The following is a 186,594-nucleotide window of genomic DNA, read 5'->3' on the forward strand; positions in this document are numbered from 1 at the left end:
CGATCGAGCAATTGCTTCCTCCGACATCCTTAAAATGAGGTGTCAGATTATGCAATCGCTCGAAAACCCTCCACGGTTTCCTGCGATGAACCAAAAAATTGCCGAGACAAGCCGTGTCTCGTTTCGTGGTACGTGTATCAAAAGGAGGTTTTGACGAAAATCGCTCAGACCGGTGACGTGAACGCGCAGTCGCAGTGAGCACCGGCTTCGACGATGCCGGGTCACGCGCGGAAAGCGATGCGCGAGATCAATCGGCCGAGCCTTCGGACATGGCGCAGTGGAAACCCGTGTTAGGCAACTGGGCTGGCGGTTCGATCTTGCGTTGATGGTGTCGTGCGATCTTCGATTGGCAGGTTATTTTCCGATACAAAACCGACTAAAAATCACCCCCAACAAATCATCAGACGTAAACTCCCCGGTGATCGAATTGAGCCGCTCCTGCGCGAGCCTCAATTCCTCGGCAAAGAGATCCAGTGCCTGAGCATTCTGATCCGCGTGCCCGGCCGCATGCGCGAGATGCGCCTGCGCCGCACGCAGCGCAATCAGGTGCCGCTCCCGCGCGAGATACACGCTTTCCGCGCCCGCCTGCCAGCCCGCGATGCGCAGCAGCTCGCCGCGCAGCAAACCGATACCTTCGCCGCGCTTCGCCGACAACCGCACTTCGCACACCTCGGCGCCGTCCGCGCCGCCGCCCGCTCGCACGACCGACGCAGGCGCGTCCGTCAGATCCGTCTTGTTCAGCACCCGCACGACCGGCACGCCAAGCGGGAAACGCGCGGCGATCGCCGCGTCGTCGGCGCCGAGCCCGCTGCGCGCATCGAGCAGATGCAGCACGACGTCCGCCCGCTCGATCTCGCCCCACGTGCGCGCGATGCCGATCTTCTCGACCTCGTCCTCCGTCTCGCGTAGCCCCGCCGTATCGATGATATGCAGCGGAATGCCTTCGACCTGAATCGTCTGCGCAACCTTGTCGCGCGTCGTGCCGGCTATCGGCGTGACGATCGCGAGCTCCGCGCCCGCGAGCGCGTTCAACAGCGACGACTTGCCGACATTCGGCTGCCCCGCGAGTACGACCGAGAGCCCCTCGCGCAACAGCGCCCCCTGCCGCGCGTCGCCGAGCACATGCGCGAGCCGCTCGCGAATGCGCGCGAGCTTGCCGCGCGCATCCGCCGCCTCGAGAAAATCGATTTCCTCTTCCGGAAAGTCGAGCGTCGCCTCGACGAGCATCCGCAGCGCGATCACGTCGTCCACGAGCGCGTGGATGTCGCGCGAGAACGCGCCGTCGAGCGAGCGGCCGGCCGAGCGCGCGGCGGCTTCGGTACTCGCCTCGATCAGATCGGCGACGGCCTCGGCCTGCGCGAGGTCGAGCTTGTCGTTCAGGAACGCGCGGCGCGTGAATTCGCCGGGCTCCGCGAGCCGCAAGCCGTGCGCGCGCCCCGCGTCGAGGCAGCGCTGCAGCACGAGCTGCAGCACGATCGGCCCGCCGTGGCCTTGCAGCTCGATCACGTGCTCGCCGGTGTATGAATGCGGCGCCGGGAAATAGAGCGCGATGCCGCGATCGAGCGGCTCACCCGCGCCGTCCAGAAACGGCACGTAGCTCGCATGTCTCGGCGCGAGCCGCGCGCCGCACAGCGCGTCGCTCAACGCGAGCGCCGCGGCTTGCCCGGCGCGTCCGAGCGAGATGCGCACGACACCGATCCCGCCTCGGCCGGACGCGGTGGCAATGGCGACGATCGGATCGGAATCAGTGGCGAGCATGGCGAAAATTCTGAAATAAATGGAATGGGAATAAAAAAAACCGCAGATATCCTTGAATGCCGAATTGTAGCCCGGCCGCGCAATACTATTGCGCAGACAACGTCCCACCCCGCCATTTTCCGCAATTTTCTGTTTATCTTAGTTGCGCTAATCAATTGATACGACGAATTACGGGCGCCATTCCGACCAAACGACCTCAACCACCGATCAGCAAGCATGAGCGCAACCGCGCCCGATCGCAACCTCTGGCATCCACCAGTTAAACAGTCACTCAGTTGGGCTAATCATAACCTGACTGGTTGTCTCCTTGGCAGCGGTCGAACTGCACAATCTGGCCATGCCGACACTCGAAGAAAAAGCGGCGTTCACCGAACGTCTCAAATTCGCCTTGTTGCGCAGCCCAGAAAAAGTGACCGGCGCGACGGAACTCGCTTTGCATTTCAATTTGCGTCATCACGGCGAGCATCCGGTTTCTCCGCAAACCGCGCACAAATGGCTGACGGGCCGCACAATCCCGACACCGGACAAGCTTCGCACGCTTGCCGAATGGCTGCGGGTCGACTTGCATTGGCTGCACTATGGCCCGCCGCCGAGCGCGGCGCGCACGACGCCGCAGCCGCTGCCGCGCGACGAAAAGTATCCGCCGACGCCGGAGACGATCGAGCTCGCGTCGAAGATCGAATCGCTGTCGCCGCATCACCGCTATCTGGTGCAGGAACTGATCGAGCAGTTCTACGGCGATACGTCGAAGCGCTGACCGCGCGGCGCCCGCATCAATGAAAAAGCCGCCTGCTTGATCAGGCGGCTTTTTCGTATCTTCAGCCGAAACGACATCCGGCCATTCGAAGCGGCTCGAAAAAAAGGGCGAACTGCGTCGCCCCTTTTTTCGGCAAGCCGAGCGTCAGCTCGCCTTTTTCTTCGCCGCGGCGCCGCCGAGCGTGCGCGTGATGTAGTACTGCTGCGCGATCGACAGCACGTTGTTCACCACGTAGTACAGCACCAGGCCGGCCGGGAAGAAGAAGAACATCACCGAGAACGCGATCGGCATGAACATCATCATCTTCGCCTGGACCGGGTCCGGCGGGGTCGGGTTCAGCTTCGTCTGCACGAACATCGACACGGCCATCAGCACCGGCAGGATGAAGTACGGATCGCGCTGCGACAGGTCATGAATCCACAGAATCCACGGCGCGCCGCGCATTTCCACGGACGCAAGCAGCACCCAGTACAGCGAGATGAACACCGGAATCTGGATCACCACCGGCAGGCAGCCGCCGAACGGGTTCACCTTCTCGGTCTTGTAGAGCTCCATCAGCGCCGCATTCATCTTCTGCGGGTCGCTCTTGAAGCGCTCGCGCAGCGCCTGCATCCGCGGCGTGATTTCCTTCATCCGCGCCATCGACTTGTAGCTCGCCGCCGACAGCGGGAAGAACACCGCCTTGATGAGCAGCGTGAGCAGAACGATCGCCCAGCCCCAGTTGCCGACGAAGCCGTGAATCTTCTCGAGCAGCCAGAAGAGCGGCTTCGCGATGATCGTCACCCAGCCATAGTCCTTCACGAGCTCGAGGCCGGGCGCGATGCCCTCGAGCATGCGCTCTTCCTCCGGGCCGGCGAACAGGCGCGCGGTGACGTCGGCCGACTGGCCCGGCGCGATCGTCGCGACCGGCTGCTTCACGCCGACGCGGTACAGCGTCGGATCGATCTTCTCGACGTAGATGTCGCGCTTCGCGCCTTGCTGCGGAATCCACGCGGACGCGAAGTAGTGCTGAACCATCGCGATCCAGCCGTTGTCGGCGGACGTGACGTAATCGGCCTTGTTCTTGTCGATGTCGCCGAACGTGATCTTCTGGAAGTGCTTCTGATCCGAGTACACCGCCGGCCCGAGGAACGTGTGCGAGAACATCGGGGTCTCGACCGACGTGTTGTCGCGCACGAGCTCCATGTACACGCTGGGCGTGACGGGCGCGGTGCCGACGTTCTCGATCTTCGTGTCGACGCCGATCACGTAGCTGCCGCGCGTGAACGTGTACGTCTTCACGACCTTCACGCCGCCCTTGACGGGCGACTCGAACGACAGCTTCAACGTGTTCTGGTCGGCCGCGAGCGACGTGGGGCCGGCGACCTGCGCGAACACGTCATTGTGGTTCGGGAAATCGCCGCCGAGCAGGCCCGAGCGCGCGAGGTACGTGTGGTTCGCCGCGTGGTCGAACAGCGTCACCGACAGGTCGGGCTGCTTGCCGTCGCCCGCCTTCGTCAGCGTCAGCTTCGCGAGCGTGCCGCCGCGCGTGTCGATCTCGCCGTTGTAGACGTCGGTCGAGAAGCGCACGAGCTGCGCCTGCGCCGCGGGCGCGGTGATCGCGGGAGCCGCGCCCGTCGCGGCCGCCGGCAGCGCGTTCGCCGCCGCCGCGCTTGCGCCCGACGCGCCGTTAGCCGCGTTCGACGCGGTGTTCGTCTGCGTGACGTTCGGGAAGAACATCGACGGGCGTCCGTGGGACCGTTGCCAGTTGTCGAACAGCATGACCGCTGACATGAAGAAGATCACCCATAGGACGGTGCGTTTGATATCCATGCGTTGTCTCAGAGTCGATGGGACGACGCCTCAGCTTCGTGAGGAGCGTTACGTGCGTCGGAATTGGGCAGCGGAACGAGGTCGATGCCGCCCGCGGAGAACGGATGGCATCGGCACAGGCGCCTGGCGGCAAGGTAAGTGCCGCGCGCGGCGCCATGATACTGGATTGCCTCGCGCGCGTAATCCGAACAGGAAGGATAAAAACGGCATCGGCTGCCGAGCAGCGGGCTCACGGCAAGCTTGTAGAAGCGCAGCAACGCGATCAGAACCGTTTGCATAGCAGTGGCGGCGCCGATGCGCCGCGTTCGAGCCTATCGGGCGAACAGCCGGCCGCCGTTCGCGACGGGCGTCGGCGCGTCACTCGGACGCGGGCTTCGCCCCGTTGCGACGGACGATCTCCCGGGCTGCCCGATCGAGCAGCTCGCGGATCTCGCCCGCGCACAGCGCCGCGAGCGGCGCGGATGCCGCGCTCGGCATCGCCTTCTTGTCGAAGCGCGCATGCAGGCGCAGCAGGATATCCCAGCCGGCGAACTCGGCGCGACGCGTGCGAAACGCTTCGCGGGCGAGCCGCTTGACCATATTGCGAGTCACCGCACGCGCAGCGTACTTCTTGCCGATGACGAGCCCGAGACGCGCTTCGTGCCCTGTCGGCTTGCCGTAGATCACGAAGTGCGCGGTGCGCCGCCACGGGCGCAAACGAAAAACGGATGAAAATTCATCCGTTTTCAGAAGTCGCGCAGCTTTGGGGAAGGCGGCGGACGCTTGCAACGGAATCGAACCCGGGACAGCGGCTGCCTCGCCCGCATCGCTGCGGACGGCGGACACGGCGCGCGGCCCGCCCTTAGATGGCGAGACGCTTGCGGCCCTTCGCGCGGCGGGCGTTGATGACCTTGCGGCCGCCTGCCGTCTTCATGCGCACGCGGAAGCCATGGGTGCGCTTGCGGCGCGTCACGGAAGGTTGGTAGGTACGTTTCATGTTGCTCTCACTTGTTCGAGAATATCGGGAATCAGGGACCGCGTGCCCTCTCTTTCGAGGCAACCGGGCGAACGCAATCGCCGAAAATAACAGGATTGGTTTTCGCGGAACCCGTTATTTAAACCGTTTTTCTCTTGGCGGTCAATACGTTAGAGGCACATCGGGGCCGCATCGGCGGTGTCGATCCCCGGTTCCGCGCGCTGTGGCGATTGCGCCCCACTGACAATTCGCCCCTGTGGATAACTCCCGCGCGCACCGCGTTTGGCGGTAGAATCTCGCCTTATCTCCAAGAATCCCGCACGCCGCCTCGGCCCGCGCTCGCGCTCAAACCCTTGTCGCGCAAGCGTCCGAGGCACGTCTGCACGGCCGCACCGGGCCTTGTTGCGCATCCGCGACAAGGGCGGCCGCGCGCCGTGCGTGCAACCGTAATAACGACAGCTCTTCGATGAACGATTTCTGGCAACACTGTTCCGCGCTATTGGAGCGTGAATTGACGCCCCAACAGTACGTGACGTGGATCAAACCCTTGGCCCCGGTCGCCTTCGATGCCGCTGCGAACACGCTGTCGATCGCCGCACCGAACCGCTTCAAGCTCGACTGGGTCAAGAGCCAGTTCTCGGGCCGGATCTCCGATCTGGCCCGCGATTTCTGGAACGCGCCGATCGAAGTGCAATTCGTGCTCGATCCGAAGGCGGGCCAGCGCACCGCAGCCGGCGCGGCGCCGCTCGCGCCCCGCGCGCCGTTGTCGGCGGCGAACTCCGCTCCCGTTTCCGCCGCCCCGGCCGCCGCCGGCGCTGCCGATCCGAGCCCGCGCGCCGGCATGAACGCCGCCACCGCGGCCGCCGTCGCCGCGGCGCAGGCCGCGCAAGCCGCGCAGGCGAACGCCGCCGCGCTCAACGCCGACGAAGCCGCCGACCTCGACCTGCCGAGCCTCACCGCGCACGAAGCGGCTGCCGGCCGCCGCACGTGGCGCCCGGGCGCGGCGAACGCGAACAGCGAAGCCGCCGATTCGATGTACGAGCGCTCGAAGCTCAATCCGGTGCTCACGTTCGACAACTTCGTCACCGGCAAGGCGAACCAGCTCGCGCGCGCGGCGGCGATCCAGGTGGCCGACAACCCAGGCATCTCGTACAACCCGCTGTTCCTGTACGGCGGCGTCGGCCTCGGCAAGACCCACCTGATCCACGCGATCGGCAACCAGTTGCTGCTCGACAAGCCGGGCGCGCGCATCCGCTACATCCACGCGGAGCAGTACGTGTCCGACGTCGTGAAGGCTTACCAGCGCAAGGCGTTCGACGATTTCAAGCGCTACTATCATTCGCTCGACCTGCTCCTCATCGACGACATCCAGTTCTTCTCCGGCAAGTCGCGCACGCAGGAAGAGTTCTTCTACGCGTTCGAAGCGCTCGTCGCGAACAAGGCGCAGGTGATCATCACGAGCGACACCTATCCGAAGGAAATCTCCGGCATCGACGATCGCCTGATCTCGCGCTTCGATTCGGGCCTGACCGTCGCGATCGAGCCGCCCGAGCTCGAGATGCGCGTCGCGATCCTGATGCGCAAGGCGCAATCGGAGGGCGTGAGCCTGTCGGAGGACGTCGCGTTCTTCGTCGCGAAGCATCTGCGCTCGAACGTGCGCGAGCTCGAAGGCGCGCTGCGCAAGATCCTCGCGTATTCGAAGTTCCACGGCCGCGAGATCACGATCGAGCTGACAAAGGAAGCGCTCAAGGATCTGCTTACCGTGCAGAACCGGCAGATCTCGGTCGAGAACATCCAGAAGACGGTTGCCGATTTCTACAACATCAAGGTCGCCGACATGTATTCGAAGAAGCGCCCCGCGAACATCGCGCGGCCTCGGCAGATCGCGATGTATCTCGCGAAGGAGCTCACGCAGAAAAGCCTGCCCGAAATCGGCGAGCTGTTCGGCGGGCGCGATCACACGACCGTGCTGCACGCGGTGCGCAAGATCGCCGACGAGCGCGGCAAGGACGCGCAGCTCAACCACGAGTTGCACGTGCTCGAGCAGACGCTCAAGGGCTGATGCGCGCGGGCGCTTGAGAATCGCGGAAGCGCCCCAATTTAAAAGGGGCGGTTCGGTTTTGAGGCACAATACTGGTTTGACCGCCTCGCCGTCGGCGGGCCGGCGGCCCGCCCGGCAGGCGCTGCGAGGCTTGCAGGCCGTTATTTGAACGAAGGAACTCTATGCAACTGGTCAAGACCGAACGAGACACCCTCCTTAGGCCGCTGCAAACCGTGAGCGGTATCGTCGAACGCCGCCACACGTTGCCGATCCTCGCCAATCTGTTGATTACGAAGAACGGCCCGGACGTGTCGTTCCTGTCGACCGACCTCGAGCTCCAGATCACGACGCGCGCCGATTTCGGCGTCGGCGGCGACCAGGTTGCGACGACCGTCGCGGCCCGCAAGCTGCTCGACATCCTGCGCGCGATGCCCGACGGCCAGGTCACGCTGTCGCTCACCGACAAGCGCCTGACGGTGCAGTCCGGCAAGAGCCGTTTCGCCCTGCAAACGCTCGCCGCCGACGAGTTCCCGACCGTCGCGCAATCAAAGGAATTCGGCGCAAGCCTCGCCGTTCCGCAGAAGGCGTTCCGCCAGTTGCTCGGCATGGTGTATTTCGCGATGGCGCAGCAGGACATCCGCTACTACCTGAACGGGATGCTGCTCGTCGTCGACGGCGACCGCCTGATGGCCGTCGCGACCGACGGCCACCGCCTCGCGTTCTCGTCGATGAAGATCGAGGGCTCGTTCGGCCGCCAGGAAGTGATCGTTCCCCGCAAGACGATTCTCGAGCTGCAGCGCCTGCTCGAGGATATCGACGACACGGTCAAGATCGACATCGCGCAAACGCAGGCGAAGTTCACGTTCGGCCAGGTCGAGCTCGTGTCGAAGCTCGTGGAGGGCAAGTTCCCGGACTTCCAGCGCGTGATCCCGAAAGCGCACAAGAACACGTTCGAAATCGGCCGCGAAGAGCTGCAGCGCTCGCTGCAGCGCGCGGCGATCCTCACGTCCGACAAGTTCAAGGGCGTGCGCTGCATCATCGCGCCCGGCCAGTTGAAGATCATGTCGACGAACGCCGACCAGGAAGAGGCGCAGGAAGAACTGGAAATCGCCTACCAGGGCGACACCGTCGACATCGGCTTCAACGTCACGTATCTGCTCGACGTGCTCGCGAACCTGAAGGTCGACACCGTCCAGGTGAGCCTCGGCGACGCCAGCTCGAGCGCCCTCATCACCGTGCCCGAGAACGATGAATTCAAGTACGTGGTGATGCCGATGCGCATTTGATGCGCACGACTCGCCGGATACACCAAGGGGCGCCACGCCCCTTTGGCGTTTTTATGGCGATTCGGACGCTCGAGCGCCGGCGCACGACGCCGGCCCCCGCAAGGGGCGAAAAACCCGAGGCGGCCCGGGTTTTTTCGGCAGAAGCACCGCGCCGCCACTTGAGCAGCCCAGCAGAACCGGAAGACATCCATGACTGAACAGCACAATTCGCAGCCCGAAAATAGCTACGGCGCGTCGTCGATCCAGATCCTCGAAGGCCTGGAAGCGGTGCGCAAGCGACCCGGGATGTATATCGGCGACACGTCGGACGGCACCGGTCTGCACCACCTCGTGTTCGAGGTGCTCGACAACTCGATCGACGAAGCGCTCGCCGGCTACTGCAACGACATCCACGTGACCATTCACGCGGACAATTCGATCTCCGTGACGGACAACGGCCGCGGCATCCCGACCGACGTCAAGCTCAACGACAAGCACGAGCCGAAGCGCAGCGCCGCCGAAATCGTGATGACCGAGCTGCACGCGGGCGGCAAGTTCGACCAGAACAGCTACAAGGTGTCGGGCGGCCTGCACGGCGTCGGCGTGTCGTGCGTGAACGCGCTCTCGAGCTGGCTGCGCCTTATCGTGCGCCGCGACGGCAAGAAGCACTTCATGGAATTCCATCGCGGCATCGCGCAGAACCGCATGCTCGAAACGCGCGACGGCGTCGACGTCTCGCCGATGCAGGTGATCGGAGAGACCGAGAACCGCGGCACCGAAGTTCACTTCATGGCCGATCCGACGATCTTCGGCACCGTCGAATACCACTACGACATCCTCGCGAAGCGCATCCGCGAGCTGTCGTTCCTGAACAACGGCGTGCGCATCCGCCTGACCGATCAGCGCACCGGCAAGGAAGACGATTTCGCGTTCGCGGGCGGCGTGAAGGGCTTCGTCGAGTACATCAACAAGACGAAGAGCGTGCTGCATCCGACGATCTTCCACATCAACGGCGAGAAGGACGGCGTCGGCGTGGAAGTGGCGATGCAGTGGAACGACAGCTACAACGAAAACGTGCTGTGCTTCACGAACAACATCCCGCAACGCGACGGCGGCACGCACTTGACCGGCCTGCGCGCGGCGATGACGCGCGTGATCAACAAGTACATCGCCGACAACGAGATCGCGAAGAAGGCGAAGGTCGAGACGAGCGGCGACGACATGCGCGAGGGGCTCTCGTGCGTGCTGTCGGTGAAGGTGCCGGAGCCGAAGTTCAGCTCGCAGACGAAGGACAAGCTGGTTTCCTCCGAAGTGCGCGCGCCGGTGGAGGAAGTCGTCGCGAAGGCGCTCGAGGAGTTCCTGCTCGAGACGCCGAGCGACGCGAAGATCATCTGCGGCAAGATCGTCGAAGCGGCGCGCGCGCGCGACGCCGCGCGCAAAGCGCGCGAGATGACGCGCCGCAAGGGCGTGCTCGACGGCGTGGGCCTGCCGGGCAAGCTCGCGGATTGCCAGGAGAAGGACCCGGCGAAGTCGGAAATCTACATCGTCGAGGGCGATTCGGCGGGCGGCTCGGCCAAGCAGGGGCGCGACCGCAAGTTCCAGGCGATCCTGCCGCTGCGCGGCAAGGTGCTGAACGTCGAGAAGGCGCGCTACGACAAGCTGCTGTCATCCGAGCAGATCGTGACGCTCGTGACCGCGCTCGGCTGCGGGATCGGCAAGGACGACTACAACCTCGACAAGCTGCGCTACCACCGGATCATCATCATGACCGACGCGGACGTCGACGGCGCGCACATCCGCACGCTGCTGCTCACGTTCTTCTACCGGCAGATGCCGGAGATGATCGAGCGCGGCTACGTGTACATCGCGCAGCCGCCGCTCTACAAGGTGAAAGCGGGCCGCGACGAGCGCTACCTGAAGGACGACGCCGAACTGAACGCGCACATGCTGCGCCTCGCGCTGCAGGGCTCGGAGCTCGTGCCGATCGAGAACGGCACGCCGATCTCCGGCGACGCGCTCGGCGAGCTCGCGCGCTCGTATCTGCTGGCGCAGGGCGTTATCGGGCGGCTGAGCCGCCTGTACGACCCGGCCGCGCTCGAGGCGATCATGGACGGCGTCGCGATCGATCTGTCGAGCAAGGCGTCGACGGAGGCGTCGGCGAAGGCGCTCGCCGCCGCGCTGTCCGACGACTCGAAGACAGAAGTGCGCGTCGTGCCGGCTTACGATGCGGTGCGCGAGCAGCGCTCGCTGCGCGTCGAGCGCACGCATCACGGCAACGTGCGCGTGTCGGTGATCGACGAGGAGTTCCAGCACACGGCCGATTATCAGCAGCTCGTGAACACCGCGAATACGTTCAAGGGCTTGATCGGCGCGGGTGCGGCGATCAAGCGCGGCGAGCGGAGCTCGAACGTGTCGGACTTCAAGGAAGCGATGAAGTGGCTGATGGCCGACGCCGAGCGGAACATGTCGAAGCAACGGTATAAGGGGTTGGGTGAGATGAACCCCGAGCAGCTGTGGGAAACGACGATGGACCCGGCGGTGCGGCGGTTGCTGCGCGTGCAGATCGAGGATGCGATTGCGGCGGACGGGATCTTTACCACCCTCATGGGGGATGAGGTCGAGCCGCGTAGGGCGTTTATCGAATCGAATGCGTTGAGGGCGGGGAATATTGATGTTTGAGGTTGTTGTTGTCGAAAGTCACTATTAGTGAAAAACGCCCCGCAAATGGTGACAACTGCAATCGCATTTAGTGAAAATTCTCGAAGGTCGCTTGGCATTCCTCGCGCCTCGCTCCAGGCGCGAGTTTTCTAGGGGTACGAGCACGGCCGTTGCGTCGGGATCACGACGTGAAGGTAAAGAGTCCGATGCCGTTGGGATACTCGATTGGTTATGACGACACGTCGACACTGGCCGTTATGCGCGCCTTAAAAAACGCGATCCTGCCCAAAAAGCCATGTGCCGCAGTGATGCCCGGTCTTACCGTCAAACACCACTGGCGACCCTACGGCAGAATAGACTGTCTTGTATGCGACAACGGCTCGGAGTTTCACAGCGACTCACTCAAGGCAGCGTGCTTCGATCTTGCAATAAGAATCTTATACTGCCCGCCACGGCAACCCAAATTTAAAGGTGCAATCGAGCGCTTCCTTAAGTCGTTCAACTACGCGTTCGCACACAAGCTACCAGGCACAAGCTTTGCGAGATTTTATCAACGAGGAGACTACGATCCGCTCAAGCATGCCATATTAACTGTTGGACAATTTACCCATATTTTCGAGAAATGGGTCCTGGATATCTATGCACAGACACCACATCGTATGATAGGTGCAACTCCATGGCAGAAATGGTGCGAAGGCGAATTGGCCGTAGAACTGCAACTGCCATCACGAGCAGAAAATATTGCCGTCAACCTCGGCTTGGACGTTGAACGGCGTCTAGGAAAAAGCGGCATCCTCCTCAACGGCCTGTACCACTCCAGTGATGATCTACAACCAATCATCGACGCATATGGCCCAGGTGTACCGGTCAGAGTGACCTACGATCCCGACGACATCGGGGCAATCTGGGTGTGGCCCCCCAATTCCCCGGAGCGCATTCTTGTACGTGCGAACCTCTACGAGTATGCAAACGGTCTCAGGCTCTCACAACACAAGCTGATCCAGGCCGCCCTACGCGAGCAGCAGAAAAGTGATCACATATTCGAGAACCTCATGCAGGCACGTATCGAGCTCATGGAGTCCGTCGACAAGCTATTGTCTTCTCGAAGTTTGCGAGCACGTCGCAAGGCCACCAAAACGTTGGGTATTAGCAGCGATCGACCAACCGGAAATCTACATCAGATCGTGAGCGAGCAGCCTTCGCTGCCGAAGGTCCGCCATGAAACGGTCACACCGCAAGCGTCCAAACGATTTGTGAGCCGCCCTCGTAGCTCACTTTGACAAGGAGCTCCTATGTCTATCGATCGCAAAAACATAAACTCGCATTACGATCTAATTGCGAAATTCGAAGCTGAAACAATCATGTTTCCACAGTTCGATTACGCATACAATCGTATCAAGGATCTTCTAGATTTTTATCGAAAAACAGGTCGTCAAAAATCCCTAGTCGTCCTCGGAGACACTGGAACTGGAAAGTCGACGCTGTGCAAGCTCATTGGGGAAGAGTATCCGCTCTTTACGCGCGACGATCGGGATATCGTCCCAGTGCTCTACATCAGTCTCCCGGAAAATCCGACCCCGTCAGCCGTAGTGTCCACCGGCCTTGAAATTCTCCATGATCCAGCGCCTTTCCATGGAACTACTCCAGCTCGAACATACCGCCTCCTGACGCTGATGAAGCAATGTGGCGTCGAATTCATCCTCGTTGATGAAATCCAACAGACGCTGGATCGGACCAGAGCCCCCGGCCTGTATAAAGTCGGCGACTGGATCAAGAATTTGTTCGATGCTTCAGGTAAGCCGATGGTGTTATTGGGTGCTACGCGGTCGAAACTGCTGCTTCAGACCAACGAGCAGTTGCGCCGGCGTTTCAGTGCGACGTTCATCCTCGAGAACATGGGCATCGCAACTGACCACGAGATCGAAGACTTTGTCGGGCTCGTGGCCACTTTGAATGATAATCTTCCAGTCAAATGCTCGCTGAATATTCAATCATACGAAGCGCTGGAGCGACTGCATTATGCAACAGATGGTCGTATCAGTTACCTGGTCAAGCTATTCAGCGGCGGACTCGAGCGTGCTTTGCAGGGAGCAATGGCAACGATCGACGTTGGCATTCTCGAGCAAACCTTTTCAGAAGACATTTGGGATGAGCGAATTGGTGTCCTTAACCCATTCAATCCGAATTTCTGCTTCCGTCGCTTGGACAAGGCAGGTGAGCCATTCTTCAGCGGACTCGCAGGCAAGAAGGGGGCTGTTAAAAGTCGCTCGAAGCGGGGGGACGCATGAATCAACTTCGGTTACCCGTTCGCGGCCGCCCCTTTCCGGACGAGAGTGCAAGCGACTACCTCAGACGAATTGCGTGGCTCAATGGATACCTTAGCAGCCGCCAACTTTTTTGCGGTGTGTTGCCTCGCCTAAAGTGCACGATTGAAAATCTGGCCATGCTTTGCGGATGCACGCGACATGAATTGATGCATGCTGATGCACCATGGCCGAAGTGGATTAGCGGCAGTACGAAATTTCAGAGGCTCCATATTCGCACGTGGATCAACTACCAACGGCAACGGTGGTGTCCTGAGTGCCTACGCGACGCTCCGTACATGCGCTCCGCGTGGTCCTTCAAACTTGTCGTAGCCTGCCCTCATCACCAAGTGATGCTCCGCGAGACGTGTGACCGCTGCGGGCAGGTCCAGTCACCTTCATCCGCAAAATTCCTCGTGTGCGACTGCGGAAGGGCGTTCACCGATATGCCAAGTGACGTCGCGGACGATTCCGTGGTGAAAATCATGAGATTTTGCTACCGGAGGATCCCGCGAAGTACAGCGCTGGAAGGTCCGCTCGCGCGTCTATCATCATTGAATACATTGCAATTAATGTATGGGCTCTCGGCTGTCATCCCAGGTTTCGCAAAATCGACTCCCGGCATCCTCGCTGGGCAGCATGATCTTCGAGTTGCAACCAGATACATCCAGCAATGCGCACCAATATTGAACAACTGGCCCAGTGGATTCCGTGCGCTTCTCGGGACCTATTTGGATAGAGAGCCCAGTGAAACCAGTATCCGGCGTCGCTTCAGTCCACTCTATCACGTGCTGTATAGCACCCTTAACGATAGAAGGTACGATTTCCTCAGAAGGGAGTTCGAGTCTCATCTCAACGGGCATTGGTACGGGTCCATCGATGGCAGGCATCGGAGCTTTGATCGAACGCTCGAAGCACATAATGTGGCTGCAGGGAGCGAAATTCGTTCAACGTTACGATGTTCTCGTCAGAAGCTACGACATCTGATCGAAACCGGCTTCCTCGATGGCCGGGTCCTAAAGAGTCCATCTGGCCGAGCATTTCTGGTGGCTCAACGAAGCGATGTGCATAGCGCCGCATCGAGACTGAATAGTTCACTATCATTGAGATCGGCAAGCCTGCAGCTCTGTATCAGCAAGAGAAGACTGCGCCTCCTTCTAGATGTGAATTTGGTATCCCATGATCTGCGTTGCCGGGTCAACCGAGGAAGCTGGATGATTCCACGAGACGAGATAGACAGGTTGTCGAATCTCCCTATAGATGAGGAATACATATTAAATGAGGAAGAAACTTGGACAATGGAACATGTGCTCCGCCACCTTTGTCGCGCCAACGACACTTTCCTTGTCGTGATGAGGGCCGTACTTAGCGGAAAACTACGCTGCGTTGGGCGGGCAGTCGGCATGCGTGGGATTGGCGCATTCCTTGTCGATAAGACCGAAGTGAGATGGGTAATCGCCAACGCCGGCCAACTTCCCACTGAAGGTCTAACCGCGCAAGCCGTCGCACGGCGACTAGCTATCAAGGAAGAGGTGGCCTACCATTTGATTCGTTCCGGCATTCTACGGAGCTTCAAATATAGGCTGAATGGTCGCACGCTGCAGCTCGTATCCGAAGCCAATCTGCATGAATTCGAGGACCGCTACGTCTCGCTCGTATCGATAGCCACGCGACATGCAACGTCCACGAAGACCGCACTATCGTGGCTCAGTAAAAGTGGAGCACATCCTGTCACGGGTCCATCGGTAGATGGTAGCAGACAGTATTTTTTTCTCCGTTCTGACATTTCCGCCGGCCTCTCTACAACCCAAGGTCAATTGTTCGATATCGAACAGCCGAGCATGAGTCCCGAGGAGTGCCACGCACCCGAACGGCGCGCGCAGTGAAGTGGGAAGAGGAGCACGGCACGGTGTCAGCGATTGTTGGCATCCGGCCTCAATCGTGCTCGGCGTAAGTATAACTGGGCTAGAACTCGACCCGAGTTGCAGAGGCTATCGTCGATCCATCGATAGATGGCTGGAGGCACTGCTTTTACCGCCGACCGATATCGAGGCCGGCCTTTCTCCGAAATCGACTCATGTACGACGCCGATTGTTCAACGCCGAATAGCAGTTCGCACCCTCTGCTATAGCACGTATGGCCGCTTTATCATGCGCCCCACCGGTGCTAAGGTTCCTATGTTGCAAAACGACTCTCATGTGTTGGCGAGGTGATATGGATACCGTCGATTCCGATGCCTACGACTGCTTTCACTGCGGACGCCTGTTCCGGACCACCGTGTTCGAGGTGATCCGAGAGAGGGACCGCGTGTACTTCGATACTGACCCACCCAGCGTCGAAGTGCGAGAGTCCGAAGGACTGGAGTGCTATTGCTCGCGTATGTGCCTAGACGCATGCGCGCCTATTGTCATGGCACGTGAAGGGACGCCCATCTCTCCCCCTGGGATTGGCCCGGTAGAAGTCTGCGCGCGTTGCAAAGGCCCTGTCGACATGACGCGCTTCCATCTGACCTATCTTGCAAGCTGCGCAATGTACATAGGTTTCGCAATGCAAACACTTGAAACCGACTACCTAGCTGTTGTCTGCAATCATTGCTCGATCACCATCACGGCACAAGCAACAACCGTTTCCTAGGCCACGACAAACTAGCGAGTAGCCTGTAGTGGCAGCGGACGAGCCATTTTTACCATCCAATCTAAACCCTTTCAATAATAATTACAGAATTTAATTTCTGCACCCTGATCGACGGACCCGAGTCAATTCTGATCCGAAGTTATCGCATCGACGATCGCCTCGAATCTTCGAAGATCCTTCTGAATTTCTATAAATAACGAAACCCTTGCGCGAACGATATGACGAGCACCGCAATGGCGATAAGTAAGCACAGCCCAGCGCTTGTCTTATATGTCTTGCTAGACAGTTTCGTTCGCATTGGCGGTGGGCGCCCCTTAAGTTCCGGCCGAAAAAGCCGTTAAATTGTTTTTTTGTGGGCCACTACGATGATCGGGTTTCTTGGCGCAATGCTAAATGCAAACAAAATTTCCTCAATAACATTCGTTTTTCTTGTTATAACCAGCCTACGCCAATGCAAGGATCTTAGCAAAACTGGAGGGGTTCTACTAGGATTGAGTCTAATCGGAGTTGCTGCATGGACTACATATCAATTGCAGCTTCGATGGCTACCGATTGCTGAAGCGATGGCTGCCGGCAAAGTTACAGTCGAACATCCGCTCACACCTGATGAGCTCAAGGGATTTGAATCACGAGTAAATTTTTTTCTCTGGCTATTGCCATTTGTAACTGCTTCTTTGGGTACAAATATCTTATCTGACGCGCTCCTCCGAGACTTCACGTATCGGGATCAATGGATCTTGAAACGCTTCTTCGGGAGCCTCTTGTCTGGCGAAAGGGTCTTCGGGTCGGGAAAGGTAACTCAACTCAGTTTGGAGTCGAGGCGTACTATTTCAGAAATGGCGCGGCATGATCTGCAGTCCCTGTTAGCGGAGCTTCCTCAGTTCGCGGGTGTCGGAAAGATGGGACGGCTGATCAACATGATGGACGGTTCAACGGTTGCGCCGTATTTGCCTCGCGGCAGCGAGGACGTGTTTACATGCAAGCTGACGGTTTTGTGGAACGCTGGGACCACGCCGGTCGACGTGGATGCTGAGCGATATATGGAAGTGCAGTTTCAATTGGCAGCGACTTTGGGAAGCAACACGGCTTCGCTTCGGCGCAAGGCAAGTGAACTGTATGAGGAGATTCGCGGCTGGTAACCTAACGTACGCTCGTCAATCGAGCGCACTACGAAGAGAGATGGACCGATTAGCCCAAACAACAGGATCCTTGTGTCGAAACCTCAGCCGTCGGTTCGTCCAAAGCAATCGTGTCCGCAATCAGCTGAAACTCGGCAAGGAGATCTGCCTGCTGTGCTTTCAGGTATGCGTTGCCTTCACCGCGCGCAGAACCACTGCGTTTTCGGGGCGATTGGATTCAGCTTCGCGGGCAGCACCACAATGACGGCCGCTGGATGCCTGGTATCGGTCGTGCCAGCAACCAGCGTATTGCCACCCAAATGGGTTGGCGCGACCGTTCGTCGGCGCCACGTCCACCAACGCCGTACCTGCCCACGGACCGTGCTGTGACTGCCAATCAGTTTCGCATCACAAATCAGTTCGTCGCCATCAGACATTGCGGGTTACCGGAAAGCCGGCCGACGCCCGAGTCTTTATATTCGACCCGCATTCCCCGTTGATGTTCGTAGCACCGAACCACAAGTGGTCCGATGCCCATCGAACGCAACAGCGCGGCCGTCGATCTTCACGTTCTCGTCACCTTCAATGATCTCGCACGTACCGAGTCCAGCACGGCACGTACAACGATCACCGACTCGAGCGATGGCGCGTCCAAGAACGTCCGAGTTCTCGGAACCCGTCTCTACCCTACAACCATGGTCCGTTACATCGCCCACCAGAATGACGCCGCGCATGTTCTACCTCGTTCGATCGTGCTTGTCCTCGATATTGGTCACACCAGCATTTCAACCTGCTGACCGGTACTTCAAGGGATCGGGGCCGCGATGCTTGAGATTGGCGGCCTTACTCGCGTCGTTCGGGGGGCTCACCATCACGATGCTGGCCGTGCCGTTGTCCATCACATTGACCGTCGCGCTCGCGCCACCAGCCCGATAACTCCCGATGGTCGCAAGGCAGACCTGGACGAGGGCGGAACTCACGCCCGTATTGCCGATACGGCGACCGATATCGTAGCCTTCTTTGACCTCACTCAGATCGATGCCCTCGGCATTGCCGTGCAGCGCTTGTGACAGCGGAATCGCCCACGTCCGATCCGACGAGGTATCGTAGAACACGCGAGTCGGTTTCGCGCCGTCCGGCAACGTCGCCATCGCCCGTTTCCAGCCTTCCTGCAGTGCCTGCGCCTGCTCGGTACGGCGCATCGGCTTGCCTTCGCTATCGCTCAGCTTGACGGTGACGGGTCGGTGCAGATATCCAAGCAGCGGTGCCTCATCGAATTCCTCGATTTGCCAATTCGTCCACCGAACCGGCAGGTACGTACTGGGCTTGAAGTCGCCTGGTCCTTTGTTGGTGGTTTCTCTCCACAATTCCGGCAGCTTCGAAACCCACCAATCGGTCGTCATGGTCGCAACGCCGGTACCGTTGTTCGGATTGTTGTTGAATTCGTCCTGAAAAATATCATCTTCCTTCCAGTAGTAATTCCACAACTTGACGACGTCGTATTGCGTCTTGTCCTTGTCAATATCGCCTGGCACGTTGACGGCATAGGGGCGTACGAGTTGATCCACGCGGTCTGTACGCGACACCAGCAAAGTCGCCATGCTGTCCGGGACAGGCGGAATAAAGGCGCCGGGAGGATCCGATGGGGTCCCCGGGGTCTTCGCCGCCCACCGATACTGCATGCCGTCTTGCGTCATCACAAGGACGGCCGGTACGTCCGGATGCTGATCGAAGAATTCGAACAGCTGAGAAAGTGCCGGAGCCGCGCTGCTGGTGTTCTTATCGTCTATCCGCAAAAATAGCGTCACGCCAAGCCCAGCATTTTGTCTTGCATCAGCAATTTCAAACGCTGATCGGTATTTCCCGATCGGTCCTTTCGGCGGCCCCAAGATGATCACTGGCAACGGCCAGTGGTCGACTGCTTCGCTGGCGGCATACTTGAACGCCGCCCCCGTGGCCAAAGTTGAAAAGATTTTTCGCTCGTCAGGATTCTCCCCATATCGCTTTGGATCGTCCGACAAGATCGTCGAATAGTTGTCCTTTTTTTCCTCGATCTGCTCCCAAATCCCTTCTTGGCGACGTCCTGCAACTGCCAATCCAATCCCGCGAATTTCCAGCGCATATTTCTGTCCGGTCGCCGCGAGCATCTTCACGCTGCCGGCATTTGCGTAGGGCGACGACACAACCGCATGCGCTGACGACGTGCTTGCCGGAACGGGCGCAGTCGCGTTGGCGCTCGGCGTAGTGCGCATGGCCCAATGTGCAGTGAAGCCAACCGCGACCAGGCCAACGATTGCAAACAGTCCGTTTCGGAGGGTGCTACCCATGTTGGGAACCTCAAGGCCGGTGCTCTCCCAGTGCTGGTAAGAGCCGAATAAGATATAGAACATCCAAGCGAACACGAAGATCGCCAACACAAGCGCATAGGGTAGCAGGCGCGGGCGAGCGGCGGCAGTAAATGTCGGTTTCATTGGCGGTTCTTCCGGCGGTCCCGGTATGTCTCGGCGTCAACCATCTTGGGCGGTTTTGTTGGAACCAGATTGCTAGGAAATTTCCCTTGTGTGTAGTAAAAGTAATTTCCTTTAATCAGGCTCTTTGATGAATCATCCAAGTTTGGGTAATAGGCATTGCTTTCGATCGCATCCATTCCCTTCGGATCAATTTTCCAGTCAGCAATTGCTATCAACAAATTCCGCACATCCGGATCGTCGAGACTCTTGGCCTGTCCAATCGCTACGTCCATCGCCGCGACGCGACGGATGTTGTCGGAGTCACGCAGGATGGCCGAGTGATACGAGTTCTCGTCCCACGCCTTCGCGTCTCTTTTCTCGAGCCGGTTACGAACCTCATTCGGCGTTTCCGCTCGATGGTAGGTCAGCTTGCCGCCATCTGATAACCAGACGGAATCCGTATGATCTTCCGGGTCGGGAGACTGGCTATTGAACCACGCCAAGACTTTCTGATAACCGCCATCGAAAACTTCTTTGGGTACATTGGGCATTGCTACGCTGCGGATATCTTTGGCGTTAGGATTGCCCAGCATCGTGTCGCGGGACACATGGTCAGGCTTGTCGCGTCCTTTGTGGCTCGGATCGCCCTTGATGCCCTCATCGCCGTACAGGTTCGGCTTGTAGGGCGGTACGATAGCTTCGCCGTTGATCCATCGCTTTTCAATATCCTTCGAAATCAGGCCAGCATCATAGGTGCCTTCGTAATGAGCGGGCGTCGCCCCGACCAGTACCGGCTGCCCGTTGTTGATCCCGCTGGTCTTTTTCGTCCAGAGACGCTGGTAGAACCTCAGGTTCTTCAGCTCGTTCATCGCGGGCAGGACCGCTCTGGATTTTTGAATTGGTTTCCAGAAACTGTTTTTCTTGTCGCTCAACCACCCTTCCTCGACCGTATCCGGGACACCGTGCGTGCCGATGCCCTTGATGTTCGGTAGGTCGACCGTCGAATCTTCTGTGCAGAAATACAGATAAACCTTGCCTCGATTGTCCCGTTCCTGAAACGAATGCGTCGAACCGTCCTTGTCGCGTCGGCTCGCCTGGGTAGGGCTCCATCCGTGCCCCGTTCGTCCGTGGTAATTAGGATTCGGCGTGCCCGGTTGTTGTTCTACCTTGAGTTCGTCCAGTTTGGGCGATTGCCACGGACTCCCGGTCACTGCCTTGACGATACTTTTCAAGGTATTGATCTTGCCGCGCGAAGTGTAGGGAGTTGCGCTCGGCTGCGCAATATCGCCCAGTGTCGGTTCATTCACGCCATACGGCGTGTCGACCATGATCACGCAGTCGACGCAGCGCTCCTTGTTATCTTCGACCAGGAACGCTTGCGAAAGCAACGTGATCAGCGTCCCCTGACTATGGGCCATGATCGAAATCGTCTCGTTCGGATCTACCCGGCGGATTTCATGGACCAGCATTGCCAGCCGCTTCGCCGCCAGTACAAAGTAATGCCGGTGCGGACTGTCCGAGCTGTACTGGTAATCGCTCATCCGAGCACTGGCCACCTGATTGGCCGTATTGTCCAGCCAACCTGGATCGAACATGGCCGGAATATTGGTGGTCGCATTGTTGAACATTCCGCCGCCTTTTGCGAAATGTTTGCTCAGACGGTTGCCGTGTTTGTCCTGGTACTGTCCGCGCAAGGTGACCGGATTTTTTTCCCCACCCTTTATCTCGTCGGGACTGGCACGATATCCCCAGTAGAACGGAATGAGCATGCTATGGGTCTTGCCGGGCCCGTCGGTGATTTCCGTGCGTTTGTAGAGGTACGTGTCCGGATCGTATTTCGTTTCCCGCCATTGCGCGAAGTCGGGGTCCTTGCGTGTGTACTTCAACGCTTTCTGAAAAGCCACACCGTACTCGCCGGGCTTCAAGTCGACGCGGCTCAGGCGCTCATTGAGCCCTTCGCACAGACCCTTCTCGATATGGTCATAGTTTCCGCCGGGATCATTCACGCCGTGTAAAAAAATCACGACGCCGGGACGGTCCGCCGGGATTTCGACGTGCTTGTAGTTTCCCCGATTCGAATGCAGGACTCCCGCGCCCTGCGCAATGATGTGCTCTGGCTTCTTGTCGTCAGCCATGTTTGTTCCCCGCCCGCTGATCAGAGTGTCGGTTTCAGAATATCGATCTTGGCAATCCGTGCCATGTCGTCTTTGAGCAGGTTCGTTAACCCGTTCGCGTCGCTCTTGCCTTCGACAACACGTCCGTCGTCCAGTGAAATTCGGTATGAGCGATTGGCCGCAATGGCCGGCGTTTCGTCCGTGTGCCCTGGAAAGTGCAATCGGAACTGCTGGTCGGTCGGAGCGCGGCTGAACGGGGTTGGACTGGCCTGTTGCGTCGAGGGGCCGCCCCACTGGTGCGATGCTGACAGCAGTTTGATACTGCCGTTCGTGCCGATCGTCACGCCGTTACCGATTTCAATGTAGCTGCCGTCCTCGGCTACGAGACGAACCGTCTTGGCAGTCGCGATGAGTTGGCCCTCGTTGCTCGTCAGCTTGATATCTTTCTGTGCATTCGCCATCAGCGTGTCAGCCTGCGCTTGCAGTAGCAGCGGCCCTTCGCCCGCGACAGCTTTGAGCCCCTCGCCGCGCGCGAACAGATTCATTCCCTGACCCGCCGTCGCATTCAGGCGCTGGCCGCTCGTCATCTGGACATGCTGTTGCGCGACCTGGTCGATGTTCTCGCCCGCATAGGCAACGTGCGACTTCGGGGTGACGTTTACTGTTCCGGCTTCCGCGCCCAGGACGATCACGCCCGAAGCCTGCGCCACCGCTCCGTCATTCGTCGTGGAGTTCCAGTTCTTCACTGTGGCGGCAAGCTGGTTTTGCGGCTGCGTATCGCTGGCGAGTCCGCCGTGCTGACCGGCATAGTCGCCAAGCGATTTGAACAACTCGGTGCACTCGCCGAGCAGCCGCAGCAGCTCTTCGCGGTCAAGCTGGCCGCCGCTCGCTTGCGAGCGCGCGTAGGTCGTCAGCAGGATCCCCTGCGCGGCGCGCAGCGCGGCCGCCGCGTCGGTGCGCAGCTCGGCCCCCTCGCCGCGATCCTGACCGCGGCCGTCTTGGCGGGGCTGCGTCAGATACCCGAGATTCAATTGGGAATGCGCATGTTCGCTCGCCAACTGCGCGGAAATTTGTGATGGCGTATCGTCGAGACGCAACTGGTTATACCGGCGGCCCTTAATTTCCTTGGTCTTGATCCCCGACACGTAGCGGTTGCCGGGCAAGTTGCCGACGTGGGTGAAAGCTGCCGGCGGATTCGCGCCGTTGCTCAGCACATTGATGATGATCAACCGGTCCGGGTCACCGCCGAGGCTACCGATCAAGACCTCCATGCCGACGCGTGGCAGGAACAGGGCGCCGAAGCTCCCGCCTGCCAGGCTCGCCCCGACACGAATCGGCGCGCTGTCACCGGCGTTGTCGTTGGTGCCGGCGCCCTGGGCGTGCGCGTGGTCCGCCGGGTCGAGACCGTGGATCCGCACACGCACCCGGCCGTCGGCATCGCAGAACACTTCCTCGCCCTCCTGGCCGACGATCGTGCCGGTCAGCAAGTGCACGGGCGGCAGATCGATCCTCGGATCGTACGCCGGCGTAAGCGGCACGCCGCGGCGCACGCAGGTGAAATGGTTCTCGTAGCGCGTATCAGCTTCGGTCGTCGCCGCCGGCTGATGGGTCGGTGACGGATAGACGAGGTGTCGGCTCGCCGCGAACAGCGCCTGTACGCGCTCGGTCAGCCCCTTCGGCAGGTTGTTCCAGACATCGTGCTCGATCGACGTGATCATGAACTGCCGCTGGTCGGTCGGCTGCATGTCCCATTCCGGGTCGCCGGTCAGCGTGATCCACGCGCCGACGGCCAGATCGCGCACGCTACTCACGCCGTCGTAGCGCTCGGCCTCGAACTGATGCGCGAGCATCCGGGCACGCGTGAGGCGCTCGTGATCGTTCCACGAGTCGCCCGCATGCGGGATGTCGATCGCGATGTCGGTCAGCAGTTGCGCCAGGTCGTTGCCGGCTTCGCCCTGATCGACGCTCGTCGCGACCACTGACTCATCGATGCGCGCCTTCTTGTAGTCCCAGGATGGGCGGCCGGCCTTGCCGGGCGTCAGTTGCTGGTGCAGCGCGAACAGCGTAACTGTGTCGCGTTCTTCGGTGCCGGCATCGCGCGGATGCAGGCGCACGGTGCCAGCCGGTGCTTCAGGCAGGGAAGTCGGGTCATCGCAGCATACGAGCGTATGCACGGGCGTGTCGTCGTGAATATTGCGTGCACCTGTGGCCGGGCCGGATTTGGCGAACACGGTAATGCCTTCACGGCGTAGCAGGCGGCGCACAAACTTCGCGTCCGATTCGTTAACCTGCCGGGTCAATTCGCGCGCCGGATACCGGTCGCGACTCAGATGAGACAAGTCGAATTCGAAGGCGGCCGCCAGCGCAGAGCTGCGCTGACGCCATTCATTGAACAGCGTCGCGAGGATGTCGATGACGCTGCTCTGGCGGAACACGCGCGAGTTGGTACGCTTGTCCATCAACGACAGGGCATCGCATACCGTGAGCTGGTACACGCACAGCTCGCCGTCGCTCTGGCCGATCTGCACGTCTTGAATGATCGCGTTGACGAAGTGCAACTGGCCGCGGTCGGTAACGAGCCGCAGCGAGACGGGAACCCCAAGGAATAGCCGTGGCGATAGATTGTGACGGGGCGACACGCAGGTCAGATGGCCGTGGATGCCGGTCATCAGCCCTTCGTGTACGCGCGCGTGCTGCAGCGCGAGCAGGTTCCCCAACGCGCCTTGTGCCTTGCCGAAATTCAATGCGACCGGCCGACGGTTCCAGTCGACCGCCCCCGATGCGAAGCTGCTGAGTGTTTCGCTGATACTCACTTCGACCCTCTCTCTTTTTCTTCAAATCCTGCCATCTACGACGTCGTGTACTGACCCGCGTCCGCGCCTTACGTCAAGCAATCGTCGCTCGCGGCACGATGTGCCAGCACCCCCGCCTCGGGGCCGTGCAGCACCAACGGCTCAGCGTCGCCGGCCTGAATGACGATCGGCACAACTGTATCGAGCACGACCATTGCCCGTTGCGAGATCGTTTCTGCCGCAACAGGTTTGGCAAACCATCCGAGTACGATCTGCAGCGTGTCTCGTCAAGCAAACAGGCTAGCGCGTTCCTGCAGCCAGTCGAGCACGGCCCAAGTGCCAGCATCGATCGCGGTCACAGTTCCGGGCCGGGCCGCTGTGCAGCCTGATCCCGAGCCATCAGGATCAAAATGGTCATCCCGGTACGCGACAAGCCAGTGCTCATGTGCGAGCCAGATCACATGAAGCGCGATCAACCGCTATCGGAACAGGCTCGAAAAACTGTCGGCGGGCGGTTCGAACACGCCCCAGCCTCCACGGCGTTCGGTTCCGGTTTCCGCAGGAACAGCAAACCCAGCAACGCATCGAATGGTGCCAGAAAACAACGGACCACCGGTGCAAACCGAGAGGAATCAGCTAGGACCGACACAACATCGACGCGCGTTGACACCGTCAGGACAAGCACAGGTGGCTCTTAATCCAGCAGCGGCGTTATCGAGTGGGGGGCCGCGGAAGTCATCGATGCATCGCGGAATTCGGCCATTAGATCATATGATGATTCAATTTAGCTATTCTAGGCGTCTTGATCGAGACAAAGCATCAGCAATTGTCAAATCAACGCTCCTTGGTACTTGAAAGTGCCCGCCATCGCGGTGGGCCTTTTCCTCTTTGGTCCGATGGGAGCTCGGTATAATCGATCAAAATTGGCCCGTGCATCGCAAATCGCAATCAGCCGAAGATGCCGTCGACATAAGCTACGCTACCGAAGCATCTAACGCAGACGAGCTAACCGGAGGAAATATGTCCCGGTGATCCGGGGGACACGAGCCATTGCGCAAGAAATTCACAATCGCAGATGGTGGCTGCCGCAACCCGCCGCGCATATGCAAAGTGAACAGCACCGCCTCCCTGATTTGGCTTAGCGCTCGATCGGCATCCCAACAACACTTTCCATAGAGCTTGGTATACCTCTCGCAGCCGCAATGCTCATCCTCCCGCAATTCCAATATGCGCTCATATGGATAACGGACTGATTGATAGCCGGGCCAACGCCCGAAGGTCCTCAGATGAAGTTGCCGGACTGCCCATATGGAATATAAGTCGAGCAGTCCAACGAGCGGGCTCCAAACCGTCCAAGTGCCATCAGTCGGCTCAAATGCGCATATGGAGCCGTCTGGAAAGTTCGTATGACGAGGCCCTATCCATTCGTATCCAACGACTTCGGTCGCCCAGAATCCCCATCCTCGAACAAGGCCAGACGTAAACTGTATCGCAATAACAAAAATCGCTCTTTGTGAGAACCCCGGCAACAATGAACTCTCAACGACCAACCACATGCCCTCGTCGTCGAGCCAGTACCGCGTGCCGGGGTAGGCCTCTTCAATCGCGGCTAGCTCATGCTCGAACTTTTTGCGAAGCTCTGCGACGACGAGCGATGCGGCGGAACGTGGCGTCCCGGGTTCGGATTGTGACCATGATGCTCCGGCGAATGATGTTCCGTGTCGCTCGGATTCCGTTGCCCTTGGTCGTGCTTTTGCTCCCTCTTTTCCTGGTCTGACATGCTTCGACTCCTGGCCCAGGATTTGCGAAGAAACGATGGGCTCCCTGGGCACCACGACCCCACCATTCCTTACAACCGGATATACGCCCGAATCCAGTAACTCCCCGATTCGACGCAATTCGTTCCGCACCGCATCATGCATAACGCTCCCCTTTACTGGAGGCGACCCAGCCGACCAGGCGCAGAGCAGACAAGGTTGACACTTCACGAAAGCCTGACCGGAAGCCCCAAATCTGCGGCCTCCGTGCTAAACTTAACTTGTCGACTTTGCCAAGTTCGACCTTACTATATCGGTCATATCCGACTTCGTCAACATAGACTTTACGTTTTCGACAAATGCAAGATTCCAGCCGCAAGCTGTTCGCACAGCGTTTGCGTCATGTTCGGGAAGAAGTTCGCAAGCTCACCCAAGCCGATCTCGGGCGCTTGTGCAACTTGCCCGCGACTTCCGTTTCGCACTTCGAGAAGGAGGACGGGACAAGAAAGCCATCTTTCGACAACCTGCGAGCGTTGGCGAAGGCGCTCGATGTCACGACTGACTACCTACTCGGAAGAACGGAGGACATGCATGGAAATACGGCGCTTGACGAGAAGCTCTATCGCGACGTGAAATCACTGAGCGAGACTGACAGAATCATTGCTGAAAACCTGATCAAACAACTAGCGGAGCGCAATCGCTCATAGGAGTGGTCGTGATCGAGAAAAAGCTACGGGATGCTGAGCAAGTCGCCGAAAAAATTGTTCGCGATGAAGGTCTAACACTGCCGATTGATGTGTTATCACTTGCTGCAGCCAGAGAAATTCACGTAGTTGCCAAACCACCCAGTACTCAGGGCGTATCAGGCATGCTCATTCGCTCGGGAGAGCAATTTGCAATCGCCTACGCTACACACATTAAGAGCGAAGGTTTTCAGCGTTTCAGCATCGCTCACGAACTCGGTCACTATTTCCTTGCAGGACATTCAGAAGCAGTTTTCCGCGGAGGCGATATTCACGAATCCCGAGCTGGATTCGCCTCATCCGATCAGTACGAACTGGAGGCGGATCACTTTGCTGCCGGGCTCCTAATGCCAAGTCATCTCTTTGATGCTGCAGCCGGTCGATACTCTGATGGCATGGACGCTGTAAAAGGGTTAGCTGCCGACTGTAAGACGTCATTGACCGCGTCTGCCATCCGATACACGCAGTTTGCCGAAGCAGCGGTCGCAATCGTCGTGAGTCATGGTTCGACGGTCGACTACTGTTTTGCGTCGCCAGCCATGTGGGGAATAAAAGGTTACCTCCACCTCAAAAAGGGCGGAGTCCTACCTCGAGACTCGTTGACGCGCGACTTCAACCAAGACAAGAGGAACGTCGAGTCTGCAGCCGAAGAGTGCGACGATTCTGAACTGAATCTCTGGTTCCACACCGACGACGAGATTGCAGCTTCCGAGGAGGTGATCGGCCTCGGAGACTATGGAAAGACGCTAACTGTCATCACGGCCGAGATTCCCGACCACGATAAACATGTCGCCGAGCGTGGCTGGCATCAACCGCGCTTTAAATACTGATGTGCGGTGACACCAACCACCACCACTGTGCAGCTTTTCAACTCACCGATCGATAAACGCTTTCGTACATGCATCAACCGGTGAAATCAGCGGTTCGATGGGCCACTTCAGCGCACGACGTCTGATGTATTGTCGCTGGCAGGGACCCGACCGACGACGATCACGATGCCGACGCTTCGACCGCTGGCTGGTCCAGGGCTATCGTATCTACGATGGCCTGAAACTCAACAAGCAAGTCTGCCTGTTGCGCTTGCAAGTACCAGCGCGCTGATTCGTTCTCGAGCAACCTCGCAAGATAGCCCTTCGCGAGAACCAAGTTGAGCACGTCCTGTCCGTAGGTCTGCTCCACCAACTTATACTGCCCCTGGAGATTACTCATCTCCCGTTCCATCTTCGCCATCTGCTCGGGACTCACGCCGGTCAGCTTCCTGGGTTTCTTTCCTTCGACTAACCGAGAGGCCGGTGTCGCAACGAGCAGCGCTTCGGCATATGACACCGACAGGTTGTTCGCTGCAGCCATCAGCTCGACACACTCGACCTGCCGTGTGGGCTTCATCTTGCGTAGAGCGCGAACCAGCTCCGGCGAAAACTGCCGGTCCTTCAGCAACTCGGCCGCTTCAGCGCAAATTCCGTCCAGCAACGCCATCCTCTTGAGTATCTGCGACACATCTACCGAAAGCGCTTTCGCCAGGCGCTCTGGGGACACGCCTCTTTCGACGGCCCGACGAATCATGAAGTGCTCCTGGATGGTCGACAGGCGATTGACACGATTGTTATATGTGTAGCTCTCGTCGTCCGTGGCAACCAGGCAGGAAGCGGTGCTGAACTGGAGATCCTGCAACGCGATCAGCCTCAGATGTCCATCGAGCAGCACATGGTTGCCCGACGCCTGGTCGACTGGCGTGACCGACAGCGGCTCGATCAGGCCCACTTCTTCAATGGAACTTCGGATCTGCTTGAACTTGCGTGATGCAATCATGCCGACAGGTGTGCGCCTCGATGGCAGGATGCTAGTAATCGGAACAGACAATGGTTCCGGGATGAACCCGAGTGCTACGCCGGTCATGTTGAACTCCCGCTCGGCCACACACGTTCCGCCAGATACTTCGGCAATGTCGCGAGCCCCTCAGCGCGCAGCAGGTTGATGAAATTCTCGTCGGTGAACAACTGCCTTAGTGCGCCTACAACGAATAGCAATCGCTGCTGCGTAAATTCGGCCTTTCTCACCATGGCCTTTTGTCGATCGACTTCGTGCTGATAGGTGCGAACTAAACTGGACGTTGTCACGTCGGACACCTTGCGCGTCATGTTCCGATTTGCCGTACGACCGAGTGCTTTCCGACGTTCGATTAGGCGCCGGGCATCCATCAACTGGCGACCGCGCAGTTTGCCTGACTCATACGCCTCCTGAAGGGCAACCTGAATCGCCTCATCGTCATCGCCAGCGCCGACGATCGAGAGGGCAGCATTGAGCGGAATTCGTCCTTTCTCCACTGCGATGACGAGCCGCTCTTCCCCCTGATGCAGCAGCGTCAGGATCCCCTGTACGTACTGCTGCGTGAGTCCAGTCTTCTCGGCGATGGCTTTTGGCGGATAGCCACGCTCCTGCAGTTCGCGGATGCCGGCGAGTAACTCGAGCGGCCGGCACTGCCGGCGCGCGATGTTCTCCGTCAGGCTCATAATGAATGCATCCTCGTCGCTAACTGTTACGACGAGTGCCGGGATCGTTGTTTCGCCAAGCGATCGGAATGCCTTCAGCCGTCCTTCGCCACACACGAGGAGAAATTTCTCGATTCCACTGGCGGTGGCCCGTGGCGTGACTAGGATTGGCTTCTTCAGGCCGATCGTCTTGATGTTACTGACGATCTCCTCGAAGACGCGACCGTTCCGCTCGCGCGGATTGATCACTTCGATCTGGTCGATGGGGATCATTCGAACCTCACCGGCTTGAACTCGCTGATTCATGCTGCTCTCCTCAGCCGAGCACGCTGCGCCATACCGTATAGGTAGTCGAGCGTGTCGAAGCGATAGCTCTCGAACTCGATCGGATTTTGATCTGCGAGCTGGATGCGGGGTTGACCAAAATCGAGCCGCGGCAAAAGGTAATAGTCGAGCGCCGCCGCATTGCTGCGATCTAGCCGGACCGCCACCGTGATGTCCGGAAGCAGGCTCGTGTCGAACCGCACCTTCCAGCGATTGCGGCCGGTATCGTGCGCCTGGCAGCGCGACAGTACGATGCAGGCGGTGAACTCACTGTTCACGGTTAGCAGATCCGTCGCAGGATCACGCGACACGGACCCGCCGAGATCCGCGATCTTCTTCTCCGTCTCGGCAACGATCTCGGGATGCAGTTGCCGGAGGAAGCGATTCGTTTCGATATAGCGGTAGTCACGCCCAGGCGTAAATCCAACAGTTTGATACGCGCGGATCAGACTGCCGAAGTGATACACATAAACCGAGGTGGACGGCATGCCTTCCGTTTCGTCGATCACGACGCCCGATAGGAAACCTCGGCTTCGGTACAGGTTGCGCAGGCGCTCGATGAGCTCCTCATCCGAATAGCGCCGGGCGCGCGCCCGCATGATGCCCTGCGCCGTATAGAACGTCTCGCTCGGCACGATGGATTCGAACGCACCCTCCTTGCGTATCCACATCTCCGGCGGATTGGTGACCCGTGATTTCTTCAGCTTGAACGACACGCGGTTGTAGACGTTGTTGCCGATGTACTTCTCGTTGGTCAGCACCTCCCGAATGGTTGCCCGAGTCCAGGGTCGCCCGAGGTCCGTCTGAACGTTCATGCCGTTCAGGCGAGCGGCGATCTCGTACTCGTTGAGTGACTCGTCGATGAACCAGTTGTAGATGAGGTTGACGGTCCGAACCTCATTGTCCGGGCCAGGCATCAGGATGACGCGGTCCGTCTGCAGGCACTTGTGTTCGCCGCGTTGCAGTTCCCCCTTCATGAGGCCATGTTGGTCGACGAGGATCCGGCGCAATCCGAAGCCCGCTGGGCCGCCTTGCCGGAAACCCAGCTCGATCAACCGGCACTGCCCGGCGAAGACCTTCGCCGACAGCTCGCGGCTGTACTCGCCGGCCATCGCGCGTTTCACACCTTTGACGATCGTCGAAACTGGCGAGCCGTCGTTCTCGAACTGTTCGGCGCAATATGCGACCTGAATGCCGGCGCGCCGACAGATGTACTCGTAGTAGGCGCTCTCGTCTGCATCCTGGAATCGTCCCCAACGGCTCACGTCGTAGACGAGGATCACCTGGAAATCGGCCCTGCCGGTTTCCACGTCCCGGATCAGTTGCTGCAGCGCCTGGCGCCCATCGATGCGCAAACCGCTCTTACCCTCGTCGGCGTAGGTCCGCACGATCTCGAGGTCGCGACGCGCGGCGTAGTCGCGAATACGGTCACGCTGATTCTCCGTCGAGTACTGCTGGTGCTCGGTCGACATCCGGACGTATTCGGCGGCCCGCATCCTGCAAGCCTGCTCGACAAAGGATTCGCATGTGCAATCGAGGTCCACGATCCAGCTCCAACCAGCAACCGCTCCTCGCTGCGCCGTCCCTAGCATCAACCACGGGGACTCGTATCGGCGAACGCGTCGCTGCGTACAACGACGGCTAATGCGAGCGAGTACACAGGCAAGGTAGCAGGCGATAGACCATTGTCGAACACGTCATCTCTTTGCAATCAAGCCGGCACGGGCTTCGGTTCAGATAGCACGGCGATGTGCACTGTCCACGCGTTCATCTTTGCAACGCTGGCTTCAACCGCATCGCGCAGAATGTAGAAGCCGGATGCGAGCGGTCGGCAGGCGGACCATACGTCCATGTTTGCAACGGGACTAGCGATGCGCCGCGCATTTCGTTGCCTCTGCATCGCGCAATTGCGATCGCGATAGACCGGATGCGTCTCGCGGTACTGCCGCCAATAGTCGGGATGTCGGGCCCGCCAGCCTGCTTGCGCACGCGTCTGGTTCTCGCGGTAGTCGGGATCGGCTCGCAAGCGCTCGTGCTGCCATGCGCGCCTCCTGGCACGCTGGCACGCCTTGGCCGAGCAGAAGCGTTGATGCGGGACGTTTAAGAGCGGGGTGAAGGGTGCGCCGCACGCAGCGCAGATCCGATCCGATTTCATGGCGGGCTCCACATGAATTTCGCTAGGAGGCGTCGGGCGCGGTAAGGCTTCAACGGCTCGTCTCGGAGCCTTGCTCCGCGGGCCTCGACGACCCACCCTCAAGAATTTTCACGTTTTGTGGCACGCCTGCCCAGTTTTTTCACTACTCGTGAGACAGGGCCTCGATGATCGCGTTAGATTTAGTGAAAAATTCCAATAAAATCAATGGTGCGATTTTCACTAACTACTACCTTCTACAGTTGTAGCGGGAGCCATAACCTGAGATTTTGGTACGCATCCACTGAGACATTTATGGGTGGATGCGCTCCGATAGCTCAGATAGCGGCACCCAATTGATGTCACAGCGGCAGAAACGAGGACCACAGTTTTGAGGTGGTTCTCGCTTTCTCGGTCGCGACGGCAATCTGGGGTCTGGCAGCCTGCTTGCATCGCCTGCCATCGGTCTATTCTGGGTTGTTGATAAAATCTCGGTCGTGAAGCGTGCGTCAGGGTTTTCGGGCCGATGGCTTGCAGTCCCGCAGAAGCTCGCGCAATCCATAAAGACAGACGATAACGCTATCCATGTAAGCGTTACGTAGGCTGGCCAGCTTCTCGGCCGCCGGCATAGTTCATACGATGCCCATAAAACTGGCGTTTCAAGACGAGAAGCTCCGAAAGGTGTGTGAGAGCCCGCGCTCGGCGAAGCTGAATTACGGGGAGGCCGTTGGTCGGGCAATTCATGGCCGGCTGGCCACGGCAGTTTCGATACTCGAACGACGCGGCTCGTGTTGCCAAAGCGATACCGAGGTGGCAGTCTTGGGCGCTGACGTCCTTGTTCACATTGATGTGGGGGGGTGATGGGAGAACTTTGTGAAGAAGACTCAGGGTGATGAGGCAGGCACAGCAGTGAGGAAGTGAATCTCACGCGATGCGTCCCAAAATCTCACCCGATGCCGCCCACGCCCCGCAGAGCCTTATTTGGCGGGGCAGAAAATCTCACCTTATGGGTCTTGCTACAGTGTCGTGTAGATAGCCTCATAACATGAGAAAATCGGACCCATAAGTTGAGAAACTTATGGGTCTTTTTTAATAGCCCACCCCTAACGCTTACCCACTGAAATTTAATATCATTTAAAATGCAGCAAGGAGGCATAGACCCTCCTATTTCCGAATATATACGAAAATGGCAAAAGAAAAGAAAGATACTGCTTCAATATTTCGCTATATGGGGTCCGCGTTAGACGCACTCAGGATACTTGGTGGGTCTGGCACTCCTGACGAAGTTGTGGAACGTATTGCACGAGACCTCAATATTTCAGATGAGGTGCAAAATGAAATCCTGCCGTCAGGGGAAGAGCGTTTCCGCAACCGGATACGATGGGCACGACTCTACCTAGTGCGTGAGGGATTGGTCGACTCGTCAAAACGCGGGGTCTGGGCGCTCACGGAGGCCGGTCGTCGCACGTCTCTTTCGATTGATCAGGCCCGTAGCATTGCTACAAAATGGAATCGCATTTTCGGAGAGGAGCGGCGAGCGAAAGCTGTTAGCTCGGAGCCTATCTCAGTTGAGGCCTCAGAACCCACAGCTACGGCCACAAGCGACTATCGCTACGAGCTCATTCAGTTACTTAAAAATCTACCGGCGTCGGGGTTCGAACGATTGTCCCAGAGGCTTCTTCGCGAAGCCGGCTTTGTACAAGTGGTTGTAACAGGGAGTAGCGGTGACGGAGGCATAGATGGATATGGCACACTCCAGGTTAATCCACTCGTCTCATTTAAAGTTCTATTCCAATGCAAACGCTACGCAAAATCCGTATCTCCGTCACAAGTTCGTGATTTTCGCGGAGCAATGTCCGGCCGGACAGATAAAGGTATCATCATCACGACTGGAACATTTACGGCGGAAGCGCGTCGCGAGGCAGCTCGCGACGGCGTCCCGCCAATCGAGCTTATCGATGGCGAAAAGCTTGTCGATATGCTGGAACAGTTGGAGCTAGGACTGAAACCCGTACGAACGTTTGTCGTCGACACGTCATTTTTTGACGAATTCAAAAACTAACTCGTTGTCCGGCGTACCCAGCACTTCAGACTCCTCTCAAAAACCACCACGCCTTTAATCGCCGCCGTCACCGCCCCACCATCGCCCTCAGCACCCCATCCCGCCGAATCAACCCGTGATAAAGCGCGGCGGCGAAGTGCGCGAGAAACGTCGCGAAGAACAGATAAGCCAGCCACCGATGCGCATGCCGCAGCCAAGCGAACCAAACCGGATCGGCCGGCGCGATCGGCGGCAATTGCACGCCGCCGCCCAACGTCACCGGATACCCGCCCGCCGACAGCATCGCCCACCCAACCACCGGCATCGCGATCATCAGCGCATACAACGCGAGATGCGACCCATGCGCCGCGAATTTCTGCCACCCCGGCAAATCCGAAGGCAACGCCGGCGGCCGCGAACTCAACCGCACCACCACCCGCACGCAGGCCAGCGCCAGCACCGCCACCCCGAGCGGCTTATGAATCGAAATCAGCACCGCGTGCCGCCCCGACACCGTCGCCACCATCCCCGCGCCGACAAACAACATCAAGACGATCATCGCCGCCATCGCCCAATGCAGCAGCCGCGCCAGGGGGCCGAACGTAGTCTTCATCATCGTTTCTCCGAAAGCGGATGCGCGGCGCCGGGCATCCCGGCTTCTTCGCTCGTGCGGCGCAGGTACGAATCCGCATACGCGGCCGAGCGCGCGGCGAGCAGCGGGTCGCCCGACGCTCGGATGCCGTCGGGCAGGATCGTCGGATCATAGTTGACGTCGCGGCACGGCCCGCTGCCCTGCGCCTCCACGCGGTCGAGCACGAGCGTGCCCGCATCGATCGTCGTGCGATTCGCGGGCCACGCGCGCGTCGCGTCGTCGACGGGATCGCCCGGCTCCGCCAGCGTGAGCAACAAACGCCAGCGCTGCGGCCCGGAACCGATGCGCCGCGTCAGATCCTCCTGCAGCACGTTCGGATCGCCCACCTTCGCAACTTCGCCCGCCTCGGCCGTCTGTTCCGGCGCGACGCGCCACCGCACCGCCTGCCGTCGCCCCGCCGCATCGACGAGATAGAACGCGTTCAGGCTGTAATACGTCTCGGTGACGTAGCTCGCGCCCGGCCTCGCCGTCTTCGCCCACGCGCGGAACGCGGCCGTCTCCGGATGCGCGTCGAAGAACGCCTTCAGCTTCGCCGGATCGGGCTTGCCCGTCTTCGGGTCGGGCCGCCCCGCCACCGTCTGCTCGTAGAACGCGCGCGGCGTCGCGACCGGAAACACCGGCATGCTGTTCATTCCCGTGCGCCATTGCTCACCGTCGGGCGCGCTCAGGCGCAGCGCGAGGCTGCGAATCGGCACGCTGTTGTCCGGCGCGTACGGATTGCCGCCCGGCAGCGCGAAGCGTCCGACCACCCGCGCGCGCGCCGCCGCGAAAAAGGGCGCGGTCGAGTACGCGCTCGCCGCGCCGTTGCCTTCGAAATAGCCCGTCACGCAGACGCCTTTCGCGTGATTGCGCCGGTAGCCCGGATGCAGGCCGCCGTTGCGCTGCAGCGCGTCGACGAGCCGCTGCGGCGTCAGCCGGTGCGGCGCGAGCCAGCCGCCGACGTAGCCGAACGACGCCGCGACCGCCGCCGCCGCGCCGCCGATCAGCGCCCATCGCCAGAGGCCGCGCACCGGCTCGGCAGGCGGCGTTGAAGGGTGTTCCATCGTGTACGCTCCCGACCATCAGGTCCTGTGTCGAACCCGCGTATGACGGATCGCCGCCCGGTTTATTCCACGAGGAATTTTTTCGCGCATGCGTGGAATAAACTCGGGCGACCGGGCGTCTGACGCTTTGAATCCACTCCGACGCCGGCATCCGCCCCGCCCATGCCCCCCGCCGATCTCGACGACCAACTGCACGAACTGCTGCCGCGACTGCGCCGCTTCGCGCTCTGGCTGACCCGCGACGTCCACAGCGCCGACGATCTCGTGCAGTCGACGCTCGAGCGTGCGCTGTCGCGCTGGTCGACGCGGCGCGACGATTCGGCGCTGCGCAGCTGGCTCTTCACGATCCTGTACCGGCAGTTCGTCGATGCGACGCGCCGCGCGAAGCGCTACGCGTGGCTGCTCGGCCGGATCAGGGACGACGACGAGCCGCAATGGCCGTCGGCCGAGGATCACGCGATCGCGCGATCGATGCTCGACGCGTTCGGCCGGCTGCCGACGGAGCAGCGCAGCCTGCTGCTGCTCGTCGCCGTCGAGGGATTCAGCTATCAGGAAGTCGCCGAGCTGCTCGACATTCCGATCGGCACCGTGATGTCGCGGCTGTCGCGCGCGCGGCACGCATTGCGCGCGCTCGGCGACGGCGAGATTTCCGCTCCTTCGCTGCGTTTGATGAAATGAACATTCCGCCCGACGAACACGATCTTCACGCCTATGTCGACGGCCGGCTCGACGCCGATGCGCGCGCGGCCGTCGAGCGCTGGCTCGCGCTGCATCCGGCGCGCGCGGCGCAAATGCTCCGCTGGCGGCAGGATGCGCAGCAACTGCGCGCGGCGCTCGATTCGGCCGCGCTGCCCGCGCCGACTGCGACGCTCGATCCCGCCGCGCTGCGCGCGCGCCGCGCCGAACGGGCGCGCGCGCGGCTCGCGGTGGCGGCGTCGCTCGTGCTGTGCGTCGGGCTCGGCGCGATGGGCGGCTGGCAGGCGCACGGCTGGCGCAGCACGCCCGCCGCGCCGATGAGCGACGCCGTCGCCGCGTACAAGCTGATGGTCGTCGATCGCAGCGCGCGCGTCGACGTCGTGCAGAAGCGGCCGGGCGAGTTGCAGGCGTGGGTCGCGCGCGAGGTCGGCGCGTCGGTCCGGTTGCCGGACCTGAGCGGCGCGGGCTTCGCGCCCGTCGGCGGGCGTCTTTTCGCGACCGAGCGCGGCGCGGCCGCGATGGTGCTGTACGAGGATGCGGCCGGGCGCACGCTGAGCTTCTACGTGCGGCCGCCCGAATCGGCGAATCGCTTGCTCGCGGCCGGCGAGCGTGCCGACGGCACGCTGCTCGCGCGCTACGGATCGGTGCGCGGGTTCAACTATGCGGTCGTCGGGCGGGCGGACAGCGTGGGCGAGGCGGCCGTCGCGCGTGCGCTCGATGCGCAGATCTGACGGCGGGCGCGACGGGCGCGTGGCTTTCGTGCGATGCGGTTGCCCGCGAGCGCGTAACGCGTGCTCGTTGTCGGCCGGCCAGCGTGCCGACGGCGCACTGCTTGAGCGCCGCGAATCGGTATGCGGCTTCTACCATGCGGTCGGTGCGCGCGCGGGCAGCGTTGGCGAAGCGGGCGTCGCACATGCGCTCGAAGAGCGGATCTGACGGGCGGCGCCCGATGGGCGTCCGGCTTTCGCTCGATGCGTTCGCCTCCGAGCGCGACGCGTGCTCGCTGTCGGCCACGCGCCTCCATCGACGGACCCATCGACGGCGCGCCGCACACACGCCGCCTGCCGGTTCGCGGGTTCAAGCATCGCGTGCTGTCGTCAGGCACCCGGACAGCCTCGGCGACGCGCCGTGTCGCATGCGCCCGATGAACGAGGATTTGACGAGCCGATCGCGACGCAAGGACAGGTTTCCGTTAATTCGCTCGAAGCCGAATTCGCGGCGTAAGCGCGCGACGTGCGGCAGGCGACGCCGCCGCCCGACGCAATCCGCATCGATCGGCAGAATGGAAAACGGACGAAGAAAAGCGCGCACCGCTCGAGGATCAATTGCGTCGCGGCTCGTCGGACGCCGCGCGCATCGCACGCAAGAACGCATCGAACGCGCGGCGCGCCATCGCGCCTCACGCGGCGGTCACTTGCACGTCACCCGCAACGCCTTCTTGCCGTCGATCCGGTAATCGCAGCGATTCACGCGGCCGGCGAGCTTGACGTCCCGCGTCTCGCCGTCCGCGTACTTGCAGCGGATCGTCACGTAACGGCCAGCGTCGTACACGTAGCCCAGCGCCCAGTGGCCGTTGCGCTCGCTGGCGTCGTCGGGAACCAGCGTCGCGAGATCGCTCGGCGCGCCGTCGAACACGTCGACGTAATGCAGCGGGCTTTGCTGCCGCACCGGGCAGACTTCCGCGCTCGCGCCGGTTGCGCCCGTCGTGCCGGACGCGCCCGCACAGCCGAAAAACGCCGCCGCGACCAATGCGCAGGCTGCCTTACTCCACGACATGGAAGTTGTCTCCGTTGTTCGACCGGCCGTGCGCGCCCCAGCGCAGGCGCCGCTGCTGAACCGGTTGCGGCGTGGGCGGCGTCACGAACTGGTCGTAGACCAGGACGCCGCCGTCCTTCGACTGGCTCACGTAGATGGCCGCGTGGCCGTCGTATTTGCCGGCCGCGTTGAACGTCGCGATCACGGTGCCGGCGACGATCGTCGCATTCCCCTTCACCGCCGCGCCCTTGCGCCATTGCACGGTGAGCGGCAGCGTCGGGCACACGCGTTTCACATAGGACACGCATTGCCCGCAAAGATCGACGCCGGACGTGACGCTGCCGGCCGGCGCTTGGTCGAACGGCGTGAGCGCCGAGCTCGGCGCGCAAGTCCAGCGGCCGACCGGCGCCTCGGCGTTGCTCGAATAAGTGGCGGAGACGTAAGGCATGGTTCCCTCGGTCTTTTTAAGCGGAATTCGAATTGACACAACCAGCCAGGCGAACCGGATTGTCGGGCAGATGCCGAAAACGATCAACCGTCGCGACAATTGAACAAATTTCTTGCATCTCAGTGCAATTTGCACGCCGCGCCGATCGATCGCGGCCGCGCGCGGCGCTGCGCGATCGGCGCGATCGGCGCAATGCGACGCCTCAACGCGCTCGCCGGACGCAAGGAAACGGCTCGTTCACGGCACGCCATGCCGCCGATCGTCCCACGCACTCGCTTGTCGCGCGCATCATGGAATAGCGCGGCACGTCCGTTCGTTTACAAGTCGAGCGTCAGACGTTTCGCGAAAGCGGTGCTCCGCGCGCGCGGCATGCGCTCGTCGACATCGAAAAAGGACGGCATGCAGGACGACGCCGGCCATCGCGCCGCGCCGATATTTCGGGGTGTCCATTCAGAGCCCTATCATGAACAAGCTGATTCGTTTCGCAACCGCGCTGATGTGCGCGAGCGTGTCCGTCTGCGCATGCGCACAAGCCTATGACGGAACCACCACGTCGATCGACACGTCTCGCTGCCGGGCGATCACCGGACAAGCGGAAATCGACGGCACGATGCAGCAAGTCGTCGGCCGCGCATGCCTGCAAAGCGACGGCACCTGGCGGCTCATCGAGAGCGACGACGGCAGCGTGCTGTGGTATCCGATCGCCGACTACCCGTTTTCCGATCCGTGGTACTGGGGCACGCCTTTCTTCGTCGTCGGCGGCACGACCTTCGTATTCGTCGATCGCTTCCACCACTTCCACCGGTTCCACCATTTTCATCCGATGACGCCGGGTCACATCGGCCCGCCGATGGGCAGCGGTTTTCATCACGGGCTGTCGCATGGCGGCGGCATGTCGGGCGGCATGCTGCGGCACTAGCGCATCGGGCGTACGAAACGCCGCCGGCGCGTCGCGTCCGCCGGGGGCAGCGCCGTGCGAGCCGCATCGCTTCCGCTGCGCCGGAACGCGACGGCGACACGCGACATCTATGTCCTCACGGCGCACGGCAGCGCCGGCCGCATCGAGGCCCGTTTCCGCACGCCGCCTGTCCGTCACTTGGGAGAACTCGCATGAAGATCATCACGAGAGGATGGCTCGGCGCGCTGACGCTCGCGCTCACGAGCGGCGCCGCCTGCGCGCAGGGCGCGGGGCCGACCGATCCGCAGATCGCGGCGATCGTCGCGACGGCCAATCAGGTCGACATCGACGCCGGCAAGCTCGCCGAATCGCGATCCGCATCGAAGGACGTGAAGGCGTTCGCGCAGCGCATGGTCGCGGATCACGGCAGCGTCAATCAGGCCGCCGCCGATCTGCTGCACAAACTGAACGTCGCGCCGGAAGAAAACGCGACGAGCCGCAGCCTCAAGCAGGGCGGCGACGAGAACCTCGCGAATCTGAAGACACTGCACGGCGCCGCGTTCGACAGCGCGTACGTCGCGCATGAAGTGGCCTACCATGAAACGGTGCTGGACGCGCTCGACAAGACGCTGATCCCGAACGCGAAGAACGACGAGCTGAAGGCGCTGCTCGTCAGGGCGCGGCCGGTGTTCGTCGCGCACCTGGATCACGCGAAGCACTTGCAAGCCGCGCTGGGAAAGAGCGGTGGCTGAGCGCCGGCATGCCCGCCCGGCTCGTCCGTCGCGCAGCGCAACCGCGGCCGGGCTCGCGCTCGCGGGCGCGCTGCTCGCGGGTGCGGTTCCCGCGGCGACCGGCGAAGCCGCGTCGCCCGGCACGCACGTCGTCGTGATCGAGGGCATGCGCTTCATTCCGCAGACGTTGACCGTGCATCGCGGCGATCGCGTCGAATGGGTGAACAAGGATCTCGTTGCGCACACCGCGAGCGCGATGTCGGACGCGTTCTATTCGCGCAACATCGCGCCGGGCGAACGGTGGCGCTACGTCGCCGACAGGCGCGGCGATTATCCATACCAATGCCGGCTTCATCCGACGATGCGGGCCACGCTGATCGTCCGCTGATGCGGCCCGCCAACACGAGGCGATCGAGATGACGAATTCCGCGACGGCGTTCGCGCAAAACGATGCGGATGACGAACGATTGCTCGCACGCCGCATCGCCGCGGGCGATCAGTCCGCCTTCGAACTGTTGATGCGGCGCCACAACTGGCGCCTCTTTCGCATCGCGCGCGCGACGCTGCACTCCAACGCGGACGCGCAAGACGCGCTGCAGGACGCGTATCTGTCCGCATACCGCGCGATCGGCGAGTTTCGCGGCGAAGCCGCGCTCTTCACGTGGCTCGCGCGGCTCGTGCTCAACGAATGCTTCGCGCGTCTGCGCCGGCATGCGCGCCGTCAACGTGTCGTTCCGATCGTCGATATGAACGCCGAATCCGAAATCGACGCGATGTGCGCGCACGATCCCGATCCGTCGTATCGGGCCGCGGCGCGCGCCGAGCTGCGCGGTTTGCTCGAACAGAAGCTCGAGCGGTTGCCGTACGCGTTTCGGATCGTGTTCGTGCTGCGCTCGGTCGAGGAACTGAGCGTCGACGAAACCGCGCACTGCCTCGGCATTCCGGAGGCGACCGTGCGCAGCCGCCATTTCCGCGCGAAGCGCCTGCTGCGCGACGCGCTGGCGCGCGAGATCGGCCTCGTCGAGCACGACGTGTTCGAATTCGGCGGCGGCGATTGCGATCGCCTGGTGGCGGCGGTCATGCGGCGTGTCGACGGAGAATCCGGGCGATAGGTCCGGGCGCCGGATGCCGTGCGTCTCGCCCGCGCGCATCCTCGATGGGCGGTGCGCCACGCGTCACGACGCAAGCAATTCGGCTACAGTCCAGGTATGCGGCCGCGCCGAAGACGGCCGCCGGCGCTTCCATCCAATCCGAGGACCACTCCATGCGCATCATCCGGGCCTGGCTCGCGCTGACGCTCGCCGCATCCATTGCATCCACTGCATCTGTCGCGCACGCCGCACCCGCCGGCAAGACGCTGTCGTTCGACGGCGTCGATTTCTTCCGGCGCGACGCCGCGAGCAATCGGCTCGAATACACGCCGAAGGGCGAGGAAGATCTGTTGACGTGGCGCAGCATGATCACGCTCGTGCGCTATCCGGAAGCGACGACGGGTGACGGGCTCGCGGCGATCGCGAACTCGGTGCTCGGGCTCTACAAGCAGAACCGCGCGATGGTTCTGAAGGTCGACGCGGTGCCGGCCGCGCCCGGCAAGCCGGCCGAATACTTCATCTCGGTGGTGTTCCCGACGCGCGATTTCATCGAAGCGGTGTTCACGCGCATCGCGCTCGTCGACGGCGCGGGCGCGGCCGCGATCTACTCGCATCGCGAATATGGGCACGCGGTCGGCAACGAAGTCAGCGCGTGGCTCGCAAAGAACGGCCCGGCGAAGGAACGCGCGCTCAGGCAATGGAATCCGCTGCCGACGACCGGCGGGAAGTGAACGTGAGCGCGCGCCGCGCGGCGTCGAATCGCGCGCCGCGCGCCGCCGCCCGCCGATCGGCCGGCACGCGATGCCGCGCCCGGCCCGCTCAGCCCTTCGCGACGAGCGCCGCGATCTCGTCGTCCGCGAAGCCCGCTTCACGCAGGATCGCGGCGCTGTCCGCGCCGCGTCGCGGCACCGCGCCCGGCTGCGCGGCCGGCGAGCCGGAAAACCGCGGCGCCGGCGCCGCCTGCAGCACGCCGTCGCGTTCCGCATAAACGCCGCGCGCGGCGAGATGCGGATGCGCCTTCGCCTCGACCGGGCTCAGCACGGGCGCGAAGCACACGTCGGTGCCCTCCAGCAATTCGACCCAATGCGCGCGCGGCCGGCTCGCGAAGAGGTCCGCGAGCCGTTCGCGCAGCCGCGGCCAGCGGCTCGCATCGTACGGATTGCGGAAATCCTCGTCGTCGGCGAGATCGAGCTTGTCCAGCAGCAGCGCGTGGAACTGCGGCTCGAGCGCGCCGACGCTCACGTAGCCGCCGCACGCGCAGCGATAGCTGCCGTACCAGTGCGGGCCGTCGAGCAAGCCCTGGCCGCGCGCCATCGGCATGAATCCCGCCGCGTGAATCGACAGCAGCAGGTTCATCAGATTCGCGCTGCCGTCGACGATCGCCGCATCGACGATCTGGCCCTTGCCGCGCAGGCGCGCGTCCAGGATGCCCGCGAGCACGCCCATCGCGAGATACAGCGCGCCGCCGCCAAGATCGCCGACGAGCGTCGGCGGCGCAAGCGGCGCGTCGCCCGGCCGCCCCGCATACCACAGCGCGCCGGACAGGCCGATGTAGTTGATGTCGTGGCCCGCCGCGTGCGCGAGCGGGCCGTCTTGCCCCCAGCCCGTCATCCGACCGTACACGAGCCTCGGATTGCGCGCGAAGCATGCATCGGGGCCGAGCCCGAGCCGCTCCATCACGCCGGGGCGCATCCCTTCGATCAGCGCGTCGGCGCCTTTGACGAGCCGCAGCACCGCATCGGCCGCCGCCGGCTGCTTGAGGTCGAGCGAAAGCGAGCGCTTGCCGCGATTGAAGATCGCGCGACGGCCGAGATCGAGCGGATCGCCGTCGCGGCCGGCCGTGCGCTCGACGAGGATCACGTCGGCGCCCATGTCGGCGAGCAGCATTCCGCAGAACGGCGCGGGGCCGATTCCGGCGATTTCGACGATTCGGATTCCGTGCAAAGGGCCCATGCCCGCTCCCGTGAAGTTCGATGCGCCCGGTTCGGTGCGATGCCGAATCGCGGTGCGTCGGTGGCGGCGCCGATCGCGGTTCGGCGGCGTCACACGGCGTCACGCAATGTCACGTCGCTCGCCCCGCGTCGATTCCGCGCAATGCGTGCGCGATGCGTTACGACACAACTGACGCAACTGACGCAACCGACTCGACTGACGCGACGCGATGCCTGCGATGCCCGCGATACGACGCGCCACGACGCGATGCGTTACGACGCCGCATCACGCGCCTCGCCGCGCGCGGCGCACAACGCGATCGCGCACGCGGCGCGAAGCCCGGCGCACCCCGATCACCGCACGCTTCGACACGCCCCGCTCAGTAGAAGCTCTGCCCCTGCGCCGCCATCTCGCGCAACAGCGTCGGCACGGCGAAGCGCGCGCCGTACTGCGCCGCAAGACGATCGCACGTCGCGACGAACGCGTCCACCCCGACGCCGTGGATATGCGACACCGGCCCGCCGCGAAACGCCGGGAAGCCCCAGCCGAGGATCGCGCCGACGTCCGCGTCGCGAGCCGTCGTCAGCACGCGCTCCACGAGGCAGCGTGCGGTCTCGACCGCCTGCACCGTCACGAGCCGCTCGATCAGCGTCTTCACGTCGGGCTGCTCGGCCGCGGCCGGAAACTCGCTCGCGAGCCCCGGCCACAACGCCTTCTTGCCGCCGTTCGCCGGATAGTCGTAATAGCCGCGCCCCGCCTTGCGGCCGAGCCGGCCGAGCTCGACCATCCGCGCGGCCACGTCCTCGCCGGGGCGCGCGACGTACGCGTCGCCGAGATCGGCGCGCGTCTGCTTCGTGATCTTGTGGATCAGCTCGCTCGACACCTCGTCGGTCAACGCAAGCGGCCCGACCGGCATCCCGGCGAGCAGCCCGGCGCTCTCGATCAGCGCGGGCGCGACGCCCTCGGCGAGCATCGCGAGCCCTTCGAGCACGTACGTCGAGAACACGCGGCTCGTGTAGAAGCCGCGCGAATCGTTGACGACGATCGGCGTCATGCCGATCGCCTTCACATAATCGAGCGCGCGCGCAAGCGTCTGCTGGCTCGTTTCGCGCCCGACGATCACTTCGACGAGCGGCATCTTGTCGACGGGCGAGAAGAAATGCAGGCCGATGAAGTTCGCCGGCCGCGCGCTCGCCTGCGCCAACCCCGAGATCGGCAGCGTCGACGTGTTCGACGCGAAGAGGGCGTCGGGCGCGAGCACGGCTTCGCTCTTGCGCGTGACGTCGGCCTTGATCGCGCGATCCTCGAACACCGCCTCGATCACGAGCTCCGCGCCGTCGAGCCGCGCGAAGTCGGTCGTCGGCGTGATCTTCGCGACGAGCGCGTCGGCCTTCTCCTGCGCGAGCCGGCCGCGCTGCACCTGCTTGTCGACGAGCTTGCGCGAGTAGTCCTTGCCGCGCGCGGCCGCTTCGTCGCTCGTGTCGATCAGCACGACGTCGAGCCCCGCCTTCGCGCTCACGTACGCGACGCCCGCGCCCATCATGCCCGCGCCGAGCACGCCGATCTTCCGGTAGCGCTGCGTCGGCACGCCCGCCGGCCGCGCGGCGAGCTTGTTCGCTTCGTTCATCCCGAAGAACAGCGTGCGGATCATCGCCTTCGCTTCCGGCGACAGCACCGCCTTCACGAAATAGCGCGCTTCCGTCTTCAGGCCCGTGTCGAGATCCGTCAGCAGCCCTTCGTACACGCACGACAGGATGCTCGCGACGGCCGGATAGTTGCCGTATGTCTTCTGTCGCGCGAGCGCGTTCGCCGCCATGAACACCTGCTGGACGGACGGGTGCGTGAGCGCGCCGCCCGGAATCCTGAAGCCCTTCGCGTCCCACGGCTGCGTCGCGGTGCGGCGGCTCGCGTCGAGCAGCCACGCGCGCGCGGCGGCGCTCTCCTCGCCCGCCGGCACGACCGCGTGCAGGATGCCGGCCTTCAGCGCATCGGCCGCCTTCAGCCGCTTGCCTTCGAGCAGGAGCGGCAGCGACGCCTGGACGCCGACGAGGCGCGGCAGGCGCTGCGTGCCGCCGCCGCCCGGCAACAGGCCGAGCGTCACTTCCGGCAGCCCGAAGCGCGCTTTCGGATTGTCGGCCGCGACGCGATAATGGCCCGCGAGCGCGATCTCCAAGCCGCCGCCGAGCGCCGAGCCCGGCATCGCGATCGCCACCGGCTTGCCGCCCGTCTCGAGCGCGCGCAACGCGCGGTGCAGCTCGCACGTGCGCTCGAAGAGCGTTGCCGCGTCGTTGCTCGCCTGCAGCCATTCGAGGTCGCCGCCCGCGATGAAATCGGGCTTCGCCGACGTGACGAGTATCCCCTTCGCCGCCGCGTCCTGAAGCGCGCGCGCCGCCGCCGCGAAGAACGCCTCGCAGCTCTCGCCGTTCAGCACGTTCTGGCTGCGCTCGGGCAGGTTCCACGTGAGGGTCGCGATGCCGTCGTCATCGAGCGTGTAATCGATCATGGTGGTCCCCCGTCAAATCCGTTCGATGATGGTCGCCGTGCCCATGCCGGCGCCCACGCACAGTGTCGCGAGGCCCGTGGCCGCGCCGCGCCGCTCGAGTTCGTCGAGCAGCGTGCCGAGGATCATCGCGCCCGTCGCGCCGAGCGGATGGCCCATCGCGATCGCGCCGCCGTTCACGTTGATCCTGTCGTGCGAAATCGCCATCACGTCCATGAAGCGCAGCACGACCGACGCGAACGCTTCGTTCAGCTCGTACAAATCGATGTCGGCCGCGCGCATGCCGGCGCGCTTGAGCGCCTTCTCGGCCGCGTAGCTCGGCCCCGTCAGCATGATCGACGGCTCCGAGCCGATGCTCGCGAACGAGCGAATCCGCGCGCGCGGCGCGAGGCCCGCGCGCTTGCCCGCCTCCAGCGTGCCGATCAGCACGGCCGCCGCGCCGTCGACGATCCCCGAGCTGTTGCCCGCGTGATGCACGTGCTCGATGCGCTCGAGCTCCGGATAGCGCTGGCGGATCACCGCGTCGAAGCCGTACATCTCGCCCAGTTCGGCGAACGACGGCTTGAGCGCCGCGAGCGTGTCGAGCGTCGTCTGCGGGCGGATCGTCTCGTCTCGATCGAGAATCGTCAGGCCGTTGTCGTCGCGCACCGGCACGATCGAGCGCGCGAACCAGCCGGCCTGCGTCGCCGCATGCGCGCGGCGGTGGCTTTCGACCGCGTATGCGTCGACGTCGGCGCGGCTGTAGCCCCACTTCGTCGCGATCGTGTCCGCCGACACGCCCTGCGGCACGAAGTAGCTCGGAATCGCGATCGCCGGATCGACCGGCCACGCGCCGCCGCTCGAGCCCATCGGCACGCGCGACATGCTCTCGACGCCGCCGCCGATCGCCATGTCCGACTGGCCGGACATCACCTGCGCGGCGGCCACGTTGCACGCTTCGAGGCCCGACGCGCAGAAGCGGTTGATCTGCACGCCGGCCGTCGTCTGCGCGTAGCCGGCCGCGAGCACGGCGATGCGGCCGATGCACGCGCCCTGCTCGCCGACGGGCTCGACGCAGCCGAGCACGACGTCGTCGACGAGGCTCGTGTCGAGTGCGTTGCGGTCGCGAATCGCGCGCAACGCGGTGTCGGCGAGCCGCAGCGGCGTGACGCCGTGCAGGCTGCCGTCCTTCTTGCCTTTGCCGCGCGGCGTGCGCACGGCGTCGAAGATGTAGGCTTCCATCGATCGTTCCTTGGGTTGATAGGGACGGCCTGTCAGGACGGCCTGTCAGGACGGCCGGTCAGAGCTGCATTCGGACGGTGGTCGAGGCGGCCGGGGCGGTCGCGTCGCACTGCCGGCCAAGTCGTTCTCGTCGGGTCTTGCTGATCTCGCCGATCGGGTCTTGCGGGCCGACGGTTTTGGTCGGGCGGTCGGGCGGTCGGGCAGCCAAGCCGGCGTTCGGGCGGGCGGATCGGCTCTTCGACAAACAAACCGACCTCGGGCGGCTCGGCGAGCCATTCGGCAATTCCTCGGCGAACGCCGGCGAGTCATGCGGCCTGACGCTTGGCGAGCCGTCCGGCGAACCGTTCGACAAACCGATGCTCATGCCGCGCGGAAAACCGGCCGAACCGCTGCCCGCCGCCGCGCCGTGCCGAACTCCGTTCGATCGCTTGTCCGACACGATCGACGCTGCGGATGCGTGCCGAACGTCCGGCACGCCCCAAGCGCCTCCAGTGCCTCCAGTGCCCCAGCGCCTCAGCCCCCCACGCGCCCTCATCGTCCAATGCGCCGACCGAGAAGCCGAAGCACCGCCCCGCCCGCACCGCGACGCGCGGCTGTGCCGGGCCGCGCGGCCTGCGCGCGCCGGCCGCGCACGTCACAGCGTGCGCGCGATCAGCTCCTTCATGATTTCATTGGTGCCGCCGTAAATCTGCTGCACGCGCGAATCGGCCCACGCGCGCGCGATCGGGTATTCCCACATGTAGCCGTAGCCGCCGTGCAGCTGCACGCAGCGGTCGATCACCTTGAATTGCAGCTCGGTCGTCCAGTACTTCGCCATCGACGCCGTCGCCGCATCAAGCTTGCCCGCGAGTTGCAGCTCGATGCACTTGTCGACGAACACGCGCCCGATCTGGATCTCGCTCTTGAGCTCGGCGAGCGCGTGGCGGCTCGTCTGGAAGTCGATCACCGCGCGGCCGAACGCGCGCCGCTCGCGCGTGTAGTCGAGCGTCCACGAAAGCGCCGCCTCGGCCGCTGCGATCGCGCTGATCGCGATCTGCAGCCGCTCCCACGGCAGCTCCTGCATCAGGTAGACGAAGCCGCGGTTCTCTTCGCCGAGCAGGTTGCCGGCCGGCACGCGCACGCCGTCGAAAAACAGCTCGGACGTGTCCTGCGCCTTCATGCCGACCTTCTTCAGCCGCTTGCCCTTGCTGAAGCCCGGCATGCCCGTGTCGACGACGAACAGGCTCGTGCCCTTCGAGCCGCCTTCGGGCGTCGTGCGCGCGACGACGATCACGACGTCCGCGTGCCAGCCGTTCGTGATGAAGATCTTCGAGCCGTTGAGCACGTAGTGGTCGCCTTCGCGCACCGCGCTCGTGCGCACGCCTTGCAGGTCGGAGCCCGCGCCGGGCTCGGTCATCGCGATCGCGCCGATCATCTCGGCGCTCGCGAGCTTCGGCAGATAGCGCGCCTTCAGCGCGTCGCTGCCGTAATGGAGGATGTACGGCGCGACGATCTCCGAATGCAGCCCGAAGCCGAGCCCCGACGCGCCCGCGCGCGCGATCTCCTCGAACAGCACCACGCTGTAGCGGATGTCCGCGCCCGCGCCGCCGTATGCCTCCGGCATGCTCGCGCAGTGGTAGCCGGCCTTGGCCGCCTTCGTCCACACGTCGCGGTCGACGTAGCCCTGATCTTCCCAGCGCTCGTGGTGCGGCATCACTTCAGACTCGATGAATCGGCGGACGGACTCGCGGAACTGCTCGTGCTCTTCGGCGAAGATGGTGCGTGGAATCATGGCGTCTCCAATGAGGGAATCGCTCGGCGGCCGGCGTCGGCGCCTGCTGTTTGCGGTATTTGAGCAAGTCCGCGACAATCTGCGTTGATTCGAAACGCCATTTTCTTGACATGAAAAAACAGCTGCGCGGCGCTGGCCGGCCCGGTGTCGCGATCCTTCTGCCGCCGCGGCTGTTGGGCGGCTACGTTTTCCTCACGCAGGAAATGCTGCTGCTCGCCGGCACGATGAGGGCGCGCAGCCTCGACGTCGTCAACAGCCGGCTGTTCGACATCGCGATCCTGTCGCACGACGGCCGGCCGGTGCGGACGATCGGCGGCATCGACGTGCCGGCGACGGGCGCGCTGCGCGAGCCCGACGCGCACGAAGTCGTGATCGTTCCCGCGCAGTTCATGCCGGACGAGCAGATCGACGCGGTAGAGCGCGTCTTCATCGACTGGCTCAAGCGCCGCTACGCGGCGGGCGCGCTCGTCGTCGGGCTCAACGCGGCGCCGCTGATCGCGAAGGCCGGCCTGCTCGACGGGCGCGGCGCGACCGGGCTGCCGAGCGAGCGCACGCTGTTCGCGCGGCATTTTCCGGCGGTGCGCTACATGCCGTCGGCGCCGCTCATCGTCGACGGGCGGCTCATCACCGTAAGCGGGATCAATCCGGCTGTCGACGCTTGCGCGTACGTGATCGACTACTGCTTCGGCGCGGGCGTGTCGCAGCGGCTGCTGCGGGTCGCGCTCACGCAGTCGCTGCCGTCGTACGAGCACATGGCCGTGTGGGCCGCGCAATACAAGCGGCACGGCGACGGGCCGGTGCTCGCGGTGCAGGACATCGTCGAGCGCGCGCTCGCGCATCCGCCGACGCTCGCCGAGCTCGCCGTGCGCGCGGCGATGAGCGAGCGCACGCTGTCGCGCCGCTTCGCAGCCGCGACCGGGTTGACGCTGCGGCGCTACGTCGCCGTGCTGCGCGTCGAGCTCGCCGCGTTCCTGCTGCGCACGAGCCGGATGACGCTCGATCACATCGCCGACGAATGCGGCTTCGCGAGCGCGAGCGCGCTGAGCCATGCGTTCCTGGCCGGGCATGGGTGCAGCCCGATTCAGTATCGGCATCGGCATCGGCCGGATGCGCGGCGGGCGGCGGCGGCGGGCGGTGGTGCGGGCGCGGTTTCGGGGGCGGGCGGGACGAACGCGGGCGACTGAGATCGGGAGTCGGGCGGCGGGCGCGCTGCAGGAAGAGGCAAAAGGGGCAAAAGGACCCAAAGAACCAAAGGAGCTGAAAAGAGGCTAAAAAGGGGCCGACTCGAACAATGAGAGCGCCAAACAAGCCGAAAGAAGCCGAAAGACCGGCGGGGCACGCGATGCGGCGTCCCAACGCGCTGAATGTGCAAGACGCGCGGCGGCACGCCGGCATCGCCGCGGGTTCGAACGCGCAGACGCGCGCCGGCCGCGTTCGTCGCCCGCTCCCGCGCGGTGGGCAACGCTCGCCCGCTTACGGCTCAAGACGGATCGGCACGCATCGCCTGCCGCCGAGCCGTTGCGCTTTGCCGTCGAATCGACACGCCGCGTCGCACGCAGCCGGCGACGCGAGAGCTCGCCGCGGCATCGTTCGCCTGCCGTTAGTCCGCCTTTTATCCTCCCTTTTGTCTGCCTTTCGTCCTCCCTTTTGTCGGCCTTTTCCCGCCGTCCGTACGATCGGATAGCGAGCGCGCGGCTCGGTACGCAACGGCACGCCGCCCGGCGCCGTTCTCACCTTCACCCGCGAACGCCTCACCTTTCGCCGCAGCGTCGCGGCGTGTGAACGGCGTCGGCTCGCCATTCATTCCGCACTGCACGATCGCCGCTCTTTCCCGCCCCACAAGGCTCAGGCCGACTCCGGCATCGTGGCGAAGACAAACGCGACTGCGATGCCGCCCCCCTCGTTCGCCGCCGCCTCCCTCGTCAATTCACTTGAAACATTACAAGAAAATCTATATAAATGAATTCTAAGTAATCACCTTTCGCTTTCCGACCAAGAAATCTCCCCATGACGCAACCCACCGCGAAACATCTGATCCTCGATTTGCTGGTCGCGAAGGACGGCGAGCCGCTGCAGGTGCGCGAAGCGATCATCGCGTGCCGGCTGTTCGGCCTCACCGAGAACAGCGTGCGCGTCGCGCTCGCGCGGCTCGCGGCCGAGTCGCTCGTCGAAGGCGCCGAGCGCGGCAGCTACCGGCTCGGGCCGTCGGCCGTCGAGCTCTCCGAGGAGCTGACCGCGTGGCGCACCGTCGAATCGCGGCTGCGCCGCTGGAGCGGCGCGTATCTGATGGTGTCGTGCATCTCGCTCGGACGCGTCGATCGCACCGCGCTCGCGCGCCGCGAGCGCGCGCTCGAGATGCTCGGCTTCCGCGAATGGGACAAGAGCCTGTACATGCGCCCGGACAACGTCGAAGGCAACGTCGACGCCGTGCGCCGGCGGCTGACGAAGCTCGGCGTCGAGCCGTCGGCGGCGGTGTTCGTCGCAATGGGCTTCGACGCCGAGCAGGAAGCGCGCATCCGCGCGCTGTGGGACGGCGAGGCGCTGTCGGATACATATCGCACGCTCGGCGCGCAGCTCGAAGACTGGCTCGCGCGCGCACCGGAGCTCGATCTCGACGTCGCCGCGCGCGAGGCGTTCCTGCTCGGCGGCAAGGCGATCCGGCAAGTCGTGTTCGATCCGCTGCTGCCCGAGCCGTTCGTCGACGTCGCCGCGCGCGCCGCGTTCATCGAATGCGCGCGGCGCTACGTCGCGGCAGGCCACCGGGTCTGGCGCGCGCTCCTCGACAGCGAGCATCCGTCCGCGCCGGGCGCGGCGCGCGCCGCCGTGGCCGGCCATCTGCACTAGCGCGACGCATTGGGGGAGACATCGACATGACCGACAGAATCCGCATCCGCGACCTCTTCACCCGCGACGAGATCCGTTCGCTGACCGCACGCTCGAACCGGCGCGGCGCATGGGCGGTCGGCTCGACGTGGGCGGTGATCGCGCTCGCGTTCGCGGGCCTCGCCTACGCGCGCGCGCATTTCCCGCCGTGGGGCTTCGCGCTGGCGCTCGCGGTCGGCATGACGATTCTCGCCGGACGCCAGCTCTGTCTCGGCATCCTCCAGCACGACGCCGCGCACGGCACGCTGTTTCGCACGCGCTGGGCGAACGATGTGCTCGTCGACTGGCTGTGCGCGCGCCCGATCTGGAACGAGCTGCGCAAGTACCGCCCGTATCACCTGACTCACCACGCGACGACGTCGTCGAGCGCCGATCCGGATCTGTCGCTCGTCGCGGGCCTGCCGACGACGCGCGCGTCGCTCGCGCGCAAGTTCCTGCGCGACGTTTCCGGCGTGACGGGCGTCAAGTTCCTGATCGGCCGCGCGCTGATGGACGCGGGCGTGCTCGAGTGGTCGCTGACGAACGACATCCGGCGCGTGCCGCAGGCAGGCCGCCGCTGGCGGGACTATGCGCTCGCGTTCTTCCGCGCCGCGGCCGGCATGCTGATCACGAACGGCATCCTGCTCGGCGCGCTGTGGGCGAGCGGCCATCCGTGGCTGTACGGCGTGTGGGTGCTCGCGTACGTGACGCCGTTTCCGCTGTTCATCCGCATCCGTTCGATGGCCGAGCATGCGTGCCTCGAAACGGGCGACGATCCGCTGCGCAACACGCGCACGACGCACGCCGGCTGGCTCGCGCGCGCGACCGTCGCGCCGATTCGCGTGAACTACCACGTCGAGCATCACCTGATGGCGTCGGTGCCGTACTTCCGGCTGCCGAAGATGCACCGGATGCTGCGCGAGCGCGGCTGCGTGGCGCAGCCGCCGTCGTATTGGCAGGTGATGAAGGCCGTCAGCGGAAAGCCGCCGGCGGCCTGAGTTTTTCGAGCTTCGGCCCCGCGTCGGATGACGAGCGTCCGCCGTGGGATGAAACTTGCGGGCCCGGCGGCGCGTCGTGGTAATAAAGTACGGCACGGCGCCGGCGGCGGCTCGTTCCTGATGCCGCTCATTACACGGCGCGGTGTCCCGGCTCCCGCATCGCGGGCTCTCGCACGTCGTTCGACGTCGGACGACCGAGTTGCGGCGTTCATCAAGCCGGTACCGCTCGCCGCGCTCGCCGTCTTGCTCGCTCACGTTCTCCCGCCGTCGATGCGACGAAGCAGATGCCGCGTCACGATCCGAGCTATCGAACCGTCGCGTTTTTCTGCAATGCAAGTGAGCGATAGGCCAGACGCCACCGCATTCGATGCAGCACACAGAACGGCTTCAATCCGAACGAGAAAGCCTGCCCGCAACCAGTGGACAATTTGGGGATAAACCACCACTCGGACTGTGCACCTCAAAAGTTGTTCTTCACGGTGCGCGACAATTCATTGCCTGTACAGATGGTTGGCCGATCGACAGGGCATTGATGCGAAAGGCATCTTGGCGCTTATCCACAGAAGACCACAGCCTTTATTGACTATTACTACATATGTATACAAACAAAATACAAAAACACAGACGGTAATCCATATGTCCGACGGTACAGAAAAAGATGCGCCGCCGCCGAGCGCTTATGCGAAGCGGCGAGCATCCCGAATCCGTCGAACGCCCATCGCCGCACAGCCGGCGAGCATCCCTGCAGGCGGCACTTTTTCACAACCGCTCGAAGTCTCCGAGCACCGATTTCTTCAGGGGACAAAAAAGGGCGCTCGAAACCCGGCCGAACGCCCTTGTCATTTCCACAGCCACGGCCTGACCGAATCGCCGAGCCTCAGCTCACCCGCTCCCGCTCGAGCTTCGCCGACACCGCATCGATCCGCCGCCGCACGTATCGCACGAGCGCGCGCCATGTGACCCGCGTGAGCCAGATGCACACGAGCAGCCCGACGATCCCGACCGGCAGCATCGCGAGCCCGTAGCCGAACGCGATGCCGCCGAGCGCGAATCCCGTCGGCGCGGCGACGCTGACGTGCTGCTTGCCGTTGTCGACAGTGATCCGGCCGCCGACGATCGACACCGAGTTCTCGCCGTTCGTCACCGACAGGTGCATGCCGCCGTGGCCGTCCGGCGTCATCTGCACGTTGCCGCCCGCGATGCCCGGAACGTTCAGGCCCGGCGCCGACGCCCCCGTGTTCGCGACCGTCATCTGATCGCCGCTCGCGCTCTTCAGATCGAGCGCGATCACGTCGGCGCGCGCGATGCTGAGCGTGTCGTCCTTGCCCGCCGCGAGCAGCTCGCGCGCGCCGTCGCCCATCGCGTCGATCGACAGCTTGCCGTCCTGCTTGCGCGCGTCTATCACGCCCTTGCGCGTGACGATCGACACGCGGCTGCCGTCGTGCAGGTCGAGCACGTAGCGCTCGCCGTCGACGCGCAGCTCCTTCGCGTCGTTCAGCGCATCGGCGGCCGCGGCGCTCGCGCTTTGCGCATCCTTCTCGATCTTGCCGCCTTGCGCCTGCTTGCCGCCCGGCGCGCCCTTGCCGGCCGCGGCGCCCGCGACGTCGGCCTGCCCCGCGCCGCCGCCGAACGGCAGCACGCCCGGCACAGGCGTGCCGAACACGTAATGGCTGCCGAACGCGACGAGCGTGACGAGGCCCGCCACCGTCAGCGCGCCGAAGAACACGTAGCCCGTCGTCAGCACGAGCATGTACAGCAGGAACGGCACGAGCAGGATCACGTGCAGCAGCCCGAGCCCGGCGATCGAGCCGACGACGCGCATCAGATTGCCGAACGAGCGCCGCTCCTCCCATTGCCGGAAGTTCGCCTGCGCCTTCAGCTCTCGGGCGAGTTTCTCCGGATCGCCGAGCGCGGCGATCACGTCTTCCTCCGCGCGCCCGGCCGCGAGCGCGTCGCCGATGTATTCGCGGTAATCGGCGACGATCTCGTCGACTTCCCGCTTCGGCAGGCTGTCGAGCGCCTGCCGCAACCGCTGGATGAATGCGTCCTGCTTCATTGCCGCTCCTCTCCGTGCGCCGGCGTGCGGTGCAGCGCCAGCACACCGTTGACTTCGTCGACGAAACTTCGCCACTCGTCCTCCATCTGCCGCAGGCTCGCGCGCCCGGCGTCGGTGATCGAGTAGTACTTGCGCGGCGGCCCCGACGTCGATTCGACGAGGTAGGTCGTGACCCACGCCTCGGCCTGCAAGCGCCGCATCAGCGGATAGATCGTGCCTTCGCTGATCTCCATCGTTTCGGCGAGGGTCGACACGAGCTCGTACGCGTAGCTGTCGCGCCGCGCCAGCACGGCGAGCACGCACATGTCGAGCGTGCCTTTCTTCAACTGGGTCTTCATTCCATTCCGCCGGCGTAGTGTGCGTTGCAAGGTACCCTGTTATGTTCTGCCGCGGTCCGTTATGCGGCGCGCCGTGAACATGGGCGGACTATAGCAGCCGGTATCGGTCAATGCAAGGTACTGTTTTATGCACGACGGGTATCACAAAGCGCGATGTGACACCCAAAGCAGGTTCAACGCCGGAATCCCAGAAAAATGCGTCGTTCCACATTGTGAACATCAATCAGCTCGTTGCTTGACGTGACGAGCAGCCAAGAGTTTGCTGCGTCCGCTTGGACTCCGACCCATCGCCTTACCTTATACGCAAGTCTGCCAACCGCACCCCGCAGGCCGGAACAAACCGTCGTCGGACAATGAGATAAACCGGGGCCCGTAAACTTTCGGCACGCTGCGTTTACTCCCGCTTGTTGCGTGAACGTCTTGGCCCTGAAAGCAGAAACCAAATTTGCTGACCTCGCTCCTGGTGAAGCGCGCCTGAACAAGCGAGCGAGGACATTGACGGAACGATCGGCGGCCAAGCCGACGGCTGGCGTGCCTCAGACGGGTCGGGCTGGAGCAAGACGACGGTGGCGTACCGCTTCTTCGATAACGGCGAGGCCGAGTGAGGCGCAATTCTGGAGCCGCACTGGCCGGCAAGCCGCGGGGCTTTGGCCACTGTCTTACGCGATACCACGCGGCATGTATTTGCGTCCGACCCATGTGGCGACTCGACAGGGAAGCCCTTGTAGTACGGAAACGTCCGAATCTCGATCCCCCAAATGAAACTCCGCATATATCGGAAATTTCTTAGTGAGGTTTGCGTAAAGCATTGATTTCAATGAACCGCGACACTGGGGAAGCGATTTATGCAGCACATTCCTAGAGCATCCACTGATTTATCAGCATTACAAATGCTTGACACACCGATTACATATAATGCAATGTGAAGCTGCGTGTAGCCTCTCAATTGAAAAACGAGGAAGCACGCGTCACCTGCCCTAAATTCAGTTTCGTTAAAAAGGAGCATCAATATGGCGATTTCCTTGGAAAACATAACGAGAATTCATGAATTGACCGCTGGCGAGGTCGAGCCGATCGTAGCCAACGTCAAATACGCGCAGCGTAACGACGCCGAGGTAGCGCCGGTTGTAGCGAATGTGAAATACGCACAGCGCAATGACGTCGAGGTAGAGCCGGTTGTGGCCAATGTCAAGTATGCGCAGCGTAACGACGAAGAAGTAATGGCTGTCGCCGAGGCTGTCTGAACGGCGCGGTAATGCTCATGCATTGCTGAATCCGCCTCTTGAGCAAGGGGCCTTGGCCTCTTGCTCACTTGTCCATGCTTCTCTGAACGGAGAATCGAATATGGTCGCATTGTTGTCGCCGCAATTTGTGAAAGAATTATGGGGTAAGCAAGCGACGGAGCTGGCCATATCGCATATCCCATTCAATGATAGAGATGTGCTGGGTGCGCTCAAGGAATATGCGGTGTGCGCGAACGACATTCGATCGCGCAACGCTCAGTCGGAAGTCATAACCGCTTTCAACGGAAAGCGCACGTCGGAGCCGCGCTCCGATTTCCTTGTGCTTCCCACCGATAACACGCTCGAGGATTATGTATCGAGAATCGGGTGTCTTGCCGGCGACGACGAATGGACGGTCATGTACTACGGGCTGCATGCGGCAAGCCCCATCATCTGGGATGTCGCAAAAGCCTTTTCTGACCAACTCGCCTTGTCAATAGGCTATCGGCCTGGCGGCCGCGTCGATATTGACTGCTTTATCGGGCGATATTCATCCACCTATATCGGAATCCATGTGGATCATGCGCACAATTTCGGGTTCACCTTGCGCGATGGGAAAACGATGTTTACCTGGCCCGGAACCCGCTCGGATCTCGTTGGCGTGCGATTTCCAGACTATGAATCATTCAAGTCCGAAGGCATTCCGCTTGAGAACAAGACGAACCGAGTAACCTATTTCCCTGAGGACTGGCTTCACGTTGCCGAAACAAAATCCGACGTTTCAGTTAACGTGAATATCGCTTTTTGGGAAACCGGCAACGATTCTCAGCAAAACGCGAACTACGTGAAGGGCCTGCTGCGGGCGCCCAATCGTACCCGCCATGATGTGCGCTCCTCAGGCATCGCGAGCCTGAACCCTGATGATGAGCTTCTGCTTTCATCCCTGAAGGCCTTGCTTGACGGCGCGTCTCTGAAAAGACGCATGATGATTTCTCAACTCATCTCGGACACCAGCAGCCGCCTGAATGTCGGCCGTCCAATCGTCGAAGTCGAAGAACTGGACGATGTCATCGCCCTCAACGCCGTCAGCACCCTGCACTGGATGCCAATATTGCAGGAGGGGGAGGTCCTGGTCGCGGCCAACGGTCACTGCGGCAGCTTCAGATACAGCCACGCATTGCATGACTTTCTGAATTGCCTGTCCGCCGGTCAGCAAGTGAACATTTTGGATTTATCGAGCGGGAAAGACAGGCTGCTTAACGACGATCTCCTGAGTGTCGCCGCATCGCTGGCGCGGTGGGGAGCGCTTTGATGGGCATCGGAGGTCGATGGGCGCTCGTTTTTATTTGTATCTCCCTGTCGTTTGGCAGCTTCGCCGACGAAGCAGCGCAAGTGACCTTTGCCCTGAGACTGGCCGACAACACTTCCTCGGTATCGATATTGCTCGCCGCCGGTCTCATCGGAGGCATTCTTTCCGGCCCAATCGCACCCATGATCCTCCGGCGGATCGGGCCTCGCAAAACGATTCCCGCGGTATTTCTTCTTCAGTCGGTTCTGATCGCGGCCGCGTCCTTGGCCAATCAATTCTGGAGCTATGTCGTCGTGTCAATGGCGCTCGGGTCCACGGGGTCCCTTCAGTGGGCGGCAATCATGGTCGCCATTCCAAGCTACACAAACAACGAGCGGCACATCGATCGCGTCAACCGGATTACGCAATCGGTGCGGAACATGGGTTACGTGGGCGGCCCGGCTCTCGGCGGGCTGCTGTACGGCATGGCCCAGCGTTCGCGGGGGCTGCTGCTGCTGGCACTGTTGGTGTTGGTCGCCGCGCCTGTCACCGCGCTGTGTTTCAAGATGCTGGATTCTTCCAGTCAAAAATCGGATCGGGCGCCCACGCAGGAAAAGCAGAAGGGGCGACTCGACCTGCCCGATCTCTTTCGCACAGCCGGCGTGATCCGTGCGGTCGCCCCGTTGTTGATGACGGTCGTGCTGACATCCACGCTCAATGTGCTGTTGATATTTCGAATTCGCACCGAGCTGCAGTTCAGTGCCGAGATCTACGGATTCGTTATCAGCGCGTTGAGTGTGGGGCTGATCGTCGGTCCCGTGGTTTTTTCCGGGATGTTGGCGAGATTCGGCGATGCCGCCGGCGCCTCGATTGCCGCCAGTATTATCGGCTTCGGCATTTTATGGCTCGCATTGAGCGACGCGGCATGGATCATCATGTGCGCCACGTTTCTGATCGGATCGGCAAACGGCATCCAGAACACGCTCACGGCAAGTTTCATGATGAAGGCGATTGATCCGCAGCGGCGTGTCAACCTAATGCCGGCCTATATATTTTGCATCCAGACTTCGGTATTTCTCGGCTTCCTGAGCGCCGGCATGATCAGCACGGCACACGTGAGCACGGCTCTCGTGGCTGTTGGAATCGCAACGGCGATCATCGGCGCATGCGGCTTCGCGTGGAATGTCAAAAACCGACCAAGCATGGTTACAAAAGGAGCGTAGTGATGGATGGTATAGGGCGCTTCGGATCGAAGCCAAACGATACGAAATCAATCAAACTGCAAGCCCCTTTGGATCGCATCGTGACATCGGGCATAGCGGATCTCAGAGTCAGCCATTACTATTTCGACGAGCCGTTATTCGACGAATACGAATTGACGACCGTCCGTGCGACATGGGATTTTTCCGCCGCGGAATCCATTGTCCGGGATGGATACAATATTCTCGATCTAGGCTGCGGCGATGGCCGGCTGCTCCTGCACCTCGCTGAAAAATTCTCGCTGAAGGAGAGCTTTGGCATCGACATCTCTCCGGTCGCCATCGATCGCTTCAATGCGTCCATCAATCACAGCCACGTTCACGCGCTCCAGGGCGACATATTTGATCTGCCGACGCTGATCACACAACGACGCTTCGACGTCGTGACGTTTGGCGATGCGACCGTCAATTTCATTCTGGACGACGATAAGCTCGAAGTGCTGTTGCGCAGCGCGAAGGCACGGTTGCGCGACGCCGGATCGAGGATCATGGTCGCCGTATTCGGTGACGGAACGCCCGAGCGTCTTTCGTTCATGGACAAACGATGCACAGTAGTGCCGTTTCGGCGCAGCAACGGGGAAGCCGCGCTCATCTGGTGGGCCTACAAATACGACAGCGACAAGCTGATCATGCATCGATCGGTCTTTGCGCAATCGGGACGGAATGAAAACGGGAATATCGAAGGAGTCGTATGCGATCTTCGAGACCGGATGTGGACGCCGTCGACACTCGTCCCCATCGCGGAGGCCAGCGGCCTCACGGTCGAAAAAGTGATCGCATCCGAAGTGCAGGACGGGACGGCCGTGGGCATGGCAACGGCAATTGTCATACTGAAATCGGCTTGAACCACCATGAGAACAGATCCGATTCGACCCAACTTCTATCAGGGTACGGGGGGATATGCCTGGCAGCTCGCCGAATATCTCCAGGGCGACCAGGCTGACGGAAATGGCAGCTACACGCTCAGCAAGTCGATGCCGCCGGAATTGCGAAACCCGCTCGCAACCTGTCCTGAATGCCTGGCTCCGGACCGCTCGGTCAGATGGTCCAAGTCAGCGCGCATTACTCGCAATACGCCTCGGCTTGTCGGTGCGCGGGGGATTCGATCATCGCTTGTCGTGGTTGCAAGTGCGCAGGCGTTTGGAGGGTTTCGCCATGAAGACATTCACGCGCTCGCGGAAGGGACAACAGTGGGCGCGCTGCCGAGCATGGAAATCAATGGCGCAGTGCATGAAGCGGCCACGCTATTGGTCGCACTATATCGACATGGGTTCATCGAGACTGACCAGGAGTTCCCGGCATCTCCTCCGGTCCGCTATATGATCGAACCCACCTGCATCGTTGCCGACGCCCCCGGGATCGGACGCGTAGCCATCAATCAGCTCAATGGTCGAACCATTCGATTGAGCGAAGCTTCTCGAGATATCTTCTCCCTGGGCAAGCTTTTGAACGAGATACCGAAATCACTGCACCCGAACATCATCCACTTTGCGGAAGCCGGCATGTTGCGATTGATTTCTGGAGGGAACGCCCATGCACATGATTAGGCCCGGAATGGGCACCGAGAACAGCGCCAGTCTGATCTCGGCGCTCATCCGCATGACCCGCCCCGCAACGGTGGTCGAGATAGGTGCCGGCGACAGCACGATTTTCATCGCGAAGGCGCTCCAGCAGACGCGGCAGGATTGGCAACACGACAAAGATTTACTGGATGCCTCGACATGGCAGGAGCGCAGCGCACTTCTGGACCCGACTGGAATTCCCGATATCTATCAACCCAGGCTGATCACCATTGACGACTTCACGGCCGAAGGTTCCTCGGCCGAAGAAGCATGGGATGCATTGAAGGATCACGATGTCGACAGGAGCCTCGTTACGTTCGTCAAAAGCAACTTCTACGCACTCGACGACGCCACCATCGCTTCATGGGGAGCGATAGACATCGCGTGGATCGATGCGGGCACGCCGGCCGACGATGTTCGCTTCGTCGCAGCGCTCTGGGAACACATCGCCCCTGGTGGATACCTGTGCCTGCACGAGCCAACCATGTTGACCACCGTCAGCATGGAGGGCGCACAACGCGTTCGCCGAGTCAGAACGCCGATCTGGGAAGAGCTGTTTCGCAGGCTGGACGATTCATTCGAGCTGATAACACTGCCGGAGTCGCACAAATACCGCCAGAGTGGGTTGGGTATCGTCCGGAAGCGTCAACAAAATGAACGCACGCTCCGTTCTCAGCCGCTGCAGTCAGAGCTTGTCGAATTGGGGGAAATTCCAATTCGTAGCAGCTATTTGCCGATTGGCGAGGAGGCGTTGAGCCAGCGTCTTCGCAAAGACGCCATTATTGCCGCAATGACGTCGCGCGAAACACGCTCCGTTTATGCTGCGATCGCCCTCGGCGCCAGTAGCATTGCCGACATCGTGGAGAAAGCCGGCATCGATACGAAGGCTGTCAGCAAAATCGTGACCCGGTTGCTGAGCATCGGCCTTATTCAGCGAGATGAGAGTGGATTTTCGGATGTCGACGCCGTGTGGGAAGAGATTGCCGATCGGCAGCGTCGTAGCGTTGACGATTTGAGCGATAGACAGCTGGAATCGGATCTCACCATCGAAAAGATCGCGACGGCTTTCGCCCCGGATACCCAATACACCGAATCGGAGATATCCAAAATCTGTCAGTTGTTCACAACCGATTACGCCCGGCTGAGGCGATATCTTGTCGATCGCGGCGTGCTGCAACGTCAAGATAACGTATATCGACGAGTTCTATCGCAATAAGGCGGATGGCATTCAACTGATTGCTGGTTTCGTGAGTTGCCCGAATCGGTTTGCGAGTCGCACTGGGGCTGGATTTCCGGCCATGCCTCATTGCGCCCCTCAGGTGGCCCGATTACGCCGCCCCCGAGCTGGCTCGGTAACGACGCCCGCTGACACCAACGCCTTCGCCAGTTCAATGCCGAGTGCGTCCTGCCGAATGCGCAGGCTCGAGCACCACGAGCAGGAAGCACAGCAGCATTGGCCTACCGGATTTTGAGGCTCGAAAGCTTCGCATTCAGGGCGATCAGGGTAAAGAGCGCAAGCATCAGCGGGGTTTGCATCGATGTGTCGAAGCGCACCTCCAGACTGCTTCTCCGCGCAATTCAGCCGGCGCGAGCGCGACGACGAGCCCGAAGACGACAGGTTCGGGGATCGTTAGGCCCGCAGCAACCCGCACGCGCGACCAGCCGCTGGCCAAACAGAAGAACGGGAGGCGCCACCACGAGCATTTCGAAAGTATCGACGTGCATGGGAGATGAACGGATGGTTTAGTGATGATTCACGATCACGGAAGACGACGAGCCGGAGACTGAAAATCCCGGGCAAAGACGTGTGAATAGGGGGAAGCCCAAGCATGCCGTGACACACAATTGGGCAGAGACCTGAGGACCGGTGCCGGCTGCTCGCATCCGGCGGCGCTTTTCCCAAACAGCTACCGATGAATACAGCAGTGCTGCAGCCGTATCCACCGATGGCCACCGCACGCCCGTTCGGCAAGGCACGCGACCTCCGGTGCGATCCGACGACCGGGCCATCTGATGCCGGCCGCCGCCTTCGGGCCGCCTGACGATCCAACTCCAGTTGCGGGATAAGTTCGGTAAGGGACGGCCCAGACGCTGGCCTCCCGATCAAGGCGCGCGAATCGCCATCATAAGTGTGAGATATAAGGGTCGCGAAGTTCCGGGGGATTTATGGATATAAGGGACCCAATCGGTCAATGCCTATCCGAGTTGCCGGGCCCGCTTTACATCGTCGGTATGCAAGTAAATCGACGTGGTCAAAATCGATGCGTGACGCAGGGATCTCACACGGCGCTCAGCTCGACGCCCTTCGCAATCGCGTGGGTTGCATGATGGCCAACTCGATCATCTTCTACAACTCGGGCATTCCGTGGCGGCTACTGACTGAATCGGAAGCCGGCGGCACCATCGCGGCACTGGCGCGGCTCACGCATATATCGTCGGCGGCCTGGCGGCAAATTCTGCTGAACGGCCATTACACCTTTCAAAGCAACAACAAAATCGACCTGGACGCGCTCGTAGAGGGGCCGGAATTGATGGAAATTTCCGGAGTTCCGGCGTAGAACCTCAAAAGGGACGGACCGTGCCTGCGATGTGTGCGCAAGACCGCGCAACGTGCGCGTCGCCGGCGTCTTCCGCTTAGAACGCAGTTTGAATTGACCGACAGCGCACACGGCGCACGCGTCGGCCGATTTAGCCGATAGTGGCAGCCTGTCCATCCATTCGACCAAGCGAGAAGCGACATATGTCGGCGGCAAACCACAACGGCTCGACGGAATTCGACTACATCGTGATCGGCGGCGGCTCTGCCGGCTGCGTCGTCACGCACCGGCTCGTCAAGGCCGGGCATCGCGTGCTGCTGCTCGAAGCCGGCCCGCCCGACAATTCGTTCTTCGTCCACACGCCCGCGACCTTCGTGCGCGTGATCGGCACGAAACGGACCTGGGTCTACGAGACCGAGCCGCAAGCGCACGCGGCCGGCCGCCGGATGTACGTGCCGCAGGGCCGCACGCTCGGCGGCGGCAGTTCGGTAAACGCGATGGTCTACATCCGCGGCACGCCCGCCGATTACGACGGCTGGCGCGACGCCGGCTGCGACGGCTGGGGCTGGGACGACGTGCTGCCGTTCTTTCGGCGCGCCGAGCACAATCACCGGCTCGCGGGGCCGCTGCACGGCGTCGACGGGCCGCTGCACGTGAGCGACACGCGCTTTCGGCATCCGCTCAGCCACGCGTTCGTCCAGGGCGCGCAAGAGTTCGGACTGCCGTACAACGACGACTTCAACGGCGCGTCGCAGGCGGGCGTCGGCTTCTATCAGACGACGACGTTCGAAGGCCGGCGCGGCAGCACCGCCGCAACGTATCTCGCCGCCGTCAAGCGCGATCCGCTGCTGACGATCGAAACCGATGCGTTCGTCACGCGCATCGTGTTCGAGAACGGCGCGGCCGTCGGCGTGCGTTACCACGCGCGCGACGGCGAAGAGCGGATCGTGCGCGCGCGCTCGGAGATCGTGCTGTGCGCGGGCGCGCTCGCGAGCCCGAAGCTCCTGATGCTGTCGGGCGTCGGCCCGGCGGATCAACTGCTGCAGCACGGCATTCCGGTCGTGCACGATTCGACCGAGGTCGGGCTCAACTTCCAGGACCATCTCGAAGTGTCGCTGTACGGGCGCGCGCGCGAGCCGATCAGCCTCGCGGGACAGGACCGCGGGCTCAACGCGCTGCGTCACGGCATCCAGTACACGATGTTTCATACGGGGCTCCTCACGTCGAACGTCGTCGAAAGCGGCGGCTTCGTCGACACCGCGAACGGCGGCCGTCCGGACGTGCAGTTCCACGTGCTGCCCGTGCTCGTCGGCGACGTCGGCCGCGAGCCGCTCGCGGGCCACGGGATCTCGATCAATCCGTGCTTCCTGCGGCCGAAGTCGCGCGGCACGGTGCGCCTGCGCAGCCCCGATCCGCACGCGCCAATTCTCTTCGACGGCAATTTCCTCAGTCATCCGGACGATTTCGCGGCGCTCATGCGCGGCCTGTTGCTCGCGCGCGAGATCATGCGGATGCCGTCGATGTCGAAGGCGATCGCGGGCGAGATGCTGCCGAGCAACGGCGGCCGCGTCGATCTCGACGCTTACGTGCGCTCGCACGCGAAGACCGTCTATCACCCGTCCGGCACGTGCCGGATGGGCGGCGATCCGGCTTCCGTCGTCGATGCGCAGTTGCGCGTGCGCGGCGTCGGCGGGCTGCGGATCTGCGACGCGTCGGTGATGCCGTCGCTCGTGTCCGGCAACACGAATGCGCCGACGATCATGATCGCCGAGCGCTGCGCGGAATTCATGCTGTCGCCGGCCGCCGTATCGAACGTGCGCGCCGCCGCGGGCGCGCCGCAAGCCGCGCCGCTGCCCGCGGCGCACCTGCGCTGAGCACGGCGCACGCGTTGTTACGTTGCGCCGTCGTGCCGTCACGATCGCGCATTCACACTCAATCGAAGGAGACGTCAGTCATGCACACGTTCAACGACAAAGTCGCGTTGATCACGGGCGGCGGCACCGGCATCGGCGCCGCCGTCGCACGCAAGTTTGTCGAAGCGGGCGGCAAGGCGGTGCTGGTCGGCCGCCGCCGCGAGCCGCTCGAAGCCGTCGCCGAACCGCTCGGCGGCGCCGCGATCGCCGTCGCGGGCGATGCCGCCGACGCGCGCGACGTGCAACGCGCGCTCGACGAGGCGCGCGCGGCGTTCGGGCGCGTCGACGTGCTCGTCGCGAACGCAGGCGGCCACGGCGTCGGCAGCGCGCTCGACACCGACGACGCATCGTGGGCGCAATCGACGCGCGTGAACCTCGACACCGCGTTCGTCTGCGCGCGCGAGCTGCTGCCCGAGCTGATCGAGCGGCGCGGCAACATCGTGATCCTGTCGTCGCTCGCCGGACATTTCGCAGGCCCGAACGTCATCGGCTACGTGACGACGAAGCATGCGCTGATCGGCCTCACGCGCTCGCTCGCGCGCGACTACGGCCGCGCCGGCGTGCGCGTGAACGCGGTGTGTCCGGGCTGGGTGCGCACCGCGATGGCCGACGAGCAGATGGACGCGCTGCGCGACGCGCACGGACTCGCGACGCGCGAGGACGCGTACCGGCTCGTCACGCGCGACGTGCCGCTCGGCCGCCCGGCGGAGCCCGACGAAGTCGCCGACACGGTGCTGTATCTCGCGTCGCCGTATGCGTCGATGATCACGGGCACGTCGCTCCTCGTCGACGGCGGCGCATCGGCCGTCGATCTGCCGACGATCGAATTCGCACGCTGAGCGCGGCCACGCGCAAGAACACCTTTTTCGAGGACCGAACCGATGAGCGACACACCGCAGGACTGGAAGAACTACGAAGACTTCGCAGCCGGCATCGACACGAACCGGCTGCCCGCGACGCAGGCGCTCGCCGGCCGCACGCTGACGTTCGAGCTGCCGAGCGGCGCGTTCGCCGCGAATTTCGTCGACGGCCACACGCTCTCGTGGCGACGCGGCGATGCGGGCGACACCGACTGGTACGAAGCGATCGAAGTCGCGCCCGACACGTTCTTCGTCGACGTCACGTTCAAGAGCCGGCCGGCCGAGGCGCTGACGCTCGTGTTCAATACCGCGACGCGGCGCGCGCTCGGCATCCTGTCGCGCATCCGCAGCCGTGACGAAGCAGGCGCGGAGCCGCGCGTCGCGCAGGATTTCCTGGTCGGCGCGCTCGCGGGCGGCGAGGCCGAGACGGCCAAGGCGGGCGTGTCGGGCGTCGCGCCCGCGCAAACGCGCGACCTGATCGGCACGCGCACGCTGAACGTCTACAGCCCGAACCATACATACGAACACACGTACCTGAGCTCGACGCGCTACTGCTGGCAATGTCTCGTCGGCGAGCAGCGCGGCCACGGCGACGTCGATCTCGCGACGACCTACAAGTTCGCCGACGATCTCTATGTATTCACATTCCGGGAATTCCTGATTCCGGTCGCGTCGGTATTCGTGTTCAACTTCGCGGCCGGCCGCTCGACGGGCAAATTCCTCGGCGAGACGGGCGACGGCGCGATCTCGAACCAGCCGGCCGGCTCGTTCATCCGCAAACTGTCGCAGACCGTCTATCCGGACGATGCGCAACCTGTCTGAGGAGCACACGATGCGTACCCCTTATCAAATCGTCGCCGATCACTACGCGGCATCCGACCGGCGCGATCCCGCCGCGATGATGGCCGACATCGCGCCCTCGATCGAATGGACCGAGATGGCGGGCTTTCCGTGCGCGGGCACGTACCGCAGCGCGGACGAGATCGTCAGCAACGTGTTCCGGCGCCTAGGCGAAGAGTGGGACGGCTACACGTTCAAGCTCGACGCGCTGCACGACGCGGGCGACACCGTGATCGGCATCGGCCGCTACTCGGGCACCTACAAGCGCACCGGCAAATCGTTCGAGTGCCGCGTCGCGCACGTCTGGCGCGTCGAGGCGGGCAAGATCGTGCGCTTCGAGCAGTTCACCGACACGCTGCTCGTGGCGCGGGCGATGCAGCCGTGAACGCGCATTCGCGCTTCCGTTCAACCGTTCCGTTTTGCATGAGATCTTCATGAACCTGGCCGCTCTCTCGACACAGCATCAACGCCAATCCGGCTTTCTCGCCCGCCGCCAATTCGGCAACTGGATCGACGGCGGCGCAGCCGAGCCGCGCTCGGGCCGCTATCTGCCCGTGGTCGATCCCGCGACCGAAATGACGATCGCCGAGGTCGCCGCGAGCGACGCACGCGACGTCGACGCGGCCGTCGCCGCCGCGCGCCGCGCGTTCGATTCGGGCGACTGGCCGCGGATGCGGCCCGCGAGCCGCGAGAAGCTGCTTCATCAGCTCGCCGAACTGATCGAGCGGCACGCGGACGAGCTCGCCGCGCTCGAGACGCTCGAGACCGGCAAGCTCGTCGGCGTCGCGCGCGCGATCGACGTGCTGGGCGGCGCCGAATACGTGCGCTACATGGCGGGCTGGGCGACGAAAATCGAAGGCTCGACGCTCGACACGTCGATCGCGGTGCCCGCCGACACCGAGTATTTCGCGTACACGCGCCGCGAAGCGGTGGGCGTCGTCGGCGCGATCGTGCCGTGGAATTTCCCGCTCGCGATCGCGTTGTGGAAGGTCGCGACGGCGCTCGCGTGCGGCTGCACGGTGGTGCTGAAGCCCTCCGAGGAAACGCCGCTCACTGCGCTGCGCCTCGGCGAGCTCGCGCAGCAGGCGGGGCTGCCCGACGGCGTGCTGAACATCGTGACGGGCACGGGCGCCGAGGCGGGCGCGGCGCTCGTCGCGCATCCGGGCGTCGACAAGATCACGTTCACGGGCTCGGTCGGCGTCGGCCGAGCGATCGGCCACGCGGCCGTCGACCGGATGGCGCGCTTCACGCTCGAGCTCGGCGGCAAGTCACCGCTCATCGTCTTCGACGACACCGATCCCGACGTTGCCGCGCGGGGCGCCGCGCAAGGAATTTTCTTCAACCAGGGGCAAGTCTGCACGGCGGGCTCGCGCGTGTACGTGCAGAAGCGCCACTTCGAGCGCGTCGTTGCCGGCATTGCCGCGGCGGCCGAATCGATGAAGGTCGGCTCGGGCTTCGATCCGCACACGCAGATCGGCCCGCTCGTGTCGAAGCGGCACTTCGAGCGCGTGCTCGGCCACGTCGACGCGGCGAAGGAAGAGGGCGCGACGCTCGTCACGGGCGGCGCACGCGCGCTCGACGGCGGCTATTTCGTGAAGCCGACGGTATTCGTCGACGCGGCGCCCTCGATGCGGATCGTGCGCGAGGAAGTGTTCGGTCCGGTCGTCACGGTCACGCCGTTCGACACGGTCGACGACGCGGTGCGGCTCGCGAACGACACCGATTTCGGGCTCGCGGCGAGCGTGTGGTCGCAGAACCTGTCGCTCGTGCATCGCATCGTGCCGCGCCTGAAGGCGGGCATCGTCTGGGTCAACACGCACAACATGCTCGACAACAACCTGCCGTTCGGCGGATTCAAGCAATCGGGCTACGGGCGCGAACTCGGCCGCGCGGCGCTCGAGCAGTTCACCGAGCTCAAGTCAGTCTGCATCGCGCATTGACGGGCGAACCGGCGCGCGCCGCGAAGCGGCCGAGCGCCGGCGAAGCACCGAAGCACCGAAGCACCGAAGCATTGACGCATTGACGCATTGCAGCACCGACGTATCGAAGCGACACCCGAGCAACACCGGAGCATCCACGCAGCACCCGAGGGCGCGGCCCGCACGCGGAGCCGCGCCCCACGACAACACCAGGAGACACGATGAAGCCGCTTTTCCCCAACATGAAGCGCACGCTCGTCGGCGCGTGCATCGGCGCCGCCGGCCTCTTCGCGCAGCACGCGGCGTTCGCGCAGAGCTGCGGGCTCGCGAACGGCAAGCCCGCGGCCGGCGCGCCGATTCCGATCGGCGCGATCGTCGGCAAGACCGGCCCCGACGATTTCAGCTCGTCGGTGCGGGCGGCCGCCGCGTATTTCAAGTGCGTGAACGCGAACGGCGGGATCAACGGCCGGCCGGTCCAATACCTCGTCGAAGACGATCAGTGGAATCCGGAAACGGCGTCGCAGGTCGCGTCTAAGCTCGTGCGCGATCGCAAGGTGCTCGCGCTCGCGGGCAACGCGAGCTTCGTCGAATGCGGCGCGAACGCGAAGTTCTACGAGCAGGAGAACGTGATCGCGATCGCGGGCGTCGGCGTGCCGCGCGAATGCTATTTCGCGCGCAACTACGTGCCGCTCAACATGGGGCCGCGCCTGTCGATGACGGAAGCCGCGCTGTACGCGAAGCAGCAGTACAAGGCGACGCGGATGGTCTGCATCGCGCCGAACATTCCGAGCCTCGGCGCGTGGTCGTGCGAAGGGCCGGCGTTGTGGGGCAAGCAGAATGGCGTGAGCGTCGACACGATCGTGATGGACCCCGATTCCGCCGATCCGACCTCGGTCGTGCTACAGGCGGCGTCGAAGAATCCGCAGGCGATCCTGCTCGGGCTGCCGAAGGGGCTGATGGTGCCGATCCTGTCGGCCGCCGAGCAGCAGAACCTCGGCCGGCGGATTCATTTCGTGTCGGCGGCGTCCGGCTACGACCTCGGCGTGCCGAAGGCGATCGGCCCGTACTGGAAGGGCAACTTCGACGTGAATCTCGAATTCCAGCCGCTCGACGCGCCAACGCCCGACAACCAGAACTGGCTCGCGGTGATGAACAAGTACGGCGACAAGAAGGACCCGCGCGACACGTTCTCGCAGGCGGGCTATCTCGCCGCGCGGCTCGTGACCGACACGCTGCTGAAGCTGCCCGCGAACCAGCTCGACCGCGCGCACGTGACGGCCGCGCTGCGCCAGGTGAAGGACTTCCGCAGCGACATCCTGTGCGGCCCGTTCTATGTCGGCGCGGGCGACCGGCACAACGCGAACAACGCGGGCCGCATGGCGCAATCGACGGGCTCGGGCTGGAAGACGGCATCGGCCTGCCAGGCGGTCGACGATCCGCAACTCGCCGACATCCGCGCGGCCGAAAAGAAGATGCACTGACGACATGAACGCAATCGACTTCGTTCCGTATCTGATCTCCGGGCTCGGCGTCGGCGCGGTCTACGCGCTGTCGGGCGTCGGTCTCGTCGTGCTGTATCGCGCATCGGGCGTGCTGAACTTCGCGTTCGGCGCGACGGGCGCGCTCGGCGCCTACGTCGCGGCCGCGTGCCTCGACGCGGACTATCCGCAGACGCTCGCGTGGGGCGCGGCGATCGCCGCGTCGACCGCGGCGTCGCTCGTCTACGGCCTCGTGCTCGCGCCGCGCCTCGCCGGGCGCGAGCGCGTCGTGCGCAGCGTCGCGACGCTCGGCTTCGCGCTCGTCCTGCTCGGCTTCTGCGAGTGGTATTGGGGCGACACGCCGCGCCGCCTCGTGCTGCCGACCGACAGCGAAGCGCTCGACTTCGGCGACGTCCGCTTCACGTACACGCGCATCGTCGGCCTCGCGCTCGCATTCGCGATGATGGCGGCGATCGGCGTCGTGCTCGCGCGCACGCGGCTGGGGCTTCAGATGCGCGCGCTGTCGAACAACCGGCACCTGAGCGGCCTGCTCGGCATTCGCGTGCTGCGCGTCGACGTCGCCGCGTGGGTGATCTCCGGCGTGTTCGCGGGCATCACGGGCCTGTTGCTCGCGAACCTCGTGCGCCTGCAGGCGGCGGTGCTCACGTTCCTCGTGATCCCGGCGTTCGCCGCGGCGATCGTCGGCCGCCTCGCGTCGCTGCCCGCGACGGTCGCGGCCGGCATCGCGATCGGCCTCGCCGAGGCGCTCGCGATCACCGTGCCCGGCTTCGCGCCCTACCGCAGCGCGACGCCGTTCCTGATCGCGCTCGTCGCGATGCTCTTCATCGGCTCCAAATCGATCGGCCACGCCGCGAACGAATCATGAAAACGCCTCTCGCCTTTGCCGAGCCGCCGCGCCGCGCGGCCGCACGCGTCCGACCGCGCGGCGCGCGCATCCCGCTCGCCGCGACGCTCGGCACGCTCGCCGCGATCGCGCTCGTCGTGCCCGCCGTCGCCGACGCGTACTGGATCAAGACGCTGACGTCCGCGCTGACGATCAGCATCGCCGCCGCCGGCGTTGCGCTGCTGTATCGGCAGCTCGGGCTCGTGTGCCTGTCGCAGCATGCGCTGCTCGGCGTCGGCGGCTGGGTCGCGCTCAGGCTCGCGCATCTCGGCGTGCCGTTCGAGCTTTGCATGATCGCGGGCGCCGTGGGCGGCAGCGCGATCGGCATGATCGCCGGGCTGCCCGCTTTGCGCCTGCGCGGCCTCTATCTCGCGCTCGTCACGCTGATGATGGCGGGCGGGTTTCAGGTCGTCGTGTCCGCGATCGGCTTCCCGGACGGCGGCGACGGCTTCACCGGCCATCTATCGTTCGGCGCGCGGCAGATGATGGCGCGGCCGCTCTTTGGTCAGAGCGACGCCGCGTATTTCCGCTACGTCGCCGCGTGGGCCGCGCTCGCGTTCGCGCTGATCGAGCTGCATCGCCGCTCGAAAGCGGGGCGCTCGTGGGCGCTGATCCGGCGCGGCGAGACGACCGCGCTCGCGGCGGGCGTGAACGTCGTCCTCTATCAAACGTGGGCGTTCGGGCTCGCGGGGCTGCTCGCCGGGCTGTCGGGCGGCTTGCTCGCCGGCACAGTCGGCCAGCTCGACGGGCGCGCGTTCGCCGCGTCCGAATCGGTGCTGCTGTTCGCGCTGTCGGTCGTGGGCGGCGTCTATCACTGGTTCGGTGCGCTGATCACCGGGCTCCTGCTGCGCGCGGTGCCCGCGCTCCTGACCGATTTCGGGGTGAACGGCTATCTCGCGATGATCTTCTTCGGCGCCGCGCTGCTGCATGCGCTGATCACCGCGCCCGCCGGCATCGCCGGGCAGCTTGCCGGGCTCGCGTCGCGGATCGCGCACGCGTTGCGCCCCCGCGACGGAGGCGCGCGATGATCGAAATCTCGAACCTGACCGTGCAGTTCGGCGGCACACGCGTGCTCGATGCGCTGGACGCGACGCTCGACGCGCCAATCTGCGGGCTGATCGGCCCGAACGGCGCGGGCAAGACGACGCTGCTCAACGTGCTGAGCGGCTTTCTGCGGCCGCGCGCGGGCAGCGTCGCGCTCGACGGCCGCGCGCTGCTCGCGCTCTCCGTCACCGAGCGCGTGCGCGCGGGCGTGCGGCGGACGTTCCAGACCGAGCAGATCGTCGAGGACCTGAGCGTCCACGACAACGTGCTCGCGCTCGCCGAGCACGTGATGCCGGCGCTCGCCGCGCGCGACGACACCGTGTGCGCGCTCGAGCTCGTCGGCCTCGCCGACGTCGCGCACGTGCCGGGCGCGGCGCTCAACCTGTATCAGCGCCGGATGCTCGAGCTCGGCAAGGCGCTCGTCGGCGAGCCGCGCCTGCTGCTGCTCGACGAGCCGGGCGCTGGCCTGAACGAAGCCGAAGCCGCGCGGCTGCGCGACGTGATCGTTCGCATTCCCGAACTCGTCGGCGCGCAGGTGCTGCTGATCGATCACGACGTGGACCTGATCGACGCCGTGTGCGAACAGACGCTCGTGCTCGATTTCGGCAAGCGGCTCGCGCTCGGACCGACGCGCGCGGTGCTCGACGATCCGCTCGTGCGCAGCGCGTATCTCGGCAAGGCATTCGATGAGCATGAGGCCTGAAGCGAGGCGGCGAACCGGTGGGCGCGCGTTGCGGAAAACGTCGCGCGTGATCGCGAACGCGAACGGCACAAGGCCGGTTTGCGGTTCGCCGCCCGATCGCGCCGCGCCGCGGCGACACGCGACCGGGCAACTCGAAAAGACGCGCGGCGTCGCGCAACCGGCCGGTCCGCGCTCGACGCACGCGCCACGCCTGACGCGCAACGCGCTTTACCGCCCCGCGGCATTCGCGGCATTACGCGAGCCCGCGCGGCCGCACGCATGCGGCGCGGCACGCGCGCCGCATCTCAATTGACAAGGAGTCCGACGATCATGCAGCTCGAAGTGAAAGACCTCGTCGTCCATCGCGCGAACAAACCCGTGCTGCACGGCGTGTCGCTCACGGTCGCGCCCGGGCGGGTGACGGCGCTCGTCGGCGCGAACGGCGCCGGCAAATCGACGCTCGTGATGAGCGTCGCGGGCGCGCTGCCCGCGACGTCCGGCGACGTGCTGCTCGACGGCGCGCCGCTCGGCGCGCTGCGGCCCGAGGCGGTGCGACGTCGCGGGATCGCGGTCGTGCCGGAAGGGCATCGCGTGCTCGGCGAGCTGTCGGTTCGCGACAACCTGCGCGCCGCCGGCGCGTTCCTGTCTGCGCGGCGGCTCGACGACGCGATCGAACGCGTGCTCGCGATCTTCCCGGAACTGAAGCCGAAGCTCGATGCACGCAGCAACGATCTGTCGGGCGGCCAGAAACAGATGGTGTGCGTGTCGCAGGCGCTGATCGGCGAACCGCATACGCTCCTCATCGACGAGCTGTCGCTCGGCCTCGCGCCTGCCGTCACGGCGCGCCTCGCGCGGACCGTCGCGCAGATCGCGAAAGAGGGCGTCGCGGTGCTGCTGATCGAGCAGTTCACGACGATCGCGCTCGCGCTCGCGACCGACGCCTACGTGCTCGAGCGCGGCCGCGTCGCATTCGCCGGCAGCGCGCAGACGCTGCGCGAGCGGCCGGAGATTCTGCACGGCAGCTATCTTGCATCGAAGGGAAGCGGCGCGAACGCGGCCTGACGCATCGAAATAGGCGCGTCGCCCGGCGCGAAGCGAGCGGGCCGGGCGACAGCCGACGGCGTGCCGCCCGTGCGGCTCAGGACGACGCGCGCCGCCGCACGAACTCGCGCGGCGTCATGCCGTAACGCTGCTTGAAGCTGCGGCAGAAGTGCGCGCTGCTGCTGAAACCCCAACTGAACGCGATTTCGGAAATGGCGGGCTTCGCCGCGCGTGCGTTGTCGAGCGCCTCCTTGCAGCGCTCGAGCCGGTTCGACCAGATGTAGCGGTCGATCGTCACGCCTTCCTCCTCGAAGATCCGGTGCAGATAGCGCTTCGAGCAGCGCAGCTCGCGCGCGATCCGGTCGATCGACAGATCGGCGTCGGCGAGGTGGCCCTGGATGTATTGCTTGACGCGCATCCGCAGCACGGTGGGCAGCGTGACGTGCTCGCCCTGCGCATCGCGCTGCGCGCTCAGCGTCGACACGATCAGGCCGAGAATCGTCTCCGACAGCGCGGTGCCCGTCGTGCCGGGCAGCGACGGCAATTGTTCGGACAACGATACGAGAAACGACGACAGTAGCGAGAACAGCCCCTTGAGTTCGAATTCGCGCGCATCGGACGTGTGCAGATCGGGCACCGCGAAGCCGCCTAGCTGCTTGCGCGGGATCTGGATCGCGAGCTGCTCGACGTGCGTCAGGTTCGCGATGCTGTACGGCACGCGCGGATCGTACAGGCTCCAGTCGCCCGTGCGAAGCCGGAACACCTTGCCGCGCTGCTCGATTTCGCTCACGCCGCTCAGTTGCAGGATCAGCTTGAAGTAGTCGGAGCCGTGATCGTGCAGCGCCGCGACCGGGCGCACGATCCGGTGCGCGGGCGCGGCGATCGTGAACACCCGCATCGGGCCGATCTCGTACTGGCTGAGCTGCGCGTCGAATGCGTCGTCGTCGCAGCACGCGTCGAGTCCGCCGAAGTACTGCGTGACGACGCGGCCCCACGCGCGGCCGCGAAACGCGGGCGATTCGCCCGCCGTCGTGAAGAATCTGCCGTTCACCATGCGCTCCTTGCGAGTACACGTCCAGCCGGACCCGTGCCGGGGCATCCTGTCTGCCCGAATATAGTTAGCATATTAAATATTCGGCGCGAACTGAATCCGGTTTACTCCGGAACGCGAATTCCGCCGCCCGAGCGACGATTTTGACGCGGTGACTGCGGAGTTATGTGCGCTGGTTCACATAAGCCGTCGCGCGAAGCCTATGCGGGCGGAAGAGACCGATGCGGGGAGGGGGCGCGCCACGCGTCGCGCGTGCGGGCCTGCGGCCGGGCCGCCGCAGGCGGATGGCCGCGCGCCCGGCGCGCCGTGCCGGCTCGCGCCGCGCGACGGCCGCCGGAGAGCGCAACGCGTTCAGAAGCGGGTCAGCATCCCGATGCGCGCGAGAAACTGCGAGCGCGAGCTCGATTGCGCATCGGGCCCCATCACGCCGTTGATCCACGCGTGCGCGCCGGCGCTGCCGCCCGCGAACTGATACACGGTCTCGACGTAGGCGGACGTGCGCTTCGACAGCGCATACTGGGCAGCCGCCGTGACCTGATGCGCGTAGTTGTGCTCGAGCTGCGCGTTGCCCTTCATGTATTCGTAGTTCGCGCCGATCGTCCACGGCGCGCCGACGTAGCGCGCACCCGCCTGGATCACGTCGATCGCCGCGCCCGTCAGCGTGTTCTTCGTGTTCGTGTACAGCAGGTTCAGATCGAACGCCGACAACGCGTAGCGCGCGCCGAGCCCCCAGTTGCGCAGGCCGTCGTGCCCGTTGTTCATCTGCGGATACTTGACTTCGACGTACGCGGCGCCGAGCGCGAAATTGCCCGTCTCGTACTTGAGGCCGGCGCTGACCGTGCTGTTCGCCGACAGGCCGCCGCCCGCCTGATTGCCGAAGCCGTACATCAGGCCGAACACGAGACCGTTCAGGTTCGCGCTCGTGTACTTGACCGAGTTCGGCACGCGGCTCGAGCCTGCCATCCGGTCGAAGTCGAACGAGCCGGTCGGATTGTCGGGAATCCCGAGTTTCGAGAACGGGCCCTGACGGAAGTTGTAGAGGCCGCCGTAGCGGAACGCGCCGTCGAACGAGCCGAACGTCAGCGAATCGGTCATGAAGTCGTATTGCTGGCCGAGCGTCACGCTGCCGAGCCGCTCGCTCCACAGGCCGACGAGCGCGGTGCGCGAGAACATCGAGCCGGGCGTCGGCAGCGCGGCGCCGTTGCCGAGCGCGTACTGCGACGTCAGCTCGAAGATCGCCTTCGCGCCGCCGCCGAGATCCTCCGTGCCCTTGAGCCCCCACAGATTCGGCACCGCGATGCCGTCGTCGAAATGCACATTGCGCTTGCCGCCTTCGTTCGACACGTAGGACACGCCTGCATCCACCAGGCCGAACAGCGTCACGCTGCCGTCGGACGCGTGCGCGCCCGCCGTGACGGCCAGGCCGGCCGCCGCTACCGCAAACTTCTTCATCGTCGTCTCCGTTGGGGTTGTCGTTATGCGCGGCGACGCTCGGGGCGCCGCCGTCGATCTCCGGCACGGAGTGTGGAACAGCGTGCGGCGCGCATCTTTCCCGACGGCGCACAAACACTAGCTCGACGATGCACACGGGCATCGTCCGACGTTATGGATGTCGAAATGAAGTGCGCGGCGTTGCGCGATGCAGCGTGCGTTCGAGGAAATTCGCTTCGCACCGCGAAACGAAGCGGGGAAGGGCGCGCGCAAGAGCCTGCGGCGGGAAACCGCTGCGCGCCGCACGCCGGAAACCACCGGCGATGCGGCGACGCAGCGAGAAAAAACGGCGAGAACGTGCGGTGTCGACGCTCAGGCCGCGTCGTGCGCGTTTGGCTTGGACGCCCGCAGATCGTCGACGGTGCGCGCGCGCACGTAGCGCGCCGGATCGTCGACGGCCGCCGCCAGCGCGCGGAAATGCGCGGCGCCGCACTGGATCTTGCGCCGCTCGTACGCGCGCAGATCGCCGTCGGCCAGGCCGCTCTTCGATTCGACGACGAAATACAGGCGCGGCCCGCCTTCCTCGGCGATCATCACCGCCCAGTCGGGGCTGTAGCTGCCGAGCGGCGTCGGGATTCGGAACCAGCCGGGCAGCCTCGCATACAGCCTGACCGCGTCGTCCTGTTCGAGCGATTCGACGAACGCGCGCTCGGCGGGCGTCTCGCACGGCACGTCCTCGTGGATCGATTTGGCCGCGCCGCGCCGCATGCTGGACAGATAGCCGGTGAGCGGCTCGTCCTCGAACAGCGACAGCGCGTGCACGTGCCGTTCGCCGAGCAGCGTGTACTCGATCCCGTCGACGAGCGCATCGCGCTTGCAGCGCTCGAGCGTCGCGGCGACGAGCGCGATGAAGCGCTGCGGATTGCGCGGGAACTCGTCGAGCCGGCCGCTCTCGATCAGCACGGTCGCGATCGTGCGCCGCGTGAGCTGCGTGCGATCCTGCAGCTCGGTCAGCAGATCCGGCAGATCGACTTCGCCCTCGTCGATCGCGATCGTGCCGGCGTCCTCGATTTCGGTCGCCTCGATGCCCGCCGCGTCGATCGCGATGTCGGCCTTGCGCCACTGCAGCCGTGCCTGCGCGACGGCGGGCGCCGCCTTCAGCGCGGCCACGCAGCGCTCGACGAGGCGCGCGTTGTCGAAGTTCACGCGATACGTCGTCCGGTACTGGATGCGATCCCACAGCGCGCGGAACTCGTCGCCGAGGTACACCGCCTTGCCTTGCGCGTCGCGCCGCAGCGCGATGTGGCGACGCTCGTCCGCGTTGCGCACGTCGAGCCGGCCCGCGAGCTTGCGCAGCATGTCCACGATCAGCGCGCGTTGCGCGTCGAATGCGTCGGGCAGAGGCAACGCGCGCAGCTTGAGCGCCGCGCGCAGCGTGTCCTGCACGCGGCCGCGCGCGTCGAGATAGCCGGCGTCCCGCAAATACGCCCACAGCGCGGTCGACTGTTCGACGCCGAGCGGCGCGACGCTGCCGTCCGCGGCCGACACGGGCAGCGCCGCGAACTGATGCGTCTCGACGATGCCGAAGCGCAGCCCCGTATCGGCCTCGATCTCCTTCTGCAGGTTCTCGGCGAACTGCTCGTAGCTTTCGCCGGCAACCACCGTCAGCGTGTTGACGTCGAAGCCCCGCACGCGCTCGCCGCGCTGGTTCACGGCAAGACGCAGCCCGCGGCCGATCGTCTGGCGGCGCTCGCGCTCGCTGTGGATGTCGCGCAGCGTGCAGATCTGGAACACGTTCGGATTGTCCCAGCCTTCCTTTAGCGCGGAGTGCGAAAAGATGAACTTGAGCGGCGTGTCGAACGACAGCAGCCGCTCCTTGTCCTTCATGATGAGGCCGTACGCGCGTTCCGCGTTCTCGCGGCTGCCCGCGCTCTTGTCGCTCGTGTCGGTCCAGCCGCCTTTCTTGTCGATCGAGAAGTAGCCGTCGTGCACGGCTTCGGCCGCGGCCTCGGCGTCGACGCCGCCGAACAGCGCGCGATACGCGGGCAGCTTCGCCGCGCGGCGGTATTCCTCCTCGAACAGCAGCGCGTAGTCGCCCTTGAACGGCTGGCCGTGCCGGTCGTACTTCCGGTACTTGTCGACCGCGTCGACGAAGAAGAGCGACAGCACCTTCACGCCGAGCGGCGTGAGACGCAGCTCTTTGTCGAGATGCTCGCGGATCGTGCGGCGAATCATCTCGCGCTGGATCGCGAGCGTGTCGACGTCGCCGTGCGTGTCGCCGATCGACAGAAACGCGTCGCCGCCCGGATAGCGCAGCTCGAGGTATTCCGCGCCGCGCGCCGCGTGAATCGCGCCGATCCGGAAGTTCGCGTAGACCGCGCGCTTCGTCGCGCGCTCGAGATCGTCGCCGTCGGAGACGGCCAGCGTTTGCCGCTCGACGCCGCCGTCGGCCGTCGCGACATCGAGCTCGACGCGCGCCGTGATCGCGCCGCGCCGGCTCGCGATCGACATCACGCGCATGAACGGCTTGTTGTGCGCGCCCTCGACGGTCGCCGACGCGATCTCGATCTGCTTGACGAGCCTGCGCTCGTACGCGTCGATCGCGTCCAGCCGGTACAGCATCTGATACTTGTCCGCGTGCGTCGCCGAATAGCGCAGCGTGCAGAGCGGCCGCATCGCGTCGAGCGCCTCCTTGCCGCGCCCTTCGAGCCCGCCGTCCACGCTTTGCGGCTCGTCGACGATCACGATCGGATGCGTGGCGCGAATCAGGTCGATCGGCTTCTCGCCGCCCGTCTTTTCGCTGTCCTTGTAGAGGCTGTTGACGTCCTTCTTGTTGATCGCGGCGACCGTGACGATCATGATCTGCACGGTCGACTTCGACGCGAAGCTGCGCACCTCGCCGAGCTTCGCCGAATCGTAGACGAAGCAATCGAACGGCACGCCCGCGTACAGGCGCCTGAAATGCCGCTCGGTGATCTGCAGCGTCTTGTAGACGCCTTCCTTGATCGCGACCGACGGCACGACGATCACGAACTTCGTGAAATCGAAGCGGCGGTGCAGCTCGAAGATCGTGCGCAGGTAGACGTAGGTCTTGCCCGTGCCCGTCTCCATCTCGACGGTGAAATCGTTCGAGCTCGGCGCGCCGGACGGCGGCAGGCCGTTGCGCACCTGCACGCGCGCGAGATTCTCGGCGAACGCGTGGGCGTCGAGCGTCAGGCGATTGCCGACGCCGAGCCCCGATTCGGCCATCCCGAGCGAAATCTGCGGGCTCGCGCGCCGTCGCGCGGCCTGCGCGGTCACGCTGAATTCGGCGCGGCACGCCTCCTGGCCGCGAAACAGATCGCATACCGCCTCGATCGCTTCGAGCTGATAGTCGAGATCCGACTCGAAATGCAACTGCATGCTCAACCTTCCTTGTCTGCGTGTGGCTCGCGTGCGCGCATCAGAGGCTCCGGATGCGCTTCACGCCGTGCTGCTCGAGGATCGCCGACAGGTTCACCTTCGCCACGTCGTCCGTGAAGCCGCTGTCGCGGAACACGCATGTCACGTCGCGCGCCTCGGCCGCGCCCGCCGCGGCCGAGGCGGCGATCAGCTCGACGATGCCGACGCCCAGCGCGTCGGTCGACGCGCGATCGATGCGCGCGTCGAAGCACGCGACGATCGCGCCGTCGATCACGTACACCGCCTTGCCGGCGATCGTCCTCGCCTCGATCGGCGCGCACAGGTCGAGGCCGAGCTTGAGCATCAGTTCGTACAGCAGATCTTCGTCGGACCGGTTCGGCTTGATGTGGTCGACGGCCGCGAACAGCGACTGCTGGATGTCGTCGCCGCGCGGGTCCCATTCGGAGACGTTGGTTGAATCGAGTCTGAACACGCGAAAGCCGAGATCGGCGCGCACGCCCGGATGCTCGGCCGCGATCCTCGCCGCCGCGCGCCGCAGCCGTTCCTTCGTCAGCTCGGCGAGGTTGAGCGGCACGCGCTGCGCCGCGCAGAAATCGGCGGCGGCCTTCTGATCCTTGCTGTCGGCGTCGAGCGGCTCGGGCAACTGCACGAGCGCGTAGCGGCGCTGGCCGCCGTCGGCCGCGTTGAGCGCCATCACCGCGTGCGCGGTCGTGCCCGAGCCGCCGAAGAAGTCGACGATCAGATCATCGCCGTCCGTGCACCAGCCGACGATCGACGCGGCGAATTCGACAGGCTTCGGCTGATCGAACGGAATGCCGAGCGATTTCATCAGCGCGTCGTCCGAGCCGCCGAACGGCAGCACCGACGGCACGTTCTCGTACATGTTCTCGTCGAGAAAGTAGATACGCTGCGGCTGCGTGGTTTCGTCGACGCCGAATTCGACGAGCCCCTTGTCGATAAGCGCCTGCATCGTCGCGGGCGGGTTGCGCCAGCCGCGCTCGGGCACGGGGCACGGCCGGCCCGTCACCGGATGCATGAGCGCGGCGAAGTAGTCGTCGGGCGCCTTCTTCTTGTTCGGCCACGCCATCGACACGAGCCGGTAGACGCGCCCGTCGGCCGAGAGCCGGTCGTACATCGCCTCGCCGCCCGACAGCGTTGCCTGCTGCGACTTCACCCAGCTCCGGTACGCGACGTTCGCGTCCGCGATCGTCGACGCGCCCGCGATCGCCGCGCGCGCCGCGTCGAGCATGCGCTGCGCGTTGCGCTTCGGGCGCTTGAGCGGCGCGCGCTCGAACAGCAGCGCCGCGTCGCGCGCGAACAGCACGATCGATTCGTGCTGGTACGCGATCCCGCGCGCGTCGCCCTTCGGATTGCGCTTGTCCCACACCGCGACGCCGAGCTCGTTGTCCTCGCCGAAGATCTCGCGCATCACGAGCACGAGCGCGTGCTGCTCGTGCTCGTCGATGTGCACGGCAATCACGCCGTCGTCGGCGAGCAGGTCGCGCGCGAGCTTCAGCCGCGGATAGATCATGTTGAGCCAGTCCGTATGGAAACGGCCGCTCGCATCGGCGTTGCTGCTCACCCGCTTGCCGCCCGTCGTCTGGCCGGTCAGCTCGAGATAGTGGCGCAGGCTGTCGGTGAAATTGTCCGAATAGACGAAATCCTTGCCGGTGTTGTACGGCGGATCGATGTACACGAGCTTCGCGCGCCCCGCGTAGCTCTTTTGCAGCAGCTTCAGCACCTCGAGGTTCTCGCCCTCGATCATCAGGTTGCGGGTCGACGCCCAATCGACGCTCTCGCGCGGGCATGGACGCAGCGTGCCCGTCGACGGCGTGAGCGCGAGCCTGCGCGCGCGGCGCTTGCCGTGCCAGTTGAGGCCGTACTTCTCGTCGGCGTCGGCGACGGCCGGCGCGCCGACGAGCGCCGCGAGCGCGTCGAGATTCAACGACGCGCCGTCCGCTCCTTCGGTCACGGCGTCCGGAAAAAGCGCCTTCAGGCGCTCGATGTTCGCGGACACGAGATCCGCGGATTGTGCTTCCGGGCTCGCCGCATCGAGTTTTTGCATCATTCTTCCCATCAATTGCGTGTCTTCGCGCCGGCGTGCGAGCCCGATCGTCGGGCCGCGCGGCGCGGCAAAGGCGAAACGCTAGCGATCCGCCCGGCGCAGGTCAAGGACTTGCGGCGGCCGGGCGCGGCGCGTGCCGCCGGGCGGGGCCCGCAGCCTCGGCTGCCGGGGCTTCGCGCCCGCGTTCGGCGACGCAGATGTTTACCACAGGTTCGCAAGCCCGCCGCCATTGCGAGGTTTCGCCCTCGCGCGCGGGCGCGAATCGAGCGCAGGAAGCCGGCACAAAAAAGCCCGGCGTGAAGCCGGGCTGTCGAATACCGCATGGTCTCGCAGGAGATCGGGCGAGCTGGACGGGAGAAGCGGGAAGGGCGGCACGGCCGTATCGCGGCCGGCCGTGCCGCGCAGCGGGTCAGAACCGCGTGCGGATGCCGGTCGTCAGCTCGAGCTGATTGGTCGAGCCGTGCGTCGACGCGACGGTGTAGCCGCCGTGCAGGCGCATGTAGTCGCCGGCGAGGTACAGCTCGGTGCGTTTCGACAGGTGATAGAACACCGATCCGTACAGCGTTTCCTTGAAGCCGTTGCCGACACCCGACGTCAGGCTGAAGTCGCCGACGTTCGCGTTCGGAATGTTGCCGTCGCTGTTGTACGCGGCGTTGTGCACGCGCATTTGCTGATAGCCAAGCTCGTAATCGAGCGCGCCCTTCGGCGCGACCTTGAACGACACGGTCCATGCGTTGTCCTGACGCTGGCCGAGCGGGCCCTGATCGCCGAGGTAGCGGAAATAGCCGGCATTCAAGCGGAAGATGTCGAACGTGTAGTTGCCGCCGACCGAGAACGACTTGTTCGCGTAGCCGCCGTGGTTCACGTGGCTGAAGAAGCCCGACACGTTGAACGGGCCGCCGTTGTAGCCGAGCGCGGCCTGGTAGTTCGAGTTCTGCGCGAAGCTCGTCGAATTGCTGAACGCGTAGCCCGCGCTCGCGAAGATGCCGTTGCTGAACAGCTTCTTCCACGCGAGGCCGTTGTTGTAGCGAGTGCCCGTCGCGCTCGCCGCGTAGAAGATCATCTGCTTGAAGTTGTTCGCGTTCGTCCAGCCGCCTTCCTCCGTCGTCAGCTTCGCCGAACCGTACGGGTCGCCGTAGATCGCCGACGCGTCGCGTGCGATCGTGTTCTGGAAGCCCGCGGTGAACTTGCCGAACGTTTCGTTTTCGATGCCGACCCACGCGTCGCGATCGAAGATCTGGCCCGAGTCTTCCATCTGGCCGTCGCTCACCCGGTATTCGCTTTCGAGCCGGAAGATCACCTTCGTTCCGCCGCCGATGTCTTCCGCGCCCTTCAGGCCCCAGCGGCTGCCGCTGAACCAAGGCTCGCCGCCGATGCCCATGCCGATCACGTGATCGCCCTTCGCGTTCGCGTGCGATTGATAGGTGGGCACGCTCAGGTCGATGAGCCCGTAAAGCTGGACGCTCGACTGCGCGTGCGCTTGCGGCGCCGCGCAGGCAACCGTCGCGATGGAAAGTGCCAGGTATTGTCGTTTCAAGATCGTCCCCTCCGATATCGTGTTGACCGCCATTCCTTCGTAGTGCGCAGCGTTGGCTGTGAATACGCGATGCAATGCGCATCGAACGGCGACGTCATCGTAGTGGGCGCAATCCTTCGCGCCGCTTTCGCGCGCGGTGCGGATTGCTCGGGATAAATACGGGGTAGCGCGCATTTTTTCGGCCGCGTTCGGCCGACGTGAGCCGTCGCGGCCGGCGCGGGAAAACATCGGACGATTTGCGAAGCAGGACGAAACAAAGCCGCACGCGCATCGGATGCGCGCGCGGCATGCGAGCGATGCGCCGTGAGCGGCGCGGAGGCTTGCGTTACTCGGCCGCGTCCTTCGTTCTGAGAATGTAGCCGAGCCCGCGCAACGTGATGATCTGCGCGAGCGAACCCGACAAGTGCTTGCGCAGGCGATGGATGTAGATGTCGATCGCATCGGCGCTCGGTTCGTCGTCGAGGCCGTACACGCTATCCATCAGGCGCGCCTTCGATACCGTCTTGCCCTGCTGCAGCATCAGCGTCTCGAGGATCGCATGCTCGCGGCGGCGCAGCACGAGCGGCACGCCGTCGCACTGGAACTCGCGCGTGCCGAACAGATAGACGAGATCGCCGCACGCGAGCTGCGTCGCGCCGACGCCGCATTGCCGCCGGATCAACGCGCGGATGCGCGCGACGAGCTCGCGCGATTCGAACGGCTTCACGACGTAGTCGTCGGCGCCCGCGCTGAAGCAGTCGACCTTGTCGTCGACCGAGCCGTGCGCGGTCAGCATCAGCACGGGCACGTTGTCGCCGCGGCGGCGCAGCCGCGCGAGCAGCTCCTTGCCGCTCATGCCGGGCAGCCGCATGTCGAGCAGCAGCGCGTCGTAGCGCTGCGCTTTCAGCACCGTGTCCGCGCTCTCGCCGTCCGGCGCCGAATCAACGCCGAAGCCCTCGCCGCGCAGCAAATCGACGATCCAGTGCGCGAGTTCCGCGTTATCTTCCACGAGCAACAGTTTCATCGAGACTCTCTCAATTGCGATAGGCGGGCAGGCGCACCGTCATCCTGACGCCCCGATTGCCGGGGCCCGTCGCGAGCGTGACCGTGCCGCCGTGCGACTGCGCGATCTCTTCGACGATCGCGAGCCCGAGGCCCGTGCCTTCCTCGTCCTTCGCGACGCGGTAGAAGCGCTTGAACACGTGCGGCCGCGCTTCGGCCGGAATGCCGGGGCCGTCGTCGACGACTTCGAGCACGACCATGTCGCCGTCGCGCCGCGCGCTCACCGTCACGCGGCCGCCTTCGTGCGTGTAGCGCACCGCGTTGTCGACGAGATTCATCAGGAGAGCCGACAAAAGGCTTTCGCTGCCCGTAACCTGCAGATCGTCGTCGAGCTCCGCGCCGAGATCGATCCTGCGCCGCTCGGCGAGCACGATCTCCTCCTCGAGCACGCCGGACACCACGGCCGAGACGTCGACGCGCGCGGTGAGCCGCGCGGGCGACGCCGCTTCCGCGTGCGCGAGCAGCAGCAGCTTGTCGGTGACGTCCGCCATCCTGCGGCTGCTGCGCTGCATCGACGCGAGCAGCCCGGCAAGCGCCGCGTCGTCGCTCTCGCGCTGCCGCGCGCACTGGATCTGCGTGTCGATCACCGCGATCGGCGTGCGCAGCTGGTGCGCGGCGTCGGCGATGAAGCGCCGCTGCGTTGCCGCATGCAGGTTGAGCCGCGCGATGCATTGATTGATCGCGTCGACGATCGGCCGCAGCTCGAAATGCAGCCGCTCGGTGCGGATCGGCTCGAGCTCCATCGGCCCGCGGTCCGCGACGTCGTCCTTCAGCTTCATCAGCGGCCGCAGCTCGAACGTGAGGCCGAGGTAGACGAGCGCCATCGCGAGCGCGAGCATCAGTGCGAGCCGCCAGAGCTGCGGATGCCAGATCGCGGCGATCATCATCTCCCGAGACGCCTGCGTCTTGCCGACGACGACCGTCACCGTTTCCGTGTCGCCCGCGTTGTACAGCTCGCGCGTATACGCGACCGCGCGGATCGCGAGCCCGTTGAGCGTCGTGTCGAACGTCACGGGCTGCGCGCCGGACGCGGCGGGCGCGGGCGGATTGTCGAGATCGGGATTGCCGGCGAGCAGCCGCCCGCCGCCCGTGCGAACTTTGTAGTACACCTGATCCTGTGCGGGCGACTCGAACAGCTCGAGCGCGGCGGGCGGCACGTTCGCGACGAGCGCGCCGTTTTCCCAGTCGACGTCCTCGGCGATCGCGCGCGCGGATGCGACGAGCGCGCCGTCCTGCACGAGATCGGCCGTCTTGCGCGCGGTGTCGTACGACATCGCGCCCGCGATCGCGACGAACACGGCAAGCGGCAGCAGCAGCCACCAAAGCAACCGGCCGCGCAGGCTGTGCGACATGCCGTTATCCCCCCACACTCCAGCCCCAAAACGAAACGGCGCACCGAAGATGCGCCGTTTCGTTGATGCATCGTCTTCAGAACGCGGCGGGCCGCCACTTCAGGAGCCGCTTCTCGAGCCGGGTCAGCAGGAAGTCGGCAGCGAGCGCCACGACGGCGAGCACGATCATCGCGGCGAACACGCCGCTCGCGTTGAACGCGCCCTGTGCGGTCGAGATTAACAGGCCGATGCCTTGCTTGGAACCCAGAAATTCCCCGACTACCGCGCCGACGAGCGCGAAGCCGAAGCTCACGTGCAGGCTCGCGAGAATCCAGCTGAGCGCGGACGGAATCACGACGGACGTCGTGATCTGCCGGCGCGACGCGCCGAGGATCTGCGCATTCGCGATCAGGTAGCGGTCGGCCTCGCGCACGCCCTGAAACGCATTGCCGAACACGACGAAGAACACCATCACGACGGCGAGCGCGATCTTCGACGCCATCCCGAGGCCGAGCGCGATCACGAATATCGAGCCGAGCACGACGCGCGGAATCGAGTTCGCGATCTGAATGTAGAGCCCGAACACGTCGGCGAGCAGCTTGTTGCGGCCGAGCACGATTCCGCAGAAGATGCCCGCGACCGAGCCGATCAGGAACCCGGCGATCGTCTCCTCGAGCGTCACCCACACCTGCAGCAACAGCGGGCCCTGCGAGGTGCCGTTGACGAACCAGTCCTGGATCTGCGCGACGATCAGCGACGGCATCGAGAAGAAGAACGGATCGATCCACTTGAGCCGCGCGGCGATCTCCCAGCCGCCCAGCACGGCGACGAGCACCGCGATGCGCAGCCCGACGATCAGTTGCCGGCGCCGCCGCAATCGGCTCTGCGCGGCGCGCTCTTCGTCTTCGAGCGAGGTGGTGGTGCCAAGCGGCGTCGGAAGCGTCATGTCAGTCATGCTCCAGTCCTTTCCTGTTTATCCGATCTGCACTTCTTCGCGCAGGTCGTGCCAAATGTCCTTCGAGATTTCGATGAAGCGCTGCTCGTAGCGCACTTCCGACGTGACGCGCGGGCGCGGCAGGTCGATCTCGTACACGCGCTTGAGCGTGGCCGGGCGCGAGGTCAGCACGAACACGCGGTCCGCGAGCGCGATCGCCTCTTCGAGATCGTGCGTGACGAACACGACCGATCCCTTGTTCGCCGACCAGAGCTGCAGCAGCTCGTCCTGCATCAGCGTGCGCGTCTGCATGTCGAGCGCGGAGAACGGCTCGTCCATCAGCAGGATTTCGGGCTGGTTGATGAACGTCTGCGCGAGCGCGACGCGCTTTCTCATGCCGCCCGACAGCTGGTGCGGGTAATGCTTCGTGAATTTCGCGAGCCCGACGCGGCGAATCCATTCCTCCGCCTGCGCATACGCGGACTCCTTCGAGCGGCCTCGAAAGAGCGGGCCGGCCGCGACGTTGTCGATCACCGTGCGCCACGGGAACACCGCGTCGGCCTGGAACACGAAGCCGATTCGCGGATCGATGCCGTCGACGGGCTTGCCCATCACGTGCACCTCGCCCGACACGGGCTTGAGCAACCCCGTGATCAGGTTGAGCGTCGTCGATTTGCCGCAGCCCGTCGGGCCGACGATCGCGACGAACTCGCCGCGCGCGACCGACATCGTGAAGTCGTGCAGCGCGACGGTCGCACGGCCGTCCGGCGAGATGAAGCGGCACGACACGTTGCGAAACTCGATCGCGGGTGCATTGGCCGAAACATGTTGATTCATCGCTAGAAGTCCTGCATCGGAACCGGCGCCGTCCCTGCGGCGCCGGCGGCCCTCGTGAGCCTGGTTCAAAACTGGCCGCGCGTCGTTCGCGGCGCTTACTTCGCGTTCACGAAATCGTTCGTATATGTCTTCGACAGATCGATGTGCTTGCCCTTCACCGACGGATTGAACGCGGACAGCACCTTCAGCACCGTCGCCGGGCCGTCGCCGGGCATCTTGCCGTCGAGCGTATACATCGGCAGCGACGCCTTCAGCGCGCTCACGTAGAGCGCCTTGTCCTTCTGGTAGTCGGCGGGCATCTTCGCGGCGATCTCTTCCGCGCTGTGCGTGTGGATGAACTGCATCGTGCGCGCGAACGCGTGCGCGAGCTTCGTCGCCTGCTCCTTGTGCGTGTCGGCCCAGGCGGACTGCACGTACAGGCTCGCCGCCGGGTACGTGCCGCCGAGCGCGGCGCGCGTGCCGTCGAGCGTGCGCAAATCGACGAGCACCTTCGCGTCGCCGTTCTTCTCGAGCACCGACACGGTCGGCTCGGTCGTCATCCCCGCGTCGATGCGGCCTTGCTTGACGGCCGCGATGAAGCTCGCGTCGGCGCCGACGGGCAACATCGTGTACTGGTTCGCGGCGACGCCGTGCTGCTGCGCGAGGTACTGCGTGAGGAAGCTCGTCGACGAGCCGAGGCCCGTCACGCCGAGCGTCTTGCCCTTCACGTCGGCCATCGATTTGATCGTGCCCGCCGCCTTCGTCGACACCATCTCGACCTCGCCCGGCACCTGGCCGAGCACGGCGATCGCCTTCACGTCCTTGCCCTTGCTCTGCAGGTCGATCGTGTGATCGTAGAAGCCGACCACGCCCTGCACCGCGCCCGCGAGCAGCTCGTTCTCGGCGTCGACGCCGGCCGGCTGCGACTGCAGATCGACGTCGAGCCCCTCGGCCTTGAAGTAGCCGAGCTCCTGCGTGAGGCGCGCGGGCAGGTAGATGAGCTTCGTGATGCCGCCCACCATGATCGTGATCTTGCCGCCGTCGTCGGCGAAGGCGGATTGCGAAGCGAAGCCGAAGGACAGGCCGGCCGCGATCGCGGCCACGCTGAGCGCGCGAAGAGTGGTGCGCATCGGGAGTCTCCAATGTTGTCTGTATGAAGCGATGCTTGCTGCATCGTCGGGACGAGTATAGGGAGATGAAACCTTCCGCAACCTTTCGCGGGCGTCGCTTTCTTTTAGGGGTTTTCCAGCAACGCCGCCGCCTCGCGGCTAGGGCCTGGCCTGTTCACGCTAATAGCGGGAACAGGCCCCAGGCGGGAAATGGCGCACGGGTGGTCGAACGCTCAGGCGCGATCGCGGTCGCCCAAGGCTCACGCGAAAACAAGGAAAGAAGCGAAGCCGGCATCGAAACGGCAGCCGGCCGCTGGCGGCCCGCAATCGCCGCTCGACAACCGCCTGCGGTCGATCCGGCCGCATCGAGCGCCTTCGCGTTCGTCCGCGGCGACGCTTTCACCGGCGCGCCGCCGGCCCGCACGCGGGCGCCATCCGCGCACCGCTCAATGCAGCCCCGCCGCGACGCGCCCGACGAGGTCGACGCCCGTGTCGAACAAGCGCCCGACGAACGGAATCAGGTTCGGCGCCATCAGCTGCACGAGCAGCAGGCCGACGAGCATCGTCACCGGAAAGCCGACCTGGAAGATCCCGATCTGCGGCGCCGCGCGGTTCAGGATGCCGAGCGCGAGGTTCGCGATCAGGAGCGCCGCGACCACGGGCAGCGCGAGCAAAAGCCCCATTTCGAAGATCGCCGCGCCGAACGCGACGAGCGTCTGCCAGCCGGCCGCGCGCAGCAAGTCGGCCGAGATCGGCACGAGCCGGAACGAATCGACGAGCGCGGCGAACACCTGCAGATGCCCGTCGAACGCGAGAAACGCGAGCACCGCGACCGCATTCAGGAAGCGCCCCATCACGGGCGTCGCGCCGCTCGAGTGCGGATCGAAGAACGTCGCGAACCCGAGCCCCATCGACAGGCCGATGATGTCGCCCGCCGCCTCGATCGCGGCGAACACGATCTGCATCGTGAAGCCGAGCGCCGCGCCGATCAGGAACTGATTGACGATGATCCACACGCCCTGCGCGGAAAACACGGTGGCGACGGGCATCGGCGGCAGCGTCGGCGCGACGACGAGCGCCATGAAGCCCGCGAGCCCGATCTTCACGCGCACCGGCGTCGCGCGGTGGCCCGTCACGGGCGCGGTCGCGACGAGCGCGAGCATCCGCACGAACGGCCACAGGAAGGCCGTGAGCCAGCCGTTCAGTTGCGCGTAGGTGACGGAGAACATCGGTCGACGGTAAAAAGGGGCGAGCGGAAAAAAACCGATGAATCGGACGGATCGGTCGAATCAGAAGAATCGGACGCGGCGAACGAACCGAACCGGACGACACGCTCGGGCGGGCGGCGTCAGCCCGCGCCGAGCGTCGCGACGCGCAGCAGGATCTCGCGCAGGTAATCGAGCATCGTCGACAGCATCCACGGCCCGGCGATCACCATCGTCGCCGCGACCGCGAGCAGCTTCGGAATGAACGACAGCGTCGCCTCGTTGATCTGCGTCGCGGCCTGGAACAGGCTGACGACGAGGCCGACCGCGAGCGCGACGAGCAGAAGAGGCGCGGCGAGCAGCAGGCCGATGTACATCGCCTGATGCGCGAGCGTCATCACGTTTTCGGGGGTCATCTCGATTCTCCTCGGTCGACCGAGCCTAGGTGAAGCTCTGCGCGAGCGATCCGATCAGCAGCTGCCAGCCGTCGACGAGCACGAACAGCATCAGCTTGAACGGCAGCGACACCGTCGCGGGCGACACCATCATCATCCCCATCGACATCAGCACGCTCGCGACGACCATGTCGATGATGAGGAACGGGATGAAGATCGTGAAGCCGATCTGGAAGCCCGTCTTCAGCTCGCTCGTGACGAACGCGGGCACGAGGAGCGACAGCGGCACGTCCTCCGGCCCCCGCATCGGCGCGGCCTTCGAGATCTTCGCGAACAGCGCGAGATCGGTCTCGCGCGTCTGCTTCAGCATGAACGCCTTGAAGGGCGCGGTGCCGCGCTGCACCGCCTGGTCCATTTGCAGCGTGCCTTCGGAGAACGGCTTGTACGCGTCGGCGTAAGCGCGGTCGAGCACGGGCGACATCACGAACAGCGTGAGGAACAGCGCGAGGCCGACGAGCACCTGGTTCGGCGGCGTGGACGCGGTGCCGATTGCCTGCCGCAGCAGCGACAGCACGATGATGATCCGCGTGAAGCTCGTCATCATCAGCAGCATCGCCGGCAGGAACGACAGCATCGTGAGCAGCAGCATCGTCTGCACGCTCAGCGAGTAGGTCGTGCCGCCGTTCGGGCCCGGGGCCGAGTTGAACGCCGGCAGGCCAGCCGCCTGCGCGCACGCGAGCGCGGGCGCGAGGCCGATGGCGAGCGCGGGCAGCCAGCGCACGGCGCCGCGCGGGCACGTGGTCTTCATCGAATGACTGTCGGAATGGGCGCGCGCGGCGGATTGCGCGGGCGGCGCGACGAAGCGAAGGCGCGGCATCTCAGCGATCCTTGCCGCCGTCGCGCTTGAAGCGCTTCGCGGCTTCGCCGAGCATCGCGTCGCGAAAGCGCGCGCCGAAGGAAGCGCCCTCGGGATACTGGCCGAGCGCGACGGAGCGGGCCGCGCCGTCCGGCGCGCCGGGCGCACGGGGCAGGCCGTCGCCCGCGGGCATGCCGACGGGCGCGCCGACCACGCCCGCCGAGCCGGCGGGCAGCGCATGCAGCAGGCGCACGTTGCCGGGCGCGACGCCGAGCACGAGCCAGGTGTCGCCGATCTCGACGACGGTCGCGCTTTCCTTGCCGCCGACGGCAACGCTCGCGACCACCTTGAGCGCGCCGCCGCGGCGCGACGGCTGGAAGCCGAAGCGCCGCGCGAGCCACGCGCAGCCGAACACGAGGCCGATCACCACCGCGAGCCCGACGAACGTCTGCAGCACCGCGCCGACGCCGAGCGACGGCGCGGCCGAGCCGACGACGACGCCCGACGCGAGCGAAGCCGCGTGATTCACCGCGTTCATGTCGGCGGCCGATGCGGGCAGCGCCGCCGCGCCGATCGAAAACGCGGCGAAACCGGCGAGCGCGCGCCGCACGCCGCGCGGCGCCGCCGCGAACGCTCGCGCGGCGCGCACGGCCGGCCGGCGCGGCGAAACGAGCGGCGCGATGCGCGATTTCATCGGTTCAGCTTCCGGATGCGCTCGGACGGCGTGATGATGTCGGTGAGCCGGATGCCGAACTTGTCGTTGACGACGACCACTTCGCCCTGCGCGATCAGGCAGCCGTTGACGAGCACGTCCATCGGCTCGCCGGCGAGCCCGTCGAGCTCGACGACCGAGCCCTGCGCGAGCTGCAGCAGGTTGCGGATCGCGATCTTCGTGCGCCCGAGCTCGACCGTCATCTTGACCGGGATGTCGAGAATCAGGTCGATGTCGTTGTGCGTCGAGCTCGCCGCGGCCTTCGACAGCGGCCGGAACACGCCGGCCCCCGTCGCGCCCGCCTCGATCGGCTGCTGGTTCTGCTCCGCGAGCGCGGCCGCCCAGTCGTCCAGCGCGGCCTCTTCCCGCTGCGCGTCGGCGGCCGGCTTGCCGGACACGGCCACGCTCATCGCGGCATCCGCGAACGCCTGTTCGTCGATGCCTTCGGCCTCGGGGGTCGAATTCAACTCAGTCATATCCACCTTCCTTCATCGTGTCGCTTGCGCTGATCATCTTCTGCACGCGCAACGCGTACTGGCCATTGAAAATGCCGTACCCGCACTCGATCACCGGCACGCCGTCGACCTTCGCGGTGATCGTGTCCGCGATGTCGAGCGGCAGCACGTCGCCCGCGCGCAGGTTGAGAATCTTCTCGAACGTCGTCGGGACCTCGGCGAGATCCGCGACCAGCTCCACTTCCGCCGACTGCACCTGCTGCGACAGCACGCGCACCCAGCGGCGGTCGACCTCGAGCGCCTCGCCCTGGATCGGCGAGGAAAGCACGTCGCGAATCGGCTCGATCATCGAGTAAGGCATGCAGATGTGCAGCGTGCCGCCCGTCGGCCCGAACTCGATCGAGAATTGCGTGACGATCACGATCTCGTTCGGTGTCGCGACATTCGCGAACTGCGTGTGCATCTCCGAGCGCACGAACTCGAACTGCAGCGGCCGCACGCTCTTCCACGAGGTCGCATAGTGCTCGAACACGAGATTGAGCAGCTTGCCGATGATCCGCTGCTCGGTCGCCGTGAAGTCGCGGCCCTCGACGCGCGTGTGAAAGCGCCCGTCGCCGCCGAACAGGTTGTCGACGACGAAGAACACGAGGTTCGGATCGAACACGAACAGCGACGTGCCGCGCAGCGGCTTCACGTGCACGAGGTTCAGATTGGTCGGAATCGGCAGGTTGCGGGTGAACTCGCTGTACTTCTGCACCTTCACCTGGCTCACGGAGATCTCCGCCGTGCGCCGCATGAAGTTGAAGATGCCGATGCGCAACAGGCGCGCGAAGCGGTCGTTGATGATCTCGAGGCCGGGCATCCGGCCGCGGACGATCCGCTCCTGCGTCGCGATGTTGTACGGGCGAATGCCGGACGCTTCGGTCGGTTCGTCGGCCGAGTCGTCTTCACCCGTGACGCCCTTGAGGAGTGCATCGACCTCCTCTTGGGACATGAATTCTTCGTGGCCCATGCGCGCTCCTTCGCCGGCGGCGTTATTGGACGACGAACTCGGTGAACAGCACGTCGTCGATGCGCGCGCTGCGGTTGCCCGGCTGAGTCGGCTGCTCGATCAGCGTCTTCAGTTCGTCGGCGAGCGCGCGCTTGCCTTCGAGCGTCGCGAGCTGCTCGGGATGCTTGTTCGACAGCGCGAGCAGGATGCGGCTGCGCAGCTCCGGCATGTGCTGGGTCAGGTATTCCTGCGCCTTCGAGTCGGTCAGCTTCAGCGACAGGCCGACGCGCAGGTAGTGCTGGATGCCGTCGTCCGACTGCAGGTTCACGGTGAGCGGATCGAGCGCGAAGAACACGGGCACGGCGAGCGGCGGGGGCGCGCTCGGCGCCGAGCCGCGCACGCCTTCCTTCAGCAGCACGAAGTACGTGCCGCCCGCGGCGGCGGCGGCGGCGACGAGCCCGAGCAGCAGGAAAAGGACGAGACGCTTGAGCTTGCCGGACGAGGCCGGTTTGTCGACGGTCGGGTTTGCGGTCGTGGTAGCCATGGCGTGCTTGCGAGAAGACTCTAAGTAGCCTGCATTGTTCGGCATCCGGCTCGCGCGCGATGGGCGGAATAGAGGGGGGAATTGCGGCTATCTCAGGCGTTTGTTCGTCGGCCGGCCCGGCGCGGCGGGGCGCGATCGGGCCGAAAGGGCGCGGCGGGCGGGGGTGGCGTGGACGACGAAAGCCGCTGCCGGACCGGGCTGCGCGGGCGAGAAAAAGAAAAAACGAGCCGATGCGGCCGGGGCGCACAGGCCGAACCAGCCCGGCCGGCCAAAGCTGCGGCGCGGACGGCGCGGATGCGCGAGAGCCCCGATTGGGCCGAACGAGCGGGCGGGCGGGGCGAAAAATTCCGACGAAACGGACTTGGCCGGCCGAGGCAACCGCGTAAATGACACGGACGAACGCAAGCCCGCGCCGGCGAGCCGTGCGAAAGAACTCGCCGATGCGCGGGGAAAGGGCGCGAGCAGGCCGCGGCCGGCCGCGTCGCGGGTCTCCGGCAGACGCCAGCGCGGAAAAGTGCAGGAAAGCGGTATCCGAAGCGCGGCACCGACGAGGAGAACGAGCCGGCCCGACGTCCGTCGGGCAGCGATCCGCTTTCGCCAACCGCCATTTGCCGATCGCCAATCGCCGATCAGCGGCGCTGAATCGCCGAACCGCCGATCGCGCGCCGCACCACCGCACCGGCCCGGCGCGTCAGATCGGCAGCAGCGTCAGCAGCGGCGCGATCAGTACCATCGCGACGCCCGCGATCATCATCGTGAGGCTCGACACGACGCCTTCCTCACTGCCGATCTCGCGCGCCTTCGCGGTGCCCACCGCATGCGCGGCCGCGCCGAACAGCGCGCCGCGCGCGAGCCGCGAGCGCAGCGGGACGAGCGCGAGCACGAACTCGCCGACGAGCATCCCGCAGATCCCGGTCGCGATCACGAAAAGCGCGGTCAGGTCGCGCGGCGCGTGGATCTTGTCGGACACGGCGAGCGCGAACGGCGTCGATACCGAGCGCGTGACGAGGCTGCGCTGCAGCTCGGGCGACAGGTGCAGCAGCTTCGACAGCAGCAGCGATCCGCAGATCGCGACCGCGATCCCCACGACGACGCCCACCGACAGCGAGAACCAGTGGCGCTTCATCAGCGCGCGGTATTCGTAAATCGGCACGGCGAACGCGATCGTCGCCGGGCCGAGCAGCCACATCAGCCAGCGCGTGTCGTGAAAATAGACCGCGTACGGAATGCCCGTCAGCGCGACGAACGCGACGAGCACGGCCGGCACGAGCACGAGCGGCGAGAAAAACAGCGTCTTGCGGTGCGCGTAGAGCCGCTTCGACGCGAAATAGAGCGCGATCGTCAGCGCGAAGCAGCCGGCGGAAATCGCGGTGCTCGCGGGCGCGGCGAGGAACGAGGGGTCGGGCGTCGTCATGATGCTGTCGATGGAACCGGTGCCAGAAGAGGAGGGCGTGAAACGGCCGAGCGGCGGCGTCAGGCCCGTGCGCGGCGGCGGCCGGCGCGCACGCGCATCACCGCGATGCGTCGCTCGAAACCCGCAGCGAAGTCGACGGCGATCGCGACCGAGAACATCACGAAGGCGGTGCCCGCGACGACGACAAGCGCGAGCCGCCAGCCGTCCGCCCTGAAGAGCCCGCCGTACTGAACCGCCGCGACGGTCGCCGGAATGAAGAAGAGCAGCATGTCGGACAGCAGCCAGTTCGCGCCGTCCTTCACCCAGCCGGGCGCGACTCGGCCGGACAGCAGCAGCGCGAGCAGCACCGCGAGGCCGACCACGCCGGACGGCACCGGCACGCCGAGCGCGCACACCGCCCAGTCGACCGCCGCCCACAGCGCGCCGAGCGCGGCCGTCTGCAGCACGATGCGCGCCGCGCGGCCGCCGTGCGCGGGCGGCGCGGCCGGCCGGGTTGCGGCCGTCGCCGCCGTCGAGATTCGGGTCATGAGATGCCTCGCGAAATGCCTTGCTTTACAGAATGGAGGCAGTATAGGATTCACGCGTTCATAAATAAAATGACTTGGTTCTATAAAAATCATTCCGTTTAGGAATCTTCACCGATTCGCTCACTGAACAGGAGGCGCCGATGGAGCTGCGCGCGTTGCGTTATTTCGTCGAGGTCGTCAGGCAGCAGAGCTTCACCGCCGCGGCCGAGCAGATGCACGTCACGCAACCGACGATCAGCAAGATGGTGAAGTCCCTCGAAGACGAAATCGGCTCGCCGCTCCTGCTGCGCGACGGCCGCCAGATGGTGCTGACGGACGCCGGCCGGATCGTCTACCAGCGCGGCCAGGACGTGCTCGCCGCGCAGGCGCAGCTGCAGGCCGAGCTGAACGATCTCGGCACGCTCGGGCGCGGCGAGCTGACGATCGGCATTCCGCCGCTCGGCGGCTCGCTGTTCACGCAGGCGATCGCCGCGTTCAAGCAGCGCTACCCGAAAATCGAGCTGAAACTGTTCGAGCAGGGCGCGCGGATGATCGAAGAGGCGCTCGTCGCGGGCGAGCTGGAGCTGGGCGGGGTGCTCGAGCCTGTCGATCCGGCCGTATTCGACGTGCTGCCGATGATGCGCGCGCCGCTGTGGCTAGTCGCGCCGCACGGCTCGCGCTGGGACGCCGCCGAAACCGTGCCGCTCGCCGACCTCGCCGACGAGCCGTTCGTGTTCTACGCGGAAAGCCTCGCGTTGCACGACGCGGTGCTCGACGCGTGCCGGAAAGTCGGCTTCGCGCCGCAGATCGTGAGCCGCAGCGGCCACTGGGATTTCATGGCGGCGCTCGTGCACGCGGGCGTCGGCATCGCGCTGCTGCCGCAGCCTTATTGCCGGCGGCTCGACACCGCGCAGTTCACGTGCCGGCCGATCGTCGAGCCGGAGATCACGTGGGCGGTCGCGATCGGCTGGCTCAAGAAGGGTTATCTGTCGCACGCGGCGCGCGCGTGGCTCGACGTCGCGCGCGAGACGGGCCCCGTGGCCGCGGGCGACGACCTCGCGTTCGGCAGCCTGCGCGCGCGTTAAGCGCGGCGCCCCGGCGAACGGGGCGCTCGCTCGCGGCGGCGATCCGGCCTGCCCGGACTATTCACCATCCGGACCATCGAGCCTATCGCATCGCGCGGCCCCGGTCGTCAAGCCGCCGCCTCCGGCGCGCAGCGGCGCATGGGCTCGCGCCGTCGCACACGAACCGCCCGCGATGCGCTGCGCATGACGCGCCGGCCGCCGCCGCTCAATGCCCCATCGCGGGCCCGGCCCCCTTCTTCGGCTTCGTCACCCACACGAGCGCCGCGAGCGCGACGAACGCGAGCGCCGAAATGTGGAAGAAGTCGTTGGTCGCCATCATGAAGCCCTGCTGCGTGACGATCTGGTTGATCTGCGCGGCCGATACGTCGCCCGTGATGCCGAGCTGCGCGAGCGCGCCCTGGTAATCGAGCGTGTTCTGCGCGTAGACGTTCACCGATTCCGCGAGGCGCGCGTGGTGATAAATCGCGTCGTTTTCCCAGAACGTCGAGCTGACCGCGGTGCCGATCGCGCCCGACAGCGTGCGCAGGAAGTTCGACAGCCCCGACGCGCTCGCGAGCCGCTCGTCGGAGACGCTGGAGAGCGTGATCGTCGTCATCGGCACGAAGAAGCACGCGACGCCGATCCCCTGCACGAGCCGCGGCAGGATCACGTGATTGAACGGCACGTCGAGCGTAAACGTCGAATTCCAGATCGACACGACGGCGAACACGACGAACGCGAAGCTCGCGACCATCCGCAGATCGAGCCGGTGCATGTTGCGGCCGATCAACGGCGACAACACGAGCGCGAGGAAGCCGACGGGCGCGGTCGCGAGGCCGGCCAGGCCCGCCGTGTAGCCCATCACGGTCTGCAGCCACAGCGGAAAGATCACGACCGAGCCGAAGAACGCCATGAAGCCGAACGAGATGATCATCGCGCCGAGCGCGAAGTTGCGGTCCTTGAAGAGCGACAGATCGACGACGGGCTCCTTCTCCGTCGATTCCCAGACGAGCATGAACGCGAGCGACACGACGGCGATCAGCGCGAGCGCGGTGATGAACGTCGAATTGAACCAGTCGCGGTCCTTGCCGAGGTCGAGCATCATCTGCAGGCACGACACGCCGATCACGAGGAGCGCGAGCCCGATCGCGTCGATCCGCTGCTTCGTCGTCTTCGTCTCGCGGCCGCGCAGCAGGAAGAATGCGCACACGGCGGAGAACACGCCGATCGGCAGGTTGATGTAGAAGATCCACGGCCACGTGTAGTTGTCGGTGATCCAGCCGCCCATCACCGGGCCGAAGATCGGCGCGACGATCACCGTCATCGCCCATAGGCCGAGCGCGAGCCCGCGCTTCGCGGGCGGATAGCTGCGCATCAGGATCGTCTGCGACAGCGGCACCATCGGGCCGGACACGAGGCCCTGCAACAGCCGGAACGCGATCAGCGATTCGAAATTCTCGGCGAGGCCGCAAAGCGCGGACGCGATCGTGAACGCGAGCACCGACAGCGTGAAGAGCCGCACCTCGCCCACCCGCCGCGCGAGCCAGCCGGTCAGCGGCACCGCGATCGCGGACGCGACCGAATACGACGAGATCACCCAGGTGCCTTCGCTCGTCGCGACGCCGAGGCTGCCGGAAATCGTCGGCACCGCGACGTTCGCGATCGACGTGTCGAGCACCTCCATGAACGTGCCGAGCGCGAGCCCGACCGTCAGCAGCGCGAGCACGCCCCCCGACAGCGGCGCCGGTTCGGCGGAAGGGGAAGCGGAAGGGGAAGCGGGGGCCGTCACAGCCATGCATGTCTCCTACGGGGCGACCGTTGCCCCGACATCCTTTTGTTCGTCGACATCGACTGACAGTAAGTGACTTGTCAGCTTCTGCCCAGACAGATAAATGTGCGGCGGACGGGCCGCAATCCGGTGCTCATCCAAGGTCGTTCCCGGTCAGCCGTCGTTCGGCAGCGATTCGACGATCGCCGCGCACGCGGTATCGGCCGCGCCCGGCGAATTCGCGATGAAGCGCCGCAGCAGGTCGGTCAGGAGCGCGAGCTCGTCGGCCGAAAAACCCTCGAGCTGCGCGTTCAGCTCGGTCGCGATCAGGCCGGGCAGCACCTTCGCCGCGTGCGCGCCGCGCTCGGTCAGCGCGAGCTCGATCACCCGGCGGTCCGATTCGCTGCGCGCGCGCACGACGAAGCCCTTCTTCTCGAGCCGGTCGAGCATTCGCGTCATCGAGCCGCTGTCGTACGACATCTTGCGCGACAGCTCGAACGGCGTGCGCGCGAAGCCGCGCGCGAGCAGCAGGATCACGCCGATCTGCTGCGCGGTCAGGTCGAGCGGGCCGAGCGCGCGGTCCAGCCGCTCGACGAGCGCCTGCCGCGCCTTCGTCAGGTAGTAGCCGAGGCTCGATTCGAGCTCGATGTGCTCGGGGTCGTAAAGGCTGCTCATCGTCGGGCTGTCCGGTCGGTTGCACGAGCCGCAACAGTGCATTCCAGGAAAAACGCCGCCAGTATCTTGAATATTTATTGCATAGTCAATATTATTTCAGTCAATGAGTTACGCGCTTAATGCGCCGCCAGAGACAATGTTCTGACCGCTTTGCCCACGCAGCCGCATCCGTTCGGCGTGCGTCCCGAGGATTTCCCCATGCCGTTGCTGAAAACCGCCGCCGGCGCGCTGCGCCGCAACCTGTCCGACACCGCCCGCCACACGCTTTCCGGCCCGCATCGCGGCTGGAAGATCGCGCTGTACGCCGTGCTGCTGATCGTACCGGGCGGCTCGCTCGCGGCGCTCGGGTTCGCGTGGCTCGATCAGCGGCGGCAACGCGCGGCGCGCGCCGGCGGCGGCCGGGCCGCGTCGGCTCAGGAAACTTCGGCGCCGCAGCTATGCCTCGCCGCCCCGCATGGCGATCCCGTCCGCTGCCCGTGAAACGCGGCCGCCGCGCCGCATCGGTGCGTAACGCGCGGTAAACAGCCGCCCCGCGCCGGTAACACATCCGGCCCCGTCCGCGCTTTAACCTAACGTCTGCGCATTCCCGCATCCGTCAGTTACCATTTCGGCCACGCCGTCGGCGTTTCGGCCGCATCGCCCGCTCGCCCGGTCCACCGGCGGCCGCCTCGACAGGAATCCAGAACATGTCGCAAGTCCCACACCCGCGCGCGCCACGCGCGCTGAGCGCCGCCGTCGCCGTTGCGGCCGCCGCGCTGCTCGCCGGCTGCGCGGTCGGGCCCGACTATCACCGTCCCGACGCGGCGATTCCCGCCGCGTACAAGGAAGCGCCACCCGGCTGGAAGGCCGCGCAGCCGGCCGACCGCGCGGACCGCGGCCCATGGTGGGCGATCTACGACGATCCGCAGCTCAACGCGCTGATCGACAAGCTCAATGCGTCGAACCAGACCGTCGCGCAATACGCGGCCGCGTACCGGCAGGCGCGCGCGCTCGTCGCCGAGGCGCGCGCGTCGTACTTCCCGACGCTCGGCCTCACCGCGAGCGAATCGCGCGCGTCGAGCGCGTTGTCCTCGGGCAGCACGGCATCGCGCAGCACGGCGCGCACGATCGGCAACACGTACAACGTCGGCCTCGACGCGTCATGGGAGCCGGACCTGTGGGGCAAGGTAAGCCGCACGGTGGGCGCGCAGAAGGCCGGCGAGGCGGCGGCGGCGGCCGATCTCGCGAACGCGCGGCTGTCCGCGCAGGCGACGCTCGCGCAGACCTACTTCCAGCTGCACGCCGCCGACGCGACGCAAAAGCTGCTCGACGACACCGTCGCGTCGTACCAGAAATCGCTGCAACTCACGCAAAACCAGTACGCGCAGGGCGTCGCCGCGCGCTCGGACGTGATCCAGGCGCAAACGCAGCTGCAATCGGCGCAGGCTTCCGCGATCGACAACGGGATCGCGCGCGCGCAGTACGAGCACGCGATCGCGACGCTCGTCGGCGAGCCGGCGTCGACGTTCTCGCTGCCGCCGATGCCGCTCACGGCCGAGCCGCCCTCGATGCCGATCGACGTGCCGTCGGCGATCCTCGAGCGGCGGCCTGACGTCGCCGCCGCCGAGCGGCGCGCGGCCGCCGCGAACGAGCAGATCGGCGTCGCGATCGCCGCGTTCTTCCCGACGCTCACGCTGTCGGCGTCGGGCGGCTTCCAGAGCTCGGTGTGGTCGCAGCTCTTCACGCTGCCGGCGCGCTTCTGGTCGGTCGGCCCGCAGCTCGCCGCGACGCTGTTCGACGCGGGCCTGCGCGCCGCGCAGACCGAAGCCGCGCGCGCGACCTACGATCAGGACGTCGCCTCGTACCGGGCCGCGGTGCTGTCCGCGTTCCAGGACGTCGAGGACAACCTCGCGTCGCAGCGGATACTCGAGCAGGAAATCGTCGTGCAGCGGCAGGCGGTCGAGTCCGCGCAGCACGCGCTCGACATCACGCTCAATCAGTACAAGGCGGGCACGGTCGCCTACCTGAACGTGCTGACCGCGCAGACGACCGCGTTCAGCGCGCAGCAGAAGCTCTCGACGATTTCCGGGCAGCGGATGGTGTCGTCGGTCGGGCTCGTGAAGGCGCTGGGCGGAGGCTGGGACGTCGCGCAGATCGCGCGCGAGACGGGCGGCGTGCAGGCGCCCGCGCCGGTGCCGGCTTCCGCGCCGGCCGCAGCGGCGGCGCCGGCGGCTCAGACCGCTCAGGTGACTCAGGTGACTCAGGCGGCTGCGGCGCCCGCGGCGACGGCCCGGTCGACGGCAGCGGTTGCGACGGACGCCGCCGACGCGCCCGTCGTCCGGGCGACGACGACGGCTGCGCAGCAATAATCCGGATGGCGGCTGCGGGCGAGCGCATCGTCCGCTCGCCGGCATGATCGTGCCCGGTGCTCCGTGCCCCGTGTGGTGGAAGACCGGGCGGAGCAGCGGGCGGAAAACGGCTATCGGCGGCGCAACGATCGCCTCTGCGAGCCGTCGAACGTCCGCTGCAAGCTCGATGGCATGACGCCGATGAAGATAAGGATGCCGCCCGGCGATGCCGGCGGGCAGCGCCACGGTCCGGTCGTGTCGATTGCCGGTGGCAAAAACGGCACGAAACCGGAATGAGCCGGTTCAGATCAGACGATCGACGGCCGTCTCTTCACGGCCGCGCTCGCCTCGCGACGAAGCCGCGAAGCTTCGAAACCGCACATGCCGGGCCGCCGCGCGAACGGCCCACGGCCCGATCTCGGCCAACGCCGCCGTTCGCGTCGCCGCCTCGCCGGTGCTTGCGGCGTCCCCAAGCGCGCCCCGGCGCAACGCCGCGCGGCCGAACACGCGGCGCGCTTTGCGTCAGCGCGCCGCGTCGCCGTAGATCAACGACACCGCACCGCCGCCGATCGGATGGCCGAGCAGGTTCAGAAGCCCCGCAAGGTTGTCGCGCTGCTCCGGCGCGGCGCTCGCGGTGCCGCGAAACGACGTGCCCGTCGCGCCGAAATTCCCTTGCCCCGACAGCATCAGCGGCCCCTTCGACGTCGACAGATCGAGCGTCGAGTTCACGCCGCGCGCCTCGAGCACCGCCCGGTACGAGCCGAGCGGCTTCACGCGCGACACGCGCGAGCTCATGTCCGCGATCGTCACGGTCAACTGGCCGAACGCATCCTTGCCGAAGAGCCGCCAGTCGGTCCAGTCGATCCGCATGTCGCCCTGCAGGTCGAGCGTGTTGAACGGCGCGCCGAGGCCCGCGAGCAGCGACGCCGGCACCGCCATCGAACCCGCCGACAGCATCGCGCCGCGCAGCGTCGCGTCGAGCGTGACGCCGTCGGGCATCGCGTCGGTCTGGCGCAGCCGCATCCGCACGCGCCCGGTGAAGAGCGGCCAGAACTGCGTGCGCCATTCCACGCGGCCGGGCAACAGCGTCGACGCGCTGCGGTCCGCGCCGGGCGCGAGCAGGAGCGTCGCCGAGCCGCGCCAGAGCGAGCCCTCCGGATCGACGAGATTGACGTGGCCGCCTGTCGCGCGCGCGAATTTCGGCGTGACCCACGACGCGGGCAGCAGCGCGACGAGCGTGACGAAAATCGCCGCGCCGCCGACGGCGCCCCACGGCACGAAGCGCCGGATGCGCATCGGCCAGGTCATCGGCATCCGGATTCCCCGTGGTCCGCTAAATCGAACATCGATGTCGCTCACTTGACCGACGCCGGCTGCAGCACGGCCGTCAGGTCAACTTGGCCGTCCTCCTTCAGCGCGCTCACGTGCGCTTCGACGACCTGCGCCTTGAACTGGCGGCGCACGTCGTCGAGCCACTGCGTCCACGCGGGGAACGACGCGTTCTTCAACTGGATCTGCACGCCGCCGCCGACCACCTGCGGCGGCGCGGCGGCAAGCCCGTGGTCGGACAGCGACGCGGCGAGCGCGTCCTTGAGCGCGACGCCAGTGGGCGCGACGCCCTGCGCGGCGGCCGCGAGCGAGCGCGCCTCGTTCGCCTGCGCGGTCATCTCCGCGAGCTCGTGGCGCATCGTCGGCAACTGGCGCTGGATCTGCGCCCGGCCTTCCTGCGCGGGCGACCACAGCACCGAATACGCGATCGCGATCGCGAGCACCGCGCCGCCCCAGCCGAGCAGCAGCTTCTCGCGCACGGTGCGGGCCTCCCAGAACTGGGTCAGCGCTTCGTTCAACTCCTCTTTCATGACCGGCTCCGAATGGTCCACTTGCCCGTGCTGCTGTCGATCTCGCCCGCGAGGCCGTTGCGCGCGAGGCGCTGCGCGAAGTCGGGGTCGACCTTGGTCCCGGGCTTGAAGCCGACGTCGAGCCGGCGATCGTGATAGTCGAGCGACGCGATGCCGTTCGGCGGCAGCGGCCCGAGCGAGCGTGCGAGGCCGCTCGCGAGCGACAGGAAATCGTTCGGCGACAGTTCGCCCGCCGCGATCCGCAGCCGGTCGAGCTGGCGCGCCATCTGCGCGGCGGGATCGAGCACCGTCGTCGTCTTCGGGAACGCCGACAGCAGCGTCTCGGTGATCTGCGCGGACAGCGCGTCACGTTCGCGCGCGAGCTTCCACCAGTGCGCATTCGCGCCGATCACCGCGACGACGAGCGTCGCCGCCGCGAGCGCGAGCGGCACGCGCACGCGCATGAACGTCGCGCGGTCGAAACGCCATGGCGCGAATTCGAATTCGAACTGGCAAAGGTCGAAGCGGGCGTCGAGCGCGCGGCGCACGAGCGCGTCGAACGGCCAGATCGCGGCGCCCGGCAGCAGGCGCTTGTCGTCGAGCGGCCGCACCGATGCGAGCTGCGGCTCGGCGCCCGGCTCGCCGAGCTCGTAGAGCTCGAGCGGCGTGCCGTTCGCGAGCGCCTCGAGCGTCAGCGCCGCGGTCGACACCGGCGCGGCGAAGCCCTCGCCGAGCGCGCCGCGTGCGAGCGCGAGCTCGACGCGCGGCGCGGCGGCCGTCTCCGGCAGCAACACCGCCGATTCCTCGGCGAGCGACGGCGCACTCGCCGTCACGGCGAGGCCGAGCGCAACCGCGACGATCGGCTCGGCGGGCTTCGCGGCGTCCGCCGGCGCGCCGGCGGACGCTTGATGCCCCGCCTCGCGCCCCGCTTGCAGTTCGTGCGCGACCTCGGCTTCGGCGTCGACCTCGGCCGCTTCGTGCCGCGTCGGCAGCGGCAGGCAGCGCGTGACGGGCACCGCGCGCAGATGGCGGTGCCCCGCCGCGGTGAACGCTTCGGCGATGAACTTGAACCACGCGCGATCGATCACCGCGAGCACACGGCGCCCGCCGTCGAGCGCCGCCGGGTCGACCGCGATGTGGCAACCCTGCGGGTCCTGGATCAGCTGATCCTCGATGATATTCGGCAGCGCCTGCTTGAGCCTCGGCCCCTTCAGGGGCGGCACCGCCTGCTCGAGCATCAGCAGGTCGCGCGCGGCGACGACGAGCACCGTCGTCGCCGCCTGCGGCAGCAGCGCGAGCGTCGCGCGGCCCGCACGCTGCGTGTGGCCGCTCTTGTCGACGAGCGCGAACGGCAGCTCGGGCCATTGCCATTCCTGCAACGGCACGGCCGGCTCGCGCGGCGGCAATAGGACAATCAACGTGCTCAAGAGCTCCTCTCCCGAATGGCGTTGTTATAGCTGATCGCGAATGCGTACGATCCGCGTCGAGTGCGTGGTCGGATCACGATACACGAGCGACGTGCGATCGACGACTGCCCGGTCGTGCTCGATCCGGCCATGCACGATGAAATAGCTGGACGTGACGTCGATCTGGCTCGAATCGAGGCTCACGTTCGGCGCGCCGGAGCCGCGCAACGCGAGCGTCACGTCGCCGACGTTGCGGAAAAACACGGTCTCGCGGCGCGACACGAGCGCCTGCGCGGACGACACCGACATCCCCGGCACGAGCGCCGCGATCACTTCGGCGGGCGCGGTGTTCAGGTTGACGGGCGTGACCGTCGGCAGCACGGTGACGAACGGGCGCAACCGCTCGACCATTTCCGGCGTGAAGCCTTCGACGTCGAGCAGCGAATCGACGCTCGTCATCATGAGCGGCGCGGGCCCGCGGCCTTCGCCGCCCGCGATGCCCGGCTCGTCGGTGAAGTTGCCGCCGCCTTCGGTGCCGCCGTCCGGCAGCGGCACGGGCACGCCGCTCGCGGCGCCCGGCAGCTGGGCCACCTGGAAGCGCGTCGCCGATTGCTTGAGCCCCGCGCGCACGTGCCGCGCGACGATCTTCGCGAGCTGCTGGTCGAGCCCGAGCGTCGCGAGCAGGCGCTGGAACGTCTGCACCTGCGCCGCGTTCAATTGCAGCGCGCCGGGCGCGGGCGACGACACGAGATTGCGCAGGTTGAACTTCGCCTGCGCGTCCTCGATCGAGCCCGACAGATAGGTGTCCGAGCCGTCGGCCGCGTCGGTCACGCCCACCCGGCCGAGGAATTCCGACAGCTTCGTTTTCGCGATCGGCACCGCCCAGATCCCGCCGAGATAGGTGATGCCGGGCGCCGTATCGCCTTCGGAGCGCAGCACCATCCGCGTCCAGTCGAGCGCGCCGCGCGCGACCCACTGCGCCTGCGCGAGCAGCCGCTGGTTCTCGATCCGGCGCACCTGCACCTGCTGGCGCCACAACATCCCGGATACGAGGATCGCCGACAGCGCGACGACGAGGAGCGCGTTGATGATCGCGACGCCGCGCTCGCGGTTCGGGCCCGTGCGCAGCGAACGCCGGGGCCCGCACATGCGCGCGCCGGCGCCGCCGTGCGGCACGCTCGGCAAACGCGCCGATGCCGGATGCGCCGGGCTTGACGCGCTCGATGCGCGCGAGCGGCGAAGCGAAGCGAGACGAACGAGGAGGGCGGATGCGCGCATGTCACTCCCCGACCAGGAAGATGCGCGTGACCGGCACGCGCAGCGAAGTCGCGCCGATGCTGATCTCGAGCCCCGTCACCGCGCGCGGCGGCGGCGCGTTGCCGAGCATCGGCACCTTGAGCGCGTTGTTGTTCTGCTCGAGCGCGTTGTCGGCGTCGGGCATGCTGGTCGTCCAGCCGACCTTCGGCACGTAGACGCGCGCGTTGATCATGCCGACGCCGCGCATCAGCGGCACCGCGCTCCAGCCTTCGGTATCGCCGCCGCGAATCGCGTCGCGCAGCGCATTGACGTCGCCGATCGGCGGCGACGCGTAGCGCACGACGCGGCCGTTCGAGATCCGGTAGCGCACGACCTGCAGGCGCGGTGCCGCTCCCGGCGCATCGAATTCGCGCACGATCTGCAGCGTGTCGCCCGCGACGCGCACCGCGGGCTCGCCCGCTTCGTCGTCGGTCGCGGCGCGCCGCGCGTCGATGCGCATCTGGTCGAACATCTGCGCGAACACGCGCTCGTCCTCCACCGCGGCCGCCACCTTCTCGCGGCCGCGGATGATCTGGTCGAGCCCGCGCCACGACAGGATCGCGATCACCGCGAGGATCGTGATCGCGATCATCATCTCGATCAGCGTGAAACCGCGCGCGCCGCGTCGGGACACGCGGCCCGCCTGCCGGGCGTGCTTCGGCCGGCGCGCGCGGCGTTCAGAGCGAGCGGCTGGTTTCATTCGCGACCACCGTAACCATCTGGGCGAGCACGCCGGCGCGGCCGTTCATCGACACCGAGATCGCAACGCGCCGGAACACGGGGTTCGGCGTCGAGCTCACGCGCTGCGTGCAGGTGAGCGCGACGTTGCCCTGCGAGCAGTCGAACGTCTGCGTGCCGATCTCGGGCCACGCGTGCGCGAGGCGCAGTTGCGCGAGCGCGTTGTCCGCGCTCCAGCCGGCGAGCAGCCGCGCGTGGAGATCGGATGCGCCCGTCGCCATCGAGCCGACCGCGCGGATCGACGCCGCGAGCGCGACCGCGATGATCGCGAGCGCGACGAGCACCTCGATCATCGTGAAGCCGCGCGAGCGCGAGCGGAAACGCCGGCGGGAAAGGGCATGGGCGTGCATCGTCAACGCACCTCGTAGCGGCCGTTGCCGGTGCCGACGATCGTCGCGCTGCCGACCGCCGAATAAAGCGTGACGCGCACCGGCACGTCGATGCTTTCGGTGCCGAACACGACGGCGTCGATATGCGTGTCCGAGCCGGGATAGTCGATTGCGGCGCCCGTCACGCCGCCGTCCCAGTCGCGCGCGCGCAGCACGTCGTCGCGCAGCGGACGCCAGCCGTCGCCCGTACGGACGTCGAAGCGAAAGCCGTGATCGGTCGCGCGCCACGCGATCGGACGCGCGCGCACCTGCGCCTCGTCGCCCGCCGTCTCGAACAATAGCGCGACGCGCTGCGCTTCCTCGCGCAGGTCGGTGCGCGGATTGCGCCTGAGCGTCAGCGACGCGACCGACACCAGAATGCCCGCGATCACGAGCACCACGAGCATTTCGAGCAGCGTGAAGCCGCGCGCGCGGCGCGCGAAGGAAGCCTCGTCGGGGCGGCCGAAGCGCGTTCCCTCGGCGCGACCGCGGGAAAGCGCCGCGGGCCGCCCGCAAGCGGCTCCCGCCGAACGACCGAGGCCATCCTCTACGGACGGCCCGAATGCGGCCCCTGCTGCGCAACGGCGGGAAGCCCCCGCGCGACGCCGCGTGCCGAAAGCGAAAGACGAACCGAGTCGTGCGTACATCGAAAAAGTGCGCGCGTCGCGCGTAAGCGTGGCGTTAGCGGCTTATTGCCACGAGCCGATGTCGGAATCGTTGCCTTCGCCGCCTTCCTTGCCGTCGGCGCCGTAGCTGAACACGTCGATTTCGCCGTGCACGCCGGGGTTCAGATACTTGTACGGGTTGCCCCACGGGTCGTTCGGCATGCGCTCGAGATAGCCGCCGTCCTTCCAGTTGTTCGGAATCGGATCGGTGGACGGCTTCTGGATCAGCGCGTTCAGGCCCTGATCCTGGGTCGGATAGCGGCCGTTGTCGAGGCGGTACAGCTTCAGCGCCTGCATGATCGTGCCGATGTCCTGCTTCGCCGCGATCCGGCGCGCTTCATCGGGACGGCTCATGATCTTCGGCACGATGAGCGCCGCGAGAATGCCGAGAATCGCCACCACGACCATGATCTCGATCAGCGTGAAGCCGCGTTGGCGGCGTGCTGCCTGAGAGCGGCGAGTGATCCACGTTTGCATGAGTGACTACCTCTTCTTCAAAAAAATGAGCGGTGAGTGAGTGACGCGCGCGGCAGCAAGCCGCGCGGCGTGCGCTGCGTGAAGCCGCATTGTAAGGCGCGACTTGCTCCGGGCTTCCACTCAACGCAAATTTCATATTCCTCCGTACAATAACGCGCATGAACGCGCTATCGATCCGGCTCCTATCCCTCGCCCTCTTCGCGGTGCTCTGCGCGACGGCCACCTATTGGGTCGTCACGCTGTCCGCGCATCAGGCTCCGCTACCCGCCGCCGCCGCCCGCACGCCGGTGCGCACGGAAGACGCCGCAGCGCTCTTCGGCGGGCAGCTAACCCGCAATCCGGTGCAGGACATCCACCTGTTCGGCATCCTTGCGCTGCAGCGCGGCGCGGCGGCCATCGTCGGCATCGGCGGCGACGCGCCGCACGCGGTGTCGCTCGGCAGCGAGATCGCGCAAGGCGCGAAGCTCGCCGAGGTGCGCGACCGCTCGATCGTCGTCGAGCGCAACGGCGCGCGCTCCGAGATCTTCCTGCCCGCCAACACGCCGTCTCCCGCGATCTACGTCCGCTGAAAGCGCGGCGCCGCCGGGCGCGCCGCTTCGTTTCCGCCGGCTCGCCGCCACGGCGGGCCGCGCCCGTCGTCCGTCACTGCACCATGTTGTTGAGCTCGATGATGGGCAGCATCACCGCGAGCACGATCACGAGCACGATGCCGCCCATCGCGAGAATCAGCAGCGGCTCCAGCAGGCTCGTCAGGAACATCGTGCGCCGCTCGAGCTCGCGCGATTCGCCTTCGGCCGCGCGGTCGAGCATCGTCGTCACGTCGCCGGTGGCCTCGCCCGAACGAATCAGGTGCACGAGCACGGGCGGAAACGTCTTCACGTTATTGAGCGCGCGCGACAGCGCGGAGCCCTCGCGCACGCGCACGATCGCGTCCTCGATGTTGCCGCGCATCGCGCGGTTCGACAGCGTCTCGCCCGCCGCCTGCAGCGCGCGCAGGATCGGCACGCCCGCCGCGGTCAGGATGCCGAGCGTGCTCGCGAAGCGCACGGTGTTGTAGCCGCGCACGAGCTTGCCGGCGAGCGGGGCGGTCAGCAGCCAGCGGTCGAACGCGAGGCGCGGGCCGTCGCGCGACAGCGTCGCCTTCACCAGATAGACGACGGCCGCGATCCCGATCAGGATCGCCCACCACCAGTGCCGGACGAAATCGGACAGCGCCATCATCACGATCGTCAACAGCGGCAGTTGTTGTTTCGTGCTCGCGAACACGTTGACGACCTGCGGCACCACATAACTCAGCAGGAACGTGACGATGCCGAACGCGATTACCGTGACGATCGCCGGATACGTGAACGCAAGCAGGATCTTCTGCTTGAGCGCGTTGCGCTCTTCGATGTAATCGGCGAGCCGCGACAGCACGATCCCGAGCTTGCCGGTGTGCTCGCCCGCCGCGACGAGCGCGCGGTAGATCTCGGGAAAGTCGCGCGGATGCTGCGCGAGCGCGTTCGCGAGCGAATGGCCGCCGAGCACCTCGGCGCGAATCGCCGCCATCAGCTCGCGGATGTAGTCGCGCTCCGCCTGCTCGGTCAGCACGGCGAGCGCTTCGTCGAGCGGCAGCCCGGCGATGAGCAGGCTCGCGAGCTGGCGCGTGAGGATCGCCTGCTCGCGCTGCGACAGCTTGCGGCCGAGCGCGAGGCGCTGGCTGCGCGCGCCGCGCGTCGCGCTCGCGGCCGGCTCGACGACGAGCGGCGTGAGCCCCTGCGTGCGGAGCTGGCCGCGCGCGTTGCGCGCGCTGTCGGCTTCGATGACGCCTTTCTGCGCGCGCCCCGACGTGTCGATTGCTTCGAAGCGGAAGGCCGGCATGACGCTATGCGCCTCCCGTCACGCGCAGCACTTCCTCGAGCGACGTCGCGCCCGCCGCGAGCCAGCGCTCGGCGTCGTCGCGCAACGTGCGCATTCCGTTCGCGCGGCCGGTCGCGAGAATCTCGGCGTCCGCGGCGTTGCGATGGATCAGCGAGCGGATCGCGTCGTCGACGACGAGCAGCTCGTAGACGCCGCGACGCCCCGTGTAGCCCGAATGCCCGCACTTGTCGCAGCCGACCGGATGCCAGATCGTGCGGCCGTCCTCGTGCCGCTCCTCCTTGCACACCGGGCAGAGCTGGCGCACGAGCCGCTGCGCGAGCACGCCGAGCAGCGACGACGCGAGCAGGTACGGCTCGACGCCCATGTCGGTGAGACGCGTGACGGCCGACGCCGCGTCGTTCGTGTGCAGCGTCGCGAGCACCAGGTGGCCCGTCAGCGACGCCTGCACGGCGATCTGCGCGGTTTCGAGGTCGCGGATTTCGCCGATCATGATGATGTCCGGGTCCTGACGCAGGATCGAGCGCAGCGCGCGCGCGAACGTCATCCCGATGCGCTCGTTCACCTGCGTCTGGCCGATGCCGGCGAGATCGTATTCGATCGGATCTTCGACCGTCATGATGTTGGTCGTCGCGGTCTCGAGGCGCGACATCGACGCGTACAGCGTCGTCGTCTTGCCCGAGCCGGTCGGGCCCGTGACGAGCACGATGCCGTGCGGGCGCGAGATCAGCTTGTCGAACTGGCCGAGCGTGTCGCGGCCCATCCCGAGCGCTTCGAGATTCAGGCGCTGCGCGTCCTTTTCGAGCAGACGCAGCACCGCGCGCTCGCCGTGCCCGGTCGGCAGCGTCGACACCCGCACGTCGACGGGCCGGCCGCCGACGCGCAGCGTGATGCGGCCGTCCTGCGGCAGGCGCTTCTCGGCGATGTCGAGCTGCGCCATGATCTTGATCCGCGAAATGAGCGCGCCGTGCAGCGCCTTCTTCGGGCGCACGACGTCGCGCAGCGTGCCGTCGACGCGAAAGCGCACGACCGACGCGTTCTCGAACGGCTCGATGTGGATATCCGACGCCTGCTCGCGCGCCGCTTGCGTGAGGAGCGCGTTGATCATCCGGATGATCGGCGCGTCGTCTTCGGACTCGAGCAGATCCTCCACCTCGGGGATGTCCTGCATCAGCCGCGACAGGTCGACTTCGCCCTCGACCTCGCCGACGATCTGCGCGGCGCTGCCGTCCTGGCGCGCGTACGCCTGGTTGATCGCCTGCGCGAGCTCGTCGGCCGGCACGCGCCGCAAGGAGATCGCGCCGAAGTTGCGCGCCACCTCGGCGAGCGCGGCCGGGCTCGTGCGCTCGCTGATCCACACTTCGAGCGTGTCCGCGTGCTGGTGCGCGATCAGGATCTGGCCGGCCTTCGCGAAGCCGTACGGCAAGAGCCGCGCGGCGAGCGGCGACGGCGCGTTGCCCGTCGGCTGGTCCTGGATACCTTGCGCGAGCGCCTGCGTCACGGACGGGCTCCCGGCGACGCGGCGCCCATGTCGCTCGCCGCCGCCGGCGCGCTGGCGGGCGCGGGCGGAGCGGCTTGCTGACGCCGCATCTTGTCGATGTCGAACAGGTTCATCGAGGGCGAGCCGCCTTGGCTCGGGCCGAGCGGCATCGGCGGAACGATCGGGTCGTCCTTGTCGCGCATGATGTTGTTGTCCGACTTGTACGCCCCCGTCACGCCCTGGATGTAGTCGTAGCGATTGGACGTCACCGCCTGCGCAGTCTCGCGGTCGGAAATGATCACGGGGCGCAGGAACACCATCAGGTTCGTTTTCTGGCGTTGCTTCGTCTCGGAACGGAACAGTTGGCCAATCCACGGGATGTCGCCCAGCAGCGGCACCTTCTGGTTCGACACCTGGTAGTTGTCCTGCATCAAGCCGCCCAGCACGATGATCTCGCCGTTGTCGGCAAGCACCGTCGACTGAAGCGAGCGCTTGTTGAACGTCGGGCCGGCCGGGTTCGTCGTCGTGTTCGTCGTGCCGCTGACGACCGACGAATCCTCGGTATAGAGCTGCAGCTTGAGAATCCCGCCATCGGTGATCTGCGGCTTCACATGCAGCGTGAGGCCGACGTCGCGACGGTCATACGTGTTGAACGCGGAGTTCGACGTCCCGCTCGTCAAATTCGAGTACGAGCCCGTCGCGATCGGCACGTTCTGGCCCACAACGATCTTCGCTTCCTCGTTGTCGAGCGTGACCAGGTTAGGTGTCGACAGCACGTTCGCATCGCTCACGCCCGCGAAGTACTGTAGCAGCCCGCCGAGCCCCTTGACGCCGAACATGTCGTGCAGCCAGCCGATGTTGAGTCCCGGCGTGAGCGCATTCAGCACGTTAAGCGGGTTCGTCGCGTTGGCCGTCAGATTGGTGATGCTGTTGGCGGCCACACTGCCCGCCGTGCTCGCCAGATTGGTGCCCGCATAGAGGGCATTGTTCGCGACCTGCCACTGAATCCCGAGGTTGCCGGCCGTATTCGAGTTCAGTTCGACGATCAGCGCCTCGATGTAGACCTGCGCGCGGCGCGCATCGAGTTGATCGATGACTGCCCGCAGGTTCCGGTACACCGGGTCCGACGCGGTGATGATGAGCGAGTTCGTCGCCGCGTCGGCCTGGATCATGCCGCCCGGCTGGTTCTCGTCGCTCTTGTCCTTGTCGCCGCCGAGGAGGCCACCCGTGCCTAGACCGCCGCCGCCCATCGTGCCGCCGGTGCCGCCCGACGAGCCCGACGACGACAATCCCGACGGCAGCGGCGGCGTGCCCGAGGTGCCCGTCGAGAAGCTCGAGCCGCTCTGCGAGCCGCCCTGATTGAACGCATTCGCATCGTTCGAGCTCGCCGACGAGCCGCTTTCGCCGCCGCCCTTGCCGAGCATTCCGCGCAGCGTCTTCGCGAGCTTCACCGCATCGGCGTTGCGCAGCGGCACGACGTGCATGTTGCCCGGCACGCCGCTCGGCGCGTCGAGCTGCTGCGCGATTTTCTTCGCCGCGGCGAGGCGCTGCGCGTTCGACGCGCGCAAAAGCAGCGCGTTGGTCCGCGGATCGGCCTGCACGGTGACCTTGAGCGTCGCGTCGGTGTTGCCGATCGCGCCCGGATCGAGCAGCTTCGTCAGCTGCGCGGCGATGTCGATCGCGTTCGCGTTCCTGAGCGGCACGACGGCGACCTGCGAGCCCGCCGCGCTGTCGACGCCCGCGATGATCCGCGCGATCCGGCGCACGTTGTCCGCGTAATCGGTGACGACGATCGTGTTGTTGGCCGGATACGCGGTGATCGTGTTGTTCGGCGAGATCAGCGGGCGCAGCACCGGAAGCAGGTTGTTGGCCGATTCATTATGCAGCTCGAACACCTGCGTGACGACCTGGTCGCCGCGCGCCTGCGGCGTGTTGCCGATGTAAGTCGGCACGCCCTGCAGTTTCGCGTCGGCTTCCGGCACGACTTTCAGGACGCCGTGATCCTGGACGAGCGCGAAACCTTGCATCCGAAGCGCGGACTGCAGCGTCTTCAGCGCCTGATCTTCCGGCACGGAGCGTTCGGCGACCAGGTTCAGCTGCCCCTTGACGCGCGGGTCGACGATGATCGTCTTGCCCGTCGCGGCGCCGATCGCCTTCGCGACCTGGTCGATGTCCGCATTGACGAAATTGAGCGTGACCTGAGCGTGAGCGGCCTGCGCGACGACAATTCCGGCGACGACGAGCGCCGTTGCGACGCGCCGCAAAGCAAAGCGAGTTCTTGTCATGGAGTAATGGATCGATGCCGGCGGCGGCCGTGTCCGATGGTATTGCTGAAATTCAATGGCGAAAGCTTGGACATTAACAGCTTTTCATGTCCGAAATATCACATAGAGCCCAGGACCGACTCATTTCCAACACGGATTTCAGTTCGACGTCTGCGACATGTAAGCCTTCCCTCACTGGTTCGATTGGAAGCGAAAACGGATTTAATCAATGCCCTGCCGGGCAGCCGGCCCGGCCGAACGGCATGCAAGAACATACATAGCGGTGGCAGCGTGGCTGTCGGTATGATACGGTCGGCGCAAGCGCCTCCGACGGAAAAGCGCGTGCGGGTTTTCCCCAGCCCAATCTTCACTCCCATGCAACTTCCCGGATCGGCGAGCAAAGAGATGAAACAATCATCGACTGCAAGCCACTTGTCCGTTCGTTGCAACACTATCGCACATGGCGTCGGCGCGTGACCAGTAAGAGCCGACACTATTTTCGTACGTGACGCGCATAAGGTTGCGTCACGTGCGACGCCCGGACGTTGTCATTGCGTGTGCCACTAACCGTACATGGCGGGTCCGGCACGACCGAGTAAGACCACAAACTACGCCGCCTGCAAAAAATCTCGCTTGAGCCGCGACACGCCGAAGCAGAAGACGCGTTACGACATCCGCCCGCTCCATTTTGTTACAGCTCGCCAGGCTACGGTATCGCTGGTCCTTTTACCGCAAAACGCGGGGCCATTATGCCCAGAGGGTTGCGGCTCCAGCGCCACTCGAATCCCTCTTTTGAATCCGTCTACCGTTGATTTACCTACTTGAGATATACGCCATATCGCAAGCGATGCGGCACATACCTCCGCAGATTCGCCTTTACTCTCGGACGATCGTTGCCTTGGCCACGCCTGCGCACTCGAAATCCGATGTCCCGTCTACTTCGGGCTGAATAACGAGAATATTCGTTTCCATGCCATTTGGCCGCACCCATCTCGGAAATTGGAATTTGACACCATATATCCTCCGCATCTTGCTTCCCGGTTATTAGTGAATACATCGATATTTCCACCCACCCTATCTACCACGATAACCCTAGAAATCTCAGAGACAATCTTCGCAGAGCTTTCGTTCAAAATATCCTTGCTTCGCCCCATGAATTCAACCCTTCTCCATTTAATTAAAATTCCGCCTTCAGCATAAACAAACATGATCGCGTTTTTCCTCCGCCATCTATCCATGCCACTTCGGTTTCATCACCGCATTTCACTCGTGAACAATTGAGGCGGCAGCCTTGACTGGCGCTGTAAAAAGCCGACTTTCTTGGGCGTTCGAGATCGAAGCGCCATTATTACTTGACCTCAATTTATCGGCATAATTTCGATCAAAATAGAGAGACAATTAGAATTCTCCAACTTAAAAATCTCAGCCTCCTTCAGCCTCGATCATCTTTTCAAAGATAGACTTTTTGCGAATTCCCTACCAATTTCAGCAAGCCACTAAACTCAAGAAGGCTTGGCTTGGCAAGCACGCGTCAATTAATATCCGATAGCTTTCTTCAAGCCACTAATAATGTGAGATTGATATCCCATTTTCACATCAAGCGAGATTTAAGAGCATGTACCGGAAAGGCGACGGAAGTTTTTCAACTCGACTCGCAGCCGGAAAGGCGAAGAAGAGGGCGGTTATCCGAACGATCGACATGGCACTGCAACGATCCGCGGGTATGCTAGGATTGCCCTGTCAGAAACGTGTGGGTAGGTTTGCGGCAAAATCAGCAAGCTCAACTAAGCTATTTCTTCTCCTTCAATGATCAATCGGTTCGTTCTTGTCGCGATGTTTGCCGCCGGCGCATGGTTCGCCAGCGCACCCGCACGCGCCGACTGTTACGACGAAGCCGCGAAGTATCAGAAGGTGAATCCGCTGATCCTGCGCGCGATCGCGTGGCAGGAATCGCATAACCGCCCGGACGCGCTCAACAAGAACACGAACGGCTCGATCGATTACGGCCTCATGCAGATCAACTCGATCCATCTGCCGACGCTGTCCCGCTACGGAATCACGAAGGGCACGCTGATGGAGCCTTGCAAGAACGTCTATATCGCCGCATGGCATCTGCGCCGCAAGATGGACAAGTACGGCAACACCTGGCAAGCGGTGGGCGCCTACCATTCGGAATCGCCTTCGCTGCGCGACAAGTACGCGAGGCAAATCGCCGACATTCTGGTTCGATGGAAGCTGATGCCCGCGCCTAGCGCGCGGGATACGCAGAACGCGCAGCGCTGAGCACGCGGCCGAACGAACGGCCCGCAATCCGCAGCCAAGCCGCGCCCGAGCAAGCCCAACGCCGCGCCAGCCGCCTCGCGATCGCATCGCATGCAAGAATTTCCGCCCGTTTCGCTCGCGCTTCACGCATCATGAAATCGCCGCCGCCTTGCCGCCGCGCGCGGCCGGCTATCTATATTTGATGCACAATGCGGCTTTCCCGCCGCCCGTCGGCGCCGGTCGCCCGCCGGTGCCGCCCCGTTTTTCGGGGCGCGGCGGCCGCTCCCGCTTCTTTCGTTGGTGCGCACCGCAATGAATCAGCCGTTGCCCGTCACCGTGCTGTCCGGCTTCCTCGGCGCCGGCAAGACCACGCTGCTCAATCACATCCTCGCGAATCGCGCCGGCCTGAAGGTCGCCGTGATCGTCAACGATCTCGCCGCCGTCAACGTCGATGCGACGCTCGTGCGCGACGCGGCCGAGCTGTCGCACGTCGAGGAACGCCTCGTCGAAATGTCGAACGGCTGCATCTGCTGCACGCTGCGCGACGATTTGCTCGTCGAGATCCGCCGCCTCGCGGCCGAAAACCGCTTCGATGCGATCCTGATCGAATCGACCGGCATCGCCGAGCCGATGCCGATCGCCGAGACCTTCACGTTCGTCGACGACGACGGCTCGACGCTCGAGGATGTCGCGCGCCTCGACACGATGGTCACCGTCGTCGACGCGTTCAACTTCCTGCGCGACTACGCCCGCGACGACGCGCTCGCGGAACGCGGCCTCGCCGCGACCGACGAGGACGACCGCACGCTCGTCGAGCTGCTGATCGAGCAGATCGAATTTTGCGACGTGCTCGTCATCAACAAGGCGGATCTCGTTGACGCCGACGCGCTCGCGCGCCTGCAGCGCATCCTCGCGAACCTGAATCCGCGCGCGCGGCAGATCGTGAGCCGCTTCGGCGACGTGCCGCTCGCCGACGTGATCGACACGAAACTCTTCGATTTCGACGCAGCCGCGAGCGCGCCCGGCTGGCTCGCGTCGCTCGAGCATCGGCATGACGACGACGAAGACGAGCACGGCCAAGGCAATGGGCACGTGCATGGCGAAGCCGACGAATACGGCATCGGCCACTTCGTCTATCGCGCGCGCCGGCCGTTCCATCCGGAGCGGCTGTGGACGCTGCTGCACGAAGAGTGGAAGGGCGTGCTGCGCAGCAAGGGCTTCTTCTGGCTCGCGACGCGCAACGACATCGCCGGCTCGCTGTCGCAGGCGGGCGGGGTGTGCCGGCACGGTCCGGCCGGGCACTGGTGGGCGGCGCAGGACCGCGCCGAATGGCCGGAACAGGGCGACGAACTGTACGACGAGATCGTTGCCGACTGGCACGGCGACCTCGCCGATACGTCGATCGGCGATCGCCGACAGGAACTCGTGATGATCGGCGTCGGGCTGGATGCGCCCGCGTGGCGCGCGAAGTTCGATGCGTGCCTGCTCACCGACGCCGAATGCGCGCAAGGCAAGGATGCGTGGGCAAGCTACGCGGACCCGTTCCCGGCATGGGACGTCGACGATCATGACCACGCCCATGACCACGATCACGATCACGGCGACGACGCCGAAATCGTCCACCGCCACTGATCGTCAAAGATTGAAAAAGACAATGCGGCGCGGCAAAAAAGCCGCGCACAAAAGAAAAAACCCGCTGGAACCAGCGGGTTTTTCGTTCGCGAAAGCTCGTTTCAGCGCTTGTTCACTGCGTCCTTGAACGCCTTGCCCGCCGTGAACTTAACCGTCTTGGCTGCCGGGATCTTGATGGTCTCGCCCGTCTTGGGATTGCGGCCGGTGCGCGCTGCGCGCTTGCCCGAGCCGAAGCTGCCGAAGCCGATCAGTTGAACTGAGTCGCCTTTCGACACAGACTTCTTGATCACTTCGAGGAGCGTGTCCAGCGTTTCGCCGGTTTGAGCCTTGCTGGCGCCCGTCTGGGCGGCGACGGCGTCGATCAGTTCCTGTTTGTTCATTAAGGTTCCTTTCCAGGTTAGGTTGACACGAACAGCGCGAACGCGCCGATTATACGTGCGCGAACCGTGCCGTCTATAGTGTGTGGCAACGGCACAGCGCAAAGTATTGCGCCGCGCAACGCACCGCCGGGTTTGCCTCCTGGCAGCTCCGCGATACGGCGCTTGCTATGATAGCGCAGCGCAAACCCAATAACGACAAGGGTTTCAAAGATTTTCGAGCGAATTTTGTCGAGTTAGACGCGTTCCGCGCGGGTTTCGAGTCGCGCCAACCGGCTTCGCCGCTGCCCGGCCGAAGCCCGCGCGTGGTTTCGTTGGATTTTGCCAACGCCAGGCGGGACGGGGCTCACGCGGCGGTTCGCCGCAATTTCGCCGCCTTCTTTTTTGTTTCGCATGCCCGATCGAATCGTTCCGGCGACGCTCGTCTTCCGCGAAGACGGCACCGTCGTCTCGCCGCTCTACGGCGACATCTACCATAGCGCGGCCGGCGCACTTGCTCAGGCCGACCATGTGTTCATCCGCGGCAACGACCTGCCGAAGCGCTGGCAGCACGAGCAAACTTTCACGATTTTCGAGACAGGATTCGGCACCGGCTGCAACTTTCTCGCGACGTGGGCCGCGTGGCGCGCGGACCCGTCTCGCTGCGAGCGGCTTCACTTCGTGTCGGTCGAAAAGCACCCGTTCGCGCGCGACGATCTGCGTCGCGCCGCCGCGCATATCGTTGCATATACAACCATTGAGCCGCTCGTCGACGAACTCGCGAACGCGTGGCCCGCGCTGACGCCAGGCGTGCATCGCCTCGAATTCGACGGCGCCCGCGTAACGCTCACGCTCGCGTTCGGCGACGCGCTCGACGTGCTGCCGAATCTCGTGCTGCGCGCAAACGCGTTCTATCTCGACGGCTTCGCGCCGACGAAGAACGCGGATCTATGGTCGCCCGCGATCTTCAAATCGCTCGCGAAACTCGCCGACGACCATGCGACGTTCGCGACGTACACGAGCTCGGGCGCAGTCAAGCGCGCGCTAGACGAAGCGGGGTTCGCGTGTCGGAAAGTTGAAGGCTTCGCGGGCAAGCGCGCGATGCTCGTCGGCGAATTCGCGCCGCGCTGGCGCGTGCGGCGCCATGAGCCGCCGCGCGCGCTCGACGTCGGCACGCGCGATGCGCTCGTGATCGGCGCGGGGCTCGCGGGATGCGCGGTCGTCGAACGGCTCGCGGCGCGCGGCTGGCACGTGACGCTCGTCGAGCGGCGTGAACGGATTGCGAGCGAGGCGTCCGGCAATCCCGCCGGCGTGTTCCATCCGATGATCGCGCGCGACGACAACCTCGCGTCCCGACTGTCGCGCGCCGGTTTTCTGCATGCGCTCGGACGCTGGCGCGCGCTCGAGCGCGCCGGACACGCGTTCGCGCGCAGCACGCGGGGCCTCGTGCAGCTCGCGACGTCGGACGACGAATTCGAGCGGATGCGCGACACCATCGATGCGCTCGGCGTGCCGGCGGAGCTCGCGGCGGCGCTGTCGCGCGACCAAACGCGAGCGCTGCTGCAAACCGAGGTCGCGCACGGTGGCTGGTGGTTTCCGCAAGGCGGCTCGATCAGCCCCGCCGCGCTCGCGGCCGCGCAGTGCGCGGCGGCCGGCGAACGGCTCGTGCGCATCGCCGGCGTCGAAGTCGCGCGGCTCGAGCGCGGCGGCGACGGCCGCTGGCGCGCGCTCGACGCATCGGGCGCGACGCTTGCACAGGCGAGCGTCGTCGTCGTCGCGAACGCGGCCGACGCCGCGCGCGTCGCGGGCCTTCGGCACGCACCGACGCAGCGCGTGCGCGGCCAGTTGACGCTGCTGCCGCCGGGCAGCGCGCCCGCCGTGCCGCTGCCCGTGATCGGCGACGGCTACGTCGTGCCGCTCGCCGACGGCGTCACGCTGACGGGCGCGACGTACGAGCCGGACGATGCCGACACGGCGCTGCGCGAAGCGGGCCATCGCGAAAACCTCGAACGGCTCGAGCGGCTGCTGCCCGCTTTTTCCGCGACGACGCTCGACGCGCGCACGCTTGCGGGGCGCGTCGGCTTTCGCTGCGTCGCGAGCGACCGGCTGCCGCTCGTCGGCGAGCTGCCCGACGAAACGGCGGCCGCGCGCAATGCGGCTGCGCTCACCGGCGCGAGGCTGCGCGACGTGCCGCGCGCGGCTGGCCTGTACGGCGCATTTGGCTATGGCTCGCGCGGGCTCGTCTGGGCCTCGCTCGGCGCCGAGCTGATCGCCGCGCAGATCGAAGGAGAGCCGTGGCCGCTCGAACGCGAGCTCGCCGAAGCGATCGACCCGGCTCGCTTCCTCGTGCGCGCATTGCGTCACGGGCGCGCCGACTGACTCATCGAAACCGGCTCACTATCTGGACAACCGAGCGCTTTTGCGCGACGTGCGGCCGAAGAAATTTCTCGACCTCGTCACAGAAACGCGAGCCGGTTATCCACGCAACCCTGTGGATAACCAAGCGAATTCCCCGCTCGTTCACTGTGCAACCGATGTGGACGTAAACGGGGTAACTACGCGCCACCGCACAGACCCGAAAAAGTTGATCATCGAAACTCTGTGCGGACAAACAGGCTGTGCATTCGGTTATGCGCACCGCAAGTTCCTGATCTGTCGACGTAAACGCTGGTTGTCCACAGAAAAACGGGCGCTTTGTTAACTCTTACTATGTATGTATACAGGTTTACCTCAGGATAAAGACGCTAGCCTCCTGCGGTCGGCCAACCGTTTGCCCGATTTCGGTTCGGACCGTAATAGCTGTGGCACAATCGGTCTCCTTCACGCACGTCATGGCACGGCGCCATGCTTGCATCAACGGAACGGTCGGCTCGAATTCGGATCTGAGGATTTGAGATCGCGCTGCCCATTCGCACACGCCAGGCCGACCCAGATCGGCTGCAGGCCCGACTGACCGTCGCACCCTTTTCAGCGACGCGGGCTTACCCCATGTCCTAGCGGTCGTACAGAACAACGAACGACGGGGCAACCACTCATCCAGCGCGCATCATTCGCTCGACTCGCTCGATCCGCGTCGCCGGAGGTTGCCTTCCAAAGGAGAAGTCACCACGATGAAGTCAGCGTTCTCGTTTCTACCCAACTGGCCGCTCGCCCCGGATGCGATCTTCTGGGCCGGCTTCGCGCTCTTCGCAGCAGGCCTCTGCGGCGAGCTCTGCTATCGCGCATGGCGCCTGCCGCGCATCACCGGCTACGCGGTGATCGGCCTCATCGCAGGCTCGTTCGGCTTCGGCGTGATCGATGCGAGCACCGACGACACGTCGCGGCTCCTCGTCAACGTCGCGCTCGGGCTGCTGCTGTTCGAACTCGGCAGCCGGCTCGACTTGCGCTGGATTCGCCGCAATCCGTGGCTCATCGCGTCGAGTCTCGCCGAGGCGACGCTCACGTTCGTACTCGTGCTCGCGGTGCTGCTGCTTCTCAAGGTGCCGGGGATGATCGCGCTCGTGCTCGCGGCGATCGCGATCTCGACATCGCCCGCGATGGTGATCCAGCTGAAGACCGAATTGCGCGCGGAAGGGCAGGTGTCGCAGCGGCTCATCACGCTGTCCGCGCTCAACAGCGTCTACGCAGTCGTGCTGACGAAGCTCGTCACGAGCTGGCTGCATCAGGAAGCGTACGGCAACGTGTTCGCGACGATCCTGCAGCCGATCTATCTGCTCGCCGGCTCGTTCATCGTCGCGTATCTGTTCGCTCGTGCATGCAATTATCTGTTCAGGCACGTCGCCGCGACGATGCGCGACGAGCATTCGTTCGTCGCGCTGTTCGGTCTCGTCGTGCTGGCGATCGCGGTCGCGCAGGTGCTCAAATTGTCGACGATGCTCACGCTCTTGCTCGCCGGCATCATCGTGAAGAACCTCGAGGCGCGCCCGCAGCTCTGGCCGGAGCACTTCGGCACGGCCGGGTGGCTGCTCACCGTGATCCTGTTCGTGCTGACGCTCACGTCGTTCGCATGGCAGGACATCGTCGCGGGCGGACTCGTCGCGGGCGCGCTGATTGCGACGCGCTTCGTCGCGAAGCTCGTCGGCGTGCTCGCGTTCGCGAAGCCGAGCGGCCTCGGCGTCAAGCAGGGCGTTGCGCTCGGCTTCTCGCTCGTGCCGATGTCGGCGCTCGCGTATCTGCTCGTCGACGATACCTACCAGCTTTACCCGAATTTCGATCCGCGCCTGCGCGCGGTCATCATGTGCTCGATCGTCGTGCTGCAACTGATCGGGCCGCTTGTCGTCTATCGCAGCCTGTCGGCCGTCGGCGAACGGCGTGACGCCACCTGATCCGCGCGTTCGACGCTTCCCGTCCCGTTATCCGGAACCACGCCATGGCACTCGAAACCTTTGTCAATTCCGAACCGTTCACGTTCGGCATCGAGCTCGAAATCCAGATCGTCAATACGCACAACTACGATCTGACTAAAGCGTCGTCCGACCTGATGCGGCTCATCAAGGATGCGAAATTTCCCGGCAACATCACGCCGGAGATCACCGAAAGCATGATCGAGCTGTCGACGGGCATATGCCGAACGCACGATCAGGCATTGGGCGAACTGCACGCGATCCGCGACACGCTCGTCAGCGCGGCCGACCAGCTGAACGTCGGTCTCTGCGGCGGCGGCACGCACGCGTTCCAGCAATGGAGCGAGCGGCAGATCTTCGATGCGCCGCGCTTCCAGTACATCTCCGAGCTGTACGGCTATCTCGCGAAGCAGTTCACGGTGTTCGGCCAGCACGTGCATATCGGCTGTCCGGACGCCGACAGCGCGCTGTTCCTGCTGCATTCGATGTCGCGCTTCATCCCGCACTTCATCGCGCTTTCGGCGTCGTCGCCGTACGTGCAGAACGTCGACACCGGATTTCATTCTGCACGCCTGAATTCCGTGTTCGCGTTCCCGCTGTCGGGCCGCGCGCCGTTCGTGCTCACCTGGCAAGGCTTCGAGGAGTACTTCACGAAGATGGTGAACACGGGCGTCGTCAACAGCATGAAGGATTTCTACTGGGACATCCGCCCGAAGCCCGGCTACGGAACGATCGAGGTGCGCGTGATGGACACGCCGCTGTCCGTCGACCGCGCGGCCGCGATCGCGTGCTACATCCAGACGCTCGCACGCTATCTGCTGATCGATCGGCCGCTCAAGCTGTCGGAGGACGACTATCTCGTCTACACGTTCAACCGCTTCGAGGCGTGCCGCTTCGGACTCGAGGGCACCTGCGTGAATCCGCAGACGGGCGAGCGCCGGACGATCGCCGAGGACATCCTCGACACGCTCGAGCGCATCGCGCCGCACGCGGCGGCGCTCGGCTCGCGCGCGGCGCTCGACGAGATCGGCGCGCTCGCGAAGGCGCGCGTGAACGACGCGTCGTGGCTGCGGACGATTTTCAAGCAGGAAAAATCACTGAACGAAACGGTTCGCCAGCAATGTCTGCGGTGGCGGGAATGAAAAATAGTTTTTCAAATCTTCGCAGCCGGCGAGCACAGGTTTAGGTTTACCTCGACGTATACGTATGTAAACGTAGTAGTAGTTAACAAGCGCCGGCCGATTCTGTGGATAACTTGATATTTCGCCGCAAAGTCAAAGGCCTGTGGCATTGACAACGCTGCGGATCGAGTAAGAATTCCGGCGGATGCGCGGGGACGGAATTTTTTTCGGCGAGCCTGTGCTCCGAGTTGTCAAGAAACGACACACAGTTCATTCCTGTGCTTATTCAGGCGTTATCCACAGATTTGATGGGATAACTTAGCTGTGCGATTTTCCGCTCTCGCTTAGAATGTCGGCTTCGCGGTGGTCGGCGCCGACGGGGGTGCTGAAACCGCGTGCAGGTTCGCGGCGTGTGCCTCGCGGCGAACATGTCGGGTGCGCTCGGCCGGGCGCGCCCTTTTGAGACAGAGATCGAGACCTGATCTCCCCACAAACGGCCGCCTTCATAAGACGGCCGGCAACAGCGAAAAGACTATGAGCGAAGGTGTTTACGGGAACCAGGCTTCGGGGCGAGTGACCCACAGCCTGTTGCGGTTGAGCACGGCTATGCGGAGCCAGGCATGGGATTGGGCGGAAGGCGCGGGGTTGACGCCGACGCAAGGTGAAATCCTCGTGCTGCTGCTCCAACGCAAGGGGCCGATGCGTCTGGGCGAGATTGCGCGCGAAACGCAATTGACCGCCGCGACGACGAGCGATGCGGTGAGCACGCTCGAGCACAAGGGGCTAGTCGAGAAGCGTCGCGCGCTGGACGACGGCCGCGCGCTCGCGGTGCGCTTGAGCGCGCGTGGCCGCGCGGCGGCGAAGAAGGCGCTGCAGTGGCCCGACTTTCTGTCGAAGGCGGTCGGCACGCTCGGCAGCGACGAGCAGGGCGTGCTGTATCGCGCGCTGTTGAAAACGCTGCGCGAACTGCAGGTCAACGGCGACATTCCGCCGCACCGGATGTGCGTGACGTGCAAGCACTTCCAGCCGGGCAAAGCGGCGCGTAAGCCGACGTACCGTTGTTCGCTGCTCGATCTGACGATGACGGACAGCGACCTGCGTCTCGACTGCGCGGTGCACGAGGAAGCGGACGCTCTGACGCAGAAGAAGACCTGGAAGCTCTTCGCGCAGGCGTGATGCGCGTCGGGCGGCCGCCTGTTCTCGCCGGAGGCGCTGATGAACGCTGAAGCCGTTGCGATTCGCCACGTGCATTTCGAGGACCTCGGGAGTTTCGAGCAGGTGCTCGGCGAGCGCGGCCGGCGTGTGCGGTACGTCGACGTCGGCGGTTCTCGCGTCGAGGCGCTCGACCCGCTCGAGCCGTCGCTGCTCGTCATGCTGGGCGGGCCGATCAGCGCGTACGACGACGAGCTGTATCCGACGACGGCGCCGCTCACGGCGCTCGTCGGCAAGCGAATCGAGGCCGGCTTGCCGACGCTCGGTGTCTGTCTCGGTTCGCAGCTGATCGCGCGTGCGCTCGGCGCACGCGTGTATCCGGCCGCGACGAAGGAACTCGGCTGGATGCCGCTCACGCTGACGGACGCGGGGCGCGCGTCACCGCTGCGCCATGTCGACGGCGCGATCACGTCGATGATGCATTGGCACGGCGACACGTTCGACCTGCCGGCGGGCGCGATCCATCTCGCATCGACGCCGACGTGCCGCAACCAGGCTTTCTCGTGGGGCACGCACGTACTCGCGCTTCAATGCCATCCGGAGATCCGCGCGGACCGCTTCGAGCCCTGGCTGATCGGTCATGCGGGCGAGATCGCGGCAACGCCCGGGACTGACGCGAAACGATTGCGCGAGCAGACTGCGCAGCTCGGCCCGACGCTCGAACGCGCCGCGCGTGCGATGTTCGGCGAGTGGCTCGATTCCGTCGGGCTGTAGGGCCGCCGCGCTTGGCCGTTTTCGGCCGCGCGTATCCGAGCGAATGCGGCAGGTGCGAGGCGCGCTGCCGATCGCGGTACCGTTTCCGTCCAGTTCCATTCCGCGCGTCATGGCGCTCGCGGCAAGCGTGCGCGCCGCGTGCTAACCTCGGTCGCTCGACTTCCTACGTGAGAGCGGCTGCCATGAGCGCGTTGTTTTCTCCGTTCACGCTGCGCGGCGTGACCCTTCCCAATCGCATCGTGATTTCGCCGATGTGCCAGTACTCCGCCGAAAACGGCGAGGCGCGCGCATGGCACATGATCCATCTCGGTCATCTCGCGCTCTCCGGGGCGGGGCTCCTCTGCATCGAAGCAACGGCGGTCGAGCCCGATGGCCGCATATCGCCCGCGGATCTCGGTTTGTGGAGCGACGCGACCGAAGCCGCGCTCGAACCCGTGCTCGCGGCGGTCCGCAAGTATTCGCCGATTCGAGTCGCGATGCAGATCTCGCACGCGGGGCGCAAGGCGTCGAGCGACGTGCCGTGGAACGGCGGGGAGTTGATTCCCGTCGACCGGGGCGGCTGGCAGCCGCATGCGCCGTCCGCGATTCCGCATCGAGACGACGAGCCGCCGCCGCTCGCGCTCGATGCGGCCGGGCTCGAACGCGTGCGCCGAGCGTTCGTCGAATCGGCGAAGCGTGCGGCGCGTCTCGGCATCGATGCGCTCGAAGTGCACGCGGCGCATGGCTATCTGCTGCATCAATTTTTGTCGCCGCTCGCGAATTGCCGCACCGATGCGTACGGCGGCTCGCTCGAGAACCGGATGCGCTTTCCGCTCGAAGTGTTCGACGCGGTACGCGCCGCGTTTCCGGACGATCGTCCGGTTGGCGTGCGGGTGTCCGCGACCGATTGGGTGTCGGGCGGCTGGGAGCTCGACGAGACGATCGCGTTCGCGCACGAGCTGAAGCGGCGCGGCTGCGACTGGATCGACGTGTCGTCGGGCGGCGTGTCGCCGCTGCAGAAGATTCCGCTGTCGCCCGGCTATCAGGTGCCGTTCGCTCAGGCGGTCAAGCGCGCGGCCGGCATGCCGACGGTCGCCGTCGGCCTCATCTCCGATCCCGAGCACGCGAATCGCCTAATCGAAGCGGGCGATGCGGACTTCGTCGCGATGGCGCGCGCGATGCTCTATGATCCGCGCTGGCCGTGGCACGCGGCCGCGAAGCTCGGCGCGACGGTCAGTGCGCCGCCGCAGTACTGGCGTTCGCAGCCGCGCGAGCACAAGGCGCTGTTCGGCGACGCGTCGTTCGGCCAGCGTTGAGCTTGGTGCGCGCACTCGGATTCGCGCGAGGCGTGGGCGAGTGATCGGGGAGTGATCGGAGAGTGATGGGCGGGCAGCGCGCCCGCCGATTCGCGGCGCACCGTGATTTCCGCTGATTTCGCGCGGTTTCGAGCGTCGAGCGGCCGTTCGATGTTGAACGAAGCAATCCCGAACGTGTAGGATTCGGGTGATTCGCACTCGGCCGACGCACGGCATGCAATGCCGCATGCGTCGCGGCCGACGAAGCGGCGCGAGCGACATGCGATGCGCGGCGCGATCGTTTCAGTTTCAAGTCGTCTTCAAAGGATTCGTTCGATGAGTTCACGCAGGATCGTGGTACGCCGCTCGGGCGTTCACGGCAAGGGCGTATTCGCCGCGGCGCCGATCAAGGCGGGAGAGCGCGTAGTCGAATACAAGGGCGAGCGGATCTCGTGGAAAGAGGCGCTGCGCCGCCATCCGCACGACCCGAACGATCCGAATCACACGTTCTACTTCGCGCTCGAAGAGGGCGGTGTGATCGACGGCAAGATCAACGGCAACAGCGCGCGCTGGATCAATCATTCGTGCGCGCCGAACTGCGAAGCCGAGGAAGTGGGCGGGCGCGTGTTCATCCATGCGCTGCGCGACATCGACGAGCAGGAAGAATTGTTCTACGACTACGGCCTCGTGATCGATGCGCGCCTGACGAAGAAGCTCAAGCGCGAATACGCGTGCCGTTGCGGCGCGGCGTCGTGCCGGGGCACGCTGCTGGCGACGCCGGAAGAAGACGAAGGCAAGAAAAAGAAGAAGGCAAAGAAAGGCGGCAAGGACAAGGATAAGAAAAAGAAGAAGTGACGCCGCCGCGGTGATGCGATGCGAACGGCGGGCGCGCGCCGCGATTTCGTTCGATAGGACGGCCGAATCGAGACGGGCCGTCCCGATATTTTCCGATCCCAACTAATTGGCTCGCGCGCGGCTGCGGAGGTTTGGCGGCGGCGACGCGCGTCGTTGGGCCGAGTCGTCGAGTGCGTTCGAGAACGCGTCGTCCAGCGGTGTCGCGCGCGAATGTTCCTTCGGCGCGCGTTTCGATTGCCGCATACGCGGCCGTGAATCGGGCATTCGGATTCTTCCGAGGGACGACGTGACGCGCATGCGGCGAGCCGCATCGCCCGATCATGCGCATCGCATCCGCACGTCGAACCGCTCGCGCGCGGCACGCGGCCGCACGAGCAGCAGCTTCGTCAGGCCGAAGCGGTCGGCGATTCCGACGGACGAGGCGCGGGCGCAGACGGTTTGTCCGCGAGCGGCACCTGCACGACGAAGCGCGAGCCGCCTTCGGGCGCGTCCGAGTACGACACCGTGCCGCCGTGCATCGCGATGATGTCGTGGACGATCGCAAGGCCGAGGCCCGCGCCCGTCTCGACGCCGCTGCCGCTTTGCGCGTCGCCGCGGAAAAAGCGCTTGAAGAGGTCTGCCTGCTGTCCCGCCGGCACGCCGGAGCCGTTATCCTCGACGACGATCTCGGCCGCGGGCATGCCGTCGCCGAGCGCGATTCGCGACACGTCGACCGTGATCCGCGCGCCTTGCGGCCGCGCGAGCGGCACGTACTTCAGCGCGTTGTCGAGCAGGTTCGCGATCACCTCGCGCAGCAGCACCGGATTGCCGCGCACGATGAGCGGCTCGTCGTCGGCGCGGCCGTCGCCGCGCTGAAAGCCGAGATCGACGTGCGCGGCGAGCGCGCGCGGCACCCATTCGGCACCGGTTTCGAACGCGAGGCCGGCGAGATCGACGTCGACGAAGCGGGCCGCTTGTTCGCCGGGCTCCGCGCGCGCGAGCGACAGCAATTGATTCGACAGCCGCACCGCACGGTCTGCCGCCGAGCGCAACTCGCGCACCGCGGTCAGCGCCTGCTGCGGATCGCGCGCGATGGCCGCTTGTTCCGCATGCAGCTTGATCGCGGTGAGCGGCGTGCGCAACTGGTGCGCGGCGTCGGCGATGAACTTGCGCTGCGCGTCGAGCGCGGTTTTCAGGCGGCCGAGCAGCGCGTTCATCGCGCTCGTGAGCGGCCGGATTTCGAGCGGCACCTCGGTTTCGTCGACGGGCTCAAGCGACGTGTGGGTCTGCCGGTTCAGCGAATCGGCGAGATGCGTGAGCGGGCCGAGCTGCTGATTGACGACGCGCCACACGATTCCCCAGCCGGCGAGCAGCAGCAGCAGCAGCGGCATCATGATCGCAACCAGGAATTCGGCCGCGATCCGGTAGCGGTAGCGCACCGGCTGCGCAACCTCGACGATCATCGGATTGCCGCTTTCCGTCTGCTCGACGCGCACTTGCGCCACGCGCACCGCCTGGTTTTCGTATTCGGCCTCGAACACGTACGCAACGTGCATCCGGCGCACGCTCGTGCCTTGCAGCGGCAGCTTCGGATCGCCGGCAAGCTCGTGCTCGCCGTCGCTGATCCGGTAGATCAGCTGCTCGGTCGGATCGGAGAACATCGCCTGCGCGAGGGGCGGCACCGTGAACGGCGCATCGGGGCCGGCGATCTGGATCTGTTTCGAGATGGCCGATGCGAGATCGGCGAGCGATCGATCGACGACATGCTGTGTGTATTGCCACGCGAGCCAGTACGCAATGAGGCCGCTCATCAGCGCGAGCATCGACAGCGGCGCGGCGAGGCGGCGCAACAGCGTGCGGCGCAGGCTGGTCACAGCCGGATCAAGGGACATCGCGCGAAAGAAAAAGATAAGCGCCGCTTCGCGAAGCGGCGCGGGTAGGGCGTGCGGCACGCGCGGCCGCGGCGTGCCGCACGCGCGGCGTCAGGCCGTCAGACGCTCGCCGTCTGGCGGATCTCCTGCAGCAGATAGCCGAAGCCGCGCACCGTGACGATCTCGACACGGCACTGCTCGAGCTTCTTGCGCACCCGGTGCACGTAGACTTCGATCGCGGTGTCGCCGAGATCGCCGCCGAAGTGCGTCAGGTGATCCTGCAGCTGCGCCTTGCTGACGACGCGCCCGTGACGCAGCAGCAGCATTTCGAGCACCGCGAATTCGCGCGGCGACAGCTCGAGCGGCTTGTCGTCGTTGAAGATGCGGCGATCGACGCCCGACAGGCGCACGCCGCCGAGCGACACTTCCGGGCGCGGCATGTCGCTGTGCGGGCCGCTGCGGCGCATCACCGCGCGAATCCGCGCTTCGAGCTCCGCGGGCTCGAACGGCTTGAGCATGTAGTCGTCGGCGCCCGAGTTGAGGCCTTGCACGCGATCGTTCAGCTCGTCGCGCGCGGTCAGCACGATGACGGGCGTGTGGCGGTTGGTCTGGCGGAAGCGCGACAGCAGCGTCATGCCGTCGATGCCGGGCAGGCCGAGGTCGAGGATCACGAGCTCGTGGCGATTTTGCGCGAGCGCCTGCTCGGCAAAGATGCCGTCGTGAACCATGTCGACGGTGAAGCCCGCTTGTTCGAGGCTGCTTTGAATGCCGCGTGCGATGGGGCGGTCGTCTTCGATCAGAAGGAGTCGCATGAGATTCGCTCAAGTACAATGGGTTGGCGGTTCAGGCACGCGGGACAGCACGACGCCATTTCCACGAAAACGTCGCATGCCCGGCAACGAGCAGGACGGCCAGCAACGAACATTTCGATCATGTCCGATATTTCGATCCACGAACTCGAAGCCGCGATCAATTTCTGGCGGGCCCGCTCGCCGTCGAGCGGCGACGAACTCGAACTCTGCGAAGAGGCTAGCGCGCTTTCCAAACCGTATGCGTTGCTGATTGTACAGCGCCAAAGTGCGCTGCAACTGGAAGGATTAGACCCTAAAGCACGCAACGCATGGGACTCTTACGTTCGACTTAACAACGGCTTGGAAGGCTGAAGGCTTTCGCTTCATTCAGCATAGAAAACGCTTACTGAAAGCGATACGTTGACGATCCGTTTTCGAATCTCCATCAGGGTAATTACGCAGCCTTTGCGTGCTTGCCCACTTCCTCGATGAAATGCGCGAGCTTGATGTCGCGTTCGGTGAGGCCGTCTGCGTCGTGCGTCGACAGCGTGACGTCGACGCGGTTGTAGACGTTGAACCACTCGGGATGGTGATTCATTTCCTGCGCCTTGATCGCCACGCGCGCCATGAACCCGAACGCCTCGTTGAAATCGGCGAAGCGAAAACTGCGCTGGATCGCGTCGCGGCCCGGGACGGCCGTCCAGTGAGGCAGGCTTTCGAGTTGCGTCTTGCGTTCTTCCGATGTGAGCTTGTGAATCATTTTCATACCTCGTCCGATGGCGGCGCGGCCGAGCCAGTTCGCGCGGCGGCGCGCCGTATCGGCCATTCTTTCATAATTGTTCGTCAGGCGTCTTCATCGGTTGCCCAGCCTTCGCCCGTGCCGCGCGTGAGCACATGATCGCCGTCAAGCACCGCGCCCGCCGCGTGCTCGGGCGCGTCGGCGAGGCGGGCGGCGAGCATGCGCGCGTCGACGTGGGCGAGCGCGAAGAGCTGCGCGAAATCGTCGATCACGAAGTAGGTCTTCTGGAACGTGTCGATTCGATAGCGGGTCCGCATCACGCGTTCGAGATCGAAGCCGATCCGGTTCGGCGCCGCGCTCTCCAGGCTGTAGAGCGTCTCGCCCTTGCTCGACACGATGCCCGCGCCGTAGATTCGCAGCCCGTTTTCGCCGCGCGCATCGCGGATCAGGCCGAATTCGACCGTGTACCAATAGAGGCGCGCAAGGAGCGCGAGCGCGCGCGGATCGTCGGCGACGCCGAGCGCCGCGCGGCCGTACGCGTGCATGTAGTCGGCGAACACCGGATCGATGAGAAGCGGCACGTGGCCGAACAGGTCGTGGAAGCAGTCCGGCTCCTGCAGGTAATCGAGCTGGTCCGGGCGGCGCATCCACCAGGTGACCGGAAACCGCCGGTTCGCGAGGTGCTCGAAGAATACGGCGTCCGGCACGAGGCCCGGCACGGCGACGATGCGCCAGCCGGTCGCGGGCTCGAGCCGGCGGTTTACGTCGGCGAACGACGGCACGCGATCGGCCGGCAGGCCGATGCGCGCGAGCCCGTCGACGAACGCGTCGCACGCGCGGCCGCGCAGCAGCGACGCCTGGCGCGCATGGAGCTGGCGCCACACCGCGTGGTCGGCCTCGCCGTAGCGGGCGAGCGGCTGGTCGATGGTGAAATCGGCGCGGGTTTCGAGGCCCGCGTCGAACTGTTCCTTCAGTTTCGCGGTGACGACGGTGGACATGGTGAACGCTTGCTTCGCATCGGTTGGGATGCCTGCAAGTGTAGGGCGGGACTTGCGCGGATTGGGCGCAAAGTCAGCGGCTATTCGGCTTTAAATGCGATAATCTCGCATTGATACGCAAAATCACGCGGAGAATTTTCATGCTGGAACTCGATCACTTCGATTTGGCGCTGCTCGACGTGTTGCAGCGCTTCGGCCGCGCGACGCATCAGCAGCTCGGCGAGGAAGTGCCGCTGTCGCCGTCGCAGATCGGCAGGCGGCTGCAGCGGCTCGAGGCGGCGGGCGTGATCGACGGCTACCGCGTCGTGCTGCGGCCCGAGCGGCTCGGGCTCGGCGTCACCGCGTTCACGAGCCTGAAGCTCAAGCATCACGGCGATTCGATCATCGAGCAGTTCCAGCAGCAGATCGACGTGCTGCCCGAAGTGCTCGAATGTCATGCGGTGGTCGGCGACGCCGATTATCTGCTCAGGATCGTCGCGCCGGATTTGAACGCGCTGTCGTCGTTCGTGATGAAGAAGCTGATGCGGGTGCCGGGCGTGGACAGCGTACGCTCGAACATCGTGCTCACGACGTTCAAGCGCAACGGGCCGCTGCCGCTCGGCCATCTCGCGTCCGGCGCGCCCGCCGCGTGACGCGTGACGCGGGCGCGGCGCGGCTGACGACAGGCGGCCGGCGGGCGGGCGCGCTTTGCCCGCACGTCCGCCTCGCCGGCGTGCGTTACGCGGCCGGTTCGGCCTGCGCGTTCAGCAGATCGACGTACGCAACCGCGACGAGATCGTCGCTCGACACGCCGAGCTTTTCGAACACCGCGTGCGCTTCCGCGTGGCCGCCTTCCTCGTCGTCGTCCGGCGCAAGCACCACTTCGAGCTCGACGAAGTCGCCCAGGCCGTCGACGCGGTCGAGGTGAATTCGCGTGCGGCCCGCCAGGTAGACGTGCCGCTCCTTTGTCACGATGCCGCGGGTCGTCAGCGCGGTCGCGAGCAGCGCGTGCATTGCGTCCGGATTCGTCACCGGGCTGCGCGTGTAGTACGACGCCTTCGGGCCGTCCTGGTCGTCGCGCTGATAGAAGATCAGCTCGGCGGGCGTGCCGTCCTCGAAGCGGCGCAGCTTTAGCCGGCCGCGCGGCACGTCGTAGAAGAAATCCTGCTGGCGGTAGAAGAGGGGCGCGTCGGGCGCCAGCTCGGCGGCCCGTTCGCGCAATCGTTCGAATTCGCGCGCGCGGGCTTTGATCTCGATGTTGCGGGCCATGCGGGTCTCCTGTGAAGAGCGTTTGCGGGTCCGGACGAACCATCCAGAAGCCCCATTCTATCGGGGCGCGAGCGCTTTTGACGCGACGTGCAACGGGGCCTGCCGCATTCGGCGGAAACGGCCGCGCGGCGGGCGGTCGAGCCCGGTGAGCGGCGCGCCGTGGCCGGGTACGTCATGCGCAAGGGCGGCGCCGTTTGCGGCGACGCCGCGCGGCACGGCGCGATTCGCGGTGCGGCACGGCACGATTGGGCGCGGCGCGACTTGGTGCGGCCCGGCGCGATGAGTGGGATCGAGCGCGACGGTCGCGGCGCGACATTGCGCCGCAATCACGCGATTCGACGCCGAAGCGATTGCGCGAGGCGTGCCCTGATTCAATTCAGGTCGCGACCGTGGCGTTCCACCTGTCCAGGTCTTCGCCGCCGCTTCGATCATCAGCGGCGCTCATATCGCCCATTGCTCGTCGATGAGGCGCAGCGCGGCGGCGATCGCGCGCTCGTCGCGCCGCTCGGCGAGCGTGACGAACGTGAGCTCGGCGGGCACGGCGACATGCTCGACGATCGTGAGCGCGTGCGCGTGCGCTTCCCGCAGCGCGACCGAGTCGCGCGCGAGCGTCAGGCCGACGCCCGACTTGACGAGATCGAGCATCGACGTCTCCTGATCGACTTCGGCGACCTTGACGGGCTGCACGAGCGCGTCGGCGAAGCGGCGCGACAGGAGCCGCTGGTGCGCGGACGCGGCGGGCGTCCAGATCCACGGCAGCGCGGCGAGCTCGCGCCACGTGCGCGCGCGCTGCACGCGTTCCTTCCAGCCGGCGGGCGCGAGCACCCGATAGCGGAACTGCGTGAGCGTCACCGTGTGGAAGCGCCCGGCGTCGCGCGGATCGTCTTCTTCCGGCCGGCCGATGTAGTAGCCGACGTCGAGCTCGCGCGAGCGGACCTGATCGAGCACCCAGCCGGACATCCCGTGCCGCAGCGCCGTCTCGATCTGCGGATAGGTTTCGACGAGCCGCTTCAGGAAGCCGCCGAGCCGCAGGAATTCGGGGTCGAGGATCGTGCCGATCCGCAGCCGCCCGCGCACTTCGTGCCGCAGCGCGGCGGCCGCGCGCTTCACGTCGGCCGCCGCGTCGAGCGCGCGCTCCGCGTGCGGCAGCAGCGCCTGGCCGTCGCGCGTGAGCACGAGCCCGCGCGACGTGCGCACGAACAGGCCGACGCCGAGCAGATCCTGCAGATTCTTGATCTGCAGGCTGACGGCGGGCTGCGTCAGATGCAGTTGCGTCGCCGCGCGCGTGAGATTGCCCTCGCGCGCGACCGCGACGAACGCGCGGAGCAGAGTCAGGTCCATCGAGCAATATTAGCGCTGCTTATAACGCAATTGAGCATAACTCATTGGATCGCGTACGGGGCTCGCGGGTACGCTTCTTTCCCGACGCACGCGGCTCGCGTGCGCAGCCGAGCGCGGCGACGGCAAACACGGAGGACGACATGAACGGCAGCACCCATTCGAACGATTCGCGCGTGCGCGCATTGACCCATTTCATCGGCGGTCGCGCGGTCGACGGCGCGAGCGACCGCTACGGCGACGTATTCAACCCGGCGTTCGGCAACGTGGCGGCGCGCGTGCCGCTCGCCACCGTCGCGGAAGTCGGTTCGGCCGTCTCGGCCGCGGCCGCGGCGTTCCCCGCGTGGAGCGAGACGCCGCCGCTCAAGCGCGCCCGCGTGATGTTCAAGTTCAAGGAACTGCTCGACCGCCATCACGACGAGCTCGCCGAGCTGATCACCCGCGAGCACGGCAAGGTGTTCTCGGACGCGAAGGGCGAAGTGATGCGCGGCATCGAGATCGTCGAGTTCGCGTGCGGGATTCCGAGCCTGCTGAAAACCGATTTCACCGATCAGATCGGCGGCGGCATCGACAACTGGAACCTGCGGCAGCCGCTCGGCGTCGTCGCCGGGGTCACGCCGTTCAACTTCCCGATGATGGTGCCGTGCTGGATGTTCCCGGTCGCGATCGCGTGCGGCAATACGTTCGTGCTGAAGCCGTCCGAGCGCGATCCGTCGGCGTCGATCCGGCTCGCCGAGCTGCTGAAGGAAGCGGGGCTGCCCGACGGCGTGTTCAACGTCGTGCACGGCGACAAGACCGCCGTCGACGCGCTGATCGCACATCCGGACATTGCCGCCTTGTCGTTCGTCGGCTCGACGCCGATCGCCGAATACATTCACACGGAAGCCGCGCGGCGCGGCAAGCGCGTGCAGGCGCTCGGCGGCGCGAAGAACCATCTCGTCGTGATGCCGGACGCGAACCTCGATCAGGCGGTCGATGCGCTCATCGGCGCCGCTTACGGATCGGCGGGCGAGCGCTGCATGGCGATCTCGGTGGCGGTGGCGGTGGGCGGCGTCGCCGACGCGCTCGTCGAGCGGCTCGCCGCACGCGCGAAGACGCTGAAGATCGGCGACGGGATGGAATCCGACGTCGAAATGGGGCCGCTCGTGACGGCCGCGCATCGCGCGAAGGTGTCCGCGTATATCGACGCGGGCGTCGCGGCGGGCGCGAAGCTCGTCGTCGACGGGCGCGATCACGTCGTCGAAGGGTGCGAGAGCGGCTTTTTTCTCGGCGGCACGCTGTTCGATGACGTCGCGACCGACATGTCGATTTACCGCGAGGAAATCTTCGGGCCGGTGCTGGCCGTCGTGCGCGTGCCGGACTTCGCAAGCGCGGTCGCGCTCATCAACGCGCACGAGTTCGCGAACGGCGTGTCGTGCTTCACGTCCGACGGCGGCATCGCGCGCGCGTTCGCGCGGCAGATCCAGGTCGGGATGGTCGGCATCAACGTGCCGATTCCGGTGCCGATGGCGTGGCATTCGTTCGGCGGCTGGAAGCGCTCGCTGTTCGGCGATCACCACGCGTACGGCGAGGAGGGCGTGCGTTTCTACACGCGCTACAAGAGCGTGATGCAGCGCTGGCCGGACAGCATCGCGAAGGGCGCGGAGTTCACGATGCCCGTCGCGAAGTGACGCGAGCGCAACCGATGCACTGACGCTGCCGCGCGCGCACCGCAAAGGGCCCGCGCGCGGTCTATGCTTTAACGGCACGGCACGGCACGGCACGGCACGGCACGGCACGGCACGGCACGACACGGCACGACACGACACGACACGACACGGCACGGCACGACACGACAGCGGGCGCGACGCGCGGCCTGCGCCGCGGCGCGCACGACGGCGGCCCGCGCAAGGACCGCCGCACCCATATTGAGGAGACGGAGAAGGTGGCTACCGAACGTACGCTCGAAGGCGAATTCGATTATGTGATCGTCGGCGCCGGCACGGCGGGCTGCGTGCTCGCGAACCGGCTCACCGAGGACCCCGACGTGACCGTGCTGCTGCTCGAAGCCGGCGGCAAGGATGACTATCACTGGGTCCACATTCCGGTCGGCTATCTGTATTGCATCGGCAATCCGCGCACCGACTGGCTCTACAAGACCGAGCCCGAAGCGGGCCTGAACGGCCGCGCGCTGTCGTATCCGCGCGGGCGCGTGCTGGGCGGCTCGTCGTCGATCAACGGGATGATCTACATGCGCGGCCAGCGCGACGACTACGACGAATGGGCGCGGGCGACGGGCGACGCGGGCTGGTCATGGGACAGCGTGCTGCCGGTCTTCAAGCGCAGCGAGGATCATCACGCGGGCGCGAGCGACGCGCACGGCGCGGGCGGCATGTGGCGCGTCGAGAAGCAGCGGCTGCGCTGGGAGATCCTGGAAGCGTTCGCGCAGGCCGCGCAGCAGACGGGCATTCCGTCGACCGACGATTTCAATCGCGGCGACAACACGGGCGTCGGTTATTTCGAAGTCAATCAGAAGCGCGGCATTCGCTGGAACGCGTCGAAGGCGTTCCTGCGTCCCGCGCTCTCGCGGCCGAACCTCACCGTGATCACCGGCGCGCAGGCCGAGCGGCTCGTGTTCGACGGCAAGCGCTGCGCGGGCGTCGAGTATCGCGGCGGCGGCGCGCCCTTCGTCGCGCGCGCGCGCGGCGAAGTGCTGCTCGCGTCGGGCGCCGTGAATTCGCCGCCGCTGCTCGAGCTGTCCGGCATCGGCGACGGCAACCGGCTGCAGGCGCTTGGCGTCGGCGTGGTCGCGGATCTGCGCGGCGTCGGCGAAAACCTTCAGGATCACTTGCAGTTGCGCATGGCGTTTCGCGTGCGCGGCGTGCGCACGCTCAACACGCTGTCCGCGCACTGGTGGGGCAAGCTGTGGATTGGCCTGCAATATGCGCTGATGCAGCGCGGGCCGATGTCGATGGCGCCGTCGCAGTTGGGCGCGTTCGCGAAATCGGACCCGAACGATCCGTCGCTCGCGCGGCCCGATCTCGAATACCACGTGCAGCCGCTGTCGCTCGAGCGTTTCGGCGAGCCGCTGCATCGCTTCAACGCGTTCACTGCTTCGGTCTGCCATCTGCGGCCGACGTCGCGCGGCAGCATTCATGCAACGTCGCCCGACCCGGCGCACGCGCCGTCGATCGCGCCGAACTATCTGTCGACCGATTACGATCGTCACGTCGCGGCGAACGCGCTGCGCCTCACGCGCCGGATCGCCGCCGCGCCCGCGCTTGCGCGCTATGCACCCGAGGAAATCCTGCCGGGCTCCCAGTATCTGAGCGAGGAAGAATTGATCGCCGCGGCGGGCGCGGTCGGCACGACGATCTTCCATCCGGTCGGCACGTGCCGGATGGGGCGCGCGGACGATCCGCACGCGGTCGTCGACAGCCGCCTGCGCGTGCTTGGCGTGACGGGGCTGCGGGTCGTCGATGCGTCGGTGATGCCGACGATCACGTCGGGCAATACGAACTCGCCGACGTTGATGATCGCCGAGCGCGCGAGCGACATGATCCGCGCGGATCGTCGCGGCGCGGCGGAGCGCGGCGCGGCCGCGCACGCGGATGCCGCGCTGCCGTCGTAAAACCTACACGATCCGTTGAAAGATCCGGCAAACAATCGCAATAAAAAAACAGCCGAGGGTTAACCCAAAAGCGCAGCCGGCTATCGCGCGCGCACTCGATCGCGGCAGTGGTTTTCGATTCGTACCGGAACGCGTTTTCTTGTCGAGAATATTTTCGCCGCGCGCGGAAAAAATGCATGCGGCATCAGGGTTTGCGCGAGATCTGAAACGATTTCGCGCTAACCGATCGGCTGCGCGGCAATACGCGAGCGTATTGATCTGGAAATCAAAAAAAACGAGTAAAAAATGCTTGCGTCTGTCGTGCCCTATAAGTGCAAATCCCGATGAATGCACTGCACCAACGGCGCGACAATGACACGCGGTCGGAATCTGCGACTTGCGCGGGGAGACCAGCCTCGACGCAATCACACAAAGCTCGGGGGCAGCCTCACATCCGCTGAACGCATCGTGGCCGCTTGTGCGAGATCTCCCAGCGCTTCGCCTCACTTCGTAGGAAGGGAACATGATTCTCGGCGACACGATTCTCGAAACACGCGGACTCACGAAGGAATTCAAGGGCTTCACCGCGGTGAACGGCGTGAACCTGCGCGTGCGGCGCGGCTCGATCCACGCGCTGATCGGGCCGAACGGCGCGGGCAAGACCACTTGCTTCAATCTCCTGACCAAATTCCTGAAGCCGACGTCGGGTCAGATCGTCTACAACGGCATCGACATTACCGACGAGCGCCCCGCGCAGATCGCGCGGCGCGGCGTGATCCGTTCGTTCCAGATCTCCGCGGTGTTTCCGCATCTGACCGCGCTGCAGAACGTGCGCATCGGCCTGCAGCGCTCGCTCGGCACCGCGTTCCATTTCTGGCGCAGCGAGCGCTCGCTCAAGCGCCTCGACGATCGCGCGATGGATCTGCTCACGCAGGTCGGCCTCACCGATTTCGCGCACGTGCCGACGGTCGAGCTCGCCTACGGCCGCAAGCGCGCGCTCGAAATCGCGACGACGCTCGCGATGGAGCCCGAGCTGATGCTGCTCGACGAGCCGACGCAGGGAATGGGCCACGAGGACGTCGATCGCGTGACGGCGCTCATCAAGAAGGTTGCGAGCGGCCGCACGATCCTGATGGTCGAGCACAACATGAACGTGATCGCGGGCATCTCCGACACGATCACCGTCCTGCAGCGCGGCGAAGTGCTCGCGGAAGGCACGTACGCGGAGGTGTCGAAGAATCCGCTCGTCGTCGAGGCGTACATGGGCAGCGCGGACGCGGCCCTCGCGGGGGCGCACGCATGAACCACAGCGAACGGGAAGAGCGCGAGTTGAACAACGTCGAAAGCGGTACGCCCGCGCTCGCGATCGCGGGGCTCGAAGCGTGGTACGGCGAATCGCACATCCTGCACGGCGTCGATCTGACCGTGCACCGCGGCGAAGTGGTCACGCTGCTCGGCCGCAACGGCGCGGGACGCACGACGACGCTGCGCGCGATCATGGGGCTCACGGGCCGGCGAAGCGGCTCGATCAAGGTCGCCGGCCACGAGACGATCGATTTGCCGACGCACCGTATCGCGCATTACGGCATCGGCTATTGCCCGGAGGAGCGCGGGATCTTCTCGAGCCTGTCGTGCGAGGAGAACCTGCTGTTGCCGCCCGTGCTCGGCGATCGCAAGAGCGCGATGTCGCTCGAGGACATCTACGAGATGTTCCCGAACCTCGCGTCGCGACGCAGCAGCCAGGGCACGCGGCTGTCGGGCGGCGAGCAGCAGATGCTCGCCGTCGCGCGGATCTTGCGCACGGGCGCGAATTTGCTGCTGCTCGACGAGATCTCCGAGGGCCTCGCGCCCGTGATCGTGCAGACGCTCGCGAAGATGATCGTCACGCTGAAGGCGCGCGGCTACACGATCGTGATGGTCGAGCAGAACTTCCGTTTCGCGGCGCCGCTCGCCGATCGGTTCTACGTGATGGAGCACGGCCGCATCGTCGAGCATTTCGGCGCGACCGAGCTCGAAGGGAAGATGCCCGTGCTGCACGATCTGCTGGGCGTCTAGCGCGCCGCTTTGCCGGTCCCCCGATGTACATAACCTGACAACCACAACGCACTACACCAGGAGACGTCAATGAAAATGAAGACCCTCGCGCACGCATGTCTCGCCGCCGCCGCCGCGTGGTCGGTGGGCGCCGCGCAGGCCGCGGACACCGTGAAGATCGGCTTCATCACCGACATGTCCGGCCTTTACGCCGACATCGACGGGCAGGGCGGCCTCGAGGCGATCAAGATGGCGGTGGCCGATTTCGGCGGCAAGGTGAACGGCAAGCCGATCGAAGTGGTGTACGCGGATCACCAGAACAAGGCGGACATCGCCGCGTCGAAGGCGCGCGAATGGATGGACCGCGGCGGGCTCGATCTGCTCGTCGGCGGCACGAACTCGGCGACCGCGCTGTCGATGAACCAGGTCGCGGCCGAGAAGAAGAAGGTCTACATCAACATCGGCGCGGGCGCGGACACGCTCACGAACGAGCAGTGCACGCCGTACACGGTCCACTACGCGTACGACACGATGGCGCTCGCGAAGGGCACGGGCTCGGCCGTGGTGAAGCAGGGCGGCAAGACGTGGTTCTTCCTGACCGCCGATTACGCGTTCGGCAAGGCGCTCGAGAAGAACACCGCGGACGTCGTGAAGGCGAACGGCGGCAAGGTGCTCGGCGAAGTGCGGCATCCGCTGTCGGCGTCGGACTTCTCGTCGTTCCTGTTGCAGGCGCAGTCGTCGAAAGCGCAGATCCTCGGCCTCGCGAACGCGGGCGGCGACACGGTGAACGCGATCAAGGCGGCGAAGGAATTCGGCATCACGAAGACGATGAAGCTTGCCGCGCTGCTGATGTTCATCGACGACGTCCACTCGCTCGGCCTCGAGACGACGCAGGGCCTCGTGCTGACGGACAGCTGGTACTGGAATCGCGATTCGGCATCGCGACAGTGGGCGCAGCGCTACTTCGGGAAGATGAAGAAGATGCCGTCGAGCCTGCAGGCGGCCGACTATTCGTCGGTGACGACCTATCTGAAGGCGGTGCAGGCGGTGGGCTCGACCGATTCCGACAAGGTGATGGCGCAGCTCAAGAAGATGAAGATCGACGACTTCTACGCGAAGGGCTACATCCGCACGGACGGCAGCATGATTCACGACATGTATCTGATGGAAGTGAAGAAGCCGTCAGAATCGAAGGAGCCGTGGGACTACTACAAGGTCGTCGCGACGATCCCCGGCGAGCAGGCGTTCACGACGAAGCAGGAGACGCGCTGCACGTTGTGGAAGTGACGTGACGCATTGCACGCGCCGCGCGCGTTTCGGCGCGCGGCGAACGTGCGCGCGACGGCGGCCCTGACGCGACCGTTGCGCGCATTTGGTTGCATGCGCAACTATTTCAACCTGACAGATTGACTGACGGCAGATTCGATGGACATCTTCGGCATTCCGATGTCGGCGATGCTGAGCCAGTTGTTGCTCGGACTCGTCAACGGCTCGTTCTACGCGATCCTGAGCCTCGGGCTCGCGGTGATCTTCGGGCTGCTCAACGTGATCAACTTCGCGCACGGCGCGCTTTTCATGCTGGGCGCGATGCTCGCGTGGATGGGGCTCACGTATCTCGGCCTGCCGTACTGGGCGATGCTCGTGCTCGCGCCCGTCGTCGTCGGCCTGTTCGGCATCCTGATCGAACGCTCGATGCTGCGCTGGCTCTACAAGCTCGATCACCTGTACGGCCTGCTGCTGACGTTCGGGCTCACGCTCGTCGTCGAAGGCGTGTTCCGCGCGATCTATGGCTCGTCCGGGCAGCCGTACGACGTGCCCGAGCTGCTCTCCGGCGCGACGAATCTCGGCTTCATGTTCCTGCCGAACTATCGCGCGTGGGTTGTCGTCGCGTCGCTCGCGGTGTGTCTCGCGACGTGGTTCGTGATCGAGAAGACGCGGCTCGGCGCGTATCTGCGCGCGGGCACGGAGAATCCGAAGCTCGTCGAGGCGTTCGGCGTGAACGTGCCGATGATGGTCACGCTGACGTACGGCTTCGGCGTCGCGCTCGCCGCGTTCGCGGGCGTGCTCGCGGCGCCCGTGATCCAGGTGTCGCCGCTGATGGGGCAGCCGATGATCATCACCGTGTTCGCGGTCGTCGTGATCGGCGGGATGGGCTCGATTCTCGGCTCGATCGTGACGGGCCTGATGCTCGGCGTGATCGAGGGCCTGACGCGCGTGTTCTATCCGGAAGCGTCGGCGACGGTCGTCTTCGTGATCATGGCGATCGTGCTGCTGATCCGTCCGGCAGGTTTATTCGGTAAGGAAAGATGATGCAGAGAAAAGCGCTCTACGGGCTGCTGCTCGCCGGCCTTCTCGTCGCGCCGTTCGCCGGCGCGTATCCGGTGTTCGTGATGAAGGTGCTGTGCTTCGCGCTCTTCGCGGCCGCGTTCAATCTGCTGATCGGCTTCACGGGCCTGCTGTCGTTCGGCCATGCGATGTTCCTCGCGACCGCGGGTTACGTGACGGGCTACGCGATGCAGTCGCTCGGCATGACGCCCGAGCTCGGCGTGCTCGCCGGCACCGCGGCGGCGACGCTGCTCGGCCTCGTCGTCGGCCTGTTCGCGATCCGGCGGCAGGGCATCTATTTCGCGATGATCACGCTCGCGTTCGCGCAGATGGTGTACTTCATCTATCTGCAGGCGCCGTTCACGCACGGCGAGGACGGGCTGCAGGGCGTGCCGCGCGGTAAGCTGTTCGGGCTCGTCGATCTGTCGTCGGATCTCGCGCTCTACTACGTCGTGCTTGTCGTCATCGCGTGCGCGTGCTTCTTCATCGTGCGCATCGTGCATTCGCCGTTCGGGCAAGTGCTCGTCGCGATCAAGGAGAACGAGCCTCGCGCGACGTCGCTCGGCTACGATACCGATCGCTTCAAGCTGCTCGCGTTCATCCTGTCGGCCGCGCTCGCGGGGCTCGCGGGCGCGCTGAAGGTCGTCGTGCTCGGCTTCGAGACGCTGAGCGACGCGTACTGGACGATGTCGGGCCTCGTCGTGCTGATGACGCTCGTGGGCGGCATGGGCACGCTGTTCGGCCCGCTCGTCGGCGCGGCGCTGATCGTCGCGCTCGAGGATCGGCTGGGCGACATCGGCACCTGGCTCGCGTCGGCGACGGGCATCGACTGGTTCCGCTCGCTCGGCGAGTCCGCGACGATCGTCACGGGCCTCATCTTCATCGCGTGCGTGCTTGCATTCCGGCGTGGAATCGTCGGCGAGGTGATCGCGCGCGTGCGGCCGCTGCGGACGTCCTGAGCGATCGTGCGGTGCGCAACGATCGTTGGGAATGCGATGCAATACGCACGGCAAACGCCGATCCGGCCGGGCTGCCGGCATGCCCCAATTTCGTGCGGCGATGCACCATAGGGGTAAATGCTAGGTTGTCGCATCCGGCAAGCTTGCATTAACCTTCGTCTCAGTTCTGATGCACCGCGAAACGAATTTGCAGGTGGAGAACGAGGAGACATTCGAGGCACTGAGTGCCCGATCCAAAGCGCTGTTGGATTCGTTCCAACAGCGCTTTTTATTTGTGCGCCGGCCATTGCGCCGCGCGCGATCTTCGCCGAATTCCGCCGATCCAGCCGCCTTCGATTGCCGTTCGCACACGGCCGCGCGGCCCTTGCCGCTGCGGGCTTCACCCGGTTGTCGCGCGCTCTAAGCGTCCGCTACACTCGCCGTTCCCCGACCCGTCGGTCGGGGCTGGCCGAGCGCAAGACACGGAGACGAACTCGATGAAACGGGCGTGGCGGTTCTGGGGATTCGGCGCGGCAGCCGCATGGGCGGCCGTCTCGCGCGCCGCGTTCGCAAACGCCGCGGTCGGCCCCGCCGTCTCCGCTACTGGCCCTGCCGCGTTGTTCGGCATTTCCGGAAAGAACGTGATCGTGCTGCCGCCGAAGGGGATCGGCGGGCGGGGGGCGAGCGGCGGCGTCGTCGCCGCGCCCGATTCGGCGAAGGCGGCGACGAATGCGCGCAAGCTCGCGAGCGAGGGCGAGGGCGATTCGCCGATCGGCGAAGGCGGCATGACGAATTCACTCCAGTTGACCGACGTCGCCGCGCGGTTGGCAGCGCCGATGATTGTGCCCGCGGCCGCCGCTTCCTATTTAGCGAAGGCGGAGACGAATGTGCGCAAGCTCGCGAGCGGGGGCAACGGCGATGCGCGGATTGGTTCGCTTCGCGTGGCGAACGCGCGCGTGACGACCGAGATCGCCGCGAATTCGCCGGCGCTCATGATTTCGCCAACGGCCGTCGCGTCGATCGTCGAGCCGCTCGGTGCGACGCGCGGCGAAATCTTCAACACGCCGCAACGCGAGCTGCGAGACGACACCCCGATCGCGAGCTCCATCGCGGAGCACGTGACGAAGCGCGGCGCGACGATGGTTGCGTTCGGCGCGCTTGTTGGTCGTGGTGATGCATCGAGGAGCGAGGGGCCGCTCGACGAGTCCGGCCGTGCCGCGGCCGTGAAACAGCGCGCGTTCGCCGCGATCGAGCGCTTCGCGCGCGACGATGCGCCGAGGGCGGGGGCGGGGCGCGGGCCGAAAGCGATGTCGAAGCCGTTCGGCGCGGCGCTGATCGCGGGCGCGGACATGCCGACAGCGCTGCCGCCGGACACGCGGAATGCGCGCGCCCACAGGGGCGCAATTCATCCGGCGTACGGCGTCGCAAACGACGATCTTCGGCGCGCGTGCGGCAGCGACTGCGAACGCACGCATCTGCACGTTGGCCGGCTTTTCTTCGCCGATCAACATCCCGATTCGAATTCAACCGCGCTGTCCGCGCTCGCATGCAAGCGCGCGGCAAACGCGTGCCGTGCCGGCACTGCGTCGACGTTCAGCGGTGACGCGCGCGACGCGGCGTTGCGCGTGCCGCGCGCGATTGCGATTGCGCGGGAACACGGCTCGCCTGGTACGCCGGCGTCTCGCCACATGCGGCACGCGGCGTGCGGGAGCGCGAAGGGAAGAACGTCGCCGTCGGCGAGTCGCGTGTTCGAGGCGAGCGCCACCGATGAGACCGGTTTCGGCTGACGCCCGAGCGTGACCGCCGAAATCGTCGACCGCCAGCGCGTGCCCGCGCGGAACCGAGCGCGCTGCATCGCGCGGCCGACGGCGTCGACGGCGGGCGAATGCGACCGCCTGTGTTTCTCGCGGCCGCTCGGCGTACGGCATCGGTCGGAGGATTGCAGCAATAGCGGACTGCAAGACAGCAGCAGAAGGGGCGTGCGATGCGCACGCACTGGGGAGCGCAACAAAACAAAACGCGCCCCGCGCCGATTCGCGGTTGCACGTGAAACCGGCCGCGGTGGCGTGCAGGTTCGATCGGCTTGTCGCGTCGCAATGGCGCGATCGATCGCATTTCGCGCAGCGTTTGGAGACACACAATGAAAATGAACCGATGGATCGAGGCCGCGCTTGCGGCCGGCTGCTTGTTGACCGCCGGGCTTGCATCGGCACAGGTGAAGATCGGCGTCACGGTGTCGGCGACGGGCGCCGCCGCGTCGCTCGGCATTCCCGAGAAGAACACGGTCGCGCTGTTGCCGACGGAAATCGGCGGCAAGCGCGTCGAGTACATCGTGCTCGACGACGCGTCGGACACGAGCCGCGCGGTGCAAAACGCGCGCAAGCTGATCGACGAGGATCACGTTGACGCGATCGTCGGCTCGTCGATCACGCCGAATGCGCTCGCGATGATCGATGTCGTCGCGCAAGGCAAGACGCCGACGATTTCGCTCGCGGCGAGCGCGCACATCATTGCGCCGATGGACGCGAAGCGCGCGTGGGTGTTCAAGACGCCGCAGAACGATCGCCTGATGGCCGACGCGCTCGCCGGCTACATGGCGAAGCACGGCGTGAAGACGGTCGGCTTCATCGGCTTTGCGGACGCATACGGCGCCGGCTGGTACGACGTGTTCAGCGCGGCCGCGGCGGCGAACGGGCTGAAGATCGTCGCGAACGAGCGCTATAACCGCACCGACGCGTCGGTGACGGGGCAGGTGCTGAAGACGCTCGGCGCGCGTCCGGACGCGGTGCTGATCGCGGGCGCCGGCACGCCCGCCGCGTTGCCCGCGAAGACGTTGAAGGAGCGCGGCTACACGGGCAAGGTCTATCAGACGCACGGCGTCGCGAACAACGATTTCCTGCGCGTGTGCGGCAAGGATTGCGACGGCGAGTTGCTGCCGGCGGGGCCCGTGCTCGTCGCCGGCCAGTTGCCCGATTCGAACCCGGCGAAGCAGCCGGCGCTCGCGTACAAGGCCGCGTATGAGAAGGCGTACGGCGCGGGCGCGGTATCGACGTTCGGCGGCCACGTGTGGGACGCCGGCCTGATGCTTCAGCGCGCGATTCCCGACGCGCTGAAGAAGGCGCAGCCCGGCACGCCGGCGTTCCGCGAGGCGCTGCGCGGCGCGCTCGAGAACGTCAAGGATCTGCCGGTATCGCATGGCGTGATCAATACGACGCCCGCGGATCACAACGGCTTCGACGCGCGTGCCCGCGTGATCGTGCAGATCGTCGGCGACAAGTGGAAGCTGCAGGCCGATTGAACGGCGGCTGATGCGCGTGCGCCTCGTCTCGCGTTGCGTTGCGTTGCGCACGCACCGCGCAGCGCGGCGCGGGACGGCACGCGTCGAGAGCGAAGGGCTTCGCCTTCCGCATGCGATGCATCACGCGGCGCGGCACGGTTTTCACTTCGCACCCATATCGGCGAGCGGCGCGTCTCGTCCTTTTGCCGGATGATGGGTGACGTCCAGCGCCGTCACAGCGCGCCGCTTCGCGACAGCGGCCGTCGCGCCGGCCGTACTTCCGTTTTTTCCGTCGACGCATTCTCAACCGAAGAAACCACATGGATTTCTCTATCGCGGCGATTCTTGCGCAGGACGGCATCACGACAGGGGCAATCTACGCGCTGCTGTCGCTCGCGCTCGTGCTCGTCTTTTCCGTCACGCGCGTGATCTTCATTCCCCAGGGCGAATTCGTCACGTACGGCGCGCTGACGCTTGCCGCGCTGCAGGCGCAGAAGTTTCCGGCAACCTGCTGGCTGCTGTTCTGCGCCGGCATCGCGTGCTTCATGCTCGAAGTAGGCGGGCTGATTCGGTATCGGGCGCGCCGTCATCAGCTCGCGCGTACGCTGGCGACGCTCGCGAGCCGCTACGTGCTGCTGCCGCTCGCGATCTACGCGGTGACGAGAAGCGCCGCCGCGCAGCCGCTGCCGATGATCGCACAGATCGCGCTCACGCTCGCGATCGTCGTGCCGCTCGGGCCGTTCATCTATCGGCTCGCCTATCAGCCGATCGCCGAAAGCACGACCCTGCTGCTGCTGATCGTGTCGGTCGCCGTGCATTTCGCGCTGGTCGGGCTCGGGCTTGTGATGTTCGGCGCGGAAGGCTCGCGCACGACCGCGTTCTCCGATGCGTCGCTCGCCGTCGGCAGCCTGTCGATTTCGATGCAGAGCGCTTGGGTGGCCGGTGCCGCGCTCGTGCTGATCGTCGCGCTTTATCTGTATTTCGAGCGCACGCTGCCCGGCAAGGCGCTGCGTGCGACGTCGGTGAACCGTCTCGGCGCGCAGCTCGTCGGCATCGGCACGACCGAGGCCGGGCGGCTCGCGTTCACGCTGGCGGCAGGGCTCGGTGCGTTGTCCGGCGTGCTCGTCGGGCCGCTGACGACGGTCTACTACGATTCCGGCTTCCTGATCGGCCTGAAGGGCTTCGTCGGCGCGATCGTCGGCGGGCTCGTCAGCTATCCGCTCGCGGCAGCGGGGGCGTTGTTCGTCGGCGTGCTCGAATCGTATTCGTCGTTTTGGGCGAGCGCCTACAAGGAAGTGATCGTTTTCACGTTGATCGTGCCGGTGCTGTTATGGCGCAGCCTTGCGGCGCCGCAAACCGAAGACGAGGAGGCGTGACGCGATGAAGGCGATCTTGCGCAACAAGGCGTTCTGGCTGTTTCTCGTCGTGCTGTTCGCGCTGCCGGTGCTGCCCGGCGCGGCGCGCGTGCCCGAGTATTGGATCACGCTGCTGAACTACATCGGGCTCTATGCGATCGTCGCGATCGGGCTCGTGCTGCTGACCGGCATCGGCGGGATGACGAGCTTCGGCCAGGCTGCGTTCGTCGGCATCGGCGCGTACGCGACTGCGTATCTGACGACGGCTTACGGCGCGTCGCCGTGGCTCGGGTTGATCGCGGGTATTGCGCTGACGGCGCTCGTCGCGCTCGTGCTGGGCGCCGTCACGATGCGCCTCTCAGGCCATTTTCTGCCGCTGGGAACGATCGCTTGGGGGCTCGCGCTGTTCTTCCTGTTCGGTAATCTCGATTGGCTCGGCAAATACGATGGGATCAACGGCATTCCGGCGCTTGCCGTGTTCGGGCAGGCGCTCGATACCGGCCGCAGCCTCTATTACCTGATCTGGATCGCCGTGCTCGCGGCGATCGTCACTGTTCAGAACCTGCTTAATAGCCGGCCGGGGCGTGCGATCCGTGCGTTGAGGGGCGGGGGCGTGATGGCCGAGGCGATGGGCGTGAACACCGGATGGATGCGCGTGGCGATCTTCGTTTATGCGGCGGTGCTCGCGTCGATTTCGGGTTTTCTGTATGCGCATCTGCAGCGTGCAGTGAACCCGACGCCGTTCGGGCTGAATCATGGGATCGAGTTCCTGTTCATGGCGGTGGTCGGCGGCGTCGCGCACGTGTGGGGCGCGGTGCTCGGCGCCGCGATCGTCACCGTGCTGCAGGACTATCTGCAGACGCTGCTGCCTAAGCTGCTCGGCGCGGAAGGCAACTTCGAGATCATCGTGTTCGGCGTGTTGATGGTCCTGCTGCTGCAGTACGCACGGCAGGGCGTTTGGCCTTTCGTCGCGAAGCTCTTTCCGCGCGAGCCGGCTGCCCGGGCTCCGGGCCATGCGGAGCCGCTGCCGCAGCGCGCGCGGCCGCGGGCCGGCGAGACGCTGCTCGCCGTCGACAACGTGCGTAAGCAGTTCGGTGGGCTCGTCGCGGTGAACGACGTGAGTTTCGACGTGCTGGCGGGGCAGATCGTCGGCCTGATCGGCCCGAATGGGGCGGGCAAGTCGACGACGTTCAATCTCGTGACGGGCGTGCTGCGGCCGACAAGCGGCGAGATCACGTTCCGCGGCGAGCGTATCGACCAACTTGTTTCACGTGAAATCGTGAAGCGGGGCATCGGTCGCACATTCCAGCACGTGAAATTGCTGCCTGGAATGACCGCACTGGAGAACGTTGCGATCGGCGCGCATCTGCGTGGCTCGACCGGCATCTGGCGCAGTATCGTCAGACTGAATGCGCAAGAGGAGGCGCGGCTGATGGCCGAGGCCGCGAACCAGATCCGGCGCGTCGGCCTCGAAGCGCACATGTACGACGAAGCGGGCAGCCTCGCGCTCGGCCAGCAGCGAATTCTCGAGGTTGCCCGCGCGTTGTGCAGCGATCCGACGCTCTTGCTGCTCGACGAGCCCGCAGCCGGCCTGCGCTACCAGGAAAAGCAGCGGCTGGCTGAACTATTGCGTAAGTTGAGGGCGGAAGGGATGAGCGTGCTGCTTGTCGAACACGATATGGATTTCGTGATGAACCTGACCGATCGGCTGGTCGTAATGGAATTCGGTGTCCGAATTGCCGAGGGGCTGCCGCAAGACGTACAGCAGGACCCCGCGGTGCTGGAAGCTTATCTCGGCGGAGTCGAATGATGGGCCAAATAACGCCGATTCTACAAGTGCGCGATCTGTCGGTGCGCTACGGCAAGGTCGAAGCATTGCATCGCGCGGTGCTAAACGTCGAAGCGGGGCAGATCGTCGCTGTGATCGGCCCGAACGGGGCGGGCAAGTCGACGCTGCTTAGCGCGGTGATGGGCGCGTTGCCGACGACCGGCCACTCGGCCGGCGCGATCCGGTACCGCGGCGACGACGTGAATGCGTTGCCGGTCGAGCAGCGCGTCGCGCGCGGGATGTGCCTCGTGCCGGAAAAGCGAGAGCTGTTCGGCACGATGTCGGTCGAGGACAACCTCGTGCTCGGCGCATACCGGCTGAAGATGGCCGGTGACGCACACTTTCTCGACCAGCTCGAGCCGGTTTTCACGTTGTTTCCGAGGCTGAAGGAGCGGCGCAAGCAGACGGCGGGAACGCTGTCGGGCGGTGAGCGGCAAATGCTCGCGGTTGGACGCGCGCTGATGGGTAAGCCGGATCTGCTGATGCTCGACGAGCCGAGCCTCGGGCTCGCACCGCTGATCGTGAAGGAGATTTTTCATATCATCAGCGCGCTGCGTGGAACCGGCGTAGCGACGCTGCTGATCGAGCAGAATGCGCGCGCGGCCTTGCAGATCTCCGACTACGGCTATGTGCTCGAAACCGGTGAGATCGCGCTGGAAGGCCCGGCAGGCGAGCTTGCCCGGAATCCCAGGGTGATCGAAACCTACCTCGGGCTTGCGAAGAAGGCTGTGTAAGGGCCGCTTCGCGCGCTTCGATCGGCGGCGTGTTTCACGTGAAACACGCCGTTTTTTGTTGGTCGGCCGTTCGAACGAGATTCGGGCCAAAAGCGAACCCGCTATAATTCGGCCCATACATTTCTCTGATAGGTTCGTGCGCCGTCCTGCACGAAGTCCGCAATGCTTTATCCCACTGAATTTGACGTCATTGTCGTCGGCGGCGGTCACGCCGGCACGGAGGCCGCATTGGCTTCCGCTCGAATGGGCGCCAAGACACTCCTGCTAACGCACAACATCGAAACGCTTGGGCAGATGAGCTGCAACCCGTCGATTGGCGGGATTGGCAAAGGCCATCTGGTCAAGGAAGTCGACGCGCTTGGCGGTGCGATGGCGGGCGCCACAGATGAAGGCGGTATCCAGTTCCGTATCCTGAATTCATCGAAGGGGCCGGCGGTCCGCGCGACGCGCGCGCAGGCCGATCGCGTGCTGTACAAGCAGGCGATTCGGTGTCGTCTGGAGAATCAGCCGAATCTTTGGCTGTTCCAGCAGGCCGTCGACGACCTGATGGTGGAAGGGGACCGTGTGGTCGGTGCGGTCACGCAGGTTGGCGTTCGATTCCGGGCGCGCGCGGTGGTGCTGACGGCCGGAACGTTCCTGGACGGCAAGATTCACGTCGGGCTCAACAACTATACGGGCGGTCGCGCTGGCGATCCGGCTGCCGTGTCGCTGTCGGCGCGGTTGAAGGAGCTGAAGCTGCCTCAAGGGCGGCTGAAGACCGGAACGCCGCCGCGTATCGACGGCCGGACGATCGATTTCTCGAAACTCGAAGAACAGCCTGGCGACCTCGATCCGATTCCGGTGTTCTCGTTCCTCGGGCGAGCCGAGCAGCACCCACAACAGCTGCCGTGCTGGGTGACGCACACGAACGAGCGCACGCACGACATCATTCGCAGCGGTCTCGACCGTTCGCCAATGTATACAGGCGTTATCGAGGGCGTTGGGCCCCGCTATTGCCCGTCGATCGAAGATAAGATCCATCGCTTTGCATCGAAGGATTCGCACCAGATCTTCCTCGAACCGGAAGGGCTGACGACCAACGAGTTCTACCCGAACGGCATTTCGACCAGCCTTCCGTTCGATGTGCAGCTTGCGCTCGTGCATTCGATGCGCGGTCTCGAGCAGGCGCATATCCTGCGCCCGGGTTATGCAATCGAGTACGATTATTTTGATCCGCGCGCCCTGAAGTCGTCGCTGGAAACCAAGGCGATCAACGGCCTATTCTTTGCGGGTCAAATCAACGGCACGACCGGCTACGAAGAGGCGGCGGCGCAGGGGCTGCTTGCCGGCATCAATGCGGGCCGCTTTGCACAGGAAAAAGAGGTGTGGTGTCCGCGTCGCGACCAGGCCTATCTCGGCGTGCTCGTCGACGATTTGGTCACGCGGGGAGTTTCCGAACCATATCGGATGTTTACGAGCCGTGCCGAATACCGGTTGAGTCTCCGCGAAGACAACGCAGACATGCGGCTGACCGAAACCGGACGCGCGCTGGGTGTTGTCGATGACGTCCGGTGGGATGCATTCAACCGCAAGCGCGACGCTGTTTCACGTGAAACAGAACGGCTACGCACGACGTGGGTGACGCCGAAGACGCTACCGGCCGAAGAGGCGACTGCGCTGCTCGGTAAGCCGATCGATCACGAATACAGCCTGGCGGAGCTGTTGCGCCGTCCCGGCGTCAGCTATGAAGGCGTGTGTGGGCTTCGCGGCGGCGAATGCGGCCCGACCGAGCCGCTGGCCGATGACGAAATTCTGCTTGCCCAGATCAGGGAGCAGATCGAGATTGGCATCAAGTATCAGGGCTACATCGAGCGCCAGGCCGGTGAAATCGAACGGAATGAGGCGAATGAGAACACGCGATTGCCTGACGGGATCGACTACAGCGAAGTGCGTGGCTTGTCGTTCGAAGTGGGCCAGAAGCTGAACCAGTTCCGTCCGGAAACGATCGGGCAGGCGTCGCGGATCTCGGGCGTGACGCCCGCTGCAATCTCGCTGCTGATGGTGCATTTGAAGAAGCGTGGGCTAGGCCGGCGAAAGGGCGCGGACGGCGCGCCGAACGCCGACGCAGAAATCAACAACGCCGCGACGCAACAATGACGGCACAACGTCGTCAAGCCCCGAATGCCAGCCGGGAAACGCTGGGAACGTTGCTGTCGGATGGTGCGCGAGCGCTGGGCGTCATATTGAGCGATGCGCAGCGCGATGCGCTGCTCGATTACGTCGCGCTGCTCGCGAAATGGAACGCGGTCTACAACCTCACCGCGATCCGCGATCCGCGGCAGATGCTGATTCAACACATCCTCGATTCGCTGTCGATCGTCCCGCATCTCGGTGCGCGCGGCGCGGTGGCGACCGCGCTGGACGTCGGCTCCGGCGGCGGTCTGCCTGGCATCGTGCTCGCTATCGCGCTGCCCGGATGGCAGGTGACGTTGAACGACATCGTCCATAAGAAATCCGCATTCCAGACGCAGGCGAGGGCTGAACTGAAGCTCGGCAATCTGTCCGTCGTGACGGGACGTGTCGAAACGCTGCGTTCCGGCGCCGAAGTCCCAGGGAAATTCGATGTGATCGTATCGCGGGCATTCGCGGATCTGGCGGACTTCGTTACACTTTCCCGGCATCTCGTCGCGCCGGGCGGTTCGATTTGGGCGATGAAGGGCGTGCGTCCCGATGAAGAAATCGGCCGGCTACCGGCCGGTGCGCGTGTCAAACAGATGATCCGTCTAACGGTCCCGTCGCTCGACGCGGAGCGGCATTTGATCGAAGTCGAGCTCGACGAAGCAATTTAATCGGTGCGCCGCAGGCGCTCGGACCATTTGAAGAGAAGGAACATACCAACGATGGCAAAGATCTTCTGCGTGGCGAACCAGAAGGGCGGCGTCGGCAAGACGACGACGACGGTCAATCTCGCCGCGAGCCTCGCAGCGCAGGGGCAACGCGTGCTGCTGATCGATCTGGACCCGCAGGGGAATGCCACGATGGGCAGCGGTATCGACAAAGCGGAATGCGAGTCGACGGTCTATGAAGTGCTGGTTGACGGTGTTACGGTTGCGGACGCGCGCGTGCGTCCCGAAGCGGTGAAGTACGACGTGCTGCCGGCGAATCGCGAGCTCGCCGGCGCGGAAATCGAGCTGGTGAGCGTGGAAAATCGCGAGCGCCAGTTGAAGGCCGCGCTCGCGAAGGTCGCCGACGACTACGATTTCGTGCTGATCGATTGTCCGCCTGCGCTGTCGCTGCTGACGCTAAACGGGCTGTGCGCGGCGCACGGCGTCGTGATCCCGATGCAGTGCGAATACTTCGCGCTGGAGGGCTTGTCCGACCTCGTCAACACGATCAAGCAAGTGCATGCAAACCTGAATCGCGACCTTAAGGTGATCGGCCTGCTGCGCGTGATGTTCGATCCACGGATCACGCTGCAGCAGCAGGTGTCAGATCAGCTGAAGGCGCATTTTGGCGACAAGGTTTTCGACGCGGTGATTCCTCGCAATGTGCGCCTCGCGGAGGCGCCCAGCTACGGACTTCCCGGTGTGGTGTTCGACCGCGGCTCGCGTGGCGCGCAAGCCTATATCCAGTTCGGTGCGGAAATGATCGAGCGGGTGCGTGCGCTGTGAGCCAGCCTTCCAGACGAGAATCGAGGGAACAGAACATGAATGCGGTAGCGAAGAAGAAAGGTTTGGGGCGCGGCCTCGAAGCGCTGCTCGGCGGCAGCGCCGACATCACCGAAGCGGTGAAGATCGAAGGTGCGCCGAACGTGCTCGCGCTCGGCAAGCTGCAGGCGGGCAAATACCAGCCGCGTACCCGAATGGACGAGGGCAGCCTGCAAGAACTCGCGGCAAGCATCCGCGCGCAGGGCGTGATGCAGCCGATTCTCGTTCGCCCCGTTTCATCAGACAAATACGAGATCATCGCGGGCGAGCGGCGTTTCCGCGCGGCGCGCCTCGCCGGCCTCGAGGAAGTGCCGGTGCTCGTGAAGGACGTGTCCGACCAGGCCGCTGCCGCGATGGCGCTGATCGAGAACATCCAGCGCGAGGATCTGAATCCGCTCGAAGAGGCGCACGGCATCCAGCGTCTGCTCGACGAATTCGGATTCACGCACGAGCAGGCGGCGGAATCGGTTGGCCGCTCGCGCAGCGCGGTGTCGAACCTGCTGCGTCTTCTCAATCTCGCGACGCCCGTGCAGACGATGCTGCTTGCGGGCGATCTGGACATGGGGCACGCCCGCGCGCTGCTCGCCGTCGATGCCGCGACGCAGATCACGCTCGCGCATCAGGTCGTCAACAAGCGGATGTCGGTGCGGGAAACCGAGAAGCTCGTCACGCACACGACGAAGGCCGAGCCGGCGGTGAAGGCGCGCGCGAAGGACGACGGCGGTCGCGACACGCGGCGCCTCGAAGAAGATCTGTCGGATTTGCTCGCATCGAACGTGAAGATCAAGGTCGGTCGCCGCGGACGGGGCCAGCTGACGATCGACTTCGGCGATCTCGACGCGCTCGAAGGCATTCTTGCGCGATTGCGCGGCAACGTCACCGCGTAACGCCGACGTGTCGAATTCGATCGGCCGCCGCGCGCTGGCGCGCATCGTCGCGTTCGTTCGGCACGAGCCGGTTCTGTCGATCCTCGTCGCGGCGCTGATCTCACTGCAGTTCGTTCGTCCGCAATCGGCGAGCGCGCTCGTGCAGCTCGTCGACTGGCAGACGGTTGCGACGCTCGCCGGCCTGTTGATGCTGACGAAGGCGCTCGAGCTGTCGGGCTTCCTGATGTGGCTCGCGCATCGGATCGTTCATCGCGTGCGCTCGGAGCGCGCGCTTGCCGCGCTGCTCGTCGTGTTCGCCGCGGCGTTGTCGGTGTGGCTCACGAACGACGTCGCGCTGTTCGTCGTGATTCCGCTCGTATTGTCGCTGCGCGAGCTGACGCCGCTGCCGTTCAAGCGCCTCGTGATCTACATCGCGCTTGCCGTGAACGCAGGCGCGATCGCGACGCCGCTCGGCAATCCGCAAAACCTCTTTCTATGGCAGTTGAGCGGCGTCTCGTTCGGCCGCTTCGTGATCGCGCTTGGGCCGCTCGCGCTCGTGTTGATGGCGCTGCTGCTCGCGATGACAGCATGCGCGTTCGACGGCCGTCCGCTCGATTTGTCGAAGGACCGCGCCGAACGGCCGGTCGATCGCACTCACGCGTTCGCGGCCGTTGCGATGTTCGCGGGCTTCGTGCTGCTTGCCGACGCGCACCGTGCGCCTGTCGGTCTTTGCGCGGTCGCCGCGATTTTTCTGGTCGTGCGGCGCGATGCCGTGCTGAAGATCGACTGGCTGTTGCTGCTGATCTTCGTGCTGATGTTCGTCGTGTTGCGTAGTGCGGCCTCGCTGCCGGCGGTCCATCGGACGATCGCCGGCATCGGTCTCGACACGCCGCTGCGCGCATACGCGGCGGGCGCGTTGCTCTCGCAAGGCATCAGCAACGTGCCGGCTGCGATCCTGCTGTCCGAGTTCACGCGCGACTGGCGCGCGCTCGCGTTTGGCGTGAGTGTCGGCGGCTTCGGCATCGCGATCGGCTCGCTCGCCAATCTGATCGCGATCCGGCTATCGCGCGCGCGCGGGATGTGGCTGCCGTTCCATCTCGTGAGCATCCCGTTCGGCATTGCGAGCGCCATGCTCGGCGTGCTGATGCTGCATCATTTTTGAGCAGCCGCACGCCCCGGAAAGGGGCGGGGAGGGGGGCGTCGCGCGGCGCGCGACCAATGAAAAACACACGCCTTCCAACTGCCGCCGCACGCCAAAAATTCACGAACTTTTCGCATCATGAAGCGCCGTTTCATACGGATTTTTGTCGCGTCTAAAGCCTTGAATCACCTGCAACTATCGCTTACAATCGCCCGGATTTGTTAGTTAGGCACCCCTGAAAGCTTTCGGAAAGCTTTAGGGCCGAACAGGGATTGAGCGGACAACTGCGATGGCGGATCGAGCGCCGGGTAAATGGCACGAAGATCGGCGAGCGCAACGCACCGTTTCGGGGGCCGTCGAGCGGCGCGAATCCGCCGCGGACGACTGGGATGCCGAGCAGCAAGAAAATGATGTCGTTCCGCTCACGCGGGCCGAGGCGCAAGCGCTGTTCGGTCCCGAAGTGAGCCGGCCATCGCGCGTCACGCCTTACCGGGTGGTGATCGCGCAAATGGTCTTGTCCCTGGTTGCAACGCTGGCGTGGTGGCTGTTTTCGAAGTCGCCGGGCGCCGCTGCGCAATCGGCATTTCTGGGCGGAGCGATCGGCTGGGTGCCGAGTGCGTTGTTCGCGGCGCGTCTGAAGCAAAAAGGCGCAGATACCGTGATGGGTTGGGTGATCGGCGAAGTACTCAAGATGGGCGCGACGATTGCGATGTTCGTTGCTGTCGCCTGGGGGTACCCCGACGCGCATTGGGTGCCGCTGCTCGTCACGTATCTGCTGGTGCTGAAGACGTACTGGATTGCGCTCGCCTGGCGATAAGGCATCAAGTGCCGCGCGTGGATTCGACAGTTCTCGCGTGGGCCCGTTCCCGCAATGCGCTATTGCGGCGAAGCGGATAACCGATTTTCGACAATTTGGGTGACATCAACGATTATGGCAGCTAGCGAAGGAACGCGTGCTCTGGACCCGTCCGAGTACATTGCGCACCACCTGCAAAACCTTTCCACCGCGCATCAGACGTCGATCTTCGATATCCACGTCTGGAATCTCGACACGCTGTTCTGGTCGATCGTCTGCGGCCTCGTCACCATCCTCATCCTGCGCCTGGCCGCGCGCAAGGCGACGCCGGGCGTGCCGGGGCGCTTCCAGTGCCTGATCGAAATGATCGTCGAAATGGTCGAAGACCAGTCGAAGGCGGTCGTTCACGGCAATCGTACCTTTATCGCGCCGCTCGCGCTGACCGTGTTCGTCTGGGTCGCGCTGATGAACTCGCTCGACTTCCTCCCCGTCGACCTGCCGGGCCGCGTGATCGGCTTGCTGGGCCTGTCGCAAGTCATTTCGCATCATCGCATCGTGCCGACGGCCGACCTGAACGGCACGCTCGGCATCGCGCTCGGCGTGTTCGTGCTGATGATCTACTACAGCCTCAAGATCAAGGGCCCGGGCGGTTTCGCGCACGAGCTCCTGTCGGCCCCGTTCGGTGCGCATCCGCTGCTGTGGATTCCGAACCTTGCGTTGAACATCGTCGAATATGTCGCGAAGACCGTGTCGCTCGGCATGCGGCTGTTCGGCAACATGTACGCGGGTGAGTTGCTGTTCCTGCTGATCGCCCTCCTCGGCAGCATGTGGGGCTTCGGTGCGGACGCAACGATACTCGGCTTCATCGGTCATGTCCTCGCAGGCAGTATCTGGGCGATCTTCCACATTCTGATTGTTCTGCTGCAAGCGTTCATTTTCATGATGCTGACGCTGGTGTATCTCGGTCAGGCGCACGAGTCGCACTAAGCGTGCCGGACAATCAAGCAGGTTTGTTTTCAGTTTTTTAATTCCAGTTCCAAGTCTTTTCTCAAAGGAGTGATCATGCAAGCTTTCATCGCCAACATCCAAGGTCTGACCGCTATCGGTATCGGTATCATCATCGGCCTGGGTGCAATCGGCGCCTGTATCGGTATCGGCCTGATGGGCGGCAAGTACATCGAAGCTTGCGCACGTCAGCCGGAACTGATCAACCCGCTGCAAACGAAGATGTTCCTGCTGGCTGGTCTGATCGATGCGGCGTTCCTGATTGGCGTGGGTGTGGCCATGCTGTTTGCATTCGCGAACCCGCTCCTGTCGAAGCTCGCGGGCTAAGGGTTCCTCGGAAATACCAATGCGCCAGGCTTGCCGGCGCAGGGCGGAACGGAAAGTGAGCGCGACTCGAAAGCTTTTTTCGGTGCGCTCCTCGTCGTTTCATTTTTCCGGAATAGCAGATTAAGGAAACACCGTGAATCTCAACGCAACCCTGTTTGCGCAAATGGTCGTGTTCCTGGTCCTCGCGTGGTTCACGATGAAGTTCGTGTGGCCGCCGTTGATCAACGCCCTCGACGAGCGCTCGAAGAAAATTGCCGATGGCCTCTCGGCTGCGGAAAAGGGGCAGGCGGAACTCGCAGCGGCGCACAAGCGCGTCGACCAGGAACTCGCGCAGGCCCGTAACGACGGCCAGCAGCGCATCGCCGAAGCCGAAAAGCGCGCGCAGGCTGTCGCCGAAGAAATCAAGGCGAACGCCCAGGCCGAAGCGGCCCGCATCATCGCTCAGGCGAAGGCGGATGCCGATCAGCAAATCGTGAAGGCCCGTGAAACGCTGCGCGGCGAAGTCGCCTCGCTGGCCGTGAAGGGCGCCGAGCAGATCCTGAAGCGCGAAGTCGATCATGCGGCCCACGCCGAACTGCTGAATCAACTGAAAGCCGAGCTCTGATCATGGCCGAACTTGCAACCATCGCCCGCCCTTACGCAGAAGCGCTGTTCCGCGTGGCCGAGGGTGGTGACATCGCCGCCTGGTCTACGCTCGTGCAAGAGCTGGCTCAGGTTGCGCACCTGCCCGAAGTGCTGTCCGTCGCGTCGAGTCCGAAGGTGAGCCGCGCGCAAGTCAGCGAGCTGCTGCTCGCCGCGGTGAAGGCGCCGCTCGCGACCACTGCGGAAGCGAAGAACTTCGTGGGGATGCTGGTCGAAAATCATCGTATCGCGCTGTTGCCGGAAATCTCCGCGCAGTTCGACGAGCTGAAGAATGCGCGCGAAGGCGCGGCGGATGCGCTGATCGTCAGCGCGTTCCCGCTGGAAGGCGCGCAGCTCACCGAACTCGTCGAAAACCTCGAGCGCAGGTTCAAGCGCAAGCTGAAGCCGACGGTCGAAATCGATTCGTCGCTGATCGGCGGCGTGCGCGTGACGGTTGGCGACGAAGTGCTCGATACCTCGGTCCGCGCGCGGCTCGCCGGCATGCAGGTGGCTTTGACCGCCTGAGCGCCTACGCAGCCGGCACGCAACAGAATTGAATATCAGGAGCGAATAATGCAACTCAATCCCTCTGAGATCAGCGAGCTGATCAAGAGCCGGATCCAGGGCCTTGAAGCGAGCGCAGACGTTCGCAACCAGGGCACCGTGATTTCCGTGACCGACGGTATCGTGCGCATCCACGGTTTGTCCGACGTGATGCAGGGCGAAATGCTCGAATTCCCGGGCAACACGTTCGGCCTCGCGCTGAACCTCGAGCGCGACTCGGTCGGCGCGGTGATTCTCGGCGAATACGAACACATTTCCGAAGGCGACATCGTCAAGACGACGGGCCGCATTCTGGAAGTCCCGGTTGGTCCGGAGCTCGTCGGCCGCGTGGTCGACGCGCTCGGCAACCCGATCGACGGCAAGGGCCCGGTCAACGCGAAGCTGACCGACGCGATCGAGAAGATCGCCCCGGGCGTGATCTGGCGTAAGTCGGTGTCGCAGCCGGTGCAGACGGGCCTGAAGTCGATCGACTCGATGGTGCCGATCGGCCGCGGCCAGCGCGAGCTGATCATCGGCGACCGTCAGTGCGGCAAGACCGCGGTGGCGATCGACACGATCATCAACCAGAAGGGCAAGGATCTCATCTGTATCTACGTCGCGATCGGCCAGAAGGCTTCGTCGATCATGAACGTGGTGCGCAAGCTCGAAGAAACCGGCGCGCTCGAATACACGATCGTCGTCGCCGCTTCGGCTTCGGAATCGGCCGCGATGCAATACCTCGCGCCGTACGCCGGCTGCACGATGGGCGAATACTTCCGCGATCGCGGCCAGGACGCCCTCATCATTTACGACGACTTGACCAAGCAGGCTTGGGCGTATCGTCAGATCTCGCTGCTGCTGCGCCGCCCGCCGGGCCGTGAAGCGTACCCGGGCGACGTGTTCTATCTGCACTCGCGTCTGCTCGAGCGCGCGGCTCGCGTGTCGGAAGAGTACGTCGAGAAGTTCACGAACGGCGAAGTGAAGGGCAAGAGCGGTTCGCTGACGGCACTCCCCGTCATCGAGACGCAAGCGGGCGACGTGACCGCATTCGTTCCGACGAACGTGATTTCGATCACCGACGGCCAGATCTTCCTCGAAACCGACCTGTTCAACGCGGGCATCCGTCCGGCGATCAACGCGGGCGTGTCGGTGTCGCGCGTCGGTGGCGCCGCTCAGACGAAGGTCGTGAAGAAGCTCTCCGGCGGTATCCGTACCGACCTCGCGCAGTACCGTGAACTGGCCGCGTTCGCGCAGTTCGCGTCGGATCTCGACGAAGCGACCCGCAAGCAGCTCGAGCGCGGCCGCCGCGTGACGGAACTGCTGAAGCAGCCGCAGTACCAGCCGCTGCAGGTGTGGGAGCTGGCCGTGTCGCTGTTCGCGGCGAACAACGGCTACCTCGACGATCTGGACGTCAAGGACGTCCTGCCGTTCGAAAAAGGCCTGCGCGAATATCTGAAGACGAGCCACGCTGACCTCATCAAGCGTATCGAAGACACGAAAGACTTGTCGAAGGACGACGAGAGCGCGCTGCACGCCGCTCTGAAGGACTTCAAGAAGTCGGGTGCCTATTGATCCGCGAGGGACGCCTTGAAGTGGTGCGGGTTGCGTAAAGCGCTCGCCCCGCTTCGGTCAAGGAGCAAGCAATGGCTGGAATGAAGGAAATTCGCGGCAAGATCAAGAGCGTGCAGAACACGCGCAAGATCACGAAGGCGATGGAGATGGTGGCGGCATCGAAGATGCGCCGCGCTCAGGAACGCATGCGTGCTGCTCGCCCGTATGCCGACAAGGTCCGCGCCATCGCCGCGCACATGAGCCGTTCGACCCCGGAGTACCGCCACCCGTTCATGGTGGCGAACGACGGCGCGAAGACCGCGGGCATCATCCTCGTCACGACCGACAAGGGTCTGTGCGGCGGTCTGAACACGAATGTGCTGCGTGCGTCGATTCAGAAGTTCAAGGAGCTCGACGACAAGGGCCAGAAGCTCGAAGCCACCGCGATCGGCAGCAAGGGCCTCGGCTTTCTGAACCGTTTCGGCGCCAAGGTGATCTCGCAAGTCGTGCATCTCGGCGATACGCCGCACCTCGACAAGCTGATCGGCGCGGTGAAGGTGCAGCTCGATCTCTATTCGGAAGGCAAGCTGTCGGCCGTTTATCTCGCGTACACGCGCTTCATCAACACGATGAAGCAGGAAGCGGTGATCGAGCAATTGCTGCCGCTGTCGACCGAACATTTCGACAGCAGCGACGGCATGCCCGCCTCGTCGTGGGATTACATCTACGAACCGGATGCGCAGGCGGTGGTCGACGAGCTGCTCGTGCGTTACGTCGAAGCGCTGGTGTACCAGGCCGTCGCGGAAAACATGGCGTCGGAGCAATCGGCGCGGATGGTCGCGATGAAGGCCGCTTCGGATAATGCGAAGACGGTGATCAGCGAGCTCCAACTGTCGTACAACAAGAGCCGTCAGGCAGCGATCACGAAGGAACTGTCGGAGATCGTCGGCGGCGCCGCCGCGGTGTAACGCGGAACGCGCGACGCCTGCTGCGGCTCGAAACTGCGCCTTTGCGCGAGTAAAGAATCAGGTATTTAAAGGAAAAGCGATGAGTACTGCTGCTTTGGTAGAAGGCAAGATCGTACAGTGCATCGGCGCCGTTATCGACGTGGAATTCCCGCGCGAGAGCATGCCGAAGATCTACGACGCGCTCATTCTCGACGGCTCGGAACTGACGCTCGAAGTCCAGCAGCAACTGGGCGACGGCGTGGTCCGCACCATCTGTCTGGGCGCATCCGACGGCCTGCGCCGCGGCCTGGTCGTGAAGAACACGAACCAGCCGATCTCGGTGCCGGTCGGCAAGCCGACCCTCGGCCGGATCATGGACGTGCTCGGCCGTCCGATCGACGAGGCCGGCCCGATCGTGAGCGAACACAAGCGCTCGATCCACCAGAAGGCGCCGGCGTTCGACGAACTGTCGCCGTCGACCGAGTTGCTCGAAACGGGCATCAAGGTCATCGACCTGATCTGCCCGTTCGCCAAGGGCGGCAAGGTCGGTCTGTTCGGCGGTGCGGGCGTGGGCAAGACCGTCAACATGATGGAGCTCATCAACAACATCGCGAAGGAGCACGGCGGCTACTCCGTGTTCGCGGGCGTGGGCGAGCGTACCCGTGAAGGGAACGACTTCTACCACGAAATGAAGGACTCGAACGTTCTCGACAAGGTCGCGCTGGTGTACGGCCAGATGAACGAGCCGCCGGGCAACCGTCTGCGCGTCGCGCTGACCGGCCTGACGATGGCCGAGCACTTCCGTGACGAAGGCCTCGACGTGCTGTTCTTCGTCGACAACATCTACCGTTTCACGCTGGCCGGCACCGAAGTGTCGGCACTGCTCGGCCGTATGCCGTCGGCGGTGGGCTATCAGCCGACGCTGGCTGAAGAAATGGGCAAGCTGCAAGAGCGCATCACGTCGACCAAGAAGGGCTCGATCACGTCGGTTCAGGCCGTGTACGTCCCTGCGGATGACTTGACCGACCCGTCGCCGGCCACCACCTTCGGCCACTTGGACGCAACCGTCGTTCTGTCGCGTGACATCGCCTCGCTGGGTATCTACCCGGCGGTCGACCCGCTCGATTCGACGTCGCGCCAGATCGACCCGAACGTGATCGGCGAAGAGCACTACACGATCACGCGCCGCGTTCAGCAGACGCTGCAGCGCTACAAGGAACTGCGCGACATCATCGCGATTCTGGGCATGGACGAACTGTCGCCGGAAGACAAGCTGTCGGTCGCGCGCGCGCGTAAGATCCAGCGTTTCCTGTCGCAGCCGTTCCACGTCGCTGAAGTGTTCACGGGCTCGCCTGGCAAGTACGTGCCGCTGAAGGAAACGATCCGCGGCTTCAAGATGATCGTCGACGGCGAGTGCGACCATCTGCCGGAACAGGCGTTCTACATGGTCGGCACGATCGACGAAGCCTTCGAGAAGGCCAAGAAGATCCAGTAAAGGTCGGGTGTAACGCAGCGGGCGCCTCGCGTGCGCGAACGCTATCCGTTCGGTGGCGTATCGCGGGCGGGCGCCCATGTAATACGCTCAACCGTGCCCCTTGCATGGGATCGGAGCAAGCGCTGAAGCGCTCACTCCGATCGACCGTCGCGGGGCAAGAGTAAGCGCTGAAGCGCTCACTCTTGCCAACCGCGGCATGGGACGGGAGTAAGCGTTAAAGCGCTAACTCCCGTCGACAGGAGTCGATATGGCAACCATCAAAGTAGACGTCGTCAGCGCGGAAGAGCAGATCTTCTCGGGCCAGGCGAAGTTCGTCGCGCTGCCGGGCGAAGCGGGCGAGCTGGGCATTCTGCCGGGCCACACGCCGCTCATCACGCGGATTCGTCCGGGTGCGGTGCGCATCGAGGCCGAGAGCGGCGACGAGGAGTTCGTGTTTGTCGCGGGCGGCATTCTCGAAGTGCAGCCGGGCGCCGTGACGGTGCTCGCCGACACCGCGATTCGCGGCAAGGATCTCGACGCGGCGAAGGCCGAGGACGCGAGAAAGCGCGCGGAGGAAACGCTGCAGAACGCGAAGTCGGACATCGATCTCGCGAAGGCGCAGTCGGAACTTGCGACCGCGATGGCGCAGCTCGAAGCGATCCAGCGTCTCGCGAAGATCCGCGGCAAGCACTGAAAGAAGCGATCGCGCGTTCGGTTCGCGTTTTGCATCGAAAAGGCAGCCTTCGGGCTGCTTTTTCGTTTTCCGGCGCACCGCGCGTTGCGGGTAACACTTGATGTCAGAGTGTCGTAAGCGGATGGCAGAATAATTTACAGAAGCACATCCAAAACGACGAAACGTTCCTGGAACGTTCCAATGGCGGAGACACTCTCATGGCAGCAGATTCAGGCGTCGGCGCGCTGATTGCGCCGCAGGGCGGGCTTTCGTACGTGCGCGGCTCGACGGAGGTTCCGTTGAGCGACGCAACGATCGGGCGGTTTCTGCGCGACACGGTCGCGCGCTTTCCCGAACGGCCCGCGGTCGTGTTCCGCGAGCAGGGCGTGCGCTGGACGTGGCGCGAGTTCGCGCACGAAGTCGACGTGCTCGCGGCCGCGCTGATCGAGCTCGGCATCGAACGGGGCGAGCGCGTCGGCATCTGGTCGCCGAACCGCGCCGAATGGCTGCTCACGCAATTCGCGACCGCGCGCGTCGGCGCGGTGCTCGTCAACGTCAATCCCGCCTATCGGCTCGCCGAGCTCGAATACGCGCTGAACAAGGTCGGCTGCAAGCTGTTGATCGCGGCGGAGCGCTTCAAGACGTCCGCCTACACCGAGATGATCGCCGAGATCGCGCCGGAGCTCGCGACGCACGCGAGCGGCGCGCTGCACGCGGCGCGCGTGCCGAGCCTGCGCACGGTCGTCACGCTGAGCGACGCCGCGCCGGCGGGCATGCTGAGCTTCGTCGACGTGCTCGCGCGCGGCCGGGCCGCGCTCGATCACGCGAGGCTCGATGCGATCGGCGCGACGCTCGATTGCCGCGATCCGATCAACATCCAGTTCACGAGCGGCACGACGGGCAGCCCGAAGGGCGCGACGCTCACGCATCGCAACGTCGTCAACAACGCGCGCTCGATCGCGAGCGTGATGCGGCTTACCGAGGCCGACGCGATGTGCATTCCGGTGCCGCTCTATCACTGCTTCGGGATGGTGCTCTCGGTGCTCGCATGCGTGTCGGTGGGCGCGAAGATGGTGTTTCCCGGCGAGGCGTTCGAGCCGGGCGCGACGCTCGCCGCGGTGTCCGGCGAGCGCTGCACCGCGCTGCAGGGCGTGCCGACGATGTTCATCGCCGAGCTCGATCATCCCGACTTCGATCGCTTCGATCTGAGCGCGCTGCGCACGGGCATCATGGCGGGCTCGCCGTGCCCGATCGAGACGATGAAGCGCGTCGTTGCGAAGATGCACATGTCCGAGGTGACGATCGCTTACGGGATGACGGAGACGAGCCCCGTGTCGTTCCAGAGCTCGACCACCGACTCGCTCGAAAAGCGCACGACCACGGTCGGGCGCATTCAGCCGCATCTGGAGGCGAAGATCGTCGACGCGACGGGCGCGATTGTGCCCGTCGGCGAGACGGGCGAGCTGTGCACGCGCGGCTATTCGGTGATGCTCGGCTACTGGGACGACGAAGCGCGAACGCGCGAGGCCGTCGTCGACGGCTGGATGCGCACGGGCGACCTCGCGACGCTCGACGAAGAGGGCTTCTGCAACATCGTCGGGCGCCTGAAGGACATGTTGATTCGCGGCGGCGAGAACATCTATCCGCGCGAGATCGAGGAGTTTCTGTTTCGGCATCCGAAGATTCAGAGCGTGCAGGTGTTCGGCGTTCCCGATGCGAAATATGGCGAGGAAGTGTGCGCGTGGATCGTGCTGCGCGCGGGCGAGACGATGACGGAGGACGAGCTGCGCGAGTTCTGCCGCGATCAGATCGCGCATTACAAGGTGCCGCGCTTCGTGCGCTTCGTCGACGAACTGCCGATGACCGTGACCGGCAAGGTTCAGAAATTCGTGATGCGCGAACGGATGATCGACGAACTGGGATTGACCGTGCAGAAGACGGCGTGATGCGCCGCGCACGTTTTCGATGGACGAAAAAAAGCGGGCTGATGAGCCCGCTAAAAACCACACGCTACGGGGTTAGCGCGAGGAGACCAAAGATGGAGTGCATCGGCGTGGGCCGACAACGACTCCAACAAGGATGCCCCTGAGAAGGGATTCGGTACGAGACCGACGGGCTCGTTTATTCGTGCTTGTGTCCGCTCACACGCCGCACACGAGAGACCGCATCCGTGTTGAAACCGTGAGAGGCATTTTGGGCGAATTGACCAAGTATCGCGGTAACAAAGTGTTTCAGGTTGTAACCCCCGTCAGATAAGGCTTTGCGGGATTTTTTACTGTTTTGAAAGGGAGTGGAAAGTCATTTTTACCGTCTCAAAATATGGCATTTTCCGGGCCGGCCAGGCCCCTTTTACGATGGGCTAGGCTTGATTGCTCCGATTTTCGGGCACGATCAAACATGCATTGAAATGACGGCGATATCGACTGACGAAGTACTGAGAAAGATTTTGAAACGCGATTGCGTGATCGCGGTAGTCGGCCTTTCGGATAAGCGATATCGGCCCAGTTATGAAGCCGCTGCGTACATGCAGCAAAACGGCAATCGGATCGTGCCCCTCAATTCGCTCCTCGCTGCAACGACGGTGCGCGGCGAGCCCGTCCATGCGTCGCTCGCCGACGCGCGCGCGGCGCTCGCGGCGCAAGGCGTCGAGATCGGCATGGTCGGCGTGTTCCGCAAGTCCGCGGACTTGCCGCCCGTCGCCGATGCGGCGATCAAGATCGCCGCGCGTTCGGTCTGGCTGCAACTCGGCGTCGTGCACGGCGCGGATGCAGGGAAAGCGCGGGCGGCGGGGCTCGACTTCGTTGCTGATCGCTGCGTGAAGATCGAGCATCGGCGGCTCTTCGCATAGCCGCGCGCCGCGCGATTCGGGGCGCGAGCCGCGAGCCGCATGCGCGCGGCCGCGGCGCGTCATCGCGGCTTCGGCTCATCCGTGCAAGCTAGGCGCGTTCGCATGCAACCTCGCGTGCTGCAGCGCAATGCCGCCGCCGCACGCGCTTCTCTCGTCGCGCATCCGTCGCGACTTCGCGACTACGGCGGCTACTTGAGCCACTTGTCCGAAATCGCCTGAAGCTCGCCCGTCTCGCGCGCGAGGTGCAGCCACTGATCGACGTACTGCTGGAACACGACGTCGCCGCGCGGCACCATGTACGCCTTCTCGCCGAACTGGAACGGCTTGTCCGGATGCACCGAGCAAAGGCCCGGATTCAGTTTTTGCTGCAGCAGCGTCTCGGACGCGTCCGTGACCATCACGTCGGCGTTGCCCGCGAGGATCTGCTTGAAGATCGTCACGTTGTCCGGGAAGACGGTGATCTTCGCGCGCGTGAAATGCTGCTTCGCAAAACGCTCGTTCGTGCCGCCCGGGTTCACGATCACGCGCGTCTGCGGCTCGTCGATCTGCTCGATCGTCTGGTAGCGCGCGGCATCCGCGCAGCGCACGATCGGCGTCTTGCCGTCGGTCACGTACGGCTGCGTGAAGAAAGCGCGCTTCTGACGCTCGAGCGTCGTCGAGATGCCGCCCACCGCGATGTCGCACTTCGCGACGAAATCGTTCGTGAGCGTCGGCCAGGCGGTCTTCACGAATTCCGTCTTCACGCCGAGCGACTTCGCGAGCGATGCCGCCATGTCGATGTCGATCCCTTCGAATGCGCCGTCCTCGCGCCGGTACGTATAGGGCTTGTAGTCGCCCGTCGTGCAGATGCGCAGTGTGCCGCGCGCGAGCACGTCGTCGAGCCGCGACGCGGGGGCGGCGGGCTGCGGCGCCGTTTGCGCATGGGCGAAGCCCGCCCAGCAGGCGAGCGCGAGCAACGTCTTGTTCATCGTGTCTCCTCGATACGGACGGCTGGTTGGAACGCCGGATCATAACGGAGCGGCGGCGAGCGTCATATGGCCGCGAACGCCGAGCGAAGCGCCGCGTCCGGTAAAATGCCGCTTTGCGTTCCCGCTTCGTCGCATTCATCGTGGCCCAGACTCTCATCAACGACACCTTCCTGCGCGCGCTCCTGCGCGAGCCGACCGACTACACGCCGATCTGGCTGATGCGCCAGGCGGGCCGCTATCTGCCCGAATACAACGCGACGCGCGCCCGCGCGGGCAGCTTCCTCGGGCTCGCGAAGCAGCCCGATTACGCGACCGAAGTCACGCTGCAGCCGCTCGAGCGCTTCCCGCTCGACGCCGCGATCCTGTTCTCCGACATCCTGACGATCCCCGATGCGATGGGGCTCGGCCTCGATTTCGCCGCGGGCGAAGGGCCGAAGTTCGCGCGTCCGGTGCGCACCGAGGCCGACGTGGCGAGGCTCGCGGTGCCGGACATCGGCGCGACGCTCGGCTACGTGACCGACGCGGTGCGCGAGATCCGCCGCGCGCTCACGGACGGCGAGGGCCGCCAGCGCGTGCCGCTGATCGGCTTCTCCGGCAGCCCGTGGACGCTCGCGTGCTACATGGTCGAAGGCGGCGGCTCGGACGATTTCCGCACGGTGAAGTCGATGGCGTACGCGCGCCCCGACCTGATGCACCGGATTCTCGATGTCAACGCGCAGGCGGTGGCCGCGTATCTGAACGCGCAGATCGAAGCGGGCGCGCAGGCCGTGATGATCTTCGACACATGGGGCGGCGCGCTCGCCGACGGCGCGTACCAGCGCTTCTCGCTCGACTACGTCCGGCGCGTCGTCTCGCAGCTCAAACGCGAGCACGACGGCGCGCGCGTGCCGGCGATCGCGTTCACGAAGGGCGGCGGGCTCTGGCTCGAGGACATCGCGGCGACGGGCGTCGACGCGGTCGGGCTCGACTGGACGGTCAACCTCGGCCGCGCGCGCGAGCGCGTCGCGGGGCGCGTCGCCCTGCAAGGCAACCTCGATCCGACGATCCTCTTCGCTCCGCCCGAGACGATCCGCGCCGAAGCGCGCGCGGTGCTCGACAGCTACGGCAATCACCCGGGCCATGTGTTCAACCTCGGTCACGGCATCTCGCAGTTCACGCCGCCCGAGCATGTCGCGGAACTCGTCGACGAAGTGCATCGCCATAGCCGCGCGATCCGTAGCGGATCAGAATCGTGATCGCAAGCGGCCCGATGCTGCGGCGCGGTGGGGCGAGTTTGCGCAAACGCGGCTAAACAGGGCGCAAGCGCCCGTCCGATGGCGTTCTCATGCTTGTCAAGACTTGACTTATGCACATTTCCCTCGTTGCAGCGCGGTAGAGGGCTATATCGACGAACGGGCCGCGCTATGACGCCGGAAATTGGATAGCAGCCTTGCGGGATAAGGCTTCCCGGCCGGCCCGCCGTATCGCGAAAAAGCAGTGGATCGCCGTGCGCAGCGGCTTTTCGCGGCCCTCGAGGGCGAGTTCTCAACAAAGTTATCCACAGGATCGGCGGACGCGCCGCGATTCTTAATGAGAATCCAAAACTTAGCGCCGAAAGTGATGTTTCACTTTAACTTCGCGGGCGTCGCGGATGCCTGGCCTGCCGCGCATGGCGGCATTCAGCGGTGCCGCACCGATGGCTGACGCGTTCGTGCGCGTCGCGCTCGACCATCCGCTGCCGACGCTGTTCGACTACCGCTATCGCGCCGACGCCCCGGCCGTGCCGGGGATGCTCGTGCAAGTGCCGTTCGGCCGCCGCAGCGCGGTCGGGCTCGTCTGCGAAGTGACCGCTCACACGGACGTGCCGGCCGGCAAGCTGAAGGCCGTCGACGCCGTGTGCGCGGAGTTGCCGCCGCTGTCGCGGCAATGGCTCGATCTCGCCGCGTTCGCGGCCGACTATTACCAGCGCGGACTGGGCGAGGTCGCGCTGCCCGCGCTGCCGCAGGCGCTGCGGGACGTGCCGCGCTGGGGGCGCCTGCTCGCGCCCGAATTGCGCTACCGGTTGCTCGACGCCGGGCGCGCGGCGCTGCCGGACGCGCTGCCCGCGCGCGGCGCCGCGCTGCGCCGGCTCGCGCAGGCGCTCGTCGATGCGCCCGCGCTGTCGCTCGCCGAGGTTCGCGCGCTGCATCCGAAGGCTGCTGCGGTGCTGGACGACTGGCAGGCGCAAGGATGGGCCGCGTGCGACGAAATTGCGATCACGGACGCTGGCGCGCAGCGTGTGGATAACCCGGCGATCCCAGCCGAGCGGCGCGCGGTCGCGACGCCGCCGCAACTGACCGACCAGCAGGCCGAAGCGCTCGACGCGATCGCGTCGGCGGACGGCTTCGCGCCGTTCCTGCTGCACGGCGTGACGGGCAGCGGCAAGACCGAGGTGTATCTGCGCGCGCTCGCCGCGCTGCTCGACCGGCGGCCCGATGCGCAGGCGCTCGTCCTCGTGCCCGAGATCAACCTGACGCCGCAGTTCGAGGCGGCGTTTCGCGCGCGCTTCGCGGCGACGCTGCCCGCCGACGCGATCGTCACGCTGCACAGCGGCCTCGCCGAGGGCGAGCGCGCGCGCCATTGGCTCGCCGCGCATACCGGCCGCGCGCGGATCGTGCTCGGCACGCGGCTCGCGGTGCTCGCGTCGCTGCCGGCGCTCGCGATGATCGTCGTCGACGAAGAGCACGAGCCCGCTTACAAGCAGCAGGAAGGGTTGCGCTATTCGGCGCGCGATCTGGCCGTCTGGCGCGCGAAGCAGCTCGCGATTCCGGTCGTGCTCGGCTCGGCGACGCCGTCGCTCGAAACCTGGTGGCAGGCCGAGCAGGGCCGCTACAAGCGGCTCACGCTGACGAAGCGCGCGGTCGCCGACGCGGCGCTGCCCACGGTGCGGCTCGTCGATCTCGAAGAGGAGCGGCGGCGCGGCCGCGCGTCGATGGGCGGGCTGTCCGGGCCGCTCGTCGCCGCGCTGAAGGCGCGGCTCGAGCGCGGCGAGCAGAGCCTCGTGTTCCTGAACCGGCGCGGCTATGCGCCCGCGCTCGCGTGCGACGCGTGCGGCTGGGTGGCCGGCTGCCCGCGTTGCAGCGCGTACGTCGTGATGCACAAGCCCGAGCACGCGGTGCGCTGCCACCACTGCGGCTGGGAGGCGCGGATTCCGCGGTCGTGCCCGGAATGCGGCAACGTCGACATCGCGCCGCTCGGCCGCGGCACGCAGCGCGTCGAGGAGACGCTCGCGCTCGCGGTGCCGGGCGCGCGAATTTTGCGCATCGACGCCGACAGCACGCGCCGCAAGGGCAGCGCGCAGGCGCTCTTCTCCGACGTGCATGCGGGCGAAGTCGACATCCTCGTCGGCACGCAAATGATCGCGAAGGGGCACGATTTCCAGCGGGTGTCGCTCGTCGGCGTGCTGAACGCCGACACCGCGCTTTTCTCGCACGATTTCCGCGCGAGCGAGCGGCTGTTCGCGCAACTCATGCAGGTGAGCGGCCGCGCGGGGCGCGCGGGGCTGGCGGGCGAGGTGCTGATCCAGACGCGCTACCCGCGTCACGCGCTTTATCACGCGCTCGCGCGGCAAGATTACGTCGGGTTTGCGAGCTCGACGCTCGGCGAGCGGCGCGACGCGCATCTGCCGCCGTTCGTCTATCAGGCGCTGCTGCGCGCCGAGGGGCGCACGCTCGATGCGGCGCTGGCGTTTTTGCAGCAGGCGGCCGACGCGTTTTCGACGCTGCCGGGCGCGGACCGCGTGACCGTCTACGACGCCGTGCCGATGACGATCGTCAAGGTGGCGAACGTCCATCGCGCGCAACTGCTGATCGAGAGCGCGTCGCGCGCGGTGCTTCAGCACACGCTGCGCGCTTGGCAGCCGTTGCTGCGCGAGCTGAAAGGCGTGCTGCGCTGGAGCGTCGAAGTCGATCCGCTCGACATCTGACGGCGCGTCATTCGTGCGCTTGGCGCAGCCCGGCGAGCGGCGTGTCGCGCTTGCTTTTCCTCGTGCCGTGCGTGCAGCCTAGCGCCTGAAAGAACACCGCCGACGCGCGGTGCACGAAGACGATCGCGCCCGCGATCCACGCGGCGAGCACGATGCCGATCACTACCCATCCGTCCATCCACTTTCTCCTTCGCGTCCGCGGGCAGCGGGTGCGCGCGAATCCGATATCACGCCAGATTGCCACGGAAAGCGAGCCAGTAAAACTGACAGGATCAGGGAAAATACCGATCGATCAAAGTGGTGCGCGCGCCGCGGGTTTTCATCTAGTTCATTGATAACAAAGGAATTTGTGCGGGTGCAACCAGGTGCGCGATATGGTTGCACCTTTTTATTGGGTGTCTTAGGATTTTGCGATCTTTTAAAGTCCTTGGCCGGCATCGGGTCGGCGCTAGAAGAAAATCATGGCAAGCACCACACTGGGCGTCAAAGTCGACGATCTGCTCCGCTCGCGTCTGAAGGACGCGGCGTCGCGCCTCGAGCGCACTCCTCACTGGCTGATCAAGCAGGCGATCTTCGCTTATCTCGAGCGGATTGAGCACGGGCAGCTGCCGCCGGAGCTCTCCGGTCACACGGGCGCGGCCGATCTGTCCGACGGCCACGCCGACGGCGACGATGACGGCGCGCCGCATCCGTTCCTCGAATTCGCGCAGAACGTGCAGCCGCAGTCGGTGCTGCGCGCGGCGATCACGGCCGCGTACCGGCGTCCGGAGCCCGAATGCGTGCCGTTCCTGATCGGCGAGGCGCGGCTGCCGGCGAGCCTCGCGTCGGATGTCCAGTCGATGGCCGCGGGCCTCGTCGAGGCGCTGCGCGAGAAGAGCTCGGGCGGCGGCGTCGAAGGGCTGATCCACGAATTCTCGCTGTCGAGCCAGGAAGGCGTCGCGCTGATGTGCCTCGCCGAGGCGCTGCTGCGCATCCCCGACCGCGCGACGCGCGACGCCCTGATCCGCGACAAGATCAGCAAGGGCGACTGGCGCTCGCATGTCGGCCACGCGCCGTCCCTGTTCGTCAACGCGGCCACCTGGGGCCTGATGATCACGGGCAAGCTCGTCACGACGAACAGCGAAGCCGGCCTCTCATCGGCGCTCACGCGCCTGATCGGCAAGGGCGGCGAGCCGCTGATCAGGAAGGGCGTCGACATGGCGATGCGCCTGATGGGCGAGCAGTTCGTCACGGGCGAGACGATTTCCGAAGCGCTCGCGAACAGCCGCAAGTTCGAGGCGCGCGGCTTCCGCTACTCGTACGACATGCTCGGCGAGGCGGCGACCACCGAAGAGGACGCGTTGCGCTACTACGCGTCGTACGAACAGGCGATCCACGCGATCGGCAAGGCGGCCGGCGGCCGCGGCATCTACGAGGGCCCGGGCATCTCGATCAAGCTGTCGGCGCTGCATGCGCGCTACTCGCGCTCGCAGCAGGAGCGCACGATGAGCGAGCTGCTGCCGCGCGTGCGCTCGCTCGCGCTGCTCGCGCGCCGCTACGACATCGGCCTGAACATCGACGCCGAGGAGGCGGACCGGCTCGAGCTGTCGCTCGATCTGCTCGAGGCGCTGTGCTTCGATTCGGAGCTCGCCGGCTGGAACGGCATCGGCTTCGTCGTTCAGGCGTACCAGAAGCGCTGCCCGTTCGTGATCGATTATCTCGTCGACCTCGCGCGCCGCAGCCGCCATCGCCTGATGATCCGCCTCGTGAAGGGCGCGTACTGGGATTCCGAGATCAAGCGCGCGCAAGTGGACGGCCTCGAAGGCTATCCGGTCTACACGCGCAAGATCTACACCGACGTGTCGTACCTCGCGTGCGCGAAGAAGCTGCTCGCGGCGCCCGACGCCGTCTATCCGCAGTTCGCGACGCACAACGCGTACACGCTCGCCGCGATCTATCACCTCGCGGGCCAGAACTACTACCCCGGCCAGTACGAATTCCAGTGTCTGCACGGGATGGGCGAGCCGCTTTACGAGGAAGTCACCGGCCGCGACAAGCTGAACCGCCCGTGCCGCGTGTACGCGCCCGTCGGCACGCACGAGACGCTGCTCGCCTACCTCGTGCGCCGCCTGCTCGAGAACGGCGCGAACACGTCGTTCGTGAACCGCATCGCCGACAAGACGGTGTCGGTGAAGGAGCTCGTCGCCGATCCGGTCGAGGAAGCCGGGAAAGTCGTGCCGCTCGGCGCGCCGCACGCGAAGATCCCGCTGCCGCGCGAGCTGTACGGCGCCGCGCGCCTCAATTCGATGGGCCTCGATCTGTCGAACGAGCATCGGCTCGCGTCGCTGTCGTCGGCGCTGCTCGCGAGCGCGCATCATCCGTGGCGCGCCGCGCCGATGCTCGCCGACGAAGCGCTCGCGCACGCCGCGCCGCGCGACGTGCGCAATCCGGCCGATCTGCGCGACGTCGTGGGCACGGTCAGCGAGGCGACGCCCGAGCAGGTGAGCGCGGCGCTCGCGCACGCGGTCGCGGCCGCGCCGATCTGGCAGGCGACGCCCGTGGACGCGCGCGCCGACTGCCTCGCGCGCGCGGCCGACCTGCTCGAAGCGCAGATGCACACGCTGATGGGCCTGATCGTGCGCGAGGCGGGCAAGTCGCTGCCGAACGCGATCGCCGAAATCCGCGAGGCGGTCGATTTCCTGCGCTACTACTCGGCGCAGATCCGCGACGAGTTCTCGAACGATACGCACCGTCCGCTCGGCCCCGTCGTCTGCATCAGCCCGTGGAACTTCCCGCTCGCGATCTTCATGGGCCAGGTGGCCGCCGCCCTGGCGGCCGGCAACACGGTGCTCGCGAAGCCCGCCGAGCAGACGCCGCTGATCGCCGCGCAGGCGGTGCGCCTGCTGCGCGACGCCGGCGTGCCGGCGGGTGCGGTGCAGCTCCTGCCTGGGAACGGCGAGACGGTGGGCGCGGCGCTCGTCGCCGATCCGCGCACGCGCGCGGTGATGTTCACCGGCTCGACCGAAGTCGCGCGCCTCATCAACAAGACGCTGTCGTCGCGCCTCGATCCGGACGGCAAGCCGATTCCGCTGATCGCCGAGACGGGCGGCCAGAACGCGATGATCGTCGATTCGTCGGCGCTCGCGGAGCAGGTCGTCGCCGACGTGATGCAGTCGTCGTTCGACTCGGCCGGCCAACGCTGTTCGGCGCTGCGCGTTCTGTGTCTGCAGGACGACGTCGCGGATCGCACGCTGACGATGCTCAAGGGCGCGATGCAGGAGCTCGCGCTCGGCAACCCGGATCGCCTGTCGGCGGACGTCGGCCCGGTGATCGACGCCGACGCGAAGCGCACGATCGACGCGCACGTCGCGGCGATGAAGGACAAGGGCCACGCGGTCACGCAGCTCGCGATGCCGGAAGCCTGCGCGCAAGGCACGTTCGTGCCGCCGACGATCATCGAGATCAGCAACGTCGACGAGCTGAAGCGCGAAGTGTTCGGCCCGGTGCTGCACGTCGTCCGCTATCGCCGCAGCGGCCTCGACAAGCTGCTCGAGCAGATCCGCGCGACGGGCTACGGCCTCACGCTCGGCATCCACACGCGGATCGACGAGACGATCGCGCACGTGATCTCGCGCGCGCACGTCGGCAACATCTACGTGAACCGCAACGTGATCGGCGCGGTGGTCGGCGTGCAGCCGTTCGGCGGCGAAGGGCTGTCGGGCACGGGGCCGAAGGCGGGCGGCGCGCTGTATCTGCAGCGCCTCCTCGCGACGCGCCCGGCGGGGCTGCCGAGGTCGCTCGAGGCGTCGCTCGTCGCCGATGCGCCGCAGGACGGCGAGACGCGCGATAATCCGTCCGCCGCGCTGACCGCGCTGCGCGACTGGCTGCTCGAGCAGCGCGAGCCGGCGCTCGCCGCGCGCTGCGACGGCTATCTGGCGCACGTGCTGGCCGGTGCGACCGCGGTGCTCGCGGGGCCGACAGGCGAACGCAATACGTATACACTCGGCGCGCGCGGCACCGTGCTGTGCATCGCGGCGACGCCGAGCGGCGCGCGCGCGCAGTTCGCGGCGGTGCTCGCGACCGGCAACCGCGCGTTGTTCGCGGGCGCGGCGGGCGAGGCGCTCGCCGCGGCGCTGCCGGCGTCGCTGAAGGCGCATGCGGGCGTGAGGAAGCAGGCGGACGCGGCGTTCGACGCGGCGCTGTTCGAAGGCGACAGCGACGAGCTGCTCGCGCTCGTGAAGGAGGTTGCGCAGCGCCCCGGGCCGATCGTATCGGTGCAAGGCGTGGCGGCGGGCGCGTTCGAGAACGGCGACGACGAAGATTACGCGCTCGAGCGGCTTCTCACCGAACGCTCGGTGAGCGTGAACACCGCGGCGGCAGGCGGCAATGCGAATTTGATGACGATTGGCTGAGCAATCCTTGCCCTTCGCCTCATGAAACGGAAGCGGCAAGGCGAACCCGAAGTCGCTCCATTTACCCTGGTACTAGGAGAAGATATGCAACACACGATGAAAAAGCTGGCAGGCGCGACGTTCGTCGCGGTCATGTCGCTCGCGGGGACGGCGCACGCGGATGACGTCAAGATCGGCTTCGCGGCGCCGATGACGGGCGCGCAGGCGCACTACGGCAAGGATATGCAGAACGGCATCGTGCTCGCGATCGAGGACTTCAATGCGACGAAGCCCACGATCGGCGGCAAGCCGGTGAAGTTCGTGCTCGACATGCAGGACGACCAGGCCGACCCGCGCACCGGCACGACGGTTGCGCAGAAGCTCGTCGACGACGGCATCAAGGGCATGCTTGGCCACTTCAACTCGGGCACGACGATCCCGGCCTCGCGCATCTACGCGAACGCGGGCATCCCGCAGATCGCGATGGCAACCGCGCCCGAGTACACGACGCAGGGCTACAAGACGACCTTCCGGATGATGACGTCCGACACGCAGCAGGGCTCGGTCGCGGGCGCGTTCGCGGTGAAGGATCTCGGCATGAAGAAGATCGCGATCGTCGACGATCGCACCGCGTACGGCCAGGGTCTCGCCGACCAGTTCGAGAAGGCGGCGAAGGCGGCGGGCGCGACGATCGTCGATCGCGAATTCACGAACGACAAGGCTGTCGACTTCAAGGCGATCCTGACGAAGCTGAAGGCGTCGAAGCCGGATCTCGTCTACTACGGCGGCGCGGATTCGCAGGCCGCGCCGATGGCCAAGCAGATGAAGTCGCTCGGCGTCGCGGCGCCGCTGATGGGCGGCGAAATGGTGCACACGCCGACGTTCCTGAAAATCGCGGGCGACGCGGCCGAAGGCTCGATCGCTTCGCTCGCCGGCCTGCCGCTCGACGAAATGCCCGGCGGCAAGTCGTACGCGGACAAGTACAAGAAGCGCTTCGGCGAAGACGTGCAGACGTACTCGCCGTACGCTTACGACGGCGCGATGGCGATGTTCAACGCGATGAAGAAGGCGAATTCGACCGATCCGGCGAAGTACCTGCCGCTGCTCGCGAAGACCGACATGGCGGGCGTCACGTCGACGCACATCGCGTACGACACGAAGGGCGACCTGCGCAACGGCGGCATCACGATGTACAAGGTCGAGAAGGGCGAGTGGAAGCCGCTCAAGAGCATCGGCGGCAAGTAAGCGCCGTGCGGCGTGACGCGGGCGTCGCCTAGCGGCGTTCGCGGCGCGCATCGATGTGGATCACGACGGGCCCCGGGGCTGCGCAAGCGGACTCGGGGCTTCGTTTTTTCCGGACGCACGGGCGGCGAAGAAGACGGCGCAGACGGTGCGCCGCAGTCGCGTCACGCGCCGCGTGCGCGCAGCAGGTACTTCTGCAGCTTGCCCGTCGGCGTGCGCGGCAGGCGCTCGGCGAACACGTATTCGCGCGGGATCTTGTAGGCGGCGAGGCGTGTTTCGCAGAACGCGCGCAGCGCGTCGGCATCGACCGCGCCTTCGGCGCCGCTCGTGCCGCCGGCCGCGCGCAGCACGACGTGCGCGACCACGGTTTCGCCCCATTCCGGATGCGCGCGACCGATCACGGCCGCCTCCGCGACGGCCGGATGCGCGGTCAGCACGTCCTCGACTTCCTTCGAATAGACGTTCTCGCCGCCCGTCACGATCATGTCCTTGATCCGGTCGACGACGAACAGATAGCCGTCGTCGTCGATGCGCGCGACGTCGCCGCTGCGATACCAGCCGTCGTCCGCGAACGCGGCGCGCGTCGCGTCGGGGGCGTCGAGATAGCCGAGCATCATGCTGTCCGCGCGCAGCAGGATTTCGCCGATCTCGCCTGGCCGCGCGTCGTCGCCCGACGCGGTCACGACCCGCACGTCAACGCCCGGCGTGCCCCGACGGCCGATCGAACCGGCCTTCATGGTCTGCTCGAACGGGTACAGCACGGTGCCGGCGGGCCCCGTCTCGGTCATTCCGTACACCTGATAGAACGCCTCGCTGCGGTACGCATGCATCAATCGGCGCGCGAGCTCCGCGCCGATCGGCCCGCCGCCGTACAGCCAGGCGCGCATGCTCGTCAGGTCGAACGACGCGAAATCGGCGATCGTATCGAGCGGCAGCGTGTACGACACGGGCGCGCCGAAGTACAGCGTCGCCTGCTCGGCTTCGACCGTCTGAAGAAAGCGCAGCGGATGATAGTCGCGCATCAGCACGACGGTGCCGCCCACGTAGAGCGTGCCGCCGAACCAGTTGTTGAGCGGCGACGCGTGCCAGATCGGCATCGCCGTCAACGTGCGCTCGCGCTCGGTCATCGACAGCGCGAGCGCGCTCGTCGCGGCGGCGAGCGCGACCGTCCGGTGGCTGTGCATGCAGCCCTTCGGGCGTCCCGTCGTGCCGGACGTGTAGAGGATCTCGGCGAGCGCGGTGTCGTCGGGCGTGCCGGACGCGATGCCGGCCGCATCCGCGACGAGGCGGTCGAACGGCGCGGCGCCGTTCGCCTCGCCCTCGGTCGCGAGACGTTGCGCGCCGTGCTCGACCTTCGCGAGCACGGGCGCGAGCGCGGCGTCGAACAGCACCGCGCGGCTCGCGCTGTGACCGAGGATGTAGTCGACTTCCGGCGCCTGCAGCTTGTGGTTGATCGGCACGACGGCCGCACCGATGCGCCACGCGCCGAAGAGCAGATCGAAGAACGCGGGCGTGTTGAAGCACATCGCGGCGACGCGCTCGCCCGGCGCGATGCCGAGCGCGGCGAGCACCTCGGCCGCGCGCCGCGAGCGCCGCTGCATGTGCCGGTACGTGATCGTCGCGCCGTCGTAGCGCAGGAACGGTTTGTCGGGCGTCGCGCGCGCGGCGCGATCGAGTGCGGCAATCAGGTTCATCGCTTCGGGCTCCGTTCGTTCTGCGGGCGATCGTTCGGGCGGATGCGGCGCGACATGCGGCGGTCGGCTTCGGGCGAGGTGCCGCATGTCGCGCCGTGCCGGCGGAGCCGGCTGGGCCTAATGCCGGCGCGGCGTAGCGCGCGCCGCGCACGGTCGCACGGTCGCACGGTCGCACGCTCACAGGCTCACACACTCACACACTCACACACTCACACACTCACACACTCACACACTCACACACTCACGCGGCGTATGCGCGTTGCAGCAGCGCGGCGACGTCCACGCGGCGCGAATCGAGCGCGCCGGTCACGCGGCCCCAGGCCGGCTCGCCGAAGCGAGTCGCGATGAAGCCGTCGCTGACGAAGGCGGGCGCCGCGTCGAGCAGGAGACACGCCTGCGCGACGAGCGCGATGCGTTGCGCGAGCACGCGGCCGAGCGCTTCGAGCGCGTCGGGCGGCGTGCCGAGCAGCGCGCGCAGCGCGTCGAGCTCCGCGCGAATCCGCGCATCGCGGCCGCCGAGCGCGTGCAGCTCGTCGACGAGCACGTGCGCCGCGTCGGGCTCGCGCGCGATCGCGCGCATCACGTCGAGGCACATCACGTTGCCCGAGCCTTCCCAGATCGAATTGACGGGCGCCTCGCGGAACAGCCGCGCGATCGGGCCGTCGTCGACATAGCCGTTGCCGCCGAATACTTCCATCACTTCGCCCGCGGCCTCGACCGCACGCTTGCAGACCCAGAATTTCGCGGCCGGCGTGACGATGCGCGTCCACGCGTGCTCGTCGCGCTCGAACGCCTGCGCGAGCCGCATCGCGAGCGCGAGCGCCGCTTCGCTTTCGAGCGCGAGATCGGCGAGCACCGCGCGCATCAGCGGCTGCTCGGCGAGCGCGCGGCCGAACGCGTGACGCCGCCGCGTGTACGCGATCGCCTGCACGAGCCCCTGGCGCAGGATCGCCGCGCTGCCGAGTACGCAGTTCAGGCGCGTGTAGGTCGCCATTTCGATGATCGTCGGAATGCCACGGCCTTCCTCGCCGAGCATCACGCCCCACGCGTCGCCGAGCTCGATCTCGCTGCTCGAGTTGCTGCGGTTGCCGACCTTGTTCTTCAGGCGCTGGATCAGCACCGCGTTCTTCGTGCCGTCCGGCCGCCAGCGCGGCAAGTAGAAGCACGACGGGCCGCCCGATTCGGTGCGCGCGACGACAAGGTGCGCATCGCACATCGGCGCGGAGAAGAACCATTTGTGGCCGCGCAGCAGATAGTCGCCGCCGCGGCCGCCCGCGCCGACGGGCACCGCGATCGTCGTGTTCGCGCGCACATCCGAGCCGCCCTGCTTTTCGGTCATCCCCATGCCGATCAAGATCGACTGCTTCGCGTCGATCGGCACGTCGCGGGGGTCGTGGACGTCGCTGTAGAGCTTGTCTTTCAATTGCGCCCATAGCGCGGGCTCTTTCCGGAGGACCGGGATGCTCGCCTGCGTCATCGTCGCCGGACACAGCGTGCCCGCCTCGATCTGGCCGTGCAGATAGAAGCCCGCCGCGTTCGCCGCCCAGCGGCCCGCGCGCGATTCGCGCAACGCAAGCGAGATCAGGCCCTGCTCGCGATAGAGGCCGAGGAGCGCGTGCCAGCTCGGGTGGAAATCGACGCGGTCGATCCGGCGGCCGCGGCGATCGAACGCGTTCAGCTCCGGAGCGTGGCGGTTCGCGTCCTCGGCCTGTTGCGCGGTGTCGCGCGCGCCGAGCCGCGCGCCGTATGCGCCGAGCCGCGGCGCGGCCCACGACGCGCCCGCGCGTTCGAGCATTTCACCCAGCGCGGCGTCGGTCGCGAAGAGGTTATAGTCGGTCAATTCGTCGAACTGGTTGCTCACCTCGTGGGTCGACCAGGCCATGATGGGCGTCTCCGTGTTGGTGTTCGGCTCGATCAGGTTAGCAAAGATGACTTCGCGACATGTTCAGGTTTCCGCGCCCGCCGAGCGGTCGATCGCTCAGCCGCAGCCGGCCTTGCGCCGCCGTCCGCGGCAGCGTCGCGCGCACGCGAGCTCGGAGGCGCTGCAGCAGGCGTTTGTTCAGGTTTTGCTCGAGCGCGGCTACGCGAAGGCGACGATCCGCGAGATCGCCGCGGTTGCAGGCGTGAGCGTTGGCACGTTCTACGAGTATTTCGGCGACAAGGAGAGTCTCGCCGCGCTCACGATCCATCATTACGTGAAGACGATCGCGACGCGGATGCGGGGCGTCGTCGATACGCGGCGCGGCGCGCGCCGCCGGGCGATCGCGGCCGCGCTCGTCGACGCGCAGATCGATGCGCTCGAGCAGGACGCGCGGGTGTGGGCCGCGATGTTCACGCTCGAGCGCAAGGTCTCGCCGATCGACGCGTATCGCCGGCATTACGACGACTACGTCGCGCTGTGGCGCGATGCGCTCGCCGGCGCGAGCGATGCGCCGGCTGACGCGCGGCTCGGCGTGGCGGCGCGCGTCGTGCATGCGCTGTGCTACGGGTGGGTGTCGCAGTCGCTGCTCACGCAAGGGGCGGATGTCGACGTCGCGCAGTTGCGCGGCGAGCTGCATCGGGCGGTGGACGCGTATCTCGCGGCCGAGGCCGATGACGAGGCGGCGGGGTAGGCGGCTGCCGGATGAGCGGGATGTGTTGCCGATGCCGCTCCGGCGAGCGGCATCGGGCGTGGTGCGCGGCGGCGGGCGATTGGGCGATTTCGGCGGGTTTTGCGAAGTCTCTCGCTGGGTGAATGTTTGCCTCGATCTGCGAATTTCCCGGTTGTTTTGTTGCGCTGTCCTTCAACTTCCGGGCCATTGAACGGTCGGGCTGCTGGATGGCCGAGCGGCTGAATGGACAATCCGCTGACCTGCCGACCTGCTGACCTGCTGACCTGCTGACCTGCTGACCTGCTGACCTGCTGACCTGCTGACCCGCCGATCCGCCGATCCGCCGATCCGCCGATCCATCGATCCATCGATCCATCGATCCATCGATCCATCGATCCATCGATCCATCGATCCATCGATCCATCGATCCATCGAAAGTTTCGACCCTATTACCGAGACTGCTGCTCGCCAACCGCCCGCATCTTCCGCCCGAAGGCCCTCGGCGGCACTCCGGCCGCACGGAGCAATCGAGCCGTTCCTCGCGTCCAGCCTCCGCTATCAATCCAATGCATGAGTTTTCGTCATGCCTTCCATGACGAACTTTCGATTGTCGCCGGATATTGGCTCGGGCCAAATCGGCACCGTTACCCCGCGCATCGGCAACGGCCGGCGCGCCTGTCCACGAAACGAGGAGGAGCCATGCAGAGCGCCGCCGCGCCCCGTTCGAAGCTGCACGACGTCGGCACGACGATCTTCACGGTCATCGGCCAGCTCGCCGCCGAGCACCAGGCGCTGAATCTGTCGCAGGGCGCGCCGAATTTCGCGCCCGATCCGGCGCTCGTCGAGCGCGTCGCGCGCGCGATGCGCGACGGACACAACCAGTACGCGCCGATGGCGGGCGTCGCCGCGCTGCGCGAGGCGCTCGCGGTCAAGACGGAGCGCCTGTACGGCGCGCGCTACGATCCGGAATCCGAAATTACCGTCGTCGCGAGCGCGAGCGAGGGGCTCTACGCGACGATCAGCGCGCTCGTGCATCCGGGCGACGAGGTGATCTACTTCGAGCCGTCGTTCGACAGCTACGCGCCGATCGTGCGCCTGCAGGGCGCAACGCCCGTCGCGATCAGTCTCTCGCCCGAGCGTTTTCGCGTGAACTGGGACGAAGTGGCCGCCAAAATCACGCCGCGCACACGGATGCTGATCGTCAACACGCCGCACAACCCGACCGCGACGATCTTCGGCGACGCCGACATCGCGCGCCTCGCGCAGCTCACCGAGGGCACCGACATCGTGATCCTGTCCGACGAGGTGTACGAACACGTCGTGTTCGACGGCGCGCGCCATCACAGCATGGCGCGTCATCGCGCGCTCGCCGAGCGCAGCGTGATCGTGTCGTCGTTCGGCAAGTCGTATCACGTGACGGGCTGGCGCGTCGGCTATTGCCTCGCGCCCGTCGAGCTCACGCGCGAGCTGCGCAAGGTGCACCAGTTCATGACGTTCGCGGCCGACACGCCGATGCAGCACGCGTTTGCCGACGCGCTCGCCGAGCCGTCGAGCTATCTCGAACTCGGCGCGTTCTACGAGCGCAAGCGCGACCTGCTCGTGCGCGAGCTTGCCGGCTCGCGTTTCGAGCTGCTGCCGAGCGAGGGCTCGTTCTTCATGCTCGCGCGCTTTCGGCATTTTTCCGGCGAGTCCGACGCCGATTTCGTGCTGCGCGCGATTCGCGACGCGCGCGTCGCGACGATCCCGCTGTCCGCGTTCTACGCGGACGGCGCGAACACCGGCTGCATCCGCCTCAGTTTTTCGAAGGACGACGCGACGCTGATCGAAGGCGCGCGCCGTCTGCGCAGCCTCTGACGCGCGCGGCGCGCGCGACCGGGCGAGACCCCGACCGGACAAGATCCCGACCTCAAGGAGAATCATCGATGAAACGACTGCAAATCTGGCTGGCGCTCGCATGCGCGTTGGGCGTCGTCGCGGGCTGCGGCGCGGCGCGCGCCGAGGCTTCGCAAACGCTGCGCTTCGGTCTCGAAGCGCAATACCCGCCGTTCGAATCGAAGGCGGCGAACGGCGAGCTGCAGGGCTTCGACATCGACGTCGGCAACGCCGTCTGCAAGGAGGCGAAGCTCGCGTGCAAGTGGGTCGAGACGTCGTTCGACGGGCTGATTCCCGCGCTGCAGGGGCGCAAGTTCGACGCGATCAACTCGGCGATGAACGCGACCGACCAGCGCCGTCAGGCGATCGACTTCACGACGGTGATCTACCGCGTGCCGACGCAGCTGATCGCGCGTGCGGACAGCGGCCTCGCGCCGGCGCCGGAATCGTTGAAGGGCAAGCGGATCGGCGTGTTGCAGGGCTCGATCCAGGAGGCGTACGCGAATGCGCACTGGGCGGGCTCGGGCGTGCGGATCGTCGCGTATCAGGACCAGAACCAGGCGTACGCGGATCTCACCGCGGGCCGCCTCGACGGCACGCTCGTGCTTGCGCCGGCGGGGCAGCGCGGGTTCCTGTCGCGGCCGGATGCGAAGGGTTTCGCGTTCGTCGGGCAGCCGGTGCGCGACGACAAGATTCTCGGCGGCGGCATCGCATTCGGGCTGCGCAAGGGCGACGATGCGCTGAAGACGCGCCTGAACGCCGCGATCGACAAGCTGAAAGCGGACGGCACCGTGAAGGCGCTCGGCCGGAAGTATTTCGGCGACATCGACATCTCGACGAAGTGACGGAGGCGGCGCGATGAGCGAGCGGGCGACGCGCGATTCGTCGGCCGGCGCGGATGCGATCGGTGCCGATGCGGCGGGCGATGGCAATGGCGATGGCGTTGCTGCCGGCGTCGCGCCGGATGCATCGATTACAGCTACAGCCGTTTCGTTATCCGATGCATGTCGAATCGGCGCGGCATCCGGCGCGAGCGCGGGCGCCGGCGTGAGCGGCGGGGCGCTGCGCGCAGCGGCAAGCGTTGCGATTGCCGCTGCCGCGGAGATGGCCGAAGCCGCTGAAGCCACCGAAGCCACCGAAGCCACCGAAGCCACCGAAGCCACCGAAGCCACCGAAGCCACCGAAGCCACCGAAGCCACCGAAACCACCGAAGCCACCGAAGCTGCCGCTCGCGCGCACGCGATCGAATCAGCGCTCGTCGACGAACTCGGCGCCGCGCTCGTCACGCGCTCGGCCGCGATCGAGCCGCGCTATTTCACCGCGTATAACGAAGCGCCCGGCGTCCGCCCGCTCGCGCTCGTGCGGCCGGCCTGCGTCGACGACGTGTCGCGCGCGCTCGCGCTTTGCACGCGGCTGTGGCAGCCGGTCGTGCCGCAGGGCGGCTTGACGGGGCTCGCGGGCGGCGGCGTCGCGCTCGGCGGCGAAGTCGTGCTCTCGATGGAGCGCTTCGCCGGAATCGAGGAGATCGACGCAGCGGCCGGCACGATGACCGTGCGCGCGGGCACGACGCTGCAAGCGGTTCAGGAAGCGGCGGACGCGGCGGGTTTCGCGTTCGGCGTCGATCTCGGCGCACGCGGCTCGTGCCAGATCGGCGGCATGCTCGCGACCAACGCGGGTGGCACGCGCGCGATCCGCTTCGGAATGATGCGCGAGCAGACGCTCGGCATCGAAGCCGTGCTGGCGGATGGGACGATCGTCACGTCGCTGAACAAGGTGCTGAAGAACAATGCCGGCTACGACGTGAAGCAGCTCTTCATCGGCAGCGAAGGCACGCTCGGCATCGTCACGCGCGCGGTGCTGAGGCTGCATCCGCCGCTCGCGCGGCACGCGACGGCGCTGTGTCGAGTGCCCGATTACGGCACGCTCGTGCGGCTCTGGCGCGACGTGCGCGCGGCGCTGCCGGGCGTCGTCAGCTTCGAGGCGATGTGGCCGGCGTTCTATCGCTACGTTGCCGAGAACACGCCGGGCTTGACCGCGCCGTTCGGCGCGGGCGGCGATTTCGTCATCCTGATCGAATGCGCGGCGAGCGGCGCGCATGCCGACGCGCGCGACGCGCTCGAGCAATGCCTCGGCGCATGCTTCGACGCCGGCCTCGTGACCGATGCGGCGCTTGCCGCGTCGGAGCGGCAGGCGCGCGATATGTGGACGCTGCGCGAAGGGCTCGCGATCGATGCGCTGCCGCATCTGCTCAATTTCGACGTGAGCCTGCCTGTCGCGGAACTCGGCGCGTTCGCCGAACGTTGCAACGCCGCGCTGCGCGCGCGTTGGCCGCATGCGGTGTGTCTGTGCTTCGGGCATGTCGGCGACGGCAACGTGCACGTCGGCGTGTCGCTCGCCGATCTGCCCGCGCATGGCGCGGATAGCGTCGAGCGCGCCGTCTACGGGGTCGTGCGTGAAATGGGCGGATCGATATCGGCCGAGCACGGGATCGGTGTGCACAAGCGGCCGTTTCTCGCGTATTCGCGCAGTGCGGCCGAGATCGGCGTGATGCGGGCGATGAAGGCCGCGCTCGATCCGCTCGGGATTCTGAATCCCGGGAAGGTGTTGTAGCGCGATCGGGGCAGGCGTTGCCCCGTGTGTGCGAGCGTCTTCCGCCTGAGGGCGCGGCGCTGGCCCGCGTTGCAGCCGATGGTGGGCGCCTTCGCGATCGTGATCGTCGTTGCGGGCGCAGCGATCTTTCGTATCATCGCTGCCGCACGCCGCACGCCGCACGCCGCACGCCGCACGCCGCACGCCGCACGCCGCACGCCGCACGCCGCACGTCGCACGCCAACCGCCAACCGCCAACCGCCAACCGCCAACCGCCAACCGCCAACCGCCAACCGCCAACCGCCAACCGCCAACCGCCAACCGCCAACCGC

General features: G+C 65.4%; 163 protein-coding genes and 5 pseudogenes. 94 read left to right on the plus strand and 74 right to left on the minus strand.

From position 1 onward, the window contains the following. Positions 1 to 354 precede the first annotated feature (354 nt). Positions 355 to 1,758 carry a tRNA uridine-5-carboxymethylaminomethyl(34) synthesis GTPase MnmE gene (gene mnmE / locus X946_RS17275; protein ID WP_038749857.1) on the minus strand — a complete coding sequence of 468 codons (1,404 nt, stop codon included), beginning with the start codon at positions 1,756 to 1,758 and terminating at the stop codon, positions 355 to 357. Between the two features lie 280 nt (positions 1,759 to 2,038). Next, positions 2,039 to 2,224 carry a hypothetical protein gene (locus tag X946_RS36300; protein ID WP_235364036.1) on the minus strand — a complete coding sequence of 62 codons (186 nt, stop codon included), beginning with the start codon at positions 2,222 to 2,224 and terminating at the stop codon, positions 2,039 to 2,041. Here X946_RS36300 and X946_RS17280 point away from each other — a divergent pair. Beyond that, on the plus strand, positions 2,150 to 2,515 hold the full coding sequence (locus tag X946_RS17280; protein ID WP_226377172.1) for a helix-turn-helix domain-containing protein: 366 nt from the start codon (positions 2,150 to 2,152) through the stop codon (positions 2,513 to 2,515). The genes X946_RS36300 and X946_RS17280 overlap by 75 nt on opposite strands. A gap of 144 nt (positions 2,516 to 2,659) precedes the next feature. Here X946_RS17280 and yidC read toward each other — a convergent pair whose 3' ends face one another. From yidC to rpmH, 4 genes are all read right to left on the minus strand, one after another. Beyond that, a complete protein-coding gene (gene yidC, locus X946_RS17285) occupies positions 2,660 to 4,327 on the minus strand; it encodes a membrane protein insertase YidC (RefSeq protein ID WP_038749860.1) in 1,668 nt (555 codons plus the stop codon). An 8-nt stretch (positions 4,328 to 4,335) separates the two neighbouring features. Beyond that, positions 4,336 to 4,605: a membrane protein insertion efficiency factor YidD gene (gene yidD, locus X946_RS17290; RefSeq protein ID WP_038749863.1), complete on the minus strand. Its 270-nt coding sequence runs from the start codon at positions 4,603 to 4,605 to the stop codon at positions 4,336 to 4,338. 79 nt (positions 4,606 to 4,684) lie between these two features. After that, positions 4,685 to 5,152 carry a ribonuclease P protein component gene (rnpA, locus tag X946_RS17295; RefSeq protein WP_038749866.1) on the minus strand — a complete coding sequence of 156 codons (468 nt, stop codon included), beginning with the start codon at positions 5,150 to 5,152 and terminating at the stop codon, positions 4,685 to 4,687. Between the two features lie 16 nt (positions 5,153 to 5,168). Next, positions 5,169 to 5,303 carry a 50S ribosomal protein L34 gene (gene rpmH / locus X946_RS17300; protein ID WP_004198824.1) on the minus strand — a complete coding sequence of 45 codons (135 nt, stop codon included), beginning with the start codon at positions 5,301 to 5,303 and terminating at the stop codon, positions 5,169 to 5,171. Positions 5,304 to 5,748: 445 nt separating this feature from the next. Between rpmH and dnaA the strand changes: the two genes are divergently transcribed. From dnaA to X946_RS34020, 8 genes and pseudogenes are all read left to right on the plus strand, one after another. Further along, positions 5,749 to 7,344 (plus strand): chromosomal replication initiator protein DnaA, encoded by a 1,596-nt coding sequence (gene dnaA / locus X946_RS17305; RefSeq protein WP_038749869.1) that lies wholly within the window; start codon positions 5,749 to 5,751, stop codon positions 7,342 to 7,344. Between the two features lie 161 nt (positions 7,345 to 7,505). Beyond that, positions 7,506 to 8,609 (plus strand): DNA polymerase III subunit beta, encoded by a 1,104-nt coding sequence (dnaN, locus tag X946_RS17310; RefSeq protein WP_038749872.1) that lies wholly within the window; start codon positions 7,506 to 7,508, stop codon positions 8,607 to 8,609. 189 nt (positions 8,610 to 8,798) lie between these two features. After that, positions 8,799 to 11,267, plus strand: coding sequence for a DNA topoisomerase (ATP-hydrolyzing) subunit B (gene gyrB / locus X946_RS17315; RefSeq protein ID WP_038749875.1), 2,469 nt, complete (start codon positions 8,799 to 8,801; stop codon positions 11,265 to 11,267). 185 nt (positions 11,268 to 11,452) lie between these two features. After that, the gene (locus tag X946_RS31500) at positions 11,453 to 12,526 is read left to right on the plus strand and encodes a Mu transposase C-terminal domain-containing protein (RefSeq protein ID WP_081989705.1); all 1,074 of its coding nucleotides are present in this window, start codon (positions 11,453 to 11,455) and stop codon (positions 12,524 to 12,526) included. A gap of 12 nt (positions 12,527 to 12,538) precedes the next feature. Further along, positions 12,539 to 13,534, plus strand: coding sequence for a TniB family NTP-binding protein (locus X946_RS31505; RefSeq protein WP_038749878.1), 996 nt, complete (start codon positions 12,539 to 12,541; stop codon positions 13,532 to 13,534). Beyond that, a pseudogene (locus tag X946_RS36890) lies at positions 13,531 to 13,896 on the plus strand (TniQ family protein); the annotation flags it as partial. The gene X946_RS31505 and the pseudogene X946_RS36890, both read left to right, overlap by 4 nt. Before the next feature lie 867 nt (positions 13,897 to 14,763). After that, the gene (locus tag X946_RS36305) at positions 14,764 to 15,435 is read left to right on the plus strand and encodes a hypothetical protein (protein ID WP_235364037.1); all 672 of its coding nucleotides are present in this window, start codon (positions 14,764 to 14,766) and stop codon (positions 15,433 to 15,435) included. A gap of 1,311 nt (positions 15,436 to 16,746) precedes the next feature. Continuing rightward, positions 16,747 to 17,322, plus strand: a complete 576-nt coding sequence (locus X946_RS34020) for a hypothetical protein (protein WP_152611732.1) — start codon at positions 16,747 to 16,749, stop codon at positions 17,320 to 17,322. A 49-nt stretch (positions 17,323 to 17,371) separates the two neighbouring features. Here the strand turns inward: X946_RS34020 and X946_RS36310 are convergent. From X946_RS36310 to X946_RS17345, 5 genes and pseudogenes are all read right to left on the minus strand, one after another. Further along, a pseudogene (locus X946_RS36310) lies at positions 17,372 to 17,673 on the minus strand (hypothetical protein); the annotation flags it as partial. A gap of 101 nt (positions 17,674 to 17,774) precedes the next feature. Further along, entirely contained in the window at positions 17,775 to 18,035 is a 261-nt protein-coding gene (locus X946_RS17330) for a PAAR domain-containing protein (RefSeq protein ID WP_038749884.1), read from the minus strand. 51 nt (positions 18,036 to 18,086) lie between these two features. Continuing rightward, positions 18,087 to 19,772 (minus strand): type VI lipase adapter Tla3 domain-containing protein, encoded by a 1,686-nt coding sequence (locus X946_RS17335; protein ID WP_038749887.1) that lies wholly within the window; start codon positions 19,770 to 19,772, stop codon positions 18,087 to 18,089. Next, entirely contained in the window at positions 19,769 to 21,886 is a 2,118-nt protein-coding gene (locus tag X946_RS17340) for a T6SS effector phospholipase Tle3 domain-containing protein (protein WP_038749890.1), read from the minus strand. Before X946_RS17340 ends, X946_RS17335 begins: the two co-directional genes overlap by 4 nt. Positions 21,887 to 21,906: 20 nt before the next feature. Beyond that, positions 21,907 to 24,678 carry a type VI secretion system Vgr family protein gene (locus X946_RS17345; protein ID WP_038749893.1) on the minus strand — a complete coding sequence of 924 codons (2,772 nt, stop codon included), beginning with the start codon at positions 24,676 to 24,678 and terminating at the stop codon, positions 21,907 to 21,909. Positions 24,679 to 26,773: 2,095 nt separating this feature from the next. On the opposite strand from X946_RS17345, the gene X946_RS17350 reads away from it, so the two are divergent. Together X946_RS17350 and X946_RS31515 are read left to right on the plus strand one after the other, a co-directional pair. Next, on the plus strand, positions 26,774 to 27,121 hold the full coding sequence (locus tag X946_RS17350; protein ID WP_038749895.1) for a helix-turn-helix domain-containing protein: 348 nt from the start codon (positions 26,774 to 26,776) through the stop codon (positions 27,119 to 27,121). 8 nt (positions 27,122 to 27,129) lie between these two features. After that, positions 27,130 to 27,987, plus strand: a complete 858-nt coding sequence (locus tag X946_RS31515; protein WP_161788671.1) for an ImmA/IrrE family metallo-endopeptidase — start codon at positions 27,130 to 27,132, stop codon at positions 27,985 to 27,987. A 160-nt stretch (positions 27,988 to 28,147) separates the two neighbouring features. On the opposite strand, the gene X946_RS17360 is transcribed toward X946_RS31515, so the two are convergent. From X946_RS17360 to X946_RS31520, 4 genes are all read right to left on the minus strand, one after another. Beyond that, positions 28,148 to 29,053: a plasmid partitioning protein RepB C-terminal domain-containing protein gene (locus tag X946_RS17360; protein WP_038749901.1), complete on the minus strand. Its 906-nt coding sequence runs from the start codon at positions 29,051 to 29,053 to the stop codon at positions 28,148 to 28,150. Then, a complete protein-coding gene (locus tag X946_RS17365; protein ID WP_038749904.1) occupies positions 29,050 to 29,952 on the minus strand; it encodes a plasmid partitioning protein RepB C-terminal domain-containing protein in 903 nt (300 codons plus the stop codon). The genes X946_RS17360 and X946_RS17365 overlap by 4 nt, the downstream gene beginning before the upstream one ends. Beyond that, positions 29,949 to 31,562, minus strand: coding sequence for a recombinase family protein (locus tag X946_RS17370; RefSeq protein ID WP_038749905.1), 1,614 nt, complete (start codon positions 31,560 to 31,562; stop codon positions 29,949 to 29,951). Before X946_RS17370 ends, X946_RS17365 begins: the two co-directional genes overlap by 4 nt. A 119-nt stretch (positions 31,563 to 31,681) precedes the next feature. After that, a complete protein-coding gene (locus X946_RS31520) occupies positions 31,682 to 32,125 on the minus strand; it encodes a hypothetical protein (RefSeq protein ID WP_081989709.1) in 444 nt (147 codons plus the stop codon). Between the two features lie 1,162 nt (positions 32,126 to 33,287). Between X946_RS31520 and X946_RS17375 the strand changes: the two genes are divergently transcribed. Beyond that, positions 33,288 to 34,163, plus strand: coding sequence for a restriction endonuclease (locus X946_RS17375; RefSeq protein WP_052145110.1), 876 nt, complete (start codon positions 33,288 to 33,290; stop codon positions 34,161 to 34,163). A 67-nt stretch (positions 34,164 to 34,230) separates the two neighbouring features. Here the strand turns inward: X946_RS17375 and X946_RS17380 are convergent, their stop codons facing one another. After that, on the minus strand, positions 34,231 to 34,758 hold the full coding sequence (locus X946_RS17380) for a cytochrome b (protein ID WP_038749911.1): 528 nt from the start codon (positions 34,756 to 34,758) through the stop codon (positions 34,231 to 34,233). Further along, positions 34,755 to 35,837 carry a catalase family peroxidase gene (locus tag X946_RS17385; RefSeq protein ID WP_038749914.1) on the minus strand — a complete coding sequence of 361 codons (1,083 nt, stop codon included), beginning with the start codon at positions 35,835 to 35,837 and terminating at the stop codon, positions 34,755 to 34,757. The genes X946_RS17380 and X946_RS17385 overlap by 4 nt, the downstream gene beginning before the upstream one ends. Before the next feature lie 162 nt (positions 35,838 to 35,999). Here X946_RS17385 and X946_RS17390 point away from each other — a divergent pair, with 162 nt between their 5' ends. From X946_RS17390 to X946_RS35170, 3 genes are all read left to right on the plus strand, one after another. Next, entirely contained in the window at positions 36,000 to 36,515 is a 516-nt protein-coding gene (locus X946_RS17390) for a sigma-70 family RNA polymerase sigma factor (protein ID WP_038749917.1), read from the plus strand. After that, the gene (locus X946_RS17395; protein ID WP_038749920.1) at positions 36,512 to 37,264 is read left to right on the plus strand and encodes an anti-sigma factor family protein; all 753 of its coding nucleotides are present in this window, start codon (positions 36,512 to 36,514) and stop codon (positions 37,262 to 37,264) included. Before X946_RS17390 ends, X946_RS17395 begins: the two co-directional genes overlap by 4 nt. 67 nt (positions 37,265 to 37,331) lie before the next feature. Then, positions 37,332 to 37,469, plus strand: a complete 138-nt coding sequence (locus X946_RS35170) for a hypothetical protein (protein ID WP_161788672.1) — start codon at positions 37,332 to 37,334, stop codon at positions 37,467 to 37,469. Positions 37,470 to 37,943: 474 nt separating this feature from the next. Here the strand turns inward: X946_RS35170 and X946_RS17400 are convergent, their stop codons facing one another. Continuing rightward, positions 37,944 to 38,309, minus strand: coding sequence for an STY0301 family protein (locus tag X946_RS17400; RefSeq protein WP_038749923.1), 366 nt, complete (start codon positions 38,307 to 38,309; stop codon positions 37,944 to 37,946). Further along, positions 38,296 to 38,736: a BPSL0067 family protein gene (locus X946_RS17405; RefSeq protein WP_038749926.1), complete on the minus strand. Its 441-nt coding sequence runs from the start codon at positions 38,734 to 38,736 to the stop codon at positions 38,296 to 38,298. Before X946_RS17405 ends, X946_RS17400 begins: the two co-directional genes overlap by 14 nt. 99 nt (positions 38,737 to 38,835) lie before the next feature. Between X946_RS17405 and X946_RS34030 the strand changes: the two genes are divergently transcribed. From X946_RS34030 to X946_RS17430, 6 genes are all read left to right on the plus strand, one after another. Beyond that, a complete protein-coding gene (locus X946_RS34030) occupies positions 38,836 to 39,276 on the plus strand; it encodes a hypothetical protein (protein WP_152611733.1) in 441 nt (146 codons plus the stop codon). Further along, entirely contained in the window at positions 39,200 to 39,655 is a 456-nt protein-coding gene (locus tag X946_RS17410) for a hypothetical protein (protein ID WP_038749928.1), read from the plus strand. The genes X946_RS34030 and X946_RS17410 overlap by 77 nt, the downstream gene beginning before the upstream one ends. A gap of 191 nt (positions 39,656 to 39,846) precedes the next feature. Next, the gene (locus tag X946_RS17415) at positions 39,847 to 40,386 is read left to right on the plus strand and encodes a DUF4142 domain-containing protein (RefSeq protein WP_038749931.1); all 540 of its coding nucleotides are present in this window, start codon (positions 39,847 to 39,849) and stop codon (positions 40,384 to 40,386) included. Then, positions 40,379 to 40,753: a cupredoxin domain-containing protein gene (locus X946_RS17420; RefSeq protein ID WP_081989711.1), complete on the plus strand. Its 375-nt coding sequence runs from the start codon at positions 40,379 to 40,381 to the stop codon at positions 40,751 to 40,753. The genes X946_RS17415 and X946_RS17420 overlap by 8 nt, the downstream gene beginning before the upstream one ends. A 28-nt stretch (positions 40,754 to 40,781) precedes the next feature. After that, positions 40,782 to 41,477 (plus strand): RNA polymerase sigma factor, encoded by a 696-nt coding sequence (locus X946_RS17425; protein ID WP_038749934.1) that lies wholly within the window; start codon positions 40,782 to 40,784, stop codon positions 41,475 to 41,477. Between the two features lie 152 nt (positions 41,478 to 41,629). Next, positions 41,630 to 42,187, plus strand: a complete 558-nt coding sequence (locus X946_RS17430) for a hypothetical protein (RefSeq protein WP_038749936.1) — start codon at positions 41,630 to 41,632, stop codon at positions 42,185 to 42,187. A gap of 88 nt (positions 42,188 to 42,275) precedes the next feature. Here the strand turns inward: X946_RS17430 and X946_RS17435 are convergent, their stop codons facing one another. From X946_RS17435 to X946_RS17450, 5 genes are all read right to left on the minus strand, one after another. Beyond that, positions 42,276 to 43,409: a CaiB/BaiF CoA transferase family protein gene (locus tag X946_RS17435; RefSeq protein WP_038750217.1), complete on the minus strand. Its 1,134-nt coding sequence runs from the start codon at positions 43,407 to 43,409 to the stop codon at positions 42,276 to 42,278. A 358-nt stretch (positions 43,410 to 43,767) separates the two neighbouring features. Continuing rightward, the gene (locus tag X946_RS17440) at positions 43,768 to 45,891 is read right to left on the minus strand and encodes a 3-hydroxyacyl-CoA dehydrogenase NAD-binding domain-containing protein (protein WP_038749937.1); all 2,124 of its coding nucleotides are present in this window, start codon (positions 45,889 to 45,891) and stop codon (positions 43,768 to 43,770) included. Positions 45,892 to 45,903: 12 nt separating this feature from the next. After that, a complete protein-coding gene (locus X946_RS17445; protein WP_038749940.1) occupies positions 45,904 to 47,109 on the minus strand; it encodes an acetyl-CoA C-acetyltransferase in 1,206 nt (401 codons plus the stop codon). 58 nt (positions 47,110 to 47,167) lie between these two features. Then, positions 47,168 to 47,548, minus strand: coding sequence for a hypothetical protein (locus tag X946_RS34035; RefSeq protein WP_152611734.1), 381 nt, complete (start codon positions 47,546 to 47,548; stop codon positions 47,168 to 47,170). Between the two features lie 195 nt (positions 47,549 to 47,743). Further along, a complete protein-coding gene (locus X946_RS17450; RefSeq protein WP_038749943.1) occupies positions 47,744 to 48,880 on the minus strand; it encodes an acyl-CoA dehydrogenase family protein in 1,137 nt (378 codons plus the stop codon). A gap of 110 nt (positions 48,881 to 48,990) precedes the next feature. On the opposite strand from X946_RS17450, the gene X946_RS17455 reads away from it, so the two are divergent. The 3 genes from X946_RS17455 to X946_RS17465 all read left to right on the plus strand — a co-directional run bounded on the left by X946_RS17455 (position 48,991) and on the right by X946_RS17465 (position 52,740). Then, complete coding sequence (locus tag X946_RS17455; protein WP_038749945.1) at positions 48,991 to 50,064, plus strand: GlxA family transcriptional regulator; 1,074 nt, start codon at positions 48,991 to 48,993, stop codon at positions 50,062 to 50,064. 823 nt (positions 50,065 to 50,887) lie between these two features. Next, positions 50,888 to 51,724 (plus strand): PaaX family transcriptional regulator C-terminal domain-containing protein, encoded by an 837-nt coding sequence (locus X946_RS17460; RefSeq protein ID WP_038749948.1) that lies wholly within the window; start codon positions 50,888 to 50,890, stop codon positions 51,722 to 51,724. Positions 51,725 to 51,750: 26 nt separating this feature from the next. Next, positions 51,751 to 52,740: a fatty acid desaturase family protein gene (locus X946_RS17465; protein ID WP_038749951.1), complete on the plus strand. Its 990-nt coding sequence runs from the start codon at positions 51,751 to 51,753 to the stop codon at positions 52,738 to 52,740. A gap of 877 nt (positions 52,741 to 53,617) precedes the next feature. On the opposite strand, the gene X946_RS17470 is transcribed toward X946_RS17465, so the two are convergent. After that, complete coding sequence (locus tag X946_RS17470; RefSeq protein WP_038749953.1) at positions 53,618 to 54,796, minus strand: DUF1700 domain-containing protein; 1,179 nt, start codon at positions 54,794 to 54,796, stop codon at positions 53,618 to 53,620. Further along, a complete protein-coding gene (locus X946_RS17475; RefSeq protein ID WP_038749955.1) occupies positions 54,793 to 55,134 on the minus strand; it encodes a PadR family transcriptional regulator in 342 nt (113 codons plus the stop codon). Before X946_RS17475 ends, X946_RS17470 begins: the two co-directional genes overlap by 4 nt. Before the next feature lie 1,010 nt (positions 55,135 to 56,144). Between X946_RS17475 and X946_RS17480 the strand changes: the two genes are divergently transcribed. From X946_RS17480 to X946_RS17500, 6 genes are all read left to right on the plus strand, one after another. Continuing rightward, complete coding sequence (locus X946_RS17480; protein ID WP_038749958.1) at positions 56,145 to 56,378, plus strand: hypothetical protein; 234 nt, start codon at positions 56,145 to 56,147, stop codon at positions 56,376 to 56,378. Between the two features lie 100 nt (positions 56,379 to 56,478). Beyond that, positions 56,479 to 57,669 (plus strand): hypothetical protein, encoded by a 1,191-nt coding sequence (locus tag X946_RS17485; RefSeq protein WP_038749960.1) that lies wholly within the window; start codon positions 56,479 to 56,481, stop codon positions 57,667 to 57,669. Next, positions 57,669 to 58,868, plus strand: coding sequence for an MFS transporter (locus X946_RS17490; RefSeq protein ID WP_038749963.1), 1,200 nt, complete (start codon positions 57,669 to 57,671; stop codon positions 58,866 to 58,868). Before X946_RS17485 ends, X946_RS17490 begins: the two co-directional genes overlap by 1 nt. 2 nt (positions 58,869 to 58,870) lie before the next feature. Beyond that, a complete protein-coding gene (locus X946_RS17495; protein ID WP_231752892.1) occupies positions 58,871 to 59,749 on the plus strand; it encodes a class I SAM-dependent methyltransferase in 879 nt (292 codons plus the stop codon). A 6-nt stretch (positions 59,750 to 59,755) separates the two neighbouring features. Next, a complete protein-coding gene (locus tag X946_RS36315) occupies positions 59,756 to 60,451 on the plus strand; it encodes a hypothetical protein (RefSeq protein WP_226383084.1) in 696 nt (231 codons plus the stop codon). A gap of 7 nt (positions 60,452 to 60,458) precedes the next feature. Next, entirely contained in the window at positions 60,459 to 61,682 is a 1,224-nt protein-coding gene (locus tag X946_RS17500; RefSeq protein WP_081989715.1) for a DUF2087 domain-containing protein, read from the plus strand. A 242-nt stretch (positions 61,683 to 61,924) separates the two neighbouring features. On the opposite strand, the gene X946_RS36895 is transcribed toward X946_RS17500, so the two are convergent. Together X946_RS36895 and X946_RS36320 are read right to left on the minus strand one after the other, a co-directional pair. Then, positions 61,925 to 62,002: a hypothetical protein gene (locus X946_RS36895; protein WP_394335882.1), complete on the minus strand. Its 78-nt coding sequence runs from the start codon at positions 62,000 to 62,002 to the stop codon at positions 61,925 to 61,927. 660 nt (positions 62,003 to 62,662) lie between these two features. After that, positions 62,663 to 62,793 (minus strand): annotated as a pseudogene (locus X946_RS36320) (site-specific integrase); the annotation flags it as partial. 3 nt (positions 62,794 to 62,796) lie between these two features. Between X946_RS36320 and X946_RS17505 the strand changes: the two are divergent. The 11 genes and pseudogenes from X946_RS17505 to X946_RS17560 form a co-directional block, all read left to right on the plus strand. After that, positions 62,797 to 63,024, plus strand: a pseudogene (locus tag X946_RS17505) (hypothetical protein); the annotation flags it as partial. A 182-nt stretch (positions 63,025 to 63,206) separates the two neighbouring features. Next, positions 63,207 to 64,877: a GMC family oxidoreductase gene (locus X946_RS17510; RefSeq protein ID WP_038749971.1), complete on the plus strand. Its 1,671-nt coding sequence runs from the start codon at positions 63,207 to 63,209 to the stop codon at positions 64,875 to 64,877. Between the two features lie 80 nt (positions 64,878 to 64,957). Continuing rightward, positions 64,958 to 65,755 (plus strand): SDR family NAD(P)-dependent oxidoreductase, encoded by a 798-nt coding sequence (locus tag X946_RS17515; RefSeq protein ID WP_038749974.1) that lies wholly within the window; start codon positions 64,958 to 64,960, stop codon positions 65,753 to 65,755. A 42-nt stretch (positions 65,756 to 65,797) separates the two neighbouring features. Further along, a complete protein-coding gene (locus X946_RS17520; RefSeq protein WP_038749977.1) occupies positions 65,798 to 66,598 on the plus strand; it encodes a molybdenum cofactor biosynthesis F family protein in 801 nt (266 codons plus the stop codon). Between the two features lie 10 nt (positions 66,599 to 66,608). Continuing rightward, positions 66,609 to 67,001, plus strand: a complete 393-nt coding sequence (locus X946_RS17525; protein WP_038750219.1) for a nuclear transport factor 2 family protein — start codon at positions 66,609 to 66,611, stop codon at positions 66,999 to 67,001. A 49-nt stretch (positions 67,002 to 67,050) separates the two neighbouring features. Continuing rightward, positions 67,051 to 68,556 carry an aldehyde dehydrogenase family protein gene (locus X946_RS17530; protein ID WP_038750223.1) on the plus strand — a complete coding sequence of 502 codons (1,506 nt, stop codon included), beginning with the start codon at positions 67,051 to 67,053 and terminating at the stop codon, positions 68,554 to 68,556. Between the two features lie 200 nt (positions 68,557 to 68,756). Beyond that, positions 68,757 to 70,016 (plus strand): ABC transporter substrate-binding protein, encoded by a 1,260-nt coding sequence (locus X946_RS17535; RefSeq protein ID WP_038749980.1) that lies wholly within the window; start codon positions 68,757 to 68,759, stop codon positions 70,014 to 70,016. Between the two features lie 4 nt (positions 70,017 to 70,020). Further along, positions 70,021 to 70,899, plus strand: a complete 879-nt coding sequence (locus X946_RS17540) for a branched-chain amino acid ABC transporter permease (protein WP_038749983.1) — start codon at positions 70,021 to 70,023, stop codon at positions 70,897 to 70,899. Continuing rightward, positions 70,896 to 71,945: a branched-chain amino acid ABC transporter permease gene (locus tag X946_RS17545; RefSeq protein ID WP_038749985.1), complete on the plus strand. Its 1,050-nt coding sequence runs from the start codon at positions 70,896 to 70,898 to the stop codon at positions 71,943 to 71,945. The genes X946_RS17540 and X946_RS17545 overlap by 4 nt, the downstream gene beginning before the upstream one ends. Further along, positions 71,942 to 72,664 carry an ABC transporter ATP-binding protein gene (locus X946_RS17550; protein ID WP_038749988.1) on the plus strand — a complete coding sequence of 241 codons (723 nt, stop codon included), beginning with the start codon at positions 71,942 to 71,944 and terminating at the stop codon, positions 72,662 to 72,664. The genes X946_RS17545 and X946_RS17550 overlap by 4 nt, the downstream gene beginning before the upstream one ends. A 309-nt stretch (positions 72,665 to 72,973) precedes the next feature. Next, positions 72,974 to 73,705, plus strand: coding sequence for an ABC transporter ATP-binding protein (locus X946_RS17560; protein ID WP_038749994.1), 732 nt, complete (start codon positions 72,974 to 72,976; stop codon positions 73,703 to 73,705). Between the two features lie 76 nt (positions 73,706 to 73,781). On the opposite strand, the gene X946_RS17565 is transcribed toward X946_RS17560, so the two are convergent. From X946_RS17565 to X946_RS17655, 19 genes are all read right to left on the minus strand, one after another. Next, positions 73,782 to 74,738 (minus strand): helix-turn-helix domain-containing protein, encoded by a 957-nt coding sequence (locus X946_RS17565; protein WP_038749997.1) that lies wholly within the window; start codon positions 74,736 to 74,738, stop codon positions 73,782 to 73,784. Between the two features lie 348 nt (positions 74,739 to 75,086). Beyond that, positions 75,087 to 76,187, minus strand: a complete 1,101-nt coding sequence (locus X946_RS17570; protein WP_038750000.1) for a porin — start codon at positions 76,185 to 76,187, stop codon at positions 75,087 to 75,089. Positions 76,188 to 76,538: 351 nt separating this feature from the next. Next, entirely contained in the window at positions 76,539 to 79,568 is a 3,030-nt protein-coding gene (locus X946_RS17575) for a type III restriction-modification system endonuclease (protein ID WP_038750003.1), read from the minus strand. A 40-nt stretch (positions 79,569 to 79,608) separates the two neighbouring features. Next, positions 79,609 to 81,636, minus strand: coding sequence for a site-specific DNA-methyltransferase (locus X946_RS17580; protein WP_038750006.1), 2,028 nt, complete (start codon positions 81,634 to 81,636; stop codon positions 79,609 to 79,611). A 406-nt stretch (positions 81,637 to 82,042) separates the two neighbouring features. Further along, positions 82,043 to 83,203, minus strand: a complete 1,161-nt coding sequence (locus tag X946_RS17585; RefSeq protein WP_038750008.1) for a porin — start codon at positions 83,201 to 83,203, stop codon at positions 82,043 to 82,045. Positions 83,204 to 83,495: 292 nt separating this feature from the next. After that, a complete protein-coding gene (locus tag X946_RS17590) occupies positions 83,496 to 84,173 on the minus strand; it encodes a response regulator (protein WP_038750011.1) in 678 nt (225 codons plus the stop codon). Positions 84,174 to 84,183: 10 nt separating this feature from the next. Next, positions 84,184 to 85,563, minus strand: coding sequence for a sensor histidine kinase (locus X946_RS17595; protein ID WP_038750014.1), 1,380 nt, complete (start codon positions 85,561 to 85,563; stop codon positions 84,184 to 84,186). Between the two features lie 76 nt (positions 85,564 to 85,639). Next, positions 85,640 to 86,488, minus strand: coding sequence for an ABC transporter permease (locus X946_RS17600; protein WP_038750017.1), 849 nt, complete (start codon positions 86,486 to 86,488; stop codon positions 85,640 to 85,642). 27 nt (positions 86,489 to 86,515) lie between these two features. Then, positions 86,516 to 87,313 carry an ABC transporter ATP-binding protein gene (locus tag X946_RS17605; protein WP_038750019.1) on the minus strand — a complete coding sequence of 266 codons (798 nt, stop codon included), beginning with the start codon at positions 87,311 to 87,313 and terminating at the stop codon, positions 86,516 to 86,518. 95 nt (positions 87,314 to 87,408) lie between these two features. Continuing rightward, the gene (locus X946_RS17610; protein ID WP_038750022.1) at positions 87,409 to 88,422 is read right to left on the minus strand and encodes an ABC transporter substrate-binding protein; all 1,014 of its coding nucleotides are present in this window, start codon (positions 88,420 to 88,422) and stop codon (positions 87,409 to 87,411) included. 425 nt (positions 88,423 to 88,847) lie between these two features. Beyond that, positions 88,848 to 89,630 (minus strand): flagellar biosynthetic protein FliR, encoded by a 783-nt coding sequence (fliR, locus tag X946_RS17615; RefSeq protein ID WP_038750025.1) that lies wholly within the window; start codon positions 89,628 to 89,630, stop codon positions 88,848 to 88,850. A 119-nt stretch (positions 89,631 to 89,749) separates the two neighbouring features. Next, positions 89,750 to 90,022, minus strand: a complete 273-nt coding sequence (gene fliQ / locus X946_RS17620; protein ID WP_009901928.1) for a flagellar biosynthesis protein FliQ — start codon at positions 90,020 to 90,022, stop codon at positions 89,750 to 89,752. A gap of 25 nt (positions 90,023 to 90,047) precedes the next feature. Then, positions 90,048 to 90,809 carry a flagellar type III secretion system pore protein FliP gene (fliP, locus tag X946_RS17625; RefSeq protein WP_038750225.1) on the minus strand — a complete coding sequence of 254 codons (762 nt, stop codon included), beginning with the start codon at positions 90,807 to 90,809 and terminating at the stop codon, positions 90,048 to 90,050. A gap of 70 nt (positions 90,810 to 90,879) precedes the next feature. Next, on the minus strand, positions 90,880 to 91,551 hold the full coding sequence (gene fliO / locus X946_RS17630; RefSeq protein ID WP_038750028.1) for a flagellar biosynthetic protein FliO: 672 nt from the start codon (positions 91,549 to 91,551) through the stop codon (positions 90,880 to 90,882). Beyond that, positions 91,548 to 92,045, minus strand: a complete 498-nt coding sequence (fliN, locus tag X946_RS17635) for a flagellar motor switch protein FliN (protein WP_038750031.1) — start codon at positions 92,043 to 92,045, stop codon at positions 91,548 to 91,550. Before fliN ends, fliO begins: the two co-directional genes overlap by 4 nt. After that, complete coding sequence (fliM, locus tag X946_RS17640) at positions 92,038 to 93,036, minus strand: flagellar motor switch protein FliM (protein WP_038750033.1); 999 nt, start codon at positions 93,034 to 93,036, stop codon at positions 92,038 to 92,040. The genes fliN and fliM overlap by 8 nt, the downstream gene beginning before the upstream one ends. Before the next feature lie 22 nt (positions 93,037 to 93,058). Further along, positions 93,059 to 93,559: a flagellar basal body-associated protein FliL gene (gene fliL / locus X946_RS17645; protein WP_038750036.1), complete on the minus strand. Its 501-nt coding sequence runs from the start codon at positions 93,557 to 93,559 to the stop codon at positions 93,059 to 93,061. A gap of 691 nt (positions 93,560 to 94,250) precedes the next feature. Next, a complete protein-coding gene (locus X946_RS17650; protein WP_038750039.1) occupies positions 94,251 to 94,973 on the minus strand; it encodes an LrgB family protein in 723 nt (240 codons plus the stop codon). Between the two features lie 59 nt (positions 94,974 to 95,032). Next, a complete protein-coding gene (locus X946_RS17655; protein WP_038750041.1) occupies positions 95,033 to 95,500 on the minus strand; it encodes a CidA/LrgA family protein in 468 nt (155 codons plus the stop codon). Positions 95,501 to 95,640: 140 nt separating this feature from the next. Here X946_RS17655 and X946_RS17660 point away from each other — a divergent pair, with 140 nt between their 5' ends. Then, positions 95,641 to 96,564: a LysR family transcriptional regulator gene (locus X946_RS17660; RefSeq protein WP_038750044.1), complete on the plus strand. Its 924-nt coding sequence runs from the start codon at positions 95,641 to 95,643 to the stop codon at positions 96,562 to 96,564. A gap of 205 nt (positions 96,565 to 96,769) precedes the next feature. Here the strand turns inward: X946_RS17660 and X946_RS17665 are convergent, their stop codons facing one another. Continuing rightward, positions 96,770 to 98,338: a DHA2 family efflux MFS transporter permease subunit gene (locus X946_RS17665; RefSeq protein ID WP_081989725.1), complete on the minus strand. Its 1,569-nt coding sequence runs from the start codon at positions 98,336 to 98,338 to the stop codon at positions 96,770 to 96,772. Between the two features lie 147 nt (positions 98,339 to 98,485). Further along, a complete protein-coding gene (locus tag X946_RS17670) occupies positions 98,486 to 98,986 on the minus strand; it encodes a MarR family winged helix-turn-helix transcriptional regulator (protein ID WP_038750231.1) in 501 nt (166 codons plus the stop codon). A 198-nt stretch (positions 98,987 to 99,184) separates the two neighbouring features. Here X946_RS17670 and X946_RS17675 point away from each other — a divergent pair, with 198 nt between their 5' ends. The 3 genes from X946_RS17675 (at position 99,185) to X946_RS17685 (ending at position 101,610) form a co-directional block, all read left to right on the plus strand. Continuing rightward, the gene (locus X946_RS17675) at positions 99,185 to 99,466 is read left to right on the plus strand and encodes a hypothetical protein (protein WP_038750046.1); all 282 of its coding nucleotides are present in this window, start codon (positions 99,185 to 99,187) and stop codon (positions 99,464 to 99,466) included. Between the two features lie 206 nt (positions 99,467 to 99,672). Beyond that, positions 99,673 to 101,334, plus strand: coding sequence for an efflux transporter outer membrane subunit (locus X946_RS17680; protein ID WP_038750049.1), 1,662 nt, complete (start codon positions 99,673 to 99,675; stop codon positions 101,332 to 101,334). A gap of 72 nt (positions 101,335 to 101,406) precedes the next feature. Further along, positions 101,407 to 101,610: a hypothetical protein gene (locus X946_RS17685; protein WP_145986704.1), complete on the plus strand. Its 204-nt coding sequence runs from the start codon at positions 101,407 to 101,409 to the stop codon at positions 101,608 to 101,610. 225 nt (positions 101,611 to 101,835) lie between these two features. On the opposite strand, the gene X946_RS17695 is transcribed toward X946_RS17685, so the two are convergent. From X946_RS17695 to gspG, 8 genes are all read right to left on the minus strand, one after another. Then, positions 101,836 to 102,627: a type II secretion system protein N gene (locus X946_RS17695; protein ID WP_038750057.1), complete on the minus strand. Its 792-nt coding sequence runs from the start codon at positions 102,625 to 102,627 to the stop codon at positions 101,836 to 101,838. Positions 102,628 to 102,668: 41 nt separating this feature from the next. Then, the gene (gspM, locus tag X946_RS17700) at positions 102,669 to 103,172 is read right to left on the minus strand and encodes a type II secretion system protein GspM (RefSeq protein ID WP_038750234.1); all 504 of its coding nucleotides are present in this window, start codon (positions 103,170 to 103,172) and stop codon (positions 102,669 to 102,671) included. Next, entirely contained in the window at positions 103,169 to 104,578 is a 1,410-nt protein-coding gene (gspL, locus tag X946_RS17705) for a type II secretion system protein GspL (RefSeq protein ID WP_038750059.1), read from the minus strand. Before gspL ends, gspM begins: the two co-directional genes overlap by 4 nt. Positions 104,579 to 104,602: 24 nt before the next feature. Continuing rightward, positions 104,603 to 105,706: a type II secretion system minor pseudopilin GspK gene (gene gspK / locus X946_RS17710; protein ID WP_081989754.1), complete on the minus strand. Its 1,104-nt coding sequence runs from the start codon at positions 105,704 to 105,706 to the stop codon at positions 104,603 to 104,605. A gap of 130 nt (positions 105,707 to 105,836) precedes the next feature. Continuing rightward, positions 105,837 to 106,553 carry a PulJ/GspJ family protein gene (locus X946_RS17715; RefSeq protein ID WP_038750063.1) on the minus strand — a complete coding sequence of 239 codons (717 nt, stop codon included), beginning with the start codon at positions 106,551 to 106,553 and terminating at the stop codon, positions 105,837 to 105,839. Next, complete coding sequence (gene gspI / locus X946_RS17720; RefSeq protein ID WP_414734371.1) at positions 106,531 to 106,947, minus strand: type II secretion system minor pseudopilin GspI; 417 nt, start codon at positions 106,945 to 106,947, stop codon at positions 106,531 to 106,533. The genes X946_RS17715 and gspI overlap by 23 nt, the downstream gene beginning before the upstream one ends. Further along, entirely contained in the window at positions 106,944 to 107,606 is a 663-nt protein-coding gene (locus X946_RS31540; protein WP_081989727.1) for a GspH/FimT family pseudopilin, read from the minus strand. The genes gspI and X946_RS31540 overlap by 4 nt, the downstream gene beginning before the upstream one ends. Before the next feature lie 42 nt (positions 107,607 to 107,648). Next, a complete protein-coding gene (gene gspG, locus X946_RS17730; protein ID WP_038750069.1) occupies positions 107,649 to 108,101 on the minus strand; it encodes a type II secretion system major pseudopilin GspG in 453 nt (150 codons plus the stop codon). A gap of 158 nt (positions 108,102 to 108,259) precedes the next feature. Here gspG and X946_RS17735 point away from each other — a divergent pair, with 158 nt between their 5' ends. Beyond that, complete coding sequence (locus tag X946_RS17735; RefSeq protein WP_038750072.1) at positions 108,260 to 108,670, plus strand: general secretion pathway protein GspC; 411 nt, start codon at positions 108,260 to 108,262, stop codon at positions 108,668 to 108,670. Between the two features lie 73 nt (positions 108,671 to 108,743). Here X946_RS17735 and gspF read toward each other — a convergent pair whose 3' ends face one another. From gspF to gspD, 3 genes are read right to left on the minus strand one after another with little or no spacing between them, the layout of a single operon-like run. After that, positions 108,744 to 109,961 carry a type II secretion system inner membrane protein GspF gene (gspF, locus tag X946_RS17740; RefSeq protein ID WP_038750074.1) on the minus strand — a complete coding sequence of 406 codons (1,218 nt, stop codon included), beginning with the start codon at positions 109,959 to 109,961 and terminating at the stop codon, positions 108,744 to 108,746. A 4-nt stretch (positions 109,962 to 109,965) separates the two neighbouring features. Further along, positions 109,966 to 111,459, minus strand: coding sequence for a type II secretion system ATPase GspE (gspE, locus tag X946_RS17745; RefSeq protein ID WP_052145111.1), 1,494 nt, complete (start codon positions 111,457 to 111,459; stop codon positions 109,966 to 109,968). Beyond that, complete coding sequence (gspD, locus tag X946_RS17750) at positions 111,456 to 113,723, minus strand: type II secretion system secretin GspD (RefSeq protein WP_038750077.1); 2,268 nt, start codon at positions 113,721 to 113,723, stop codon at positions 111,456 to 111,458. Before gspD ends, gspE begins: the two co-directional genes overlap by 4 nt. A 1,785-nt stretch (positions 113,724 to 115,508) precedes the next feature. Between gspD and X946_RS17755 the strand changes: the two genes are divergently transcribed. Further along, a complete protein-coding gene (locus X946_RS17755) occupies positions 115,509 to 115,985 on the plus strand; it encodes a lytic transglycosylase domain-containing protein (RefSeq protein WP_038750079.1) in 477 nt (158 codons plus the stop codon). Between the two features lie 291 nt (positions 115,986 to 116,276). Next, a complete protein-coding gene (locus X946_RS17760) occupies positions 116,277 to 117,596 on the plus strand; it encodes a GTP-binding protein (RefSeq protein WP_038750081.1) in 1,320 nt (439 codons plus the stop codon). A gap of 101 nt (positions 117,597 to 117,697) precedes the next feature. Here the strand turns inward: X946_RS17760 and X946_RS17765 are convergent, their stop codons facing one another. Then, positions 117,698 to 117,976 carry an HU family DNA-binding protein gene (locus X946_RS17765; protein WP_010100512.1) on the minus strand — a complete coding sequence of 93 codons (279 nt, stop codon included), beginning with the start codon at positions 117,974 to 117,976 and terminating at the stop codon, positions 117,698 to 117,700. 390 nt (positions 117,977 to 118,366) lie between these two features. On the opposite strand from X946_RS17765, the gene mnmC reads away from it, so the two are divergent. The 3 genes from mnmC to X946_RS17780 all read left to right on the plus strand — a co-directional run bounded on the left by mnmC (position 118,367) and on the right by X946_RS17780 (position 123,437). Next, positions 118,367 to 120,331, plus strand: a complete 1,965-nt coding sequence (gene mnmC / locus X946_RS17770; RefSeq protein ID WP_038750085.1) for a bifunctional tRNA (5-methylaminomethyl-2-thiouridine)(34)-methyltransferase MnmD/FAD-dependent 5-carboxymethylaminomethyl-2-thiouridine(34) oxidoreductase MnmC — start codon at positions 118,367 to 118,369, stop codon at positions 120,329 to 120,331. Positions 120,332 to 121,062: 731 nt separating this feature from the next. After that, positions 121,063 to 122,277 carry a cation:proton antiporter gene (locus tag X946_RS17775; RefSeq protein ID WP_038750088.1) on the plus strand — a complete coding sequence of 405 codons (1,215 nt, stop codon included), beginning with the start codon at positions 121,063 to 121,065 and terminating at the stop codon, positions 122,275 to 122,277. 44 nt (positions 122,278 to 122,321) lie between these two features. Beyond that, positions 122,322 to 123,437, plus strand: coding sequence for a YbdK family carboxylate-amine ligase (locus tag X946_RS17780; RefSeq protein WP_038750091.1), 1,116 nt, complete (start codon positions 122,322 to 122,324; stop codon positions 123,435 to 123,437). Positions 123,438 to 123,734: 297 nt separating this feature from the next. On the opposite strand, the gene X946_RS31560 is transcribed toward X946_RS17780, so the two are convergent. Beyond that, complete coding sequence (locus X946_RS31560; RefSeq protein WP_081989731.1) at positions 123,735 to 123,998, minus strand: diguanylate cyclase; 264 nt, start codon at positions 123,996 to 123,998, stop codon at positions 123,735 to 123,737. Between X946_RS31560 and X946_RS17785 the strand changes: the two genes are divergently transcribed. The 4 genes from X946_RS17785 to X946_RS17800 all read left to right on the plus strand — a co-directional run bounded on the left by X946_RS17785 (position 123,951) and on the right by X946_RS17800 (position 127,471). Continuing rightward, positions 123,951 to 124,592, plus strand: coding sequence for a MarR family winged helix-turn-helix transcriptional regulator (locus X946_RS17785; protein ID WP_038750094.1), 642 nt, complete (start codon positions 123,951 to 123,953; stop codon positions 124,590 to 124,592). The two genes, X946_RS31560 and X946_RS17785, sit on opposite strands and share 48 nt — an antisense overlap. Positions 124,593 to 124,631: 39 nt before the next feature. Then, positions 124,632 to 125,342, plus strand: coding sequence for a glutamine amidotransferase (locus X946_RS17790; protein WP_038750096.1), 711 nt, complete (start codon positions 124,632 to 124,634; stop codon positions 125,340 to 125,342). 182 nt (positions 125,343 to 125,524) lie between these two features. Further along, positions 125,525 to 126,637, plus strand: a complete 1,113-nt coding sequence (locus X946_RS17795) for an NADH:flavin oxidoreductase/NADH oxidase (RefSeq protein ID WP_038750099.1) — start codon at positions 125,525 to 125,527, stop codon at positions 126,635 to 126,637. A gap of 315 nt (positions 126,638 to 126,952) precedes the next feature. Then, complete coding sequence (locus X946_RS17800) at positions 126,953 to 127,471, plus strand: SET domain-containing protein (RefSeq protein WP_038750102.1); 519 nt, start codon at positions 126,953 to 126,955, stop codon at positions 127,469 to 127,471. Positions 127,472 to 127,857: 386 nt separating this feature from the next. On the opposite strand, the gene X946_RS17805 is transcribed toward X946_RS17800, so the two are convergent. Then, positions 127,858 to 129,324: a sensor histidine kinase gene (locus tag X946_RS17805; protein ID WP_038750106.1), complete on the minus strand. Its 1,467-nt coding sequence runs from the start codon at positions 129,322 to 129,324 to the stop codon at positions 127,858 to 127,860. Positions 129,325 to 129,440: 116 nt separating this feature from the next. After that, positions 129,441 to 130,133, minus strand: coding sequence for a response regulator transcription factor (locus X946_RS17810; RefSeq protein WP_004195796.1), 693 nt, complete (start codon positions 130,131 to 130,133; stop codon positions 129,441 to 129,443). 120 nt (positions 130,134 to 130,253) lie between these two features. Here X946_RS17810 and X946_RS17815 point away from each other — a divergent pair, with 120 nt between their 5' ends. After that, the gene (locus X946_RS17815) at positions 130,254 to 130,484 is read left to right on the plus strand and encodes a DUF3717 domain-containing protein (protein WP_038750108.1); all 231 of its coding nucleotides are present in this window, start codon (positions 130,254 to 130,256) and stop codon (positions 130,482 to 130,484) included. An 82-nt stretch (positions 130,485 to 130,566) separates the two neighbouring features. On the opposite strand, the gene X946_RS17820 is transcribed toward X946_RS17815, so the two are convergent. Continuing rightward, on the minus strand, positions 130,567 to 130,938 hold the full coding sequence (locus X946_RS17820; RefSeq protein WP_226377176.1) for a 4a-hydroxytetrahydrobiopterin dehydratase: 372 nt from the start codon (positions 130,936 to 130,938) through the stop codon (positions 130,567 to 130,569). Positions 130,939 to 130,955: 17 nt separating this feature from the next. Continuing rightward, entirely contained in the window at positions 130,956 to 131,849 is an 894-nt protein-coding gene (gene phhA / locus X946_RS17825; protein WP_038750111.1) for a phenylalanine 4-monooxygenase, read from the minus strand. A gap of 140 nt (positions 131,850 to 131,989) precedes the next feature. On the opposite strand from phhA, the gene X946_RS17830 reads away from it, so the two are divergent. Then, the gene (locus tag X946_RS17830; RefSeq protein ID WP_004195800.1) at positions 131,990 to 132,481 is read left to right on the plus strand and encodes an Lrp/AsnC family transcriptional regulator; all 492 of its coding nucleotides are present in this window, start codon (positions 131,990 to 131,992) and stop codon (positions 132,479 to 132,481) included. 85 nt (positions 132,482 to 132,566) lie between these two features. On the opposite strand, the gene X946_RS17835 is transcribed toward X946_RS17830, so the two are convergent. Together X946_RS17835 and X946_RS17845 are read right to left on the minus strand one after the other, a co-directional pair. After that, entirely contained in the window at positions 132,567 to 133,097 is a 531-nt protein-coding gene (locus X946_RS17835; RefSeq protein WP_038750114.1) for a class IV adenylate cyclase, read from the minus strand. Positions 133,098 to 133,538: 441 nt separating this feature from the next. Further along, positions 133,539 to 134,438 carry a LysR family transcriptional regulator gene (locus X946_RS17845; RefSeq protein WP_038750119.1) on the minus strand — a complete coding sequence of 300 codons (900 nt, stop codon included), beginning with the start codon at positions 134,436 to 134,438 and terminating at the stop codon, positions 133,539 to 133,541. A gap of 140 nt (positions 134,439 to 134,578) precedes the next feature. Between X946_RS17845 and X946_RS17850 the strand changes: the two genes are divergently transcribed. From X946_RS17850 to X946_RS17880, 7 genes are all read left to right on the plus strand, one after another. After that, entirely contained in the window at positions 134,579 to 136,105 is a 1,527-nt protein-coding gene (locus X946_RS17850; protein WP_038750244.1) for a CoA-acylating methylmalonate-semialdehyde dehydrogenase, read from the plus strand. A 254-nt stretch (positions 136,106 to 136,359) separates the two neighbouring features. Beyond that, positions 136,360 to 138,045 carry a GMC family oxidoreductase gene (locus X946_RS17855; RefSeq protein ID WP_038750121.1) on the plus strand — a complete coding sequence of 562 codons (1,686 nt, stop codon included), beginning with the start codon at positions 136,360 to 136,362 and terminating at the stop codon, positions 138,043 to 138,045. 502 nt (positions 138,046 to 138,547) lie between these two features. Further along, positions 138,548 to 139,327, plus strand: coding sequence for an ABC transporter ATP-binding protein (locus X946_RS17860; RefSeq protein WP_038750124.1), 780 nt, complete (start codon positions 138,548 to 138,550; stop codon positions 139,325 to 139,327). Then, the gene (locus X946_RS17865; protein ID WP_038750127.1) at positions 139,324 to 140,079 is read left to right on the plus strand and encodes an ABC transporter ATP-binding protein; all 756 of its coding nucleotides are present in this window, start codon (positions 139,324 to 139,326) and stop codon (positions 140,077 to 140,079) included. Before X946_RS17860 ends, X946_RS17865 begins: the two co-directional genes overlap by 4 nt. 69 nt (positions 140,080 to 140,148) lie before the next feature. After that, positions 140,149 to 141,345 (plus strand): beta-hydroxybutyrate-binding protein, encoded by a 1,197-nt coding sequence (locus X946_RS17870; RefSeq protein ID WP_038750129.1) that lies wholly within the window; start codon positions 140,149 to 140,151, stop codon positions 141,343 to 141,345. Between the two features lie 138 nt (positions 141,346 to 141,483). Then, positions 141,484 to 142,368: a branched-chain amino acid ABC transporter permease gene (locus X946_RS17875; protein WP_038750132.1), complete on the plus strand. Its 885-nt coding sequence runs from the start codon at positions 141,484 to 141,486 to the stop codon at positions 142,366 to 142,368. Further along, the gene (locus X946_RS17880; RefSeq protein WP_038750246.1) at positions 142,368 to 143,342 is read left to right on the plus strand and encodes a branched-chain amino acid ABC transporter permease; all 975 of its coding nucleotides are present in this window, start codon (positions 142,368 to 142,370) and stop codon (positions 143,340 to 143,342) included. Before X946_RS17875 ends, X946_RS17880 begins: the two co-directional genes overlap by 1 nt. Positions 143,343 to 143,721: 379 nt before the next feature. Here the strand turns inward: X946_RS17880 and X946_RS34055 are convergent, their stop codons facing one another. Both X946_RS34055 and X946_RS34060 read right to left on the minus strand, forming a co-directional pair. Then, positions 143,722 to 144,108, minus strand: a complete 387-nt coding sequence (locus X946_RS34055; protein WP_152611737.1) for a hypothetical protein — start codon at positions 144,106 to 144,108, stop codon at positions 143,722 to 143,724. 79 nt (positions 144,109 to 144,187) lie between these two features. Beyond that, positions 144,188 to 144,832, minus strand: coding sequence for a hypothetical protein (locus X946_RS34060; RefSeq protein ID WP_152611738.1), 645 nt, complete (start codon positions 144,830 to 144,832; stop codon positions 144,188 to 144,190). Between the two features lie 629 nt (positions 144,833 to 145,461). On the opposite strand from X946_RS34060, the gene X946_RS17890 reads away from it, so the two are divergent. The 21 genes and pseudogenes from X946_RS17890 to X946_RS17985 all read left to right on the plus strand — a co-directional run bounded on the left by X946_RS17890 (position 145,462) and on the right by X946_RS17985 (position 166,993). Continuing rightward, positions 145,462 to 146,619 (plus strand): ABC transporter substrate-binding protein, encoded by a 1,158-nt coding sequence (locus X946_RS17890; protein WP_038750135.1) that lies wholly within the window; start codon positions 145,462 to 145,464, stop codon positions 146,617 to 146,619. A gap of 299 nt (positions 146,620 to 146,918) precedes the next feature. Next, complete coding sequence (locus tag X946_RS17895) at positions 146,919 to 147,974, plus strand: branched-chain amino acid ABC transporter permease (protein ID WP_038750138.1); 1,056 nt, start codon at positions 146,919 to 146,921, stop codon at positions 147,972 to 147,974. A 4-nt stretch (positions 147,975 to 147,978) separates the two neighbouring features. Continuing rightward, positions 147,979 to 149,763 carry a branched-chain amino acid ABC transporter ATP-binding protein/permease gene (locus tag X946_RS17900; RefSeq protein ID WP_052145113.1) on the plus strand — a complete coding sequence of 595 codons (1,785 nt, stop codon included), beginning with the start codon at positions 147,979 to 147,981 and terminating at the stop codon, positions 149,761 to 149,763. After that, complete coding sequence (locus X946_RS17905; RefSeq protein WP_038750140.1) at positions 149,760 to 150,515, plus strand: ABC transporter ATP-binding protein; 756 nt, start codon at positions 149,760 to 149,762, stop codon at positions 150,513 to 150,515. The genes X946_RS17900 and X946_RS17905 overlap by 4 nt, the downstream gene beginning before the upstream one ends. 162 nt (positions 150,516 to 150,677) lie before the next feature. Next, positions 150,678 to 152,651 (plus strand): tRNA uridine-5-carboxymethylaminomethyl(34) synthesis enzyme MnmG, encoded by a 1,974-nt coding sequence (gene mnmG / locus X946_RS17910; protein ID WP_038750143.1) that lies wholly within the window; start codon positions 150,678 to 150,680, stop codon positions 152,649 to 152,651. Then, a complete protein-coding gene (gene rsmG, locus X946_RS17915; RefSeq protein WP_052145114.1) occupies positions 152,648 to 153,343 on the plus strand; it encodes a 16S rRNA (guanine(527)-N(7))-methyltransferase RsmG in 696 nt (231 codons plus the stop codon). Before mnmG ends, rsmG begins: the two co-directional genes overlap by 4 nt. Positions 153,344 to 153,394: 51 nt before the next feature. Next, positions 153,395 to 154,165, plus strand: coding sequence for a ParA family protein (locus tag X946_RS17920; protein ID WP_004195817.1), 771 nt, complete (start codon positions 153,395 to 153,397; stop codon positions 154,163 to 154,165). Between the two features lie 35 nt (positions 154,166 to 154,200). Then, positions 154,201 to 155,088, plus strand: a complete 888-nt coding sequence (locus X946_RS17925) for a ParB/RepB/Spo0J family partition protein (protein ID WP_038750148.1) — start codon at positions 154,201 to 154,203, stop codon at positions 155,086 to 155,088. 7 nt (positions 155,089 to 155,095) lie between these two features. Further along, positions 155,096 to 156,229 carry an SLC13 family permease gene (locus X946_RS17930; protein ID WP_038750255.1) on the plus strand — a complete coding sequence of 378 codons (1,134 nt, stop codon included), beginning with the start codon at positions 155,096 to 155,098 and terminating at the stop codon, positions 156,227 to 156,229. A gap of 268 nt (positions 156,230 to 156,497) precedes the next feature. Beyond that, on the plus strand, positions 156,498 to 157,025 hold the full coding sequence (locus tag X946_RS17935) for an ATP synthase subunit I (protein ID WP_038750150.1): 528 nt from the start codon (positions 156,498 to 156,500) through the stop codon (positions 157,023 to 157,025). A gap of 114 nt (positions 157,026 to 157,139) precedes the next feature. Further along, the gene (atpB, locus tag X946_RS17940) at positions 157,140 to 157,991 is read left to right on the plus strand and encodes a F0F1 ATP synthase subunit A (protein ID WP_038750153.1); all 852 of its coding nucleotides are present in this window, start codon (positions 157,140 to 157,142) and stop codon (positions 157,989 to 157,991) included. A 75-nt stretch (positions 157,992 to 158,066) separates the two neighbouring features. After that, positions 158,067 to 158,336, plus strand: a complete 270-nt coding sequence (gene atpE / locus X946_RS17945; RefSeq protein WP_025990054.1) for a F0F1 ATP synthase subunit C — start codon at positions 158,067 to 158,069, stop codon at positions 158,334 to 158,336. Positions 158,337 to 158,469: 133 nt separating this feature from the next. After that, complete coding sequence (locus X946_RS17950) at positions 158,470 to 158,940, plus strand: F0F1 ATP synthase subunit B (protein ID WP_038750156.1); 471 nt, start codon at positions 158,470 to 158,472, stop codon at positions 158,938 to 158,940. A 2-nt stretch (positions 158,941 to 158,942) separates the two neighbouring features. Continuing rightward, positions 158,943 to 159,482 (plus strand): F0F1 ATP synthase subunit delta, encoded by a 540-nt coding sequence (locus X946_RS17955; RefSeq protein ID WP_038750159.1) that lies wholly within the window; start codon positions 158,943 to 158,945, stop codon positions 159,480 to 159,482. A gap of 48 nt (positions 159,483 to 159,530) precedes the next feature. Continuing rightward, on the plus strand, positions 159,531 to 161,072 hold the full coding sequence (atpA, locus tag X946_RS17960) for a F0F1 ATP synthase subunit alpha (protein WP_038750161.1): 1,542 nt from the start codon (positions 159,531 to 159,533) through the stop codon (positions 161,070 to 161,072). Between the two features lie 71 nt (positions 161,073 to 161,143). Further along, positions 161,144 to 162,019, plus strand: a complete 876-nt coding sequence (atpG, locus tag X946_RS17965) for a F0F1 ATP synthase subunit gamma (RefSeq protein ID WP_038750164.1) — start codon at positions 161,144 to 161,146, stop codon at positions 162,017 to 162,019. 79 nt (positions 162,020 to 162,098) lie between these two features. Further along, on the plus strand, positions 162,099 to 163,493 hold the full coding sequence (atpD, locus tag X946_RS17970) for a F0F1 ATP synthase subunit beta (protein ID WP_038750167.1): 1,395 nt from the start codon (positions 162,099 to 162,101) through the stop codon (positions 163,491 to 163,493). Positions 163,494 to 163,740: 247 nt separating this feature from the next. Then, complete coding sequence (locus X946_RS17975; protein ID WP_038750170.1) at positions 163,741 to 164,166, plus strand: F0F1 ATP synthase subunit epsilon; 426 nt, start codon at positions 163,741 to 163,743, stop codon at positions 164,164 to 164,166. A 197-nt stretch (positions 164,167 to 164,363) separates the two neighbouring features. Next, on the plus strand, positions 164,364 to 166,091 hold the full coding sequence (locus X946_RS17980) for an AMP-binding protein (protein WP_038750172.1): 1,728 nt from the start codon (positions 164,364 to 164,366) through the stop codon (positions 166,089 to 166,091). 41 nt (positions 166,092 to 166,132) lie between these two features. Beyond that, a pseudogene (locus X946_RS36700) lies at positions 166,133 to 166,330 on the plus strand (hypothetical protein). Between the two features lie 105 nt (positions 166,331 to 166,435). Beyond that, complete coding sequence (locus X946_RS17985; protein ID WP_226377177.1) at positions 166,436 to 166,993, plus strand: CoA-binding protein; 558 nt, start codon at positions 166,436 to 166,438, stop codon at positions 166,991 to 166,993. 188 nt (positions 166,994 to 167,181) lie between these two features. On the opposite strand, the gene X946_RS17990 is transcribed toward X946_RS17985, so the two are convergent. Continuing rightward, complete coding sequence (locus X946_RS17990; protein WP_038750178.1) at positions 167,182 to 167,961, minus strand: transporter substrate-binding domain-containing protein; 780 nt, start codon at positions 167,959 to 167,961, stop codon at positions 167,182 to 167,184. Positions 167,962 to 168,101: 140 nt separating this feature from the next. Between X946_RS17990 and hemE the strand changes: the two genes are divergently transcribed. Continuing rightward, complete coding sequence (hemE, locus tag X946_RS17995) at positions 168,102 to 169,196, plus strand: uroporphyrinogen decarboxylase (RefSeq protein ID WP_038750181.1); 1,095 nt, start codon at positions 168,102 to 168,104, stop codon at positions 169,194 to 169,196. Positions 169,197 to 169,636: 440 nt separating this feature from the next. Next, positions 169,637 to 171,904 (plus strand): primosomal protein N', encoded by a 2,268-nt coding sequence (locus X946_RS18000; RefSeq protein WP_038750184.1) that lies wholly within the window; start codon positions 169,637 to 169,639, stop codon positions 171,902 to 171,904. Positions 171,905 to 171,911: 7 nt separating this feature from the next. Here X946_RS18000 and X946_RS35720 read toward each other — a convergent pair whose 3' ends face one another. Next, complete coding sequence (locus X946_RS35720) at positions 171,912 to 172,082, minus strand: hypothetical protein (RefSeq protein WP_038750187.1); 171 nt, start codon at positions 172,080 to 172,082, stop codon at positions 171,912 to 171,914. 283 nt (positions 172,083 to 172,365) lie between these two features. Between X946_RS35720 and putA the strand changes: the two genes are divergently transcribed. Together putA and X946_RS18015 are read left to right on the plus strand one after the other, a co-directional pair. Continuing rightward, positions 172,366 to 176,295 carry a trifunctional transcriptional regulator/proline dehydrogenase/L-glutamate gamma-semialdehyde dehydrogenase gene (gene putA, locus X946_RS18010; protein ID WP_038750190.1) on the plus strand — a complete coding sequence of 1,310 codons (3,930 nt, stop codon included), beginning with the start codon at positions 172,366 to 172,368 and terminating at the stop codon, positions 176,293 to 176,295. 84 nt (positions 176,296 to 176,379) lie between these two features. Next, complete coding sequence (locus X946_RS18015; RefSeq protein WP_038750192.1) at positions 176,380 to 177,519, plus strand: branched-chain amino acid ABC transporter substrate-binding protein; 1,140 nt, start codon at positions 176,380 to 176,382, stop codon at positions 177,517 to 177,519. A 161-nt stretch (positions 177,520 to 177,680) separates the two neighbouring features. Here X946_RS18015 and X946_RS18020 read toward each other — a convergent pair whose 3' ends face one another. Together X946_RS18020 and X946_RS18025 are read right to left on the minus strand one after the other, a co-directional pair. Beyond that, entirely contained in the window at positions 177,681 to 179,210 is a 1,530-nt protein-coding gene (locus X946_RS18020) for a class I adenylate-forming enzyme family protein (RefSeq protein ID WP_038750194.1), read from the minus strand. Positions 179,211 to 179,451: 241 nt separating this feature from the next. Next, the gene (locus X946_RS18025; RefSeq protein ID WP_038750197.1) at positions 179,452 to 181,092 is read right to left on the minus strand and encodes an acyl-CoA dehydrogenase family protein; all 1,641 of its coding nucleotides are present in this window, start codon (positions 181,090 to 181,092) and stop codon (positions 179,452 to 179,454) included. Positions 181,093 to 181,138: 46 nt separating this feature from the next. On the opposite strand from X946_RS18025, the gene X946_RS18030 reads away from it, so the two are divergent. The 5 genes from X946_RS18030 to X946_RS36325 all read left to right on the plus strand — a co-directional run. Continuing rightward, a complete protein-coding gene (locus X946_RS18030; RefSeq protein WP_038750200.1) occupies positions 181,139 to 181,822 on the plus strand; it encodes a TetR/AcrR family transcriptional regulator in 684 nt (227 codons plus the stop codon). A 678-nt stretch (positions 181,823 to 182,500) separates the two neighbouring features. Beyond that, positions 182,501 to 183,655, plus strand: a complete 1,155-nt coding sequence (locus tag X946_RS18035) for a pyridoxal phosphate-dependent aminotransferase (RefSeq protein ID WP_038750203.1) — start codon at positions 182,501 to 182,503, stop codon at positions 183,653 to 183,655. Positions 183,656 to 183,723: 68 nt separating this feature from the next. Continuing rightward, positions 183,724 to 184,518, plus strand: a complete 795-nt coding sequence (locus X946_RS18040) for an ABC transporter substrate-binding protein (RefSeq protein WP_038750205.1) — start codon at positions 183,724 to 183,726, stop codon at positions 184,516 to 184,518. A 259-nt stretch (positions 184,519 to 184,777) separates the two neighbouring features. Then, positions 184,778 to 186,283 carry an FAD-binding oxidoreductase gene (locus X946_RS18045; protein WP_081989759.1) on the plus strand — a complete coding sequence of 502 codons (1,506 nt, stop codon included), beginning with the start codon at positions 184,778 to 184,780 and terminating at the stop codon, positions 186,281 to 186,283. A gap of 78 nt (positions 186,284 to 186,361) precedes the next feature. Beyond that, positions 186,362 to 186,594 (plus strand): hypothetical protein (locus X946_RS36325; protein ID WP_235364038.1); only part of this gene is annotated, 233 nt, incomplete at its 3' end.

Source organism: Burkholderia sp. ABCPW 111 (assembly GCF_000773065.1).
In the GTDB taxonomy this organism is placed as follows: Bacteria; Pseudomonadota; Gammaproteobacteria; order Burkholderiales; family Burkholderiaceae; genus Burkholderia; species Burkholderia savannae.

Excerpts from the sequence above, each read along its gene's own strand:
- X946_RS17460 (WP_038749948.1), top strand. The coding sequence starts at position 50,888 with ATGACGCAACCCACCGCGAAACATCTGATCCTCGATTTGCTGGTCGCG.
- X946_RS17595 (WP_038750014.1), bottom strand. The coding sequence starts at position 85,563 with ATGTCGCACAGCCTGCGCGGCCGGTTGCTTTGGTGGCTGCTGCTGCCG.
- fliM (WP_038750033.1), bottom strand. The coding sequence starts at position 93,036 with ATGGGCCACGAAGAATTCATGTCCCAAGAGGAGGTCGATGCACTCCTC.
- phhA (WP_038750111.1), bottom strand. The coding sequence starts at position 131,849 with ATGTCCACCGTCGTCACCGCGAAACTGAAGGAACAGTTCGACGCGGGC.
- X946_RS17470 (WP_038749953.1), bottom strand. The coding sequence starts at position 54,796 with ATGAAGCAGGACGCATTCATCCAGCGGTTGCGGCAGGCGCTCGACAGC.
- X946_RS17570 (WP_038750000.1), bottom strand. The coding sequence starts at position 76,187 with ATGAAGAAGTTTGCGGTAGCGGCGGCCGGCCTGGCCGTCACGGCGGGC.
- X946_RS17675 (WP_038750046.1), top strand. The coding sequence starts at position 99,185 with ATGCCGTTGCTGAAAACCGCCGCCGGCGCGCTGCGCCGCAACCTGTCC.
- X946_RS17490 (WP_038749963.1), top strand. The coding sequence starts at position 57,669 with ATGGGCATCGGAGGTCGATGGGCGCTCGTTTTTATTTGTATCTCCCTG.
- X946_RS17550 (WP_038749988.1), top strand. The coding sequence starts at position 71,942 with ATGATCGAAATCTCGAACCTGACCGTGCAGTTCGGCGGCACACGCGTG.
- fliL (WP_038750036.1), bottom strand. The coding sequence starts at position 93,559 with ATGGCTACCACGACCGCAAACCCGACCGTCGACAAACCGGCCTCGTCC.
- X946_RS17375 (WP_052145110.1), top strand. The coding sequence starts at position 33,288 with ATGGCAAAAGAAAAGAAAGATACTGCTTCAATATTTCGCTATATGGGG.
- X946_RS17495 (WP_231752892.1), top strand. The coding sequence starts at position 58,871 with ATGGATGGTATAGGGCGCTTCGGATCGAAGCCAAACGATACGAAATCA.
- atpD (WP_038750167.1), top strand. The coding sequence starts at position 162,099 with ATGAGTACTGCTGCTTTGGTAGAAGGCAAGATCGTACAGTGCATCGGC.
- X946_RS17365 (WP_038749904.1), bottom strand. The coding sequence starts at position 29,952 with ATGAATCAGCGAGTTCAAGCCGGTGAGGTTCGAATGATCCCCATCGAC.
- atpB (WP_038750153.1), top strand. The coding sequence starts at position 157,140 with ATGGCAGCTAGCGAAGGAACGCGTGCTCTGGACCCGTCCGAGTACATT.
- gspD (WP_038750077.1), bottom strand. The coding sequence starts at position 113,723 with ATGACAAGAACTCGCTTTGCTTTGCGGCGCGTCGCAACGGCGCTCGTC.
- X946_RS17870 (WP_038750129.1), top strand. The coding sequence starts at position 140,149 with ATGAAAATGAAGACCCTCGCGCACGCATGTCTCGCCGCCGCCGCCGCG.
- X946_RS35720 (WP_038750187.1), bottom strand. The coding sequence starts at position 172,082 with ATGGACGGATGGGTAGTGATCGGCATCGTGCTCGCCGCGTGGATCGCG.
- X946_RS17335 (WP_038749887.1), bottom strand. The coding sequence starts at position 19,772 with ATGAAACCGACATTTACTGCCGCCGCTCGCCCGCGCCTGCTACCCTAT.
- X946_RS17975 (WP_038750170.1), top strand. The coding sequence starts at position 163,741 with ATGGCAACCATCAAAGTAGACGTCGTCAGCGCGGAAGAGCAGATCTTC.
- X946_RS17860 (WP_038750124.1), top strand. The coding sequence starts at position 138,548 with ATGATTCTCGGCGACACGATTCTCGAAACACGCGGACTCACGAAGGAA.
- X946_RS17790 (WP_038750096.1), top strand. The coding sequence starts at position 124,632 with ATGAACGCTGAAGCCGTTGCGATTCGCCACGTGCATTTCGAGGACCTC.
- X946_RS17435 (WP_038750217.1), bottom strand. The coding sequence starts at position 43,409 with ATGGGCCCTTTGCACGGAATCCGAATCGTCGAAATCGCCGGAATCGGC.
- X946_RS18000 (WP_038750184.1), top strand. The coding sequence starts at position 169,637 with ATGGCTGACGCGTTCGTGCGCGTCGCGCTCGACCATCCGCTGCCGACG.
- fliN (WP_038750031.1), bottom strand. The coding sequence starts at position 92,045 with ATGACTGAGTTGAATTCGACCCCCGAGGCCGAAGGCATCGACGAACAG.
- X946_RS36305 (WP_235364037.1), top strand. The coding sequence starts at position 14,764 with ATGATTCCACGAGACGAGATAGACAGGTTGTCGAATCTCCCTATAGAT.
- X946_RS17955 (WP_038750159.1), top strand. The coding sequence starts at position 158,943 with ATGGCCGAACTTGCAACCATCGCCCGCCCTTACGCAGAAGCGCTGTTC.
- X946_RS36300 (WP_235364036.1), bottom strand. The coding sequence starts at position 2,224 with ATGCTCGCCGTGATGACGCAAATTGAAATGCAAAGCGAGTTCCGTCGC.
- X946_RS17590 (WP_038750011.1), bottom strand. The coding sequence starts at position 84,173 with ATGAAACTGTTGCTCGTGGAAGATAACGCGGAACTCGCGCACTGGATC.
- rsmG (WP_052145114.1), top strand. The coding sequence starts at position 152,648 with ATGACGGCACAACGTCGTCAAGCCCCGAATGCCAGCCGGGAAACGCTG.
- X946_RS17810 (WP_004195796.1), bottom strand. The coding sequence starts at position 130,133 with ATGCGACTCCTTCTGATCGAAGACGACCGCCCCATCGCACGCGGCATT.
- X946_RS17465 (WP_038749951.1), top strand. The coding sequence starts at position 51,751 with ATGACCGACAGAATCCGCATCCGCGACCTCTTCACCCGCGACGAGATC.
- yidD (WP_038749863.1), bottom strand. The coding sequence starts at position 4,605 with ATGCAAACGGTTCTGATCGCGTTGCTGCGCTTCTACAAGCTTGCCGTG.
- X946_RS17935 (WP_038750150.1), top strand. The coding sequence starts at position 156,498 with ATGGCGGATCGAGCGCCGGGTAAATGGCACGAAGATCGGCGAGCGCAA.
- X946_RS17400 (WP_038749923.1), bottom strand. The coding sequence starts at position 38,309 with ATGTCGTGGAGTAAGGCAGCCTGCGCATTGGTCGCGGCGGCGTTTTTC.
- X946_RS17330 (WP_038749884.1), bottom strand. The coding sequence starts at position 18,035 with ATGCGCGGCGTCATTCTGGTGGGCGATGTAACGGACCATGGTTGTAGG.
- X946_RS17610 (WP_038750022.1), bottom strand. The coding sequence starts at position 88,422 with ATGCGCACCACTCTTCGCGCGCTCAGCGTGGCCGCGATCGCGGCCGGC.
- dnaN (WP_038749872.1), top strand. The coding sequence starts at position 7,506 with ATGCAACTGGTCAAGACCGAACGAGACACCCTCCTTAGGCCGCTGCAA.
- X946_RS17350 (WP_038749895.1), top strand. The coding sequence starts at position 26,774 with ATGCAAGATTCCAGCCGCAAGCTGTTCGCACAGCGTTTGCGTCATGTT.
- X946_RS17585 (WP_038750008.1), bottom strand. The coding sequence starts at position 83,203 with ATGGCGGTCAACACGATATCGGAGGGGACGATCTTGAAACGACAATAC.
- X946_RS17785 (WP_038750094.1), top strand. The coding sequence starts at position 123,951 with ATGAGCGAAGGTGTTTACGGGAACCAGGCTTCGGGGCGAGTGACCCAC.
- X946_RS34020 (WP_152611732.1), top strand. The coding sequence starts at position 16,747 with ATGGCTGCCGGCAAAGTTACAGTCGAACATCCGCTCACACCTGATGAG.
- X946_RS17880 (WP_038750246.1), top strand. The coding sequence starts at position 142,368 with ATGCAGAGAAAAGCGCTCTACGGGCTGCTGCTCGCCGGCCTTCTCGTC.
- X946_RS17815 (WP_038750108.1), top strand. The coding sequence starts at position 130,254 with ATGTCCGATATTTCGATCCACGAACTCGAAGCCGCGATCAATTTCTGG.
- gspK (WP_081989754.1), bottom strand. The coding sequence starts at position 105,706 with ATGTGCGGGCCCCGGCGTTCGCTGCGCACGGGCCCGAACCGCGAGCGC.
- X946_RS18030 (WP_038750200.1), top strand. The coding sequence starts at position 181,139 with ATGACTTCGCGACATGTTCAGGTTTCCGCGCCCGCCGAGCGGTCGATC.
- X946_RS17875 (WP_038750132.1), top strand. The coding sequence starts at position 141,484 with ATGGACATCTTCGGCATTCCGATGTCGGCGATGCTGAGCCAGTTGTTG.
- gspF (WP_038750074.1), bottom strand. The coding sequence starts at position 109,961 with ATGCCGGCCTTCCGCTTCGAAGCAATCGACACGTCGGGGCGCGCGCAG.
- X946_RS17765 (WP_010100512.1), bottom strand. The coding sequence starts at position 117,976 with ATGAACAAACAGGAACTGATCGACGCCGTCGCCGCCCAGACGGGCGCC.
- X946_RS17430 (WP_038749936.1), top strand. The coding sequence starts at position 41,630 with ATGCGCATCATCCGGGCCTGGCTCGCGCTGACGCTCGCCGCATCCATT.
- X946_RS17450 (WP_038749943.1), bottom strand. The coding sequence starts at position 48,880 with ATGATTCCACGCACCATCTTCGCCGAAGAGCACGAGCAGTTCCGCGAG.
- X946_RS17895 (WP_038750138.1), top strand. The coding sequence starts at position 146,919 with ATGGATTTCTCTATCGCGGCGATTCTTGCGCAGGACGGCATCACGACA.
- mnmE (WP_038749857.1), bottom strand. The coding sequence starts at position 1,758 with ATGCTCGCCACTGATTCCGATCCGATCGTCGCCATTGCCACCGCGTCC.
- X946_RS17665 (WP_081989725.1), bottom strand. The coding sequence starts at position 98,338 with ATGGCTGTGACGGCCCCCGCTTCCCCTTCCGCTTCCCCTTCCGCCGAA.
- X946_RS17865 (WP_038750127.1), top strand. The coding sequence starts at position 139,324 with ATGAACCACAGCGAACGGGAAGAGCGCGAGTTGAACAACGTCGAAAGC.
- X946_RS34055 (WP_152611737.1), bottom strand. The coding sequence starts at position 144,108 with ATGCCGCCTTCGCCGATCGGCGAATCGCCCTCGCCCTCGCTCGCGAGC.
- X946_RS17545 (WP_038749985.1), top strand. The coding sequence starts at position 70,896 with ATGAAAACGCCTCTCGCCTTTGCCGAGCCGCCGCGCCGCGCGGCCGCA.
- X946_RS18035 (WP_038750203.1), top strand. The coding sequence starts at position 182,501 with ATGCAGAGCGCCGCCGCGCCCCGTTCGAAGCTGCACGACGTCGGCACG.
- X946_RS17370 (WP_038749905.1), bottom strand. The coding sequence starts at position 31,562 with ATGCTAGGGACGGCGCAGCGAGGAGCGGTTGCTGGTTGGAGCTGGATC.
- X946_RS17600 (WP_038750017.1), bottom strand. The coding sequence starts at position 86,488 with ATGACGCTTCCGACGCCGCTTGGCACCACCACCTCGCTCGAAGACGAA.
- X946_RS17560 (WP_038749994.1), top strand. The coding sequence starts at position 72,974 with ATGCAGCTCGAAGTGAAAGACCTCGTCGTCCATCGCGCGAACAAACCC.
- X946_RS17760 (WP_038750081.1), top strand. The coding sequence starts at position 116,277 with ATGAATCAGCCGTTGCCCGTCACCGTGCTGTCCGGCTTCCTCGGCGCC.
- X946_RS17520 (WP_038749977.1), top strand. The coding sequence starts at position 65,798 with ATGAGCGACACACCGCAGGACTGGAAGAACTACGAAGACTTCGCAGCC.
- X946_RS17670 (WP_038750231.1), bottom strand. The coding sequence starts at position 98,986 with ATGAGCAGCCTTTACGACCCCGAGCACATCGAGCTCGAATCGAGCCTC.
- X946_RS17500 (WP_081989715.1), top strand. The coding sequence starts at position 60,459 with ATGGGCACCGAGAACAGCGCCAGTCTGATCTCGGCGCTCATCCGCATG.
- X946_RS17565 (WP_038749997.1), bottom strand. The coding sequence starts at position 74,738 with ATGGTGAACGGCAGATTCTTCACGACGGCGGGCGAATCGCCCGCGTTT.
- X946_RS17650 (WP_038750039.1), bottom strand. The coding sequence starts at position 94,973 with ATGACGACGCCCGACCCCTCGTTCCTCGCCGCGCCCGCGAGCACCGCG.
- X946_RS17755 (WP_038750079.1), top strand. The coding sequence starts at position 115,509 with ATGATCAATCGGTTCGTTCTTGTCGCGATGTTTGCCGCCGGCGCATGG.
- gspG (WP_038750069.1), bottom strand. The coding sequence starts at position 108,101 with ATGCAAACGTGGATCACTCGCCGCTCTCAGGCAGCACGCCGCCAACGC.
- X946_RS17530 (WP_038750223.1), top strand. The coding sequence starts at position 67,051 with ATGAACCTGGCCGCTCTCTCGACACAGCATCAACGCCAATCCGGCTTT.
- X946_RS17385 (WP_038749914.1), bottom strand. The coding sequence starts at position 35,837 with ATGGAACACCCTTCAACGCCGCCTGCCGAGCCGGTGCGCGGCCTCTGG.
- X946_RS17485 (WP_038749960.1), top strand. The coding sequence starts at position 56,479 with ATGGTCGCATTGTTGTCGCCGCAATTTGTGAAAGAATTATGGGGTAAG.
- X946_RS18040 (WP_038750205.1), top strand. The coding sequence starts at position 183,724 with ATGAAACGACTGCAAATCTGGCTGGCGCTCGCATGCGCGTTGGGCGTC.
- atpA (WP_038750161.1), top strand. The coding sequence starts at position 159,531 with ATGCAACTCAATCCCTCTGAGATCAGCGAGCTGATCAAGAGCCGGATC.
- dnaA (WP_038749869.1), top strand. The coding sequence starts at position 5,749 with ATGAACGATTTCTGGCAACACTGTTCCGCGCTATTGGAGCGTGAATTG.
- X946_RS17655 (WP_038750041.1), bottom strand. The coding sequence starts at position 95,500 with ATGACCCGAATCTCGACGGCGGCGACGGCCGCAACCCGGCCGGCCGCG.
- X946_RS17360 (WP_038749901.1), bottom strand. The coding sequence starts at position 29,053 with ATGACCGGCGTAGCACTCGGGTTCATCCCGGAACCATTGTCTGTTCCG.
- X946_RS17405 (WP_038749926.1), bottom strand. The coding sequence starts at position 38,736 with ATGCCTTACGTCTCCGCCACTTATTCGAGCAACGCCGAGGCGCCGGTC.
- rpmH (WP_004198824.1), bottom strand. The coding sequence starts at position 5,303 with ATGAAACGTACCTACCAACCTTCCGTGACGCGCCGCAAGCGCACCCAT.
- X946_RS17820 (WP_226377176.1), bottom strand. The coding sequence starts at position 130,938 with ATGGCCGATACGGCGCGCCGCCGCGCGAACTGGCTCGGCCGCGCCGCC.
- X946_RS17475 (WP_038749955.1), bottom strand. The coding sequence starts at position 55,134 with ATGAAGACCCAGTTGAAGAAAGGCACGCTCGACATGTGCGTGCTCGCC.
- X946_RS31520 (WP_081989709.1), bottom strand. The coding sequence starts at position 32,125 with ATGAAATCGGATCGGATCTGCGCTGCGTGCGGCGCACCCTTCACCCCG.
- X946_RS17920 (WP_004195817.1), top strand. The coding sequence starts at position 153,395 with ATGGCAAAGATCTTCTGCGTGGCGAACCAGAAGGGCGGCGTCGGCAAG.
- X946_RS31505 (WP_038749878.1), top strand. The coding sequence starts at position 12,539 with ATGTCTATCGATCGCAAAAACATAAACTCGCATTACGATCTAATTGCG.
- X946_RS17480 (WP_038749958.1), top strand. The coding sequence starts at position 56,145 with ATGGCGATTTCCTTGGAAAACATAACGAGAATTCATGAATTGACCGCT.
- X946_RS17680 (WP_038750049.1), top strand. The coding sequence starts at position 99,673 with ATGTCGCAAGTCCCACACCCGCGCGCGCCACGCGCGCTGAGCGCCGCC.
- X946_RS17455 (WP_038749945.1), top strand. The coding sequence starts at position 48,991 with ATGAAAAAACAGCTGCGCGGCGCTGGCCGGCCCGGTGTCGCGATCCTT.
- X946_RS17535 (WP_038749980.1), top strand. The coding sequence starts at position 68,757 with ATGAAGCCGCTTTTCCCCAACATGAAGCGCACGCTCGTCGGCGCGTGC.
- X946_RS17695 (WP_038750057.1), bottom strand. The coding sequence starts at position 102,627 with ATGCCGATGACCTGGCCGATGCGCATCCGGCGCTTCGTGCCGTGGGGC.
- X946_RS17735 (WP_038750072.1), top strand. The coding sequence starts at position 108,260 with ATGAACGCGCTATCGATCCGGCTCCTATCCCTCGCCCTCTTCGCGGTG.
- X946_RS17800 (WP_038750102.1), top strand. The coding sequence starts at position 126,953 with ATGAGTTCACGCAGGATCGTGGTACGCCGCTCGGGCGTTCACGGCAAG.
- X946_RS17575 (WP_038750003.1), bottom strand. The coding sequence starts at position 79,568 with ATGCAGTTGCATTTCGAGTCGGATCTCGACTATCAGCTCGAAGCGATC.
- fliQ (WP_009901928.1), bottom strand. The coding sequence starts at position 90,022 with ATGACCCCCGAAAACGTGATGACGCTCGCGCATCAGGCGATGTACATC.
- gyrB (WP_038749875.1), top strand. The coding sequence starts at position 8,799 with ATGACTGAACAGCACAATTCGCAGCCCGAAAATAGCTACGGCGCGTCG.
- X946_RS17425 (WP_038749934.1), top strand. The coding sequence starts at position 40,782 with ATGACGAATTCCGCGACGGCGTTCGCGCAAAACGATGCGGATGACGAA.
- X946_RS17925 (WP_038750148.1), top strand. The coding sequence starts at position 154,201 with ATGAATGCGGTAGCGAAGAAGAAAGGTTTGGGGCGCGGCCTCGAAGCG.
- fliO (WP_038750028.1), bottom strand. The coding sequence starts at position 91,551 with ATGAAATCGCGCATCGCGCCGCTCGTTTCGCCGCGCCGGCCGGCCGTG.
- X946_RS17525 (WP_038750219.1), top strand. The coding sequence starts at position 66,609 with ATGCGTACCCCTTATCAAATCGTCGCCGATCACTACGCGGCATCCGAC.
- gspM (WP_038750234.1), bottom strand. The coding sequence starts at position 103,172 with ATGAAAGAGGAGTTGAACGAAGCGCTGACCCAGTTCTGGGAGGCCCGC.
- mnmC (WP_038750085.1), top strand. The coding sequence starts at position 118,367 with ATGCCCGATCGAATCGTTCCGGCGACGCTCGTCTTCCGCGAAGACGGC.
- X946_RS17660 (WP_038750044.1), top strand. The coding sequence starts at position 95,641 with ATGGAGCTGCGCGCGTTGCGTTATTTCGTCGAGGTCGTCAGGCAGCAG.
- X946_RS17390 (WP_038749917.1), top strand. The coding sequence starts at position 36,000 with ATGCCCCCCGCCGATCTCGACGACCAACTGCACGAACTGCTGCCGCGA.
- X946_RS17510 (WP_038749971.1), top strand. The coding sequence starts at position 63,207 with ATGTCGGCGGCAAACCACAACGGCTCGACGGAATTCGACTACATCGTG.
- X946_RS17340 (WP_038749890.1), bottom strand. The coding sequence starts at position 21,886 with ATGGCTGACGACAAGAAGCCAGAGCACATCATTGCGCAGGGCGCGGGA.
- X946_RS18015 (WP_038750192.1), top strand. The coding sequence starts at position 176,380 with ATGCAACACACGATGAAAAAGCTGGCAGGCGCGACGTTCGTCGCGGTC.
- X946_RS31540 (WP_081989727.1), bottom strand. The coding sequence starts at position 107,606 with ATGTACGCACGACTCGGTTCGTCTTTCGCTTTCGGCACGCGGCGTCGC.
- X946_RS31500 (WP_081989705.1), top strand. The coding sequence starts at position 11,453 with ATGCCGTTGGGATACTCGATTGGTTATGACGACACGTCGACACTGGCC.
- X946_RS17900 (WP_052145113.1), top strand. The coding sequence starts at position 147,979 with ATGAAGGCGATCTTGCGCAACAAGGCGTTCTGGCTGTTTCTCGTCGTG.
- X946_RS17440 (WP_038749937.1), bottom strand. The coding sequence starts at position 45,891 with ATGATCGATTACACGCTCGATGACGACGGCATCGCGACCCTCACGTGG.
- X946_RS17890 (WP_038750135.1), top strand. The coding sequence starts at position 145,462 with ATGAAAATGAACCGATGGATCGAGGCCGCGCTTGCGGCCGGCTGCTTG.
- X946_RS17980 (WP_038750172.1), top strand. The coding sequence starts at position 164,364 with ATGGCAGCAGATTCAGGCGTCGGCGCGCTGATTGCGCCGCAGGGCGGG.
- X946_RS18020 (WP_038750194.1), bottom strand. The coding sequence starts at position 179,210 with ATGAACCTGATTGCCGCACTCGATCGCGCCGCGCGCGCGACGCCCGAC.
- X946_RS18025 (WP_038750197.1), bottom strand. The coding sequence starts at position 181,092 with ATGGCCTGGTCGACCCACGAGGTGAGCAACCAGTTCGACGAATTGACC.
- X946_RS17830 (WP_004195800.1), top strand. The coding sequence starts at position 131,990 with ATGCTGGAACTCGATCACTTCGATTTGGCGCTGCTCGACGTGTTGCAG.
- X946_RS17850 (WP_038750244.1), top strand. The coding sequence starts at position 134,579 with ATGAACGGCAGCACCCATTCGAACGATTCGCGCGTGCGCGCATTGACC.
- X946_RS36895 (WP_394335882.1), bottom strand. The coding sequence starts at position 62,002 with ATGCAAACCCCGCTGATGCTTGCGCTCTTTACCCTGATCGCCCTGAAT.
- X946_RS34060 (WP_152611738.1), bottom strand. The coding sequence starts at position 144,832 with ATGTTGATCGGCGAAGAAAAGCCGGCCAACGTGCAGATGCGTGCGTTC.
- X946_RS17410 (WP_038749928.1), top strand. The coding sequence starts at position 39,200 with ATGAACAAGCTGATTCGTTTCGCAACCGCGCTGATGTGCGCGAGCGTG.
- X946_RS17990 (WP_038750178.1), bottom strand. The coding sequence starts at position 167,961 with ATGAACAAGACGTTGCTCGCGCTCGCCTGCTGGGCGGGCTTCGCCCAT.
- X946_RS17845 (WP_038750119.1), bottom strand. The coding sequence starts at position 134,438 with ATGGACCTGACTCTGCTCCGCGCGTTCGTCGCGGTCGCGCGCGAGGGC.
- X946_RS17905 (WP_038750140.1), top strand. The coding sequence starts at position 149,760 with ATGATGGGCCAAATAACGCCGATTCTACAAGTGCGCGATCTGTCGGTG.
- X946_RS17380 (WP_038749911.1), bottom strand. The coding sequence starts at position 34,758 with ATGATGAAGACTACGTTCGGCCCCCTGGCGCGGCTGCTGCATTGGGCG.
- putA (WP_038750190.1), top strand. The coding sequence starts at position 172,366 with ATGGCAAGCACCACACTGGGCGTCAAAGTCGACGATCTGCTCCGCTCG.
- X946_RS17835 (WP_038750114.1), bottom strand. The coding sequence starts at position 133,097 with ATGGCCCGCAACATCGAGATCAAAGCCCGCGCGCGCGAATTCGAACGA.
- X946_RS17395 (WP_038749920.1), top strand. The coding sequence starts at position 36,512 with ATGAACATTCCGCCCGACGAACACGATCTTCACGCCTATGTCGACGGC.
- mnmG (WP_038750143.1), top strand. The coding sequence starts at position 150,678 with ATGCTTTATCCCACTGAATTTGACGTCATTGTCGTCGGCGGCGGTCAC.
- X946_RS17515 (WP_038749974.1), top strand. The coding sequence starts at position 64,958 with ATGCACACGTTCAACGACAAAGTCGCGTTGATCACGGGCGGCGGCACC.
- X946_RS17540 (WP_038749983.1), top strand. The coding sequence starts at position 70,021 with ATGAACGCAATCGACTTCGTTCCGTATCTGATCTCCGGGCTCGGCGTC.
- X946_RS17580 (WP_038750006.1), bottom strand. The coding sequence starts at position 81,636 with ATGATGCAAAAACTCGATGCGGCGAGCCCGGAAGCACAATCCGCGGAT.
- atpE (WP_025990054.1), top strand. The coding sequence starts at position 158,067 with ATGCAAGCTTTCATCGCCAACATCCAAGGTCTGACCGCTATCGGTATC.
- yidC (WP_038749860.1), bottom strand. The coding sequence starts at position 4,327 with ATGGATATCAAACGCACCGTCCTATGGGTGATCTTCTTCATGTCAGCG.
- X946_RS17715 (WP_038750063.1), bottom strand. The coding sequence starts at position 106,553 with ATGAAACCAGCCGCTCGCTCTGAACGCCGCGCGCGCCGGCCGAAGCAC.
- X946_RS17415 (WP_038749931.1), top strand. The coding sequence starts at position 39,847 with ATGAAGATCATCACGAGAGGATGGCTCGGCGCGCTGACGCTCGCGCTC.
- X946_RS17605 (WP_038750019.1), bottom strand. The coding sequence starts at position 87,313 with ATGAATCAACATGTTTCGGCCAATGCACCCGCGATCGAGTTTCGCAAC.
- X946_RS36315 (WP_226383084.1), top strand. The coding sequence starts at position 59,756 with ATGAGAACAGATCCGATTCGACCCAACTTCTATCAGGGTACGGGGGGA.
- fliR (WP_038750025.1), bottom strand. The coding sequence starts at position 89,630 with ATGTTCTCCGTCACCTACGCGCAACTGAACGGCTGGCTCACGGCCTTC.
- X946_RS17775 (WP_038750088.1), top strand. The coding sequence starts at position 121,063 with ATGAAGTCAGCGTTCTCGTTTCTACCCAACTGGCCGCTCGCCCCGGAT.
- fliP (WP_038750225.1), bottom strand. The coding sequence starts at position 90,809 with ATGAAGACCACGTGCCCGCGCGGCGCCGTGCGCTGGCTGCCCGCGCTC.
- X946_RS17795 (WP_038750099.1), top strand. The coding sequence starts at position 125,525 with ATGAGCGCGTTGTTTTCTCCGTTCACGCTGCGCGGCGTGACCCTTCCC.
- atpG (WP_038750164.1), top strand. The coding sequence starts at position 161,144 with ATGGCTGGAATGAAGGAAATTCGCGGCAAGATCAAGAGCGTGCAGAAC.
- X946_RS17445 (WP_038749940.1), bottom strand. The coding sequence starts at position 47,109 with ATGGAAGCCTACATCTTCGACGCCGTGCGCACGCCGCGCGGCAAAGGC.
- X946_RS17780 (WP_038750091.1), top strand. The coding sequence starts at position 122,322 with ATGGCACTCGAAACCTTTGTCAATTCCGAACCGTTCACGTTCGGCATC.
- X946_RS18045 (WP_081989759.1), top strand. The coding sequence starts at position 184,778 with ATGGCCGAAGCCGCTGAAGCCACCGAAGCCACCGAAGCCACCGAAGCC.